This is a genomic window from Thalassospira marina, from assembly GCF_002844375.1.
Taxonomy (GTDB): domain Bacteria; phylum Pseudomonadota; class Alphaproteobacteria; order Rhodospirillales; family Thalassospiraceae; genus Thalassospira; species Thalassospira marina.
Map to the genome: position 1 here is coordinate 2097588 of NZ_CP024199.1, position 230686 is coordinate 2328273.

A 230686-nucleotide genomic window follows, 5' to 3' on the forward strand; every position below is an offset into this window, starting at 1 on the left:
CGCCAGAATGGTTATGGTTAAAGAAGCGATGAATTCTTCGAGCACGCGACTTTGATAGGATTTGATATCCTGATCAATCAGGGCGGCCATGGCGGCCCCTGCCCTTAAAGCCAGATCAATATTGGAACTGGCGGCTGCAAACCAGTCCGACGATGACATGGGATAGGCGTTACCCGCAACCCCGGCAGCCATGATCTTTTCACGCATGGGGTTGAAATCATCGGTGTAACCTTTTAGCGCTGTTGAGACCACAGCATTGATATCGGACGGTAAACCTTTACGAAGAAAAGAAATTTCTGCCTGTGTAGCCTCGATCGTACCGTGAAATTCGCCAAGGTTGGATATCTGCTCGCCTGATAATTTTCCGCCACCACCAATAATACCCGCAAAATAACCGCGTTCCCGACCGGCGAATTCAGCCCATTTCCAAAGCCGGTCACGAAGCTGTACCGACTGGATGATTTCACGTGGCAGATCCGATAGCAGGTTCAATTCTGCCTCGTTACGCAAAACGGCCGATGCCATGATCAAATCGGTCGTCGCCCCAAACCAGCGCGCAGCAAGTTCACCATTGGCGGGCAAGGTATTGGTTGCAAACATTTTATCGGCGTCGGCGCGCAAATATTCGACAATGCCCATCGCCTTGTCATATCGCGTCAGGTCAAGGCCGTCACCAGGCAGCAATGCAAGGGCGGATTGCGCGCTGTCATTACCCAATTTACGTTTTTCCTGGATGGCTTTAACTGCATCAGCCGTGGCCTTGCTTTTAGCCCCGATAATGCCGGCCGTCATGCCGCGTTCAACGGCCCAGGACCCGGCCGCGCGAATAAAATCGTCTGCGGCCTGGTTAATCGTCGCTGCACGTTCTGTTTCCTGATAGATCGCCCAGCTTGTAGCTGCATCCCACAGAGACTTGGCAATCAGCCCGGCCCCCAACACACCAACAACGCACAAAATCTTTCCACGCAGGGATAATTCCATCACGTGATCCCCCAAAGATCGGCCTGAATTAATGGTGGTTACAATTCACCATTAATTCAATCTTTGGTGTCTTTTCGCAATTACAATAGGCAAACATTAGATGAGGTGAATTTTTATGCACCCCCCCTAACCTGCTGCGGTTGCGCCATAAATCATACGGAAAATGCTGACGCAGCCCATAACAACGCCACGCGTGATTGAAATACCAAACGGTCAGGCGTTACGACCGCCATCAGCCGGTTTTTCAACAATCACTTCATGATCAAGCAATGGTGCAACATCGATATCGCCGGCATCCATCATGGTTGAAACACGCTGAAGGGCGGCAACAAGGAAACTTTGTTCCCATTCCTCAAGGTCGTTGAACTTTTCGGAAAACCGGTCATGCAGGGCCATGGGCGCGCGGGCAAGAACATCGTGTGCCGCATCCGTCAGCCGGACATAGACTTTGCGCTTGTCCGAATGGCCGCGTGCCCGCTGCACCAGCCCCATGGACTGCAATTTATCGACAAGCGCCGTGGTTGATGCCTGGGCCAGATTTACCTTGGCGGCAATTTCACCCACCGTCATTTCACCGGAATCATCAAGGGACTGCAACACCAGTAATTGCGATGTTTTCAGACCGGCAAGTTTACCCAGGCGCTTGGCGTGAATGTCGCTGGCGCGAAGGATGCGGCGAATTGAAATCAGGGCGTCGTGCAACTTGTCCATATGCGCGTCCGAAAAAGACGTTGTACCTGTTTTACTTATACGGCCCAAGGCACTGAAACACAACGGAATTTGGCAAAACCCATCGGAAATACATGAGAATTTATATCGAATACTATACTTTTATGACAGTCGAAAATTTTGAAATTCAATTTGTTCCAGGATGCGGAATAAATATATTTATCGTTAATTTTCAATATATTGATCAATAACAGCGCAGAAATTCGCAGGAGGCTGTTGATTAAAATATATCGATAATCTATGTTTCTTCTCATTCATCTAGATCGATTGACGAAACAATTAGGCAGATAGAACGATGAAAGTTGCCACAAGCGACGGCAAGTTAAACCGCAAAGCCAACCTGGTAATTCGTAAACCAAAGTCCACAGACGGGGCCGCGGTGAACGAATTGATTGCAGATTGCAAGCCGCTTGATGAGAACTCTGTTTACTGCAACCTGCTTCAATGCTCGCATTTTGCACCGACCTGCGCCCTTGCTGAACTCGATGGTGAAGTTGTCGGGTTTGTTTCAGGCTATCTTGTGCCTGAAACGCCGGAACGCCTTTTCATCTGGCAGGTGGCTGTATCGCCCAAGGCGCGCGGCCTGAAACTTGGCAAGCGGATGATCCTCGATATTCTTGATCGTCCGGTGTGCCATGATGTGACCGAGCTTCACACGACGATTACTACGTCCAATGCCCCGTCGCAGGGTGTGTTCCGCTCTGTTGCGCGCGAGCTGGAAACCGATGTTAACCGCAAGGTTCTGTTTGAACGTGAAAAGCATTTTGATGGCGCAGCAGCCAGCGAAATCCTCTGGCAGATCGGCCCGTTTGAACGTGTCGATGTTGAACGCGTTGCCGCCTGAATTTCACCTTCAATGACCTGTGAAAAAACGCCGAAATTCCGGAACAAAACCGGACCTTCGGCGTTTGATTTGACAGACGGAATTTTTATTTTCTCCCCAAATGAAAGAGAGAATTATGACTGTATTTGATCGCCTTGAATCGGAAGTTCAGAGCTATGCCCGCTCCTTCCCTGTGACCTTCAAAAAAGCAGAAGGCGCCTGGCTGACCGATACGGATGGAAAACGCTATCTGGACTTTCTGGCCGGTGCCGGCAGCCTGAATTATGGCCATAACAACCCGATCCTGCAGGAACGCCTGGTTGACTATATCAAGGCAAACGGGATCACGCATGGCCTGGACATGCATAGCTGCGCCAAGGAAGAATTCCTGAACGCGATGGAGAGCAAAATCTTCAAGCCGCGTAATATGGAATATAAAATCCAGTTTACCGGCCCGACCGGCACCAATGCGGTTGAAGCTGCCCTTAAGCTGGCGCGCCGTGTGAAAGGCCGTGAAAACATCATTTCCTTCACCAATGGCTTCCATGGTGTAACCTTGGGTTCGCTTGCGATTACCGGGAATGAACATCATCGTGGCGCAGCTGGCGTATCGCTTGATAATGCCGTTTCCGTTCCGTTTGACGGGTATATGGGCGATGGCGTTGATACCACCGACTATCTTGATCGCGTGCTAAGCGACAATTCAAGTGGTGTTGCCCTACCCGCCGCCATCATTGTGGAAACCGTCCAGGGTGAAGGTGGCCTGAATGCCGCCGATTTTGACTGGCTGAAAAAGGTCGAGGCCCTGTGCCGCAAGCATGACATCCTTCTGATTGTTGATGACATTCAGGCAGGTTGTGGTCGTACCGGTACGTTCTTCAGCTTTGAGCCTGCCGGGATCAAGCCGGATATGGTGACGCTGTCAAAATCGCTGTCGGGTTATGGCCTGCCGTTTGCTGTTGTGCTGATCAAGCCGGAATATGACGTTTGGCATCCGGGTGAACATAACGGCACCTTCCGCGGTAACAACCATGCCTTTGTTACGGCAACCGCAGCGCTGGAACATTTCTGGTCAGATGATGCCTTTGCCAAAAGCGTCCAGGAAAAGGCCGAATTCCTTGGCAAGCGCCTTGAGGAAATCGCCACCCGCTATGGCGACAATGGCAGCATCTATCGCAAGGGCCGTGGCCTGATGCAGGGTATCTGCTTTGAAAGCGGTGAAATCGCTGACAAAGTGACGACCGAATGCTTTGGCCGCAACCTGATCATTGAAACCAGTGGTCCGGAAGATGAAGTTGTCAAATGCCTGGTTCCGTTGATCATTTCGATGGAAGATCTGGCTTATGGTCTTGATATTCTTGAAGTGTCTACCGCCAAGATTATGGGCAAAAACGTCGTCACGGCCAAGGCTGCCGCTGAATAATATACATAAGGGGTGACGGTGCCTGCCGTCACCCGCGCCACCCTATTTTATTAAACAGATCAAAGAGTTGGAAATGATTGTTCGTACCCTGAAAGAATGTGAAGAATCCGGTCGTCGCGTTGTTGCCGATAACTGGGAAAGCACCCGCTTGTCGCTGGCCGATGATGGCATGGGTTTTTCATTTCACATCACCACCATCTATGCCGGTACGGAAACCGAAATCTGCTATGCGAACCATTTTGAAACGGTTTACTGCATTTCGGGCAATGGTGAAGTTGAAACCATTGAAGATGGCAAGAAATACAAGATCGTACCGGGTACGGTTTACATTCTGAACAAGCATGACCGCCACTATCTGCGGGGCGGCACGGAAGACATGGTTGTTGCCTGCGCATTCAACCCGCCGCTTAACGGGCGTGAAACGCACGACGAAAACGGCGTTTATCCGCTCGATGGCGAAGCACTTGCCAGCTAATGGCCTTTTGGATGGGGCAGGAATGACATTGCATCCCTGCCCCATCCCGCACGACGAGAAACTTTAAAGGAAACGGCCCCCAAAGGAGGCACCATGGTTTCAGCCCGTAAACAAGCGGATGCCGGACATAGCGTCCACAAGATCGGTGGAACGTCCATGACGCAGGTTCAGGCTGTGATGGATAATATTCTGGTTGGTGATCGCGACGAGAGCGATCTTTATAACCGGATTTTCGTTGTTTCGGCCTATGGCGGATTTACCGACCTGCTGCTTGAAAACAAGAAAACCGGCGAGGCCGGCGTTTATCAACTTTATGCCGGTTCGGAAACCGACTGGGCATGGGGTGATGCGCTTAACAAGGTCGCCGATCGAATGTGCGCCCTGAATGAAGAAATCTTCCAGGATCAGAATGACCTGAAACTGGCAAATTCCTTTGTCCAGGAACGCGTTGAAGGCACGCGTAGCTGCCTGATGGATTTGCATCGCCTATGCAGCTTTGGCCATTTCAAGCTGGAAAAGCATTTGCTGACCGTGCGTGAAATGCTAAGCGCCATCGGCGAAGCCCATAGCGCGCACAACACCATGCTTCTGTTGCGTGGCAAAGGCGTGAATGCGGTATTTGCCGACCTGTCTGGTTGGCGCGAACCCGAAGCATCGACACTTGATGAACGCATCAACAGCGTTTTTGAAAATATCGATGTCAAATCGCAAATGCCGATCGTGACCGGGTATGCCCAGTGCAGCGAAGGCTTGATGAGCATTTATGGCCGCGGCTATAGCGAAGTGACCTTTTCGCGTATTGCCTGCCTGACGGGGGCGCATGAAGCCATCATTCACAAGGAATTCCACCTGAGCAGTGCCGACCCGCGCATTGTTGGTGAAGATGCCGTGCGCCCGATTGGCCGTACCAGCTATGACGTTGCTGATCAGCTTTCAAATATGGGTATGGAGGCCATTCATCCGCGTGCTGCCAAAGGCTTGCGCCAGAATGGTATTCCGCTGCGCATTGCCAACACGTTTGAGCCGGAACATCCGGGTACCGTGATTGACGATGACTTTCATCCTGATGAAAGCCGCGTCGAGATCGTTACCGGTATTGGCACGTCGTTCGAGATCGAGGTGTTCAACCAGGATATGGTTGGTGTACCGGGTGCCGAAGAAGAAGTGCTGAGCGTTCTGAAACGTTACAAGGTTCCGACCGTTACCAAGAACCTGAATGCGAATACCATTACGCATTATGTTTCGGCACCGCTTAAGCAGATCCGTCGCTGCGTGGAAGAAATTGAGAGCCGCCAGCCGGAGGCATCGGTTAAAACCCGCAAGGTAGCGATTGTATCGGTCATTGGTGCAAATATCAGCCAGCCGGGCCTGTTTGCCCGTGCGGTCAGTATTCTTGATGATGCTGGTGTTGAACTGGTTGCCAGCCATTCGCCCAGCCGCCGTGTTGATTTGCAGTTTGTTGTTGCCGAAGGCGACTTCAACAAGGCGATCATCGCCCTGCATCGCGGCCTGGTGGAAGGCAAAAAATCAGCCACCGCCACCAAGACCAAAAACAGCAAGGATGATGGCGACAATGTTGGTGAACTGGCTGCGGCCTGACGCCAACACCCTGTTCACATCATGCTGAATTTAAAGGCCCGCAGATGATTTTGCGGGCCTTTTTTGTATCTGGCCTTTGTGTGACTTGAAGTCAGTCAAAGATCACGGTACCAGCAATAACCCCGTTCTTTTGCATCATCCCCGAACCAAGCGGAGCCCAGCCCATGTCAGCCACCAGCAACCGCCCTGCCATTGACCAGTTATTGCAGGTCATGAAGCAATTGCGTGATCCCGAAAATGGCTGCCCGTGGGACATTGAACAGGATTTTTCCACCATCGCCCCCTACACCATCGAAGAAGCCTATGAAGTGGCGGATGCGATTGCCAATAACGATATGGTGGAGTTGCGTGAAGAACTGGGTGATTTGCTGTTGCAGGTGGTTTTTCATTCGCAAATGGCTGAAGAACAAAAACTGTTTTCGTTCAACGATGTTGCCCAAAGCATCAATGATAAAATGATTGCCCGGCACCCGCATGTGTTTGGCGAAATTGATGCCAAAACCGCCGATCATGTTAATCAGAACTGGGAAAAGCTGAAAGCCGCCGAACGCCAGCGCAAGGCGGACCGCAAAGGCAATGAAACGCCAAGCGCGCTTGATGGTGTGGCATCCGCCCTGCCAGCGCTGATGCGGGCCGAAAAACTGACGAAGCGTGCGGCACGTGTTGGATTTGACTGGCCCGATATTGAACAGGTGTTTGACAAGCTGAGTGAAGAGATCGGTGAATTGCGCGCCGAGCTGACAGAAAACCCGGTGCAGGACCGCCTGGAGGATGAATTGGGCGACATGCTGTTTGTGATGGCAAATCTTGCCCGCAAAATGCAGGTGGACCCGGAAGTTGCCCTGCGCCGTGCGAACCACAAATTCACCCGGCGCTTTCAATTCATCGAAAAGGAGTTGGCCGGGCGCGGCAAAACACCGGGGCAGTCCAGCCTTGAGGAAATGGATGCACTTTGGAATGCAGCCAAGGTCGAAGAACGAAAAACAACTACCAAACCGCAGGAATAATTTTCACATTCCACTTTCAACAAATACCACAATGCATTGTTTTATTTAAATGATGAGGCCTTTTTATAAATGACAGCCAGTTACGTCGCCATTGTCCTGCTGGGGGCGTTCGCTGGTGGGTTTGTAAATGGCTTGGCCGGGTTTGGTACGGGCCTTGTGGCACTGGGCATCTGGCTTCATGTGATTGATCCGCTTTATGGCGCACCACTGGTGGCGATTTGTTCTGTTGCCGGGCAGTTGCAAACATTGCCGGCAATCTGGCATGCGGTGAATATCCGCCGGTTATTGCCAATGCTGGTGGGCGGGGTTTTGGGTATTCCAGTTGGTATCCTGCTTTTGGGGCATATGGCGCCGGATCTGTTTCGCCTGTCCCTGGGGCTGTTTTTGATCGCCTTTGCCATTTTCATGATGTTCAACCGGTCACTACCGGCGATGCGTTGGGGCAGCAAAAAGACCGAAGGCATGGTGGGGTTTTGTGGCGGGATATTGGGTGGTCTGGCGGGGCTTTCCGGGCCGCTGCCAACCATATGGGTAACCCTCAAACGCTGGGAAAAGGATGAACGGCGCAGCGTTTTTCAGATGTTCAATTTGACCATTCTGGCCTGTGTTGCCATTTCACATCTAGCAATTGACGGGATAACAGTTGCGTTTTCCCAATTGGTGTTAATCGCCCTGCCCGGCACATTTGTTGGTGCCTTTGCGGGCATCCGGCTTTATCGACGGTTAAACGACCATCGTTATAATCTGCTGGTTCTGATTATGCTGGCGATATCCGGGATAACACTGGTGGTTTCGGAAATCGGCTAACATATAGCTTAGCTGGCTTTCTTTCCAAACACGGGCAAAAGCAACGTATTCACCTCATCCCACAGCTCGGCCGAGGATGCGCAGATCAATGCCGGGCCATCACCATTTGCCTGATAATCACGAAATACGCCATCAATCGAAATATAACGGGCAATACCGCCAGCCTCGCTGACCAATAAGGTGCCAGGGGCATGATCCCACGGTTTAAGGGTCCTATAGGCGCAAAAATCGTAATTACCCTGGGCGATATCCTCATATTCGGCGCCACAGCAGGAATAGTGCGATAGTTTTTCAAAAAAATTATGATGCCCGTGCGCCTTTACCAGCCGGTCGCGGGCATAGGAAATAAGGAAGCCACGGGCTGATGCAGCAGACGTAACATCACTGCGAACCGTGACCTGTTTTCCATTATGGAAGGTGCCACTGCCCTTTTCCGCAACGGTGACATCACCCGTGATCGGGTCCACGATCCAGGCGGCGATGGTAACGCCATCGCGATAAAGAGCCAGCATGGATCGAAACGGTTGGCGCTGATGGGCAAAGTTTTTCGTGCCATCCACCGGGTCAATGATCCAGATTGGGGCATTGTCAGCAAAAACACGGCCCTGCAAACCAGCATCATGGTGGGCGGCTTCCTCGCCCAGCGCGACACTGCCCGGAAGCAGTGCCGTTAATCGCTGGGTCAGGATGCGTTCTGCCTCGGTATCGGCAATGGTTACCAGATCCTGGGCATGGGTTTTGATGTCGATATCACCGGCATCAAGCTGTCCGAATCGTGGCGCAATTTCCTCGGCGGCGACTTCACGGATAATGGTTGTTACCTTGTCTATATCCGGTGTCATCACATCGGTTTTCCTGCGTTGTTTTCGGGTTAGAGGGAATAAAGTTCCAGTCCGTTTTTCTGGCACCAGTCCTCGAACCGACCGAGACGTGTTTCATCAAGGCGGATTTCAATACTGATACCGTCATTGCCTTCAATGCGGTTCAAAACCTCACCCTGCTGATAAAGCCCGGCCAGGGCCTTACCATTGGCATAAGGTACCAGAACCTGAAAGACCGGCATTTCAGCCGTCAGACGGTTTTCAACCAGACGCAACAGATTATCGCAGTTTTCGCCTGTCAGGGCCGAAACGACGATGGTGTTGTCCTGGCGGCTGCTTTGTTCAAGCACGGCAAGGCGGTCTTCTTCATCAAGAAGATCGGCCTTGTTCATGGCTTCAACCAGTTCAGCCCCGTCAATCACCTGCTGCAGCCCCAGTTCCTTGAGAACTTCAAGCACGTCCTGCTTTTGCGCATCGGTTTCAGGTGATGAAGCATCACGCACATGCACAATCAGATCGGCTTCCAGCACTTCTTCCAGGGTTGCACGGAAGGCGGCAACAAGGTCGTGCGGCAGATCGGAAACGAAACCCACCGTGTCAGACAGGATCACCTTGCGGCCGCTGGGAAGTTCCAGCCCGCGCATGGTGGGGTCCAGTGTGGCAAACAGCATGTCTTCGGCAAAAACCTCGGACTGGGTCAGCCGGTTAAACAGCGTTGATTTCCCGGCATTGGTATAACCAACCAGGGCGACAATCGGATAAGGAACGCGACGGCGTGCCTTGCGGTGCAAATCACGGGTCCGTTTCACTTCCTCAAGTTCGCGACGCAGCTTTGCCAGCTTGTCACCGATCAGGCGGCGGTCAATTTCGATCTGTCTTTCACCCGGGCCAGCCAAAAAGCCACGGCCACCACGCTGGCGTTCAAGGTGCGTCCATGTACGCACCAGACGCGAACGCTGATAGCTTAGCAGCGCAAGCTGAACCTGCAGGCTGCCTTCACGGGTTTGCGCACGGTTTGCAAAGATCTCGAGGATCAGGCCGGTGCGGTCAATGACCTTGGCCTTCCATGCGCGTTCAAGGTTACGTTGCTGAATAGGTGTCAACTGGCCATTGACCATAACCAGATCGGCTTCTTCGTCACGGATCCAGTCGCCGATTTTTTCGACGGTTCCTGTCCCGAAAAGCGTTGCCGGGCGTGGCTTTGCCACCGAGACGATTTCCGCCCCGGCCACATCAAAGTCAAGCGCACCTGTCAGATTTACGGCTTCGTCCAGACGCGACTGTGCGTCACGCCAAACCGAAGCGGCGTCCATACGTTTGGGATCCGGGTGGATCACCAAGACGCGGGGGCGAGCGTCTTTATCGTCCACCCCCGATGTCAAAGTTTCGTCAGCTATTTTCTTCGTCCGTTGCAGGCTGGCTTGGATCAAACAGTTTAATGGGCGTCGTCGGCATTACCGTCGAAATCGCGTGTTTGTAAACAAGCTGTGTGTGGGCATCGCGCCGCAGCAAAACAGAAAAATTGTCAAACCAGGTAATGATACCCTGAAGTTTAACTCCGTTGACCAGAAATACGGTAACCGGCGTTTTGTTTTTACGGCAATAATTCAGGAATACGTCCTGAACATTTTGTGATTTTTCCGCCATTGGTTAGACCTAGCCTTCTTTTATGAGCGTTTTTTTGGTTTTGGGCGGCCAAGGAAAATACCGAACCGATAACCCCTTGTGGAAGTTACGGTTCGCGTCCCACCTTCTTATGACCTGGTGAAACTATAAGGCTTTCCTTAAGTGTTTTACAACCCCTGCAAGCTCTTCGCAATCAGGGAAATGCCAATCAGGGCAAAAAGCAGCCGTTTCCGCGGCATCGGCACCACCTGTGACCTCGTCACCAACGATAATGGCAACGGCGCCAGCATTGCGCGCGCACTGGATATCAACGACGCTATCGCCGACAAACCACAGAGTCCCACCTTGCATTGCAGCATTTTCACCCAAAGCCATATGAACCGGGTCCAAAGCGGGCTTATCCTGCGGTGCATCTGTTGCCCCAACCTGTTCGCCAAAAAAATGGCTCCAGTCCAGATGGGCGACCTCGGCCCGGAGAAAATCGCCATGCTTGTTGCTGACAATCGCGGTGTAAATCCCTGCTTCTTTCAGGGCCAGCAAAAGATCATGCGCGCCTTTGAGGGGCTGCAGTTTTTCAAGATGGATCCGGTGGAAATGTTCGTAAAAGCGGTCTTTGGCTTTTTCCCAATCATCCCCGAACAGGGCTGGAAAACTGTCACGCAGCGACCGGGCAACACGAATATGGGCTTCTTCCATGGTCCAGCGTTCAAGGCCGTAATCATCAAATGTCAAATTCAGCGCAACGAGAATCGGACCCCAGCTATCAACAAGGGTATTGTCCCAATCAAACAGGACGGCATCAGGGCGCGTAAGTTCTGGTTTTGACATTGTAATAATTTCAGTTTGCTGGAAGGAAAAACACTGCCCTGCCCGATAATGACGGTTTATCGCAGGACGGGGAAACCGGGCTATCACCCCTGCCCGGCACGGATTTGTTCAGCCACCGTTTTTGGCGGCATCCGCCAATTGTTCCATCGCGTCAAAATAGGCATCACGCAATGTTTTGGCGACCGGGCCCATTTCACCATTGCTGATCGCAACATTGTCAATTTTCCAAACCGGCATGACAAAGGTCGAAGCGCTGGAAACAAAGGCTTCACGCGCGTTTTGGGCTTCTTCAACGGTGAAGGGGCGCTCTTCAAAACGAAAACCGTTTTCCCGGGCAAATTCCAGGATCGCCATGCGCGTGATACCGCGCAGGATGTTGTGATCTGCCTGGCGGGTCACAATCACATTGTCCTTGGTCACGATCCAGGCGTTCGAGGATGCGCCTTCGGTAACATAACCATCGGCATCAACCTGCCATGCTTCAAATGCTTTGGCTTGGCGTGCCTTTTGTTTGGCAAGGGCAGCTGGCAGCAGGCCGACAGTTTTGATATCGCGCCGCGCCCAGCGCTGATCGGGTGTCGTGATAACCGTTACCGGTTTCACATCGCGCCCGGGGAACGCCTTGCTGCGCGCAGTGACCACAATGGTTGGCATTGCGGCATAGGGAAACGGAAAATCGCGCGGGGCAACACCGCGGGTCACCTGAAAATAAACCAGCCCGTCACGCACCAGATTAACCCGCACCATCCGGCGCAGCACCTGTGCCAGGGCTGCACGCGCCATGGGCATGGCAATTTGCAGCTCGGACAGCGAACGTTCAAGGCGGTCGAGATGACCTTTTTCGTCAATAAGCTGGCCTTTATAAACCGCCACCACTTCGTAAACGCCATCGGCAAACTGAAAACCACGGTCTTCAACATGAACGGATGCTTCTGAATGCGGGACATAGCGTCCATTCACATAGGCAATGCGCGACATTTAATAATTCCCGGATAAATCAATGTGGTGGCGGTTGTTTTAAAAGCTGGTTTGAAAACGCTATCTGCTGGCAGGTTAGAAATATTCCAGCCGGACAGCAAACATCTTTTCAACCTTTTTGATCTGTTCGGACCCGGCAAACACAACGATACGGTCATTTGCCTCGATCACGGTATTGGCACGCGGCATGACGACCTTTTCATCGCGCAGGATCGCACCAAAAACCACGCCCGGCGGCATCGCGATATCCTTGATCGCCTTGCCAACAATCGGTGCCGTTTCAAGGGCTTCTGCCTCCAGAACCTCGCCAAAACCTTCGGACAGGCTGTGAACAGCACGGATACGGCCACGGCGCACATGTTGCAGAATGGTGGAAACCGTTGTCATACGCGGGCTGATAACCACATCAACACCCAGTTCGGACACCAGCGAGGTATAGGTGCTTTTATTCACCAGCGTTAAGGCGCGCGGACAGCCATATCGTTTGGCCAGCAGTGATGACAGAATATTGGTTTCGTCATCATTCGTCAGGGCGACTACGGCTTCGGCATTGGCGACGTTGGCTTCTTCAAGCAATTCAGGGTCAAGAACGTCCCCGCACAGAACCACGCTTTTCTTTGGCAGTTTCTGGGCGACGAAACGTGCGCGTTCCGGGTCGCTTTCGATCAGGCGTGTGGTAACACCGGGGAAGTTATTGTTAATTTCCTCGGCCAAAAACAGGGCAATATTGCCGCCACCAAAAATAACAATGCGGCGGGCTTCCGGGTCTTCGTGACCAAAGGCCGACATTGCACGGTCGACCTGATCACTCGAAACAGCCAGATACACCAGATCACCCGCCAGCATCTGGTCATCACCCTTGGGGTAAACCGGCTTGTCATTGCGGATCATGCCGAGGATCGAAATATTCAGATCCGGGAAAAGCTGATGAAGCTGGCGTAACGGCGTGTTGATAACCGGGCAATCTTCGTTACAGCGCAGACCCAGAATTTTCACCATATCATCGGCAAACGGGATCATATCAAACGCACCCGGTGCCCGCAGGCGGCGCGCAACGGCACGGGCAACTTCCATTTCCGGTGAAATCACCACATCGATTGGCAGTTTTTCACGGCCAAACAACCCGGCCCATTCCGGCTGCAGGTAGGTCTGGCTGCGGATACGGGCGATTTTCGTCGGAACGTTAAACAAGGAATGCGCAACCTGGCAGGCCGTCATATTGACTTCGTCGGCAAAGGTCACGGCAATCAGCATATCGGCCTCGTCCGCACCGGCCTGCTGCAGGACATCGGGGTGCGAACCAAAGCCGATAATGCCTTTGACTTCAAGGGTATCGGAAATTTTGCGGATCAGTTCTTCGGACTGATCAATCACTGTCACATCGTTTTGTTCGGCCGCAAGATATTTGGCAATGTGGAACCCCACCTGCCCCGCGCCGCAAATGATGACTTTCATTTAGATTTTCTCCTGATCAAAACCCTGCGGGTAAGAACCGGCGGCATCAATCGCCGACACGGTCCCCATAAATCCCCAGGCTTTTGAGCTTTCTGTGCAAAGCGGAACGTTCCATTCCGATAAAATTGGCGGTCTTCGAGATGTTGCCGCCAAATCTGTCCACTTGTGTTTGCAGATATTCCTTTTCAAACAGTTCGCGGGCTTCACGTAAAGGCAGGGCCATGATTTCGCTGGTTTTATCAAATGCCAGCGATTCTGGCATGTCGGAAAAAAGTTCACTGGGCAGCATTTTGCCGCTGATCATTTGCCCGCTATCGCCGGGCGCCATGATCATAAGACGTTCAATCACGTTTTTAAGCTGGCGCACATTGCCCGGCCAGTCATAGGCATGCAGGGCGGCAATGGCTTCGGGCGACAGTTTACGGCGCGGCAACCCCGTGGCATCGGCATAACGTGACAGGAAGTAATCCGCCAGCTCCGGGATGTCATCGCGCCGCGATACCAGTGGTGGCACCTCAAGCGGCACGACATTCAGGCGGTAATACAGATCCTGGCGGAATTTCTGTTCTTCGATTTTTTCTTCAAGGTCGCGCGATGTGGTGGCAATGACGCGCACATCAACGCTGACCGGGGTCGAACCACCCACACGAACAAAGGTCTGGTCCTGCAGGACACGGACAATCTTGCCCTGGGTTTCAAGCGGCATGTCGGCCACTTCATCAAGCAGAAGTGTTCCGCCATGGGCAATTTCAAGCATGCCGGTGCGGGCTTCGCGCGACGCATTGCCAACCGCACCAAACAATGATTCTTCCATGGTTTCGGGCGAGATATTGGCGCAGTTCAACACCACGAACGGCCCGTTTGCCCGCGCCGAATTACGATGAACCAGACGCGCCACCACTTCCTTGCCCGACCCGGCCGGACCGGAAATCAGGATGCGGCTGCCAGTGCGCGCCACACGGTCAATCGCCTGGCGCAAATTGACGATGGATGATGTTTTACCAACAATTTCAACATCGCCACCAGCGCGAAGGGTAAGCTCGCGGTTTTCACGGCGCAGGCGCGCATCCTCAATGGCGCGTTCAACAACCAGCAACAAACGGTCGGTATTGAATGGCTTTTCAATGAAGTCATAGGCACCGTTGCGTGATGCCTCAAGTGCAGTTTCGATATTGCCGTGACCCGAAATCATGACAACGGGGACTTCAGGATGTTCGCGCTGGATCAGCTTTAAGGTTTCAATCCCGTCATGTTCGCTTTCCTGCATCCAGATATCAAGGACCACCAGCGTCGGGCGCCGTGCGGCAACCTCGGACAGGGCCTGCTGGCTCGAAGCCGCGGCACGGGTGGTGTAGCCTTCATCTTCCAGAATGCCCGCAATGAGCGACCGGATGTCTTCTTCATCGTCGACGATTAATATATCGTGCGCCATGTTTCGACAGTAACCTTGGTGTTTCTATTCAGTGATCTGACGGCATGAAAGATGATCATGCCGAGGGCGGCACACTATCATTGTCCGAAGAATTTTCAGTTAATTTTGTCGAACTCTTCGGAAAAGACAATGTAATCCGTGCCCCTGTCTCTTCTCTGTCGGCGAGTATAAGCTCTCCACCGTGGTCTTCCATGATTTTCTTAACAATGGCAAGGCCAAGCCCGGTGCCCTTGCTGCGCGTGGTGACATAGGGTTCCGTCAGGCGTTCACGATGCTCGGTCGGAAGCCCGCGCCCGTTATCCTCGATCACGATATCAATACGCTGGTCAGGCTCGCTGCGCTGACGGATATAAATGCCGATATGCCCCGGTGCGGTATCGCCATTTGCACTATCGCGCCCGGCAATCGCCTCGGCCGCATTTTTAAGGGTGTTGATCAGGCACTGGTTAACCTGCCGGGCATCGCACTGGATGTGGGTATTAACGCCATCTTCGATGACAAAATCATATTTGATCGATGAATGGGCCTGCTGCTGTAAAAACAGGGCGTTTTTCGCCAGCTCAGCCAGGTTTTCACCACGCATTTTCGGGCTGGGCATACGGGCAAAGGATGAAAATTCGTCCACCATCCGGCCTATATCACCAACCTGCCGTACGATGGTTTCAATACAGGTTTTGAAAACCTCGGTATCGCTTTGAATTTCCTTAAGGTATTTGCGGCGCAACCGCTCTGCCGAAAGCTGGATCGGCGTTAGCGGATTTTTGATTTCATGCGCGATGCGGCGTGCCACATCAGCCCAGGCAGCCATGCGCTGGGCATTTTGCAGTTCGGTTACGTCATCAAACGTTACCACATAGCCGAAAATGGACCGGTCACCCGCACGTTCAACCGTTACCCGTGCCAGCAGCATCAGGTTCAGGCCATCACGGCGAATTTCGATCTGGCGGGGTTTGGAACGTTCGCCTTCCTTGATGGCCTCGTCAAACAGAACGCTGAATTCCGGCACCACTTCACAAATCGCGTGGCCCAGCTTTTCATCAATATCGACCCCCAGAAGTTCGGAAGCACTTCGATTAGGCAAATTGATACGGCAATCGGCATCAAGGCCAATCACACCTGCGGTTACGCCGCCCAGGATCGCCTCGGTAAAGCGGCGGCGTTCATCATTCAGGCGATTCGCAGCAATCAGCTCTGCGCGCTGGGTATCAAGCTGTGCCGTCATACGGTTAAAAGCACGGCTAAGCGCCTCAAGCTCGTCTCCCTGCCCGTCCAATGGCACGCGGAAGGATAAATCCCCATCGCGGACTTTTTCGGCACCATTGATCAGCTGCGAAATTGGTTCCACCAGCCGTGTGGCCACGGTTAACCCCAGCATCACAGCTGCAAGCAGCAATACGACGGCAATGATCACGAAAATCATCACGAAGGTAACGACAATGCCTGATCGTTCGCCTTCAAGGTTTTCGTATGCCTTTACGGCACGCCGGGCCTGTTCGATACGGTCAAGCACGTTGCTGTCAACAAAGCGGCCAACCAGCAAGAAGCCATCGATGAAGTTATCAAGGCGCACAAGGGCGCGAATGCGGTCCTCGGTATCGCCCAGCATCAGCACCACGTCATTAACACGCGCGCGATCAAATACTTCCTGCGGGACAGGTGCCCCTTCCGGGTCATAGGAAAAGCTGTAATCAGACTGGGCAATTACCCGGCCGCTGCCATCCACGATCAGGGCTTCGGGCAGACCACGGGCATCGGCCTGCGCGGTCAGAATGCGTGAAAGGCGGCTGGGATCGGTGGCAAAGGAAACGCCAAGGCGTTGAAGATCACTCGCCGTTGCCAGGGCATCGGCACGGATAAGTTCCTGATGTTCCTGCAAATAGGCCTGGGCAATGACCATGCTTTCTTCGACCGCGGTGCGGATGCGATCACTAAACCAGCCCTGAATGCCAAAATGCAGAAATAACGCCGAAAACACCGCCACGATAATGGCTGGCGTTACCGCAACAAGGCTGAACATCAGAACCAGCCGTGTATGCAGCTTGGCACCGGCGGTGCCTTTGCGGCGTTCGACCCAGATCTGCACCAGCTTGCGTGCCACCAGCGTTGCCAGTGCCAGCAGCAAAACCAGATCGATATTCAAAAGAATGATAATGGTGCGCGGATCGGGCCGTAACGGTGCCGTTCCGGTCATGGCAAGATAGGTAACAATCGCAGAAAGCAGGGCCGCAACAACCAGCCCAATCGCAAATTTACGCGACTGGCCAATACGGCCCAGCATTTTGACAAATGCTGATTGCTGCCATGCCTTGCGGCGCTGGCGCGCGGGGAAGCTCATTTTGCGCCCCGTACCACTTCCAGTCCCAGATCGCGGATTTTCTTACGCAAGGTATTGCGGTTAAGGCCCAGAACCTCGGCTGCCTTAACCTGGTTACCCCGCGTTGCCTCAAGGGTAACAGTTAACAGCGGGCGTTCCATCTCGCGCAGGATACGGTCATAAAGGCCGCTTGAAGGCAGGTCATCATCATGGGCATCGTAATATTCGCGCACATGGCGTTCGATCGATTCCGCCAATGATTGCGGTTCGCCCACCGGTGCGGTCTCGGCAACGCTGTTTTCGGCAAATTCAGTTTCAATAACATCAACGCCAATTACGTCCTGCGAATAAAGTGCGGTTAAACGACGCACCATATTTTCAAGCTCGCGAATATTACCCGGCCAGCGATGCGCTTTCAGGCGCGCCATGGCATCGGATGACAGGGTTTTGCGCGGCAATCCCTGCTCGCTTGCCTGTGCCAGGAAATGATTGACCAGTTCGGGAATGTCTTCAAGGCGTTCGCGCAGGCTTGGCAAACGGATGGGCACGACATTCAACCGGTAAAACAGGTCTTCGCGGAAGCTGCCTTCGCGAATCAGTTTGCGCAGGTCCCGGTGGGTGGCCGCAACAATGCGCACATTCACACGAATGGGGGTGCGCCCGCCAACACGGGTATATTCGCCTTCCTGCAGGACACGCAAAAGACGGGTTTGCGCTTCAAGCGGCATGTCGCCGATTTCATCCAAAAACAGCGTTCCGCCTTCGGCCTGTTCAAACCGGCCGACTTTACGTTCGTTAGCACCGGTAAAGGCCCCTTTTTCATGACCGAACAGTTCGCTTTCGATCAGCTCGCGCGGGATGGCGGCCATATTGATGGCTACAAACGGGCCATGCCGGCGCGAACCATATTCATGCAGGGCACGCGCAACAAGTTCCTTGCCCGTGCCGCTTTCGCCGGTGACCATCACGGTCAGATCGGTATTCATCAGGCGCGCAAGCGAACGGTAAATTTCCTGCATTGCCGCCGAACGGCCAATCAGCGGTAGGCGATCATCGCCTTCGTCGCTGGCGGACTTGGCATTTTCCTGATTGACCGGCGTCTCAAGCGCACGATCAACAATCCCCATCAACTCGTTCAAATCAAACGGTTTTGGCAAATATTCAAAAGCACCGCGCTGGGCAGCTTTAACGGCCGTTAGCAGGGTGTTTTGCGCGCTCATGACAATAACACGCAGGTCCGGGCGCAGTTTGCGAATACGCGGCACCATATCAAGCCCGTTTTCGTCAGGCATCATGACATCGGTGATGACAAGGTCACCCTCGCCGTCCGCGATCCAGTCCCACAGAGTTTTGCCATGTCCGGTGCTGCGCACTTCATGGCCCTGCCGCGACAGCGCCTGGGTCAACACGGTTCGAATGGCGCGATCATCATCGGCGACAAGAATACGGGCTGGTTGCGCGCTCATAGTGTTTCTTCCTTGATCCAGCTATCTTTCTGATTGGCCTGAACATCTTCTGCCAGGTTCCGATGATAGATCGGCAACATGATTTGGAATTCCGCCCCGCCGGTCGGCACGTCCTTGACCTCGATCACGCCACCATGGTCAGCAATGATTTTGGCAACCAGCGCCAACCCCAGACCGGACCCTGTCGGCTTGGTCGTGACAAAGGGATCAAACAGGCTTTCGCGCATATCTGGCGGAATGCCAGGGCCATTATCGCGCACCGACACCACCAGCGGCAAATGAACGCGCGTGTCCCCGCCTGCCACAGCAAGGCGAACACCATGCTGGTAACGGGTGGAAATGGTAATTTGGCCATCTTCGGTTTGCACGGCTTCGGCTGCATTTTTAACCAGGTTCAAAAAAACCTGGATCAATTGATCGCGGTTACCATAAACCGGTGGCAAGGACGGGTCATAGACTTCTTCAAAATGAAGGTTCTGACCAAACCCGTTTTCCGCCAGCCTGCGCACATGTTCAAGCACCGTGTGGATATTGACAGCACCACGTTCCAGCGGTTTGTCCGAGAAAATTTCCATCCGGTCGACCAGATTGACAATCCGGTCTGCCTCATCACAGATCAGACGGGTTAAAACGCGGTCATCTTCAGTGGCCGTTTGTTCGATCAGCTGTGCTGCCCCACGAATACCTGAAAGCGGGTTTTTAATTTCGTGGGCCAGTATGGCGGCCATTGCGCTTACTGAACGGGCCGAATTACGGCTTAGCAACTGATTGTCGATTTTCTGGGCAATCGAGCGTGGTTCAAATGTTAAAACCGCAGACCCGTTTTCATCGGGCATGGAACCAACCGTCAGGTTCACTGCATGGCGACCGATTTTGGGGCTTTCGATCAAAAGGTCATGGTCAGCCACCAGGGTTGCTTCATCAATGGCCTGCGCAACAAGGGAAAAGACCGGGCTATCAGCCGGAATAAAATCCTTTAAGTTGCTGCGGCAAAGCACTGCTGCACTTGTATTAAACAGCTGTTCCGTCGCCTGATTAACAAACCGGATTTTACCATCACGGTCGGCGACCACCACTGCACTGGCAATGGCGTTCAGGACGCCAGCGGGATCAACATTGTGTCCCTTGCCAAAGCCAAGCCTCATTTTCGTCCCCCGATCGTCAATCAGTGTTTCGCGAATGATGACGCCATTTCAGGCGGCACATTCGCGTAATTCGGTTTCAATTTTTGGTTCGTAAAAGGCACGGATCGCATCTTTTACCTGAACCGGATCATCCAGCACATTAACGGTGCGGCGAAATTCAGTCGCATCGCGCAAACCGTTGCAATACCAGCCCAAATGCTTGCGTGCGATCCGATACCCCGGGATCAGCCCGTGATGATCCAGAATGGCATCATAATGCGCCAGAATGGTTTCAAGCTGCTGTTCAAGCCCCGGTGACGGCAGCTTTGTCCCCGTTTTCAGATAATGGGAAACCTGGTTTAGAAACCATGGCCGCCCCTGGACCCCACGGCCCACCATCACGCCATCCGCCCCCGAGCGGCGTAAAAGTTCGGCTGCATCTTCTTCGCTAACGACATCACCATTGCCAATCACGGGAATGGAAACCGCGTTTTTCACATCGGCAATCGCATCCCAGTCCGCCTCGCCCTTGTAAAACTGGCAACGAGTGCGACCATGGATGGTCAGCATCTGAATGCCCAAATCCTCGGCAATGCGGGCCAGACGCGGGGCATTGCGATCATCATCATCCCAGCCCAGGCGCATTTTAAGGGTAACTGGCACCTTAACCGCGTTCACGGTTGCTTCCATAATATCGGCGGCCAGCTTTTCCTGGCGCATCAGCGCGGAACCGGCATATCCCTTGGTCACTTTTTTGGCCGGGCAGCCCATATTGATATCAATGATCATGGCGCCGCGGGCTTCGTTCATTTTCGCAGCTTCGGCCATTTCCTGCGGGTCAGTCCCTGCAAGCTGCACGGAAAGCGGGCTTTCGGCTGCACAATCGCCGTGCATCTTGCGCACTTCTTTCTGATGCTGCTGGATGCGGGTCATGGCATCAGACGCAATCATTTCAGACACGACAAGATGTTCGCCAAAGCGGCGCACCTGCTGGCGAAATGGTAGGTCAGTAACACCTGACATCGGTGCCAGAACAACATTTTCCGGCACGGTCACAGAACCGATCTGCAAGGACATGAAGGACTTCCGATTGCCTAAAACTTGGGCAGATTAATGAAACTGAAGGCAGAGTGCAACAACTCTAAGCGAAACAGTCTGATCATTGGTGAAAACGCTGCAAAATTGCCCGTTTTTAACCCAGAAGAAAGACCGTTACAAAGCGCACACCGGGGAATGCCAGTGTCAGCAGCAACCATGCGCCCAGCACAAACCGCACCGCCATGCGCCCGCGCAGACTGGAACGTTCATGGATCCATATCAATGTGCAAATCACGGCGAAGCCCAACAGGGTCAGCAGCATTTTATGGTCAATGGTCCATAAAGCCGTGCCTTCGATCTGGCGCAGGGCAAATCCGGTGACAATACCCACCACAAGCACCCAGGCCGACCATTTAAGATAGCTGACCAGCATTTGTTCGCTATCGCGCAAAGGCGGCAAACGGCGGCTCCAGCGATTGGGACGACGGTTTTTAAGGGCATTTTCCTGCACGACATAGGCCATGGCGGCGATGGCCGCGATTGTGACCAGCGCATAGGTGATCAATGATGTTCCGATATGCACCCAAAGCCAGGCGGAATACAGCACCTCGGCCTCGACCTGGCCGGGGGCCGCACCGTCAATTGCCTCGAAAATGGCAGCAACAACACCAAACAGGATCAGATAGGCCCCAACATATCCGCCCAGTCGCCAAACTTGTTGATGCAGCACACAGGTTGCAACACCGCCAAACACAAACAGGACCGTCAGTTCAGACCAGTGCAGTGCCGCCGAAAACCCGCGCGATTGAACAGCCTCGCCTGTCAGGCTTAACACTGCGATAGTTCCGACAATTCCAAGCCCGATGGATGCATAAAACCAGAAATCACGCTGCGGTTCGCGCCGCATGATCTGGGCCGTTAGCGGCAAAAGGGACAGAATGTGGATGGCGGTGGCGAACATGCAGGAATGTCCAGAATGGTTGCTGGCAACAGAACATCAATTTGCCGACTTGGCAAACGGGGTTGGTAAAGTTAGCTTGTCGCCCACTTCATTGATGTGAGCATATATCGTTTATGAACAAAAAAATCTCGGTTGTCATCGTCGCTGCCGGTAGCGGTAGCAGATTTGGCGATCCGCTGCCAAAACAATATCATCACATAGGTGACAAAACGCTTCTGCGCCATTGCGTCGAGGCGTTTATGCAGCTTTGCCCACCAAACCACATTCAGATTGTTCATAACCCGGCTCACCAGCACCACCTTGATCTTGCAATTGAGGACCTGGTGGATAGCGGCATGTTACGCCCGACTGTTCCTGGCGGCGCCACACGTCAGCAATCGGTTTTAAATGGCCTGCGCGCCCTGCAGGATGCCAGCCCCGACTATGTATTGATCCACGATGCCGCCCGCCCCGGTATTGACCATGATGTGATTTTTCGAGTTCTGGGTGCGCTTGATAAATATAAAGGTGCGATCCCCGGCATTGCCGTGCACGACACGATCAAGCAATGCGATGATGACAAGGCGATTTTGCGAACCATTGCGCGCGATACCCTGATGCGTGCGCAAACACCACAGGGATTTGATTTTAAAACCATTTTGCGGGCCCACACCAAATTTGAAGGCCAGGAAATGACCGATGATGCCAGCCTGCTGGAACAGATGGGCATTGCCGTTAAATGTGTGGCGGGCAGCGAACGGAACGACAAAATTACGCGGCGCGATGACCTTGCCCGCCTGGGCGAGCATTTCAGCGACCAGCAGACCAGCAAAAATTCCCGGAAAGATGAAACCATGATCGCAGAAGAATACCGCACTGGCACCGGATTTGACGTGCACCGTTTTGCACCGGGTGATGCGTGCATGTTATGTGGGGTTTCAGTACCACACAAAGCCCGGCTTGAAGGCCATTCAGATGCCGATGTTGGCCTGCATGCCCTGACCGATGCCATTTTGGGCGCGATTGCCGCTGGCGATATCGGCCAGCATTTTCCGCCCAGTGATCTGCAATGGAAAGGTGCCGCATCCGACCAGTTCTTGAAACATGCCGCCGACCTTGTCGCACAGCGCGACGGGCGAATTGTGAATGTTGATGTAACGCTGATTTGCGAGCGCCCCAAAATCGGCCCGCACACAACGGCAATGCGCCAGGCGATTGCTGATATCCTGGCAATCGATATTGACCGGGTCAATGTGAAGGCGACAACATCTGAACGCCTTGGTTTTACTGGCCGCGAAGAAGGCATTGCCGCACAGGCCGCCGCCAGCATCGCCCTGCCCCGCAAGGCATAAAACCAGCAAAGACAGCACAATATCCGAAAAACACCAAAGGCGGGCCGCAATGCCCGCCTTTCGCATGTCTAACTGGAAATCTGTTTTAATCAGGCTTCCGCGCTGTCTTCTTCGGGCAATTGATGCTTCAGGATCACCGGCACCTGTGCAAAGCCAAACAGCAGGGTGATGGGCGTTACAGCCCAAACCTTGAAGGTTACCCAAAAATCGGTTCCGAAATTACGCCAGACGACCTCGTTAGCAATAGCAAGGGCAACAAAAAACAGGCCCCAGCGCCAGGTCAGGATACGCCAGCCTTCATCTGTTGCCTGAAATGCGGATTCCAGAACCAGTTTCAAAAACAGCTTACCCATTGCCAGGCCGCCAAACAGGATGGCAGCAAACATCAGATTAACGATGGTCGGCTTGATTTTGATGAAAAGTTCATCCTGAAGATACAGGGTTAACCCACCGAAAATAATAACAAAAAATCCGCCAATCAGCGGCATTATGGGGATGGTGCGATTAATAAGGAAAGACACAGCAAGCGCAACGACAGTGGCCACGACAAAAACCAGCGTTGCCGTCATCAGGTCATGGGTAATGCTGTTCACCGCAAAAAACAGGACCAGCGGGCCCATTTCCAGGACCAGTTTGGTTAAATGATTCATTGTGTCACTTCTTTTATCACTGAGGCCCCTATCCTATTGTCGGCGATGGCGCGGCGCAACAATATGATCGCGCATTTGCCCCTCAAATTTCTGTCAGCCAGGCAGGCGCATTCAACCCACCTGACTGCGTAACCAGCTTGCATAGCCATCATTAATACGACCTAGCGGCATTTCCAAAATACAGGGCGTATCATAAGGATGAATGGCAAGAACATGCGCCTGTAATTGCGCAAAGATGTCCTTTCGGGTTTTCAGCAGCAAAATGGTTTCGCTGCCTTCTTCGATTTCGCCATTCCATTCATAAACCGATATCATGGCTGGTACGATATTGGCGCAGGCGGCCAGCCGGACGCGAACTGCGGAATGGGCAATTTTGCGCGCGCATTCCAGATCCGGCACCGTGATATAGGCGATGACCATTTCAATTGCGGCTGCCTGTATTTTGCCCTCGGTCATGGTGGTTGCCCTTTCGGTTAAATTCGGCAAGACTTTATGGCTGGTTATTACCATATATCATTGCCATGTACGCACCCTGCGTAACACGCAAATAAGGGAGTTTTGATCATGCCAGCAGCAAGGGCGACAAAACCAACCAGCACTCAGAAAAACTGGCTTAAACGCGGCCTGACGCAACCCGGAGGCAAACTGCCGCTATTTGATGAACAGGGAAAGCAGGTATCGGCAAAAACCATTCAGGCCTGCATTGATCGCGGCTGGGCCGAACCATGGTTTGCCAACCCGTTAAAGCCCGACTGGCTGGTGTGCAAAATCACCGACGATGGACGCAGTGTCATCAAAGACTGACCTGCCGGGACCCGGCCCTACCAGGTTTGATCAAAACAACAAAAAACCCGCGCCAAGTATTGGTGCAGGTTACTGATATTTCAAATCTTTTAGAAGTATTGGTCGGAGCGAGAGGATTCGAACCTCCGACCCCCTGCACCCCATGCAGGTGCGCTACCAGGCTGCGCCACGCTCCGACCGATGTGCGCCTTGCGGCGCGGACAGATACATAGCCCCGCCACGCCCAAGACGCAAATAGTTTTTATGGATTTTTTTTCACTTCCTGCAGGGCAGTCCGTAAAAGCGATTGCATCCCTTCCAGTTCGCCCAGAAGGTTCATCAAAGATTGCCGATCCATCGCATTTTTCGGCGAATCTGAAACAACATCAATGGCATCACCAGGGGTCGCTTGCGCGGCCGGTTGCTCCGCAGAATCAGCATAGGCATTATCAGCGGGAATATCCGCGCCGGAATCCGCCACCATACCGCCCGGCAAGGTACCGCCATTTTGCGAGATCAGTTTTTGCACACCCTTGATGGTGTAACCCTGATCATGCAAAAGCGCGCGAATACCTTTCAGGAATTCGATATCGTCCGGGCGATAGTAGCGGCGACCACCTGCCCGTTTCATCGGCTTGATTTGCGGAAATTTCTGCTCCCAGAACCGCAGCACATGTTGCTGCAATCCCAGCTCGGTTGCAGCCTCGCTGATGGTTCTAAAAGCAGAGTCAGATTTTACGGTACGGCGATTTTTCGCCGTTTCCCCCAATTCATTTTTCATTGATCGCGTTTATTCGTAATTATGCGTTAATGCGCGATTTAAGAACCTGTGACGGCCTGAAAACCAGTACCTTGCGCGGCAGGATCGGCACTTCTTCACCCGTTTTCGGGTTGCGGCCAATACGTTCGCCTTTGCTGCGGACAGAAAAACTGCCGAACGACGAAATTTTAACAACTTCATCGCGGATCAGCGCACTGGAGATTTCATCCAGCACTGTTTCCAGCAACTGGGCAGATTCATTTCGCGACAGGCCGACTTCCTGATAGACCGCTTCGGCTAGATCGGCGCGGGTAACCGTTGTTTCCGACATGCAGACCGCCTCCTCATAACAGGGCAATGAACACAAGGTTATAATTGGTGGCTAAACCAGTCAATATCAATAGGATACACGCGATTGTGGCGGAAAGTTGCACTTTTTTGGCCAAATCATTGATTTTCAATAATTTTTCCCAAAATCCGCATTTTTCGGCATATCAAACAGATAAAAGTTTTACCAGCGAACCAGCGAGGCACCCCAGGTAAAACCGCCACCCATTGCTTCAAGAACAACGATATCACCGCGTTTAATGCGTCCATCATGCACCGCTTCGCTAAGTGCAAGGGGAATGGACGCTGCCGATGTATTGGCGTGACGGTCAACCGTTACTACAACGCGTTCCGGCGAAATGCCAAATTTGCGCGCCGTGCCATCAAGAATACGCTGATTGGCCTGGTGTGGTACCAGCCAGTCAATCTGTTCTTCACTGATGCCGGTATCGTCAAGGACTTCACGAATAACCGACGCCAGATTGGTCACCGCGTGACGGAAAACTTCTCGACCTTCCATCTGCAAATGGCCAACCGTCTGGGTTGAAGACGGGCCGCCATCAACATAAAGCAGTTCATATTTGCTGCCATCGGAATGCAGACGCGATGCCAGGATACCCTGATCGGCAATTGTACCTGTGCCTTCACACGCCTGAACCACAACAGCCCCGGCCCCGTCACCAAACAGAACACAGGTGGTGCGATCTTCCCAGTCCAGAATACGCGAGAAAGTTTCAGCCCCGATCACAAGAACCGTTTTGGCCTGGCCATTGCGAATATACATATCCGCCGTGGTCAGGGCATAGACGAAACCCGAACAAACTGCCTGCACATCAAAGGCAAAACCAACAACACCAAGACGATGCTGAACCTTGGTCGCCGTTGCCGGAAAGGTATTATCCGGTGTTGCCGTTGCGACAATGATCATGTCGATATCAGCAGCAACCACACCTGCATGTTCCATCGCGCGAATGGCCGCATTATAGGCCAGATCGCTGGTGGTTTCGCCTTCTGCCGCAATATGGCGCTGGCGAATACCGGTGCGTGCGACAATCCATTCATCGGTCGTATCAACACGACGCGAAAGCTCTTCGTTGGTCACCACATTCGAAGGAAGATAGGAACCGCAACCAAGGATGCGCGAACGAATTGTCATGATGATGAACTGCCAATCTGCGAAAGTTTAAACAAGGGATTATTGTGCGGTATCTTCCGGCACATTGTCAGGGTTTTTGGCCTCGGCCTTCGACATTTCTGCCTCGAACGAGGCGATTTCCGCCTTGATCGTTTCATTCAGGCGATTGGCGATCAGGTCGTGACAGACGCCGATGGCATTTGAAAAACCAAGGGCATCGGTGCCGCCATGGCTTTTGACCGCGATACCATTGAGGCCAAGCAGCATCGCACCATTATAACGGCGCGGGTCCATACGTTCGCGGAAACGCTGCAGGGAACGACGGGCCAAAAGATAACCGATTTTCGCCCAGAACGAGCTGCGGAAGGTTTCACGCAGAAAATGCACCAGCAAACGCGCCGTACCTTCGGCCGTTTTCAGGGCAACGTTCCCGGTAAAACCATCGGTCACGATCACATCAACAGTTCCCTTTGCCAGGTCATCGCCCTCGACAAAGCCGGCAAACTGGATGGGCAAATCGATTTCGCGCAAAATCGATGCGGCCTTTTTAACCGATTCATTACCCTTGAGTTCTTCGATACCAACATTGAGCAAACCGACAGACGGTTTTTCAATGCCATACAGAACACGGGCAAAAACCTCGCCAAGCAGGGCGAACTGCACCAGGTTATCTTCGTTGCATTCAATATTGGCGCCAAGATCAAGCATGATGGTTTCACCACGCTGGGTCGGCATATAAGTTGCAATGGCGGGACGATCAATTCCCGGCAATGTTTTGAGAACAAACTTTGCCATTGCCATCAGCGCGCCGGTATTCCCGGCCGAAACGACACCCTGGGCGTCGCCTTCTTTTACGGCATTGATCGCCAGACGCATGCTGGAGTCACGACGCTGACGCAGGGCAACGGACGGTTTATCGTCCATCGTTACTTCCTGCGTCGCATGACGGATCTCGGTTACAGCAGCCAGTTCAGGGCAATTGTCCAGAAGCGGTTTGATCCGCGCTTGATCGCCATACATTAAAAACTTCAAATGCGGCAAACGTTTAAGCGCGATTTCAGCCCCCGCGACGACCATGTCGGGCGCGTGGTCTCCCCCCATCGCGTCAAGTGAAATGCGAACCTGTTCAGGCAATGTATTCTCTTGTCGTTGTTTTGAACATTATATGCAGGAAAACGTAACCGCCGCGAAACCGGTCTGCGCCGCGGTTCAGCGAGATACGCCCGGAAAGCCCGTAATTACCGGAAATTCCGTTTCGGCACAAGGTAAAGCATCAGAAGCTTTAGTTCTTGTTTTCCAATTTATCCTTGAGGACTGCCAGTTTGGCGAACGGGTTCGGCTTTTCTTCAACTTCCTCTTCCTCGGCAAATTCATCGATATCGACACCTTCCTTGCGCGGATAGGGATCCATCGAAATTGCCAGGAACTGTGATGCCACCTCGCCCAGATCGATCATGCCATCGGTCAGGGGTTCAGGCTGGTCCAGCAGCGCCATCAGTTCTTCTTCGCTAAGACCTTCAAGGTCATCGGCAGTTGAAGGAAGGTTTTCCTCGCTGACATGCGGGGAATAAAGAACTTCGATTTCATCATCGACGGTTTCAGGAACCGGCTCAAGCGAGACAACACAGCGCTGGGTTATGTCCGCATGCAGCGGCCCACGCACGGTGACTTCGCCATTACCGGCAACCGTCAGCGTCAGTTTTGCAACCAGCTTTTCGATGCTGATCAGCTCGAAACGATCAGCAAGCGCCGCGCGCTCGGCAGCACTTGCTTCAATATCGTGGGTGGTTTTCTTGGCGGTCAGCTCATGCACTTTTACAATGCGCGAGAATTCCGGCGTCAGATTTTCAGACATTACGTAAGCTCTTTTCTTTGCGGTTTTTTACTGTCCGGCTGCATCATATGGCGGCGCCGGAAAAGATACTTCACCACGCAGCAATGCATCGTCATCGAGGGTCGAGAGATGGTCCAGCGCGGTAAAAACATAAGACGTCATGGCAGAAAGCTGCACGGGTGTTGCCTGCGTATCTGCAAAAAGATTTCGGTCCAAAGCACTGGCGAGGCTGTCATCCCCTGTCTGAACACCTTCTTCATAGGCGACAATGCGCCCGTGGTAGGATTCAGACATTTTACGGATGCGCTTGAGGATACCGACATCACCGATCCCCATTTCCCGCATGCTTTGATCAAGGTCTGCAAACATCACATCAAACACCTGCTGGGCAAGTTCTTTTTGTGCAGGGCTGCCTTTCAGGCGGCGAAACAACATAAAGGCATGAACCAGAATCAGGTCAAAACGGCCTTCCTTGGTGTCGGCGACGCCGCCCTGAAGGTAAAACGCGGGTTGGCGTGCCTGGGTTACCAAAGCGGTATATAACGCATAGGCAGAATTAAGATTTTTGCCTTTTTTTGTTAACCAGCCAAACAACTTACCACTCCTTCGTTGACATTCGCGCCACGGCAAGCAGAATGCCTTGAAATTTCCGGGACGTAACGTCCCGTTCTATTGCCCGGCAATATCATGCGCTCTGCGCTGAAACTCAAGGCAATTCATTTAAGACGTCAACAAGCGGATCGATCCGGTGGGTTCAATGCATTCAAGAATAAAGCGCTTTACCTTTTTATTCGTCGCCGGTTTAACCGCCGCCTATCTTGCTGCCTGCAGCCCGCAGATTTCCAATCGCGGCAATTTGCCCGAACCCGATGACCTTGCCCAAATCAAGGTTGGCCAGTCAACCAAGGGCGATGTGACCGACCTTCTGGGTACACCTTCCAGCGTTGCGACATTCGACCCGAATGTGTGGCTTTATATTTCGCGCCAGGTCGAAACCATGGCGTTTTTCGAGCCCGAAGTCACCAAACAGGAAGTCATCGTTGTCAGCTTTGATGCGGCAAACCGGGTGGATCTGGTGAAACAATATCATCTTGAAGATGGCAAGCCGGTTGAACCCAGCGACCGCGTCACGCCGACCGCCGGCCGCGAGCTGACGATTCTCCAGCAGCTGTTTGGCAACCTTGGCCGCTTTACCGAAACTGCGAAATAAGGACGACACTTAACCCCATAACAAAGGTTAAGTATCAATCCTAAGATTTTGAAAAATGGTCGAATCCGCCCTTGGCGAGTTCGGCCATTTTGCCATCCAGCCCACGGATGAGAACCTGATCTTTCTGATCAGTCACCGTACCGATGACGGTAACATCATCTCCCAGACGGGCGATATCATCGGCGTCCCCACATAGCAGCAATTCATAATCATCACCGCCAGCAAGGACCTGTTGCCAGGTTATGGCATCCTGCATGGTGGCAGCCCTGCCCGCAGCAGAAAGCGGAATCGCGGCCTGATCCAGAATCACACCGACATTGGACGCAGTGGTAATTTTGCGAATATCACCGGCAAGACCATCGGAAATATCCATCGCGGCAATACGACTGCCCAGTGATGACGCCTTAAGGCCGATCTGAAGCCTGGGTTGCGGCAGCCAATAGCGATCCGTCAGAAAGTCCTGATGGGCGGGATCGGCGATGATCACCCGGTCCTGCAAAATCGCCAGCCCCAGGGCAGCATCGCCCAGCGTTCCTGTTACGGCAACGACGTCACCTGGTTTTGCCTGATCCCGTCGCAAAGCGTTTTCCGCCGGGACTTCGCCCATTGCTGTCAGGCTGAAAAAGCTTGGACCGGGAGTCGACACGGTATCGCCCCCCAGCAAGTCGACTTGCCAGTGGGCGCAATCCTCGCCAAAGGCCCTAGCGAAGGCAACGATCCAGTCTTCGGGCAAATCCCGGTTATAGCCACAGGTCAGCACAACGCCCGTCGGACGGGCGCCCATCGCGGCAATATCGGACAGATTGACGCGCAAAACCTTGCGCGCAATGGTTTCCGGGGCATCAATGGCGCGGAAATGCACATCCGCGACCAATGCATCGCACGTGACAACACAGCTTTGCCCGGGATTTTGCGAAAAAATGGCGGCATCGTCGGTTAACCCCAACGATGCCGCCGAACGACGGGCAATCGGTGTGAAGTAGCGCGCGATCAGCTCAAATTCGCCTGATCGCTGCACAGCTCACTCCTTGTTTGCTTCAAGCGGACGCAGCGATTTGCCGATACGGTCCAGCACCGCATTGACAAGGCGCGGTTCGTTTTCGTCGAAAAACGAATGTGCGGCATCAACATATTCGGTGATGACAACGCGCATCGGTACATCTTCGCGCATCATCAGTTCATACGTACCAGCCCGCATGATGCTGCGCAGAACCGATTCCAGACGCTTGGTGGTCCAGCCCTTCTCAAGGGCGCCATCAATCAGTGCATCGATATCGGCCAGGCGGTTTTCAACGCCCTGCACCAGATCGGCAAAAAAGCCACGATCCGGATCGATCAGGTTTTCGTTCGGCTCGTCCAGGTCGCGCTGCCCCTGTCCATCAAGGCGGAATTCGGAATATTCCTGCACAACACGCCCTGCCCCTGCCTGAGACAGGTCAGCCTGGTAAAGCGCCTGGATGGCGGCAAAACGGGCGGCACTACGCCGCTGGGCAATGGAAGGTTTGGATTTGTCGGTCATTACTTGTGATGTATTCCAAAATGGTTTTGAACTTCGATCATGCGAAGAACAGCATTGGCAGCCTCGCCGCCCTTGTTCTTTTCATCTGCACGGGCACGTGCCAGAGCCTGGGCTTCGTTTTCAACGGTCAGAATACCGTTGCCAACAGCCAGGTTATAATCCAGGCAAAGCTGCATCAGCGCCCGGTTGGCTTCGTTACAGATATGATCGTAATGCGTGGTTTCACCCCGGATCACACAGCCAAGGGCCAGGTAACCATCATAACGCGGGCCGGTTGCCAGTTCGTTCATCGACTGAACGGCATAGCGGATCGCGATCGGCACCTCGAAGGCACCACTGACGGAAAGACGGTCCCAGGTTGCCCCGCCCGCTTCAAGCGTGCTGGCAGCACCCTTAACCAGATCTTCGACGATATGGGTATAATATGGCGCATCAACAATCAGGATGTGCGGGGAACTACTGCTTTTCATTTTTCCTCCGAGACGCAAAGCGGACGCTGATCAACCAGATTTAGACCAAATCCGTCAAGCCCTACGATGTGACGTTTGGTGTTTGAGAGCAGAATCATATCTCGCACCCCCAAATCATGCAAAATCTGGGCACCTACCCCATAGTCCCGAAGGTCGGGCTCTACCGAGTCTGCACCCGCTATATCTTCACGCAGCGCCGAACCATCACCGCCATGATGGTCAATAATGCCCGCAACGGCATTTGACAGGCTGTTTGCCCGCGCCTCGCGAATAAGAACAATAACACCCCTGCCTTCTTCGGCAACGGCATTCATTGCGGCATGCAGCTCGCCCCCACGCCCGGTTTGCCGGTCGCCCAGTACGTCATCAAGCACATTAAGAGCATGCACGCGCGTCAATACCGGCGCGCCATCGGTAATGTCACCTTTGGTCAGCGCAATATGTTCGGCGTAATTCAGGGTATTTACAAACAGATGCAGGTCAAATTCGCCGCCATGCACACTTTCGATCCGGGTGGTTGCCTTGCGCTGCACGACCTTTTCATGCTTGCGGCGATAGCGGATCAAATCGGCAATCTGGGCAATTTTCAGATCATGCTTTTTGGCGAATTCCACAAGCTCAGGCAACCGGGCCATTTCGCCATTGTCATTCATGATCTCGCAGATCACGCCCGACGGATTAAGCCCCGCCAAACGCGCAATATCAACCGATGCTTCGGTATGGCCAGCACGGACGAGAACGCCGCCATTGCGCGCACGCAACGGAAAAACATGGCCAGGCGTCACGATATCATGGCGATTGGCCGTCGGATCAATAGCAACGGCAATGGTGCGCGCACGGTCCGGTGCGGAAATGCCGGTCGTAACGCCGGTTTTTGCCTCGATCGATACGGTGAAAGCGGTTTCATGGCGCGTGCCGTTCGATGCTGTCATCAAGGACAGCCCCAAATGATCACAGCGGGCGGATTCAAGCGCCAGGCAAATCAGACCACGGCCATGCGTTGCCATGAAATTGATGGCCTCGGGCGTTGCCATTTGACCGGGAATAACCAGATCACCCTCATTTTCACGGTCTTCATCATCAACAAGGATGAACATGCGGCCGTTGCGGGCTTCTTCAATGACTTCCTCAATCGGCGACAAATGACGGTGCGGCATTGTGATCAGTCCTTTCCAACCATGCGGGCAACATATCGGGCAAGCATATCGATTTCAAAATTGAAACGATCACCAACCTTGCGGCCGCCCAGCGTGGTATGGGTCTGTGTATGCGAAATTACATTGATCCCAAAGCTGTTGCCATCAACCTCGTTTACAGTCAGGGAAACACCATCAAGGGTGATCGATCCCTTCCGGGCAACATAACGACCAAATTCTTCGGGCAGCTCAAAGGTCATACGCATGGAATCGCCTTCGGGATGCAATGCTGTCAGCGTTGCGACACCATCAACATGGCCCGAAACGATATGCCCGCCAAGCTCGTCACCCATACGAAGTGACTGTTCAAGATTAACCCGGCTGCCAACTTCGAGTGCGCCCATTGTCGTAAGAGACAGGCTTTCGGCGGATGCCTCGATCGCAAACCAGCCCTCACCCTTTTCAACAACCGTCATGCAGGCACCGCTACAGGCAATGGAAGCGCCCAGATCAATTTTTGATGTATCAAAGGCCGTGTTGAATTCGAAGCGGGTATCACCCTTTTTTTCGATGCTGCGAACCGTGCCGATATCGGTAATGATGCCAGTAAACATATAAATTAATCCGTTATTTTATCGTAACTTATCAAATAATCCTGACCTACATTTTCAGAAGATCGGCGCTTGAAGCGCTGCATCAGGTCCAGGTTTTGCAATCCCAGTTGCGCAATAATCCCGTGTCCATCAGCGCCAATAATGCCAGGTGCCTGAAAATGTATAATCCGGTCTATCAGTTTATGCTGCAAAAGGGCCGCAGCAAGCTTGCCGCCACTTTCGACAAGAATGCGTGTAAGCCCCTGTTTCGCAAGCACATGCATTACGTCATGTAGGTCAAAATGCCCGTCTGCGCATCGGGCTGACAGCACTTTTACTGCTGTTTTTGCAAAAATCTTCTCGGCACGCGATTCTTCGCCCGAAGCCACCACCAGCCAGGTCGGCGTTTCCTGCGCTGATTGCGCCAATTTGCAATCTGGCGATACCTGAACAGTTCGATCCAAAATCACCCGCACGGGCGAATGGTTTTCACGCCCGGCAATGCGGCAGCGAAGATCGGGATTATCGGCAATGACGGTATTGGCCCCAACGAGGATGCCATCGTGATTGGCGCGGTAATAATGCCCTTTTTCGCGCGCCCTGCTGCCCGTAATCCATTGGCTGGCACCATTGGCCAGACTTGACCTGCCATCAAGGCTGCCAGCAAGTTTAAGGGTAATCAACGGCCGGTCTTCTGTCACGCGCAGCAAAAAGCCGGCATTATGGGCATGGGCCTCGGCGGCAAGAAGGCCAGTTTCGACAACAATGCCTGCATCGCGCAGCATTTGATGTCCACGGCCAGAAACACGGGGGTCCGGATCTTCAAGCGCGCTGATAACGCGCGAAACACCAGCCTCGATCAGGCCAAGTGCGCAAGGTGGGGATTTGCCAAAATGGCTGCAGGGTTCCAGGGTGACATAGGCCGTTGCACCACGCGCATTTTCACCCGCCTGATCAAGTGCGACACGTTCAGCATGGGGGCGACCGCCCGGTTTGGTCCAGCCACGGCCAACGATTTCACCACTGGCAGATACAATAACACAGCCAACAGCCGGATTGGGCCAGACATTGCCCAGACCGCGTTGCGAAAGGCTCAGGGCAACCCGCATGAAATGCCGGTCATCGTCGCTAAAGCTTGCCCCGGCCATGGTTACTGTTCCGATGTTTCTTCGCTGTCTTGCATGTTTTCTACAAAAGCCTCAAAATCCTTGGCTTCGCAGAAATCCTTGTAAACCGACGCATAACGAACATAGGCAACCTGATCAAGCGCACTTAGGGCCTCCATCACGATGCCGCCGATTGTATCGGTTGTAATGTCGCTTTCGCCGCTGCTTTCAAGGCGGCGCTGAATGCCGTTCAGGGCCTTTTCAACGCGTTCATCCTCGATCGGGCGTTTGCGACACGCCAGAAAAATGGACCGCGCCAGTTTGTCGCGGTCGAAAAGTTCACGCTGCCCGTCTTTTTTCACCACCATCAATTCCCGCAATTGAACACGTTCAAATGTGGTGAATCGCGATCCACAGGCCGGACAAAACCGGCGCCGGCGAATGGCGTGGTTTTCTTCGGTCGGACGGGAGTCCTTTACCTGGGTATCGTCGTGACTACAAAACGGGCAGCGCATTGTCTGTTCTCGCTATATTTCAGAGAAATCAGCTATAGATCGGGAACTTATTGCAAAGGTCCTGAACCTGGGCGCGAACCGAAGCTTCAACTTCGGCATCGCCTTCCGGCTGGTCAACCAGGGCATCAAGAACATCGGCAATCAGCTTGCCGATCAGTTTGAATTCTTCGGTGCCAAATCCGCGCGTGGTGCCCGCCGGGGTGCCCAGACGAATACCGGAAGTGACAGTCGGCTTTTCGGTATCAAACGGGATACCGTTTTTGTTACACGTGATCCCTGCCCGTTCCAGCGCCACATCAGCGATGTTGCCTTTCAGGCCCTTCGGACGCAGGTCAACCAGCATCAGATGGGTATCAGTACCGTTGGTGACAATGTTAAAGCCACGCGACTGAAGGACGTCCGCCAGAACGCGGGCATTATCAACCACCTGCTGGGCATAGGACTTGAATTCCGGACGCAGCGCTTCACCAAAGGCAACAGCCTTGGCCGCAATCACATGCATCAGCGGACCACCCTGCAGACCCGGGAACACGGCAGAATTGATCTTTTTGCCGATTTCCAGATTGTTCGACAGGATCATGCCGCCACGCGGACCACGCAGGGTTTTGTGCGTGGTGGTGGTCACAACATCAGCATAGGGAAGCGGGCTCGGATGTACGCCACCGGCAACCAGCCCGGCGAAATGGGCCATATCAACCATCAGATAGGCACCAACCTTGTCGGCGATTTCGCGGAAACGCTTGAAATCGATCTGACGCGGAATGGCAGAACCACCGGCAATGATCAGTTTCGGGTTATGTTCAACAGCCAGGGCTTCGACATGATCATAATCGATCAGGAAGTCCTGTTCGCGAACACCATACTGAACGGCGTTAAACCATTTGCCCGACAAAGCCGGACGTGCGCCATGGGTCAGGTGACCACCGGCATCAAGCGACATACCCAGAACGGTATCACCCGGCTGCAGCAGTGCCAGCATAACAGCACCATTGGCCTGTGCACCCGAATGCGGCTGAACGTTGACGAATTCGCAGCCAAACAGCTCTTTTGCACGGTTGATTGCCAGTTCTTCGGCAACGTCAACATATTCACAACCGCCATAATAACGGCGCGATGGGTAACCTTCGGCATATTTGTTGGTCAGCACAGAACCCTGTGCTTCCATCACTGCCTTGGAAACGATGTTTTCAGATGCGATCAGTTCGATCTGGTTTTTCTGACGGTCAAGTTCATCAGCAACCGATTTGAACAGCGCCGGATCAGCATCCGACAGGCCGGTGGAAAAGAAGCCGTTAAAAGACATTCGAAAGCCTTTCGATAAAACGGAAAATATAGAGCCCGGAAGCCCTGGTGCGTGCCATGCGGCAAATTCGATTATTCGGGGGATGACAGCTTGTCGATGCGGCCCTGATGGCGGCCACCTTCGAATGCTGTTGATACGAATGCGTTTACGCAATCCTGCGCGACGGCAACACCCAGAAGGCGTGCGCCAAGGCAGAGAACATTGGCATTGTTATGCTGGCGGCACAGTTCGGCCGAAAGACGGTCATGAACCAGGGCTGCGCGAATTTCGGGGTAACGGTTGGCGGCGATGCTCATGCCAATGCCCGAACCACAAACGAGAATGCCGCTTTCGGCCTTGCCATCGATGATGGTTTTGCAAACAGCGTAGGCATAATCGGGATAATCGACCGAGGCAGAGCCATCCGTGCCGAGATCGAGCACTTCATAACTCTGTTCGGAAAGTTGTGCGACGATCAAGGCTTTAAGGTCGACACCGCCATGATCGGCAGCAATCGCAATGGTTTTGGCCGACATTTTCAGCGCCCTTTTCAAACTGACAAGAAAATTTGAGCGCCTTTTAGCACATCGCTATCCCCCTGCCAACGCGCAGTAGCACGGATTGGCGTGAGTTCTGCCATGCATCACGTGCGAACCTGCAGTTTGACTAGCGATATTTCGACTAGATTGTTTTTCACAAAGATATTTTCCCGTCAGTCGCGCCGAAGACAAAATAAATAACGAATTCGATGAACGATTTTTCAACTAGTGAACAAAAATCTACTATTGAGCGACAGATGTGAAACGCGAGGTTTCGATTGTGAACTATACGACTGTACGTTTGTTTGAATTAATGTTATTTGTTAAGCATAAAATATAACGTTTGAGTCATATCTTTTCGCCATTATTGAACAAACGTGATTGTTGATTATATGTCCTATAGGCTGCATTGCTTGCGGCAATTGGGAACCGGTTCAAGGACACAAGAAAAAATGAATGACCTGACTAACGACGCCTTTGATCGTGATGAACTGCTGCAAATGACGGTCGACATTGTTTCAGCCTATGTGAGCAACAATGCCCTTGCAGCAACGCAGCTTCCCGAGCTGATCACGACCACTTTCCGTTCGCTTGAAGATCTGCGCGGCGTCGAGGAGATCGAGGAAGAAGAACCGCTGAAACCAGCCGTTCCGGTCAAGAAATCCATTGGTGATGACTATATCGTCTGCCTTGAAGATGGCAAGAAACTGAAAATGCTCAAGCGGCATCTGCGTACCACATACAACATGACGCCGGAAGAATACCGCGCGAAATGGGGCCTGCCGGCAGATTACCCGATGGTTGCGCCGAATTATGCCAAACAGCGTTCGCAATTCGCGAAAAAGATTGGCCTTGGCCGCAAAGCAGACTGATTTTTCAGGATTTTTCGGTCGTTACTGAACGTTCCGACATTAAAACGGCGCCCCAATTTTGCGGGCGCCTTTTTATTTAGGGTTATTCCAGGAAATATTTGCCTTTTATTTTGGCTTAACTGAATACCAGTCAGTTTTATTGATTTTCAAATATCAGTAAATTCAAATATTTAACGAAAGCACCCTTGTTCAAGCGGTGCCATAAATACACAGCCCGGCCCCTACCCCACACCTGCCCCACAAACGAAAAGGCCCGGCGCAAATGCACCGGGCCAGTTCATGATCAGAAATGATCAGCCGACATTAGTCAGCATAGTCGTAGCTGCCGTTTTCCCATTTGTAGAAAACGTAACCCGGAGCTGCAACGTCGCCTTTGGAGTCGAAGGAGATCGAGCCAAGAACGGTGTCAAAGCTGTCGCCGCTCTTGAGTTCTTTGGTAACGGCTTCAAAGTCGGTCGAGCCGGCTTTGGTAACAGCCTGTGCCCAAGCCTGGATCGCACCATAGGTGTAGAGGGTGTAACCTTCCGGCTTGTAACCTTTGCCTTCGAAGTATTTGACGAGGTCAGCGTTGCGCGGGTCTTTTTCAAGAGCCGGACCAGCAGTGAACATGGTGCCTGCACCGGCATCGCCAGTGATCGACCAGTATTCAAGCGAGTTCAGCGCGTCGCCGGAGATCGCCTGGGTGTCCATGCCCTGAGCGCGCATCTGACGAACGATCAGGCCGAGTTCGGTGTGGTAACCACCGTAATACAACACGTCGATGTTTTCAGATTTCAGCTTGGTCACGAGGGCAGAATAGTCTTTTTCACCCGGGGTGATCGCTTCGTACATGATTTCCTTAACGCCAGCAGCGTTCAGGTTTTTCTTGGTTTCGTCAGCGAGGCCTTTGGAATAAGCCTGTTTGTCGTGAACGATGGCGATACGCTTGTCGCCATAATGTTCAGCAAGATATTTACCGGCAACTTCACCCTGCTGGTCGTCACGGCCGCAAACGCGGAACACGTTGTCCAGACCACGGTCGGTCAGCTGCGGGTTGGTCGAAGCCGGAGAAATCTGGATGATGCCTTCTTCGTTGTACACTTCCGATGCCGGGATCGAAGAACCCGAGCAGAAGTGACCAGCGACAAGAGCAACGTCTTTGCTGACGAGCTGGTTGGCAACAGCAACAGCCTGCTTCGGATCGCAAGCGTCATCGCCGATTTCCAGAACCAGCTTTTCACCGTTAACACCACCGGCTGCGTTGATATCTTCAACCGCCTTGGATGCACCCTGACGCATCTGTTCACCAAAAGCAGCGTAAGGACCGGTCATCGGGCCAACGGTTGCAATGGTGATGTCAGCCTTTGCCGCCCCCATCGACAGGACAAGCGCAGATGCAGTTGCCAGAAGGCCAAGCTTGGTTTTCGACATAAGAGAAGTCTCCCTGTTCCAAAGGTTGGTCCCGACACCATGCCAGAACCATCTTTTAGGATATGAAACCGGCCTGGTTATTTGTGCCCATTTACCGGTTCCATCTCCTGGTACTCTAGCATCCCGTTTCGGGTGTGCAATAGTACAAATCCATTCTTCACCAACAAAAAGTTTGCACTGCAACACTGGTGAAAAATTCTTTTTATTCAACCCCTTCGCGGGATCGATAGGCAAACGGGCCAACACGTTCGTACAACCACGGATACTGGGTCAGCATCTTGTTCACCCGCACAATGCGGAATGAAACCATGGCAATCGCAAACAGAATGACCGTATCAAAAATGAAGCCGGACAAAGACAGCAGTTCACCGCCAAAAAGCGCAAATCCCAAAAATCGGGAAGTCGCCCCAAGCAGGATCGAATAAGGAACAAGCTGCCCGGCAGGCCGCCAGGTATTGGCGACCGCCTGCCCGGTCATCAGGGCGCAGAACCCCATCAGGATAATCGTAATTCCGATGGTAACGCCAATGCTGGTACCGGTAATTGCTTCCATCACGCTTTCTCCTAGTGTCCGCCTTCAAGATACGCAGCGCGCACTTCAGGGTTTGCCAGCAATTCAGCGCCGCCGCCCGACATGGTAATGTTGCCATTGACCATAACGTAGCCACGATGCGCCAGTTTCAACGCGTGGAAGGCGTTCTGTTCAACAAGGAAAACAGTAACCTTGTTTTCCCGGTTGATCTTTTCAATGGTCTCGAAAATCTGCTTTACCACCAGGGGTGCCAGACCAAGTGACGGTTCATCGAGCAGAAGCAGGCGCGGACGGCCCATCAGGGCGCGACCGATTGCCAGCATCTGCTGCTCGCCGCCCGACATGGTACCCGCACGCTGGCTGATGCGTTCCTTCAGACGCGGGAACAGGTCAAACACCATTTCCAGGTCTGAATCGAAATGCTTGGGATCCTGCGTACAGGCGCCCATTTGCAAGTTTTCATAAACCGACATGCGCGGGAAAATGCGGCGTCCTTCCGGCGACTGCTGGATGCCGAGCTGGCAGATCTCGTGTGTCGGCATACGGCTGATGTCGTTGCCTTCAAACAGGATGCGGCCCTTGGTTGCCTGCGGCGAGCCACAGCATGTCATCAGAAGGGTTGTCTTGCCCGCGCCATTGGCACCAATGAGCGTGACAATTTCGCCTTCATTGACTTCCATATCAATGCCCTTGAGGGCTTCGATATTACCGTAGAAGGTATGTACACCTTCAATCTTCAACATGGTCATATCGACGTCTCCCTCACTGCGCCTTCGGATCAAGGTGAAGGTCGCTGGCGACTTCCGGCGGAAGGTCGTCATCTTCTTCTTCACCAAGATACGCACGGATCACCGCCGGGTCGTTCTTCACGGCGTCGGGGTTACCGTCTGCAATTTTCTTGCCGTAATCGAGCACGATCACATGGTCGGAAATCTGCATGACCACGCTCATGTCGTGCTCAATCAGCAGAAGGCCGATGCCCTGCTCGTCACGGATGCTCTGCAACAGCAGGTTCAATTCCGCAGATTCACGCGGGTTGAGGCCTGCGGCCGGTTCGTCAAGGCAAAGCAGTGACGGTTCGACACACATTGCACGGGCAATTTCAAGACGGCGCTGGTTACCATAGGCAAGGTTGCCAGCATTCCAGTCTGCAAATTCGTACAGACCGGTTTTGTTCAACCAGAATTTCGCACGTTCCAGGGCTTCTTTTTCTGCGCTGGCGTAACGACCAAGGTTGAACAGGCCGGCGATCGAGAACATCGATGCGTCCATCAGCCGGTTATGCTGGGCGACAATCAGGTTTTCCAGGACGGTCATGCCGGTAAACAGACGGATGTTCTGGAAGGTACGTGCCACACCGTTGTTTCGCGAAATACGGAAACCTTCGGTGCGCTCCAAAAGACGCGGCCCGTCATTGGCTTGAAGGGTCAGTCGGCCTTCGGTCGGCACATAAAAGCCTGTCAGGCAGTTAAACACCGTGGTTTTACCGGCCCCGTTCGGGCCGATAATTGCCGTGATTTCCCGCTTGTTTGCCGTAAATGACAGGTCATCAATGGCAACCAGCCCGCCGAAACGCATGGTTAGATGTTCGACTTCAAGCAATTTGTTGTCGGTCATGACTTTTCTCCGGCAACTTTTTCTTTCTTGCTCATATTCAGCAGGATCGTCGGGTCACGGAAAGACAACAGACCACGCGGACGCCACAACATGATGGCAACCATCCCTGCCCCGAAAATCAGCATGCGATATTCGGCCAGTTCGCGGAACATTTCCGGGAAACCGATCATGACGATGGCAGCAAGCACCACCCCGATCTGGCTGCCCATACCGCCCATAACAACGATGGCCAGGATCACGGCAGATTCAAGGAAGGTGAAGCTTTCCGGGCTGATGAAGCCCTGACGGGTTGCAAAGAACGCGCCAGCAAAGCCGCCAAACATTGCGCCAATGGCAAAAGCCGAAAGCTTGGTGTTGGTCGGATTGATACCGAGCGAACGGCAGGCAATTTCGTCTTCACGCAGCGCTTCCCATGCACGACCGATCGGCAGTTTGCGCAGGCGCATGGTCACAAAGTTTGTCACCAGTGCCAGAACAAGGATCAGGTAATACAGGAAGATCAGGCGGTGCATGGACGAATAATCGATGCCAAACAGATCGGAGAAGCTTGTCACCCCTTCCGGTACCCGACGCGAAAAATCGGCCAGACCAAAGAAGCTAGGACGCTCGATCGAGGCAATGCCATCCGGGCCACCGGTAAGATTGTACCAGTTGATCAGCACCACGCGGATGATTTCCCCAAAGCCCAGTGTCACGATGGCAAGATAGTCACCACGCAGACGCAGAACCGGGAAACCAAGGATGATGCCAAAACTTGCCGAGAAGATACCGGCCATCGGCAGGCAGAGCCAGAAGCTCAGGCCGAAATGCTGGGACAACAGGGCATAGGAATAGGCACCAACCGCGTAAAAGGCGACATAACCTAGGTCAAGAAGACCGGCCAGACCAACCACAATGTTCAGGCCCCAACCCAGCATGATGTAAATCATAACCAGAGTTGCAAGGTCGATGGCAGAGCGGTTTTCGCCAAAGAGCAGCGGAAAGGCAAAGAAGAAGAGAATGCCGACAACACCAATTTTCTTGGTGTTGGTGCGGTATGCCACCTGCAGGCGGGCCGAAAAGCCGTTGCTTTTTTCTTCTTCGGTCACAACACGTTTGGTTGAAGCCGAAAAATAGGCAATCGCAAAGACAACAGCCAGCATCGCAATAAAGACGATGACACTGGTGACACTTTGGAAGGCCATATCAAAAGTAACCGGTGCTACCCAGCGATCATCAAGATCGCGGAACCGCACAAACATTTCAAACACCAGCAGCGCCGAAACCACAATAAGCACCGCCTGGATCAGACGGGAAATGTGTTCGCGACGAATGATCAGTGCGAGGCGGCCAATAACAGTTGAGATGATGGCCAGAACAACCAGGTCCCAGCGCAATGCCAGTTCCAGGCCTGTTGGCCGGTCAACCGTTTCAACACCCAGGATCATGATCGACATCATGACGGCAAGGACAGCAAAGAACGCAAGTTCCTTGGCAATCTCGGCCGGGGTGATGCGCGAAGATGTAAGCAAAGACGACATCAGACTTTCTCCACCTCCGGCTTGCCCAGAAGGCCCCACGGACGGAAGATCAGCACCAGAACCAGAATGCCGAATGTTGCGACATCCTTGTATTCAATGGTGAGATAACCCGACCAGAAGGATTCAATCAGGCCGATCAGCAAACCGCCAAGCATTGCGCCCGGCAACGAGCCAATACCGCCAAGCACGGCAGCAGTAAACGCCTTAACCCCGGCAAGGAAGCCGATATAGAAATCGATAACGCCGTAATACAGCGTCACCATCATCCCGGCGACCGAGGCAAGGGCTGCGCCCATGACAAAGGTGGTTGAAATGGTGCGGTCGACATTGATGCCAAGCAGGCCTGCCATGGTGCGGTCCTGTTCACAGGCACGCTGCGCACGACCAAGCGAGGTTTTGGCGATCAGGGTCGAGAAAACAACCATCAGAACAAAGGTCAGAACGATGATGATGATCTGCATATAGCTGAGCTGGACGTTGAAGTCCGGGCTTTCCATAAGCGTGATCCCACCATGAATGAGCGGCTGCATCGGTTTGACGCGTGCGCCCTGGGCGATCTGAACAAAGTTCTGCAGGAAGATCGACATCCCGATGGCAGAAATAAGTGCTGCCAGACGGAAGGACCCGCGCAATGGCCGATAGGCGATACGTTCGACGCCCCAGCCATAAACCGAGGTCATCACCATGGAGACGACCAGCATCAAAAGAAGTGTTAACGGCAGAATGCCGCTAATTCCCGCCGCCTGACAAATCAGGAACGTAATCAGGGAATGAAAGGCGCCCAGCATATAAATTTCGCCGTGCGCGAAGTTGATCATGCCGATGATGCCATAGACCATCGTGTAACCGATCGCGATGAGGCCATAAATGGCGCCAAGCGTCAATCCATTGATCAATTGTTGTAAAAAATAAGCCCAATCCATTGCTCAACCTTAGATTTGGCACAGACAAACGCCGTCCTCGACAGCAAGGCCGCAGGCAAAGAACAAGGATATACAAATGTTTTTGGGTAAGAACCCATCTCCCCATTGCCCCCTCGCAAACCTCCGCAGCCTCCGTCTTTTTGTTATCGGGGTACCCCCGCTTTTAAGTTCCCGGACGCGACCATTCTTTTGTGGTTCTGGGTCCGAAAACGCGATTTACGATTGGAACCTTAGACACATGTGGTCGAAGGCTGCAAGCGTGTTTGGAAAATTGGTTGATTCTCCCGTTTTCCCACTCCCGGGTAGAATTTTTTACCACAAAGGTGAAATAACCAACTGTTCCAATATTGTATATTTTATTCCTTATTCAAAATGTATTCAAGTTTTTGTACCGCAACCCGCTTTAACTGCTCTGGATTGCGCGATACAGGCCCGGCGACGGTTACTTCCTTTCCGGTCACTGAATCAATAGCCGTGCAGCGCAGATATTGGCCTACCTGTTTGAATTCAATGTATATTTCACGATTTTTAGAAGAAGTTGGCGCCATGGTTAATTCTGGAACCCTAATTTATCCACATCCCCAAGCATCAGTATAACTTGGTATAGCGACAAGGATACTACCAAATCCTCCGAATCTGGACATAAAAAATGCGGAGGACCGAAATCCTCCGCATCGTGATAGTGATTTATGCTGTCAAACGGCAATGCAAGCTTAAAAAGTTGCGTTACTCGCCATCAAGCATTTTGACAATTGCCGAAAAATCACGGCCACCATTGCCACCGGCGCTATACATTGCATAAAGGCTTTCGGCGAGCGCCCCCATCGGGGTTGTTGCATTAGCCGCGGCCGATGCCTGCTGTGCCAGCTTCAAATCTTTCAGCATCATATCAACCGCAAACCCCGGCTGATAATCGCGGTTGGCCGGTGACGTCGGCACAGGGCCCGGCACAGGGCAATAGCTGGTAAGTGACCAGCACTGGCCAGATGCCTTTGACGAAATATCAAACAGTTTCTGCGCATCCACGCCAAGACGCTTTGCCAGCATGAAGGCCTCGGAAACGGCGATCATGCTCACACCCAGGATCATGTTATTGCAAATCTTGGCCGCCTGCCCGGCCCCGCTGTCGCCGGCATGAATAATATTGCTTCCCATCGCCTGAAGGATCGGCTCTGCCGTTGCAAAGGCATCCGCATCGCCACCAACCATAAAGGTAAGGGTCCCGGCGGTTGCACCAGCAACACCACCGGAAATTGGCGCATCAACTGCGCGCATGCCTTTTGCCTTTGCCAGTTCGGCTGCTTTGCGGGCGGCATCAACTTCAATGGTCGAGCTATCAATAAACAGCGTATTGGCCGCAGCATTGGCAAGAAGCCCTTCTGCCCCGTCATAAACTCCCAAAACGTGTTTTCCAGCCGGAAGAACAGTCACAACAGCATCAACACTGGTGGCGGCATCCGCCAATGATGTGGCGGCGGTTGCGCCAATTTCAACAGCGGCCTTTACCGCTTCTGTCGACAGGTCAAACACCTTTACTTCATGTCCGGCGCGCACAAGGTTGGCGGCCATTGGCCCGCCCATATTGCCCAGTCCGACAAACCCAATTTTTGCCATTTCTAACGTCTCCTCTGATGGTCCGGCGCATACCGGTTTTATTTGTTCGCAAGATGCCGGGCACCAAAGGAGCCGGCATAATTTTCGTTATGATCGGATTATATCGCCAATTCCCGGGCTGCAGGTAAAGGCGCAAAAAAAGCATCCACATCACGCGGGTCAACCTGGCCAACATCGCCCTGGGCCCAGCGCGGGTTGTGGTCCTTATCAACAATGACCGCACGTACGCCTTCAAACAGATCGGGCTTTTCAACCATACGCTGGCTCAGGCGGAATTCCATTTTAAGGTCTTCGGCCAAATCAAATCCTGCGCCTTCACGTATCTGTTTAAAAGTAACCGCCAATGCCATTGGTGATTTTGAATTAAGCATTTTCAACGCATTATTTGAAAATTCCGATCCATTTTCCTCAAGTTTTTTCAACACATCGATCAGGGTATCACCGGCGAATATGGCATCAATCTCGTTTTGTTGGCCTGCCAGTGCGGCATCACCCTGATCGTGGGAATATTGATCAAGAACGCCTTCCACAACGGTGCAAACAGCGCCGTAATCCTTGCCGTTTTTATAAAAATCTATCGTAGCAAGTGTGGATTTTAGGCTTGGAACATCAACGCTTTGGGCACCGTGAGTTGCAATACCGGAATACAAACAATCCGCCGCCGCCAGGCGCGCGCCCGTCAGGCCAAGATACATCCCGATTTCACCAGGGCAGCGCGGCAGAAAATAGCCGCCGCCAACATCGGGGAAAAAACCGATACCCGTTTCAGGCATCGCAAACATGGTTTTTTCGGTGACAACGCGATACCGCCCATGGATCGAAACACCAACACCACCGCCCATCACAATCCCGTCCAACAACGCAATACAGGGCTTGGGATAAACTGACATATAATGGTTAAGCTGATATTCCCGGCGATAAAAGGCATCAAGCAGTTCAGGCGCATCATTTTTGCGGGCATCATAAAGCCCGCGAATATCACCGCCCGCACAAAATGCTTTTTCACCCGTTCCTTCGATGGTCAGGATGGCAATGGCATTATCCTTTTCCCAAAGCCGCATCTGATGATGAATGGCATCCACCATGGGCAGGGTCAGAGCATTCAGGGCTTTGGGCCGGTTCAAATGGATTTCGCCAACGGCACCATTGACGACAAATTCGACACCAACATCGCTCATAGTACAGGCTCCTGGTCTTTTGGGGCGGTATTGATCAATCGCGCAGGGCTGCGCGTGCAATGATAACCCGCATAATTTCATTTGTGCCTTCAAGGATTTGGTGCACACGCAGGTCGCGCAGCAGCCGTTCGACGGGATATTCACGAATATAGCCATATCCGCCATGCAATTGCAGCGCGTCGTTACAGACGGCAAAGGCAATATCGGTCGCAAAGCGCTTGGCCATGGCGCAGAACTGTGTGGCATCATGGGCCTGTTCGTCAAGTTTACAGGCCGCTTTATGCAGCAGCAGCCGGGCGGCTTCCAGTTCGGTTACCATATCGGCAAATTTGAATTGCAGCGCCTGAAAGGCCTCCAGTGGTTTTCCAAACTGCTTGCGTACCCGCATATGCTCGCGGGCATGTTCCATCGCAGCACGTGCACCACCGATCGAGCAGGCTGCTATGTTCAGGCGCCCGCCATCCAGGCCCTTCATGGCAAATTTGAACCCCTCGCCTTCAGCACCCAACAGGTTTTCCACCGGAACTTTGCAGTCGCTGAAAATAACAGCCGAGGTCGGCTGGCTATGCCAGCCCATTTTTTCTTCCAGCTTGCCAAATGAAAGGCCCGGTGCATCCTTCGGCACGATGAAGGTTGATATACCGGCAGGGCTTTCATCACCCGTTCGCGCCATAACGATATAAATGTCGCTGCGCGAGCCACCGGAAATAAACGCCTTTTCACCGTTCAAAACATAATAGTCGCCATCGCGAACCGCGCGCGTGCGCAACGAACCCGCATCGGATCCGGCACCCGGCTCTGTCAGGCAATAACTGGCGAAATGTTCCATGCGCGTCAGCTTGGGCAAAAAGCACTGGCGTTGCTGTTCATTTCCGAATCTGTCGATCATCCAGCAGGCCATATTATGAATGGAAATATAGGCCGCGGTTGACGGGCATGCAGTTGCAAGTTCTTCAAATATGACGGCCGCATCCAGGCGCCCCAGCCCGGCCCCACCCACGTCATCGCGGGTATAAATGCCGGCAAAGCCCATTTCGGCCGCCTGGCGCAGGGTTTCTTCGGGGAAGATATGCTCTGCATCCCAGTTTGCGGCATGCGGGGCCATTTCACCCGCCGCAAAATCGCGGGCGGCCTGCTGAAAGGCCAGTTGATCTTCTGAAAGGGCGAATTCCATTGGATATTCCTCGTCAGGGCGATTTATTTCCCTTTACGTAAACGTGAAAAAGTCCGCGTGTCAATTAATTCGGCATAACAATACCGAAATACGACATTATCCATATCAGGGAAAACCATTACCAACCAGAACGTGCACCGCGCGCATCTTGCCCGTGTGGAATTAATGTGTCTTACTGCGACCCAACATGGAAAAACGTTAACAGGGGAATGGAAATGACCGACAGCAAAAATCCGGAAACAATCGTCCTTCACGCGGGCTATCGTGCCGATCCGACCACGGGATCGGTTGCAGTGCCGATTTATCAGACCACCAGCTATCAGTTCCGCGATACGCAGCATGCGGCAGACCTGTTTGCCCTTAAGGAACTGGGCAATATCTATACCCGTCTGATGAACCCGACCAATGACGTGCTTGAACAGCGCATCACCGCCCTTGAAGGTGGTGCAGCAGCAGTAGCCGTCGCGTCGGGCCAGGCTGCGTCGACATTTGCCATTCTCAATATTGCCCAGGCTGGCGATAATATTGTCAGCTCAACCGACCTTTATGGCGGCACCTGGAACCTGTTTGCCAATACCTTCAAGCAAATGGGCATTGAAGTTCGCTTTGCGGACCCGTCAGACCCGGAAAACTTCCGCAAGCTGGCCGATGACAAAACCCGCGCCTTTTATGCTGAAACACTGCCCAATCCCAAATTGCAGGTTTTCCCGCTGCGTGAAGTTGCCAATATTGGTGATGAACTGGGTATTCCGCTGGTGGTCGATAATACGGCTGCCCCGGTTCTGTGCCGCCCGATCGAACATGGTGCGGCGATTGTCATGTATTCAACCACCAAATTCATTGCCGGTCACGGAACATCGGTTGGCGGTATTGTTGTGGATTCAGGCCGCTTTGATTGGGAAAAACACGCAGACCGATTCCCGCTTCTGACCCAGCCTGATCCCAGCTATCATGGTGCTGTCTGGACCGAAGCAGTTAAACCGATTGGCCCGGTGGCCTATGCCATCAAATTGCGCTGCACGCTGCTGCGCGATGTTGGTGCGGCCGCATCACCACTTAGCTCGTTCCAGATTATCCAGGGCATGGAAACCCTGCCCCTGCGCATGGAACGCCATTGCGAAAATGCCAACAAGGTTGCCGCCTTTTTAAACGACCATCCCAAAGTCGCAAAGGTCATTCACCCCAGCCTGCAGGAAGGCGAAACCCGCCGCCGGGCAGACGCATACCTTAAAGGTGGTTTTGGTTCGTTGATGGGCTTTGAGCTTAAAGAAGGCCGCGCTGCTGGCGAGAAATTCATCAATAGCCTGAAGCTGTTTTATCATGTTGCCAATATTGGCGACACGCGCTCGCTTGCCATTCACCCGGCAACGACAACCCATTCACAGCTTTCAGAATCGGAACTGGCCGCATCGGGTGTTAGCGAAAGCTATATCCGCCTGTCGATCGGGATCGAACATATCGATGATATCCTTGCTGATTTGAAACAGGCCCTTGATGCCAGCTAAAGCAAGATTCTGCCATTAAGCAATATGAAATTTTGCCGGTCACGCCATAGCGTGGCCGGTTTTTGTTTGACCGGGATCAGACCCGCCCCTACAACAAAACAGGCAATAAACGCAAAACGAGCAAAACAGGCAAATCATGTCCAGCGTCGACAACCGGCATCGCGAGATTTCGTCCCTTCTTAAACGTTATGGCACCGTTCATATCCACGACCTGGCAGACAGGCTGCACACATCCCTTGATACCGTCCGCCGTGATCTGCGCCAGATGGAACAGCAAGGTGATTTACGCCGCATTCATGGCGGTGCGATTTTGCCCGCACTGGGCGAAGGCAGCTATCAGGAACGTAGCCAGGAAATTCGCCCGGAACGCACGACAATTGCCCGGTATGTTGCCCAAAACCTTATTCCCGACGATGCCATCGTTTTTTTTGATAGCGGTATTACCGTGCTTGAAGTCGTTCGCAACCTGAAACCATCCTTTCACGGGACCGCAATTGTCGTAAACCCGGCCGCCGCCGTTATCCTGGCCGAACACCCCAATGCCGATATCATCATGATTGGCGGCAAAATCCTGAAAAAGGACATGGTGGTTTCCGGGGCTGGCACGATGGATGAAATACGCCATTACCAGGCAGATATCTGCATTCTTGGAACCTGTGCCATCCATCCCGACCTTGGGGTCAGCACCCAGCATATCGAAGAACGCACCGGCAAAGCCGCGATGATTGCACAGTCATCAGAAGTGATTGCAATCGCCACAGCAGACAAGCTTGAAACCAGAATGCCATTTAAGGTGTGCGATGCAAATGCCGTCGACACCCTGGTAACAGGGCGCAAGCTTTCTGAAAGCTATTTGTCAAATTACCGCGACCAAGGCATTGAAGTTGTTCTGATATGAAAGATTCAAACACAGGTTTGACCGAGGCCGAAAAACAGCGCGCCCATCACCGGTCGCGGGGCATATTTTTTATTCATGGTGCCGGTTTTGCAAGCTGGGTACCGCATATTCCGCTGGTTCAGGAACAGCTATCTCTCAGTCATGAACGGCTTGGCATTGCCCTTCTGGCCGCAGCGATTGGTGTAGTTGCCGCCATGCCATTTGCCGGGCGTCTGTCTGACCGGTTCGGGTCACATATCATTGTGCGGGTTGCCGGGCTGTTTTTTTTCCCGGTCCTGACATTGCCCATCTTCATGCCCAGCTTCGCCTCGCTAAGCGTGTCGCTATTTTTTATGGGGTTTTGTGCAGCCCTGATGGACATCGCCATGAATGCAAATGGTGTCAGCCTGGAACGCGCAAGGGGCAAAAGCATCCTTTCCGGATTGCATGGTTTCTGGAGCCTGGGCGGCTTCACCGGGGCTGGTTTTGCAACGTTATGGTTTGCCCTGCCTCTGTCTAACAGCATTCATCTGCCGTTAAGTGCCGCAATCCTGCTGATCGCACACTGGATTTTGCAGGCCGGATTGCTTCATGATGGCCCGGCAACAGGCAACAGCACAGCAGCCAGCGACACCCAGGAAACATCAACGCAGCAAGGCAGCGCGCAAATTGATGCGGATAAACCCATTTTCTGGTTGCTGTTACCCTTTGGTCTTTGCGTCTTTATTGGCCAGTTTGGTGAAGGCGTGATTACCGACTGGGTCACCGTCCTTATGATCAGGACACTCGATAGCACAGCAAGCATCGCTGCTGCCGGTTTTGCCCTATACTCCGCCGCAATGGCAGCCACACGCCTTAGCGGCGATTGGCTGGTAAACCGGTTTGGCCGTGCACCGATTTTGCTGACAAGTTGTGTATTGGCGACATCGGGGTATCTGATCATTGCGCTATCGCCCCATTTCATCCTGTCCTGGGTTGGATGTTTTATCGCGGGGATGGGACTGGCGGTTATTTTACCCTTGCTGATTTCGGCCGCAGCCAGCAGCAGCGGTAAAAGCAGTGGCACTGTTGTGGCGACAATCGCGGCAACCGGCTACACCGCCTTAATGGCGGGCCCACCCTTTATCGGTGCAATTGCCGAACGCTATGGCCTGGTAAATGCCTTTTTATTAAGTGCGGCATTCCTGAGCCTGATCATTCCGGTATATCTGACCAGCATGCGACAAAGACTAAAAACTGTCCGCAATAGTTGAACAATCCTTCAATCTGCCGCATAAAACTGTTTCCACGCCACCACCTCCACCCGCGCGAAAGAGTTAGATCATGGCCCATCCTGTCAGTTACGGCACCTTTCCTCGCACACGTCTGCGCCGCCCCCGCATGACCGACTGGTCACGCCGCATGGTTGCCGAAACCCGCCTGAGCGTTGACGACCTTATCCTGCCTGTTTTTGTCATTGCAGGCCGTAACGAACGGGTCACGATTCCGTCAATGCCGGGTGTTGAACGCCAAAGTATCGATGTGCTGGTTGAAACAGCCCGCCGGGCAGAAAAGCTGGGCATCCCAGCCCTTGCCCTGTTTCCCTATATCGACCCGGCATTAAAAACCCCGGACGCGCGCGAAGCCTACAACCCGAACAATGTTGTCTGCGAAGCCACCAAAGCCATCAAAGATGCCTGCCCCAATCTTGGCATCATTTCCGATGTTGCCCTGGACCCGTTTAATTCCAACGGGCAGGACGGTGTTGTTGTTGATGGTGAAATCCTCAATGATGAAACGACCGAAGCCCTGGTGCGCCAGGCGCAGGTTCAGGCGCAGGCAGGCTGCGACATTGTTGCCCCGTCCGACATGATGGATGGCCGCATTGCCGCCATTCGCGATATGCTGGAAACCGAAAACTTCAAAAAAGTGCAGATCATGGCCTATGCCGCCAAATACGCATCTGCCTTTTATGGCCCGTTCCGCGACGCCATCGGATCTGCCAGCGCCCTTGGCAAGGCTGACAAAAAAACCTATCAGCTTAACCCTGCCAACAGTGACGAGGCCATTCGCGAAGTTGCCTATGATCTGGAAGAAGGTGCTGATTCCGTCATCGTCAAGCCGGGCCTGCCCTATCTCGATATCGTGCGCCGCGTGCGCGACAATTTCGGCGTTCCGGTATTTGCCTATCAGGTATCAGGCGAATACGCGATGCTGCGCGCCGCCGCCGACAATGGCTGGCTGGACTACGCGGCTTGCGCAGTAGAAACGCTGGCATGCTTCAAACGTGCTGGCGCATCAGGCATCCTGACCTATAGCGCAATTGACGTAGCCGAATATCTTGGTTGATTGGCTAAAACAGGCAAACGCATAACAAAAAGGGGTGCAGCATTGGCACCCCTTTTTCAATTTAATTCCGGTTATTCCAGCCCAGCACCAATCGCCGGGGCAATGAAATGCGGCCGAAGACCTGAAAGGTCATAAAGCCCGGCAAGGTCATCATAACCGTCAAGGAACCCGCCGCGTGTAACCAGTAATGTTTTGATGCCAACCGCAAGCCCCCCAAGTACATCGGTGTGCAAGGTATCGCCCACCATCAAAATCCGCGACGGATCAACATTGGGGTGGCGCTGCAGGATATCCTCAAACACTTCGCGATAGGGTTTGCCAACACATTCGGGCACCAAACCGCAGGCATCAGCGGCCAAATGGGCAAAATAACCCGATTCAACCGATAGGAAATGCCCCATCGGCGCACAGATATCAGGGTTACCCACCAAAATCGGTCGGGGATTTTTCGCTAAGCTGGTTTCCAGTCGCTGCTGGCGCAAGTCATTCCAGTCATCGGAATCGATCAACACAAAGCCACCAACGGCATCATAATCGGCATCGTCATCCCCCAACAGCCGTGCGTCACCTGGCAAACGATCAATCGGCCAATGCGATGGCGCCATGATCCCCCAACTGGTCACATCGGGATGGCGTTCCATCATCGGGACAATATATTTTGCGCTGCTGACAAGGGATTCCACGGTAAAATCAAAACCACGCTTGCGGTGGCGTTCGATGATGGCTTCGGGCGCATTCGAGGCATCGTTGGTAACAACCGCCAGGTCAATACCACGTTGACGCAGGGCGGAAACAGCCTGCAACGCCCCGGGTATCGCATCCGCCCCGGAATTCAGAACACCAAAGGCATCAAAGATAATGACGTCAAACTGATCTGCGATTGCCAAAATATTTGCCACTTCCTGCGTTTGAGCCGGCAAATGACCGTCAGCAAGCTTTGGCATTCTATTGGCATATTTCAGATAGGCCGCAATGGCACTGTCTCGGTCAAGCGCAGGTCTCGAACCCGTCATTATATTTTGCCTTTCGCAATTTCGGTTCCGGTCAAACCATTAACCCGACATACGAGTCTTTGGACGATTCCCGGTTTTAATGGCCATCCATAGGGTGATGTGACCGTTTGGGGCATCATCAGTGCCTGTAAAAAGACATAAAATCAATACAGCGAAACATTTTAAAACCGACCGCAATTTCGCCTCTGGGTGGGAAATGCCAATACACTAAAAAATTGGGTAATTTTATTAGCCATGCGCATGACGCATGTCGCCAAAAGCGGCACTTCTGGAAAATCAATGGTTATTTTGGTGAAATTTTGGGCATTTGCTTAATTTCTGCGCTTTATCCGGCCCTGATCTGCAAAAAACGCAATGGTGAAAAAAAGCGCTCAGGCTTATCTTCCAGTTCAACAGATAACGGCAATCACTACCGACACGAAAATCGAATATCGAAATCCTGTCGCCCTGGTTGCAAAGAGCAGACCGACACGTCGAACCATTCAGTATGCCACTGGGCATCAAACGGGTCACTTGCCGGTTCCCTGAATGTAGTTTCCGACGCTGTCGGACGGTTTGATATAGGTGATAAAATGATCCTGACCAAAATTTTCGCTTACCTGCGTGCCCTGCGTATCCAGTACCAGACCCAGAATGCCCTTGCCAAACTTGACCAGCGCGAACTGGCTGACATTGGCCTGAACCGCGACCAGATCGAAGACGTTGCACATCGCGTTGCCTTTGGTCACTAAGACTTGGCAAACTTTCCGGTCTGCCCAAACAAAAAAAGCCCCGTGCGTTGAACCCGCCGGGGCTTTTTTGCTATGCGCTTTATGCAGGTTTCACCACCTGCGCGTTATGAAGAAAACAGCGTGCGATATTCATCGCGCAGAATGTTTTTCTGCACCTTCCCCATGGTGTTGCGCGGCAGTTCAGCCACAAAAATTGCTTTCTTTGGCACTTTAAAATTCGCCACCAATAATTTGATATGACTGATAATATCGGACTCAGTTATTGCAGCAACCCCATCGGACACGATAATGGCAATTACTGCCTCGCCAAAATCGGGGTGCGGCACACCGATCACTGCACTTTCAAGAACACCATCCATCTTGTCGATCTCGGTTTCGATTTCTTTGGGATAGATATTAAATCCACCCGAAATCACCAAATCCTTCGCCCGACCAACAATATGGACATATCCCCGATCATCGATCAGAGCGATATCCCCGGTGATGAAAAAGCCATCATCACGAAATTCTTCGCGGGTCTTTTCAGGCATCTTCCAGTAACCGGCAAACACATTGGGTCCACGGGCTTCAAGCACACCGACCTCGCCAGATGCCAGCACCTTGCCCTCACCATCACAAACACGCACCTCAACATCGGGCAGCGCTGGACCGACGGTGTGAATTACCCGTTCGCCGTGCAGTGGGTTTGACGTTGCCATACCCATTTCTGTCATGCCATAGCGCTCTAGCAGATAGTGGCCTGTACGCTGATGGAAAGCCGAAAATGTTTCAGGCAACAATGGTGCTGATCCTGAAATGAACAGGCGCATATTGGCAACAAGGCCAGCGTTGAAATCGTCACCGGCCAGCAAGCGAACATAAAATGTCGGAACGCCCATCATCACCGTTGAACGCGGCAACGCATCAATAACCTGGTCGCGGTCAAATTTCTGCAGGAAAATCATGCCTGCACCAGACATCATCACGCAATGGCAGGCAATGAACAGGCCATGGGTATGAAAAATCGGCAAGGCATGCAGCAAGGTGTCACCTGGGCCAAAGCCCCATAAATTGACCAGCGTTTGCCCGTTTGACCACAAATTCATCTGGGTCATCATAGCACCCTTGGGCTTGCCTGTGGTACCAGATGTGTACAGGATGGCGGCCAAATCATCATCGGCGCAGGCTACGGGCATAAATTCCGTTCTCTGCCCGCTTGCGGCCACCGTCATGCTTCCCTGGCCATCGGCATCAAGCGTGAAAATGGTGCAACCGGCCTTTTCACCTGCAATCGCATCCATATCCGCCTTGCGATCAGGCTGGCAAACGATCACCGCGGGTGATGCATCCGCGACAAAATAGGACAGTTCCTGGGATTGGTAGGCAGTATTAAGCGGTAAATAAACCAGCCCGGCGCGAATGCAGCCCAAATACAGGAACAGCGCAGCCGCGGATTTATCAACCTGCACGGCCACCCGGTCCCCTTTTTGGGCACCTGCCTTTTGCAATGCATGGGCATAACGCGCCGACCATTCATCAGCATCACGATAGGTCAGCCTGCTGCCATCGGGTGTTTCGATCAGGGTTTTACCAAGATCGCCCGGAAAACAGGCACGAATACGCATGAAAAGGCTGGTGGTCACGTTATTTCCCCCTGATTGATCCATTCACGGACCGCACACAGGGCACGATCCGTTTGGATGAAACCTAATACAGGGAAATCAAATTTGCAATTCGGTACGGCTTTACCGGGATGGCATTTTTACCCCGCCACCCGGTAAACCATTTTGCCTTGATCAGCCGACCTGGGGAAACTCGCCGTCAATAAACGGAAAAGCTTCACCTACCGTAACCAGAAGTTCCGGGAAAAACCCGTTAAAGTGGGTTGCAAGGGCGTTGGAATAGGCACCGATATGACCAAACTCAATCCAGTCGCCTTCACGGATATCAGCCGGAAGGTTCACGGTTGCCGGCAATACATCCATATTATCGCAGGTCGGGCCGTAAATGGTGAATTCCAGCGTTTCTTCCGGATCAAAATCACCGCCAATGCGCATCGGACGCACTGGGAAGCGCAAATTACCGGTTACGGCTTCGGACAGGCTGCCATAAATACCGTCATTGATGAAAAGCTGGTCTTCCTTGCGCAGCTGAATTTGCGTAACCAGCGACACACCACTTGAAACCAGCGCACGGCCCGGTTCACACATGAAGGTAATGTCGGGCATGCCCAGCCAGCGAATACAATCCTTGATTTCATCCATGAAAACATCAAGACCCGGCGCACGCTGGTTCATATATTGCCCAGGGAAACCGCCACCAACGTCGATGGAATGAATTTTGACGCCGGAAAAATCAATAACCTGGCGGATCAGCTCGATTGCAATGCGATAACCGTTCGGGCTGGTGCATTGCGAACCGACATGGAAGCAAAGCCCTGCTTTATAACCATAGCTGTCGACTTTTTTCAAAAGCTCGGCCGCAGTCATAGGACGGGCGCCAAATTTGGCAGACAGATTATAGGCTGCCCCTGCAGGCGGCGTTGCCAAGCGAACATGGATCACCAGATCCGGGTCTTCATCGGTTTCGGCGCGAATCTTGTGAAGTTCGTCTTCGGTATCGATTACGAAATGGCGAATACCAAACACGCGGTGCGCACTGCGGATCGCATCACGGCTTTTGACCGGATGCATGAAATAGGCATCCATACCGGGGAACTGGCGGCGCACCAGCGCGATTTCTTCGGGTGATGCAGTATCAAAATGGCGCACGCCGCCTTCATGCAGGTAACGCATAATTTCGGGATGAGGGTTACATTTCACGGCATACAGAACCTTGCCGGGAAACATTTCAACAAAACGGCTGGCAGCATCGCGCAATATGTCGGGGCGCAAACAATAAACCGGATAAGACGGTTTGAGTTCCTTGACGACGTCATAGGTCGTATCAAAATGGCGTGGCATCGCAGGCTCCGAACATTCCAGAAAGTGATTTAAAGCTAAACGCCCGCTGCATGAGGCGGTTCCGGCAATTTTACCGGCGCGGCCCACCCTAACAAGCATGCGACGAAATGTCATGGATCATCACAAGCAAAGGGCTTGCAATCGTCTGGCCCGCATGCTTAATTTGGTAAAACCATACCAAATAACCATTTAACCCGCCGCGCCGCAACGGCCCGATAAAAGACGGGTAAAAACAGGGAGGCTTCCGTGCCTGTTGAACTGGAACTGGACCCATTCGTCCTGGCGAAATCACTGTCTGGCGTACACCTGATTGACGGCGAATTTGTCGCGCCGATCAATGGTAAAACATTTGATGTTTTAAACCCGGCAACCGGTAAATCCATTGGCCAGGCGGCCGAGGGCGACAAGGCTGACGTTGACCGCGCCGTAAAGATCGCCAAAGAAGCTCAAAAATCCTGGTCAGAGCGCCCGGCCCGTGAACGCGGCAAACTTGTTGCTGAATGCGGCCGCATCCTGAACCAGCATGTCGATGAGCTCGGCAAACTGATTGCCCTTGAATCCGGCAAAGCGCTGCGGACCGAAAGCCGCGTCGAGGCATCGGTGCTGGCGGATATGTTTGTGTTTTTTGGTGGCCTCGCATCCGAGTTGAAAGGCGAAACCGTTCCGTTCAACCCGAATATGATGACAATGACCACCCGCGAGCCCGTGGGCGTTGTCGGCGCGATTATTCCCTGGAACGTGCCGCTTTTGCTAATGGCGATCAAGGTTGCACCGGCACTGGTTGCAGGTAACAGCGTTGTGGTGAAATCGGCCGAAGACACGCCCTTTACCGTGCTGCGTGTTTGCCAGATCATGCAGCAGATTTTACCGAAGGGTGTTTTGAACATTCTTTCCGGCTTTGGCCCTGGCTGCGGTGGCCCACTGGTGGAACACAAGGATGTCAAAAAAGTTTCGTTCACCGGGTCAGTAGAAACGGGACGTACCGTTTACCGTGCTGCGGCAGAAAAGCTGATCCCTGTGACGCTGGAACTTGGTGGCAAATCGCCGATGATCGTGATGGACGATGCCGACCTTGAAAAGGCCGTTGCGGGTGCCATTGGCGGCATGCGTTTCACCCGTCAGGGGCAAAGCTGCACTGCATCGTCGCGCATTCTGGTACACGAAACACTGCATGACGAATTTGTCAGCCGCCTGAAAGAGCGCGTAAATGCCCTTAAGATGGGCAACCCGCTTGATGAAAGCACCGATATCGGCACCATCATCAACGCCAAGCAACGCGCGAAGGTGTGCAACTATATTGAAATCGGCAGCGAGGAAGGTGCAACAAAGCACGAATTAAGCGCCCTGCCCGATGACCCGGAACTGGCGGACGGCCAATATGTGCGCCCGGTGATTTTCACCGATGTTAAGCCCGATGCCCGCATTGCCCGCGAAGAAATTTTCGGCCCGGTCGCCTGTGTGTTCAAATTCAAGACATTTGAAGAAGCCCTTGAACTTGCAAACGATAGTGACTTTGGCCTGGCGGCAACTGTCTGGACCACAAACCTGAAAACAGCGCTGGTAGCCACCAAGCGGCTGGAGGCCGGTTTTGTGCAGGTCAACCAGAACCTGGTTGTGCAGCCCAACCTTTCCTATGGTGGCGTCAAACTTTCGGGGCTGGGACGTGAAGCATCGCTTGAAAGCATGCTGGAACACTTCACCCATAAGAAAACCATCATATTGAACATGGAATAAGGGAAAAACCGCCAGTTATTTTCCCACCGGGTTGCATTGCGAAATATGCAACCCGGATTTTTTCCATGTTCCCTTGACCTCGTCTGTCCGATCCGTAAAAGTGCGTTTATTCGCGCTTAAAGTTCTGAAAGTATCTGGCACATGTCTGACGGCACCGACACCAAACTGTCGCCCTGTTCCCTCACCTGTTTTACAGGCGTGGCTGACATGATGCCGATTATTTGCTCCATTTCCATTCGGCGAATGTGAACCCTGTCATCTGCGGATGACAGGTCTGGTGTATCCAAAATTCAAATCCCTACATTCACATTTGCAGTTGCTGCCGTGATTACAGGCAGAACGTAAAGGAGTCTGGAAATGGCTGTTTCCTATCATGATATCGTCCGTGCTTCGCGCCTGCTTGAAGGCATCGTCAATAAAACACCGCTGGTGCGATCCCAGACGCTGTCCAAAATCTGCCAGGCCGATGTCTATCTGAAGCTGGAAAACCTGCAATATACCGCGTCTTTCAAGGAACGTGGCGCCTATGTCAAATTGGCCAGCCTCACCCCGGAAGAACGCGCCTGCGGTGTTATTGCCGTATCGGCTGGCAACCATGCCCAGGGCGTGGCCTATAATGCCAAACGCCTTGGCATCCCCGCCACCATCGTCATGCCGGAAAACACTCCTTATACCAAGGTTCGTCATACCCGCTCACATGGTGCGGAAGTGGTCCTTAAAGGGGCTGTTCTGGCCGAATCCATGCAGGCCGCACAGGAAATCCAGCAGGAACGCGGGCTGACATTTGTTCACCCGTTTGATGACGAACATATCATCGCCGGTCAGGGTACTGTCGGTTTGGAAATTTTAAACGAAGGTGCCGATTTCGACACCATCATTGTGCCGGTTGGCGGTGGTGGCCTGGCCTCGGGCATTGCAACAGCCGTTAAATCGCGCAGACCTGACATTGATGTTATTGGTGTAGAAACAAAGCTTTACCCATCCATGTATGAAGGCATACATGAAAAAGAATTTACCGGTGGTGGCGTTACCATTGCCGAGGGCATCGCGGTAAAGCAGCCGGGCGGCAAGACCCTGGAAATTTGCAAAGAACTGCTGAACGACGTTGTGCTGGTCGAAGAATCGGCCATCGAACGCGCAATCCAGATGCTGATCGAGATCGAAAAGACCGTTGTTGAAGGTGCCGGTGCAGCACCACTGGCTGCCCTGCTTGATCACCCGGAACGGTTTGCTGGCAAAAAGGTATGTCTGATCATTAGTGGCGGCAATATCGATAGCCGCCTGCTGGCACAGGTTTTAATGCGCGGCATGGCGCGCGAAGGCCGCCTGGTTCGTATCCGTATTGAAATTCCCGACGTACCGGGTGCATTGGCACGCATCAGCACCCTGATCGGCAATGCCGAAGCCAATATTATCGAGGTCTATCACCAGCGCTATTTCTATGACATTCCGGCAAAGCAGACCGATGTCGATATGGTGCTGGAGGTGCGCGACACCGCACATGCCCAACAGGTTACCGAATATCTTAAAGAAAACGGATATGGCGGCCGGCTGCTGGGTAATACCTCGCTCGACTAACCCTGAAACATCAAAAGGGGACGCAGCGTTGACCCGATGGGGAATGCCGCGTCCCTTTTATAATTCAGCTTTGCAAAGTGATATGATCAGGCCCGCGCCAATTGTGCATAGGCTCCGCCGTAATACAGCAGCGGGTCGCCCGTTTCACCCATTTCAACGGCATTGACCTGCCCGACAATAATGCTGTGATCGCCGCCATCGTGCACGGCATGGCGCACACACGAAAAAGTTGAGATGTTCCCTGTCAAAACCGGCATACCATGACCATTATCTGTAAAGCGGGTATCTTCCCAGCGATCAGCAATTGGGGCGGCAAAGCGTTCGGCCAGTTCTTTTTGGGAATTCCGCAAGACATTAATGCAAAAATGCTGCACATCGCCCGTAAAAACGTCGTGGGTCGCAGCACTGCGTGCAACGGAAAACAGCACCAATGGCGGCTCCAGCGACACGGAAGAAAACGAATTGATGGTAATCCCGACCTTCTTTCCGTCCGTATCACGACTGGTAACAATAGCAACACCAGTCGCGAACTGGCCAAGACAATCCCGGAAATGACGTGACGAGAAGGACATGTTCAAATTACAGCTTTCATTGTTCAGGGCGTGCGGCAAAATCCGTTTGAAGCCACAGGAAAATGGCGGCAAATTCAAAACCTGTCAAATACTGACATAAAACGTTTTGCAAACAGTATGTTATTAACAAAACGAACTAATTGTATCATAGCTGGTGAGACTTTTGTAAAAAGGCACCACGTGACAATTGGATGACTAGTCCAGCCAGATGGATAAGATAGCTAGGTTTGCCGGCACAAGGGGTATTAGATGTTTCTGATCATTGGTTATGTGATTGTGATCGGTGCGGTCCTGGGGGGCTATTTGCCACATGGCAAATTCAGCGTCCTTATTCAGCCCTTTGAAATTCTGATCATCTTTGGTGCCGCTTTCGGCACATTCCTGATCGCCAACCCGATGAGTGTGCTAAAGCGCAGCATTTCCTTTACGGTTCGCGCGCTTAAGGGCTCCAAAAAGAAACCGGCCTATCTGGAACTGCTGGTCTGTCTGTATGCGGTTTTTCGTTTGGCGAAATCCAAGGGCGACCTTGCCCTTGAAAGCCACGTTGAAAACCCTGAAAGCTCGGCCCTGTTTAACAATTTCCCCGGTGTTACGGCAGACCACCATGCGCTGGAATTCCTGTGTGACTATCTTCGCCTGCTGACCCTGGGCACCACCAATGCTTATGAGCTTGAAGCCGTCATTGACCAGGAACTCGAAGCCCATCACGAAGAAGACAACGTTGTGCCAGATGCCATCCAAGCAGTGGGTGATGCCCTGCCCGGCCTTGGTATCGTCGCGGCTGTTCTTGGCGTTATCAACACCATGGGCTCGGTGACCGAACCGCCGGAAATTCTGGGTGAAATGATTGGCGCAGCGCTGGTCGGTACGTTTTTGGGTATTCTGGCATCCTATGGCTTTGTCGGCCCGACCTCGGCGATTATCAAAAAAACGCTGGAACAGGATGCGAAATTCTATGTCTGTATGAAAGCCGCCCTGATCGGCCATATGCAGGGATATGCCCCGCAGGTTTCTGTCGAATTTGCCCGTAAAATTTTGCCGCCGGAAGTGCGCCCAAGCTTCAAGGAGCTTGACGATGCCATCCAGAACGCACCCACCGTTTAACGTCTAGTGAACTTTGCGTCCGTTAAAGTGACAGGCAAGAATTTGCGCCAGGATATGACAGTCTGAAATGCCGGATATCGTAATAAAAAAAGTCAAAAAAGGCGGACATGGCGGCCATCACGGCGGCTCGTGGAAAGTCGCCTATGCGGACTTTGTGACGGCAATGATGGCCTTCTTCCTGTTGCTTTGGCTGCTTAGCAGCGCGACAGACGAACAGCTTCACGGCATTTCAAACTATTTCGCACCGGAATCGATCTCGCGCAGTGAATCGGGCGCTGGCGGCTTGCTGGCTGGAACCAAACTTGCCGATTCTGGCGCCATGCGTTCAGAAAATGGCGCGCCGGTAATTCAGATGGATATCCCGCCGACGCCTGATGCCACCACCGTAGAAACCGAAGCCAAAGGCGAAACCGCCGAGGAAAAGGCCGAAAAAGCAGCACAGGCGGCGGAAAAGAAAGAATTTGATAAAGCAGCAAAAGACCTGAAAGAAGCGATGGATAAATCGCCAGAGCTTCAGGAACTTTCAAAGAACCTTCTGGTCGAACAGACAGACGAAGGCCTGCGTATCCAGATCATCGATAAAGACGGCACATCGATGTTCCCGAGTGGCAGTGCAACCCTTCGCGACCATACAAGGCTGTTGCTTAAACAGGTGGCTGAAGCCATCAAGGATATGCCGCAGGATATTGCAATTGAAGGTCATACCGACGCAGTCCCCTATTCGCATTCCGATGGGACTTACACCAACTGGGAACTTTCAGCAGACCGTGCATTGGCAACCCGGCGCGAATTGCAGCTTGATGGCCTGCCCACAGACCGGTTTGGCAAAGTTTCAGGTGTTGCCGATACCGTGCCCTTCATCAAGGATAACCCCAAGGATGAACGCAATCGCCGCATCAGCATAACCCTGCTGCGGGGGACGGGCACACCGCCAGCCAAGCCGGAAGATGAAAAGACGGGTGATGAACCACCGGCATCCGGCCTGTTTGCCCCGCGCGACCGTGATGGTAACCAGGAACGCCCGGCAATTGATCCCGATGCGCCGATTGAACGCCCGACCTTCTCGGTACCTTCACGCAACTAGGGTCTGTGGTGGATCGGCTTTCCTGATTGCATCAAAGCCCGGAAACCTTTTCAGGCACTGTTCAGCATTGGCATTTAAGATGATTGACGAATGCCGAGGGATAGGACGTTTAGGAACGCCCGACATGATTTTCTCGCATTCGCTGCCATAGATTAAACATCTGTGACTTTAAAGTTTGCGTACAGATACCTACACTAGTTAAATAAGATAAATCATCCAGGCACGGACACCTACGCAGCATGACGGTCAACCAGCGTCGCCAGACACAGCATTATTTCATTACCGCGCCCATGCCCTGCCCCTATTTGCCGGGCCGGTTTGAGCGCAAGCTGGTGACTGAACTGCGCGGCCCCGAATCCAACAACATCCATAATCTGTTATCACGCGCAGGCTTTCGCCGTAGCCATTCCATTGCCTATCTGCCGGCCTGCGGCGATTGCGATGCCTGCATTCCCGTTCGGGTCTGCACCAAGGATTTTCAGGATAACCGGTCCTTCCGCCGCAATCGCGCAACCAATGCCGACTTGACCCGCCAAATTTTTGCAGCGTCAGCCACGCAGGAACAGTTTCGCCTGTTTTCGGAATATCAGGCAGCGCGCCACGGCGATGGCGATATGGCCCGCATGGATACCCGCGATTACCGGGCCATGATGGAAGACACCACCGTTGAAACGTCCATTTTTGAATATCGCACACCTGATAACCGGCTGATTGCTGTTGCGCTGGTTGATGCACTTTCTGACGGGCTTTCTGCCGTTTACAGCTTTTTTGACCCGCGCGAAGACCGCAGAAGCCTTGGCACCTATATTATCCTCGACCTTGTGGCCGAAGCCGCACGAATGAACCTGCCGTTTGTCTATCTGGGATACTGGGTGCGTGATTGCCGGAAAATGTCCTATAAGACGCGGTTCAAGCCGCTTGAAGCCTTTCGCAACGGCCAATGGGCCCGGCACGAAGCCGAAACCGGCAGCACCGATTAATCATCCTAACACCGCTACCCGGGCTTGCCGTTTCGTTTGCAATCACCCGCTGAAATCCCCCGCCTGCCCCTGTCATCTGTGGTTAAAACCGGCTCGAACTGTGCGCTATGTCTCATTTGCCGGGAAAAATAGACAAAAGTTTAACCCAGAGTGCTGATCGGCAGTTGCCTCCTATCCTCAACGACTATAATCTTTACAGACGAAGCCGTGACAACGCTTTGTAGAAAAAGAAATTATCGATTGTTTGCTGGGAGGCTACAAACAATGAAACGTCGTCAATTCCTGAGCGGCGCCGCGCTTGCTGGTGCCACTGCTGCCGTCGCGTCGGCATTCCCGAAACCTGCACTTGCCCAGAATGTCCGTGAATGGCGCATGGTTACAACCTGGCCGAAAAACTTTCCCGGCCTTGGCACCGGTGCAAACCTTCTGGCTGATTACATCAACAAGGCATCCGATGGCCGGATGAAAGTCACCGTTTACGGTGCGGGCGAAATCGTTCCGGCGTTTGAAGCCATCGATGCAGTAGGCAACGGCACCGTCGAAATGGGCCATGGCGCGCCCTATTACTGGAAAGGTAAAGTTGCCGCGACCCAGTATCTGGCAGCAATGCCGTTCGGCCTGACCGCACAGGAACAGAATTCCTGGTTCCAGTATGGCGGTGGTCAGGAACTGGCCGACAAAATCTATGCAAAGCTGAACTGCAAATTCTTCCCGTCGGGCAATACCGGCACGCAGATGGGTGGTTGGTTCAACAAGGAAATGAACACCATTGACGACTTCAAAGGTCTGAAAATGCGTATTCCGGGCCTTGGCGGCGAAGTAATCCAGGCTGCGGGTGGTAACGTTGTCAACCTGCCGGGCGGCGAAATTCCGCCAGCACTGCAGTCCGGCGCCATCGACGCGACCGAATGGGTCGGCCCATATAACGACCTGGCGTTTGGTCTCTATAAATCGGCCAAATATTACTACTATCCGGGTTGGCATGAGCCGGCAACCACCCTTGAAAACTTCATCAACCTTGATGCATGGAACGACCTGCCCGATGACCTTAAAGCCATCGTCGAACAGGCAAACCGTGCAACCAACCAGATGGTTTTGTCGGAATTTGTGGCCCGTAACAACCAGGCCCTGAAGACCCTGCAGGAAAAGCACAATGTTGATGTGCGTCCGTTCTCGGATGAAATTCTGACCAATCTGGGTGAACTGGCCGGTAAGGTTCTGCGCGATCTGGTTGCTGCCGATCCGCTGTCACAGGAAGTGTTCGACAGCCTTGTTGCCTTCCGTGAACAGGCCGTTTCCTGGGCGAAATATTCGGAAAGCGCCTTCATGCAGGCACGTGTCCTTCCGTTCAAATACTGATCGAAAAATCAGTTATCCAACGGATCTGCTTTTAAGGGTCGGCACCATGTGCCGGCCCTTTTTGTATTTGCAATCCGCTTTTCCTTTCGGGCCACGCCCCTGCTCTCGCCCATAGAAAAAGGGCCGGAAAACCGGCCCTTGATCGCTAAGATGGAATAGTCAGGTGCAGATCAGTTCAACAGTACCGAAGGCAGCCAGGTTGCCAGCTCCGGGAACATCGCCAGCAGAACCAGGGCAAGGACCTGGATTAGCACAAACGGCACGATACCACGGTAAATATCCCAGGTTTTAACCGAGGGCGGCGCAACGCCGCGCAGGTAAAACAGGGCAAAACCAAAAGGCGGTGTTAAGAAGCTGGTCTGCAGGTTGATCGCGATCATGATACCCAGCCAAACCGGGCTGATATCCATTTTCAACAGGATCGGGCCAACGATCGGCACCACCACAAACACGATTTCGATGAAGTCGAGGAAGAAACCCATCACAAACATCAGGGTCATCACGACAAGCATCGCACCAAACAGGCCACCGGGCATGTTGTGCAGCAGCTCTTCAACCAGATGATCGCCGCCAAGGCCACGGAACACCAGCGAGAAGATCGATGCACCAAGCAGAATAATAAACACCATCGAGCTGATTTGCACCGTCTGGCCCATGACATGGCGAAGAACAGCCATATCGAGCCGGCGATAGCAAGCAGCAAGGATCATGGCGCCAACACTACCAAAGGCAGCGGATTCGGTCGGCGTTGCGATACCCGTAAGGATTGAACCAAGCACAGCCACAATCAGCAATGCCGGCGGCACCAGGGCACGCATAACTTCACCAAACAGGCCTTCAGGGCGTTTGTCTTCAACAAGGGCTGGTGCCGATTTCGGATCGATAAAGGACTGGATAATCACCCAACCGATATACATCGCCACCAGCAGCATGCCGGGAATGAACGCACCAACAAACAGGTCGATAACCGAAACAGGTTCCGGCGCCCAGTTACCCAGCGAACGCTGAGCTTCGGCATAGGCACCCTGCAAAATATCGCCCAGCAGAACCAGCACGATTGACGGCGGAATAATCTGCCCCAGCGTGCCCGATGCACAAATGACGCCGGTAGACAGACGCGGGCTGTAACCGGCCTTCTGCATGGCAGGAAGGCTGAGCAGGCCCATAGTTACAACCGTTGCACCGACGATGCCGGTAGATGCTGCAAGCAACATGCCCACGATCACGACCGAAATACCCAGACCGGCACGACGCTTGCCAAACAGCAGGCCCATGGTCAGCAACAGCTTTTCAGCAATACGGGCACGTTCAAGCATCACGCCCATAAAAACGAAAAGCGGAATGGCCACGTAAAGTTCGTTGCTCATCACGCCGAAATAGCGCGAAGGCAAGGACCCCAGAAGCGGCATATCGAACACGCCCATGGCATGACCGATAAGGGCAAAGGCCAGACCGGTCCCACCAAGCGAGAACGCCACCGGAAAACCGAAAAGCAGAACCACGCAGGCCACTGCAAACATTAAAAGGCTTAATACTTCCCCCGACATCAGACGCCCTCGTGCTCTTCTTCGTTGATTTCAAATTCACGATGGCCTGTCAGCACCAGAATACTGCGTGCCGCCAGCGAAAGCCCCTGCAGTGCCATAAGGACGCAGAAAACCAGAATGACCGACTTGAAAAGGAACAATCCAGGAAGACCGCCCGTCTCCTGTGATCCTTCAAGGCGTTTCCAGCTCGTCATCACGTAGGGATAGCTGTAAATGAAAACCAGCGTCAGGACCGGCAAAAGCAGGAAGATCGTGCCAAGCAGATCGACCCATGCTTTGTAGCGTGCCGATGCCGGACGATAGAAAACGTCAACACGGACATGCCCACCATGAAGCAGCGTGTACCCTGCCCCGATCATGAAGATGATGCCGTAAAGCCACATATAGCTTTCCTGCATCGAAACCCAGCCAACCGAAAACCCGTAGCGCAAAGTTGCGACGAGAAAGGTGATTACCACCAACGGAATGGTCAGCCACGCCACGCCACGACCGATCGCGTCATTAAGACTGTCAATCAGCCGCACAAAACGTGCCAAAAATTGCATTTTTCCTCCCACACCCGGAATCTCTTATCGCTGGTTTCCGTCTCTCCCGGTCACCGGCGGAGCAAAGTTACAAATATATGATCCAAAACACCATGTTTTTTGCGCCTTTCGGCAATGGTATCTTTTCAAATTCAAGTTTCTGACACCCCAAAATTTCCCCAAGGTGGCATTACCCGGAATTTGGCGCGACAGGCCATGTATTTACACCCGTCAAATCAGATCAAATTTTCAATCCAGGTTATTGATATTAAAATAAAAACCTGAAGCCTGTTTCACCAGACTTCAGGTTTGCATCAATGAATGATCCCTAGTGCATCATTCAAAACGATTGGACCGCGGAAAACCGTTCGGCGGCAAACGACCAGAACCGGCACGTTTGCCGACCCATTCAGCCAGTTCGGTAACGGTACGCGTACGGCCTTCGCTGCCACCCATGGTCCAGCTAAGACCATCTTCAATGTTAAACAGCTTGAGGTCAGCCAAACCACCCTGACGGTATTTCTGCAGGATCACACCGCGGCCACGCGTCATTTCCGGAATTTCTTCTACCGGGAAAATCAGCAATTTACGATTATCGCCCAAAACGGCGACATGGTCCTTGTCCACCGACAGGAAGATCAATGCCGTTTCATCGCTGCCCAGGTTCAGCACCTGTTTGCCGTTTTTGGTTTGGGCAACAACGTCGCTTTCGGCAACCAGGAAGCCACGGCCCGCCGACGACGCAACAAGCAGTTTGCCATCCGGGCGATGAACATTCATCGACACGATGTCATGTTCCTGCGGCAGATCGATGGACAGTCGGATCGGTTCACCATGACCACGGCCCCCCGGCAACTTATCACAACCCAGCGTATAACAGCGCCCGGCCGAGCTCATGATTAAAAGCTTATCCGTGGTGAATGCCTTAATGGCAAAACGGCTTTCGTCCCCATCCTTGAATTTCAGATCGGAAATATCCGTTGTGTGGCCTTTCAGCGCGCGGATCCAGCCCATACGCGAACAGATAACCGTAATCGGTTCACGTTCGATCAGGGCTTCCAGCGGAACATCAATTTCCTGTGGGGCATCGCCAATTTCAGTACGGCGTTTGCCAAGTTCGGTTTTCTTGCCAAATTTTTCGCGGGTAAGTTCAACTTCGTCGCGAATACGGCTCCAGCGCAATTCTTCACTGGCCAGAAGCGCCTCCAAACCGGCTTTTTCTTCGCTCAGTTTGGAATGCTCGTTTTTGATTTCCATTTCTTCAAGTTTACGCAACGAACGCAAACGCATGTTCAAAATGGCATCAGCCTGCACTTCCGTCAGCCCAAAGGCCTTCATCAGCTCAGTCTTCGGTTCATCCTCGAAACGGATGATACGGATGACTTCGTCGAGATTTAGATAGGCGATCAAATAACCATCAAGCACTTCAAGGCGATGGTTGATCTTTTCAAGGCGATGCTGCGAACGGCGAACCAGCACTTCCTGGCGGTGTGCCAGAAAGGCGCGCAAAACTTCGCGCAGGTTCATGACGCGCGGGGTGTTATCGGCATCAAGAACGTTCAGGTTCAACCCAAACCGGATTTCCAGCTCGGTATTTTTAAACAGCATTTCCATCAGGTGTTCGGGCTCGACCGCACGGGAACGCGGTTCAAACACCAGGCGGATCAAATCAGTTGATTCGTCGCGAACATCATTAAGAAGCGGCAGTTTTTTCGCAAACATCAAGTCGGCGATACGTTCCACCAGTTTTGCCTTTTGCACCTGATAGGGAATCTCGGTGATCACGATCTGATAAAGACCGTGGGTCATCTTTTCGACTTCCCATTTGGCGCGCAAACGGAACGAACCGCGACCAGTGGCATAAGCCTCCAGGATATTTTCGCGCGGTTCAACCAGCACACCACCAGTCGGAAAATCAGGCCCCGGAACACAACGCACCAGTTCCGCAATCGATGTTTCAGGATTATCAATCAGCTTGATCAGGCCTGAACACAACTCATCCACGTTATGGGGCGGAATGTTGGTTGCCATACCCACAGCAATACCCGCCGCACCATTAGCCAGCAGGTTGGGAAATGCTGCCGGCATGACGATCGGTTCCTGGTCTTCGCCATCATAGGTCGGGCGAAAATCGATCGCGTCTTCATCTAGGCCTTCCATCAGTACGGCGGCAACGGCCGTCATGCGGGCTTCGGTGTAACGCATGGCAGCCGCGTTATCGCCATCGATATTGCCAAAGTTCCCTTGCCCGTCGACCAGCGGATAACGCACCGCGAAATCCTGCGCCAGACGGACCAGTGCGTCGTAAACGGACTGGTCACCATGCGGGTGGTATTTACCGATGACGTCACCGACGACACGGGCACATTTCTTGAAACCCTGTTCAGGATTAAGTTTCAACTGCCGCATTGCATAAAGCAGCCTACGATGCACCGGTTTCAGTCCATCGCGAACATCAGGCAGCGAACGCGACATAATCGTCGACATCGCATAGGCCAGATACCGTTCGCTTAGCGCGTCAGCAAGGCGGGTTTCCCTGATCTGCCCGGCATTGCCCGGGTCGGAGGATTTCGTGCTCATGAAATGTTTTTCTTAATCCGGAACAGGTTGAATTCAAAATACGAGGCGACAACGTTACCGCCATCGAACCGCGCCGCACCATACTACTTTCAGGGCGGGTGTGGTCAACAGATGACGCACTTAAAAATGCTGTTTTCGTTTCTTTTACCGGTCATATAGCCCGAAAGTGCCAATTTCAGCGGGGGCGTATCAACGAACTTGCGATGTCGCAAGTTTGGACATTAACCGTTACGTCCATCCTGCCAGATCATGGATGTCAGCCTGTCACGCGCGGCAACCGGCTTTATCCCCTTGGCAACAAACAAATCCCGATGAATGAAATAGCCCGCAAGTTTGACGGCTTGGTTATATTGTTCTTCTAGCGGTGTTTCCCTGGCATCGGCCGAGGCGGCAGAACCAGACAAAAACGCTGGCAGTGGTAACAGGCGATCCTGAAACGGAATACCTTCTGCCTGCGAAACAGCCCGTCCGCTTTTGGGAGAAACGAAATGGAGGTCTTCGGCTTTTCCCGTTGATGCACAACAGGATAGATCAAGCCCATAACCCAGTTCTTCAAGAAACCCGATTTCCCAGCGCAGATAGGCCGGTTTCCAGAATTCCGTTTTCAGGGCTTCGATCAAGCCAATCGTGCCCTTAAATAATGCCTTTTGCGGCACCCGTTCAGGCAGGGCGACTTCCAGAAGCGCGCAGGCCGATGACAGCGCCAGCAATGGCCCCGGCAGCCCTAAAAAATCAACGATATTGGATTTAAGCAGTTCGCATTTGAACTGGCCCAGATGCTCGGACAGGCGGGCAGACCAGGTTGCACGAACAAGATTGCCACTTTCAAGCGCACCGCGCAGGGATTTTCCCGATGCCCCGCGGACCATACCGGCATAACGCCCGTAATCACGGGATAGAACCGTTAAGCGAACGGAGTTTTCGCCCAGCTTGCGTGTCGAAAGCACAATCGCATCATCACGCCAGTTCATCCCTGCCCCCGAATGTCAGTAACCGGAAGCCATGACAAACCGGATCAGATGAAAGGCCATGCCCATCACCACCGAAATAAATACGATCAGGGCAACCGCCAACAGCGCATAGCGCCGCCAGCCTGTCAGTTCAGACAGGCTTTTAAGCGGTTGTTCATGATCGGAGCCAGATTGGTTTCTAGTCATATCAGAATGGCCGTGTCGCCGGGTTGCGCCAAAGCAGCCCCAAAATGAAAATCACCACGGCAATCACCAGAACAAGCATATTCATCGGCTTGCCAAGAAAACGTTCATTGCGTTTCAAATCGCTGCCATCATGACGATAACGGAACGGACGACGGGATTTCATGGCAATCAGCAGCGCCACTGCGGCACCAACCACAACCATTACCATGCCCCAGAACTGTCTAGTTTCCATATCCCGTCCTGTTCCCGTTTGGTGGCCAAAGATCAGGCGTTGTGATCCAGGCCCCAGATTGCCAGGCGATTGGGGTCATCCCCCCAGTTTTCACGCACTTTGACAAACAGATACAAATGCACCCGACGCTCGAAGATCGCTTCAAGGTCTTTGCGGGCATCGGTACCCAGCATCTTGATGCGCTTGCCGCTTTTACCAAGGATGATGGCTTTCTGGCCTTCACGCTCGACAAAAATGGTCTGCTCAAGCTTCACCGAACCGTCTTTGCGTTCTTCCCACAATTCGGTTTCAACGGTCGCCGAATAAGGCAATTCCTGCTGAAGCTGGTAATAAAGCTTTTCACGGGTGATTTCGGCAGCCAGCAACCGCAACGGCATATCCGACACATCATCTTCCGGGAACATCCACGGGCCGTTGGGCATTTTTGCTGCCAGGAAATTGATAAAATCCTGGGTGCCGGAACCCTTTTTGGCCGAAATCATGAAGACGTCGGTAAAAATTTCTTCGCCGAACAGTTCGCCTGACAGATGAAGCAGTTTTTCCTTGTCGCGCACCTTGTCGATCTTGTTCAAAAGCAGGATCGCCTTGCGCTTCTGCTTTTTAAGGTTCTCGATGATCAGGCGTACATCATCGTTAACACCCTGCTGCGCATCAATCACCAGCACGATCAGGTCGGCATCATCTGCCCCGCCCCAGGCAGCCTTGACCATTGCGCGGTCCAGGCGGCGTTTGGGTTGGAAAATGCCGGGTGTGTCGATAAACACGATCTGCGCTTCTTCGGCCATGACAATGCCACGCACGCGCGAACGCGTCGTCTGCACCTTGGGCGAGACGATGGAAACCTTGGTCCCCACAAGCTGGTTCAGCAGGGTGGATTTACCGGCATTTGGCGCCCCAACAAGGGCCACAAAGCCGCAACGCTGCTGATCATCGTACTGTTCTGGCATCGAGGCAGGAACCTCATTCATGGTTCAGTTCATCCAACATTCGTTTTGCAGCAATCTGTTCGGCTTCGCGTTTTGATTTTCCTTCGGCACGAACAGAATGGCCGTCGCTGGTTGTCAGCTCAATTGTAAATACCGGCGCATGTGCCGGGCCTTCGCGACCAACCATCTCATAAACAGGTAATGGTTTGCCCTGCCCCTGCAATGCTTCCTGCAATTGTGTTTTTGCATCCTGCGGCGGTTTTGGTGCTTCATCAAGCAACGGTCGCCACAGTTTTTCAATAAAGGCGCGTGCCGGTTCCAGACCGCCATCAAGATAAAGTGCCGCAATCACGGCTTCCATGCAATCAGACAGAATGGCGGGGTTACCCCCCGCACCTGCCGCACGTTCACCTTTGGCCATCTGGATATAATTGCCAAGATCAAGATCAACAGCAATTCTTGCCAGCGTTTCCCGGCGCACCAGGGCAACAAAGCGCTTGGCCATTGCCCCTTCGCGTTCGCGGCCAAAACGGGTGTAAAGCATTTCAGCAATCACCAGCCCCAGAACGCGGTCGCCCAGAAATTCCAGTCTTTCATTCCCGCCACTTAGTGCGTCTTTGCCTTTGGCAGCACTACGGTGCGTCAGGGCAACTCGCAGCAGGTCCGGTTTGGCAAATTCATGATCGATATGTCGCAACAATGGCGCCATGTCGGTCATCAGTTCACTCCCTTAAACAGTCGATCAAAACGAATGCTGCCCAAATCGTAAATCGGCTGGCTGCTATCCTTGGAATAGAACAGGAATTCGGCACGACCGACCAGATTTTCAAACGGAACAAAACGGAAGCGCGCCGGGAAAGCGCGGCTGTCAGCAGAATTGTCCCTGTTATCGCCCATCATGAAATAATGGCCTTCGGGCACAGTGAACGGGTCGGTATTATCCGCCGGTCCCTGGTCACCAAAGATTTCAAGAATACGATGCACTTTACCGCCCGGCAATGTTTCAAGATACTGGGGAACGGCAATTGCCTGGCCGGTGCCATCGGTCAGGATGTAATCTTCGATGCGTTCGCGCTGGACCATCTCGTTATTGATGTAAAGGCGGCCCTGTTTGACCTGTACCGTATCACCCGGCAAACCAATCACGCGCTTGATGTAATCCTGCGAGGGATCCGCTGGCAGCTTGAAAACAATCACATCGCCGCGCTTGGGTTCGCTAGACAGGATACGCCCCGGAATAAGCGGCAGGCTGAATGGCAGGCTGTGCTTGGAATAGCCGTAGGAATATTTGGAAACAAACAGATAATCACCAACAAGCAGCGTTGGGATCATTGACCCGGACGGAATATTGAAAGGCTCATACGCAAAGGTTCGTACCAGCAAAGCAATGACAATCGCCCAGAAAACGGTTTTTAGGGTATCAAAAAGGCCACCCGGCTTTTTCTTTTGCACTAGCTTTTCCATCCAGGGTTCAACCCTTTTTCAATTCAAAATTCAATCTGCCGAAATGACGACAACGGCATTTGCCATCGGATATTCATCCGTCAGGGTCACATGCACCGAGGCAATTTTCCCTTCCGGTGTCAATTCATCCAGACGCCGCTTGGCGCCCTCAATCAGCACCATATCGGGTTTTCCGCTCGGCTGATGGACAACGCCCATCGTTCGATGATGCACACCCCGGCGAAACCCTGTGCCCAGCGCCTTGGAGCAGGCTTCTTTGGCGGCAAACGCCATTGCCAGAGAAGATGCCATCCGTTCAGGCCGCCGAACCGCGCGGGCAATTTCCACATCGCTATAAACGCGACGCAAAAACCGTTCCCCGAAACGCTCCAGGGTTTTCTCGATACGCCGGATATCGCATAAATCCGTTCCAATTCCAATAATCATTGGTCAGAACCTGATTTTCCCCGTGCTTCAGTCATCAATCGGCGCATTTCACGAATGCTGCCTTCCAGACCGGTAAAAATAGCCTCGCCAATCAGAAAATGGCCAATATTCAATTCGCGAATTTCTGCAAGGCGGGCAATCGGCGCTACCGTATCAAATGCCAATCCATGCCCGGCATGAATTTCAAGGCCGTGGGATGCGCCATAAAGCGCGGCCTCGGTAATGCGGGCAAGTTCACGGGCACGTTCGTCGCCAGTGGCATCACAATAGGCACCGGTATGAATTTCAACAACCGGTGCACCAAGCGCAATTGCGGCATCAAGCTGGCGCTGTGATGCTTCGATAAACAGGGAAACACGCACGCCAGCGTTGGTTAACTCAGAAACAAACCGCTTTAAATGATTGTGTTGCCCTGCTGCATCAAGGCCGCCTTCAGTTGTGCGTTCTTCGCGCTTTTCCGGCACAATGCAGGCCGCATGCGGCTTTGCCTTCAGGGCAATTGCCAGCATTTCGTCGGTTGCGGCCATTTCAAAGTTCAATGGCAGGTCAATTTCTGCGCGCAGGCGTTCAATATCGCGATCCGAAATATGGCGACGGTCTTCGCGCAGATGTGCCGTGATGCCATCGGCCCCGGCAGCAGCGGCAATCTTGGCCGCCCGTAGCGGATCGGGATGCACCCCGCCGCGCGCATTTCGAATGGTTGCGACATGGTCAATATTCACACCCAAGCGTAGATCGTTGCTCATTTCATGTCGTCCTGCTGGCTTGCATTGTCTTGATGCAATGTGCGTGTCGCTGTTTCAAGAACCGGCTTTAGGGCCCGTTTTTCGTGAATCTTCATACGACGTAAAATACGTTTATGACGATACATAACAACCGCGCGATAGACAGGGAAGTAAAACAGCAACCAAATCACTATGATGGTCGGCACACAGCCCACGATCATCGGCCAGATGATATCGACGATACTGGACCATAACCGGGCCAGATCGGCCTGTTCGGTCATATTCCAGATACCGAAAATAAGTCCCCGCCCAACATAGCTGACGCCTTCAACGGTGAAGTCCCAAAGGACTGCCATGTTGAAATGCACACCCTGCACCGACGGGTCACTTCCCAGAATCCAAAGCCCGCTGTGATAAAGCCACAACCAGATGAAGGGAAATGTCCAGGGGTTGCCAACGATGGTGCCCAGCAATGACGCCACGACATTGCCCCGCAGGATCAGGCTGAACAGGGCTGAAAGGACAAAGTGAAAGCCGATAAAGGGCGTAAAGGAAACCGCAGCACCGATCGCAAAACCGGACGCAATACTGTAGGGCGTACCGGGTAAACGGGCGACTCGATGGGCAAAATAACGCGACGAACGGCGCCATCCGGCCCGTGGCCATAACAGCCCGCGAATGCGTTCAAAGTAGCTTGGTTTTATGCGACGCTGGAACATACGGTGTCAGACAAATGACATGATAGGAGGGAACGGGAAAAAACCCGCGCCGCTATGGGTAAGTGCTGAAAGCCGCCTTGGCAAGGAAATAGCGTGTGGGCGCAGACTTTTCCCATCAGCCACGCGCCCGTTCCACCGTATTGACCACCGGTGTTGCCCGCAGGGCCGCAATGATATTGGTCAGATGCTTGACATCGACGACGTCAATATCAATCAGCATTTCAAAAAAGTCCTGGGTGCGACTGACAAACCGCAGGTTGGTGATGTTGCCGTGATTTTTGGCAATAACGCTTGTGATCGCCGAAAGCGCACCCGATTCATGGGCAACTGTCAGCCCCAGACGGCCAACAAAATGTTCCGGCTCACCGTCATTATCCCACCCCACATCAAGCCACCGTTCCGGCTGATCGGCAAAGGTTTCAAGCGTTTCACAATCGATGGTGTGAATGGTAACGCCCTTGCCTGTTGTCACAATGCCAACAATGCGATCACCAGGCAGCGGATGGCAACAGCCCGCATAATGCACCGCCATACCGGGAATAAGCCCCTTTAGCGGAATAGCATGGTCCCGTTTGCGGGCATTCTTATTATCCGTCGGAACAAATTTGCGGGGGGACTGGGTTTCCTTGGTGCCGGGAAAGACCGCATTAATCACTTCGCGGCCGGTAATATGCCCTGCCCCAACCGCGGTCACCAGCGCATCGACCGATGACTGCTTGAATATTTTCAAAACGCCATCAAGGCCCTTTTCCGAATATTCATAACCCGCCTGGCGGAACGCTTTTTGAACAATGGCTTTGCCAAGGTCGCGATACTGGTCTTCCTGCTGCTGACGGATAAAGCGGCGAATACGCGCCCGGGCCTTGCCGGTAACGACAAACCGTTCCCATGTCGGGTTTGGCGTTTGCGCTTTGGAGGTGACGATTTCAACCTGGTCACCATTGTTAAGCTGGGTGCGCAACGGCACCATCGCGCCATTAACCTTGGCCCCCACACATGTATCGCCAATGTGGGTATGGATCATATAGGCGAAGTCTACCGGCGTCCCACCAGCGGGCAGTGCAATGACATCGCCTTTGGGCGAAAAGCAGAACACCTGGTCCTGGAACATTGCCAGTTTGGTATGTTCCAGAAATTCTTCCGGCTCGGAGGCATGCTCCATAATATCGAGAAGATCACGCAGCCAGCGATATTGCGTGCCTTCTTTTTCACGCCCACCACCCTGTTTGTATACCCAGTGCGCGGCAACCCCGTTTTCGTTCACCTCATGCATTTCATGGGTTCTGATTTGCACTTCAATACGGTGGTTTTCCGGGCCAATCACGGTGGTATGGATTGATCGGTAACCGTTGGGCTTGGGCGTTGAAATATAGTCCTTGAACCGGCCCGGGACGACCTTGTAGGCAGCATGCAGATACCCCAGCACCTCGTAACATTGCGGCATAGTATCGACCATGACACGAAACGCCATAATGTCAGAAAGCTCACCAAAGGTGATGTTTTTGCGCTGCATTTTCTGCCAGATCGAATATGGGCGCTTTTCACGGCCATAAATTTCGACAGCAGGGCCATCTTCAGTAATGACTTCCTCAAGCTCTTTGACGATGCGCTCAACAACATTGTCGTCTTTTTTACGCAAGAATTCCAGGCGGGCCGTAATCGAATTGCGGGCATCGGCATTCAGATGCTGAAAGGCCAGATCCTGCAATTCTTCCTTGATGTCATGCATACCGATGCGTTCAGCAAGCGGCGCATAGATCTCAAGGGTTTCGGCCGCAATCCGCACCCGTTTTTCCGGCTTTGAGATATAATGCAACGTACGCATATTGTGCAGGCGGTCCGCCAGCTTGACCAGCAGGACACGAATGTCTTCGGACATTGCCAACAGAAGCTTGCGGAAATTTTCGGCCTGCTTGGAATCAGCTGATTTCAGTTCGATCTGTGTCAGCTTGGTGACACCATCAACCAGCTTTAAAATCTTGGGACCAAAAAGCTTGTTGATTTCTTCCGGCGTTGCATCGGTATCCTCGATGGTATCATGCAGCAACGCCGTGATGATCGTGTCACAATCAAGCTTGTAATTCGTCAGGATGCCGGCAACTTCGATCGGATGCGAAAAATACGGGTCACCATTCGCCCGCTTCTGAGAACCATGTTTCTGGGTTGCATACACATAGGCCTTGTTCAGCAGCGCCTCGCGTGCATCTGCATCATAGGCTTTGACCCGTTCCACAAGTTCATATTGACGCATCATTCAGGAGCGGCTCCCATTCCGGTTCTCAATCAGACAAGCACATATATAGTAGATAGTACAAATGGCACAAAAAAAAGCCACGGAATAAAAATCCGCAGCTCTTTTTTATTAAATCATACTTTTCAACGCACTAAAGAAGATTACTCATCTTCTTCTGAAGGTGCGGAGGCCGCTGCAATTGGTGCAAATTCTTCAATTGCTTCTGCCATCAGCTTGGGACCGAATTCGTCTTCGACTTCTTCGGGCTCTTCGGTCTCAACATGACGTTGCAGGCCTTGAATCATGCCATTGCGAAGGTCATCAAAATTGACGGTAACTTCGGCAATCTCGCGCAGGGCAACGACGGGATTTTTGTCGTTGTCACGATCAATGGTCAGTTCTGCCCCTGCCGAAATGTTGCGTGCACGCTGAGCTGCCAGCATCACGAGCTCGAAGCGATTGGGAATCTTGTCAACGCAATCTTCGACGGTAACGCGCGCCATAAATTTCTCCAGCAAAAGAATAGGTATCCAGACCGTTCTTTATAAGACCGACGGATATGTGTTGCAACACCAAACCACGCCATTTCGCGTGATTTTTTAGGATTTCTCACCTGTCAGGCACGCTCCTGCCCGCCACAGCATGATCGATTATATTCTGGCTTTTTGCATCTGGCGGATTTCCTGATCATCGGGCAATGCCGCGATCAGGTCATTTACCGTTTGTTGCAAGACCGGATGCACCCAATCCGCGGCAACATCGCGCAGCGGCAACAGCACAAAGGCTCGTTCATGTAACCGCGGATGCGGCACGACCAGCCCGCCCTCGTCACTGATTTCAACACGACCATAAGCAACCAGATCAAGGTCAAGCACACGCGCCTCGTTACGTGCGATACGCACCCGGCCAAACCCGGCCTCGATGTCATGAAGCTTTTGCAAAAGGTCGTGCGGTGCAAGTGCCGTTTCGACCCGCACAATCGCATTCACATACCAGGGCTGGTCGGAAATGGGCACAGGTGCCGTTTCATAAAAGGATGAAACACCCGTAACCGTTACACCAGCGAGATCTTTCAGCGCTGCAATGGCGGCATCAATTGCCGCAGCAGGCGGACCAAAACGTTCCGTTGGCAAATTGGCCCCAAGGGCAATCAGGATGGCGTCGCCTGACGGGGACGCAACATTTTCCGAACCGGGCTGGAATGTCACCTTGGGCAAACCTTATATGCATATGCAACAGCAGATATGTGATGCGTCTGTTTACGGAAGGGTGTTCTGGCTGTCCACGACAATTTGGTTCTTTCTTTGCCGGAACTTGCGATGTAGAACAGGAGACAGCATTTCGCAAAGTACTAATTTTAAAACGCTATTTAAGGATATTTACGGATGATTTTTTACCCGCAGGAACGGATCGGGCTGTTTATTGATGGCTCGAATTTGTATGCAGCGGCACGCGCACTTGGTTTTGATATTGATTACAAACGCTTACTAGATCTTTTTGCACAAAAAGGTCAACTTATCCGGGCTTTTTATTATACAGCCCTGATTGAAGACCAGGAATACTCCCCCATACGTCCGCTTGTGGATTGGCTGGATTATAACGGCTATACCATGGTCACCAAACCGACCAAGGAATTCACCGATGCGGCCGGTCGGCGCAAGATCAAGGGCAATATGGATATCGAGCTTGCCATCGATGTCATGGAAATGGCCCAACACCTTGATCATGTTGTTATTTTTTCGGGTGACGGCGATTTCCGCCGCCTTGTTGATGCCGTGCAGCGCAAGGGTGTTCGCGTCACCGTTGTATCGACGGTCAAATCAAACCCGCCGATGGTTGCCGATGAACTGCGCCGCCAGGCCGATAACTTCATTGAACTGACCGAACTTGAAGGCACGATTGCGCGCCGCGTGCAGCAGCGCCGCGATGATGACCACCCCGACCTTGGCGACATCGATGATCACCCGGTTCACCCGGATCTGGATGATATCGATTTCGATTAATGAGCGGTTTCGGCCCAATTCAGACCCCATATCAGGTCCGTAATGACTGAATTGTTAGAACCGGCACTCGATTGCCCGTTATGCCCGCGCCTTATGGAATTCCGCCATGCCAACCAGGCAAAATTCCCGGAATTCCATAATGGCCCCGTTCGCCCGTTTGGCCCCCTGTCCGCCCGCCTTTTGATTGTCGGGCTGGCACCGGGTCTTAAGGGGGCAAATGCCACCGGACGGCCATTTACGGGCGACTATGCCGGGGATCTCCTTTATGCAACGCTCGGTAAATTCGGCTTTGCCACCGGCACCTATGACAAACGCCCCGATGACGGGCTGGAACTGGTTGATTGCCGCATTACCAATGCGGTCAAATGCGTTCCCCCTGAAAACAAACCCACCGGCCCGGAGGCAAATACCTGCCGCCCCTTTCTGATCAGCGAAATTGGCGCCATGCAAAACCTTCAGGGGATTTTGTGTTTGGGGCAGATCGCCCATCAGGCGATGCTGAAAACCTTTGGCATCAAACTTTCGGCCTATAAATTTGCCCATGGTGCACAACATCACCTTGAAAATGGCCTGACACTGTTTGATAGCTATCACTGTTCGCGCTACAACACACAAACATACCGCCTGACACCAGAGATGTTTGAAAACGTCTTTGCCGACATCCGAACCCATCTGGACCGTTAAAATTGTCTGACCCGCTTCTATTTTCCGATCATGACCTGATGTCATCGACAGATGAACCTGCCCTGAAAACACCACAGCAGGTGCTCAAGGATATTTTTGGGTATGACAGTTTCCGGGGCGTTCAGGCAGACATTATCGACCATGTGATTGCCGGTAACGATGCACTGGTCCTGATGCCAACTGGCGGCGGCAAGTCACTGTGCTATCAAATTCCAGCCCTGTGCCGGCATGGCACCGCAATTGTTGTGTCACCATTAATCGCGCTGATGAAAGACCAGGTTGATGCCTTAACGCAGCTTGGCATCAAGGCAGCCTATATCAATTCAACATTATCGCCCGATCTGGCCCGCGAAGTGGAAATGCGCGCGATCGAAGGCGATATTGATCTGCTTTATGTGGCGCCGGAACGCTTTGCCACCGACAGGTTTTTAAACCTTCTTGATCGCATCAGCATTTCCCTGTTTGCAATCGACGAAGCGCATTGCGTATCGCAGTGGGGCCATGATTTCAGGCCGGAATACCGCAAGCTTGATATTCTGCCAACGCGGTTTGCCCATGTGCCGCGCATTGCCCTAACAGCAACGGCAGACGCGCCAACGCGCAAGGATATCGCCGAAAACCTGCATCTTAGCGATGCCCGTTGCTTCATGACGGGGTTTGACCGGCCCAACATCACCTATCGCATTGAAACCAAGGGCAACAGTAAACAGCGACTGTTATCCTTTCTTAATCGTGAACATCCTGATGACGCCGGTATTGTTTATTGCCTGTCTCGCCGCAAAACTGAAGATGTGGCGCAATGGCTAAGCGATAATGGCCGCCCGGCCCTGCCCTATCATGCGGGGCTGTCGCAGGAAACGCGCCAATTGCACCAGGACAGGTTCCTGCGCGAAGAAGGCCTGATCATTTGCGCCACCGTCGCCTTTGGCATGGGGATCGATAAACCCAATGTACGGTTTGTGGCGCATTTGAATTTGCCCAAAAGCATGGAAGCCTACTATCAGGAAACCGGTCGCGCCGGGCGTGATGGCCTGCCCGCCAATGCCTGGATGAATTATGACCTATCAGACATTGTTTCCATCCGTGGCATGCTGGCATCTTCCGATGCGCCCGATGCGCAAAAACGCATTGAGCAACGCAAACTTGACGCGCTGATCGGCCTTGCCGAAACCACCAAATGCCGCCGACAGGTAATTTTGTCCTATTTCGGTGAAACAGACGCCAAACCATGTGGCAATTGCGATACGTGCCTGGAACCGGTGGATACGTGGGATGCAACGGATGCCTCACGCAAGGCCCTGTCGGCCGTTTACCGCACCGGTCAGCGCTTTGGCCCCGCCCATGTTATTGAAGTCCTGATGGGCCGCAATACCGAAAAAATCCGCCAGAATGGCCACGAACAAACCAGCGTTTACGGCCTTGGCAAAGACATTGCACAACCACAATGGCGTTCGGTTTTTCGCCAGTTGCTGGCAATGGGATATTTGCAGGTCGATGAAGAAGGCCATGGCGGCGTTTACCTGACCGAGGAATCACGCCCGGTATTACGTGGCGAAAAGGTTGTTGAAATGCGCCTGGATGCCAGCGAGCGCAAACGTGCAACCACCCAGCGCCTGCGCGATTTTGACACCTTTTTTGAAGATGAAGACGACCGCCAGATGTGGGAAGCCCTGCGCAAATTGCGCCGGGACCTCGCCCAGGAACAAAACGTGCCGCCCTATGTCATTTTCAATGACCGGACACTTTCGGAAATGGTGAAATTCAAGCCCCGCAGCCTTAATGAAATGGCAGCGATTAACGGTGTTGGTGCCAAAAAGCTTGATCAATATGGCCTGGCGTTCCTTGATATTACCGATGGGCGCATGTAAAGGCAGGCAGCAATCCCTAAAGCTTTTCGGCCAATGCCTGGGTAATCGCCTTTTGCAGTTTGTCATCTGCCGGGGTTACCGAACTAGGGAAGCTGGCAATCAACCGGCCGTCCCGCCCTACCAGATATTTATGGAAGTTCCATTTCGGCGCCTGTTCAGGGCCCAGTTCATCACGTGCCCATTTGTAAAATGGATGGGCATCATCACCACGCACGGACTGGCGCGTGGTCAGCGGAAAGTCGATATTAAAGCTGGTGGTGCAAAAATCGGCAATTTCCTGATTATCTTTAAATTCCTGACCACCAAAATCACCCGATGGCACCCCCAGCACGATCAGGCCTTCGTCGCGCCGTTTCTGCCACAGGCTTTCCAATCCTTCATATTGTGGTGTGAACCCACAAAATGACGCCGTATTAACAATCAGAACGGCCTTTCCTGCATATGACTGCAATGGCAATGCTTCACCCTCGATTGACTGAAAATCAAAGTCATATGCGCTTGTCATTTCGCCTCCTTGTGCGGGTAAAGTTCCGGCAAGCACAAGCGTCGCAACAAGCAGCAATTTTTTAATGCGTAGGCTCATGGTTTGTGCTCCCATCAAATGTTGCCGTTATCAGCTATAACGTTCTTCCGTCCAGGGATCGGCATTATTGTGATAGCCGCGTGTTTCCCAAAAACCTGGCCCGTCACTTGCCGAAAATGTAATTTCACGTACCCATTTCGCGCTTTTCCAAAAATACAACTTCGGGATAATCACGCGAACAGGCCCGCCATGTTCCTCGGTAATTGGCAGGTCCTGCCAGTGATGTGCCAGCAGCACATCATCATCAAGAAACTGATCAATCCGGACATTGGTTGTGTAACCATCGTGGGCGGTAAACAGCACATATCTGGCTTTGTCTGTCGGACGAACAATACGGGCCAGCTCGTGGGCCGAAACACCCTGCCAGTGATTGTCATAGCGTGACCATGACGTCACACAGTGGATATCGCTTTGATCATAAATGGCTGGCAAATCCAGAAACTGGTCCATCGTCAGGGAAACCGGGTTTTCAACCTCGCCCTTGATCGAAAGCTCCCACCCTGCCGGGTCAATATGCGGTGTGATGCCAAGATCCAGAACAGGCCAGTCCTTTACCTCGCGCTGCCCCGGCGGCAGGCGGTTTTCACGGTTGATGTCGTGCTTTCCAGTGATCAAACGGCCCTTTTCCGCCCATTGCTGTTTGGCAGCAATCAGCTTTTCACGAATGGCACCGGTAAAGATATCGGCCATGATCGGCTTCCTCCTGTCTCAGCCAAAGCCTGTTTTCACGCACCAGCATTACCACGCCAAAAAATGAAAACTGCTTTAGATACGAAAAATGGCACAGACACGTTCACCATGTCTGTACCATTTTTATGTTTCGACGTGCAGGCGTGATCACAACTTCATGAACACAACCAGCCAGCCCCTTTTATCCATGATCGCGAAGGATACGTGCCTTGTCACGCTGCCAGTCACGTTCCTTGATGGTCTCGCGTTTGTCGGCCTTGCGCTTGCCTTCGGCAATTGCAAGTTCCAGCTTCGCTATCCCGCGATCATTGAAATAGATTTTAACCGGTACCAGTGTCGTGCCCTTTTTATTTACGGCATCCGACATCTTGGTGATTTCGCGTTTATGCAACAGCAATTTGCGCGGGCGGCGTTCTTCGTGGCCGAAGGGCATTTTACTTTGATATTCAGGAATATAGGCATTGATCAGCCATACTTCGCCGTTTTTCGGCTCCGCATAGGATTCCTGAATATTACCTTTGCCTTCGCGCAACGATTTCACTTCGGTTCCGCGCAGGGCCAGCCCCGCCTCGAACGTTTCCAGAAGGAAATAGTCGAAACGGGCCCGGCGATTTTGCGCTACCAACTTGCTGTTGCTGTTTTCTTTTTTTGCAGCCATATCAAAAACTTGTTGGCCGGCTCCTGATCAATCAGGAAAGAAGACCGGCTGATTTCAGCGCGGTTTCAACGCGCTTTTTGGATTCGTCGGCAATTTCAACCATCGGCAGGCGCATATGCGCCGTGCACAGGCCAAGAAGCGATGCCGCATATTTTACCGGACCAGGATTTGCCTCGCAGAACATTGCCTTGTGAACTGGCATCAAACGATAGTTCAACTCCTGAACCTTGGCGATGTTCCCATCGCGCCAGGCAGTATGCAAATCGGCACACAGGCGCGGTGCAATATTTGCCGTAACCGAAATGCAACCATGCCCACCCTGTGCCAGGAACGGAACAATGGTGCCATCTTCGCCAGAAAGCTGGCAAAAATCGGGCCCGGCAGCGATGCGCATCAACGCCGGGCGTTCAAGGTCGCTGGTGGCGTCCTTGACGCCAACGATGCGCGGCAGTTTTGCCAGTTCGGCCATTGTCGCAACAGACATGTCAATCACGGACCGGCCCGGGATATTATAAATAATAATCGGAATATCGGTCGAATCGTGAATGGCCTTGTAATGCGCCAGCAGACCAGCCTGGGTCGGCTTGTTGTAATAAGGCGTCACAACCAGGGCGGCATCGGCACCGGCATTTTGCGCATGGCGCGTCAGCGAGACGGCCTCGACGGTCGAGTTGGAACCCGTGCCGGCAATAACCGGAACACGCCCCTTGGCCACTTCAAGCGCAAGCTCGACAACGCGATGATGCTCGGCATGGCTAAGAGTCGGTGATTCACCCGTGGTTCCGACCGGCACCACACCGGTCGTGCCCTGTTTTATCTGCCAATCCACAAAAGACTGGAACGCTTTTTCGTCGATTACCCCGTCCGTGGTGAACGGCGTAATCAAAGCGGTAATCGAACCCTTAAACATCGATGTCTCCAAATCATAATGCGGATTAAAAAGCGTCGCGAAAATAGCCGCAGTTAGCGCCTATCGCAAGCACCAGAACGAATTGTTTCGTCACTGTTTGGCTTTTGCCGGTTTCACTGCCATAATACCCCCTGTCTTGAGCGCAATTTTCGCCCTGAGGCATGAGGGGTTTTTTCGATGGCGAATGTTAGTTTCCGCCGATTTTCTGCGTATGCAGCAACGCTTGGCACGGCCTGCCTGATCACGGCAGGCGGCCATTATAATTCGGCAAGTGCGGCAACGCCCGAGCCGTCACCACTGGTTCTTGCGCCTCCCTCGCCGGCATTTTCCAATATCAGCCGGGCGCGTCTGAACGTTTTTCTTGATGCACTCGAAAAGGGTGACACCAAAAACGTTTCCGAACTTCTGCCATCCTTTGATGATCCGCTTTTGCAAAAGGCGGTCGAATGGATGTGGCTGATCAGCCCGAATTCAAAGCGGTCCTTTGCCGAAATTACCGCTTTTATTGATGCCAATCCAAACTGGCCGAGCCAAGCCCTGCTGCGCCAACGCGCCGAAGAGGCCATGACCGACGCCGTGCCGGATTTTGAAATTCTGGCATGGTTCAAACGGTCAGCCCCTGTTACAGCGGATGGCGCAACCCGGCAGATTTCCGCCCTTTTATCGGTTGGTGAAAATGATGCGGCGATCGCGCTGATCCGCAATAGCTGGATCAATGAAAACTTTGGCACTGGCCAGGCCAAACGCTTTATTGACCGGTATGGCAAATATATCGACGAGGCAACGCACGAAGCCCGCCTTGATCGCCTGCTGTGGGAAGGCCGCACCCACCCTGCCAGCCGCATGATGAAACACGTCAATGCGGACTACCAAAAGCTGGCCGAGGCGCGCCTAGCCCTTCGGGAACGCAAAAGCAATATCGACACGATCCTGAAGGACGTACCGGCGAAATATCGCAACAATCCCGGCCTGATGTATGAACAGGTGCGCTGGCGTCGCATCAATGATGATGACAAGGATGCCCGCGACCTGCTGCTGCATAAGGCAAATGACCTGGCCTATATTTCGATTCGCCCGGAATACTGGTGGACGGAAAAGGCCATCCTGGCGCGCCGCGCCTTGCAGGAAGGCTATATCACCGACGCATACCGACTGGTTGCCAATCACGGGCAGACCGAACCCGGTGACATTGCCGGGGCCGAATGGCTGGCCGGATGGATCGCGCTGGAATTTTTGGGCGATTCGCAAATCGCCCTGCAACATTTCCAGAACCTGTATGATGTGGTGCAATATCCGATCAGCCAGTCACGCGGTGCATATTGGGCCGGACGCGCATGCAAGGCCATGGGCGACAAGGAACGGGCGAAAAAATGGTTCCACCTTGCCGCCGACCATGCGCACACATTTTATGGCCAGCTTGCCAATGATGAATTGGGCGGTGCCGTTCATTATCAGGTGGAACAGGCCCATCCGACCCCGGAACAGCGCAAACGTTTTGAAAATAACGAGCTGACCAAAGTATCCCGCGAATTGGGGGATATGGGGCTTGGCAATATCATCCGGCCTTTCATCATGGCGCTGGTGGACCAGTCTGACAGCCCGGAAATGCTGGCAATGGCAACCGGCCTTGCATCGGAATATGGCCGCACCGACCTTGCCGTTATTGCGGCAAAACGCGGTATTCGTTCTGGCGGGGGCTATCTTGATGCCGCTTACCCGGTTTATGACCTGGTTCCCAGCGGACAAAACCCTGACCCCGGGCTGGTGCATGCCATTATGCGCCAGGAAAGCCTGTTTAACCCGGCAGCGGTTTCCTATGCCGGTGCACGCGGGTTAATGCAGCTTATGCCCGCCACGGCCAAACGCATGGCAGATCATTTGAACCTGCCTTACAGCGTTGACCGCCTGACGGAAGATCCCGGTTTTAACATCCAGTTGGGACGGCAATATCTGTCCAAATTGCTTGATCGCTGGAACGGTGCCGAAATTTTGACAATTGCGTCCTATAACGCTGGTCCATCACGGGTGAAGGAATGGATCGCAGAATATGGCGATCCACGTGACCCCGATGTTGACCCGATCGACTGGATTGAGATGATTCCCTACAAGGAAACACGCAATTATGTCCAGCGGGTCATGGAAGGAACCTATGTTTATCGCCGCCGGTTTGCCCGCGATGAAATTGCCATGAGCCAGGAAAACGCGCCAGAACCGGAAGAAACGGCAAAACAGACTGGAAAGAAATAGGATAAACGGGGGAACCGCAAACATCCCCCGTTCCTGCAAAGGTTATGTGACCAACGGCACCAACACCGACCCGGTGACAGAAAACGAGGCCAGACCAAATGACTGAAACCGCTATCTCATCTTGTCGCGCATTTGTATTCGATGCCTATGGAACGCTGTTTGACGTGGGCTCGGCCATAAAGCGTTGCCAGGAAAGCCTGGGCGGCGAAGCAGAAAAGCTTTCCGACCTGTGGCGGCGCAAGCAATTGGAATATAGCTGGCTGCGCAGTCTGATGGGCGATTTCACCGATTTCTGGAATGTGACGGGCGACGCACTGGATTATGCGCTGGCGGCAGTTGGCAAAAACGATCCGGTCCTGCGGTCAAAGCTGATGGAAACATACCTGTCCCTCGATACGTTCCCGGAAGTGGTTCAAACCCTGCAAACGCTTAAGGATAACGGCCATAAGCTCGCCATCCTGTCAAACGGGGCGCGCCACATGCTGATTTCAGCCGCCAAGTCATCCGGCATTTTCTCGCTGTTTGACGAAATTCTATGCGTGGACGAATTGCGCACCTATAAGCCGCATCCCAGTGTTTATCAGCTTGCAACCGACAAGCTGGAACTTGAAGCGGGTGAAATTTCGTTTCAATCATCAAACGGTTGGGACATTGCCGGGGCCGGGCATTTCGGTTTCAAAACCGCCTGGATCAATCGCGCGGCCCTGCCCGTCGAACGCCTGTCGCACAAGGCAGACGTGATCCTGAAAGGCCTTGATGAATTGCTGCCCCTGGCCGCATCCACCAAAACCGCCTAAGAAATTTCCTTGCCCAAAGGCATGGATTTGGCGAGCTTTCGATTAGCTTAACAGATTTCCAACAAGCAAACAGCCAGGCTGCGTCATGCAACCTGGCTGTTTTAGAAATGCATCTGTGACATGTAATTTCCGTTTTGTGTTTTGAACAGATAACGGAACAACAGGCAGAAGAAATAAGGCCTTAGACTTCTTTCTTCACATTCGAGGCAACAATTTTGCCAGCCTGGATAACAGTCAAACCACCCTCTTCGACGCTTTCAATCCTGCGGCAATGGCCTTCAAGATGCGCACCGGGTTCGATTGCCAGAGTCTCGTGCAAAATATCGCCAATCATTTTTGCGGTATCGGCCAGCGACACGTCTTTGGCACGGATCTGCCCGGTAACTTTGCCGCAAACCCGAACCCGGTCTGCGATAATTTCACCACGAACTTCACCATGCTGACCAATGGTCAGATTTCGTGTCCGAATATCTCCGTCGACAAAACCGTCGACCTGAACGTCTGATTCAGAAACCAGATCCCCCGAAATCCGAAGATCGGAGCTGATTACCGAAAGCCCCCCCGCCTTTGACGGCGACGGTGTTGTATGCGTGTTACTTGTGCTCGTCTGCGTCTTGTTTGACTTTGAAAACATAATGTCCCGCCTTTATGAACTTGATGGGATCGATCTGCTTGCCGTGTAACAATACTTCATAATGGACATGACTTCCTGTACTGCGGCCGGTACTACCCATCAATGCAACAACATCTTGATATTTCACTTTCTGGCCCTTCTTTACGAGGACCTTCATCAGGTGGCCATAACGGGTTTTAAGGCCGTTGCCATGGTCAATTTCGACCATTTTACCGTACCCCCCCGTCCAGCCGGCATGCGTCACCACACCAGGTGCAGTGGCATAAATGGGTGTTTTCATCGGTGCCGCCAAATCAGCCCCCGAATGAAAAGACCACTTTCCGTTAAAAGGGTCCTTACGTTTGCCAAACTTGCTGGAAACGTAATAGTTTTCCGTCGGCTCCCCCAGGGGCAAACGGTTAATCACTTTCTGCAGACTTGCCAGTTGGTCCATCCGGTTTCCAACGGCAAGTGCGGCATTCATAAACAACTCGTCTTCCGGTGTTTCGGGCTCAAACTGCACAAACGGCCCACCAACTCCGGCATCCAAAACGCGCTTCACATCGCCGCTCATGGCGTCGTCGGTCAGTTCCTTGATCGGTACACCGGTCATTTTCAAAACCGATTTCAGATCGGAAATAGATGATCCTGCATGTTCAGCAACTCGTTCAAGTGCCTGTTTTTGCACAGTATGCAAATCAGAAATACGCTGATTGGCCTGTGCCAGTTCGCCTAACAATGCCTTGGAACGTGAAATAGCCTGATCGCGTTCATGCATGACGCGGGTCATGACCGTTTCAACCGTTTCAAGCTCGTCACGCAGGGCGATGTTGCGATTGGTCAATCCGCTTATCTGCTGCCCAAGGGCGTTCATCTGGTTATCCATTGATGAACGCAGCGCTGATATCCGGACCTTTTCCTTTTCGCTATCCGCCAGCTTCAGGCTGAAATCCTGCACACGTGCCTGCAGCTTCAGGTTCTTTTCCGCCATATTCAAAAGGTTGTGGTGCGTATCCTCCATCTGGGAGGTAATTTCGCTAAACTTTTTCTGGCTTTCGGTTACACGGTTTACAAGTTCGCTATAGGCCATCTCGCTGCGAAAAAGCTGTTCTTCGCGCATATCAAGCCGATGACTGAAATAGTAGCCAACACCCGTTGCACAGACAGTCCAGACAATCATCAACGCGCTGATGGAACCAACAACAAGCTGACGACGACGTCCCAGGTGAACCTGTGTGACGGAATCATTCGAACGGACAAGAATTTCTCTGTCCGGAAACCACTTTTCAATTGTGTGCCTAAAGCGCCCCACCAACGACATCTGTCCGGCTGTACCCTTTTAATCTAGTGCAATTTTCAGCATCAAAGCCGGAACCCCCCGATTGATACTGACGTTCTATCCCAAGACTGCAATCAGTTTACGCTACCTGCAAGCGAGCAGCGTGGCAAGCGCGTTAACACTCCTTTAACCTCAAAAAAACCTCGCGCCACAGCCAATTGGCTATGATAAGTCAGATAACCATACCCATTAGCCATATGCGAAAGTGTTATGCGCCTTACCCAGACCCTTATAACAGCATCTGCCACCTGGTTTTACAGTGGCAAGTTTCCCAAGGCCCCTGGAACCGCAGGTTCATTTGCAGCCCTACCTTTTGGCTGGCTGCTTGTTGCCACCAGCGGCAATACCGGCCTGCTGATCGCGACCGCCATTGTGTTTATTTATGGTGTTTTTATTTCTGATTCCTATAGCAAAATGATCGGAATTCACGATCCGGGCGAAATTGTTATCGATGAAGTCGCCGGTCAATGGTTATGTCTGCTGCCATTGCCACTGTCATTTTCGTGGATGGATATTGTTTGGGTCCTGCTGGCCTTTGTCGTTTTCCGGTTTTTCGACATTTTGAAACCCTGGCCTATTCGCTGGGTTGATCGGCGTGTTGGCGGCGGCTTTGGCATTATGCTTGATGATATTTTTGCCGGTGCCTTTGGCATGATCCTGCTTGCCGCGATTATCCATTTCGCCGGAGGGATGCTTAAATGACCCCTGATCAGGAAATGCTTGATGCCGCCAGCGGCATTATTGATCTGTGCCGCCGGCATGGCGAAAAACTGGCAACAGCAGAAAGCTGTACCGGAGGCCTTATTGGTGGGTGCCTGACGGCGGTTGATGGCAGTTCCAGCGTTGTTGATGGCGGTTTCATCACCTATTCCAACGAAGCCAAAATGGCGATGCTGGCTGTGCCGGGCGATATGCTGGCGGAATTTGGCGCCGTGTCCGAACCGGTTGCCCGTGCCATGGCCGAAGGCGCCCTGCGCCATAGCCCGCTTGCATCCATTACCGTCGCGGTTACCGGCATTGCAGGCCCTGGTGGTGGCAGTGCCGAAAAGCCAGTTGGACTGGTACATTTTGGTTGTGCCGCGTCAAACCGCCCCACCCTGCATCAATCGCATATATTCAAGGGTAATCGCCACGAAGTAAGGCGCCAAACCATCCTGTGCGCATTTGCATTGATCCGTGAAATGCTGGCCAGGACAGAACAACAACCTTTGTGATTTTGTCATTCATACTCAGGCAAAACAAAAAAGCGCTGAAATACGACCAGGTATTTCAGCGCTTTAATTTTTTGGCGATCGAAAGATGATCTAGGAAATCCGCGACGACGCTATGCCATTATCACCGTAAATTTGGCGGGCGCGGTTTTCAAATGAACCGACCATCAATTTAACCGCCTCGTTAAAGACCATGCCGATCATTTTTTGCAGGATTGCGGATTTGAATTCAAAATCCACGTAAAAATCCAGCAAGGTCCCGCCATCATCTGACGGCGTAAATTCCCAATGATTATTGAGATATTTAAACGGCCCCTGCAAATATTCAACATCAATGCGCTTGGGGCGGTTCAGCGTTACCTTTGATGTATATTTCTCGCGAAACATTTTAAAACCGATCACCAGATCGGCATGCAATTCATTACCGTCACGTTTTCTGACCCGTGATGCCGCACACCAGGGCAGAAATTCCGAATAGGCATCGATATCAGCAACGAGATCGAATAACTGTTCCGGCGTATAGGGCAGCTTTCTGCGCTCCGCATGCGTCGGCAAAGGAAACTCCTACGGGTGTGAACGCTAAATTGATTGCACTTTGGCGCTGCTTATTCAGCAGCGCTTGGTTTCGCAGTGGCGGCCAGTTTCTTTTCACGGGCAGCACGCATTTCGGCAAAATCACGATCCGCATGATAGCTTGAACGTGTCAGCGGTGTCGATGCCACCATCAGGAAGCCTTTGGCGCGCGCCATCGAGGCATATTCCTTGAATTCATCTGGCGTTACGAACCGGTCAACCGGAGCATGCTTCAATGTCGGCTGCAGGTACTGGCCAATCGTCAAGAAGTCCACATCGGCAACACGCAGGTCATCCATAACCTGGCTAAGCTCGTGGCGCTGCTCGCCCAAACCAACCATCAGGCCGGATTTGGTGAAAATGGTCGGATCAATCTGCTTTACGCGGTCGAGAATGCGTAGCGACTGATAAAAACGTGCGCCCGGACGAATGGACGGATACAGCCGCGGCACAGTTTCCAGATTGTGGTTAAACACATCGGGGCGGGCTTTGGCGACAATTTCAACAGCACCGGGCTTGTCGCGAAAATCCGGTGTCAGAATTTCAATGGTGGTTTCCGGCGATTTGTGACGGATCGCCTCGATCACGCGGGCAAAATGCATTGCCCCTCCGTCCGGAAGATCGTCACGGTCAACCGAGGTGATGACGACATGCTTAAGGTCCATGTCGGCAACAGCCATTGCCAGGTTTTCCGGCTCGAACGGGTCAAGCGCGTTGGGCATACCGGTTTTGACGTTACAGAACGCACATGCACGGGTGCAGGTATCGCCCATGATCATGAAAGATGCGTGCTTTTTCTGCCAGCATTCGCCGATATTCGGGCATGCTGCTTCTTCGCAAACCGTGTGCAGTTTCAGGCCGCGCGCCAGATCGCGCGTTTCCTGATATCCCTTCGAGGTCGGTGCCTTAACGCGAATCCATTCCGGCTTGCGACCAGAAGGACGATCCGGATTCTTTTGCTTTTCAGGGTGACGAAGAGCTCGCACCTCGTTGCGCGTCGTGGACATTTAAACCTCCGAAGGATGGAACGGGCGGCAATGTGCCGCCCTCCCGCCAAATTGTCAAACTGACATTCGACATGGCCGATACGACAGATCCACAAGGGAAGCCGCCGTATCGGACAATTATGACTTAGAAATGGATCGCACGGCCATAGGCGTCAAGGACCGACTCATGCATCATTTCCGAAAGGGTCGGATGCGGGAAGACGGTATGCATCAGGTCTTCCTCGGTCGTTTCAAGGCCCATTGCCACCACAAAACCCTGGATCAGCTCGGTGACTTCGGTACCAACCATATGGGCACCTAGAAGCTCACCAGTCTTGGCATCAAACACGGTTTTAACCAGACCTTCCGCCTCACCAAGAGCCACGGCTTTGCCGTTCCCGATGAAGGGGAACTTTCCAACCTTGACGTCGTAACCCGCTTCCTTGGCTTTTGCCTCGGTCAGGCCGACACTGGCAACCTGCGGATGGCAATAGGTGCAGCCCGGAATCTTGCCCGGGTCAATCGGATGGACGTTTTTAACACCAGCGATTTTCTCGACGCAAATAACGCCTTCATGCTCGGCCTTATGGGCCAGCATCGGCGGGCCGGCAACGTCACCAATGGCATAAATGCCAGGTTCTGCCGTGCGGGAATATTCGTCAGTGCCAATCACATTGCGATCAACCTTGACCTTGGTGGTTTCCAGACCAAGATTTTCGGTATTGCCAATAACACCAACAGCAGAAATCACCCGATCAACCGTCAGCTCCTGCTTCTTGCCGTCTTTGGTTTCAATCGTGACAACGACATTGTCAGCATTACGCTTCAGATTGGCGACCTTGGCTTCAGTCAGGATCTTCATCCCGTCCTTGGTCATCATTTTCTGCGCAAGGGCGGCAACTTCCTTGTCTTCAACCGGCATGATCTGCGGCATGATTTCAACCACGGTCACGTCAGCACCCATGGTGTGATAGAAACTCGCAAATTCGATACCAATTGCACCCGAACCAATAACAACCAGGCTTTTGGGCATTTTGTCAGGCGTCATCGCCTTTTTGTAATCCCAAACAACTTTGCCGTCGGCTTCAAGGCCAGGAAAAGCACGGGCACGGGCACCGGTCGCAATGATGTAATGTTTTGCGGTATAGGTGCCTTTGTCCTTGCCTTCGACATTGATCTTTTTCGGACCATCGAACTTGGCTTCACCATTGATGACGGTGACCTTGTTCTTTTTCAGAAGATGGCCAACACCACCAGCAAGCTGCTTGGAAACTCCACGCGAACGCTGAATGACGGCATCAAAATCAAAAGAAGGCTTTTCACAGGACAGGCCATAATTTTTGGCATGTTTCATGTTGCGAAAAACTTCGGCCGAACGCAGCAGTGCCTTGGTCGGGATACAACCCCAGTTCAGGCAGATGCCACCAAGATGTTCACGTTCAACAACAGCCGTTTTCAGGCCAAGCTGGGCAGAACGGATGGCGGTTACATAACCACCAGGGCCTGCACCAATCACAATAACGTCGAAATTATTATCCGCCATTTTGCATCTCCTCAATCTGTCTGATCAATCAGACAGATATTTGATTCAAAAGTTTACGGGGACTTTTTAAAGCCCCCGCCTAACCCATCCTTAAAGCAGCATGCTTAGCGGATCTTCGATCAGTTTCTTGAATTCGGCCATGAATTCGGCACCAACGGCGCCGTCGACCACACGGTGGTCTACCGAGAGAGTGCAGCTCATGACGGTTGCAATGGCAAGCGCGCCGTCTTTGACGACCGGACGCTGTTCACCTGCACCAACGGCCAGGATACAACCCTGCGGCGGGTTGATGATGGCAGCAAAGTCCTTGATGCCAAACATGCCCAGGTTGGAGACAGAGAAAGTCCCGCCCTGGAATTCCTGCGGCTGCAGTTTGCCATCACGTGCCTTGGCGGCCAGTGCTTTCATCTCGGTCGAGATTTCGGCAAGACCTTTGCCACCCGCATTGCGGATAACCGGCGTGATCAGGCCACCATCAATGGCAACAGCAACGGAAATATCCTGCTGTTTGCACTGAAGGATGGCTGCATCGGTCCAGATCGCATTTGCGGCCGGCACGCGCTTCAGCGCGATCGAGGATGCACGGATGACCATGTCATTGACCGAAACCTTAACGCCCTCGCCAGCCTTTTCATTAAGCTGCTTGCGAACGGAAAGAAGATTGTCGATCTGGCAATCAATAGTCAGGTAGAAATGCGGAACCTGCTGTTTGGATTCCGTGAGACGGCGGGCAATAACCTTGCGCATCGTCGTGTTCGGAATTTCCTCGTATTCCGGAAGTCCGGTAAGATCCGGGTTCCAGCCAGAGGTTGCCGGTGCCTTTGCAGCCGGTGCGGCAGCTGCAGGCGCATCTGCTTTGGCTGCTGCCGGAGCATCCGCCTTGGCGGCCGATTTGTTGCTCAGTGCGGCTTCAACGTCACGCTTGACGATACGACCACGCGGACCCGAACCATCAACACCCGAAAGCTCCAGGCCTTCCTGCGATGCAATACGGCGAGCAAGCGGGCTTGCCTTGACGCGATCGCCATCCTTGCCTGCGGCAGGTGCGCTTGATGCAGCCGGGGCAACATCCTTGCTTTCGGATTTTTCTTCTTTCGGGGCAGATGCTGCGGCGTCACCGCCAACATCTGGACCGGATGTATCCGCACCATCAAGTGCAGATTCATCTTCGTCTTCTTCTAAAAGCAACGCGATAACGGCGTTCACAGCAACACCCTCGGTGCCTTCAGACACAAGGATCTTCCCGATTTTGCCTTCATCAACGGCTTCGACTTCCATCGTCGCCTTGTCGGTTTCGATTTCGGCAAGGACATCACCGGACTCAACCGTGTCCCCTTCCTTGACAAGCCATTTTGCCAAGGTGCCTTCTGTCATCGTCGGCGAAAGTGCCGGCATCAGAATTTTAACTGGCATTGATGCAATCTCCCGGTAACGGGGGTGGCAGCAGCTTTACTGCGCCAGCCCCTGTCCGTTTTTGTTTAACGATAGCAAACGGCCTTGGCCGCATCGACGATGTGCTGATCCTGCGGCAATGCCAGGACTTCAAGGTTGGCCGCATACGGCATCGGGACATCTTCGCCGGTTACACGGGCAACAGGCGCATCGAGATAATCGAATGCATGTTCCATGATAACCGATGCGATTTCAGCGCCAATACCGGCAAAGTGCCAGCCTTCTTCACAGGTGACGAGACGGTTGGTCTTCATCACCGAACGCACGATCGTGTTAACGTCAAGCGGACGGATGGTCCGAAGGTTGATAACTTCGGCCGAGATGCCATCTTCTGCCAGCTTTTCAGCCGCCTTGAGTGCCTTGCCAACCATGATCGAGAACGCAACGATAGTAACATCGGTGCCTTCACGTTCGATTTTGGCCTGGCCAATCGGCAGGACGAAATCTTCATCGTCCGGAACTTCAAAGCTCTGGCCGTACAGGATTTCGTTTTCAAGGAAGACAACCGGGTTCGGGTCGCGGATTGCGGCTTTCAGCAGGCCTTTTGCATCGGCTGCGGAATAAGGCGCAATCACCTTAAGGCCCGGGCAATGTGCATACCAGGAAGCATAGCACTGCGAGTGCTGCGCACCGACGCGTGCTGCAGCGCCGTTCGGACCACGGAACACAATCGGACAACCAAGCTGACCACCCGACATGTAAAGTGTCTTGGCAGCAGAGTTGATGATGTGGTCGATGGCCTGCATGGCAAAGTTGAAGGTCATGAATTCCACGACCGGACGCAGGCCCATGAAGGCAGCACCAGTACCAAGACCAGTAAAGCCATATTCGGTGATCGGCGTATCAACGACACGTTTGTCACCAAATTCGTCAAGCAGGCCCTGAGTAACCTTATAGGCACCCTGATACTGCGCAACTTCTTCACCCATGACGAAAACATTTTCGTCGGTCCGCATTTCTTCGGCCATGGCATCACGCAGGGCTTCACGAACGGTCTGGGTTTTGAATTTGGTGTAGGTCTTTTCGTCGCGCGTTTCGTTCATCGCGCTCATGGCGCGCGGTTCATTTTCGGCACGTTCAATCGCGCCCGAAGCCTGAACCGGTGCGGCAGAAGCAGACGACGAAGCAGAGCTTTCAGAAGAGGATTCTTCCTTTTCTTCTGCCTGTGGTGCGGCTTTGGCTTCACCCGGATTGACGTTATCGAGTGCGGATGCGTCTTCGCCTTCCTCAAGGATATAGGCGATAACGGCATTCACAGCGACACCTTCAGTACCGGCATCAACGATCAGCTTGCCAATGGTGCCTTCATCGACGGCTTCAACTTCCATTGTCGCCTTGTCGGTTTCAATTTCGGCAAGAACGTCACCAGACTGGACGGTATCGCCCTCTTTGACGTTCCATTTGGCAAGGGTGCCTTCAGTCATTGTCGGCGACAATGCAGGCATCAAAACTTCAATCGGCATGGTTCCCCCTCTTTGCGGGAAAATTTCTGGTCAAAAGCGGATTTTGCAAAGTCAGGGTCAGACTTCGATCAAAATATCGGTAAACAGTTCGGACGGATCCGGTTCCGGGCTGTTCTGTGCAAATTCCGCAGCTTTGGCGACCTCTGCCTTAACTTCCTTGTCGATCTCTTTGAGACCGTCTTCGTCAAGGATGTTTGCATCGATCAACAGCTTTTTGACCATGTCGATCGGGTCATGTTCCTTGCGCATCTTGTCGAGCTCGTCTTTAGTCCGGTATTTCGCCGGGTCAGACATGGAATGCCCGCGATAACGATAGGTTTTCAGCTCGAGAATGTACGGACCATTGCCTTCACGGCAATGTTTGACCGCGCGTTCACCGGCTTCCTTGACAGCAAGAACATCCATACCATCAACCTGTTCGCCCGGGATGCCATAGGCTTCACCACGCTGATAAAGGTCAGGGCTGGCCGAGTGACGCTGGGTCGAGGTGCCCATGGCGTACTGGTTGTTTTCAATGCAGTAAATAACCGGCAGCTTCCAAAGCGCAGCCATGTTGAAAGACTCATATACCTGGCCCTGGTTGACAGCACCGTCACCAAGATAGGTCAGGCAGACTTTGTCTTCGCCGCGATATTTGTAGTTAAAGGCAATACCGGTACCCAGCGGGACCTGCCCACCGACGATACCGTGACCACCGTAAAAGTTCTTTTCTTTGGAGAACATGTGCATGGAGCCGCCCTTGCCGTGAGAGTAACCACCCTCGCGACCGGTCAGTTCCGCCATGACGCCAGCGGAATCCATTCCGCAGGCCAGCATGTGCCCATGATCGCGGTAGCTGGTGATCACACCATCTTCGCCCGATGTGGCAGCCTGCATACCAACAACGACAGCTTCCTGGCCGATATAAAGGTGGCAGAAACCACCGATCAGGCCCATGCCATAAAGCTGGCCGGCCTTTTCTTCGAAACGGCGGATCAGAAGCATGTCGCGATAATATTTAAGGAGATCGTCACTGCTCGCCTGGTTGTCGGCGCGCGTCGTGGCGCGTTTGCGTTTTGTGGTCGCCATGGTTCCTCCCGGTGGATGGCTCGCTTAAGCTTCTTTGAAAAGCAGCTTAATTCGGTATTGGACCACCGAAATAACTACCCAAAACAACTGACATAAGCAAGCGATCTTGGGACGCCTAACGCCTTGTTTTGCAATGCACAATCACAAATAAACCAAGTATTGGTTAATTTAAGTTTTAACGGTTTAAATGATATTTTGTGAATTATCAGGCAGTTGGCCTATCGCATCAAAAGTGTCTCATTCCCCAGCGTCACAAATGCTATGATTTTATGAAAACAATTTTGATCAATGTGTTTTCGCCTTCGCAAACGCCAAAAAACCACAGAACAAAAGGCTTTGGCAACAAACAGGCGAAAAGCAGCAGATACAAAAACACCCCTGAAATCAGGGGTGATCGTAGCCGTTATGATGAAAGATGATGACGTCGTCGCGATTGGCCATATCAAGCATGGTACGCGCCCTTTCGTCGAGAAGGTCCGGATCCAGGCTTCCGGGTCGAAGGGCCTTCACCCGCTGCTCAAGCAATTCACGTCGCCCACGGATGTCATCGCGCAGCTTGACGATTTCATTCACCCGGTCCTGCATTGACCAATAGGCCAGAAGGCCCCTATCCCCCTCCACACTGTGGAAGATGAAATATACCATCACCGTAAAGGCAAATACCGGCGCAATGGCCTGCCGAAACCGACGAACTACCGGTGCTGATGACGACATGTCAGACTAGGCCCTAAAATTAAACAAATGCCAGTATCCGCGAAACATTTCCCAACCGATACGATAAAACAACTTTCGTTATTTCACCGTAAATCTATAGGGTTACGATGCCAAGATATAAGAACACACAATGGATGAGATGTATTTCATCACAACAAGGTAAAAAGAGTTTTAAAAACAGGGATCTTTTCCTGTCGCATTTACGATCAGTTAACAATTCGTAAATGCAAAAAGGCCACCTACAGGAGGTGGCCTTTGGCATCGGCTTCAATAAAGAAACTGATATTATTTCTTCAGGATCGAACGACCCGGGAAGCGTGCTGCCAAACCAAGCTGTTCTTCGATGCGGATCAGCTGGTTGTATTTTGCCAGACGGTCCGAACGCGACAGCGAACCGGTTTTGATCTGGCCGCAATTGGTTGCAACAGCAAGGTCGGCAATCGTTGAATCTTCGGTTTCACCCGAACGGTGCGACATAACCGCGGTGTAACCAGCGCGGTGCGCCATTTCAACGGCTTCAAGAGTTTCGCTCAGCGTACCGATCTGGTTCACTTTCACCAGGATCGAGTTGGCAACACCCTTGGCAATACCATCAGCCAAGCGCAGCGGATTGGTCACGAACAGATCGTCACCAACGAGCTGGATCTTGTTGCCGATTTCGCTGGTCAACGCAGCCCAACCATCCCAATCGTCTTCCGACATACCGTCTTCGATCGAGAAAATCGGATATTTGGCAGCAAGTTCGGCCCAGTATTTGACCATGCCTTCGGAATCGAAGGTTTTGCCTTCGCCGGCAAGAACGTATTTGCCGTCCTTGTAGAATTCGGTCGATGCGGCATCAAGTGCCAGCATCACGTCATCACCCGGGCGGTAGCCGGCAGCTTCGATCGACTTCATGACATAGCTGATCGCAGCTTCGGTCGATGCGATGTTCGGTGCAAACCCGCCTTCATCACCAACCGATGTGCTAAGACCATCAGCCGCGAGCGACTTTTTCAGGTTATGGAAAATTTCCGCGCCCATGCGAATGGCGTCGGTGCCGGATTCAGCCGAAACCGGAACGATCATGAATTCCTGAACGTCAATGGCGTTATCGGCATGTTCACCACCATTGATGATGTTCATCATCGGCACCGGAAGGGTGCGCGCATAGGAACCACCAATATAGCGATAAAGCGGCAGACCGGCTTCCTGGGCAGCTGCCTTGGCAACGGCAAGCGACACGCCAAGGATGGCATTGGCGCCGAGGCGGCTTTTGTTTGCTGTACCGTCCAGGTCAATCATGGCCTGGTCAATTTCGATCTGTTCTTCAGCATCTACGCCAGCCAGGGCTTCAAAGATTTCGCCGTTAACAGCGGAAACAGCCTTGGTAACGCCTTTGCCCAAATAGCGTTCTTCTTTGTCACGCAGTTCGACAGCTTCGTGTGCGCCGGTCGATGCACCTGACGGAACGGCGGCCCGACCAAAGGCGCCACTTTCCAGGGTTACATCAACTTCGACCGTCGGGTTGCCCCGGCTGTCCAGAATTTCGCGCCCGCGGATATCAATGATAGCGGTCATGACGAAACAATTCTCCTTACTGACATGTTGAACGGCCCCATACTGGGCCGCGTCGGTTACAGCATAAAAAAAATGCCGCCACAAATATGGCGGCACCTTATATCACGCGTCGAACATATCCAGACGAACCGGATTGGCCTTCGCGACGGCATCGAATTCCTTCAGAACCGAGAGAACTTCGGGAAGCTTGCCAAGGGGAATTTGATTGGGTCCGTCGCTGATGGCGGCGTCGGGATTGTCGTGGGTTTCGATGAACAAAGCCGCGACACCAACAGAAACAGCAGCGCGTGCAAGAACAGGTGCGAATTCGCGCTGTCCGCCTGTTGTACCACCCTGCCCGCCGGGTTGCTGGACAGAATGGGTTGCGTCAAACACAATCGGATAGCCCTGTTGGGCCATGGTGGGAAGTCCGCGGAAATCGGTTACCAGCGTGTTATAGCCAAAGCTGGTACCACGATCACAAAGCATGATGTTTTCATTGCCGGCTTCGGCAATTTTATTGGCGACATTGGCCATGTCCCACGGGGCCAGGAACTGCCCCTTCTTGACATTGATCGCCTTGCCGGTGGCGGCTGCCGCCACCAGAAGATCGGTTTGGCGGCACAGGAATGCCGGAATCTGCAAAATATCGGCAACGCGCGCAACGGCTTCACACTGATCCGGCAGGTGAATGTCGGTTACGATCGGCAAACCGGTGACATCCTTGACTTCGCCAAGAATATCAATTCCCTCGCTTAAACCCACGCCACGCTTGGATTTGTTGCTGGTACGGTTCGCCTTGTCAAACGAGCTTTTATAAACCAGCCCGATGCCCATGGCAGCAGTCAGTTCCTTAAGCGCGGTTGCCATTTCCAGCGCATGCTGGCGGCTTTCAATTGCGCAAGGCCCTGCCAGCAAGGCAAAGGGTTTGTCATTTGCAAATTCGATATTGCCGACTTTAACGGTTTTAATCGTGGTCATTTCAACATCCTTGGACGTTTGGCTGGTTCAATCAGACCAGACGGCTGCGTTCTTTGGCGGCCTTGATATAGGACACGAACAGCGGATGCGGATCCAACGGACGTGACCGGAGTTCCGGGTGGAACTGCACACCAATGAACCACGGATGATCCGGATATTCCACAATTTCCGGCAAACGGCCATCCGGTGACAGTCCAGAGAATTTCAGGCCCTTCTGTTCAAGCTGCTCAAGGAAGTTGATATTGACTTCATACCGGTGACGGTGACGTTCCAGAACCGTTTCCGAACCGTAAATCTTGCGGGCATGGGTACCGGCAACCAGTTTGCACTCGTAATTGCCAAGACGCATGGTGCCACCAAGGTCGTCTTCGCCGCTGCGGCGTTCAACGCGGCCACCATCTTTTGACCATTCGGTCATCAGGCCAACAAGCGGCACTTCGGTCGGACCGAATTCGGACGAGGATGCATTGGTAATGCCAGCCAGATTACGGGCAGCTTCCAGAACCGCCATCTGCATGCCAAAGCAGATACCGAAATACGGCACCTTGTTTTCACGGGCATAACGGGCAGCGGCAATTTTGCCTTCGGCACCGCGTTCGCCAAAGCCGCCCGGCACCATGATGGCGTCAAGCTTGCTTAGACGTTCACTAACGTTTTCGTCTTTTTCCAGATCGTCAGATGCAATCCATTCGATCTTGACGCGAACCTTGTTGGCAATACCGCCATGGGTCAGCGCTTCGGTCAGGGATTTGTAGGCATCGGGAAGCTGGATGTATTTACCAACAATACCAATGGTAACCTCACCTTCCGGGTTACGAACGATATCGCAGATATTTTCCCACGGCCCCATATCCGGGTCCTGCGCCTGCAGGCCGAAATGATGCAGAACTTCGTTATCAAGGCCGTACTTATGATAGCTGATCGGAACCTGATAAATGTTGTCAACGTCATAGGCCGGAATAACCGATGCTTCACGGACGTTACAGAAACGCGCAATCTTGCGGCGTTCATTTACCGGAATTTCGCGATCACAACGGCACAGCAGCACATCAGGCTGAATACCAAGCGACTGCAGTTCCTTGACGGAATGCTGGGTCGGTTTGGTTTTCAATTCACCAGCCGACGGAATGTAAGGCACCAGGGTCAGATGCAGGAACATGGTGCGACCATCGCCCAGTTCATTGCCCATCTGACGAATGGCTTCCAGGAACGGCAGGCTTTCAATATCGCCAACCGTACCGCCGATTTCCACAAGAACGAAATCTTCGGTCGCGTCGCTCTGGACGAATTCCTTGATGGCATCGGTGATGTGCGGAATGACCTGAACAGTCCCGCCCAGATAGTCGCCGCGACGTTCACGTGCGATAACCGACGAATAGATGCGACCCGTGGTCACGTTGTCGGAACGACGCGATGATACGCCGGTAAAACGTTCATAGTGGCCCAGATCAAGGTCCGTCTCGGCACCGTCTTCGGTGACATAAACTTCGCCATGCTGATAGGGGCTCATGGTGCCCGGATCGACGTTGATATACGGATCAAGCTTGCGCAAACGGACGGTAAAGCCACGCGCCTGAAGCGAAGCACCCAATGCAGCAGAAGCCAGGCCCTTGCCCAGCGAAGAAACCACGCCACCAGTAATGAAAATATAACGGGTCATATCCATGCCTCATCTCAAAGCACAAAGCCACGGTTACGCATATTGCAAACCGGGGAGCAAACAATTCAAAAATTGAGGCGGCAATTTTGCCGCCTCTGATATCGGTATTTAGCTATTAGCGTGTCGGCGCTGCCGGTCCGCTATCCTGTGCAGGCGCCGGGGCCGTCTTTTCCATATCGGAAGTTGCGGCCGGTGCGGGCACCTGATCCAGAATGGATGTCGGTGCGGTACGGGTATTGGTCAATAGCGCCAGGCCGAGGCTTGTGATCATGAAGGCCGCAGCCAGAATTGCGGTCGTCCGGGTCAGAAGGTTCGCGGCACTGCGCGAGCTCATGACACCAAAGTTACCGCCGCCGCTATTGCCGCCGCCAATACCAAGTCCTCCGCCTTCACTGCGCTGAACCAGAATTACGGCAATCAAGCCGATCGCAAGAAGCAGGTGGATAACCAGAATGACAGTCTGCATGGCCTCAAAACTCTTGACTTGTAAATCCGGCGGCCAGCAAATTGCTGCCTGACCGGGCAAAATTTGATGCGTGTTTAACGCGTTTTGAAACGGTTGGCTAGTATGTATTTGGCAGGTTTCAAACCATAAATTGCCAACCGGTTAAAATAACCAGCATCCCGCACAAGGCAGGACCCTAATCATCATTAAATTGTTCGGGAGGATTCCCGGCCTGAAGCAAGGAACAATCCCTCGCGCCGGGAACTTATCTTCGCTGATCACGCCCCAAATTGCAACAGTGCCTTGATGGCATCTGTTACTTTTTCGCAAAGCCCCGACAAAAGGCCAGCACAAACAAATCAGGCGACACCTTATATATGGTGTCGCCCATTAGGCGCTTTGCAATCACAAAACTGCTTATTCGCAGGCGGCAATAATACCCCAGAAATCCTCGACCTTAAGGCTGGCCCCACCAACAAGTGCGCCATCAACATTCTCAACCGCCAGAATCTCTGCCGCATTGGACGGCTTGACCGAACCGCCATAAAGAATGCGGAAGCCTTCGGCATCGGCGAAACGTTCTTTGAGTTTACGGCGGATGGCAGCGTGCATTTCTTCAACATCGGCAACAGCAGCCGTGCGGCCAGTGCCAATTGCCCACACCGGTTCATAGGCAATAACCGTGTTTTCCGCACTTGCCCCTTCCGGCAGGGAAACATCCATCTGGCCGCAAACAACGGCAATGGCAGCGCCAAGGTCGCGTTCCTGTTCGGTTTCACCCACACAGACAACGGCTGTCAAACCTGCATCATGGGCAGCAATGGTTTTCTGGCGGATAACGGTGGAACTTTCACCATGGTCAGCGCGGCGTTCGGAATGGCCAAGGATAACGTGGCTGGCGCCAATATCCGCCAGCATTGATGCCGCAATATCGCCAGTATGAGCGCCGCTTTTAACCGCATGACAATCCTGGCCGCCGGCATGAATATCGCAATGGCCCAAAACACCGACAACATCAGCCAGCAGCGTTGCCGGTGGGCACAACAAAATATCGCAGGCCGGTTTGTCAGATGCGCCCGTCAACTTTGCAGCCAGGCCACTGGCAAGGGCCAGGCCATCGGCACGCAGACAATTCATTTTCCAGTTACCGGCAATAAGGGGACGACGATCTGACATTGAAACCTTCCTTCTTTGATGGGTGATACCTGGTGATCGGGCAAAGTGGGACTGAACCACCAAATCAGGTATCAGGGCCGACTGATTATAAAAACGTTTCCTGCCCGCGTTCTAGCACGCCAGCGCATGCGGGAAAAGCCTGCTCGAACCCTCTTGCAACAGCAATTCAAACGGCTTATGCAATCGGGTGTTGCCGCCCTATCCTCCTCCCATTAAGATGCGCCACCGATCCGCACGGTTTTCACCGGTTTCCGGTACCGTTTTGGCAAAAAAAGTTGCCGGCCAACTGGCGCCGGTCCGACGCAACGAATTGTTAGGCTACGGAATATGCTTTCTGGCATTCGCACATTTTCTCAATCCATCTTTGCCAAAATTCTGTTTGGCATCATCGCGATCAGCTTTGTCGCATGGGGGCTCAAGGCCTCGATGCTAAGCCTTGGCAATTCCCGCGAAGTCGCCGAAGTTGGCAGCCAGTCTATCAGTCCTGTCGAACTTGACCGTGCTTTCAAGCGCAATATCGACAAAATGCGTCGCGTATTCGGGCCGAGCTTTGACCAGCAGCAAGCCATTCAGATGGGCCTTCTGAACAACACCGTTCAGGGCTTGGTTTCGCAGAAACTGCTTGAAGAAAATGCAAAGGACATCGGCATCGGCATTAGCGATGACAAAGTCCGCGATAACATTTTCAACAATCAGAGCTTCAAGAACGACACCACCGGCCAGTTCGACCGCCAGAAGTTCCTGCAGATTCTGTATCAAAACGGTTATAGCGAGCCGGAATTCATCGAAGGCATGCGCAGCGACCTGATGAGCCAGCAGGTTGTCGGCAGCCTGGGTGCCGCCAGCACGCCGCCCTCGCCGCTGGTTAAAACCATTGCGGCCTACCGCAATGAAGACCGCAATGGCCGTTTCGTGACCCTGGGTGACGATGATATCGACCCGATCGCAACGCCCGCTGATGACGTTCTGAAAAAATTCCATGATGAACACAGCAGCCAGTTCACCGCGCCGGAAACCCGCAATGCGACCCTGGCCCTTCTGACCGTTGACAGCCTGGCCAAGACCATGGACGTCACTGACGCAGAAGTCCTTGATGCCTACAACCAGCGCATTGGCGAATTCCAGACCCCGGAAAAACGCGCTGTCGAACAGATGCTGTTTGCACCGAACGACAAGGAAAGTGCCACCGAAGCCTATAAGGCACTGGAAAGCGGCAAGGATTTCATGGCTGTTGCCACGGAAGAAGCCGGCATGAAGGAATCTGTTGTCAAACTGGGTGAGTTCACCAAAGACAACATGCTGCCTGACCTGCGCGACACCGTATTTTCCCTGTCGGAAGACGGATATTCCCAGCCGGTTGAAACTGCCCTTGGCTGGCATATCATGCGCGTAACCTCGATTACCCCGGCACATGAACAAAGCCTGGATGAAGTACGCGAGCAGGTCGAAAACGGTGTAAAACGCCAAAAGGCCGAAGACCAGATTTTCGATATCGCAGCCCAGCTTGACGATGAACTGGGTGCAGGTACCTCGCTGAAGGATGCGGCAGACAAGGTTCATGCTGAACTTTTCACCCTGACCGACATTAAAAAAGGCCAGGATCTGGGCCATGACATTCGTGACAGCCAGGAAATCAACGCCAAGATTTACGAGCTGAATGAAGGCGATGAAAGCTTCCTGGAAGAAACGCAGAATGGCGACCGCTACGTTGTCAGCGTTACCAAAGTCACCCCGTCGGCCGTACAGCCGTTTGAAGATGTTCGTGACCAGGTAATCACTGCATGGAAGGCCGAAGAAAAACAGCGCCTTCTGTCGGAAAAGGCGGATGCGCTTGCAGCACGCATCAATGATGGCAGTGCAAAAATCGAAGCCATCGCCACCGAGCTGGACAACAGCATTGACGAAACCGGCGATACCAAGCGCGATGGACGCGGTCTTTCGGCCGATGCCAGCCCCGCCATTGCCGGTGCCCTTTTCGAGCTTGAAAAAGGCAAGGCCAAATCGGTTGTTGGTGCCAATGGCGTCGCCGTTGTCGTACTTGACGATGTCAAAGGTTCGGCCGCAGACCTTGGCAAGGATGACCCCATCGTTTCCGAACTGCAGGACAGCCTCGATCAGGATATCGTTTCGCAGTATCTGGATTATCTGCGTGATGACATTTCGGTCAGCCTTAATAACGGTGTGATCAACGGTCTTTACGCCCAGAACACCGCGAACTAAACCAACCAGACCAAACGGGGCGATCCGGCAGCGGATCGCCCTTTTTTCATTCCAGTAGCCTTTTATTTGGTTTTGATCGGATTGCCGTTATGGATATCAAACCGGATTTTGAAACATTCGCCCGCAACCACAAGGCCGGTATCGCGCAGGTTGTTTACACCTCGCTGACAGCCGATCTCGACACGCCTGTTTCCGCGTTCCTTAAACTGGCCGAAGGTTTGCCCAACACCTACCTTCTGGAATCGGTTGAAGGTGGCGCCAGCCGTGGGCGCTATTCCTTTATCGGCTTTAAACCCGATCTGATCTGGCGGTGCTTTGGCGACCGGGCGGAAATCAACCGTCGCGTCATGGCCGATGCTGATGATTTTTCCGTACAGGATCAAAAACCGCTAGATGCCCTGAAAGCCCTGATCGCGGAAAGCCACATTGACCTGCCCGACCATTTGCCGCCCATGAGTGCAGGCCTGGTCGGCTATATGGGTTATGACACCGTCCGCCTGATGGAAAAGCTGCCCGATGACAACCCGGACAACCTGAATGTGCCTGATGGCATTTTCATCCGCCCGACAGTGACGGCAAGCTTTGACACCATCGCCGATACGGTAACGGTGGTAACGCCCGTCCGCCCGGAAGCCGGAATTGACGCCCAGGCAGCCTATGACCTTGCCTGCGCACGCCTAAATGATGTTGTTCAGCATTTCCAGCGCAACCTGTTTATTGACCGGCGTTCGCGCACCGTTCCGCAGGATTTGCCGGAACCCGAAGTCAGCGTAGATGAAGCCGGGTATCACGAGATGGTTGAACGCGCGAAAGAATATATTCGCGCTGGCGATATCTTCCAGGTCGTTCTGTCGCAGCGTTATTCACTGCCCTATCGCCTGCCGCCTTTTGCCTTTTACCGGGCATTACGGCGCATCAACCCCTCGCCTTTCATGTTCTATCTTAATATTGGCGGTTTTCAGGTTGTTGGTGCCAGCCCGGAAATTCTGGTGCGGTTGCGTGATGACGAAGTGACCATTCGCCCCATCGCTGGCACCCGCAAGCGCGGCAAAACTTCCGAAGAGGATAAATTCCTCGCCCAGGACCTGCTTGATGATCCCAAGGAACGGTCCGAACATCTGATGCTGCTGGATCTGGGGCGCAATGATGTTGGTCGCGTCTCGCAACCTGGTACGGTACGTGTGACCGACCGTGAAACCATCGAATATTATTCGCATGTGATGCATATCGTTTCAAATGTAGTGGGCCAGATTGACCCGCAATATGATGCGATGGATGCGCTAAAGGCTGGTTTCCCGGCTGGCACCGTTTCTGGCGCACCGAAGGTCCGTGCCATGGAAATCATCGATGAGCTCGAACCGGTACGTCGCGGCATTTATGCCGGCTGTATTGGTTATATTTCCGCCGACGGATCGATGGATACCTGCATTGCGCTGCGTACCGCAGTCATCAAGGATGAGATGATCCACATTCAGGCTGGTGCAGGCATCGTTGTTGATAGCAAACCCGATATGGAACATCAGGAATGCCGTAACAAGGCCGGTGCCCTGATGGCAGCATGCCGCGAAGCACATCGCTTTGCCTGACGCTTACCGCTAACGTTTCAGTTTGCGCAAATAAAAAACGGCTGCCCGCCCGAAACCGGGCAGCCGTTTTTTTACTTTGGTGCGCTTGGTATACAGATAATCAGCCGGTCACCTTCACACCATTACGGCGGATGATGTCGGTCGCCGGTACAAAAATGAACCCTGCGGCCTGCATTTTGGGTATCCATTTATTCAGTGCAGCAAGCGTCAAATCACGCGGATGGCCAATCGCCACGGCATAGCCCCGCTTGCTGGCAACATGTTCAACGCGGTCCAGCATTTCGCTGATTTTGGCGGCATCATCAGCATCATCAATAAACACATCGCGTTCAATTGCCGGAACGCTGAATTTTTGCGCTTCCTGATATCCAACCGATTTGGCACTGGTTCGCGAATCAAGGAACATAAGGCCCCTTGCCTTCATCACCTGCATTACAACAGCCATCCGTTCGGGATCGGACGTAAATTTGCTACCCATATGGTTGTTAATCCCGACATAGCCGGAGAATCGATCCAGCATCCATGTCATTTCATTCAGGATCGCAACCTTGTCATAACTGGTCAAAAGCGCATGCGGCCCAGGGTCCACGACTGTTGATGTCGGCTCCATGGGCATATGGAGCATAATTTCATGCCCGCGTTTGCGCGCTGTTGCCACCTGTTCAGCAAGGTGCGTCGCATATGGCAGGTACGAAATGGTAATGGGCCCGGGTAATTCTGCTGCCCGTTCGGTACGCGGTTTATCAATCCCGGCATCATCAATCACAATGGCTATGACAGGTGCGTTACCGGTATCAGGCACGTGGGTTGCAAATTTTTGCCAGGCCAACTGTTTTTCGGCAGGCAAATCGTTTTTAGGTAACGGCGCAGGCGTGACATGAGGCTGGGGCGCAGGGTTTACCCTCGGTTCAGGGATATTTTCTCTTTCACCCTCGGGATTGGTCATATCCTCAGGCGTGCGCTCCACCATATAACCAGGGCGATTTGGCGCATCATATCCCTTGGAAAAATCCATTTTCGGCTGTTTTGCCACCGGTTTCGTGCTTGAATCCGGTTCGGGCGAATTTTTTGCAAGGTTGCTCACGGCTTCATGCGCCGCGCGGTCAAGCTCCAGCATGCTGCCTGCGGCAATCAGGGCCGACGCCGCGCCTGCAACCAGGGCTGCACCAAGCATCAGCCGTCGAAAACCACCGGGCTTTTTGCCTGTTTTTTTGCGCGCGTTCGTTTTACCGCGTGGTGCGGTCTTTTTCTTTTTTGCCGGTGTTGAGCGCCGTGCCACGCCGTATCTCCAATCCATGAAAATTTGGGTCTTGATGCCCTTGAAAATGCAAATTAGTCCTGCGCCGATAAAAGACAGATCCTTCGCCAAACGATATCTGGCAGCGCATTCTTAGCCGATCTCTGGTTAGCAGCCTGTTAAAGCCCGAAAATCACTACCGCTATCGCTTGACGTAGCGGCAAGGCCGTTTATTCTCGCCCGGTCTAAAACACAGAAGGCCTCGGGACAGCGATGTATCTGCTCATCGATAATTATGACAGCTTCACATTTAATTTGTGGCATTTTTTACGTGAACTTGGGCCCGAGGTCAAAGTTGTCCGCAACGACGAAATCAGCGTCGATGACGCGCTGGCAATGAAGCCCGAAGGAATCGTCATTTCGCCGGGCCCCTGCGACCCGGACCAGGCTGGTATCTGCGTTGATTTGATCAAGGCGGCGGCTGGCAAGGTAAAGCTTTTGGGCGTGTGCCTGGGCCATCAGGCGATCGGCGCGGCATTTGGCAGCGACGTTGTCCGTGCGCCGCACTGCATGCATGGTAAAACCGACGCCATGATCCATGAAGGCAAAAGCGTTTTCAAAGGCCTGCCCAACCCGGTGACCGCAACCCGGTATCATTCACTGGTGGTGGACCGCGCCACCCTGCCCGATTGCCTAGAAATCACCGCGCACAGCAATGACGGGCTAATTATGGGGCTACGTCATCGTACCCATGAAATACATGGTGTGCAGTTCCACCCCGAAAGCATTGCGTCGGAACACGGCCACGATCTTTTGAAAAATTTTATCGATTTCTCCGCCGCCTGAAGTGTCCGGAGCCAAAATAAAGGGAACATTCCATGTCCACGGAACATGATCTCAAGCCGACACTGGCCAAAGTTGCCACTGGTGCAACCCTGAACGAACAGGAAGCCGAACAGGCATTTGATGTTTTGATGTCCGGTCAGGCAACCCCGTCACAGATGGGGGCATTTTTGATGGCGCTGCGCCTGCGCGGTGAAACCATTGATGAAATCACAGGGGCCGCCCGTGTCATGCGGGCAAAGGCCACGGGCGTTACAGCCGCCCCCGATGCCGTTGATACATGCGGCACCGGTGGTGATGGCAGCGGCACCTATAATATCTCGACAGCCGCCGCAATTGTTGCGGCTGCCTGTGGCGCAAAAGTTGCCAAGCATGGTAACCGGGCGGCATCTTCCAAATCCGGCTCGGCCGATGTTTTGGCGGCCCTTGGCGTCAATCTTGATGCCGATATGTCGCTTCTGGAAAAGTCGCTAAAGCAGATCAATCTGTGTTTCATGATGGCCCCGCGCCATCATTCGGCCGTGCGTCACGTTATGCCGACGCGTGTGGAAATGGGCACACGCACCATTTTCAACCTGCTTGGCCCGCTTGCCAACCCGGCAAAAACCAAACGCCAGGTGATTGGCGTTTTCGCCAAAGACTGGGTCGAACCGATTGCCCATGTGCTTAACCGGCTTGGGTCCCAGCATGCATGGGTTGTGCATGGCGATAGCGGCCTTGACGAAATTTCCGTTACCGGCCCGACCTTCGTCGCTGAGGTCAAGGATGGTTCCGTCACCACCTTTGAAATCAATCCGCAGGATTACGGTATCGCCCTGTCCACGATTGATGAACTGAAAGGCGGCGATGCGCACACCAACGCCACGGCGATCCAGGAATTGCTGGCTGGCAAAAAAAGCGCCTATCGCGATATTGTTCTGCTTAATGCTGCCGCCGCCCTTGTGGTAACCGGGGTTGCCAAAGATATTGCCGATGGTATTGGCCGGTGCGAAACCGCGATTGACAATGGTAGTGCTGCCAAAACACTCGAACAGTTGGTGGTAATCTCGAATGAAGGAAACGCGGCATGAGCGACGTTCTTGAAAAAATCTGCAACGACAAACGCGATCATGTCAGCGCCTGCAAAGCCCGTAAATCGCTGGCAGAGCTTTCTGCTGCGGCGGCAGCGCAGTCTGCTCCGCGTGGTTTTATCGCGTCACTTGAAAAATCAATTGCCGCTGGCCGCTATGGGCTGATTGCCGAAATCAAAAAGGCATCGCCATCAAAGGGACTGATCCGGGCTGATTTCAACCCGCCTGCACTGGCACAGGCCTACCAGGCTGGTGGGGCAAGCTGCCTTTCGGTTCTTACCGATATTCCCTATTTTCAGGGTGACGATTCCTATCTGGTGGCGGCGCGTGCCGCGGTTGACCTGCCAGTATTGCGCAAGGATTTCATGATTGACCCCTATCAGGTGACCGAAGCCCGCGCGCTTGGTGCGGACTGCATCTTACTGATCATGGCCGCCCTTGAAGACAGTCAGGCAGCAGAGCTGGAATCCCTCGCCCATGAGCTGGGTATGGATGTTCTGGTCGAGGTGCATAACGCACCGGAACTTGAGCGCGCGCTTAAACTGAAATCAAAGCTGATCGGCATAAACAACCGAAATCTAAAGACTTTGGAAGTTTCACTGACAACGACCGAACAGCTTGCAGCAATGGTTGACGATGATCGTTTGCTGGTCGCGGAAAGCGGCATTTTCACCCCGGCCGATCTCGAACGCATGGGCAAGGTTGGTGCAAAATGCTTCCTGATTGGTGAAAGCCTGATGCGCCAGGATGACGTTGAGGCAGCAACACGCACCCTGTTGGCTAAACCCGCCTGACGGATTGTGCGATCTGACCCCACGATTCTTGACCTGATCTGATCTACCCTGATCTGCCGAAACCGGATGCGATAATGACCAGCAAACTGACCCATTTTGACGAAGGCGGTAACGCCGTGATGGTTGATGTATCAGCCAAAGCCGTAACGACGCGCACCGCAACGGCCAAAGGCCGTGTGATGATGCAACCCGCCACGGCAGAACTGATTGCAAACCATGGTCATAAAAAAGGTGACGTTCTGGCCATTTCGCAACTGGCGGGCATTATGGGCGCAAAGCGCACCTCGGACCTGATTCCCCTTTGCCATCCCCTGCCTCTTGACTCGGTATCGGTCACGCTGACGCTGGCTGAAAACGAACCAGCCGTTGAAATCACCGCTACCTGCAAAACATCGGGCAAAACCGGGGTAGAGATGGAAGCCCTGACGGCAGTATCGGTTACGGCGCTGACAGTTTTTGACATGTGCAAGGCCGTTGATAAGACCATGCAGCTTACGGATATCCGCGTCGTTTATAAAGAAGGCGGAAAATCAGGCACTTTCGTTGCCGATTAACACAATTGCGGGCAATTTTCCTGGCCCCAAAACGCCGTTTATTCATCATGAAATGCGCTGATCAAATTCCTGTCGGCATTCCAACAATGCGCATGCCTGATCAGTGTTCGGTGCAAAACAGACACGTTTTTGGTGTCCTTCCCCCTTGCAAGACGCTTGACCGACGATCAGAACCAAAGTAGAACATTAATGTATTCGATTTGTTCTTATTTGGGTTTGGGAAAATGCCATGCTGACGCGCAAGCAATATGAATTGCTGGTCTATATCGACAATCACCTTCGCGATCACGGTATTTCACCTTCATTCGACGAAATGAAGGAAGCGTTGAACCTTAAATCCAAATCGGGCATCCATCGCCTGATTACCGGCCTTGAAGAACGCGGCTTCATTCGCCGCCTTGCGCACCGGGCCCGCGCCCTTGAAGTGTTGCGTCTTCCCGACAATAACGAGGATGAAGCACCGGCAACGCCCAGCAGCGCACGGGTCACGCCCATTTCATCGGCGCGGAAAACAACCCATCGTCCGGCCATGGTGCCATCGGCCTTTTCCGAAATTCAGGAAAGCGTTTCCCTGCCCCTTTATGGCCGGATTGCAGCAGGTACACCAATTGAAGCCCTGCGTGACCAAAGCACCCATGTACAGGTGCCTGCGGCCCTTCTGGGCACGGGTGAACATTACGCGCTTGAGGTTTCGGGCGATTCAATGATCGAAGCCGGTATTCTTGATGGCGATACGGTTTTGATCCAGCGTTGCGAACATGCCAATGACGGCACCATTGTTGTTGCCCTTGTCGATGACAGCGAAGCAACCCTGAAACGTATCAAGCGGGGTCTGGGCCAGGTGTTGCTGGAACCGGCCAATGCCCGTTACGAAACCCGCGCCCTGCCGCCTGAACGTGTTCAAATCCAGGGCCGGCTTATTGGCCTGTTGCGCCAGTATTAACCACACCTTTCGGGCAGATCAGCGACCGCCAATCACAATCCAGGGCCAATTACCGCTGGTCTGCCGTACCGTTTCATAATGCGCTGGTGCCTGCCCGTTTTCCAGATAAACGGCAACACCACCCTGCCACCACAAAACATCATCATCAATCACAAGCGGTGATCGGGTGCATGATTTGCGCACATGTTTCGGGAAATCCTGTTTCAGGGTCACAATCACGTCGGCATGACGACAAAGATAAAATGGATCAGAAATTTTTTCTGAAATTACAATTACTTTTCCATTCTTTTTAAGCCAGCACCTTTCAAATTCACAACGCTGATCGGCACTGATTTTGGCATCAAAACCTGTGCCAAAACGTGCATTCCAGATATCGCGGTGAAAGCTGCTGGCACGGCTGTTAAATGTCAGCCCGTCATTGTCATCCCTTACCAATGCCCAATCTTTTTGATCCCCGCCAATGAGCAGATCTGGCGTTTTCGCCGTAATGACAAAAATGACGGCGGCCCCCATTGGCACAATTGCAATTGGCCATAGCACGCGGCGCTGCCAGATCAGCACCCATAACAATGCCAGCAGAGCACAAATAACAGCCAAGGCCGATGGCTGCGCAATATGCCAAAGCCCCCAATCCTGCCCGGCTATAAAGTGCGCCAAACCAATCAACATATCCAGTCCGGGGGAAAGCACGGCAAGGGCCGCAGCCTGCAGGCCAAAAGGCAGCAAAACCAGCACTGCGACAACACACGGCATAATCCAGAATGCCATCAGGGGAATCGCAACCAGGTTTGAAATCACACCCAAAAACGAAATCCGCCCAAAATGAAACCCGATAATAGGGGCTGTTACCGCCGTCACCATGACCCCGGTGACCAGCAAAACAAAAAGATAGCGCCCTGCCCGCTGCCACAGCGGCAAATCACGCTGCCCGGCGATTAAAAGCGCCCCACGCCCCTGATAAAACGCCACCAGCACGGTGACCGCAGCAAAAGAAAGCTGAAAGCTGGCCCCTAAAATGGCATCAGGCCGCAACACCATCACCGTAATGGCGGCAATCGCGACCAGGCGAAGCGAAATGGCGCGCCGGTCCATAAGAACGGCAAACAGAACAATCGCAGTCATCACAAAGGCACGCTGGGTTGGTACCGTCGCCCCTGACAACAGCAGATACAATGCCCCAATGACAAAGCCCGCAACGGCTGCCCATTTTTTAATGGGGTGCCGTAAGGCAATGGATGGGACCAAGGCCAAACCAAACCGGACCACAAAAAACACCACGCCACATAACAGCCCCATATGCAGCCCGGATATTGCCAGCAAATGGGCCAGCCCTGATTTTCGCAAATCCTCTGCCAGATCCGGCGGCACGCCGCCGCGCTCGCCGACCAGGATGGCATTGGTCAAACCGGCCTTTACCGGCTCCAGCCCGGCATTAATCTGCGTCATAATCGTCAATCGTGTATTTTCAACCAGACCAGACAAATACTCACCCAACGTCGCATCATGGGCCGGGATGATCTGAAAACTCTGTCCAAGGGCGAAACCCGTGGCACCAATGCCATCGAAATAGAGGTTCCGGGCGAAATCCGGGTCGCCTGGCGTTTCCGGCACACTTAAGGGAAACAGCTTTGCCTTACCGGCAAAACCATCACCAGGACGTGCCACAACATCCCCCAGGACAGATATCCTGACCCTGTCGGGCACCTGTTCATCATCCAGCCCATCAATATGGGCAGGTTCCATAATCAAACGGGTGCGACCATCCCGTGGCTCAGCCGAAAGAATTTTGCCCTGCAAATCTTCGACATAAACCGGTTTGAGCAGGACTGGGCCCTGTAGCCGGTAAAGATGCGCCTGCACAACCACACCGCCCAGAATGGCGGCAGCGAACATCAGGCAACAGAAAAACGCGATAACATGATGACGACTCAGCCATAACCCGGCTGCCGCCAGCAGCAGGGCAAAAAACAACAAATAGTCCGAAGGTTGCGCCAGGAGCGAAAAATAAACCGCCTGACCCAACCCAAGGAACATGGCAAATGACAAAATCCACTTTTCACGGTCATCGGCCAACGCTGTTGCAACATGCTCAAAAACAACGTTAAGACCTTGAAAAAAAGTAATTTGCTGCCATCTTATTCGACGAATGTTTAATGGTATAGCGCGCCTCGGGCTTTTATCTATCATCCGCTGTGGTGCAACAGCATTACGAATATGATATAGCGTGCACGCCAAATGTCTTAACGACAAGCGACAACATCCAGAAAAAATGGATAAAGCGAATGACGGTTGTTACCCGTTTTGCCCCGTCTCCGACCGGGTTCCTGCATATTGGTGGTGCACGTACCGCCCTTTATAACTGGCTTTATGCCAAACATACCGGCGGCAAATTTCTGCTGCGTATTGAAGATACCGACCGGGAGCGTTCGACCCCCGAAGCTGTTGATGCGATTTTTGCCGGTTTGAACTGGCTGGGCCTGAACGCTGACGAAGAACCCGTCATGCAGTTCGCCCGCCGCGACCGCCATGCTGAAGTTGCCCATAGCCTGGTTGAAGCCGGCAAAGCATATTTTTGCTATTGCTCGCCCGAAGAACTGACCGAAATGCGCGAAAAAGCCCGCGCAGAAGGCCGCCCGATGAAGTATGACGGCCGCTGGCGCGATCGCGATGCGAGTGAAGCCCCTGAAGGTGTTAAACCTGTCGTACGCCTGAAGGCCCCACTTGAGGGTGATTCTGTTATTAATGACCAGGTTCAGGGTGAAGTACGGGTGGCGAACGACCAGCTCGACGACTATATCATCCTGCGTGCCGATGGCACTCCAACCTACATGCTGTCTGTTGTGGTCGACGACCACGACATGGGCATTACCCACGTTATTCGCGGTGATGATCACTTGACCAACGCATTTCGCCAGAAAGCGCTTTATGACGCGATGGGCTGGGATGTCCCCACCTTTGCGCATATTCCGCTGATTCACGGACCGGACGGGGCCAAACTTTCCAAGCGCCATGGGGCACTTGGGGTTGAAGCCTACCGTGACGAAATGGGTTTCCTGCCAGAAGCAATCAATAACTATCTGTTGCGTCTGGGCTGGGGGCACGGCGATGACGAAGTCATTTCTACCGACCAGGCAATTGAATGGTTTGACATTGCCGATGTCGGCAAGGGTGCATCACGTTTTGACTTCGCGAAACTCACCAATCTGAACGGAATTTATATACGTCAGGCTGATGATGCTCGACTGGCAGAGCTGATTGCACCTGCCATTGCAGCTGAAATTGGGCTTAGCAATTTAGATGCAGTGCAGAAAGAAACCTTGATCAAGGGCATGTCAGGGCTTAAAGAAAGAGCCAAGATCCTTACCGAGTTGGCTCAATCAGCCACTTTCTATGTCACAAACGGCGTACTGTCTTTCAATGACAAGGCACAGGCATTGATCGACGGAGCTCCCGCCGGATTGTTTGCTGCTCTGGCAAATGAACTGGCTGGTCTTGATACATGGCAGGAAGAAGCCATTGAGGCTGTTGTCAAGCAGTTAGCAGAAAGCAAGGACCTGAAACTGGGCAAAGTCGCCCAGCCTTTGCGCGCTGCTTTAACAGGCTCCAATTCTTCACCGGGCATTTTTGAAGTTATGCATGTGCTCGGCAAACCCGAAACGCTGAACCGTCTCAAAAAATTCGAGGCGGCATAACAGCAATAAAAAACATCGGGAAACTTTAGTCTGTTTGCGCTTTGTGCGCTGCGGCATTATGCTGCACACAATCGAAAACCATGTTCGTTAACAGGGAAGGAAAAAAGTCATGGCTCAAAATTCCAAGACTTCCCATACCGTGACGCTAACCGACAACTCCAACGGCAAGTCGTACGAGCTTCCGGTTCTTGAGGGAAATATTGGACCGTCGGTCATCGATATCCGCAAACTTTATGCTGATACCGGTTACTTCACCTATGACCCCGGCTTTACCTCGACTGGTAGCTGTGAATCGACGATCACCTATATCGATGGCGACAAGGGTATCCTGCGTCACCGTGGCTATGCGATCGACGATCTGGCTGAAAAAGCTGACTTCCTTGAAGTTTGCTACCTGCTGCTGTACGGCAACCTGCCGAACACCGCAGAACGTGACAAATTCCGTGGCGACATCACCATGCACACCATGGTGCATGAACAGATGCGCAACTTCTATAACGGCTTCCGTCGTGACGCCCACCCGATGGCAATCATGTGCGGTTCTGTTGGTGCGATGTCTGCTTTCTATCATGACAGTACCGACATCAGCGACCCGAACCAGCGCCTGATTTCGGCTTATCGCCTGATCGCGAAAATGCCGACGATCGCTGCTATGGCGTACAAATACTCCATCGGCCAGCCGTTCCAGTACCCGAACAACAACCTTTCATATGCAGAAAACTTCCTGTCTATGATGTTTGGTGTTCCGTGTGAGAAATACGAAGTTAACCCGGTTCTGGCAAAAGCAATGGATCGTATCCTGATCCTCCATGCTGACCATGAACAGAATGCTTCGACCTCGACCGTTCGTCTGGCCGGTTCTTCGGGTGCGAACCCGTTTGCCTGTATTGCTGCTGGTATTGCCTCGCTTTGGGGTCCGGCACATGGCGGTGCGAACGAAGCCGTTCTGAAGATGCTCAACCAGATCGGTGATGTGAAAAACATTCCCGAGTTCGTGAACAAAGCCAAAGACAAGAACGATCCGTTCCGTCTGATGGGCTTTGGTCACCGGGTTTACAAAAACTATGACCCGCGCGCCAAAGTTATGCAGGCGACCTGCCATGAAGTTCTTAAGGAACTCAATGTTCAGGATCCGCTTCTTGACGTTGCACAGGAACTTGAACGCATCGCTCGCGAAGACGATTACTTCGTCGAAAAGAAACTGTACCCGAACGTCGATTTCTATTCGGGCATCATTTTCAAGGCGATGGGCATTCCGGAAAGCATGTTCACCGTTCTGTTCGCAGTCGCCCGTACGGTTGGCTGGATTGCCCAGTGGAAGGAAATGATCGAAGATCCTTCACAGAAAATCGGCCGTCCGCGTCAGCTGTTCACCGGCGATGTCGAACGCGAATTCAAGGAAGTCGATGCCCGTTAATCACGGTTTGCATCCCTTCCTGCTCAGCTTCCATAGCTGATCGCAGATCTCAAGCTCCCTGCCCCACGGCAGGGAGTTTTTTTATCGCCCACCTTCGGGGCAACAAAAAAGCCCCCGCCTGATGACGGGAGCTTTGTCTGTATGATTGGGTATTCTGCCTATTCAGCGAAATGCTGATTACCAGCTACCGGTATTTTCCATGCTGGCCCAGGGCTCTGCCGGTGCCAGTGATTCGCCCTGCTGAAGCAGTTCGATGGAAATACCATCGGGCGAACGAACAAACGCCATATGCCCGTCACGGGGCGGACGATTGATGGTCACACCTGCATACATCAGCTTCTGGCACAGGGCATAAATGTCTTCGACTTCATAGGCCAGATGGCCAAAATTGCGACCACCGGTATATTCTTCCGGATCCCAGTTATAGGTCAGTTCCAGTTCCGGCATTTTGTTTGCTTTGGCACTGGGCACATCATGGGGCGGTGCAAGATAGATCAGGGTGAAACGGCCTTTTTCACTTTCGTGACGGCGGGTTTCGTCCATGCCCAGCAAGTTGCAATAAAAGTTAAGGGAGGCATCAACGTCTTTGACGCGAACCATCGTATGCAAATAACGCATTAAACCAGTCTCCGGTTTGAACCTTGGAATGGGGGAAAACTAATGCAAATCCACGGGCTTGAGAACCGGCAAGTTGCAAAACTTTTACCAGCAGGCCTAACGTTATTTTGGTCGCTGCTGTTTGCCCTGTTGCGCGATCTCTAAAACAACGCTTGCTGCCTTATCGCTTGGCGGCGTCTGCCCAAACCCCAAAAGCGTCGTTGCCTCATCAAACCCGGCAAGCTGTTCATCGCGCCGTTCGCCCAAATCATTCAGCTTTTTCATCGCGTGATAAAGCTTATCTGCCGTGCAGTCTTCCTGCAGATATTCCGGCACCAGTTTCCGCCCCAGGACCAGATTGATGATGGTAACAGTATCAACCTTCAACAACTTCCGCGCCAGCCAGGCACTCGTGGCACTAACGCGATAGCCAATGACATGCGGAACACCGACAATGCCAAGCTCCAGCGATACGGTGCCAGACGCTGCCAAAGCCGCATGAGCGCAACTAAAAGCATCGCGCCGTTCCTGATCCGTTGCGACAACAACGGTCTTTACAGGCCATTCTGACGTAACCTGGCGCACTGTATCTTCTACCTTGCTAACCGTTGGCATGACAAAACAGGCATCGGGGTCATCATTTGCCAGTCGCACCACAACATCGCGAAAAACCGGCAACAGCCGCGAAACTTCGGAATGGCGGCTGCCCGGCAGAATAGCGATCACTTTTTGATCTGCTGTCAGCCCATGCTGAGCCCGAAACCGCCCGGCATCGCCGCCATGCCGTTCTTCGACAGCCGAATGACCAATAAATGTGGTTGCAAGGCCCTCGCGCTCAAAGTAAGGCGGCTCAAAGGGCAGCAAAGCCAGCAAATGATCCAGGAATTTTGCAATTTTGCGCGCCCTGCCCGGCCGCCAGGCCCAAACAGAAGGCGCAACATAATGCACCAGCGGAATCCCCGCAGTGGCCAGTTTCTTGCCAACACGAAAACTGAAATCAGGTGCGTCTATCGTCACCACAACATCCGGGCGCTCTGCCAGGGCCAGATCTGCAGTTTCACGAATACGGCGCAACAGCCGCGGGATATGGGGGATAATTTCAGCCAGGCCCATAACCGACATTTCATTCATCGAAAACAGGCTTTGCATCCCCTCGCCAATCATGCGCGGGCCACCAACACCAATAAACGTAATATTAGCGTGTTGCCGCTTGAGAGCCGCCATCAACCGCCCGCCCAACTGGTCGCCCGAAGCCTCGCCAGCAACCAGCATGATTTTCAGGGGTCGAGACGCAGCCGATCCTGAAGTGATCGATGATGTCGCAACGGCAAAATCACCAGAAGGACTATGCAAATCATCAGTCATGGTCAGCACCGCCACGATCAGGCAGACCAATCAGGAAAATCCCAAGCTCATCGGCTTTTGCGATAACATTTTTACGGTCAATGATCATGGTACCGCCTGCCTGAACAGCAATGCCTGATAACCCTGCTGCATGTGCCTGCTCGACAGTTGTTACGCCAATCGCAGGCAAATCAAGACGGCGATCCTGCTGAGGTTTACTGGTTTTCACCAAAACACCACCCACACCAGGCCGGGCGTAACCTGCTGAACGACGGATCATTTCATCCGTCCCTTCAATCGCCTCGACAGCAAGGACCAGCCCCTGCTGCACAATGCATCCCTGCCCGACATCAACACTGCCCAAAACCCTGGCAATTTCCTGACCGCGCCGGGCATCACTTAATGCCTGGTCACTGGGTTCTACCGCACCCAGCGTCCCTTCCGGCGCGACCAGATCAGCCATAATTTCGTGGGCACCGACAAGGCGGAAACCGTCCCGTTCAAGTTCCTGGCCGATAATGCGTAAAAGCCCGTCATCGCCAAGTGACTTCAGGCCAATTTTAGCCAGCAGCTTGGCAGCCCGTAAATCAGGGCGGATAGAAGCAAATGACGGCCGTTTGACCTTACCCGCCAGCACAACATCAACACACCCTTCGGCCTTCAGACGCGACAGGATTTTACCCGCTGCGCCAATACGAATGGTTTCATAGGGCGCGCCAATGGTTTCAGGGGTGTCGCAATGACCGTCAAGCGCAATAACGAACACCGCCCGCCCCGACGCTTTGGCTGCGTCGACAAGGCGGGCGGGAAGATCACCACCACCAGCTATCAGGCCAATTTTACCCTGCGGAGCTGTCATATTTCGGGGTACAGACGGAGCGTGTGCTCTCTGCTTTCAAAAAGTTGATAATTTCCATGACAGGGCCGACATCGGCAAAGTCTTTGGCGACTTCTTCAACACGTTCGGCAAGTGTCCCCTCATGGGCAAAGACCAGACGATATGCCTTGCGCAGAGAATGGATCGTTTCACGATCAAACCCGCGACGCTTCAGACCAACGATGTTAAGGCCCGACAGATAGGCACGGTTACCAATAACCGACCCATAAGGGATAACGTCGCTTTCAACACCGGTCATGCCACCAATCATGGCGTGGCGGCCGATACGCACAAACTGGTGAACAGCCGACAAACCACCAACAATGGCGAAATCGTCCACATGAACGTGCCCGGCAAGCGTTGCGTTATTGACCAGAATACAGTGGTTGCCCACCATGCAGTCATGGCCAACATGGGCACCCGCCATGACAAGGCAATCGTCACCCACGGAAGTCAGCATGCCGCCGCCTTCGGTACCCGGGTTCATCGTCACGCCTTCGCGAATCTTGACCCGTTTACCTACGACAAGGCGGGATGCTTCACCCTTGAATTTCAGGTCCTGCGGCGCATGACCGATCGAGGCAAAGGGAAAAACCACACCATCTTCGCCGATTGTCGTGTTACCCGCGACAACCACATGCGAGTGCAGTTTCACCCGGTCCCCCAGAACTACCGAAGCGCCCACCATGCTATAGGGGCCGATTTCGACATCCTGACCGAGCTGCGCACCGTCTTCGACAATTGCTGTCGGATGCACGTTTGCCATTATCAATTATCCCGGATCATCGCAGCAATCGTTGCTTCGGCAACAACCACGCCGTCAACACGAACTTCACTTTCGAATTTCCAGACCGGACCACGGCTCTGTTTCTTGCGAACATGGATATGCATCACATCGCCCGGCACAACCGGCTTGCGGAAACGTGCACTATCGATGCTCATGAAATAAACCAGCTTGCCTTCTGAATCGGCACCCAGGGTATGAACCACCAGGATGGCAGCTGTCTGTGCCATCGATTCAATAATAAGCACGCCCGGCATAATCGGCTGCTGCGGGAAGTGACCGGTAAACTGCGGTTCGTTCATCGTTACATTCTTGATACCGACAGCAGATTCATTTGCTGCAATATCAACGACCTTATCGATCAGCAGGAACGGATAACGATGCGGAATCATCTCCAGAATACGCTGGATATCAACACTTGCCAGTTCGGTCATAAACAGTGCCCTTATTTCTTTTTTCGTATCAGTCGCGAAAGCGCAACTGTCTGCTTGTGATATTCCATCATGGGAACAGCCGGGCTGCCACCAACAACATCGCCTGGTTTCATATCTTTCATGACACCAGCCTGCGCGGCAATTTTGGCACCGTCGCCCAATGTCAGATGGCCGGTAATGCCTGCCTGCCCGCCTGCGACAACAAAATGCCCAAGCTTGGTCGACCCGGAAATGCCAACCTGCGCGACAATTACGCAGCCCATACCCATTTCAACGTTATGGCCGATTTGCACCAGATTGTCGATACGGCAACCATTGCCAATGACGGTGTCAGGCCCGGCACCACGGTCAATCGTGGCGTTCGCACCGATCTCGACGTCATTGCCAATCACAACACGGCCAAGCTGCGGAACCTTTAAATGGCCCTGCGGGCCCATGGCAAAACCAAAACCATCCTGGCCAATACGCGCACCGGAATGGATAATGCACAAGTTGCCAACCAGCGTATGCGTCAAAGCCGCACCCGGGCCGATATAACAACCCGCACCGATGACAACACCGCGGCCAATAACCGCATTTGCTGCAATGCGCGTACCATCACCAATTTCGGCGTTTTCTTCAATCACCGCACCAGGATCAACCTGAACATTGTTGCCAAGGCGCGCGCTGGGGTGAATGTGGGCGCCGTCCGAAATTTCACCGTTTGCACCCTCGGCCGGGTAAAACACCGTCGCCGCCTTTGCATAGGCGCGGTAAGGATCGTCGCTTGTGAAAACAATCATGCCTTCGGGCGCGCGATCGGCAAATTCCGGGCGCGCAAAGCAGGCACCAGCCTTGCTCGCGACAAAGGCATCGATATATTTGCGATTGTCAAAAAAACTCAGGCAGGTTTCGTCTGCCACCTGCAAAGGCGCCACATCGACAAAAGACCGGCTTGCGCCGGTCGTCTGTACAAGCGTTGCACCAGAAATCTTGGCGATTTCCGCAGCATCGAATGGCCCTTTGCGTCTAAAAAAACGCGGATCTGCCATCAGGAAGCTTCCTTGAATTCAACAGTCAGCGAGGGAATGGCCGCATTGATTTTATCAAAAATCTCTTTGGTTGCATCCATCGCATTGGCATGAAGGATCACCTGGCTTTTATGCAAAACCAGGGTTGCTCTACGCTCTTCGGCAACGTCAGCAATAATTTCGATCAGCTTCTTCTGAAACTTGATCCGCGCTTCGTTCACTGCTTCGTCAAGAACCTTGTTACGGCCCTGGGCGAATTTCTGGAACTCGGCCACTTTTTTCTGAAATTCCGCACGTTTCTGCTGCAGAACATCCGCACTTAACAACGTGCGTTGCTGGGCAAGCTTCTGGTCTTCGTCACGAAGAGCCTGCTGGCGTTTTTCGATTTCAGACTGATAGGAGTCACGACGTTTTTCCACCTGCTTGCGCATATCCTGCATGGCAGAGGCTTCACGCATGATGCCTTCAAAGTCGACGATCATGACAATCGCGGTTGTTTCCTGTTTGGCGTCGGTTCCCTGCGCATGTGCCTGCATGCCAAAACCCATCACCATCAAGGCAATTACTAGAAATCGTTGGGCGGTTTTCATCATATACATCAGAATCTGGTTCCGAAGTTCAGACGGAACACTTCCTCTTTGTCATAATCTTCTTTGAGAACAGCCTGCGAAAGGTCAACACCAATCGGGCCAAACGGTGATTCCCAGCCTACCCCAATACCAACAGACCCGCGAAGCGAACCGGTATCAAACATTTCGCCCGGTTGATCGCCATCTACCCCAGATGCCGAACCGAAGTCCGAGAAGATACGGCCTTTAAGCGCAAACTCGGACGGCAGTCCCAGCGGGAAGTCCATCTGAACGGTGCCGGCATAGTAGAATTTACCACCGACGGCGTCACCGCTTGCGATGTCACGTGGTCCGACCCCCCCGGCCGCAAAACCACGCAAACTTGAACCACCCAGCAGGAAGCGCTGCGAAATGCGCGTATCTTTGCCAATCCCGAAGATATAGCCCGAAGAACCCTTGGTGCTCAGCACCCATTCTTTCTGGCGATCAAGCGGGAAGTAGTAACCAGCCGACACACGTGATTTCAGATAACGTTCCGAACCACCAAGACCAGCAAGATCATTCGAAACCTGGGCGAAATACCCTTCTTTCGGCGAGACCGAGCTGTCACGCTGATCGTAGGTCAGTGTCTGACCGATGGTTGACTCACTGAATTCCGGATCTTCTTCACGCAGAAGACGCGATGCATCGGAATCAACATCAGAATATTTATCAAGCTCGAAACCGTAACGAACCTGCTGGCTCAGATGCTCGGTAAAGTTATAACCGGCACGCAGACCAAAACCGGTCTGTTCTTCATCATACGAGCTTTCGTCCTGGTTATCGTCTTCGCGGCGGAAGATATCAAAGCCGGCACTGACATCACGACCCATGAAATACGGTTCGGTGAATGACAGATCGACCTGACGGCTACGGCCACCAACGGTAAAGCCAAGGCGCAAATCCTGGCCGCGACCAAGAAGGTTACGTTCGCGAATACCGGCCTGACCAAAAGGACCCTGGTCAGTACCGTAACCGGCACCGATCGAAAATTCGCCGGTCGATTTTTCGTCAACATCAACTTCAACAACCGATTTGTCAGGTTCGCTGCCCGGAAGGGTTTTGACATCGACATTTTTGAAGAAGTTGAGGTTTTCAATACGCTGGCGCGAACGGTTCAGTTTCGAGCTGCTAAATGCGTCGCCTTCAACGAAACGGAATTCGCGACGGATAACCTCATCAAGCGTACGGACGTTACCAACAATATCAATGCGTTCAACGTAAACCTTCGGACCTTTGGTGATGTTAAAGGTCACATTGATCGTGTTGTTTTCACGGTCGCGTTTGATTTCCGGTTTGATATCGACAAAGGCATAACCCCGGTCACCAACATAATCCGTCAGTGACTTGATCATGTCATCGACAACTTCGGAATTGTACCAGTCGCCGTTTTCCACCTTGATCAGCGGTGTCAGTTCACTGACATCCAGCTTTTCAATTTCGGAATTGATCTTGATATCACCGAATTTGTAACGTTCGCCTTCATTGACCGTATAGGTAATAAAGAAGTCAGAACGGTCCGGCGTCAGTTCGGCCACCGATGACAGCACCTGGAAATCCGCATAGCCAGCCGCCAGATAGAAACGGCGCAGCAATTCGCGGTCAAAGGTCACGCGGTCAGGATCGTAATTGTCATCCGACGTCAGGATTTTCCACCAGGCACTGGTGGTGGTGCGGATCACACCCTGCAATTCACCGTCATCAAACGCCTTGTTACCGACAAAGTTGATGCGGCGTACGCCGGTCGCTTCGCCTTCCTTGATTTCAAAAACAAGGTCAACACGGTTCTGGTCGCGCTGAATGACTTTGGGGTTCACCGTGGCGGCAAAACGGCCGGAACGACGATACAGGTCAAGAATACGCTGAACGTCAGCCTGGACCTTCGTGCGTGTATAAACCACGCGGGGTTTAAGCTGCACCTCGGTTGTCAGGGCGTCGTCTTTAAGGTGGTTATTACCTTCAAAGGCAATACGGTTGATGATGGGGTTTTCAACCACCTTCACAACCATCGTGCCATCATCATAGGAGATGGAAACGTCCGCGAACAGATCGGTCGCAAACAAAGCCTTAAGCGAGTCGTTGATCTTTTGCGGATCATAAGAGTCGCCTGCGCGTACTTTAAGGTATGCATCCACCGTACCGGTCTCGATACGGTTGTTCCCTTCCACGCGGATCTGCTGGATGGTAGGATAGTTCTGAGCCTGGGCATCAACCGGCATAAAAGCCGGGGCCGTGGCGCCCGCAAGGGCGACCATCATCGCAGCAGTTCGCATTTTTCGCAGCAAAACCAACCCCCTGATATGTGCAGTCATCCGCCGGCCAGGCCCTTGAAGAAATTCCAGACGCCCAGATGCGACAGATCATTCCATGTTGCAAAAATGATTAAGCTGAATACCAAACCCGCGCCAAGACGGAAACCATATTCTTGTGCTTTCGCACTCATTGGTTTACCGCGCAGAGCTTCGATCAGGTAAAAAACCAGATGCCCGCCATCAAGAAGCGGAACAGGCATCAGGTTGATCAATCCAAGACTGACAGACAGATACCCCATAAAGGATAGCAGCGGAGCAATGCCCCCTTCTGCAACCTGACCGGACATCTGCGCAATTCGGATCGGCCCACCCAGTTCGGAACTGTCACGTTCACCCGCAATCATTTCGCCAATCGCGCTGAATGTTTGCGTTACAATTCCGAAAGTTGTGTTAACGCCGTGCCCGACCGCATCAAAAAATCCGTCACGGTGCGACACAAACTTGCCCGCACTAACGCCAAGGCGGCCAAATGTCACGGCATCGGGGCCATCACCCTGTGTTACGGCTTCGGGTGTTGCCATGACTTCGATGGTGTTCTCGCCACGTTTAACGGTTAAATCCACCTGCTGGCCGGGTTTCTGACGGATAAGAACCGAAAGTTCGTCAAACCATTCAATGGATTGCCCATCGACAGCCAAAATCTGGTCGTCCGACTGCAGGCCAGCACTTGCCGCGGCACTGTCCGGCGAAACATCACCCACTACCGGCAAGGCGCGCTGTTGGCCAACGGCGGCAAACAGGATGGTGAAAATCACAATCGCGAAAATGAAATTGGCAAATGGCCCGGCAAACACAATGGCCGCGCGCGCCAGAAGGCCTTTGTGATGGAAAGCGTGTTTGCTTTCTTCTTCGGTCAGATCATCGCGCATGCCCGCACTGGCCGGGTTCATGTCACCATACATCTTGACATAACCGCCCAGGGGCAATGCACTGATTTTCCAGCGTGTTCCGCTTTTGTCGTTCCAGCCAACAATTTCAGGGCCAAAGCCGATGGAAAAGGATTCAACCTTTACCCCGGCTTTGATCGCGACCCAGTAATGCCCATATTCATGGACAAAAACCAGAACAGACAAAACAAACAGAAACGCAAGAATAGTGACCATCAAGCAGTCTTCCTAGATTCAGACAGGCCAACTAGGCCTTTTGGGTGATCATGTCCTCGGTGCTGCACCGTGCGACCGCGTCGGTGGCAAACACATGGTCGATATCCACCAGCTTTTCATCAGCATGGGAGGCCATGGTTGCTTCGACAAGGTTCGCAATATCAAGAAAACCGATACGGCCAGCCAGGAAGGCGGCGACGGCAACTTCATTCGCAGCGTTAAGAACAATAGGCAGGGTGCCCCCGCTTCGCAAGGCTTCACGCGCCAGTCGCAAGGCAGGAAAACGATTGATATCTGGCGCTTCAAAACTGAACTGGCCAATGGCCGTAAAATCAAGGCGCGGCAGCTTCAATTCCAGCCGTTCGGGCCAGCCAAGCGCATAGGCAATTGGGGTTCGCATATCAGGCGTTCCCAACTGAGCCAGAACCGATCCATCAACATATTCAACCATGCTGTGAATCACCGATTGCGGATGCACCAGAATTTCCACCTGGGGCTCTGGCACCGGAAACAGGCGACATGCCTCGATCAGTTCCAACCCCTTATTCATCATGGTCGCAGAATCGATCGAGATTTTAGCGCCCATGCTCCAGTTCGGATGGGCCAGTGCCTGCTCACGGCTGACATCGGCCATATCAGCCAGTGACCAGGTCCGAAACGGGCCGCCAGATGCCGTTAGCAAAATACGTTCGACCTTGTCGGTCGCATCGCGGTCGAGTACCTGAAAGATCGCACTATGTTCAGAATCAACGGGAATGATGGTCGCACCATATTTGCGAACCTCTTCCATCATCAACTCGCCCGCACAAACCAGCGTTTCCTTGTTCGCCAAACCAATAACCGCACCACGGCGGATGGCGGCAAGGGTTGCCCGCAGCCCTGCGGCCCCCACAATACCGGCAATAACAATGTCAGAAGGACGTTCTGCCGCCTCAATCAAGGCCGTTTCCCCTGCCCCAACTTCGATACCGGTACCGGCAAGGGCAGCTTTCAGATCGTCATAAAGGGCAGGATCAGCAATAACGGCATAGCGGGCGCGAAGCTCGATTGCCATGCGGGCAAGTTCGGAAACATTTCGATGCGCCGTGACCGCATCAACACGGTAACGGTCAGAATGGGCAAGAACGACATCAGCCGTGCTTTTACCGATGGAACCGGTAACACCCATAATGCAAACAGATTTCGTAACCGACATCCGGCACCAATCTTTTAAACCGGCAAAACGCTTACAATCAGTGCAAGGTCAGACCGAAAAAATAAACAATAACGAACGCAACCGGCAAAACCGACAGCATCCCGTCTGCACGATCCAGAAAACCACCATGCCCGGGAATCAGATTGCTGCTGTCTTTTACACCAAAACGCCGTTTAAGGGCAGATTCTGCAAGATCACCGATCTGCGCAACAACGGCCAATGCCGCACTGGTAAGCGCAATTGCAGCAATCGAGCTGCCGCCACTGAAATAAACCATCAGCCCGCCAATCAATGCAGCACAGATCATGCCACCAAACAGGCCCGCCCAGGTTTTTTTGGGGCTGAAGCGCGGCGCGAGTTTTGGCCCGCCAATCGCACGGCCAAAGGCATATGCCCCGGTATCAGTCGCCCAGACAGTCAGGAACAGCCACATGATCAAAAGCAGGCCATCAGCATGCCAAGCACGCAGCCATTGCACCGCCAGCGCCGCAACGGGAATAAACACGGCCCCCGTCAATACCAGGGCACGTTCCCGCCCACAGGCAAGCACCGTTATGATTGCGGCGATCAGTGCAGGCAATAAGCCCGCAAGGGTTGGTGCAACAGATTGCATATACATGGATATGGCAAGGCCAAGCCCGGAAATACCTGCCAGCAGCAAAGCACGGTCAGGTGCACACATACGCATCCATTCCCAGATCATGGCGATGCTGAAAACCAGGATAAGCAGGCCAAACCAGGGGGAACCAAACCAGACAGCAGCAATGGCGACAGGTGCCATCACAAGGGCGGAAAGAATTCGCAGGCCAAGGCCTGATTTCGGCGCGCTGGTTACATCAGAGGACTGCGCCAAAACGCCGCTCCCGTCCGGCAAAACTTTCGATTGCCCGCTCCAGATGTTGCCGATCAAAATCGGGCCACAAAACGTCATCAAAGACGAATTCGGTATAGGCGCACTGCCACAGCAGAAAGTTGCTGATCCGCTGTTCGCCGCTGGTACGAATCAAAAGGTCAGGATCAGGCATACCGGCTGTTGCCAGGCTTTGCTCGATCAGATCTTCGGTCACGTCAGCTGCTGAAAGCTCGCCACGTTCGATCCGATGGGCGATAAAACGCATGGCATCGGCAATTTCAGCCCGCGAGCCATAGCTTAGTGCAATGGTAAGTTTCAGGCGTGTATTGGATGCCGTGCGCTTTTCCGCATTTTCCAGCAATTCCTGGATATCGGCGGCAAAACGGGTGCGATCACCAATCACGCGAATGCACACACCATTTTTGTCAAGAGCCGCCAGTTCGCGCTTGATGAACAGGCGCAACAACCCCATCAGGTCGCTTACCTCGCCTTCCGGGCGTTTCCAGTTTTCAGTGGAAAAACCATAAAGGGTCAGAAATTCGATCCCGATATCAGCAGCAGCCTCGACCGTACGGCGCACCGCCTCAACCCCGGCCCGATGGCCAAAGGTGCGGGGTTTGCCGCGCGCACGCGCCCAACGCCCGTTGCCATCCATAATGATGGCAACATGACGTGGCAAATGTTGGCTGCCCGAAGGCTTGAGGTTGGATGCCAGAACAGTCATGGTCAGACTTGCATGATTTCCTGTTCTTTATGAGCGAGAGCGTCGTCGATCTCGCCAATAACCTTGTCGGTCAGCTTCTGAATTTCTTTTTCTTCGGAACGAAGAATATCTTCAGAAATTTCGCTGTCCTTTTCCCACTTCTTGAGCTGGTCCATGCCATCGCGGCGAACGTTACGAACCGAAATACGGGCCTGTTCGGCATATTTGCCAGCAACTTTGCCCAATTCGACACGGCGCTCTTCGTTAAGCGGGGGAATCGGAACGCGAATAAGTGTGCCGTCCGAAGCCGGGTTAAGGCCAAGACCGGCATTGCGAATTGCCTTTTCGACAGCCTTGACCATCGATTTGTCCCAGACCTGAACCGAAAGCATGCGGGATTCAGGAACACTGACCGAACCAACCTGGTTCAGCGGTGTCATTGCGCCATAGGCTTCAACCATTACAGGATCAAGAAGGTTTGCACTGGCACGACCGGTACGCAAACCGGTGAATTCCTTGTGCAATACTTCCAAAGCCCCTTCCATACGGCGGGTGAGGTCCTTTTTCAGGCCAGCAACGTCAGACACCTTCAGTCTCCATTCGAAATAATCGTAAATGTACCCTTTGCACAGACAACATCGGCAAAGGCGCCGGGATTATGCAAAGAAAATACAATTACCGGAATATCATTTTCGCGCGCCAAAGAAATAGCGGAAGCATCCATAACACGCAAATCTTTCGCAAGTACATCCATATATGTCAGTTCGTCATAACGAACTGCATCAGGATTGGTCTTCGGATCGGCAGTATAAACGCCGTCAACCTGCGTTCCCTTTAACAGGGCATCGCATCCCATTTCAACCGCGCGCAACGCCGCAGCGGTATCGGTGGTGAAAAACGGGTTGCCGGTACCGGCCGCGAAAATAACAACGCGGCCCTTTTCCATATGGCGCACGGCACGACGGCGAATATACGGTTCACAGACCGATGACATTGGAATAGCCGACTGCACACGCGTCTGAACGCCATGGCGTTCAAGGGCATTCTGGACGGCAAGGGCATTCATAATGGTCGCAAGCATCCCCATATAGTCAGCGGTTGCGCGTTCCATCCCCTGCGAGGCGCCTTTGACACCGCGAAAGATATTGCCGCCACCGATAACCATGCAGACTTCTGCGCCCATATCATGGACCGTCTTGATCTCGCTGGCGATACGATCAACCGTATCGGGGTCAAGACCATATTGCTGTTTGCCCAGCAGACCTTCGCCGGACAATTTCAACAGCACACGACGAAACTTCAACGGGCCGTTTTCTGCCATATCCAGATGCCTCTCAATGCTGATTTGGGCCACCATTCAAGCAGGTAGCATACTTCAGATATAAAAAGACCGGCGAGCAACAGGGTGTTATCACTCTGAAGACCCCGCCGGTCTGGATCATACACGAATTGACGCCTGACGCATCAACTCGATCAGATATCTTACTTCTTCAGCTGCTCAGCAACTTCAGCAGCAAAGTCTTTTTCTTCCTTCTCGATCCCGTCGCCGAGTTCGAAACGGATGAAGCCCTTCAGGGTGATTGCAGTGCCAGCGTCTTTGGCAGCTTTTTCGATCACAGCCTTGACCTGGTTTTCACCGTCGATCACGAAGGTCTGCTCAAGCAGAACGACCTGTTCGTAATATTTACGGATACGACCTTCGATCATCTTCGCGATGATCTCGTCCGGACGACCGGATTCTTTGGCCTGCTCGGTCAGAACGGCTTTTTCACGCTCGACGAGTTCCGGATCCAGATCAGCAACGGTAGCCGATGCCGGGTTGGTTGCGGCAATGTGCATGGCAATCTGCTTGCCAAGTGCTTCAAGAACGGCTGCATCAGCTTCCGATTCCAGAGCAACCAGAACGCCGATCTTGCCGAGGTCCTGAGCGATGGAAGCGTGAACGTAAGAAGCAACAACGCCTTTTTCGACCGAAATCGAAGCAACGCGACGCAGGTTCATGTTTTCGCCAATGGTGGCGATCATGTGGGTGACCTGCTCTTCGACGTTACGCGAAGTACCCGGGAATGCAGTTGCCTTCAGGGCGTCGATGTCGCCATTGGCAACAATACCCAGCGAAGCAATCTGAGAGACGAACTTCTGGAAGTCTTCGTTCCGCGAAACGAAGTCGGTTTCGGAGTTCAGCTCGACAACGGCACCAGCGGTACCGTCAACAGCAACACCAACCAGACCTTCAGCAGCAACGCGGCCAGCTTTCTTAGCAGCGGCAGCAAGACCCTTGGTGCGCAGCCAGTCAACTGCTGCTTCAAGGTTGCCGTCGGTTTCGGAAAGCGCCTTTTTGCAGTCCATCATGCCAGCGCCGGTGGTTTCGCGAAGCTCTTTCACGAGAGCAGCGGTAATAGCCATTTTTAAAGCCCCTATTACGCGATCAAGTGGATAACACCTAAAGAAACGGCGGCATGATAGCCGCCGCTTCAATCGGTATAAAATGAAATTTAAGCGGAAGCAGCCTGGTCGGCAGCTTCGGCAGCAGCAGCTTCCTGTGCCGGCAGTTCGTCGGCTTCGCCGAGGTCTGCACCAGAAGCAGTCATTTCGGCCTGGATACCGTCAAGAACGGCACCAACAAACAGGTCGCAATACAGCTGAATTGCGCGGATCGCGTCGTCGTTGCCCGGGATCGGGTACTGAACGTCTTGCGGGTCCGAGTTCGAGTCCAGAACGGCTACAACCGGAATGTGCAGGTTGCGAGCTTCGTGGATCGCGAGAGATTCTTTGTTGGTGTCAACCACGATGATGATATCGGGCAGACCACCCATGTCCTTGATACCGCCCAGAGCGCGTTCAAGTTTATCGCGCGAACGGGTCAGGTTCAGAATTTCTTTCTTGGTCAGGCCTTCAGCGCCAGAGTTCAGGATTTCGTCCTGTTCTTTAAGGCGTTTGATCGAACCGGAAACAGTGTTCCAGTTGGTCAGCATGCCGCCGAGCCAACGGTGGTTCACATAGTACTGCCCGCAACGTTTTGCAGCGTCAGCAATAACCGGCGAAGCCTGGCGTTTGGTACCAACGAAAAGAACACGGCCACCAGCAGCGGTCACGTCGCGAACTGCCTGCATCGCGCGATGCAGCATCGGAACGGTTTCCTGCAGGTTCAGGATGTGAATGTCGTTACGTGCGCCAAAGATGAACGGTTTCATCTTCGGGTTCCAGCGACGGGTGTGGTGACCAAAGTGAACGCCAGCTTCCATCAGCTGACGCATGGTAAAGGTTGGCAATGCCATGATAAATAATCCTACCGTTTTCCGGTTAATACCTCCGTGGGAAGGAATTCTGCCACCTGGCAAAACACCGGATGGACGCCCCATAAGGGATCGCCACGCTCCCACGTGTGATGTTCGAGGCGGGTTTTAGCGCCGCCCCCCGCATATTGCAAGCCCTAACTACACGTTTCGGGCCACAAAAGCCGTATTAAACGCCCGATCAGATTTCCTCGGCAAATTCGACACCGGGAATCGCCCCGACCGCACCAATAAGCGACGGCCCAACCTTGAAATGGTCCGTAAGTTCGACTTCGGCAATACGGCCATCAGAACAGATCGATGAAATATTCACCAGTCCACGGCCCCTGCCCGCCTTTTCCAGCAATTCGCGAATTTCAACAATCGGGTCAGGACGGGTCAGGCGAATGCGAATACCCTCGGCAGCACCGGCAACGGCCTGCTCCAGATCCTCGACACGCTGCCCCTGAATGCGCAATTGACCCTCGCGAATTTCAGCCGAAACCAGCAACAGCATCGGACGACCAGAATTGATGATTTCCTTATAAGCCGCCCATGCTTCGGCCCAGAACGCGACCTCGAAACTGCCCGTCGCATCAGACAGCATGACGAAGGCGAATTTATTGCCATTCTTTTTCGATATCATCTCGCGCGCATTAATAAGGGTACCGGCAAGTTTAATGGCCCCTTTGTTTTGCGCACGCATCCGGGCTTCAAGATCGGAAAACGGTGCAACACCAATTCGCTGAAGACTTTTGCCGAATGTATCAAGCGGATGCGCAGAAAGGTAAAAACCAATGGCCGAGAATTCCTCGGTCAGTTTTTCCATTGGCACCCAGTCGCGGCCATCGGGCAGGCGAATGGTATCTTTACCAAACCCGGCATCATCGCCAAACATGCTGATCTGGTCGTTATTGCGCGCCTGCATCTCACGCTGGGACACGGCCAGAATTTTATCGACATTTTCAAACATGACACGGCGGTTTTCATGCAGGCAATCAAGGGCCCCTGCCCGCACCAGGTTTTCAAGCAGGCGTTTGTTCAGCGCCCGGCTGTCAATGCGTGAAGCAAAATCTGTCAGGTCCTTGAATTCACCCTGCTGTTCGCGTGCATTCACCAGGCTTTCCATGGCGGCGTCACCGACATTTCGGACGGCAGCAAGGGCATAGCGGATTTTGCGCACGCCACCGTGATTTTCAACGGTAAAGGCCACACCCGATTTATTGACGCAAGGCGGCAGAATTTCAATTTTCAGGCGTTCGACTTCCTGCTTGAAAATTGCCAGTTTGTCGGTGTTGTGCATATCAAGCGTCATTAACGCGGCCATGAATTCGACCGGGTAATTCGCTTTCAGATATGCCGTCTGATACGCCACAAGGGCATAGGCCGCAGCGTGCGATTTGTTAAAGCCATAGGATGCGAATTTGGCAACCTGGTCGAAAATGTCGGATGCCTGCTGGCGATCGACATTGTTTTTTTCCGCGCCATCCACAAACAGCGAACGCTGTTTTTCCATTTCCTCGGCGATTTTTTTACCCATCGCGCGGCGCAACAAATCTGCGCCGCCAAGCGAGTAACCCGACATCAACTGGGCAAGCTGCATGACCTGTTCCTGATAGATCATGATGCCGTAAGTTTCTTCTAGGATCGGCTTGAGCATCGGATGCATATAATCGGGTTCTTCGCGCCCGTGCTTACGTGCAATGTAATAGGGAATATTATCCATCGGGCCGGGGCGATAAAGCGCCACCACAGCGATGATGTCTTCAAGAGTGTCGGGTTTCAGGCCGCGCAAAACATCCTGCATGCCCTGGGATTCAAGCTGGAACACGCCCACTGTTTCGGCCGCCGATAACAGCTTGAAAGATGGCCGGTCATCAAGGGCAATGGCGCTGATGTCAAAATCCTTTGGCACGTCATCACGCAGGCGCATCAGATTGACGGCCTCGATGATCACGGTCAGCGTTTTAAGCCCCAGAAAGTCAAACTTCACCAGACCGGCATTTTCAACAAATTTCATGTTGAACTGCGTGACAGGCATATCGGATCGTGGATCACGATAAAGCGGCACCAGTTCATCAAGGTCACGGTCACCAATCACCACACCGGCTGCGTGGGTCGATGAATTTCGGTAAAGCCCCTCGATCTGCATGGCAATGCTAAGAAGGCGGTCAATATCCGGGTCTTCACGCGCGATACGGCGCAGGTCCGGTTCCATATCGATGGCTTCCTTAAGGGGAATCGGCTTTGCCGGGTCCCCCGGGATCATCTTACAGATTTTATCGACATATCCGTATGGAATGCCAAGAACACGGCCAACGTCGCGCACTGCGGCCTTTGCCTGCAATTTACCAAAGGTAATGATCTGCGCGACACGATCGTAACCATATTTATGCTGCACATATTCAATCACCTCACCGCGCCGATCCTGGCAAAAGTCGACGTCGAAGTCAGGCATCGACACACGTTCCGGGTTAAGGAAACGTTCAAATAGCAGCGAGAAGCGCAAAGGGTCCAGGTCGGTAATCAGCAAGGCATAAGCGACAAGCGAGCCTGCCCCCGAACCACGCCCCGGCCCCACCGGAATATCATGTTCCTTTGCCCACTGGATGAAGTCGGCAACGATCAGGAAGTAACCGGGAAAGCCCATCTGCACGATAATGCCCAGTTCATATTCAAGGCGGGCATTATAGGGTTCGGCGATTTTCTGTCTGGCTTCCTCGGACATATCCGGGGTGTAGACATATTTTTCCAGTCGGCCGCGCAAGCCATCAAATGAACGATGGCGCAGTTCGTCAACTTCGGTGCGGCCTTCTCCACAATCAAAGGGGGGCAAAATCGGGTCAATTTTTTCCACATGCCAGGCGCAGCGCTGGGCAACAATCAGGGTGTTGTCGCAGGCCTCGGGCAAATCGGAAAACAGGTCGCGCATTTCAGCAGCGGTTTTAAATCTATGATCAGGCGTTAGGCGCCAGCGATCTTCCTGGCCAACAACCGCGCCCTGCCCGATGCAGATAAACACATCATGGGCTTCGTACATGTCGGCACGCGGGAAATAGCAGTCATTGGTCGCGACCAGCGGCACATCATATTCATAGGCCATATCAATCAATGCCGGCTCGATGGCTTCTTCCGATGCCAGGCCGTGGCGCTGAATTTCGATATATAGACGATCGCCATAAATGGCTTTCAGACGCTCAAGGCAGTCAATCGCTTTGGGCTTTTGCTCCTCGCCCAAAAGGCGCGCCAACGGACCAGACGGGCCACCGGTCAGGCAAATGACATCTTCACTATGTTCAGCAAGATGCTCCAGCAATGCCTTGGGCGTGCTGCCGGCTTCCGTTGTCATGTGGGCGCGCGAAACAATTTTAAGCAGGTTGAAATAACCGGTTCTGCTTTGCGCCAGTAATACCAGTTCATCAGGGTCGGGTTCGCGCCCGGCCTTGCCCAGCACAACCTCGGTGCCAAAGCGTTCAATGCCGATCTGCACACCCAAAATGGGCTGCACACCAGAACCACTGGCAGCCCCCGCAAAATCCAGCGCGCCGAACATATTGTTGGTATCGGTCATTGCGGCGGCGGGCTGGTTATCGGCCGCACACAGCTTTACCAGTTCTTTTGTCGTTATTGCGCCTTCAGCAAGTGAATAGTTCGTATGAACACGCAGATGGATAAAACCGTTTTCCATTGCCAGCTACCTCGACGCAAAAACAAAGCCAAAAGCCACGGGCGCCCATAAGGCGCCCGACAGCAAAACAAGTATAAAAACCACAATCAAATTATGAAAGTGATTCCGGATCAACTTCGACAAGATGCCCGTCACGCAGGGTGATGATCCGGTCCATCTGGCAGGCCAGTTCCGGGTTATGGGTTGCAATCAGCGATGCTAGCCCGGTTTGTCGGACAAGTGACACCAGCATCCCAAACACATTGTCTGCGGTTTGCGGGTCAAGATTACCTGTCGGCTCATCGGCAAACAGAACATCGGGAACATTGGCGAGGGCACGGGCAATCGCCACCCGTTGCTGTTCCCCACCCGAAAGGCGCGCCGGGCGGTGCTGCGCCCGGGCTTCAATCCCCAGGCACTGCAACAGTTCCATTCCGCGTTCTTCGGCATCCTTGCGTTTCAGGCCCGATATCATTTGCGGGATGACGACATTTTCAATCGCGGAAAATTCCGGCAACAAATGATGGTACTGATACACAAAGCCAATATGGTCGCGACGCATTTGCGTACGCGCCTGATCGGATAAATCCGTGCTGCGCTTGCCACCAATGGAAACAGAACCGCTATCAGGACGTTCGAGCAGACCTGCAATCTGCAACAGGGTTGATTTACCAGCCCCCGAAGGCCCGACAAGGGCAACGATCTCGCCTTCGTTGATGGTCAGATCAACTGCCTTAAGAACATCAAGCTGCTCTGCCCCCTGCGAAAAGGACCGAACCACTTTTTCAAGCTTCAGCATCGGTTTGACCTGCCGCTGTGCGGCCGATTTCTTTTGAAGGTCACTCATAGCGCAGTGCCTCCACCGGATCGAGGCGCGACGCACGCCATGCCGGATAAATCGTCGCCAGGAAAGACAGGGTCAGCGACATAACGCAAACCATCACTACTTCATTGACATCAAGATCAGCTGGCAATTGCGAAAGGAAATAGATTTCCGCATTAAACAGGTCAGCTCCGGTCAGGCTTTGAATGAACTGGCGGATGCTTTCGATATTTTCACAAAAGACCACGCCCAAAAGCAGACCACTTAACGTGCCCAGCACACCAATCGATGCCCCAGCGAGGAAGAATATCCGCAATACCGAACCGCGTGTGGCCCCCATGGTGCGCAAAATCGCAATATCGCGCCCCTTGTCCTTTACCAGCATGACCATCCCGGAAATGATGTTAAAGGCCGCCACAAGAATAATCAGCGTCAGGATCAGGAACATCACATTGCGTTCGACCTGCAACGCATTAAAGAAATTGGCGTTTGATTGCTGCCAGTTCACCAGGCGCAGATTTTCACCGCGCAGGTTTTGCAACAGATCATCCATCGTATCGGACAGGTGCGACGGGTCTTTCAGGACCACCTCGAAATTCGAGATTTTACCCGGCATCTGGAAATATGTTTGCGCAGCTTCCATCGGCATGAAAATGAAGCCAGAGTCATATTCATACATGCCGATATCAAACAAAGCGACCACATGGTAGGAACGCATGCGCGGCACCGAACCAAAGGCCGTGACCTTGCCTTTGGGCGAGATCAGATTGACGGTATCGCCAACGCCAATGCCCAGTTTCATGGCAAGGCGCGCGCCCATGATGATCGAATCTTCACCCTGAAAATCTTTCAGGCTGCCAAAGACAATATTGTTGGCCAGCGTGTCACGCTTGGCAATGTCTTCGGGCGTCATGCCGCGCACAATGGCCCCTGTTGCCCGCCCGCTTTTCGAAGCCATGACCTGGCCTTCGACGATCGGGTTGACCAGGGTCACGTTACCGGTTTCGACGATTTTCTTTTCGATCTCGGCATAGTTTGGCAGGCCATCAGGGCTTTGCGCATAAACCGATATGTGCCCGTTCAGTCCAAGAATGCGCGAAAGCAGTTCGGCACGAAAACCGTTCATCACGGACATCACAATAATCAGCGTCGCAACACCCAGCATAATACCAAGCAGCGAAAAGATCGCGATGACCGAAACAAAGCCTTCCTGCCGACGGGGACGCAGATAGCGAAACGCCACCATGCGTTCGAACGGACTGAACATAGGCACCTAATCCTTGTGGAGAATGGGTTTCAGACGAAACCCGTGGTCAGATGATATTTAACGGGGCGGCAAATGCCGCCCCGCAAAGCTTTTATCATGCGCCAATCTGGTTCAGCGCGGCTTCCAGTGTCACTTCCGAACGTTCGCCAGTTTTGCGGTTCTTCAGTTCCACCACGCCATTTGCCAGGCCTTTCGGACCAATCACGATCTGCCAGGGCAGACCAATCAGGTCCATGTCGGCAAATTTGCCACCAGCGCGCATGTCACGATCATCATAAAGCACGTCAATTTTGGCATTTTTCAGTTTGCCATAAATATCTTCGCACGCGGCATCACATGCATCATCGCCGGTACGCAGATTGATCAGGCCAACGCGGAACGGTGCCACCTCTTCGGGCCAAATAATGCCGTTTTCGTCGTGGGACGCTTCAATCAATGCACCGACAAGACGCGAAACACCAATGCCGTACGACCCCATCATCACCGGCACTTCCTTGCCATCCGGGCCCAAAACGGTTGCGCCCATCGGTTCGGAATATTTGGTGCCGAAATGGAAAATATGGCCAACTTCGATACCGCGTGTGGCAATCAGGTCATCACCTGAAACAGGGCAGCTTGCTGCATCATGTTTTTCTTCAGTCGCAGCATAATCTGCCAGGGTGGTCTGCACCCAGCCTTCAAGGTTGGTGCGATCGTTCAGGTCAACACCCTGACCGGTCAGGTCTTTTTCCAGCCATTTCTTGTCACAGAAAACTTCGCTTTCGCCGGTTTCAGCCAGAATAATGAATTCATGGCTAAGATCACCGCCAATCGGGCCGGTATCAGCAACCATCGGGATGGCCTTTACGCCCAGGCGCGAGAACGTGCGGCAATAGGCAAGGAAGATCTTGTTATATGCGTGGCGCGAGCTTTCGTAATCGATATCGAAGGAATAGGCGTCCTTCATCAGGAATTCGCGGCCGCGCATCACGCCAAAACGCGGGCGGATCTCGTCGCGGAACTTCCACTGGATATGATACAGCATCTGTGGAAGCTGCTTGTAGGACTTCACTTCCTTGCGGAAAATGTCCGTGATCACTTCTTCGTTGGTCGGACCAAACAGCATATTGCGATCATGACGGTCGGTAATGCGCAGCATCTCCAGGCCATAATCTTCGTAACGGCCGCTTTCCTGCCACAGCTCGGCCGGCTGGATCGTCGGCATCAGAAGTTCGTTACAACCGATGGCATCCTGTTCTTCACGAACGATCTGTTCGATCTTTTTAAGAACGCGGTAACCCAGCGGCAACCAGGAATAAATACCGGCCGAAAGCTGCCGCACCATCCCGGCGCGCAGCATCAACCGATGAGAAACGATCTGGGCTTCTGACGGGGTTTCTTTAAGGGTGGGCAGAAAGAACTGGGAAAGACGCATCAATGCCTCGTAAAAAAGCAGTCTGGAAAGGTAACAACGACCAAAAAACTAGTCCCGGAACATGCGACAGCACAGGGCGAAAGGCAAGCCGGAACTTGTCATTTCCCGAATTGCCGGGTCATTCAAAACCACAGGATGTGTGATCAACCTGCTGCGAAACGATACCAGGCAACCTGTTCATCCTAACGATAGCCCGCTGCCTGGCAGGCTGCAATCAAATCGGCATTTTGCGCGGCATTGCCGATTGGCTGGTCGTTAAAATAAACCTGCCCGTTTTTATAGGTGATTTTGCCCAAATTGCCTTCGCCACCAATGCCGGTTGGTTTGGAAATTCCTGCATATTCAAAGAAATCAATCGTTACCGGAAATTCAATCACATCTGGCAGGGTGATTTGTGCTGCATTGACGCCCGGCCCTTCTGCGGGGGTTACTGCATGTCCGTTCACATCGACACCGGGTTGATATTCAACACTGGCATCTGGCTGATAGGCCACAACAGCATTGCAGGCATCCCGCGTTACCGTAACGGTGGTTGTATCTGCAGCATCCGATTCTTTTTTTGCAGAATCCGCAGCAAAGCTTGGTCCGGAAAGGACTGTAATCACGGCAAAAATCGATACAAGCGTCTGTAATCGCGCTACTTTATCGGGCGAAAGAACAAACAGTTTCATGGCAAAAACACCCTCTAACCATTTGACGTAACAAGATTTTGTTACACAATGTTACATGCATTTGTGAAGTTTGGTCAAAACATCTTGCATAATCGTGAATTATATGGCTTTTTAACCATCCTGAAACGACGCAAGATCGTGATGGAACGATGACCGCAGCCGCTCATAAATTGCGGGAGGCTTTATTGCCAATAAGCACAAAAGAAGCAGGCGCGACGTCGTTATAAAAACCTGTGCCAATGAGCCCAGGTCTAGGAGGAAGCAATAAAGATAACGGGAAAACAGCTATAAAATAGCGCTAAAGCAAGATCTTAGGATCTTGCTTTTTTTTTGTTGGTGCGGAAATGCTGCAAAAACAGGGGCGCCAGATGGCCGCCCCTGTTTCCGTTTTGCGCGCGATCAGAATTAGGTGATCAAGCCTTAATTAAAGGCCTCCGCCGCTGGGCGAATATCGATCAGGCCGCTGGTAATCACGAAATAGGCAATACCCCACAAAATCGCGGAAATAAGCGACGTTGCCAGCATCTTCTTCCACATATGCGGATTTTGCGGTGCGCCGCTATCATGGCCTTTTTCAACCACTTCCTGGCGTTTTACGCCCACAGGCAGCACCGTGAACAAAACCAGCCACCAAATGATCAGATAGGTCACAAAACCTGAAAACAACGTCATGGCAAAACCTGCGTAAAAAAAGAGATGGTCAGGCAAGAGGTTGCAGGGATTTGCGCAACCTTCCTGTGCGAACATGGTCTTTGTCAAACCTGCTCAAGCTCGACCAGGGTGCCGGTGAAATCCTTTGGGTGCAAAAATAACACGGGCTTGCCATGCGCACCGATTTTAGGCTCGCCATTGCCCAAAATACGGGCCCCCTCGCCGATCAACCGGTCACGGGCCGCAATGATATCCTCGACCTCATAACAAACATGGTGGATACCCCCGGCGCTGTTCTTTTCCAAAAACGCCCGGATCGGTGAATTTTCACCCAACGGATACAGCAATTCGATTTTGGTATTTGGCAATTCAACAAAGACAACACGAACACCATGTTCAGGTTCGTCCTGCGGATCGGAAACGCTCGCCCCCAAGACATCACGATAAAGACGAATTCCTTCATCCAGATCCGGGACGGCAATCGCAACATGGTTTAGGCGACCAATCATGGCAGGCTCCTGATTTTTAACGCTTCCAATCGGGATTTCCCTGCATGGCGGTATAACGGGCCACCTGCAGGGTTCCCTTGTTTTGCTTATTCTTCGGTCACCCGCATCAGGTGGACCTCGATCAACGGGCGTTTACCCTGTTTTTGGCGAATGGGCCGGCGAACGGCCTGGCGAATGGCCAGGATCACCGCGGCATCATCAAGCACTTCATCATCGTCAAGCTGATCAATACGGTTGCCAATTTCGGCGGCAAAATGATCAAGGGCAACGTCATCGTTTTCTTCATCATACAGGCTGGGTGCCGTAATCATCGGGTCGCCAACCATTTCGCCAAACTGGTTCAGCACCACGGTCACAAACATCACACCATTCCACATGATGCGGTTACGGTTACGAATGGTGTTTGAATCCCGTTTGATCAACCGCCCGCCATCAAGGCACAGAATGCCTGTATCAACCTCTTCAATCACGCTGGCAAAGCCTGGCGACAGGCGAATAACGGTGCCATCATGCGGAATAACGGTTTCAGGCACCTGGCATTCACGGGCAAGGCTTGCCTGTTCGCGCAAATGGCGCGGTTCACCATGCACAGGCACCAGTATTTTGGGCCGCGTCAGCTGATACATCCGCGCCAGATCGGACCGCCCGGGATGACCGGAAACATGGATCGGTTCATCGCGCGCAGTGATGACGTTAATGCCACGCTTGATCAGCGAATTCTGAATAAAGCCGATGGATTTTTCATTGCCCGGAATTTCACGGGCGGAAAACACCACCGTATCACCGGCATCAAGCTGGATGGTTGGGTGTTCGCCCCGTGCGATGCGTGCCATTGCCGCACGCGGTTCCCCCTGTGACCCGGTGCAAATCAAAAGCACCTGGTCTTTGGGCACTTCCATCGCATCCTCATCCGATAAAAGATTAGGATATCCAGTAAGATAACCAACTTTCTTCGCAGCTTCGGTTACCCGGCGCATGGACCGGCCTGCCAGCGCAACACAGCGCCCTGTTTCATGGGCCGCTTCGATAATTGACTGGATGCGCGCGACATTGGTGGCAAAACAGGCAACGGCAATGCGGCCAGACGGAATTTTGGTAAACAGTTCGATCAGGTTGCGTGCAACCTCGCCTTCCGACCCGGTTTCGCCCTGCGAGAACACATTGGTCGAATCACACACAAGGGCGTCGACCCCTTCATCACCCAGTGCCTCAAGTTTGGCGACATCGGGTTCGGTCCCGATTTGCGGATCATGGTCAAATTTCCAGTCACCGGTATGAACAACCAGCCCCTTTGGCGTTCTGATCGCAAGGGCGTTGGGCTCCAGGATCGAATGGGTCATGGTGATCATTTCAATATCGAAATCACCAAGTTTAAACCGTGACCCAAGTTCGACTTCGTGGATTGGAACCTGATCAGCAAAATCTGTTTCGGCAAGCTTTGCGCGCAAAAATTCGGCGGCAAAAGGCGTTGCATAGATCGGGCATTTCAGACGCGGCCAAAGATAGGGAATCGCGCCTAAATGATCTTCATGCGCATGCGTCAGAACCAGGCCAAGCAGCTTGTCCTTGCGTTGCTCGATAAAGGATGGATCGGGCATGACAACATCGACACCAGGCAATCCTTCCTCGCCAAAGGAAACGCCCATATCGATCATCAGCCAGCGGTCATTATAGCCATAAAGATTAAGGTTCATCCCGATCTCGCCGGAGCCACCCAGCGGGACAAACAGCAATTCGTCCTTTGGCAAAAACAAATCCACGAAACCTCACATTTCCGATCAAGCCGTTAACCGTGCATAACGAAAAAACACACACGGCCAATTAGGTAAAGCTTTTACGCCAATTGTCCGGCTTTGTCGTTTTCCAAATTCTGTCGATAAATCATTAAAAGGCCAAGCATGGTCAAATCCCCATGCGAATGGCCAATTTCATCTATTGCCCGGGCAAACAGGGGCGCAAGGCCCCCTGTCGCAACCACCTTCATTTCCGGCAGCCCCTGCTGGGTGCAAATGCGCGCCAATAAGCCCTCAATCATCGAAACATACCCCCAGAATACGCCGGACTGCATGGCTTCGATGGTATTTTTACCAATCACATTGCGTGGCGCTTCAACCGCCACCATCGGCAACTGGGCGGCCGCCATATGTAATGCCTTGATCGACAGGTTAACACCGGGCGCAATCACCCCCCCCAAATAATTCCCCTGCCCGTCGACAACATCAAACGTCGTCGCCGTGCCGAAATCCAGCACCACAAGGGGCCCGCCATATATGCGGTGTGCCGCAACCGCATTTACCAGCCGATCCGCCCCCACTTCACTGGGCCGATCGGTCAACACCTGCATTTTCAAATTAACGCTGGGCGCGCCAACGACCATGGGTTCAACCGCAAAATACTGGCGGCACAGGGTTTTAAGGCTGAATTCGGCGGCAGGTACGACAGTGGCAATAATTGCACCAGTAATGGCGTCACGCGGCACACCCGAGAGCTCGAACAAATGATGCAACCATACACCAAGTTCATCGGCTGTTCGTTCAACAGTGGTCGAACACCGCCATTGCCCCTTGATGGTATCGCCATCAAAAACGGCAAAAACGATATTGGTATTTCCTGCATCAATAGCCAGCAGCATGGCAGATCATGATTTCCCTGTGGGAGCAACTTTCAAGGCGCATGGCAAAGAATTAAATCCGGCCAGCCCTGATGTCAGCTTTTGAAAAACACTTCCCCTGCGCCGATCACATGATCAACACCCCTATCGTCTTTTAAAATCAGGGAACCACCCTGATCAAGCCCAACAAAAGTACCAGTCAGTGTCCGTTCGCTTAGGCGGGCAACAATCGGCTGGCCAAACCCATAGGCGCGATCCAGCCAGGCTTGGCGAATGGCGTTAAAACCATCCTGCTGCCAGGCTGAATATAGGTCGTCAAATCGGGAAATATAGGCCGAAACCAGATCTTCGATCCGGATCATCACACCAAGTGCCGCAAAGGAGGTCGAGGGACGCTCCACATCATCGGGATGGAAGGCAATATTTACGCCTGTCCCAATCACCAGATAATCGGTATCGCGACCATGCGATGACGCGCTTTCAAGCAGAATGCCGCATAATTTGCGCCCCCCTACCATCAGGTCATTGGGCCATTTGCATTCTGGCGTAATTTCGCCGTTGCTGACGATATCAACCGCCTCCGCCATGGCAAGGGCAGCAAGAAATGTCAGCCGGGCTGATTCCTGCAGCGGGCAATTGGGGCGTAAAAGAAGGGAGAGGAACAGATTACCGGTCGGAGATTTCCATTCACGGCCGCGCCGGCCGCGACCGGCAAGTTGGCGTGCAGCCAAAATAAGGGCGCCACCAGGGGCGCCCTTATCACCGAGGCGTTTTGCCTCTTCATTCGTACTGTCGATGACTTCGTGGAAATGCAGAACATATCCATCCGGAAGACGCACGACAGGATCCGTCATATCAATGACCAAACAATGCCGACGCAGCAGCAGCCGCACTATCGGTCAGCGGGTTCGGGAAGAACGCGAAAACCAGGATAATGATGGTGGCAAGCGCCATGATCACATTGAGTTCGGTACCGCTACGGTCAAAGCCTTCAACCGGCTCATCAAAATACATGACCTTGATGACGCGCAGATAGTAATAGGCACTGACAACCGAGGTAACGAGGCCGATAACAGCCAGTGTAACCAGACCGGCATCAACAGCAGCCTTGAAGACATAGAACTTACCGAAGAACCCGGCGAGCGGCGGAATACCGGCCATCGAGAACATCAGCAGTGCCATAACAGCAGCCATCAGCGGTTTGGTGCGCGACAGGCCCGAAAGATCGGCAATCTCTTCAACCATCCGGTCATGGCGACGCATCGACAGGATCACGGCAAAGGTGCCCAGATTCATGACAAGGTAAATGCCAAGATAAACCAGAATGGCCTGAACGCCTGCTTCGGTGCCAGCCGCAAGGCCGACCAGTGCAAAGCCAACGTGACCGATTGAAGAATACGCCATCAGACGTTTGATATTGTTCTGGCGCAGGGCTGCAAAAGAACCCCAAACCATCGACAGGATGGAAACCAGAACAATGATCTGCTGCCAGTCGCTAACCACATCGGCAAACGGGCCAAGGGCAACACGAACAAACAGTGCCAGACCGGCAATTTTCGGTGCAACAGCAAAGAAAGCCGTAACCGGAGTCGGTGCGCCTTCATAGACGTCAGGCGTCCACATGTGGAACGGCGCCGCCGAAACCTTGAAGCACAGACCCGCAAAAATAAACGCCAGACCAACCAGGGTGCCAACCGAAAGTTCACCATTGCTGACGACATCGCCAATAACGCTGAAATTGGTCGACCCGGTGAAGCCGTACACCATCGACATACCGTACAGCAGCATGCCCGATGCGATCGAACCCAGAACGAAATATTTCAGACCGGATTCTGTCGCGCGAACGGTATCACGACGGATCGCCGCAACGACATAAAGCGCCAGGCTCTGCAATTCGAGACCGACATAAAGCGACAGCATGTCGGATGCCGACACCATCGCCATCATGCCAAGCGTTGCCAGCATCAGCAGGATCGGGAATTCGAAACGTGCCATACGTTCACGTTCGGCGAATTTCATGGTCATGATCACACCAACGGCAGAGCCGATCAAGATCAGAACCTTGCAGAAACGTGCGAACGGATCAGCCAGGAACTGGCCGGAAAATGCCGCACCGCCCTCACCCATGACCACAAGGATCAGGGCAATGATCATCGCACCAACGGCCGCCCAAGAGACCGTCCTGAACGAACGGTCTTTCCCGGTGAACACGCCAAGCATCAGCAACGCAAGCGAAGCTGCCGCCATGAAGATTTCGGGCAAAGCCGCCCCGAGGTTGAGCATAGAATCTCCCATGTTCATTCCCCTTAATTCGCCACAAGCTGCGCGGCACTCGCCGCAGCGGCCTGTGCCGTTTCAACTTGGTTGACCAAATGCAGAACCGATGCATGCATGATATCGAGGAACGAGCTCGGATAGATGCCCATCCACAGAACCACGATCACAAGCGGGAGGAACAGTGCCCATTCACGCGGGCTCATATCGAGGATGTTTTTCAGGTTTTCCTTCGTCAGGGCCCCGAAAACGATCCGGCGATAGAGGAAAAGCGCATATGCCGCACCAAGGATCAGACCGGTGGAAGCAAAGAACGCAACCCACGTGTTGGCTTCAAAAGCGCCAAGCAGGGTCATGATTTCACCAACGAAACCACCGGTACCCGGCAGGCCAACAGACGCCATCGTGAAGAACATGAACGATACTGCGTAACCCGGCATACGGTGAACCAAGCCACCATAGGCATCGATTTCGCGGGTATGCATACGGTCGTAAACCACACCAACACACAGGAACAGCGCGCCGGAAACCACACCGTGGCTCAGCATCTGGAAGATCGAACCTTCCAGGCCATGCTGGTTAAAGGTGAAGGCACCAACCGTCACGATACCCATATGTGCGACTGATGAATAAGCAATCAGCTTTTTCATGTCTTCCTGCGCCAGTGCAACCAGCGAGGTATAGATGATCGCAATGATCGACAGCGTGAAGATAAGCGGTGCGAAGGTTTCAGATGCCAGCGGCAGCATCGGCAGCGAGAAACGCAGGAAACCGTAACCACCCATTTTCAGCAGAACGCCAGCCAAAATAACGGAACCCGCAGTCGGTGCTTCCACGTGCGCGTCCGGCAGCCAGGTGTGGACCGGCCACATCGGCACCTTGACAGCGAAAGAAGCAAAGAATGCAAGCCACATCCAAAGCTGGGCCTGATAGCTGAAAGTGTGGGTCATCAGCGTCGGAATGTCGCTGGTGCCAGCATCGAAATACATGGCCATCAGGGCAACCAGCATCAAAACCGAACCCAGCAGCGTATAAAGGAACAGCTTGAATGCTGCATATACGCGGCGCGGCCCGCCCCAGACGCCGATGATGATGAACATCGGGATCAGCACACCTTCAAAGAAGATGTAGAACAGCATGGCATCAAGCGAGCTGAACATGCCAACCATCATGGTTTCAAGAACCAGGAAAGCGATCATGTATTCCTTGACGCGTTTCTGGATCGCTTCCCATGCGGAAAGAATGCAGATCGGCGTCAGGAACGTCGCAAGAATGACGAACAGCATCGAAATGCCGTCCACACCCATGTGGTAGGACACATTCAGGCCCGGCATCCATTCCGTCTTTTCGACGAACTGGAAGTCGGCAGTTGTTGTGTCAAAGTTGATCCACAGCATCAGCGATGCGAGGAAGGTAAAACCAGACGTCCACAGCGCGACCCAGCGCGAATTGCGGGCGACATTCGCTTCTTCACCAGGAATCAGGAGGATAAACAGCGCTCCCAATAGCGGTAAAAAAGTGATGATCGAAAGAATTGGCCAATCACTCATCGCCCGTTAACCCATCTTCCAGATTGTATAAGACACCAAGGCCGCAATGCCGATCAGCATGGCAAACGCATAGTGGTAGACGAAGCCGCTCTGCAGGGTGCTGATACGACGTGCAATGTTACGGCAGGCAGCAGCAACACCGTCCGGACCAACACCGTCGATCAGGGCGCCGTCGCCAGCTTTCCAGAAACCGCGACCCAGCGCAAAAGCCGGCTTCACGAAAATGGCATCGTAAAGTTCGTCGAAATACCATTTGTTGAGCAGGAAGCGGTAAACACCGTTGAAGGTGTTGGCAATCGTGCGCGGCAGCGACGGAACCAGACGATACATCAGAACAGCAAGTGCCAGACCAAGCATCATGGCAACAAACGGTGCCATTTTGACCCAACCCGGGACATGGTGCGAATGTTCAAGTGCCTGGTGGTTTTCAGCAACAAAGATCGCGCCATTCCAGAAGGACAGCATTTCTTCGTAATTGCCACCAAACCAGTTCACGGCAAACCAGCCCGCAAAGACAGCACCAACAGCCAGGATCAGCAGCGGAACCGTCATGACAGCCGGGCTTTCATGAACGTGCGCCATGGTCCGTTCATCGGCGCGCGGTGCACCGAAGAAGGTCATGAAAATCAGGCGCCAGCTATAGAACGAGGTCATGAAGGCCGCGATGATGCCCATCCAGAAGGCATAAGTGCCAACGCTGGTATGTGCCGCAAACGCGCTTTCAATGATCATGTCCTTGGAATAGTAGCCCGCAAGGCCCGGAACCCCGGTAATCGCCAGCGTACCAATGATCATGACACCAAAGGTCAGCGGAACCATTTTCCAGATACCGCCCATCTTGCGCATATCCTGTTCATCGGACATGGCGTGGATGACGGAACCGGCACTCAGGAACAGCAGTGCCTTGAAAAAGCCGTGCGTCATGAGGTGGAAAACACCAGCACTATAAGCAGACACGCCGCAGGCAAAGAACATGTAACCAAGCTGCGAGCAGGTCGAATAGGCAATCACGCGTTTGATGTCGTTCTGCACGCAACCGATGGTCGCGGCAAAAAACGCCGTGGTCGCACCAACAACCGTGACAATCGCAAGGGTGGTTTCGGCATATTCAAAGATCGGCGATAGACGCGCAACCATGAAGACACCGGCCGTCACCATGGTTGCCGCGTGGATAAGTGCGGAAACCGGTGTCGGACCTTCCATCGCATCTGGCAGCCAGGTATGCAGGCCAAGCTGGGCCGACTTACCCATCGCGCCGATGAACAGCAGGAAGGTGGCGATATTCAGTGCAGAGAATTCATGACCAAGGAAAACCAGGGTCGAACCCGAGATTTCTTCGGCGTTGGAGAATATCGTGTCGAACTGGACGGTACCGAACAGCACATAGACAGCAAAGATACCCAGCGCGAAACCAAAGTCACCCACACGGTTGACGATGAACGCCTTCATCGCGGCAGCAGAAGCCGACGGCTTTGAATACCAGAAACCGATCAGAAGGTAGGACGCAAGGCCCACGCCTTCCCAGCCGAAGAACAGCTGAATCAGGTTGTCTGCGGTAATAAGCATCAGCATCGCAAAGGTAAACAGCGACAGATAAGCCATGAAACGGGGCTTATCGGGATCGTGCGACATGTAACCGATGGAATAGATGTGAACCATCGACGAAACGCCGGTAACCACAATCAGCATCACACAGGTCAGCGTATCGAAACGCAGCGACCAGTTAGCGGTGAAATCACCCGAGCTGATCCAGGTAAACAGGTCCAGCGTCACGGCATTGCCATTCAGCGCGACATCGATAAATGCCGCAACCGAAAGGGCCGCTGCAGTCACAACACCGGCAACCGTTACCAGCTGTGCCAGACGGTCAGTGGTGGAAACCCCGTGATGGTGATCATCATGATGATGGGCCGCAGGTGCATTGGCGGTCTTCATTGCCCCGAACAGGGTAATGAGGCCGGCAATGGTCGCCGCGATAAGGGGCAGGAAAACGATCAGAGCGTACATATCTGTGCCTTACCCCTTCATCATGTTGATGTCTTCAACCGCGATGGTGCCGCGGTTACGGAAATAAACCACCAGGATCGCAAGGCCGATCGCCGCTTCAGCAGCCGCAACAGTCAGCACGAAAATGGTGAAAACCTGGCCGACCAGATCGCCCAGGAAGGACGAAAAGGCGACAAAATTGATGTTGACTGCCAGCAGCATCAGTTCGATCGACATCATGATGATGATGACGTTTTTCCGGTTCATGAAGATACCGAAAATCCCAAGGGTAAACAGGATGGCGGCGACAGTCAGGTAATGAGCAAGTCCGATTTCCATCAGATCCCCCTACCGACCGGTACTTTTTTGATTTCAAGGGTCTCGGCGCGCTGGCGCTGGACCTGCTGGGAAATATTCTGGCGACGTACACCTTCACGATGGCGCAGGGTCAGGACGATTGCACCAATCATGGCGGTCAGCAACACCAGACCTGCTGCCTCGAAGATATAGGCATAGTCGGTGTAAAGAAGCATGCCCAGTGCATTGATATTGTTCATATCAGCCGGAACCGGCTGGGCGATCGCCGCCATCTTGGCATCGGTCATTACCCAACCGCCACCAACAAAGGCCAGCTCAACGAACAATACGGCAGCAACCAGAACACCGATCGGCAGATAGCTCAAAAAGCCTTCACGCATTTCGACAAAGTTAATGTCGAGCATCATGACGACGAACATGAACAGAACCGCGATCGCGCCGACATAAACGACGACCAGAAGCATGGCGAGAAATTCAGCACCAAGCAGAACAAAAAGCCCTGCGGCGTTGAAGAATGTCAAAATAAGAAACAACACCGAATGAACCGGGTTGCGTACAGTTACCACCATTGCGGCAGAAATAACTGCGATAATGGCAAACAGATAGAAAGCCAAAGCCTGTACGACCATAAGGTACCCCCTTGGCGAAACGCCCCCGCACTGGCGGAAGGCGATCCATGAACTTTATCCAAACGATCAGACGCGACACTTACCGATAAGGTGCGTCTGCCTCCAATCGTGCAGCAAGCTCGGCTTCCCAACGCTCGCCATTTTCAAGAAGCTTGTCTTTATCGTAAAGAAGCTCCTCGCGGTTTTCGGTTGCGAACTCGAAGTTCGGACCTTCGACGATGGCATCCACCGGGCAGGCTTCTTCACAGAAACCGCAATAGATGCATTTCGTCATATCGATATCGTAGCGCGTTGTGCGGCGCGAACCGTCAAGACGCGGCTCTACCTCGATGGTAATGGCCTGCGCCGGGCAGATCGCTTCGCACAGCTTGCATGCGATGCAGCGCTCTTCCCCGTTCGGGTAACGGCGCAGCGCATGTTCGCCACGGAAACGTGGGCTGAGCGGACCTTTTTCATACGGGTAATTCAGCGTCACCTTCGGCTTGAACATATATTTGAAGGTGAGCGCCATACCGGAAAGCAGTTCCACCAGCAGGAAACTCCGGGCCGTCCGATCTATAAATGACATCGTTTACCTCTCTCTTCCCGATGCTCGGCGATCAGGCCGGGATTTTGTCGAAAACAACCAGGAACGTGGCAACCAGCATGACCCAGGCGAAGGACAGCGGAAGGAAAACCTTCCAGCCCAGACGCATCAGCTGGTCATAGCGGTAACGCGGGAAAGTGGCACGTACCCAGAGGAAAATGAACAGAACCATGCAAATCTTGATGATGAACCACAGCGGACCAGGAATGAAATCCAGTAACGGCAGCGGTGCCTGCCAGCCACCCAGGAACAGGGTAGCGCAAAGGCCGCTCATCAAAATCATGTTGGCGTATTCACCAAGGAAGAACAGCGCGAAGGTCATTGCCGAATAATCGACGTTATAACCCGACACAAGCTCGGCTTCCGCTTCCGGAAGGTCAAACGGCGCGCGGTTCGTTTCTGCCAGGATCGAGACAATGAAGATCACGAACATCGGCAGGTGGTAAATGAAGTTCCAGTTCCAGATGCCGCCCGACTGCGCGTGAACAATGTCCGTCAGGTTCAGCGACCCGGTGGTCAGCAGAACGGAAATAATGATCAGACCGATCGAAATTTCATAGGACACCATCTGTGCTGCAGAACGCAGCGCGCCAAGGAAGGCGTATTTGGAGTTGGACGACCAGCCCGCCATCACGATGCCGTAAACACCAAGCGATGAAATGGCGAACAGGTAAAGAATGCCAACATTAAGGTTGGAAACAACCAGCCCTTCGCCAAACGGGATAACAGCCCAGGCAACAAGTGCGAGAATGAAGGTCAACATCGGGGCGATCAGAAAGACCACCTTGTTGGCGCTGGTCGGAATGACCGTTTCCTTCAAAAACAGCTTCAGGCCGTCTGCCAGCGGCTGCAACAGGCCAAAAGGCCCAACGACGTTCGGGCCTTTGCGCATTTGCATGGCGCCAATCACCTTGCGCTCGGCATAGGTGAGATAGGCAACAGCAATCAGCAAGGGAAGCACGATCGCCAGGATTTTAGCGACGATCCAAATTCCTGGCTGAATATATCCGTCCCAAAGAAGTTCCATCGGTCAAACCGTATCTTTTGCGTTTGGTCCCATCATCGGGACACCCCCTAGCGAGAGAAGGCGACGGTTCCCCGCCGCCTGTTTCCCGAACTCAGGCAACCTTCCCGGTAGCCGCATCCTTGACGAAGGCTTCTGTACATTTTGCCATCGTCACCGATGCCCGGCTGATCGGGTCGGTCATGTAAAAATTGCGAACCGGCGAAGCAAAGCCTTCCGACTTCATGACACCAGCCTTGCCAAATTCGCCCCATGCCGCTTTACGCGTTACATTAACCGAACCGAACACATCGTTGATTTCAACCATGCGGGTACGAACCGATTCAATGTTATCGTAAGGCAGGGTCAGGCCAAGGCTTGCCGACAGCGCGCGGATGATCTTCCAGTCTTCACGGGCATCCCCAACCGGGAAAACGGCGCGCCAGCCATACTGAACGCGGCCTTCCGTGTTAACGTAGATGCCGTTCTTTTCGGTGTATGCCGCACCGGGCAGAATAACATCTGCAACCTGTGCACCGGCATCACCAAGGCAACCCTGGTAAATCACAAAGGCTTTGGCGAGCTTGGACATGTCGAGTTCATCTGCACCCAGCAGATAAACAACTTCAACATCGCCCTTTGCTGCACCGTCAAGAATGTCTGCAGTTGCCAGACCGCCCTCGCCCGGCACAAAGCCAAGGTCAAGGCCACCAACACGGGCAGCAGCGGTATGCAGAACGTTGAAACCGTTCCATTCACCAGCAACCAGACCGTATTTGTCAGCAATCGCACGCGCGGTTGCCAGAACAGCTTCGCCGTCTTCACGGTTCAGCGCACCCATGCCAAGAATGATCATCGGCTTGGCCGCAGCTTCAAGAACCTTGGAGAAATCGTTTTTGCCATCAAGGATATCGGCAAGGGTTTCCGAACCGGCACCAAGATAATCGTGCTTGAAGGTCGGATCCCAGTTTTCACCAATAATGCCCAGACGGAAATCACCGGCAGTCATACGCCAGCGCTTGCGCAGGCGGGAATTAATGATCGGTGCTTCGGCGCGAATATTTGCACCAACAACCAGGCAGGCATCAGTTTCTTCGATACCGGCAATGGTGCTGTTGAAAATATAGGAAGAACGCGGACCACCAAGCTTGGAACCATCCTGGCGGCAATCAAGGTTGGCAGATCCCAGCTTGCCCATCAGGTCTTTTAGGGCAGTCATGGATTCGCAATCAACGGTATCACCGGCAAGGGCGGCAATTTTCTTGCCATCCAGCCCCGAAACCTTCGCCTTGATCGCGGCAAATGCTTCGTCCCAGCTTGCCGGGGCCAGTTTGCCATTCACGCGAACATACGGACGGTCCAGACGCTGACGTTTCAGACCATCAATGGCGTAACGGGTTTTGTCCGAAATCCACTCTTCGTTGATGTCTTCGTTCAGGCGCGGCAGAACACGCAGAACTTCCGAACCACGGGCGTCGATACGAATGTTGGAGCCAACGGCATCCATCACATCGACGCTATCGGTCTTTTTCAATTCCCACGGGCGCGCCGTAAATGCATAGGGCTTGGAGGTCAGTGCGCCAACCGGGCACAGATCAACAAGGTTACCCGACATTTCGGAATTGATGCTGGCTTCGATATACGGTCCGACCTCGGTGTCTTCACCGCGGTAAACAGCGCCCATCGTGCCAACACCGGCAACTTCCTCGGAGAAACGAACGCAACGGGTGCAATGGATGCAACGGGTCATGATCGTTTTAACGATCGGGCCCAGTTCCTTGTCCTTCACCGCACGCTTCTTTTCGGCATAACGCGACGCGTCAAAACCATAGGCCATGGCCTGGTCCTGAAGGTCACATTCACCGCCCTGGTCACAAATCGGGCAATCCAGCGGGTGGTTGATCAGCAGGAATTCCATCACGCCATTGCGTGCCTTTTTAACAAGGTCGGAATCCGTTTTGATGACCATCCCGTCGGCTGCCGGCATGGCGCAGGATGCGACCGGCTTCGGCGCGCGCTCCATTTCCACCAGGCACATGCGGCAGTTACCGGCGATAGACAGACGCTCGTGATAACAGAAACGGGGAATTTCCTTACCCGCTTCTTCACAGGCCTGAAGAACTGTCGCTCCGGCTTCTACTTCGACTTCGATACCGTCAACTGTCAGTTTCGGCATGTCTCAATCCCTCTCAACAGGCCTCTCTCAGGCCGCGATCCGTGCGCGATATTCCTTGATCCGGCGTTCCATTTCGGGACGGAAATTGCGGATCAAACCCTGGATCGGCCATGCGGCGGCGTCACCAAGCGCACAAATGGTGTGGCCTTCGACCTGTTTGGTCACGTCCCACAAAAGGTCGATTTCATCAAGTGTGGCCTCGCCGCGAACCATGCGCTGCATCATGCGCATCATCCAGCCCGTACCTTCACGGCAAGGGGTGCACTGACCACAGCTTTCATGTTTGTAGAACTCGGAAAGGCGGGCAATCGCGTAGACAATGTCAGTCGACTTGTCCATCACGATAACCGCAGCAGTACCAAGCCCCGACCCGACTTCGCGAAGCGCGTCGAAATCCATCAGGACATCGTCACACACTTCCTTGGTCAGAACCGGAACCGAAGAACCGCCGGGAATAACAGCAAGAAGGTTGTCCCAGCCACCACGGACACCACCACAATGGCGTTCGATCAGCTCACGCAGCGGAATGCTCATGGCTTCTTCGACGGTGCAGGGCTTCTCGACATGGCCGGAAATGGCAAACAGCTTGGTGCCGTGGTTTTTTTCACGACCAAAGCTGGAGAACCAAGCGCCGCCACGACGCAGAATTTCGGGAACAGCTGCGATCGATTCAACGTTGTTAACCGTTGTCGGGCAGCCATACAGACCGGCATTGGCCGGGAATGGCGGCTTCAGGCGCGGCTGGCCTTTTTTGCCTTCAAGGCTTTCGATCAGCGCTGTTTCTTCGCCACAAATATAGGCACCGGCACCAAGATGCAGATAAAGATCGAAATCCCAGCCGGAACCACAGGCATTTTTGCCAATCAGGCCAGCTTCATAGGCTTCGTCAATCGCACGCTGCAGGTTCGACGCTTCGTGATAAAATTCTCCACGAATATAGATATAGGCAGCATGGGCACGCATGGCGAAGCTTGCCAGCAGGCAGCCTTCAACCAAAGTGTGCGGATCATTGCGCATGATCTCGCGGTCTTTGCAGGTACCCGGTTCGCCTTCGTCGGCATTCACAACCAGGTAATGCGGACGACCGTCCGATTCCTTGGGCATGAAGGACCATTTCAGACCGGTCGGGAAGCCAGCGCCGCCACGGCCGCGCATGCCCGATGCCTTCATTTCGTCAATGATCCAGTCCTGACCCTTTTCGATCAGAGCCTTGGTACCATCCCAGTTACCACGTGCCTGCGCGGCTTTCAGGCCGAAATCCTGAAAACCGTACAGGTTGGTAAAGATGCGATCCTTGTCTTGCAGCATATCAGGCTTCCCCGTCTTTGGGTTCAGCAGCCTGATCCGCAGCACCACAGCCACAGAATGCTTTCAGAACCTTGGGACCATCAATCGGCTCACAACCACGACGACCACTCTGCGGGCCGGTTTTGGGTGCTTCACCGCGCTTGAGCATGTCGATAATATTCTTCGTGCTGTCGCTGGTCAGATCTTCGTAAAAATCGTCGTTAATCTGCATCATCGGTGCGTTAACACACGCCCCAAGGCATTCAACTTCGATCAGGGTGAACTTGCCATCTTCGGTGGTTTCACCAATGCCGATGCCCAGTTCTTCCTTACAGGTTTTCACGATGTCCGAAGACCCGCGCAGCCAGCAAGGCGTGGTGGTGCAAACCTGGATGAAATTTTTACCAACCGGCGCCAGGTTATACATGGTGTAGAAGGTCGCAACTTCATAGACCCGGATCGCCGGCATTTCGAGCATGTCGGCGATATAGTCCATGGCAACGGTCGGCACCCAGTTCCCTTCGGTCTGGCGCTGTGCCAGGTCCAGAAGCGGCATGGTCGCGCTCTGCTGACGGCCTTCCGGGTACTTCGCGATGATCTTTTTCGCTTTTTCCTGGTTTTCGGGCGTGAAAGCAAAGCTGGTGGGCTGAAGCTCGCGCGGAGCTGGTCTTCTTAAATGGCTCATCGGTCAATCTCACCGAAAACAATGTCAAGCGAACCGATATTGGCAACAACGTCTGCCAACATGTGACCCTTCGACATGAAATCCATGCCTTGCAGGTGAGCAAATCCAGGGGCGCGAATCTTGCAGCGATACGGACGGTTCGAGCCATCCGACACCAGGAATACGCCAAACTCACCTTTGGGGGCTTCAACTGCAGCATAGCATTCGCCAGCCGGCACGTGAAAACCTTCGGTAAACAGCTTGAAGTGATGAATCAGGGCTTCCATCGAACGCTTCATGTCGGAGCGTGCCGGCGGAGCCACCTTGTTATTCTGAACGATGACCGGGCCATCAGGCATTTTGTCGATAACCTGGCGCATGATGCGCAGCGACTGGTTCATTTCTTCAAAACGAACCAGATAGCGGTCATAGACATCGCCAAACTTGCCAACCGGAATGTCAAAGTCGAAATCTTCGTACGAATCGTAAGGCTGCGATTTACGCAAATCCCATGCGATACCCGATGCGCGGATATTCGGCCCCGTAAAGCCCCAGTCAAAGGCTTCTTCGGCGGTGACTTCACCAATTCCAACAGCACGCTGTTTGAAAATACGGTTACCAGTCAGAACGCGGTCAAAGTCTTTCAGGAAGTTCGGGAACTGATCAACCCAGGCCGAGATGTCTTCGAGAAGACCTGCTGGCAGGTCAGCCGCAACACCGCCCGGGCGGAAATAGTTGGCGTGAAGACGGGCGCCACAGGCGCGCTCATAGAATTCCATGAGCTTTTCGCGTTCTTCAAAGCCCCAAAGAAGCGGCGTCATAGCCCCGACGTCCAGAGCAAAGGTCGTCAGGTTGAGGATGTGGTTCAGGATACGGCCGATTTCGGCATACAGAACACGGATGTACTGTGCGCGTTTCGGAACTTCGACACCCATCAGCTTTTCAATCGCCAGGCAGAAGGCATGCTCCTGGTTCATTGGCGCGACATAGTCGAGGCGGTCGAAATACGGGGTTGCCTGAACGTAGTTTTTATACTCGATCAGCTTTTCGGTGCCGCGATGCAACAGACCGATATGCGGATCGGCACGTTCAACGACCTCGCCGTCCATTTCAAGAACAAGACGCAAAACTCCGTGCGCCGCAGGGTGCTGCGGGCCGAAGTTAAGGGTCATATTTTTAATTTTCTGCTCGGACATCAGGCGTTGCCCTCCGCCTTTTCGTCACCCGGAAGAATGTTTTGCATTCCTTCCCACGGGCTTTCGAAATCAAAGTTACGGAAATCCTGAACCAGTTTGACCGGCTCGTAGACGACGCGCTTGCGTTCATCGTCATAGCGAACTTCGACATAACCGGTCAGCGGGAAATCCTTGCGCAGCGGATGGCCTTCAAAACCATAGTCGGTCAGAATACGGCGGGGATCCGGATGATCAGCAAAGAAGACACCATACATGTCCCAGGTTTCACGCTCGAACCAGCCAGCAGCGCTGAAAACGCCAACGGCGGTCGGAACCGGCGTTTCCTCGTCGGTCGTGACCTTCACGCGGATACGCAGGTTATGCTTGAGCGACAGCAGGTGATAGACGACTTCAAAACGCTCCGCGCGTTCCGGATAGTCAACACCACAAACATCGATAAGCTGCTTGAAAAGACATCCCGCATCATCGCGCAGGAATGTCAGGACATTGGTGATAGATTCGCGTTTGACGACAACGGTCAATTCGCCATAGCGGTACACAGTATCAATAACATCGGCGCCAAAATGCGACTTCAGAAGATCGCGAAGATCTTGCAGCGCTGCGCTGTTATCGCTGAGCAATTCGCTCATGCTAGCCCCCTACTCTCGGATCAGCGTGACAGGACACCGGTACGGCGGATTTTCTTCTGCAACTGCAGAATACCGTAAATCAGCGCCTCGGCTGTCGGCGGGCAACCGGGGACATAGATGTCAACCGGAACAACACGGTCACAACCGCGCACCACCGAATAGGAATAGTGATAATACCCGCCGCCATTGGCGCACGAGCCCATGGAAATAACCCAGCGCGGCTCGGCCATCTGGTCGTAAACCTTGCGAAGGGCCGGTGCCATTTTGTTGGTCAGGGTCCCTGCAACAATCATGACGTCCGACTGACGCGGGCTGGGGCGGAAGACAACACCGTAACGGTCCATGTCATAACGCGCCGCAGCGGCATGCATCATTTCAACAGCACAGCAGGCCAGACCAAAGGTCATCGGCCACATTGAACCAGTGCTGGCCCAGGTCGCAAGTTTGTCAAGGCTGGCAAGGACAAAGCCCTTGTCATTCATCTCGTCAAACACGCCCTTAAGCAGCATATCCTGGTCGTGACCAGGAGCCAAAGGGGCGCCTGTATTGGTGCTCACTCCCATTCCAGAGCTCCCTTCTTCCATTCATAGACAAAGCCGATTGTCAGCACTGCCAGGAAAACAACCATCGACAGGAAGCCGAATGTTCCGATCTTGCCGAGTGTCACGGCCCACGGAAACAGGAAGGCAACTTCCAGATCGAAGATGATGAACAAGATTGCGACCAGGTAGAAGCGAACATCGAACTTGATGCGTGCATCTTCGAATGGCGAAAAGCCGCACTCATATGCAGACAGCTTTTCAGCATCCGGGGCCTGCTTGGCCAGAACCAGCGAAGCGATGATGATAACCGCCGACAGACCGACGGCAATCCCGATGAAAATCAGGATCGGAAGATATTCCGAAAGAAGCTCTTGCATCTCTCTGACCTCTCAAGAACAGGTCTAACCAGAACCCGACCAGGTCCCCACCTAGCCCATAAGGGCGCACCATAACGTATGCGCCACACAAGTACCAGCCCTGGAGATGTGTTTCCACCTCGCCAAGCCTGGAACTTATCTAAACTTTTTTGCCTTCTGCGGTCAATTTCAGGTCAGCAGAACGTCGCGAACGCATTCCATATTGTTGCGAAGCAGCAAAAGGAGCACGGGCAGGAAAGACGCAGCGCCCAAGAAAGAATACAGTAGATGGTCGTAATGGCGGGAGCGACGGGACTTGAACCCGCGGCCTCCGGCGTGACAGGCCGGCGCTCTAACCAACTGAGCTACGCCCCCAAAACGGCCATCCATCGGCGTGCTCTTGTTAGACCAGCACCCTTGCTAAGTCAAGCTGATAGCATCGCTTTCAACCGCGTCGTGATTTCGCCCGCGCGAGATCACCCCTAGCGGAAATTTGAGCCCATTTTTTGCGATCGCGCACCGCTTATGTCAAATTGTCTGGCGGTGCGGTATGCTAGGGGTCTTTTCATGTACGTACTTAAGCCTTATAGATTTATTGACTGTTCGTAACGCATCCTTCACGAGAATGCGTTATCATGAACCGGATCTGGAATTGCTGACGGAGTGGGCTTTACGTGGGGCGCGTTAAAGAAGAATACCGGTCGCTTTCTGGACAGGAAAAAGCGGCCATCCTGATGCTGGCACTTGGGGAAGAGCATGCCTCCAAGATGTTTGCATTGATGGATGATGAAGAAATCAAAGAAATCTCGCAAACGATGTCCAGTCTTGGAACGATCAGTTCCAACATCGTCGAGCGCCTTTTTGTCGAATTTGCCGATCAGCTTTCGTCAACCGGGTCGCTTGTCGGTTCGTTCGATACGACCGAACGCCTGCTGACCAAGGTTCTGCCCGAAGACCGTGTTAACAATATCATGGAAGAAATCCGTGGTCCGGCCGGTCGCACCATGTGGGACAAGCTGAACAACGTGAACGAAGCCGTTCTGGCAAATTATCTGAAAAACGAATATCCCCAGACAGTTGGCGTGGTTCTTTCAAAGCTGAAATCAACGCACTCTGCCGCTGTTCTGTCACTGTTGCCGGAAAACTTCTCGATGGAAGTCATCATGCGTATGCTGCGCATGGAGGCCGTCCAGAAAGAGGTTCTTGATAATATCGAAAAAACGCTCCGCACAGAGTTCATGTCGAACCTTGCGCGCGGGTCGCGTGGCGATAACCACGAACTGATGGCCGATATTTTCAACAGCCTTGACCGGCAAAGCCAGGATCGCTTCCTGACCGCCCTTGAAGAACGTAACCGCGACTCTGCCGAAAAGATCAAGGCATTGATGTTCACCTTTGAAGATCTTGCCCGCCTTGACAATAACGGTGTCCAGTCGCTGCTGCGCCAGGTCGAGAAAGACAAACTTGCCCTTGCGCTCAAGGGTTCCACCGATGCGATGCGCGAACTTTTCTTCAAAAACATGTCCGAACGTGCCGGCAAGATGATGCGCGAAGACATGGATGCCCTTGGCCCGGTTCGCCTGGCCGATGTCGAAGAATGCCAGATGATGATCGTGCAGCTCGCCAAGGAACTGGCCTCTCAGGGGCAGATCGTTATTTCCGAAGGTGGTGGCGAAGACGAAATGGTCTATTAAGCCCAACAACTTCCTCCGAATCACAAAGCCCCGCCAGCATCAAACTGGTGGGGCTTTTGTTTTGGCCTGTATGTTTTCACAGAAGGGCAACGCCACGCCCCTGCGACTCTTATCCCAGGATCAAAATCAGCGCCGGTTCACCCAATTTGCTGATCGTCCAGTTTAGAGTCGTTTCATCATCAACCGTATTGCGGCTTGCCGCATTCTCGCGTCGGACATGAACGGTTGTTTTAACCGTGATGGTGCCATCAGGCACATATCCCATGGCTTGCAGCGTATCGAGATACTGCTCCGGCACGCTGCCGCCGCGAATTTCGACGGTTCGGCTGTCCTCGTGATACATCATTTGCAGGATTCGCGAATTACGTCGCACGAAGTTGAATGTCTTTTCCGCTAGGATATTTCCCTTGCGATCATAGCTGACATTGAAAACGCCGCGCCCGGCATATGTCGACGGACCAAAAGCCGGGTCCCGCTCCAGATCATTCAGAATTTTGGCAGCACGTTGCTTTTCATCCGCTGGCGTTACATTGCCATCAAGCAGATCCTTGGCAAGCGTGGCATGCCGCAACTGCCCTTTATAGGTAAAATGATAATCGCCATTGCGTGCCAGCGTTAAATCCGCCTTGAAGCGTTCTGGCAGATAACAGCCCTGCAACGCCATCAACAACACTAGAAGCATTCCAGCAACGCCTGAACGGCGCCAGACGCCCTGCCCCGCTCCAAAAGCAAGAACACGGCGTAGCAGCAAACGAACAGGCGCAGGCATAGATACGAACATCACCAGATCCAGGCTTTGATATCGACAATTAAACACCGGTCAATGATCGCAGACCGATAGATCAATCACCAGCCGAATTATCAATCGCGTCGTAAGGGAATTGGGATATCGCTGCCGGCTGTGTTGGTGCAGTGACAGCCTGAGGCTGATCAACAAGCCGTTGATTGGACAAAAGAAAAAGGCGTCCCGATCAGGACGCCTTTTTCATGGTGGGTGATGAGAGATTCGAACTCCCGACCCTCTCGGTGTAAACGAGATGCTCTAACCAGCTGAGCTAATCACCCTTTTTTATGTGCCCCGTTTTGCGGAAGCGAGCGGAACATAACATGCTTTTTTTTAAATGCAATGCCGGTGACGCTGTCACCGGCATTTTTTTTTAAAAAAGATGGTCAACCTTAGTTGACGGCATCCTTAAGGCCTTTGCCAGCCTTGAATTTCGGCTGCTTAGAAGCCGGAATATCGATTTCTTCGCCGGTACGCGGATTGCGACCTTTAGAAGCTGCACGCGCAGCAACGGCAAAGGTACCGAAACCAACCAGACGAACTTCGTCGCCGGATTTCAGAGAATCGGTAATAGAATCGAATACAGCATCAACGGCTTTGGCAGCGTCTGCTTTAGACAGATCAGCTTTCGCGGCGACACTTCCAACGAGATCGTTTTTATTCACTTCCTGGCCCCCTTATTGGACGTTCGGAGTTATAAGGAAATTTGGTTTGCCCCAAACCTGTTACAGGCGCAATGTAAGCAGGTCACGAACATGGCGTCAATCGGAGAGACGCAGTTTTCTGCCGTTTTTGCGGTTTTTTTGTCGTTTTTTCGCCTTTACAGCCCCTGCCCTTTTGGCCTTGACCGATTCCGGCACAAGTTATCCACAAAAAAACAGGGGCAGCCATGCTGCCCCTGCTAAAAAGCCCAAGAATCTGCGCTCAATCAGTGGGTTGTGACACCACCAATTTCCGATTCTTCACCGTCTTTCGGCTTTACCGAAACATTGTCGGATTCTTCATCCCACTCGATCGGCACCAGCGGATTGGCCAATGCGTGTTCCAGAACCTCGTCAACATGCGATACCGGAATGATTCGCATATTGCGTTTTACGTTCTCGGGAATGTCTTCCAGGTCTTTTTCGTTTTCTTTCGGAATAAGAACCGTTTTGACACCGCCTCGCATTGCCGCCAGAAGTTTTTCCTTCAAACCACCAATAGCCAGAACACGACCACGCAATGTTACCTCACCGGTCATCGCAACATCCTTGCGCACCGGGTTATTGGTCAGAATCGACACAACCGACGTCACCATACCAACACCGGCAGACGGACCATCTTTCGGCGTTGCACCTTCAGGTACGTGAACGTGAATGTCGCGCTGCTGGAACAGATTCGGCTTGATGCCGAAATGTGCTGCGCGCGAACGCACAAACGACGTTGCCGCCTGGATCGATTCCGTCATCACGTCGCCCAGCTTGCCTGTGGTCTTCATATTGCCTTTGCCTGGGACGGTAACGGCTTCGATCTGCAGCAGATCACCGCCAAATTCCGTATAGGCAAGGCCGGTAACCACACCAACCTGGTCTTCGCCTTCAGTTTCGCCAAAGCGGAACTTGCGAATCCCGGCATATTTCGCCAGCGTCCGCGGCGTTACACGCACGGTCTTGAGGCCTTCAATCAGAATGCGTTTGGTCGCCTTACGGGCCAAACGCGCCAATTCGCGCTCAAGGTTACGCACACCTGCTTCGCGGGTGTAATAGCGGATCAGATCACGAAGGGCATCGTCCGAGATGCTCCATTCCGTTTTCTTCAGGCCATTTGCTTCGATCTGCTTGGGGATCAGGTGACGCTTGGCAATTTCAACCTTTTCGTCTTCGGTGTAGCCCGAAATACGAATGATCTCCATACGGTCAAGCAGCGGCTGCTGCATACGCAGGCTGTTTGCCGTCGTCACAAACATCACGTCCGACAGATCGTAATCAACTTCAAGATAGTGATCATTGAAGGTTGCGTTCTGTTCAGGATCAAGAACCTCAAGCAAAGCCGATGCCGGATCACCGCGGAAGTCCGAACCCATCTTTTCGATTTCGTCGAGCAGGAACAGCGGATTGGAAGTCTTTGCCTTCTTCATCCCCTGAATGATCTTGCCCGGCATCGAGCCAATATAGGTACGACGATGGCCACGAATTTCCGATTCATCACGCACGCCGCCCAGCGACATACGGATGAAGTTACGGCCGGTCGCATTCGCCATGGATTTACCAAGCGAGGTCTTACCAACACCCGGAGGACCAACAAGACACAGAATCGGACCTTTGACTTTCTTGATACGGGCCTGAACAGCCAGATATTCAAGAATATGTTCCTTCACCTGCTCCAGACCATAATGTTCCTTATCGAGAACTTTCTTGGCCTTTTTCAGGTCATGGGAAATTTTGCTACGCTTGTTCCACGGAATGGACACCATCCAGTCAAGATAGTTGCGCACAACCGTTGCCTCAGCAGACATCGGGCTCATATTGCGCAGCTTCTTAAGCTCTGCCTGGGCCTTTTCCTTGGCTTCCTTCGGCATTTTCGCCTTGTTGAGCTTCTCTTCAAGCTCAGAGGCTTCGTCCTTGCCGTCTTCGCCTTCGCCCAGCTCCTTCTGAATGGCCTTAAGCTGCTCGTTCAGATAATATTCGCGCTGGGTTTTCTCCATCTGGCGTTTGACGCGGTTGCGGATTTTCTTTTCCACCTGCAGGACGCCAATTTCCGATTCCATGAAACCGAAAATGCGTTCCAGACGCGCCGCAATAGACCCGGTTTCAAGCAGTTCCTGCTTTTCCGAGATTTTCAGCGCAAGGTGGGATGCAACCGTATCGGCCAGCTTGGCCGGTTCCTCGATCTGATTGACAGAAACCAGAACTTCAGGCGGAATCTTTTTGTTCAGCTTGATATATTGTTCAAACTGGGTAACGACGGAACGCGACAGCGCTTCAAGCTCGCTTTCGTCCTCGTCATCGTCGTCGTGAACTGTGCCATAGGCCTGGAAAAATTCGGGGTTATCAACGAACCCGGAAATCTGTGCACGTTTGCCGCCTTCAACCAGGACCTTGACGGTGCCATCGGGAAGTTTCAGCAACTGCAAAACAGACGCAACGGTACCTACGCGGTAGAGGTCATCTACCGACGGATCATCAAGACCGGCATCTTTTTGGGTAACAAGAAGAATCTGTTTGTCTTCGCGCATCACATCTTCAAGCGCGCGGACCGATTTTTCGCGGCCGACAAACAACGGAACGATCATGTGCGGAAACACGACGATGTCGCGCAACGGCAGGACCGGGTAGATATCAGCATGTGCCAGTTCGACCATGTGTTCTATTCCCTATTTTGAGCCAAAACGTTGCTGCGGTCCTGCAATAGGCCCCAACAGCAACGCGAACATACTCAATAGATAAGATGTATTTGCCGCGCTGCAATACTGCCCGCGCGGCAAATACGATCAGGCACTGTTTTCAACGTCATTGCGACGTTCTGCATGGATCAGAAGCGGCTTGGCCTTGCCTTCAACCACATCACGGTTGATGACAATTTCCTCGACACTGTCCATGGACGGCAGGTCAAACATGGTATCAAGCAGAATGCCTTCCATGATTGAACGCAGGCCACGGGCACCGGTTTTACGCTCGATCGCCTTGCGGGCAATCGCAATCAGGGCTTCGTCCTGGAAGGTCAGCTTGACATCTTCCATATCGAACAGGCGCTGATACTGCTTGCTAAGCGCGTTTTTCGGTTCGGTCAGAATTTTGACCAGTGCGTCTTCGTCCAGGTCTTCCAGGGTTGCCAGAACCGGCAGACGACCGATGAATTCCGGGATCAGACCGAATTTCAGCAGGTCTTCCGGCTCTACCGAGCGCAGGACTTCGCCGGTACGGCGTTCGTCCGGGCTGCGCACATCAGCACCAAAGCCAATGCCTGCACCCTTGCCGCGCTGGGCAATAACCTTATCAAGGCCGGCAAATGCACCACCAACAATAAACAGGATGTTGGTCGTATCCACCTGCAGGAATTCCTGCTGCGGATGCTTACGTCCCCCTTGCGGCGGAACGGATGCAACCGTGCCTTCCATGATTTTCAGCAATGCCTGCTGCACACCTTCACCCGAGACGTCACGGGTAATCGACGGATTGTCGGACTTGCGCGAAATCTTGTCGACTTCGTCAATATAGACAATTCCGCGCTGCGCACGTTCAACATTGTAGTCTGCAGCCTGCAGAAGCTTGAGAATGATGTTTTCAACATCTTCACCCACATAACCGGCTTCGGTCAGCGTGGTGGCATCAGCCATGGTGAAGGGAACATCAAGAATACGGGCAAGCGTCTGGGCAAGCAGGGTTTTGCCACAGCCGGTCGGACCAACCAGCATGATATTCGATTTAGCCAGTTCGATATCTTCGTTCTTGCTGGCATGATTGAGGCGTTTGTAGTGGTTATGCACCGCTACAGACAGCACCTTCTTTGCATGGCCCTGACCGATGACGTAATCATCGAGAACCTTGCAAATCTCCTGCGGAGAAGGCACCCCATCAGCGGACTTTACAAGATGGGTTTTGTGCTCTTCGCGGATAATGTCCATGCACAGTTCGACGCATTCATCGCAGATGAAGACAGTCGGCCCGGCGATGAGCTTACGCACCTCGTGCTGGCTCTTTCCACAGAAAGAGCAATACAAAGTGTTCTTGGAGTCTCCGCTATTCGATTTGCTCATACAAACCCCAATGATGTTTGACGTTATCTGTTATCGCCATGTTAGCCGGGAAAGCATACCGATCTCAACGATTAATCGGCACTTTCCAGCTTGCGGCCTCGTCTTTGATATAGGACGGAGCGACCAAAAGTGAAGCCCGCACCGTTCACAAAACGTCCATCCGGTTGCAGATGTTCCATCTGGCCGGGTTTCACCGTCCTGTAATCTACATGTCTAGGACTTTCGGGCGAAACCGCGCAAGCCATAAAAAACGCCCCGGCCATAAAACCGGGGCGTTTTTCTATTTCATCGTGAAAGCGACCTTAGTCTTTTTTGTCGCTTTCCGGCTTCGGACGCGAGCTAACCACTTCGTCGATCAAGCCAAATTCCTTGGCCTGATCCGGTGTCAGGAAGTTATCGCGTTCCATCGCATCTTCGATGGTTTTCAGATCACGGCCCGTATGCTGGACGTAAATCTCGTTAAGACGATGACGCAGAGCCAGAATTTCACGGGCATGGATTTCGATATCCGACGCCTGCCCCTGGAAACCGCCCGACGGCTGGTGGATCATGATCCGCGCATTGGGCAGGCTGTAACGCTTGCCTTTTGCACCAGCCATCAGAAGCAAAGATCCCATCGAGGCAGCCTGCCCCATACATACGGTCGACACATCACAACGGATATATTGCATGGTGTCGTAAATCGCCAAACCGGATGTCACCACCCCGCCCGGAGAATTGATGTACAGGGAAATATCCTTGTCCGGATTTTCCGATTCGAGATGCAGTAGCTGGGCGCAAATCAATGACGACATGCCGTCATGGACCTGGCCATTGATGAACACGATCCGCTCTTTGAGCAGGCGGGAAAAGATGTCATATGCCCGTTCCCCGCGGCTGGTCTGTTCAACCACCATCGGTACAAGCGAGTTCATCTGCTCTTCAATCATCAACCGCAATCTCCTTGCTGCAACTTGGTCCGCTGTTGGGCGGATTATTCTGCGCTTTCGTCAGCAGCCTTCTTTTTGGCAGCCGGCTTTTTAGCCGCGGCTTTCTTTGCCGGTGCCTTTTTCTTGGCTTCCTTCTTCGGCGCTTCGTCTTCTTCTTCAGGTTTCAGAAGTTCTTCAACCGTAACGGTCTTTTCTTCAACCTTTGCAAGTTCGACGATGTAATCCACCACCTTGTCTTCATATACAGGGCCCTGAAGCGCCTGCAAGGCCTGCGGGTTATTTTTGTAGAATTCAATAACAGCCTGTTCCTGGCCCGGGTATTTCTGGGCTTCAGCAACGAGGACCTTGTTAATGTCTTCCTGGGTGATCTGAATGTTGTTGTTGCGGCCAACTTCGGCCAGCAGCAGACCCAGCAGAACACGACGTTCCGCGATTTCGCGGAATTCTTCGGTCAGCTCTTCTTCAGATTTGCCCTTGGTTTCGTCATCTTCCTGGCCGGCTTCACGCGCCTGTTTGATCTGCTCGACAATGCCCTTCAGTTCATTGTCAACCAGGGATGCCGGAAGATCGAAGCTGTGATTGTCAGCCAGCTGATCGAGCAGGTCGCGCTTCATTTTCTGACGGGCAACCGATTCGTATTCACGGCCGTAATCCTTGCGGATAGCTTCTTTCAGGGATTCAAGGCTTTCCTGACCCAGCTTCTTGGCGAGTTCATCGTCAATCTCAGCCGGTTTCTTTTCCTTGATTTCCTTAACGGTAACGTCGAACTCGGCATCTTTGCCGGCCAGTTCGTCAGAACCGTAATTTTCAGGGAAGGTAACCTTAACAACGGTTTCGTCACCAACATTGGTGCCGATCAGCTGATCTTCGAAACCGGCAATGAAGGTGCCCGAACCCAGTTCGAGTTCATAGTCTTCTGCTTTGCCGCCATCAAAAGCAACGCCGCCAACCTTGCCAAGGAAATCGATGACGAGAACGTCACCCGATTTGGACTTGCGCTTGCGCTTCAGAGCTTCGGTGGTGCCCTGTGCTGCAGCGATACGGTCAAGCGTTTCGGTAACCTTGCTGTCGTCAAGTTCAACAACTTCACGGGTCAGGTTCAGCTTCGAGAAATCCATCGGCTCGATGGCCGGAATGACTTCGACCGAAATATCATATTCGAGGTCTTTGCCTTCATCAAAGGCAGTGACTTCGATTTTCGGCTGAACCGCCGGGCGCAGTTCGTTATCGGACAGGATCTTGCTGGTGCTTTCGTTTACAGCAGCTTCAAGAACTTCACCCATAACGGATTTGCCATAACGCTGGCGCAGAAGTTTGCTCGGGATTTTGCCAGGGCGGAAACCCGGAAGACGAACCTGGTCTTTGATTTCTTCCAGCTTGGCGTTAACCTGTTCTTCGATCGTGGCGGCCGGCACAACGACCTTGTATTCGCGCGCCAGGCCTTCATTTTTGGTTTCTGTAACCTGCATAGATAACTCTTTTGCTTAGGTTCGAATAATGTCCGTTACGCGACGCCGTCCGGACGTCAGAAGTCAATATGACTTAACGAATAGCTTTTTTATTTTCTGGTCTGCAATGGTACGGGCGAAGGGACTCGAACCCCCACGGATCTCTCCACTGGAACCTAAATCCAGCGCGTCTACCAATTCCGCCACGCCCGCACAAATGCATACCTCCCGCACCGGAAAAACCGGTGTGGGTGCGCCTTAATACAAACTTCGATCCCCTCATGCAAGCGTCGCCTGATAAGTTACGTATAAAGCAGGCAAAATAGTTGATTTTCATCGTTATAAAACGGTCTTAACGCTTTGAATTAACCTGCAAGTCGACGCACAGTACTGGATGCGGCAATTTTTCCGCCACCAGCATAATTTTCGTGATTCTTCTCGATTTCACCTGCCTGATAAAGATAATTAACCATCAATCCAAAGGATTGCGCCTGCCCGGCAGGTGCGCTGTTGGCATCCATATTAAGCCGTTCAACCCGCGCACCGTTCGTCAGGTGAAAATGGGCAACCGGGTCTAACGCCGTATCGCGCCCTGCCCGACGTTCATTCAATAAATAATGCGCCACCAGCCGCAACAGCGCATTGCGGGCACCTGCATCAATCTGCTCAACATTGCCTTTCTGTGCCACATCACCCCCAACACCCGCCGCGATTAACGGACGGCACAGGGCCATATCGTCGAACAATCGTTCGGGCACCTGGGTTTTAGCTGCTGTTTTAACGGTGATTGCCGTTCCGGGCGCTTTCGCTTCCGATTTGATATCGACATTCTGTGGCGCGTCACTGTCCTGGCTTGCTGCATCCATTTCGGCAATGGCGCCAGTCAGCCAGCGACGGAATCCTGGAATGGGCGAAAGGGTGGCGAACTGGCGCAAATTCGGTAAATCGCGCTGCAATTCGGCCACGACGCGCTTGATCAGAAAATCACCAAAGCTGATGCCCGCCAAACCGGATTGCGCATTTGAAATGGAATAGAAAATGGCAGTATCCGCCTGTGACGGGTCCATCGTATCACCGTCAAGGTCACGATCAATCAGCACATCAACATTTTCCGCAATCCCCGACACCAGGGCGACTTCGACAAAAATCAATGGCTCGTCCGGCATTCCCGGATGGAAAAATGCAAAGCAGCGCCGATCGCTGGCAAGGCGGCTTTTCAAGTCATCCCAACTGCGGATCTGATGCACGGCTTCATAGGCAATCAGCTTTTCCAAAAGTGCCGCAGGTGAATTCCAGGTGATCTGGTGAAGTTCAAGAAAGCCGATATCAAACCAGCCAGACAGCAGCGTTTTTAAATCCTGTTCCAGCAACACAAGGCCTGGCGCATCCTTGCGCCAACGCAAAAGATCCGCCCGCAGATCGACAAGAAATTTAACACCCTGCGGCAGCGCATTGAATTCCTGCAACAATTTGCGATAAGGCGGCACCAGTTCCGCGCGCATCCGGCTTTCAAGCATGGTTCGTTCGGCCAGATCATCAGCCTGCTGCCAGTCGCGGATAACGGCGCCCAATCGCGCCCGATCAACATCGAATTCATTGACCAGCAAATGCAAAAATTCTTTACGGCCTTCTTCATCCAGGCGCAAAAAATCGTGGCCAAGTTCGGCGGCTCGCAATCGCGCGGATACCGCACCACCACGATGGGCCAGGCAATCAGCCACCTGTCGGCGCCAATGGTCCTTTCGTGCGGCTTCATCACCAAAACCAAAACTGCGAACAACCGAATTGCCACGAATATCGCGCCAAAGCTGGCGGATATTGTCAAAGGTACGGTCAATAAATGTCTGGCTCATTCAATGTCCGATCATGCTGGTAAAAACAGGTTATCAGGCAGCATCAACAACAAAGGTGAAATCACAAAGGCACGAACAGGCAATTCCGTGACCTTTGCTGTCATGGATATGGGCACGATTTAAAATGCCCACCAGCGGCATCAATCACCGCAAAGGGCATACGTAGTGCACCGTCATTACCGTGAGGCCACTGTCAGCCGCGTGACATTTCACACAACGCCGGACTTTGCACTGTGCCACAGTCGCGAAAGCAGCCCCGGCAATGCATCGGGGATATCTTCGGCAATCAGGCCGGGGCCAAAGTCCTGCCCTGCCTGCCCATGTAACCATACCGCCATACATGCTGCCTCAAACGCGGCCATTCCCTGCGCCAGAAGGCCGGTAACAATGCCTGCCAGCACATCGCCACTTCCTGCCGTGGCAAGCCAGGGGGCAAACACATCATTTATCGCAACACGGCCATCTGGCGCAGCAATAATACTATCGGCACCTTTTAATATGACCACCGCACCACTGCGTTTGGCCGCGGCACGGGCGCGCGTCAGCCTGTCACCCGCCATATCACCAAACAAACGCTTGAATTCGCCTTCATGCGGGGTCATCACCGTTGCCCCCTGAACGGCAAAAAACAGGGTACTGGGTTCATCATCAAAACTGGTAAGTGCATCGGCATCAAGGACGCAAGCCCGCGCACAATGCAGCGCATGAATAACCCTTTTGCGCGTATCATCCCCCACCCCGGCACCCGGCCCAATCAGCACGGCATTATGGCGCGGGTCCTGCATCAGTTCTTCAAACCTTGCCATGGGGGCCACCATCACACCCGGTGCGTCCTGCGCATAAAGGGGTAATGCCGGGGGATCTGCCAGCACCGTTAAAAGGCCTGCCCCGGCCCGCCTTGCCCCGCGCGCCGCGAGGCGCACTGCACCCGTGGTTTGCGTGCCACCCAATGCCAGAACATGCCCGCGGTGATATTTATGGCTGCCATTCCCCGGCCATGGAATGCTTTGCGCCCAAAGGTCAGGACCATTAATGAATATTTCAGGCGCAAGCGATGCGACAATTTCCGGGGAAATTCCGATATCGGCAATAACGCATTGCCCGCATAAATCCTTGCCCGGCAACAGGTAATGCCCGGGTTTTGGCCGGCAGAAACTAACCGTTACATCCGCCACAACCGCAACACCGCGAATGGCACCACTTGCGCCATCAACCCCGGTTGGTACATCAACCGCAATTACAGGTGCAGGACGTTCGTTAATCGCATTCACCAGATCGGCAAGGTCATCTTCAATATCGCGCGACAGGCCAGCGCCAAATATGCAATCAACCACCAGATCGGCACCAACAAGCATGGCGGGTGTCAGCCGTTCGACAATACCCACCCATTTTTCGGCATGAATTCGCGCATCCCCGGCAAGGTTTTCAACCTCGCCCAGCAGCCCCAGCCGAACGGGCCAACCCTGTTCGCGCAACAAGCGCGCAATAACAAACCCATCCCCCCCATTATTACCCGGCCCGCACAAGACCGAAACCGCACAGGGCGAATACCGGCTGGTAATTTCCTGACACACACTGCGCCCGGCATTTTCCATCAAAACTTCGCCCGAAATCCCGCCTTCAATGGTTCGTTTATCAGCTTCATACATTTGGGGGATTGTCAAAATCTCGCGCATCGGGCCTCCGGCAATCTGGGGAACAAACAAATGGCAGCTCTGGTTCGCTGCAAGGCATTTGTGCATTTAAACAATGCTGCTACGCATTGCCGCTGGTAGATATTTGTTTTTGCAGTGCGTATATTGCCCCGCGCATATGATTCTGCCAAACAAATCCACGCGAACAAGGCAATTCCGGCATGCATGTTGTTGTGTTAGGTGCGGGTGTCGTCGGCACGACCTCGGCCTATTATCTTTTGCAAAATGGTCATCAGGTTACCGTGATCGACCGTCAGCCAAAAGCGGCACAGGAAACCAGTTTTGCCAATGGCGGCCAAATCTCGGCCTGCCATGCTCTGCCCTGGGCCAACCCGGAAACCCCGTGGCAAAGCCTTAAATGGCTGGGCCGCGAGGATGCGCCGCTTCTGCTTCGCCTGCGTTTTGATCCGCAACTTTTTGCCTGGGCGCTGCGTTTCCTGCGTAATTGCGGGCCAGATCGCACCCGCGAAAATATCGAAAAATCATTGCGACTGGCCATTTACAGCCGGGCCTGCATCAAGGATCTTCGCGCCAAACTTGGTCTTGAATATGACAGCCTTAGCAAAGGTATCCTGCATATCTGCCACGAAGATAGCGAAATGGAAAAGGTCGTGAAAACGGCCAGGACCATGCAGGAATTCGGCCTTGATCGCCGGGTTGTCAGCGCCGGGGAATGCCTGGCAATTGAACCGGCCCTTGCCCATTCCAGACACCCGGTTATTGGCGGCAGTTTCTCGCCCGATGATGAAAGCGGTGATGCACAAAAATTTACGCTGGCACTGGCCCAACGCTGCGCCGAAATGGGGGCGACATTTTTATATGACACCCAAATCAAAGGGCTGGTTCGCAACGGCGCATCAATTGATCATGTGCAAACCAGCAACGGTGCCGTGCGCGGTGATAAATATCTTGTCTGCATGGGCAGCTACAGCCCGTTCCTGACCAATCCGCTTGGCATCAAATTGCCAATTTATCCCTGCAAGGGATATTCGATTACGATCAACACAACCGGGTTTGAAGAAGGTGCCCCTACCGTCAGCCTGATCGATGACAGCGTGAAAATGGTATATTCCCGCCTTGGTCATCGGTTGCGTGCGGCGGGAACAGCCGAACTGGATGGATATTCCCTGCGCATGTCGGCCCGGCGTCAGCAATTAATTGCCGATAAAGCGTTTGAACTTTTTCCACATTGTGGAAAACGCAGTGAAATCGAGTATTGGAGCGGCCTGCGCCCGGTTACACCTGATTCTGCACCTGTTCTGGGCACCACCAGATATGGTAATCTTTACCTTAATACGGGGCATGGAACCCTTGGCTGGACAATGAGTTGCGGTTCAGGCAAGGCAATTGCCGATGTGATGTCGGACAGAACCCCGGAAATTTCGCTCGATGGACTGCAGGTGGACCGGTTTTAAGCCACTGCCATTTTGTTTTGGGGGTTAAGGCGTGCATTCCAGCAAGCCTGATTTCGCACTTAAAAGCCCGATTTCAGCACCCATTGACGCGCTGATCGAGGCCCTGCCCTATGGTGCTGCCATCTGTTCGCAAGATGGCAAAATCCTGCGGGCCAATTCTGCCCTGGCGCGTTTGCTGGGGCTGGAAACAGGTGCGCTTGACCATCGCCAGGCATCATTCCTGCATCCTGGCATTTTGCGCGACCTTGATGAAATATTTTCAACCGGGCGATTTTGGTCTGGCGATATTGCCGTATTGAACGACGCCCGTGAAACCGTTCCCTGCCATATGACGGTATCGGCCATGGAATGGGCCAATGGCGGCGAAACCATCCCGGCGGCATTGCTGACGCTGATGGAAAATACCGGGCATCGCATGGCACAGCAGGACCTGATCAGCCACAATCAGGAACGCAACGATGCCAACGCCACCAAAACCGATTTCCTCGCCAATATGGGCCATGAGCTCCGCACGCCTTTAAATGCCATTATCGGCAATGCCGAGCTGATCGCCGAAGGTGTACTGGGCGACATTGATGCCGCCTACCGGGAATGCGGGCAGGATATCCATGAAGCTGGGCTTCATCTGTTAGCACTCGTCAATGACGTGCTTGATTCCGCCAAATTGACCGACGGGGCCATGAAGTTAAAACTGGCAACGGCCAATATCATCACGGTCGCCCGTGAAACGGTCAAAATCATCAATGATGACTACAACCGCCGGTCCCACAAATTAAGCATTGATCTGCCGGATCATGACATTGTCATTCCCTGCGACCGGATGAAACTAAAACAGGTCCTGATCAATATTCTGACCAATGCGGGAAAATTCACGCCAGATGGCGGCGCAATCACTTTGGCGCTGAAATTATCGGATGACGAAGTTATTTTCACGGTTACCGATAATGGTGTTGGCATGACACCACAGGATATCCCGCGTGCCATGACCCGTTTTTCACAACTTCACCCCGAAGGCATCAAGGAAAGTGCCGGAACCGGCCTTGGCCTGCCATTGGCAAAAATGCTGACAGAACTGCATGGCGGACGCTTTATTATCGAAAGCAGCCCTGGCAAGGGCACCTTGGTTAAAATCTGCCTGCCACAAAATCACGCAGCCTGATATCGCCCCTTAATTACCAGGCAATATCAGGCCCATGATTATCCCCTAATGCCTACCCTAGCCGTCTGCGCGGGCAGCTTCATTGATTTTGTCGTTGCGCACGCGAACCTCCTGGGGCCAGCGGCTTTTGATATAGGAAAGGGCTTCGGCGATTTCTTCATCGCTAAGCGTTTCATCAAAGGCTGGCATCGCACTTTTATAGCCATTCCCCACCATTTTTTCCGGGCCATATTTGGTCAGGGCAAACAGCATTTCATCGGGATGGTGCCAGGTATGGCCGGTTGCATCATGGGGTGGCGCCGGTAACAGGCCATCCGTCCCGCGCTGCTGCCAGTTTGCTTCGCCCTGAAGCTTGTCACCATGGCAGGAAGCACAATTGGCATCGTAAATTTTCTTGCCTGCCGCCACCAGATGCAGGTCATTGGCATCAATCCGCACGCCACTGGCAGCGGTTTCGGCAGACTGAAAATACTGGTATCCGACAAAGCCAAGCACCACCACGCCCAGCGCTATCACGCTGTAACTCAGTTTGTTTTTCACCGATCGTTACTCTCTCTGTTGGCTAAAACCGGCCAATGCCGGAATATTGGGCGGGTCAATGCCCGCCCCTTGGTCAGGCGACAGGCCCGGCCAGATCCTCAATGATCGGGCAATCCGGGCGATCATCGCCATGACACTGATGAACCAGATGACGCAAAGTCGTTTGCAGACTTTTCAGCTCGGCGATCTTGCGGTCAATATCATCAAGATGGGCCTTGGCAATTTGCCGTACATCTGCCGATGCCCGGTTGCGGTCTTCATACAAGGATAACAGCAACCGGCAATCATCAATCGAAAAGCCCAACCCCCGTGAACGCTGCAAAAACCGTAATTTATGCAGGTCCTGGTCACTATAATCGCGATACCCGTTGGTCAAACGCCCCGGCGTGACCAACCCGATATCCTCATAATAGCGAATGGTTTTGGCGGGCAGACCGCATTGCTGGGCAGCATCGGAAATGTTCATTTTTCTGCTCCCTTCTTGCGGATTTTCCAGCTACGCAATGTCAGCGAATTGGCAACAACCGACACAGAACTTAGCGCCATCGCCGCACCGGCAATGGCCGGGCTAAGAATACCGAACGCCGCCAGCGGTACACCGATTACATTATAGCCAAACGCCCAAAACAGATTTTGCGTAATCTTGCGCCGGGTGGCGATGGAAATATCAATCGCACCAGCCACCAATGCCGGGTCAGATCGCATCAGGGTAATGCCAGCGGTTTCCATGGCAACATCAGTGCCGCCTCCCATTGCAATACCCACATCGGCCGCCGCCAGTGCCGGGGCATCATTAATGCCATCACCGACCATGGCAACATGGCGGCCTTCCTTGCGCAGCTTTTCAACTTCGCGGGCCTTGTCCTGCGGGCGGATACGCCCTCGCCAACTTTTCATGCCAATCAGTTTGGCAACGTGGGTCGCAACATCTTCGGCATCGCCCGACAGCATAATGCTATCAACACCACGCGCCTTAAGGTCGGCAACAGCAGCAATGGCACTTTCGCGAATTTTATCTTCCAGCGCCAGGTATCCGGCAAATCGGCCATCCATCGCAACAAGGACAACGGTGCAACCCGTTTGTTCAACCTGTCGGATCTTGTCAGTCACTTCTGCATCCGGTAGCGCAACATTCTGGCCCTGCAGCAGGTCTTCCGTGCCAATCAATATGGTATGACCATCGACAGTACCGCTTACGCCTGCGCCCGTCGTGCTTTTGAAATCATCAACATGGGCAGGTTTCAAGCCCCGATCACCTGCTGCACGAACCACAGCCTGTGCCAGCGGATGTTCACTGGCGGCCTGAACGGATGCAACCAGGCGCAACAATTCCTTTTCATCCTGGTCAGGCAACGCAACAGCAATGTCGGTTACGGTTGGAACGCCTTCGGTCAGGGTGCCGGTTTTATCAAAGATAACCGCATCAACATTATGCGCCTGCTCAAGTGCCTCAAAGTTACGAATAAGAATGCCCGAACGCGCCGCAGCACCCGTGCCTGCAACCAGTGCCGTTGGCGTTGCCAGGCCAAGCGCACAGGGGCAGGCAATAACCAGCACCGAAACAGCAGCCACAATTGCCGCCTCCAGGCCATATCCGGCCACCAGCCAACCGCCAAGTGTTACCAGCGCCACCACGATAATAATCGGCACAAAAATGGCGGCAACCTTGTCCACCATTTGCTGTACGGGGGCCTTGCCGGTTTGCGCCTGTTCAACCAGGCGAATAATCCGCGACAATGTGGTGTCTTCACCCACGGCATTAACACGGATTTCAAGGCGGCCGGTGCCATTCACCGCACCACCAACAACGTCATCGCCAGCCTTGCGCAAAACCGGGCGGGTTTCACCCGTAATTAGGGATTCATCAATTTCGCTTTCGCCAGATGTGACAACACCATCAATGGGCAGTTTTTCACCGGGACGCACACGAACGATATCGTTAATCTGCAGGTCATCAACGGAAACCTCGGTTTCCTCGCCAGTTTCCGTATTCAGGCGACGGGCTTTGCGCGGACGCAATGCCATCAATTCACGAATGGCCGCCGATGCCCCACGCTTGGCCCGCTCCTCCATAATCTTGCCACCCAGGATCAGGGTAATAATCACCGCCGATGCCTCGAAATAAAGGTGACCTTCACCGTTAGAACCCGGCTGGAACATATTATAAAGGCTTAGGAAATACGCTGCCGTTGTCCCAAGGGAAACCAATACATCCATATTCGCCGCGCGATTGCGCAACGCTGACCAGGCACCACGGTAAAAGCGGCTGCCAATGACAAATTGGACCGGTGTTGCAAGGGCAAGTTCAACCCACGCAGGGATATGCAGATCAACCCCAAACGACATCCAGATCATTTGGGCAACCAGCGGCGTTGTCAAAATAATGGATGCCACCAGCCACCAGACTGCATAATCCTTGCGCCGGTTATTTTCGGCATCATCCCTGCTTTGTTTGGTATTTCGGGAGACGGCATGGTAGCCAGCCTTCTCGACAGCCTGCACCACCTGCCGGTCGCTCACCGTGCCCGGCAATACCACCAGATCGGCCCGTTCCATGGCAAGGTTGACAGTGGCTGACACAACACCGGGTAACTTCAACAGGGCCTTTTCCACCCGGCCGGAACAACTCGCACAGGTCATGCCATCGATATCAAAGGCAAGTTTTTCTTCGGCCACGTCATAACCTGCCTTGCGCACAGCAGCCGCCACATCATTTGCATGGGCAGGCGTATCTTCCGCCAACCGGATATGGGCAGAATTCATCGCCAGATTGACATCAACTTCCTCGATGCCATCCAGTTTCTTAAGGGCCTTCTCAACCCGCCCGGCGCAGGATGCGCATGTCATGCCGCCAACCTCAAAGTTAAGGTCGCGGCCCTGCAAGCCTTGTTGTCGGTCGGATGCTGTCATCTCGTTCATAGCGAATACCTCGCTTCATTGATCATTTAAGACAGCATAAAGTTTCCAGCAACTGGAAGGTCAAGCGCTCAATCAAATTTAATTTTGGGGAATTGTGCGGCTGTGATTTGGGCGTATCTGCCCTGCTCCGCGAAACATCTGATAACGCATCAGCAAGCAAATGGTTTTGATCGAAAACAAATTGCCCCGGATAAATGATAAGGGCCGCCGAAACCGGCAGCCCTTTCATCATCGATCAATAGCCCGATACCAGCGCTTAAGCGTGCGGGGTCGGCTCGCCTACAGCGCGGAACTGAATGTAATTTTGCAGGCCCATCATATCGATCAGGCGAATCTGCTGTTCCAGCCAGTGCGCATGGTCTTCTTCGCTGTCATCAAGCAACACGGTCAGCATGTTACGGGTCTGATAGTCACCTTCCGCTTCTGCAAGCTTGATGGCTTCTTTCAGATATTTGATGACCATATATTCATGTTCCAGATCGTTCTTCATCATTTCCGGAACAGTCTGCCCAACATTGATCGGCGTGCGTGATGCTGTATCAGGCACACCTTCAAGGAACAGGATGCGTTCGATCAGGCGCTTGGCATGCTCAAGTTCTTCATCTTTTTCGTGGTGCATACGCTCATAAAGCGCGTGCAAACCCCAATCCAGATACATCTCGGCATGGGTGTTGTACTGGTCCGCTGCCGAGAGTTCCGCAGTCAACTGGCGGTTCAGGATATCAATTACGTTCTGGCTGCCTTTCATGGCGCTCGCTCCTTAAACTGATTAATCGCCGTCGCCGGAACGGCTCTGGATGTAATTCTGGATGCCGACATTGTCGAGCTGCCACTGCTCGGTTTCGAGCCAGTCAACATGTTCTTCCTGGTCTTCCAGGAACGACACAAGCAGATCGCGCGTGACAAAATCTTCCGACTTTTCACAGGCGGAAATTGCTTCACGCAGCAACGGCAGAGCAGCAAGCTCGTATTTCATGTCGCAATCGACAATCTCGCTTACATTCTCGCCGATCAGCAATTTATTGAGGTTTTGCAGATTGGGCAGACCATCAAGAAACAGAATGCGCTCGATCAGATCGTCGGCGCGTTTCATTTCCTTGATCGACAGCTTGTATTCGTATTCGCCCATCTCGACGACGCCCCAGTTTTTGAGCATCCGGGCGTGTAAAAAGTACTGGTTAATCGCCGTCAACTGATTGGTCAGGATGCGATTAAGGTAACCAATGATCTGCCGATCACCTTTCATATTGGGTCTCCTCCGTTTGGCATGTCCCTATTTTGGGAATTGCCGCCCGCGTTTTCAAGGAAAAACGGCGTCATTGATTACCACTATCAATAAGTTAGGCATTTTCTTCAAAATATCGGAGAGAATTTGGACAAGTAAAAATCAGTCTCAATTAAGTCTTTGCAAACAATTCTCGTTCTGATGCCAAAAGAATATTTTTCCTATACATCCGATCAATTCGTTCATCGAATCGGACTCAAAGTAGCAAATACAACATTCAACATGTCACGCCACCTTGTCTTCCCGTCCCGTGACAGTCAAATCCACCTGTAAGCCCAGGCAACCAGGACGGCATCACATCAATACTGCACACAACAAAAAACCCGCACGGTCGATGACCGGCAGGTTGGCGTATCCAGGCGTCGCAAAGGTGATGAAAGCGCAGATTTCACGCATACAAAAAGCCGGGTCAAAATGGCCCGGCTTCTGCATACAGCAGCCTACAAATCAGACGCTGTCGATATTTATCCGCTTAATTAGGCGATCGCGTCACGTGCAGCTTTACGTGCAACGTCTTTGATCTGCCAGCGGGAAATCCCGACATCATCCAAGTCACGGGAGTCGAGATCGTAAAGTTCGTTCGCGACTGACCGTGCATAGGCCCAACGACGAACAGCAACAATAATACTGGACAAGAACATGTTGAACCTCCTGTGTTTCAAACTGATGAGCGCTCTATCACGGCTTCTTCGCGTTACCGGATGCGCTCTGCTCCGTTCTTCTGCGATGCAATATGCCCAAACTGATCCGGTTTCTCAATCCACCAAGATTGCATATCATCTGTTCCAAATAGTCATAATTGAATGGGTTCAAATTCGCGTTAATTACCCCAATGAGACATAAACAGATGAAATAGCTTCACTTTTTTCTTTGATGAAAAATTTCAAATTTTGCGCTGCACCAAATTCACCGTGCAAAACGGCAATCAGGACCGTGGACAGGCGATTAATGCATGCACCGGAAGCTCGTCAGCAACGCCTTTAACCGCAAATTTGCCGATAAATTCGTCCGCATCTGGCACCATCGCAGCAAACACATCAGACATTAAAAGGTCCCGTCCCGTCTGTTTGGTCAGCGATTCCAGCCGCGCCGTCCGATTAACGGCGACTCCCATTACGGTAAAGTCCAGCCGGTTCTGGCCGCCGACATTGCCATAAACAACCTCGCCATAATGCAAGCCAACGCCAAACCGCAACTGGGGCTGGTTCTGTAAATCGCGCTGGATATTTTTATGGTCCATGTCTGATAGGGCCTGCCGGGCCGCGGCCAAAGCCTGCTGACAAACCTGTTCCGCGCTTTCATTGCCATCCGGTGCAAACACAATCAGCATGGCATCCCCAATGAACCGCAAAATCTCGCCACCATTGGCCAGCACGGCGGCCTCGACTGTTTCAAAGTAACAGTTCAGGCTTTCCAGCAATTCTTCGGTAGAAAGCGTTTCCGTCAGCAAGGTGAAATCGCGCAGGTCGCTAAACCCCAATGCCGCACGAATAACTTCGCCATCTCCGCGCTTGATCAAACCATTTAACACCCTGGCACCAGTTCGCGGCCCCAGATAGGTATCAAGCAACCCGGTCGCCAGGCGCCGCACGGCGTGCATTTCGACAATCGGTGTAAAAAAATCAATGATCCTGGCAAATTTCGCCTCGGCATCCGGGCCAAAGCCTGCCGGGTCCTTTGATGCAAAGGTCAGCATGTTCTGGCTGCCAACCGCAAAGGTCATGCTCATGACAATATAATCAGTGAATCCGGCATCAATCAGCTCGCCAATCACACTGTGATGTTCACTGCGATCAATTTCCTGCAGGTTCAAACGCAGGCTTCTTCCGGTTTTAAAAACAATCTCGGCGGGGCTGCCAATATAGGCTTCTGTCGCCCTGGTACCGTGTTCGGCCCCCGTAACACTTGCGCCCTCGCCCGCCTTCCATAAATAGGACCATATCTCCATTTGCGGATGAATGGTTCCAAACCCGCAGCGAATGCGATCAATGTGGCAACCTTCGGCCAGCAGGGCGTCGCCAAAGCCATTCAGGAATGCCAGTGGTTCGGAAAATGTTCGGCCCTTGCGGCCAAGCCAGGCGATAATTGCGTCGTGATTCCACATGTTTCCTGCCTTTGCCCCGTATTTTAGGATCGTCCCAATTTATGAAGGCATTCTATATAGTACCCAAACCGATATCCGGAATTGTGCATCAGTGGAAAAGCTGAAGTGCCACATATAGGCATAAACAGTCATGCCATGCTGTTGTAGCATGTCTATCCTGCATATTTTTGTAACAAACTGTTTCAGTTCGGCAAATGGAAATGCCCTGTTACAGTTTTGTGGATGCAATAAGGGCCCTCTCGCAGCATGGTGTCGCTGCAATTGGTTTAAAACCAGGGAGGAAACCCTAAATGAAACTTAGCAAATCCATTCTCGCTGCTAGTGTTGGCATTGCCGCACTTGCTTCTGCATCGCTGGCACATGCAGAACCGACCGCTGAAGTCCTGCATTGGTGGACTTCGGGTGGCGAAGCAAAAGCTGTTGCAGCCCTGAAAAAGGATTTCGAAGAACACGGCGGCAAATGGCAGGACAGCCCGGTTGCCGGTGGTGCGGGTGATGCCGCTATGACCGTTCTGCGTTCGCGCGTTCTGTCTGGCGATGCACCGAGTGCCGTTCAGCTCAAAGGTCCGGCCATCCAGGAATGGGCCGAACAGGGCGCGCTGGCAAACCTTGATGATGTCGCCAAAAAGGAAAACTGGGACGAAGTCATTCCCAAGCGTATCCAGGACATCATGAAATATGAAGGCGACTATGTCGCTGTTCCGGTGAACATTCACCGTGTCAACTGGATCTGGTCGAACCCGGAACTGCTTGCCAAGGTTGGCGCCAAAGAAGGCCCGAAAACCTGGGAAGAATTCAATGCCCTTGCTGAAAAACTGAAAGCCGCCGGCATTACTCCGCTGGCACATGGCGGTCAGCCGTGGCAGGACGCGACGATTTTTGAAACCGTCGTTCTGGGTATGGGTGGTCCGGAATTCTTCCAGAAAGCCCTGGTTGATCTTGATGAAGACGCCCTGAAATCCGACACCATGAAAAAAGTGTTCGACGAAATGCGCACGATCCGCGGTTACGTCGATCCGGATTTCCCCGGCCGTGACTGGAACCTGGCAACCGCAATGGTCATGAATGGCAAAGCCGCCATGCAGATCATGGGTGACTGGGCAAAGGGCGAATTCCTTGCTGCTGGCAAGGTTCCGGGCAAAGACTTCCTGTGCTCGGCTACTCCTGCTGACAATGGTAACGGTTTCCTGTTCAACACCGACAGCTTTGCCATGTTCAAAGTTGATGGCGAAGACAAAGTCGAAGGCCAGAAGCTGCTCGCCGAACTGATCGTTGGCAAAAAATTCCAGAAGACCTTCAACCTGCTGAAGGGTTCGATCCCGGCCCGTACCGGCGTTTCGCTTGATGATTTCGACGAATGCGCGAAAAAATCGGCTGCCGATATGGAAGCAGACCAGAAAACCGGCGGCTTCCTGCCGTCCATGGCACATGGCATGGCCCTTCCGGGTCACCTGTCGGGCGCCATTGTTGACGTCGTCACGGCACACTTCAACTCGGACATGTCGTCTGACGAAGCTGTCAGCCGCCTGACCGAAGCCGTTGAACTGGCAAAAGACTGATCCTTCAGTCGTACCGAAATTGCCCATGAGGCAATAACACACTGGCCCCGGAACCCCGTTTCGGGGCCAGCTTCCCTTATCTTTTAATTATTTTGAGGCAAAGGGCATGGGGGCTTCTTCAAGCACCGAAAGCAACCTGATGGCCAGCCTGCAACGTAATCTTTCCAAGATCGTTGTTGCTCCATCCTTTGCTGCGTCCCTGTTTTTCGTCTACGGCTTCATCATTTGGACCGCCTGGATGGCGTTTTCCAAATCGCGCATGATGCCGGTCTATGACTGGGCCGGGCTGCGGCAATATGAACGCCTGTGGCAAATGGAACGCTGGCATGTTGCCATCGAAAACCTGCTGATTTTCGGCGGTCTTTTTATCGTTATCTGTCTTGTCCTCGGTTGTCTGCTGGCAGTTTTGCTTGACCAGCGCATCCGTGCGGAAGGCGTTCTTCGTACTGTATTCCTTTATCCGATGGCACTGTCATTCATTGTGACAGGGACCGTCTGGAAATGGATTCTCAATCCCGGTCTTGGTCTTGAAAAGATGATGCATGACCTGGGATGGGCCAGCTTCAAATTTGACTGGCTGGTGAATTCGGACTTTGCAATTTATACGGTCGTTATTGCTGCTGTCTGGCAGGCATCAGGCTTTGTCATGGCGATGTTCCTTGCTGCCCTGCGCGGTGTGGACCAGGATATTATCCGGGCCGCCTATATGGATGGCGCCAGCCTTCCGCGCATCTATTTCGGCATCATCATCCCGTCTATCCGGCCTGTCTTCCTCAGCGCGATCGTGGTTCTTGCCCACCTTGCGGTCAAAAGCTTTGACCTTGTCATCGCCCTTACCGGTGGTGGCCCGGGCTATTCATCGGATCTTCCGGCAACCTTCATGTACACCATGGCCTTCCAGCGCAACCAGCTTGGTGTCAGTGCCGCCAGTGCCATGATGATGCTTGCCACCGTGATGGCGATCATTGTGCCGTATCTGTATTCCGAACTGCGCGGAGGCAAGAAAAATGGCTGATCTCCAGACTTATGGCCAGGATTCGGGCCTCAAGCATACCCTGCTGCGCGGTTTGCTGTATCTCGTCCTGATCCTGTTTTCCGTCTATTACCTGTTTCCGCTTTTTGTAATGGTCACAACCTCGCTGAAATCACTGACGGAAATTCGTGAAGGCTCGCTGATCTCCCTGCCCCGCGTCGTAACCTTCGATGCATGGGACTATGCCTGGAACCAGGCCTGTGTCGGCGTTGAATGTTCGGGTATCAAAACCTTCTTCTGGAACTCGGTCAAAATGGCCATTCCGGCGGTTCTGATCTCGACGATCCTGGGTGCGCTCAATGGTTATGCCCTGACCAAATTCCGCTTCCGCGGTGCCAACATCATTTTTGCGATGTTGCTGTTTGGCTGCTTTGTGCCGTTCCAGGTTGTCCTGCTGCCGATGTCACAGACACTTGGCCGCTTGGGCATTGCCAACTCGACCGCCGGTCTTGTGCTTGTGCACGTTGTTTATGGCCTGTGCTTTACCACCCTGTTCTTCCGCAACTATTACGTTTCCATTCCGGATGAACTGGTCAAGGCAGCTACCATCGACGGCGCGGGTTTCTTTACAATTTTCTGGCGGATCATTCTGCCGATCTCAGGACCGATCATTGTTGTTTCCGTCATCTGGCAGTTTACCCAGATCTGGAACGACTTCCTGTTCGGCGCTTCCTTTAGCTCCGGTGACAGCGCACCCATGACTGTCGCCCTCAACAATATCGTCAACACCACGACCGGCGTTAAACAGTACAACGTCGACATGGCTTCTGCCTTGCTTACCGGGCTTCCGACCCTGCTGGTTTACATCCTTGCAGGCAAGTATTTCGTCCGTGGCCTGACAGCCGGTTCGGTGAAGGGATAAAGAAATGGCATCACTTACCCTTGATAAAGTCCGCAAGACTTTCGGGTCCGTCGAGGTTCTCAAAGAGATCAATCTGGCGATTGAAGACGGCGAGTTTCTCGTTCTTGTCGGTCCGTCGGGCTGTGGCAAATCCACGCTTCTGAACCTGATTGCAGGCCTTGAAACCTCGTCAGACGGTGAAATTCGCATTGGCGATCGCGTTATCAATAACGTGCATCCCAAGGACCGCAACATCGCCATGGTGTTCCAGTCCTATGCGCTTTATCCGAATATGACTGTGCGTAAAAACATCACCTTTGGTCTTGAAATTCGCGGCGTTTCGTCTGCCGAACGCGACAAGGCCGTTGATGATGTTGCCCGCCTGTTGCAAATCGAAAACCTGCTGGACCGTAAACCGTCCCAGCTTTCGGGTGGTCAGCGCCAGCGTGTTGCCATGGGCCGTGCCCTTGTGCGTAACCCTGACATCTTCCTGTTTGACGAACCGCTGTCAAACCTGGATGCCAAGCTGCGCGTTGATATGCGTACCGAAATCAAAAAGCTGCATCATCGTCTGGGTGCTACGATTGTTTACGTGACCCACGACCAGATCGAAGCCATGACCCTTGCCTCGCGCATCGCCGTGATGAAGGGTGGCATTTTGCAGCAGTTTGATACGCCTCAGCGCATTTATGAAAACCCCAACAACATGTTTGTAGCCGGTTTCATTGGCTCGCCGTCGATGAACTTCATCAATGCCCACCTGATCGAGGAAAACGGCCGCATCGCCGTTACCTTTGACAATGGTGGCCAGAACGTTGTGCTGCCCCTGCAGGATGACTGCCCGGAAAGCTACCGCGCCTGGATCGGCAAGGATGTTGTTTTCGGCATCCGTCCCGAAGCCCTGACCCACAAGCGTACCGGGTCAGACCAGCCGGGCAGCCAGTATGTCAATTTTGATGCCAAGGTCGAAGTTATCGAGCCGACCGGCGCCGATACCATGACGGTCATCAATCTGGGCGGCAAGGAAATCGTGGCGCGTGTCAGACCTGACAGGGCCACCAACCCCGGAGAAATGATGACATTCTCCGCGGACATGAATCAGATCAGTCTGTTCGATCCCACAACGGAAGTTCGGATATGATCTGAATGGTGGGTGGTTCTGGGGGCCACCCGCCATTATTTTTGCTATACTGCTGCATGGATGAAAAAGCAGGTCACAAGAACCGCATTCATTTTGTGCGTGAATAACACATAAAAAATACGTTCTTTTAGGGAGGAACGATCAATGACGACACGGGCCCGCACCAAAGGTGCCGGCATTCGTTTGAAACTGGGGGCATCCTTTGGCGCCATGGCCGCATTGACCGCCATCGCAGCCATTGTCGGCATCGTCTCCATCGAACGAATTGCATCCTCACTTAACGAAGTTACCCATACCTCGTCGGTTACCTCGGCCTTGCAGGCCGCCGATGAAAGCAGCGCCATTGCCGTTCTGGCATCTGAAATGGCAACCAACCCGCAGGCAGATATCGATAATTTATCCGCTCGCGCACAGGATCGGATGCAAACGCTTGATCAGGCAACAACCGGCACCGACCTTGCCGCTGAAGCCGAAAAACTGCGCCCGCATCTGACATCGTTGATAAACGCGGCCACCACCCGCCAGAAAAACGACGAGCAGGTAAAACAGAACATCAAAACCCTTCGGGACCAACACGAAACGTTCCGCAAGCAGGTTAAACAGCATATTGATGATGCCAATAGCGCCCTGGTCAAAAGCAGCAACGCTGTTATTGGCACCGCCAGCGAAAACCTTGACCGTCTGATTTCCAACGAAGTCGGCACATTGCGCACGGCACTGACCCTGCAGGCAGAAGGCAACCGCGTTGTCGGGCTGCTGATCGAAGCGGCAAATGCCGCAACACCCGACCTTCTTGCAGACCTGCAGGCGCGTTTCGATGCCGCCAGCACCCACCTGAAGGAACTTGGTGAACAATCGGCTGCGGATGACCTGAAAAACATCACGGAAGCCCTGATTGGTTTTGGGCAGGGTAACAACAACATCTTTGCCATCCGCCAAAACGAAATTACGGCAACAACCCAATCAAGCGCCGTCTTCCGCAATGCCCGCGAAGGGCTGGAAGCCAAACTTCACCAGTCCTATGCCGAGCTAAACCAGGCCATTGCCGATGCGGCCCTGCCCGCAGAACAGGGATACCAACTTAAGGCCATGGTGGCCGAGGCCTATGCACTGATGGTGGCAGGAACAGCGGCGGAAACAGGGGAAGGCGCAAACGAATTTAAAAAACAGTTCCGCAGTTTTTACAGCGAGAACCGGAAGGTTCCGGAAACCATCGCCCCTGCTCTTGCCAAGCCAATTGGCGATTTTTTAAAGCTGGGCAGCACCCGGGGCGGGCTGTTTGATTTACGCAAACAGGAACTTGATGCCATCGAACGCGCACATACAACCTGGTCCCGGCTGGCAAATGACCGCAAAACCGAACTGCTGCAAACACAGGCCGCCTTTCGCGATGCCATATTGCCAGTCGTTAACGCCGCCGATGAAAGCCTGCGGGCAAAATCATCCAGCATTCAGGCCCAAACCCAGTCCGATCTTGGTGGTCTTTTAAACCGTGACCTTGCATCCCTGATCACGATGGCGCGGCTGGAAGCAGCTGGAAACCTTGCCATCGGTTACCAAAACCAGGCTGCCGCAACAACGGACCTTGATACCCTGGGCACGCTTTCAGATCGCCTGAAGGATGTTGCGAAAACCACCACTGATCTTTCTGGCAATTTGCAAAACCAGACGGAGCTGGTTGATGCGGCCAAAAAACTGGCGGCAGTTGAAACGATTATCACGCCACAACATGATGAAATCACCGCCAGCGAACAGGCTGGCACGGAACTGGGCAATGTTCGCAAAGCGGTTGAGACAATGGGCGTGCAGGGTGTTGCAACTGCCGCAGGCAAACAGGCGCGCGCCGTTGGTGAACAATCAACGCAGGTGATTATTCAGGGGCGCTGGGCATTGATTGCCATTGGCGTTGTATCGCTGGTTCTTGCCGGGCTTCTGGCATGGCTTTATGTCGGCCGTGGTCTGATTGCCCGGTTGGATCGCATGCGCAACGCGATGGACGAAATTGCCCATGGCAACACCGCCGTCACCATTTCCGATAACGGGGCCGATGAAATTTCCAATATGAGCCGCACATTGGAAGTTTTCCGCAATAACGCCGCCGAAATACAGGCCGCCAGCCAACGCGAAGAAACCCAGCGCCTGCAGGCTGCCGAAGAACGCAAGGCAACCCTTAATGCGATGGCTGATAACTTTGAACAGCGCATTATGTCACTTGCCAGCGAGATCGGTACAGCCGCACAGGCAATGTACCAATCCGCCGAAAGCCTGGGTGAACACAGCACGCTAAGTGCCGAACGATCAGACAGTGCCGCCAGGGCCACCCGCGAAACAGCAACATCGGTTGAAACGGTTGCTGCCGCTGCCGAAGAACTTATGGCATCGATTGGTGAAATTCGCCGCCAAACCGCTGAATCCAGCAGCATCGCCAAATCCACCTCGCAAAAGGCCGAAGAATCAGCCCACAGCGTGGACCAGCTTAACCAGCTTGCCATCGAAATTGGCGATGTGATTACCCTGATTTCCGATATTGCCGAACAAACCAATATGCTTGCGCTCAATGCCACCATCGAGGCCGCCCGCGCCGGTGATGCTGGCAAGGGTTTTGCCGTGGTTGCCAACGAAGTCAAACATCTGGCCGATCAAACAGCAAAGGCAACAGCCGATATCGAAAGCCGGGTCAAGGCGGTTCAGACCGCGACACAATCAACCCGGAACGAAATCAAATCCATCAGCGATACGATTGGCACCCTTGATGACATCACCGCCAGTCTTTCAGGCGCGATAGAACAGCAGGCATCGGCCACCGGCGAAATTTCGCAAAATGCCCAGGCAGCAAATGCCACAACGCAACGCGCGGCCGAGGATGTTGGCCAGGCCAATCGTGTTGTTCTGGAAACCGGTGAAATATCGCGTGATGTGCTTTCTTCTGCCCGTGACCTAAGCGAACGGGCAACTAACATCCAGCGCGAAGTTGATGCCTTCCTGCGTGATGTGCGTAACGCCTGAGGGGACTACCGGATCAAGCGTTCCGAAAGGCCATAACGATCAAACCCCGGAAGGTGCCTGCATTTGCACTTTCCGGGGTAACCTTACAATCACCTGCAGGCCACGCCGGGGCAGATTGTTAAGTGAAATCTGACCTTCATGGGCATCAATCACGGTACGCACAATGGAAAGGCCAAGGCCACTGCCCCCGGTACTGCGCGCGCGTGATCCCTCCACCCGGTAAAAAGGCAGGAAAACCTTGTCCTGTTCATCTTCGGGTATGCCGGGGCCTTCATCATGGATCATAACAATCACCTCATCGGCGGTTGCATCCAGGCTTACATAGGCGCGATGGCCGTATTTCAGGGCATTGTTGATCAGGTTGGTAAAGGCACGGCGCAGCGTCCCTGCCCGGCATGTCAGGCGAATGCTGCGTTTATCACCAAAGGAATGGGCTTCTTCGTTTTTGCTGCCAAAAACCGTATTGACCAGATTAAAGGTCAGCGGCTTTGGCCCTTCAAAGGTTACCGGGCGGCCCAGATCGGCGTAATCATCGCAAATCGCCTCAAGCACAGACGTAAAATCAACGGTGCGTTCTTCTTCCTTGTGAATCCAGTCACCCAGAAAATCCAGCGCGTCGCTTAACAGCTCATCCATTTCATCCAGGTCGCGCAGCACCGTTTCACGCAATTCATCGTTATCAATAAATTCGGCACGCAGGCGAAGGCGTGTACTGGGTGTGCGCAAATCATGGGAAATGGCTGCAAGCATCCTAGTGCGGTCTTCCAGCATCCGGGCAATTCGAAACCGCAAGGCATTATATGCTTCTGCCATCGAACGGGCTTCTACTGGTCCACGTTCTTCAACCGGGTCGCCTTCAACTTCATCGCCATTTTTGCGAATGGCGCTTGCCAGTGTTTTAAACGGCCCGGCCAACAAATCGGCCAGGGCGGCAAACACGGCCAGTACGGCAATCACCCCAACCACAAACATGATAAACACAACAGAAGGCGTTGCGTAATCGCTCCATAACTGGGCATGCGACAGCATCATGCGTCGGCCGGAAGGAAGGGTCAGTTCTATTTGGGCTTTCAGGCCAAGGCGGGCAATTTCACGGGATAGCTGGGCGAAAAACAGGCTGGGGCTTTTGGCCTGCTCAATAACATCACGTTGCTCTGCACTCAGGCGGCCATGGCGGAAATGGACCTTTACCGCCGTTGGCCAGCCAGCATCGCCCAAGCGAACGGGCATCGCAATATGTTGTGCCGGGCGGGAATATAGCAGCAGGCTTTCAACTTCCTGTGCGGGCAGGATTTCCACATGAAGGCCATCCTGCGCCCCCACATTTCGGGCATTTCCACGCAGTTCCGGGTTTTCCGCAATCAGCACCAGTTCACGAATGGTGAAACCCAGCGTATAGGCGCGACTGATGCGTTCGGACCGGTCAATAATGTAAAGCGACGCCATGCTGGCAAGGGTTGCAATAATCACCCCGCCAATCATCATGATCAGGAAAATGCGCCCACCCAGTGTTCTGGGTTTATACCAGCGAGGATTTACCGTTGCCACCTTGCCCCTGCCCTTCGCGGATCAAGCCGGGACAACATCGGCACAAAACTGATAGCCAATGCCGCGCACGGTTTTGATCAGTTTGGGGTTCTTGGCATCTTTTTCGATTTTGCGACGAAGACGGCTGATCTGAATATCGATGCTGCGATCAAACGGGATCGAGCTTTGACCGCGCACAATATCAACCAGTTGATCACGCGATAAAGGCCGCTTGTTATGTTTCACCAGGGCACGCAGCAGTGAAAATTCACCGGTTGAAAGATGCACGACAACATCATCGGCATCGCGCAATTCCCGCGAACCAAGGTTTAACACCCACTCGCCGAACCGCACCTTTTCGGCACTGTTTTCGGTAATTTCCGCTGTCGTACCTGTTTCAGCACGCCGGAAAATGGCCCGGATACGTGCCAGCAGCTCGCGCGGATTAAACGGCTTGGTCAAATAATCATCCGCGCCAAGTTCCAGGCCAAGGATACGGTCTGTATCCTCGCCCACTGCCGTCAGCATGATAATCGGCACTTTGGACGTGCGGCGCACATCACGGCACAGCGCAAAACCATCCTCGCCGGGCAGCATGATATCAAGGATCAAAAGGTCGATATTCCAGTCCCGCAGGGCTTTGCGCATTTCGGTTCCATCCGAAACCGTTGTCATGCGATAGCCATGCTGCATCAGAAACTTTTTTAACAGCTTCTGGATTTCCTGGTCATCATCAACAACCAGAATATGGGGTTCACGACGGGAATTCAGCCTCTGTCTCCTGCAAAATCAATGGCTTTTTGCCAATCGCGGCGGAGTGTAATCGGTTTTTGTAACAAATTGAAGCATTCTGCGTGCGCGCCCAACCGTAAACACCGATACAGTATGCCAAACTGTTACCATACCAACCCAACATGCCCCCTAAAAACGGTGCAGGGGCGAACCAACCTTTGATCCGCCCCTGCCTGTTTTACGTTGTTAAACGCCATAAATAGCGTTCACCATATGATCGTTTATTTCAGGTCATAAAGCTTGGTGCTGCCCGATACTTCGGATGCAACCACCAGCATGGCATTGCCCGTCGGGCTGTGGGCGGCATCAATAAACAGCATGCCTTCCGGTGCCAGTTCACCGGCAGTATCCTTTTCCGGGTCACCATCAAAATTACGATCGGTGTGATAGGTCACAAATTGCGGGTTTGCCGGATTGGTCAAATCATAGACCATAAATCCGCCCTGGCGTTCCAACCCGATAAAGGCATAGGGCACGCCATTCACATAACCTGCGGCCGCACCTTCCGGTTCCGGGCCTTTGTCATCGGAACGGTCGTCAAAGCTGCCATTTTCGGTATTGTTGGAATTGAAATCCTTGGGCAGATAGGCACCAGCATATTGTTCAAACTGGTCACCGCTATCAAAAATCATAGCTGCCTGATCATCAAGCACCGCAAATGACCGGCCACCAAAGCTGAAAAGCTGGTCAAAGTCACCATCGCCATCAATATCACCCTGCGCCGTGGTTACCTTCAAACGGCCCAGATTTTTCTTTTTCTGAAGCTTTTCAGCATCGGGAAACGCCATCGGGTCCAGCTTCAGGTCGGCAACACGGGCTTCTTCGCTATAGCCCTTATAATCGCGGGAATCCCCTTCATTGGCGATGATGTAATAATTTTTACCACCAATTTCGATACCGGCAATGGTGTCGGGCATATACATGCCAAAGACCGGCCAGGGTTTGATGCGAACCGCATCATCCTTGTTGCTGGCATCCATGGCATTAACCATGTGGTCCTTAAACCCAAGACCAACCACATCACTGACACTGGCCGATGCGATATCGATAATCGCAATGGCATTGTTTTCCTGCAAGGTGACATAGGCCTTACGGTCGTCCGGGCTGATGGCGATATATTCCGGCTCGATATCCTGTGCAACGCTGGATGTACCGGGGTTTGCAGTGCGCATGCCATTTGGCAGCTTTTTATCATTCAGCGCGTCAAAACGGGCAAAACGAACATTGGCATTGGTAATTTTCGTCACATCACCGGGCACGGAAATTACTGCAACGCTGCCTTCCGGGTCATTATCAAAGGCATCGTTTGGTTCACCTTCATTGGCAACCAGTACGTGTTTGCCATCATGGGTGAATTTGATCATGTCGGGCAAGGCGCCAACCTGAACGGCAGCTTTGAAATTACCGTCAATGTCAAAAAATACAGCCTGGCCCGGTGCCTGTTTGTCGGTATTTTCAACCGCGGCAACCACCAGCCCGTTATGAACCGCAACACTGTTTGCCGCCTTACCCCATTGCGACAGCGCAATGGTTCCCAGCTTTGAAACATTGGTCGGGTTTGAAATATCAAGAATATCAATGCCTTTATCGCCACCATTCACAACAAAGGCGCGCTTGCTGGCTTCGTCATAGGCAACAATCTCAGCACCACCTTCGTCAAACAGATGGGTACGATATTCGCCAAGGGGCGCAATGTTCAAGGTATGGGCCACTTCATTTGCACTGCGAAGGCTGATGCCTTTTTCCATGGACGGTCCATTTCCCGCACAGGCCGAAAGCAAACCGGAAATGGCAACGCCTGCCATCAAAATCGAACGACGCATCACTTGTCCCCTTTAATTAAAATTGGCAAATGCCGCACAATGCCCGCTTGGGGTAACGTTTTTATGACCATGATATGACGCTTTCATAAATATCTGCCGGCAATAAGTGCTCTGTTTTGCTGAATTTTACGTATCAATCCAATAACAAACGCAACAGGACACCTCCTTGCCATGCCGTCTTTCGATATTGCTGTTATTGGTGCCGGAATTACCGGTTTGAACGCCGCCAACATCCTGCATAAAGCCGGGCACAGGGTGCAGGTTTTTGAAAAAAGCAGGGGTCTGGGCGGCCGCCTTGCCACCCGCAGAACGGATGTCGGCATTTTCAATCACGGTGCGCAATTCGCAACGGCCCGCCATCCTGATTTCATTCGCTATCTTGAACAGGGTGTCAAAGCTGGTATCGCACAGCATTGGCGACCTGAAAAATGGCAGGACGGTTCAGATAATGAAACATCTGCGCTGGTTCCGACCGGCTCGCTCGCCCGCGATGAAAACCCTGGACGGGCAGAAACCTGGTATCGCGGGCACCCGGCCATGAATAACCTGGTTTCCGCGCTCAATACCGGTTTTACCATTCATCGTAATGTTCGAATTGCGCGGATTGCCCCCGTCTCCCGAAACCGGTTTGAACTTCTAAGCCACCCTGTCACCCTCCAGCAGGCCAATCCACTATCCCACGGGGTTTTCGATGGCGTTATCGTTGCCATTCCGGCCCCGCAAAGTGCTGAAATCCTGATGCCGCTTTCACCACGGTTTGATGTGTTGGATGACGTCGAAATTGCACCGTGCTGGGCGGTAATGCTGGCGTTTGCGCCTTCAAACCCGATCCCTTACGATGTTTTTGCCAGTCCCGACCCTGCAATCGCCTGGATCGGGCGTAATCCCGATGGCAACACAGCCGCAGGGAACGGCGAATATACCCGCTGGACAATCCATGCCTCCGTCGAATGGTCCCGCGAACATCTGGAAGATAAAGCCAGCAATGTTGCCGAAACCATCCACGATCTTGCCCATCACGTATTTAAAGAGGCAGGCATCACACTGCCGCAGCCTGTTTTAAAGCAGGCTCATCGCTGGCGATATGCCCGTACCACACACCCCCTTGGACAAAGCCACATTGCATCTGCCGACGGACGCATCATTGCCGCCGGGGATTGGTGCATGGGCGCACGCATCGAGGCTGCCTATCAAAGCGGGGAATCTGCCGCACACGCGATCATGACATCCCTGCAAACCCCATGGCTGGGCTAGAGCACGTCGTGTTTAATCTGTATCATTTTGTTTGTTTTTGGCGAACCGTTTGGCAAGGCACAGCGTTTGAGCGATGCGGCGCATCGGTCAAACGGTGCAACGCCGCGAAATGTCGCCAAAATCAACCCCTTCGGGCCAAGACTGTCTCCGGCAAAATGATGCAGATCAAATGTGACGTGCTCTATGGGGCATGCAAAATAAAAAGGGCAGCGCCGGATGACGCTGCCCTTCAAGCTTATGCTTTATAAAATCAGGATTGAAGTGTGCGCAGTTCCGCAATCAGACCCGCGGTCGATGCATCACGGCTTTCGGCACTTTCACTGCCCTGCACCATTGGCAACAGTTCTTTTGCCAACTGTTTGCCAAGTTCAACGCCCCACTGATCATAGGAATTAACATTCCAGATCACGCCCTGAACAAAGATTTTATGTTCATACATCGCAATCAACCGACCCAGAGTAAATGGATCAAGCTGGCGATACAGGATCATGGTGCTGGGCTTGTTACCGGCAAAAACCTTGTGCGGCGCCAAAACATCAATGTCATCGGCGGACATGCCCTGCAAATCCAGTTCATGGCGCACTTCGGCTTCGGTTTTGCCAACCATCAGGGCCTCGGCCTGGGCAAAGCAGTTCGCCACCAGCTTGTCATGATGGTTCTGCAAGTCATGCAACGGTTTCGCCGCTACCATAAAATCAACCGGGATCAATTCGGTTCCCTGATGGATCAACTGGTAAAAGGCATGCTGGCCATTGGTGCCCGGTTCACCCCAAATGACAGGGCCGGTTGCGGTTTGAACCGGCTTGCCATCACGCGTGGTTGATTTGCCATTACTTTCCATATCGGCCTGCTGCAAATAGGCCGGCAGGCGCGATAAATGCTGGTCATAAGGCAAAATCGCCTGGCTCGAAGCCCCCAGAATATTGCGATACCAAACACCGATCAGGCCCAGAATAACCGGGATATTTTCGGCAAGCGGCGCCGTTTTGAAATGCTGGTCCATTGCCGCACCACCGCGCAGCAATTCTTCAAACCGGTCATAGCCAACAGCCAGAATAATCGGCAAGCCAATTGCCGACCAAAGGCTGTAACGGCCACCTACCCAATCCCAGAAACCAAAGGCATTGGCGGTATCAATGCCAAATTCCGCGACCTTATCAAGGGCAGTTGAAACGGCGACGAAATGCTTTGCCACCGCCCCGTCATCACCCAGCGCATCAACAAGCCAGCTACGTGCAGAATAGGCATTGGTCAGGGTTTCGTCGGTGGTGAAGGTTTTCGACGCAATGATAAACAGCGTCGTTTCCGCATCCAGCCCCTTTAGGGTATCGACAATATGCGCGCCATCCACGTTCGATACAAAATGACATTTAATGCCGTCAATATGATACGGACGCAGGGCTTCGTTAACCATGACCGGGCCAAGATCGGACCCGCCAATGCCGATATTAACGACATCGGTAATTTTCTTCCCGGTATGGCCTTTCCATTCGCCGCTATGCACGCGCGCGGCAAATGCCTTCATATTGGCCAGCACTTCCTTGATGCCCGGCATAACATCTTCGCCGTCCACCTCGACGGGGTCGCCGTCAATGTTGCGCAGGGCCACATGCAATACAGCACGGTGTTCGGTAATGTTAATGCGTTCACCGGCAAACATGCGGTCACGCCATTCGGTCACACCGGCTTCTTTCGCCAGTTCAAGAAGCCCGTTTAAAACATTGTCGGTAATCAGGTTTTTGGAATAATCGACAAACAGGTCATCCAGTGTGGAATGATAGCGCGAAAAACGCGCCGGATCTTCGGCAAAGGCTTCGCGCAGGTTCAGTTCGCTGGAAACTTCGGCGCCAATCCGCTTCAGATTTTCCCAACATTCGCTTAAACGTTCTGTCGACATTCTATCCTCGAGTTACAGGTCGTTGGGCCATATCGGCCAGAGCAAAACTGTGTGGGACAGTCTGTAGGAAACTTTCGGGCGATCGTGTGGGACAATCGCCCGAAATTGTGTTTTTCGCCAAGGGCGTGATCAGGCTTGCGCCATAAACGCCAAAACTTCGTCTTCTGTCGGCAACGCGTTGATTGCGCCACGTTTGGTTGCCGTCAGGGCACCCACCGCATTTGCAAAACGACAGGCAGCACCAACCTGTTCCGCCGAAGACAGCAAATCATTGTTTTTTAACAGACGCGACAAAAAGCCCGCCGTAAAGCCATCACCCGCACCGGTCGCATCTACCGAGGTCACCGTGAACGGTTCGGCAAAGCCATTCCATTCAGTGGTATAATACCGGCTGCCTTTTGATCCCATGGTGACAACACACAGCTTCCAGTGATCACACCAAAGCTGTTTCAGGCCAACTTCATGGTCTTCTTCGCCGGTCAGGAAAGTAACTTCCTCATCGGAAATTTTAACGATATCGGCCTTGGTAATTGCCAGGCGCAGAATTTCGCGTGCGCGATCTGCCGATGGCCAAAGCGGCAAACGCAGGTTCGGGTCGCACGAAATAATCGCCCCACCCTCGCGGGCAATTTCAATGGCACGCAGGGTGGCTGCGCGCGGGTCATCGTCAATCATGCAAAGGGTGCCGTAATGAAACAGCTCGCATCCTTTAAGCATATCGACATCAAGATCGGAAATGGACAGCAGCATGTCAGCCGAAGGGGAACGGTAAAATGAAAATTCACGTTCACCATCCGCCCGCAACGACACAAATGCCAAACCGGTCAGCGCTTCCTTGGTCAGCACGATGCCCGATGTATCAACATCGTCAGCTTTCAGGGTATCGACCAGAAAATGCCCGAATGCATCATCACCCAGTTTGCCAATGAAACCGGTTTCAATTCCCAAACGTTGCAAACCAACAGCAACATTGCCCGGTGCCCCACCGGCTGCCTTTGCAAAGGCCGGTGCATCGGCAAGACCTGTGCCCGTCACGGTCGGCACAAAATCAATCAACAACTCGCCAAGGCAAACTGCTTTTGCCGTCATTTAAATTCTCCGCTTGTTTCGCCGGTATAACCGACCTGTAACGTTTCCGGTGTGGGACAGCCCTCTTTTAATCGATTCAATCCTTACCGCAAACAAAAAGCCGTAACCGGCGAAAAACGGGTAAATTTTGGGGTGCCTGTTACGAAATCGCCATCTCGACTTCGCGCTTGCGGCCAATTTCCGTCATCCAGGTTGCGAAATGGGGATCGCGCTTTAACTGGCGGCCATAATGGCGACGCAGGGCCTCGCTAAATCGCCCGTCACGGCCCAATAGGTCATCGGCATACCCGATCATAACCGAATTGGGCCATGCCTGCGGGCGAATGGCAACCAGGCGTTCAAACAGCTCGTCCTCGGAAATTTCCGGCTGGGCCTGCGCCATCAGCATAATCATGGATGCGGTAGACCGCGAAACCCCCATATGGCAATGCACCAGCAAATGCCCGTCTTCCCGCAAATCACAGGATTTCGCCAGTTCCTCGCCAAAGGCCAGAACCTTTTCGACATGTTCCCGGCGCGGCATTTCCTGGCCCGGCAGATCTTCGATAATGTCGTGGAAACGCAAAATGGTGCGTTCATGCGGTGAAAACTTGGAAAACGCTTCCGGGTCCGGCGTTTCAGGGTCCAGCACCGACAGGATATGGGTGACTTTGCGTTCGGCATGATCGGGCAGCTCTTCAATGCCACAAATCGTCAGAAGCGAGATCGATACTGATTCCATTTCTTCATCCTGCGTTACCATAAAACAAAACGACCGGCATCCTACCCGGATACCGGTCGCATTGAAACGCATCACCAGAAAGTTTGATGATTATTTCTTATTTGCCGCGTGAAGGTTCAGCATTTCCCACGCCATGGTCGCACCGGCCAGCGAGGTAATATCAGACACATCAAAAGGCGGCGAAACTTCAACAACGTCACTGCCGATCAGATTGATGCCTTCAAGCCCGCGCAGGATCGATACTGCCTGGTGTGTGGTCAAACCACCCAGAACCGGCGTGCCCGTCCCCGGTGCATAGCAGGGATCAAGGCCATCAATATCAAAGGTGATATAAGCCGGGCGATCCCCGACCACTTCCTTGATACGGGTCACGATTTCGGCAATCGACATCGCCTGAACATCCGGCCCGTAAAGAATGTTGTACCCATGTGCCGATTCATTGTGGGTACGAATACCAACCTGAATGGATTTGGACGGGTCAACAATCCCCTTCTGGGCGGCATGCCAGAACATGGTGCCATGATCAATACGGTCGCCGTCATCTTCCCAGGTGTCGGAATGGGCATCAAACTGAATCAGGGAAATCCCCTCGCCGTATTTTTCCGCATGTGCCTTAAGGATCGGATAGGTGATGAAATGATCCCCGCCGATCGTCAGCATCTTTGCACCGGACTGAACGATGGTGCGCGCATGATCTTCGATCATATCGGGCAGTTTTTCCGGATGGCCGGGATCAATGACCATATCGCCATAATCAATAACAGCCAGTTCACCGAAAATATCACGGCCCGACGGAAAGTGTGGGGCCCACGCCAGATTGGCCGAGGCACGGCGCACACCCTGCGGGCCCAGGCGCGTACCCGGGCGTGCCGATGTTGCCAGATCATAGGGAACACCCGTAACAGCCACATCAATCCCGTTCAGGTCGCGGCTATAGCGGCGACGCATGAAGGACAGCGCACCGGAATACATCGGTTCGCTGGTGTTCTGATGCACCGATTTTGCGGTAAAGGCGTTATCGCCGCCTTTTGTATCAATGACGCCGGTACTGCTCATTTTAATCCCGCCCTTTCATATTTCAGGCGTCGCCCAGTGCAATCCAGGTCGACTTGATTTCACAATACTTGTCCAGTGCATGCAGCGACCGGTCACGACCGGTGCCAGACTGTTTATACCCGCCGAACGGCATGGTAATAGACCCGCCATCCCAGCAATTCACCCAAACCAGGCCTGCGCGCAATTTGCGGGCCGCCAGATGCGCCTTGTTAATATCGCGCGTCCAAACGGCTGCTGCCAGCCCATAGGGTGTATCGTTCGCGGTTTTAACGGCTTCCTGCCAATCGGCAACAGAAATAACCGACAGGACCGGGCCAAAAATTTCTTCCCGTGCAATGGTCATGGCATTGGTCACGCCATCAAAAACGGTCGGCTCGATGTAATACCCCCCGCTTTCGGTGCGAACACGGCTACCGCCCAGCGAAACAGCCGCCCCTTCGGACTGGCCCTTTTCGATATAACCCAATACCCGGTTCATCTGGGTTTCATCAACGATGGCCCCCATTTCGCTTTTCGGGTCCAGCGGGTCACCCGGCTGCATGGCTTTGCTAGCTGCGATCACCTTTTCAATGAATTCATCCTTGATCGATTCTTCAACGATCAGACGTGATCCTGCCGTGCAGACCTCGCCCTGGTTATAGAAAATGCCACCGGCAGCAGCTTCGGCCGCGGCATCAAGGTCCGGGCAGTCTGCCAGAACGATATTCGGGCTTTTGCCCCCGCATTCCAGCCACACGCGCTTCATGTTTGACTGCCCCGAATATTGCAGGAACAGCTTGCCAACTTCACCCGACCCCGTGAAGGTTACGCAATCAACATCTTCATGCAGACCCAATGCCTTGCCCGCTGTCGGGCCAAAGCCCGGTACAACGTTCAAAACACCTTCGGGGATGCCTGCCTCTACGGCAAGTTCGGCAACGCGCAATGCCGTCAGGGATGATTGCTCTGCCGGTTTCAGAATAATGGAATTGCCCATCGCCAATGCCGGGCCCAGTTTCCATACCGCCATCATCAGCGGGAAATTCCAGGGCACCACAGCGGCAACAACGCCCAGCGGCTCGCGCGTGATCATACCAATTGAACGCGGGTCGGACGGCGAAATTTCGTCGTAAATCTTGTCAATCGCCTCGGCGTACCAGCGAATGCATTTATAGGACAATGGAATATCATCACGCACGGCAAGCGTGATGGGTTTGCCCATATCAAGGCTTTCAAGCAGGGCCAGTTCAGCCGCATGCTTTTCCATCAGGTCGGCAAATTTCATCATCACCGCCTTGCGCGTACCCGGTGATGCTTCCGACCAGCTGCCTTTTTCAAAAACGGCACGTGCCGCCGCAACGGCACGGTCCACATCGGCAATATCGCATTCGGCAATTTTCGTCAGAACCGAGCCATCGCGCGGGCTGATGCAGTCAAAAGTTTTGCCCGACAGCGCATCGACATATGCACCATTGATAAATGCCTTATTACGAAAATCCAGGCTGCTGGCCTGCGATTTCAGGGCATCAAAGCTAAGAGCAGTCGTCATGGGATAACTCCTTTTGCAGGGCGGGCCCATCAGTGTGCCGCACCTTGCTTGCGCAAAATTGTGAATTCAGTATGACGGTGGCGTCGCAGCACTCACCACTTCACATTCAACATCGCCAGCATTGCGAAAACGGTGGGGAATTTCGGCATTGAAATAATAGGCATCCCCCGCACCCAGCACCTGGACGCGGTCCCCTACGGTGACTTCCAGCTTGCCACGCACAACAACGCCGGCTTCCTCGCCTTTCTGGACAATCAGCTTGCTGCCGGTATCCCCACCAACGGGGTATATTTCATGCAAAACACGAAGCTGGCGATCCTTTCGGGTTGCGCCAACCAGCCGCATCGACATCGTGCCATCCGAAAGTTCGACCAGGTCATCACGCTTGAAAAAGATTTCCTCACCATTTTCAATATCGATGGTGAAGAAATCAATCATGGTAATCGGGATACCCTGCAAAACCTTGGCCAGCGAGTCTACCGACGGGCTGACACGGTTTTGCTCGATAGTGGAAATGGTACTGTTTGTAACACCAGCACGCCGTGCCAGTTCACGCTGCGACAAACCATACATATTCCGAATAGCCTTCAGACGATCTCCGACCTTTTGGCTCATCTTCTTATCCCTGGCGCCAGAACCGGATGCCGTTAAACGGCATCCAGATACCAGCGATGTTCAAGCGGCGTCACTTCGGCAAAAAACTCGTCATATTCTGCCCGGCGGCACACGTCGAATACCTCGACAAACTGTTCGCCCAGATATTCACGAACGATATTGCCGTTGGCAAAATGGTCCAGTGCCGAAATCATGCTGCGCGGAACAACCCGCCCGTTATGCTGTTCATAACCATTGCCTTCCACCGGCTCGCCGGGATCAAGCTTGTTTTTAAGACCGTGATGCACACCAGCCAAAACACAGGCCAGCACCAGATAAGGGTTGGCATCGGCCCCTGAAACACGGTGTTCAACACGTGCAGCCTTGGCATTTCCCGCCGGCACACGCAGGGCAACCGTACGGTTATTCAGCCCCCAGTTCGGCGACATTGGCGCATAGGCCTTGTTCTGGAACCGGCGATAGGAATTCGGGTTCGGGGCAAAAATTGCCATGCTTTCAAACATGGATGCCTGCAAACCGCCAATCGCATTTTTCAGAAGGTCGGAAACTTCTTCTTCGCCTTTCGGGCTGAAAACATTGTTTCCGTCAGCGTCGCGCAGACTGACATGGATATGAAGACCATTGCCCGCCTGATCCGAATAGGGCTTTGCCATAAAGGTTGCCGTGACCTTGTGATCCCAGGCAATCCCCTTCACGACACGCTTTAACTGCATGGCATGGTCGGCGGCCTGCATCGGGTCGCTGACATGGCCAAGGTTGATTTCAAACTGCCCCGGCCCTGCTTCGGCCACGATCGTATCGGCCGGAATACCCTGCCGGTTCAGTTCGCTTACGGAATCATGCAACACACGGTCGAAATTTTCGATCTCCTGTAACCCGTAAACCTGGATCCCGTCCGAGGCATAGCTGCCATCAAGTGGTGCCGGGGGAATGGGCCGCCCGGTTTCGTTCTGGTCAGCCAGATAAAATTCCAGCTCCAGCGCGACAGTCGGGTAAAAGCCATCTGCCGCCAGCCGGTCAACAACCGACTGCAACACATTACGCGGGTCAGCAAAAAAAGGTTTCCCGTCCAGATCGTAAAGCGACACCATTACCTGTGCCAGCGCCTGCTCCCCATAGGGCACACGGTGCAGTGTCCCGGGAATAGGTTTGGCAACATTGTCGCGGTCACCGCTGGACCATAGCAAACCGGTGCCTTCCGGGTTGTCACCCGTAATATCAACCAGGCAAACCGAACCAGGCATGTTGATGCCTTCGCCATAGCTTTTGAGAAACTTGTTTTTGGTGACGCGTTTTCCACGGAAAACGCCATTGATATCCGGGAGCAGTAACTCAACCAGTTCAATATCAGGATTGGCCTCAAAAAACCGTTGGGCTTCAGCCCTACCGTCTTCGACGAACGATTTGTTCATCGTCAAATACTCCCTGCACGGCTGTTCATTTGTGTCATAGCATTGTCATCGTGCCGCGCCGCATCAAAACGGTCAAGCCCTCGTTCGATATATCGTTCAATTCAAATTTCGTTCTTGACGGCAAATTCTCATTTGCATCCCCATACAGCACCGCGTTGATGGATATGTATGGCCCAAACCGGCCCTCAATCGGCAAATAGCCCTTGAAAATTTATCGCTTGCAAAGGTGTTCAAAAAAACGAACACTCTATCCAAACGTTCGACATTTCGGACAACATGAACCTGTTACGCGCTTGGGAGCAGTCATGAACCAGCTTGAAAAAACCGCCTTTTGGCAAAATCTGGACCAGCAGCACCATATCCACCCGTTCACCGACACGGCTGATCTCAATAAACGCGGTACGCGTGTGATCACCTCGGCATCGGGTGTTTATATCGAAGACAGCGAAGGCAAAAAATACCTTGATGGTATGGCGGGTCTGTGGTGCGTCAATGTCGGCTATGGTCGCAAGGAACTGGCCGAGGCCGCCTACAAGCAGATGCTGGAACTGCCCTATTACAACAACTTTTTCCAGTGCGCGCATGAACCCGTGATCGAACTTTCAAAGGTTCTGGCTGAAATCACGCCATCGCATATGAACCACGTGTTCTATGCCAATTCCGGGTCCGAAGCGAACGACACTGTTGTTCGTATGGTGCGCCAGTATTGGAACCTGAAAGGCAAGGCTGACAAAAACCATATTATCAGCCGCAAAAACGCCTATCACGGCTCCACCGTGGCGGGTGCATCGCTGGGTGGAATGGCCGGTATGCATGCCCAGGGCGGCCCGATGCTGGCAAATGTTGTCCATATTGACCAGCCCTACTGGTATGGCGAAGGTGGCGATTACAGCCCCGAAGAATTCGGCCTGATCACCGCTCGCAAGCTCGAAGAAAAGATCAAGGAACTTGGCCCGGACAAGGTTGGTGCCTTTATTGGCGAACCCATTCAGGGTGCTGGTGGCGTGATTATTCCGCCCTCAACCTACTGGCCGGAAATTCAGCGCATTTGCCAGGAATATGACATTCTTCTGGTGGCTGACGAGGTCATTTGTGGCTTTGGCCGGACAGGTAACTGGTTCGGGTCTGATACATTCGACATCAAACCGGACCTGATGCCCATGGCAAAAGGCATGTCTTCGGGCTATCTGCCGATTTCAGCCGTAATGGTTGGTGACCGTGTTGCCGATGTTCTGATCAATGAATGCGGTGAATTCACCCATGGCTTTACCTATTCCGGTCACCCGGCATCGGCGGCTGTGGCCCTGGAAAATATCCGCATCATCCGCGATGAAAAGCTGATCGAACGGGTGCGCGACGATATCGGCCCGTATTTCCAGAAACAGCTTGCAACACTGGCCGATCACCCCCTTGTCGGGGCGGTCGAAAGTGTGGGTCTTATTGCCGGTATGCCGCTGGTTTCAGACAAAAAAACCCGCAAGGGCTTTGACAAACCCGGCACGGTTGGCACCATTTGTCGCGATTTCTGTGTTGAAAATGGCGTCATCATGCGGGCCTGCGGTGATCGCATGGTTCTCTCGCCGCCACTGGTTATTTCGCATGCTGACGTTGATGAAATCGTTAAACGTGCCAGCGCTGCATTTGATGCCACGGCCAAAAAAGTCGGCATTATGTAACAGCCTGATGGCACATAATTAAACTTGCGAAATGCCCGGTACATGTTTTCCTGTACCGGGCATTTTATTTGCCCTATCGCCCAATCAGGCTTCGCCACATACTGGCTCCATCAGCCCTGCAAACCAAGCCAACAGCCACGCCCCACAAATAACGACCAGACCAATGCCCCAAAGCCACAAATCGCTTCACCGTCTATACGAACCTGACGCATATAACACCCAACGCCTGCCAGACAGTTACTGGGCACACAGCGTTGGCCCCCTGCCCGACAGCCAAACACTGCCGATGGATGGCAATTTAAAAACCGACATTACGGTTATTGGCGGGGGGTATACCGGCCTGTCCAACGCCCTGAAACTGGCCGAGGCAGGGCATTCTGTCATGGTGCTGGATGCAGGGCGACCAGGATGGGGGGCATCAGGGCGCAATGGTGGCTTTTGCTGTATGGGCGGGTCCATCCATTCACTACATGATCTTGCCAGCCAGTTTGGCGACGATGCCAGCCGTCAGTTTGCCCGCCATCAACTGGCATCAATTGACCTTGCTTCAAATCGCATTGCGGACTGGGATGCCGATGTCGACCAGCATTCAGATGGTGAAATGGTGCTGGCCCATAAACCCGGGCGCGTCAAATCCCTGCATGAAGAAGCCCGTGAACTGGCCCATTATGCCGGTGTGCAAAGCACATTTTACAGTGCCGAAGCACTGATTGAACAGGGCATGAAGGCAAATGGTATTGCCGGTGGGCTGCATGTAAAAGCCGGTTTTGGCTTGCATCCTTTTAAATATCTTGCGGCACTGCAGAAAGCATGTCTGAAGGCAGGTGTTCAGATTTTCGAACAGGCCGAGGTCACAGCCATCAGCGAAACCGCAACCGGCATTGCCCTTACGGCGAATAATTGCCGGATTGATGCCCGGCAGGCCGTTATCGCCACCAATGGCTATAGTGCGGAAAACATGCCCCAGTGGCTGGCAGGCCGTTTATTGCCGGTGATATCGGGAATCCTCGTTACCCGCCCCCTGACAGAAGGTGAACAGGCTGATCAGGGCTGGCAAAGCGATATGATGGCCTATGACACGCGCATTCTGCTGCATTATTTTCGCAAACTGCCTGATGGCCGGTTTATGTTTGGCGGCCGGGGCGGATTAAGCGCATCGCCCGATGGACAGGCAAAGGCGCGGAAGGCATTGATTGATGAATTCCACACCATGTTTCCAGCCTGGCGCGATGTGGATATCACCCATCACTGGAACGGTCTGGTATGTTTATCGCAATCCTACCGCCCCTTTATTGGCCGGGTTGATGGCTATCAACGCTTATGGGCGTCGCTCGCTTATCATGGCAACGGCGTTGCCCTTGCCAGCTATGCCGGTGAAATGCTTGCGGGGTTGATGACAGGCAGCCTCACACATGCCGACATCGGCCCAGTGATGACCGTGCCCCCCAAAAAATTCCCGTTTCCGGGGCTTCGGCGCCAATATCGCTGGCTGGCCTATGCCGCCTATGGCCTGCGGGATACCTTTGCCTGAAAGGCGGGCTTTCATCTTTGGCAATTGGTAAAAAGTGACATATATCATGTTTTCCGGCCGGTTTCGGTTTTATAAGCCGGCAGGAAACGATGTAATCGCCAGCAAGAAATGCAGCCAAAATGACTGATGCCCATACAGAAGATGACGGCCTTTCCCATCAGGAACGCCGTGAACGCGCCACTCAAAAAATCATGGATGAAACCGGCATTGATCAGAAAATGATCCACGATGTCGTGCATGGTTTTTACGACAAGGTGCGCGCTGACGACTTTTTGGGACCGATCTTTGCTGCCAGAATTGATGACTGGGACCATCATTTACAGAATATGTGCCAGTTCTGGTCTTCTGTTGCGCTGGCAAGTGGGGCCTATTACGGGCGACCAATGCAAAAACATATGCCCCTGCCCATTGACCGCCACCATTTTGACCGCTGGCTGGCCCTGTTTGCCGAAACCCTTGCCGAACTCTGCCCGCCCGAGGCCGCCCGCCATTTCATGGAACGCGCCCTGCGAATTGCGCAAAGCTTTGAACTGGGCATCGCCGCACATAATGGCGTAATACTGTCCAAGGGTGAACGCTACGACCCGGTTTCAAAATGGTCGCCTGAATAACGCGCAAAACCGGCTTTCTTCACCATTTTTTAGAATAGATAAAATGTTTTCCCGCTCGCGGGTTGACAAGCTTTTGTCCTTCCCGCCTAATATTGGCATGGAACAAGAGCGATACTTCACGTTGCCAAGGCTCCGCCGGGTGTATCAGACATCACGGCCAATTATCGGGCGCGTTATACGTGTTGCCAGTTCCCGCAACAGCCTGATGGGCAACACCATACTGGCTGCAAGCGGTGCCCTTTGGGTTGTACCGCCCTCACCTCATCCCTGAATATAACCTGTCGACAAGACATCGCGCAAAACAGCATGACTGCGTAATGCTGCCAGGCATTTTGAAATTGTCCCGGCACATTGCACGCCGTACGGCGTTATAGAATCAGCATCATTCTGTTTGCAGCCAATGAACGACCCGAACTACTGAACTATCCGACGCGGAGAATACATATGTGGCTTGTAATCCTTCTGGCCGTCCTTGTGATCATCGGCTTGATTGGCTACACCATTTTTCGACACCGTCGTCATTTACTGACTACGACCGGCACAAAAATCGACCCCAGGGACCGCCCCAACAGCGCCCTGCTTATCATTGACCTGCAGGAAGACTTCACCCTTGCCAAAGGCAAGAACGGTTATGAACCTGCCCTGGTCGATAAGGTTATTAACGCCATCAACGACCTTGTCACCTATGCCAATGAAAATGGTTATCCTGTTATTTCCATCCGCCAGACATTCAAGGGATGGTATGTCAATTTTCTGGTTAATCTGCTGAATAAAGGCCGTGGTGGCCCGGCATCACAGGGGCTCGATATTGATGACCGGCTTTTTGGCGATATTGACCACGATATCGTCAAGGCACATGCAGATGCCTTTCGCGAACCGGTTCTTGAACAGGTGCTGGAACGCCAGAAAGTTGGCAAGCTGATCATTGTCGGGCTGGATGGCAATTACTGCGTCAATAAAACAACCCACGCCGCCCTTAACCGCGGCTATGAGGTATCGTTTAGCGATGCAACCACACTGGCCATCAAACCATCAAGCTGGCGCAAAACCCGATCAGGCATGATGGCGCGCGGCGCAACCGACCAAATCAACCATAACAGCAACGATACCAGCCAACCGGCAAATTCGGCAAATGACGAAACCAAAATGAATGAACCTGCCCAATAACAGGCAGGTTCATTTAAATCATCCCATTACCCTGAATGTCGGCCTGTTACAGGCGGTCGCGCAGGGCATACCAGGTCATTGCCAATACCAGCAACGGGTAACGCAGGCTTTTACCACCCGGGAAACGGGGCACAGGCACATTTGCCATAACGTCAAACCGTTCCATCGTGCCCGATACAGCATCCGCCATGATCTGCCCGGCCAGCGTTGCCATGGCAACACCATGGCCCGAATACCCGCTGGCTGAAAATACCTTTGGTTCCACGCGGCGGAAATACGGCATCCGGTTCATGGTGATCGCCAATGTACCACCCCAGCCATAGTCAATTTTTGCATCCCGCAATTGCGGGTAAACTTCAAGCATATAGGGCTTAACAAAGTTCCTGATATCGCGCGGGAAATGGTAGCTATAGGTTTCGCCACCCCCAAAAAGCATGCGTTTATCTGCACTTAACCGGTAATAGTTGATCACGAATTTTGAATCTGCCACCGCAACATCATCACGGATCAGTTCACGCGCCAGGTCATCACCCAATGGCTCGGTGGCAATAATAAAATTATTGATCGGCATAACGCGCCGCGCCACCCGGTCTTCAAGCGCATCGAGATACCCATTACAGCCCAGCACCAGCATATCGGCCGTAATTGTTTTACCACCGGCAACCGAAACCGTAACTTTTTCGCCCGTTTCATAACGGGTTACCTGTGCATCTTCATAAATCCGCACACCCGCCTTGCGTGCGGCATCGGCCAGGCCAAGGGCAAAGTTTAACGGGTGCAAATGCCCTGCCCCCATATCAAGCGACCCGCCGTGATAAAAATCCGACCCTACCATCTGCCGGATTTCATCGCGCCCGATCGACCGGATTTGATCATAACCATATTCATCGCGCAGCTTGTCGGCGTATTCGTGTGTGCCTTTAACAAACCGTTCGCGATGATCGGCATGTAAAATGCCGGGTTTCCAGTCACAGGCAATATTGTGACGCGAGATCAGGGATTTAACGATATCCTTGGACTGTTCGGCAATGTCCCACAATTTGCGGGCGTCATCCATACCGACCATTTTTTCAAGTTCGTCCTGTTCACGCCGCTGGCCCGAACCAACCTGCCCGCCATTGCGCCCGGATGCCCCCCAACCCACGCGGTGGGCCTCCAGCAGGATAACGTCATAACCACGTTCCGCCAGATGCAACGCCGATGAAAGCCCCGTAAAACCACCACCGATCACGACCACATCACATGTCGAATTTTCTGCCAGCGTATCAAAACCCGCAACAGGGTTGGCCGATGCCGCATAATATGACGCCGGATAAGCGCCTGCCTTATCATTTGCTGTCAGAAAATTCGGTGTAAACACGTGTTACCTCAGTATTGTGAACCTGGCGCAAGTTTGCGTGATTCCCGCTTAAACGCCAAGAAAACAAATCATTTTTTGTGCTTATGAAATCCCGGTTTGGGTCGCGGCTGGTATCCCGGCCGTAACCTGTTCAACCAGTTTGTGGGCGGCTTTGGTTGCCGCACAGCCACCACGTGCCGTACAGCGTAAATCGGCATGCATCATGGAGCCGATCTTCACCGTTTGATCAACCAGCTCATCAAACCCCAAAACCGCATCAAAGCCTGCCATCACGGCCATCGCCGATGAATAGGCATGGGAAACACCCGCCACATTGCGCGCATGACAGGGAATTTCCACATCCCCCCCAACCGGGTCACAGACCAGGCCCAAAGTATTCATCAGGCACATGCTTGCCGCATCAAAGCATTGTTCAGCACTACCGCCAAAGGCCTGTACAACACCGCCCGCCGCCATTGCCGCCGATGCACCGGTTTCAACCGAACATCCCCCGCATTCTGCGGCAAATGTGCCCCGTGCGGCAAAAACGGCACCAATTAATGCCATAACCTGCAAGGCATCGGCTGCACCTTCAATATCGATACCATGGCGAACCAGCCCATATAACGTGCCCGGCACAACACCGGCACTGCCCGCCGTTGGTGCTGCCACCACCAGCCCACGGTTGGAATCCCGCTCCATCGCCGAAAGCGCACCGGCAATCGCATCCTGCAATACCGCCCCGCCCAACCCGGCAGGCAAATTGGCATCGCGCACTTTTCGCGCCTTAAGCGTCAGGAAACGCATCACGCTATCCTGCTCACGCGCGCTAAAGCCTTCTTCGACAACACGCAGCATCAATTCGGCGCGCTCAATAAACAGCAGGCGTGTTTCTTCGGTCGAAAGACCAAGCCTTTGCGCTTCCAGTGCCAATGCCGTGTGTGCAAGCGACCCATTATGGGATGAAACCTTGTCTAACACCCCCTGGGTTGTCGAAAACAGATCATCCCCCGCGCAAACCGGATATTGCGCCGCATCGGCAACCAGAACCCGCTTTATGCCGGCCAGTGCCACAATATCGCGCACCACATCGGGTGCAGGTACGCGCTGCAACGAAATTTCAAGGCGTTCCAGCGCAATGCCGCCTTCTGCCGGAACTGTCATCACATCCTGGCCCAGCAGGCGGTTATCTGTGGCGGCCAAATCGGCAATCCGCTTTTGCACGGATTTCACATCATCGGCATAAACATACAAAACGGCTGTTTTACCGGTCAGATACACGTCCTCGCCATTCATGCGGTCAATGTAAAACATACCACCGCCAATTGATGCGCCCTGATACACATCCTGCCGTAATGATCCATCCTTTGCGCGGACCGAAATAACCATATCAACACGGTTGGGGTGGTTATTGCGTTGCAGCTCGGTAATGGTCACCGAAAAGGTAAAACCTTCGCCCGCGCTGGCACGCCCCAGAATTTCGCGAAAATCAGGGTCCGTCAAAGAAGCGCCAGCCAAACCGGCAGCAAAATTTTCGTCCGAACTTTGGGCCTGATAAACCGGCGCAAATGACCCGCGGGGATCAAACCGGATATCGGCGGTTTCAATCACCTCTCCCTGCGATGTCGACAGGGAACGTGCCAACCGCCCCATCATATACGGGGCCGCGCAATGTGAACTGGACGGCCCACGCATGACCGGGCCGACAACGGAATTTAACAGGCTGATTTCCTGCATGATCTCTCTCGGGTTTTCGGGTTTTTATTGATTGCATAAAATATGCGTGATCATCGCTGCAAAAACCTGCAAATGCAATGCGTGCGGCAACGTAATTCCCGTCAAATTTTCCGCTGTCACACAACAAAAAACCGGAAGCCATTTTCAGGCTTCCGGTTCAAATCTGTCATATGCAGCCCGTTTATCGCTGCTGGCTTTCCCATTCGGGATGGACCCAATAGGACGCCGCAGATGCTGGCAGGGATTGCCCGCGAATAATATCGGCAGCCTTTTCCCCGATCATGATGGTCGGGGCATTCAGGTTGCCCGAAACGATTGTTGGCATGATGGAACTGTCAACAACGCGCAACCCTTCAATACCGTGAACACGGGTTTCGCCATCAACCACCGACATATCGTCGCTGCCCATTTTGCACGAACAGGACGGATGATAGGCACTTTCGGTATGCTGGGCGACCCAGGCATCAATTTCGGCATCGGTTTGCACATCCTTGCCTGGTGCAATTTCACCACCGCGCAAATCCTTGAATGCGTCCTGGGCGAAAATTTCGCGGGTCAATCGAACGGATGCACGCATTTCTTCCCAATCTTCAGGGTGGCTCATGTAATTGGGGTCAACAATCGGCCGGTCCGCCGGGTTGGCCGATGCCAACCTTACCGTCCCGCGCGATTTGGACCGCATCGGTCCAACATGGGCCTGAAAACCATCATTTTCCGCCGCACCTGAACCATTATAGTTAATGGCCGCCGGCAGGAAGTGATACTGAATATTCGGATGCTCGATGCCCGCGCGCGAACGGATAAATCCACCCGCCTCAAAATGGTTGGACGCACCCAAACCGGTTTTAAACAGATACCATTCCAAACCCACCTTGAACTTGCCCCACGGGTTCAACACCCGATGCAGGCTGATCGGCTGGCTGCATTCCTGCTGCACATAAAGTTCCAGATGGTCCTGCAGGTTTTCCCCCACACCGGGCAGGTCCTGCACCACGTTAATATCGTGTTCGCGCAAATGTGCGGCCGGGCCAATACCCGAAAGCATCAAAAGTTTCGGCGAATTGATCGACCCACCCGAAACAATCACTTCACGATCAACAGTTGCCCGCTTCATACCGCCATTATGCTGATAATCCAGGCCAATGGCCCGTTTACCGTCAAACACAATGCGTAATGCCAGCGCCCTGTCATGCACCGTCAGGTTTGGCCGTTTCATTGCCGGGCGCAGATAGGCCCGGCTGGTTGACCAGCGACGGCCCTTATAAACCGTCATATCCATGGTCCCGACACCTTCCTGGCAATAGCCATTCTGATCGGGTGTTACCGGGTAACCCGCCTGTTCCCCGGCCTTGATCCAGGCTTTGTAAAGCGGGTTTTTGCAGGCCCCTGTCGTTACATGTAACGGGCCATTACCGCCATGATAATCATCACCGGCACCATCTTCATTTCGCGTATCGGCACGCCGGAAATAGGGCAAACAATTGGCATAATCCCAGTTTGACAGCCCCGGGTCCGTTGCCCAGCGATTATAATCAAGGGCATGCCCCCGCACATAGGCCATGCCGTTAATCGAACTGGACCCGCCATAAACCCGGCCGCGTGGTGTTTCCATCCGGCGGTTATTCAGGTTTTTCTGCGGTGTCGTCCAATAGGCCCAGTTATAGCGTTCGGACTGCATCGGATATGAAAGGGCCGTGGGCATATGAATGCGCCAGTCCCATAAGTGGTCAACCGGCCCGGCTTCAACAACAAGAACACTAACATTACGATCTTCGGTCAGGCGGCTGGCCAATACGGCCCCGGCCGACCCGGAACCAACGATGACGTAATCAAAATTTTCGCTGGCTGATGGTTTCATTTTCTAACCCCAGAAGCTGCTATCAAGGCAAACATGCACACAAACAAGGGCCATTTGCGCCGCATCCATGCAGGCGCAAAACGGCCGGTCAAGCCCCCTGATCAATAAGGCGGCGGCACATCGCCGGTTTCGACATAAACCGATTTCACCCGCGTATAATGTTCAATCGCGGCACGGCTGTTTTCCCGGCCAACACCGGATTTTTTCACACCGCCAAACGGCATTTCAATTGGCGTGATGTTATAGGTATTGATCCAGCAGGTCCCTGCTTCAAGCTGCGCAACAACCCGGTGCCCGCGCGAAAGGTCACGGGTAAATACACCCGCAGCCAGGCCATATTCCGTTTCATTGGCGCGCAAAATGGCTTCTTCTTCGGTTTTAAAGGTCAGAACCGACATCACCGGACCAAAGATTTCTTCGCGCACGATGGTCATATTATCGCGGCAATCGGCAAAAATGGTCGGCGCAACATAAAGACCACCTTCGGGCATACCATCACGAACCGCATCGCCCCCTAATACAAGGTTCGCACCTTCTTTTTTGCCGATCTCGATATAGGACATGATTTTGTCAAACTGCCCTTTGGTCACAATCGGCCCAACCTGGGTTGCCGGGTTTTCCGGGTCCCCCAGAACAAGGTTTTTGCTGCGTTCGACCAGTTTGGCAAGAAAGGCATCCTTGACCGATTCATGCACAAAAACGCGCGTGCCATTGGAACAAATCTGGCCCGACGAATAAAAATTCGCCATCTGTGCGCCGGAAACGGCATTATCAAGGTCGGCATCTTCAAAAACGATCATTGGCGATTTCCCGCCAAGTTCCATCGTTACCGCCTTCATGCCCGCCGCCGCAACAGATGCAACCTTGGCACCGGTCTCAGCCGATCCCGTCAATGAAACCTTGTCCACACCAGGATGTTCAACCAGCGACGCGCCACATTCACGCGCCCCCTGCACCACGTTGTAAACACCATCCGGCAGGCCTGCTTCCTGCAGGGCCTGTGCCACGGCGATGGCGGAAAGCGGTGTTACTTCGGACGGTTTGTAAACAACGGCATTGCCGCAGGCCAGCGCCGGTGCCGCCTTCCAGCAGGCAATCTGAATGGGATAATTCCAGGCACCAATGGCGGCACACACACCAACCGGTTCGCGCCGGGTATAGGCGAAATTACCGGCAAGATCGATATGTTCACCCGTAATGCTGCCTGCCACACCGGCAAAATATTCAAGGCATTCAACAGCCGAAACCACATCAACAATTTCGGTTTCCTGAATGGCGCGGCCAGTATCGCGCGTTTCAAGCAGGGCCAGTTCATCATTGCGGTCCCGCAAAATCTGCGCGGCCCGAAACAGTACACGTGCCCGTTCGGCAGCCGGCGTTGCCTTCCAGATCGCAAGGCCCTTGCGTGCGGCCTTGACAGCAGCATCAACATCGGCAGCCGTGCTTTCATTGCCCGTTGCCAAAACCGTGTTGGTTGCGGGATTAAGCGTCGTCATGGCAACACCACTGCCCTGCTGCAATTTACCATCAATAAAATTGCTGATCTGATAAAGGCTCATTTCCAAAACTCCTGTTGGCGCCACACAAACCGGGGCACCCAAAATTTCGTAATAATTATTCTGCTGCCGCCGCATTCAGGCGCAGATGGATGGTATCAAGCACCATTTTACGGGCCGCCGCGACATTGACCTGCCGGGGGGAAAGCCCCGACCGCACCCAGATCCCGTCAATCATTGCAGCGATAACCTCGGCAATTTCATCGGCTTTCCGGTCACTGGTCAGTTCACGCAATTCATGGCGCAGGTTTGATGCCAGGCGGCGGAAATAAACGGTATTTAACCGCCGCAAAGGTTCCGAAAACGGCACCTGCGCCCAAAAGGACAACCACGCCACAGTCACCTGCGGGGTAAACTGTTCTTCGTTGAAATTGGTATTCACAATGGCTTCCAAACGCTCCATCGGCGTTTGGCATTGCGCAACCCTTTCAAGAAAATCAGCACGCAATTCCTGCATCAGAGACAACATCGTTGCCTCCAGCAGGGCATTTTTACCGCCGAAATAATGCGAAATGATACCGGACGACATTCCTGCGGTGCCGGCTATCCGGCTGATCGTCGCATCGGCAAAACCAAACTGGTGAATGGTCGCAATCGTCGCATCAATAAGTTGCCTGCGGCGGACAGGCTGCATTCCAACCTTGGGCATTCTGGTATCCAAAATCTTGCGATCCGAAGCAGAAAAAATCGATGAAACGGTTTTTTCCCCTTCGCAATTGACCTGAAAAGAATATGATGTATTTTAATTGAACATTCAATCAATAAAAACAGGTGAGGCCGTTACCATTTCCCTAAACGCAGAATCCTGCGTGTTTTCGGCTATCTGGCTCATCTGTTTGAATTAATTCCGGCCTGCAACACCGCGTTGATTGCAGTTCTGGACGAGTGTTGGCGCAAAGACCGTTGATGTTCGTCTGGCTTCCGGAACCGAGAGTCTGTTGCCACGTTTGGCAACAGTATCCGTAAGGTCCATACAAGGGAGAACCAGAAACATGACTTGTCGTAAATCCATTACCCGCCTTATGTGCAGCACCATGATTGCAGGTGCCGCACTGCTGGGTACAACTGCCGCCCGGGCAGAAGTCCCCGATGCCTGCAAAACGGTAACCTTCTCTGATGTTGGCTGGACTGACATCACCGCAACCACAGCCACCGCCTCGGTGCTGCTTGATGCGCTGGGTTATAAAACCGAAACCGAACTTCTTTCGGTGCCGGTTACCTATACCAGCCTTAAAAATGGCGATGTTGACGTGTTTCTTGGCAACTGGATGCCAACCATGTCAGCCGATATCAAACCCTATCTTGATGATGGCTCGGTTGAAAAGCTGAAGGCCAATCTTGAAGGGGCAAAATACACCCTGGCTGTTAGCAAGGCAGCCTATGACGCCGGGCTTAAAAGCTTTCAGGATATTGCCAAATTCAAGGATGAACTTGATGGCAAAATTTACGGCATTGAACCGGGCAATGACGGCAACCGCCTGATCCAGGATATGATCGACAACAACCAGTTTGACCTTGGGGAATTTGAACTGGTTGAATCATCCGAACAGGGCATGCTGGCCCAGGTCAAACGCATCACATCGCGCGATAAATTCATCGTCTTCCTTGGCTGGGAACCGCACCCGATGAATGCCAAATACGATATGGCCTATCTTGATGGCGGCGACGATGTTTTCGGCCCCAATTATGGTGGCGCCACGGTTTATACCAATGTGCGCAAGGGCTACCTGACCGATTGCCCGAATGCTGGCAAATTTGTTGATAATCTGAAATTCACCCTCGAGATGGAAAACCAGATTATGGATTCCATCCTCAACGGAAACGAAGACCCGCAAAAAGCCGCCAAAGCCTGGATCAAGGCCAACCCGGATGCGGCCTATGCCTGGCTTGATGGTGTCACCACCGTTGATGGCGGCGATGCCAAAGCCGCCGTCAAGGAAAAGCTCGGCCTCTAATCGCCTGACATTTCACAATGCCGATATCCCTGCCCCGGTTTTTACCCGGGCAGGGTACGTGCCCACGGTGCCCCTGTTGCGTCCTTACCCAGCAGGCAGCGGCCAGCTTTAAGGGTGCGGAAGTCATAAATACTCATTCATTAAATTTACTGGAATTTGTCCCATGGAATGGCTCACGGAAATCAAGATTCCGCTAGGGAGCTGGATTGCATCCCTGATGGACGCCTTAAATGATCACGCCGACTTTGTTTTTTATGCCATCTCGGATGCGCTGGGTTTTGTCATTGACCATACTGTCGATGCGCTGGTCTGGTTGCACCCGCTTGTTATCATCGCCTTTTTTGCCGGTCTTGCGATCTGGCTGCATAAATCCTGGAAGCTGACGGCTTTTACCATCCTGTCGCTGCTCCTGATCGTCAATCTTGGCTATTGGGAAGCAACGATGGAAACACTGGCAATGGTGTTTTACGCCACGCTGATCTGTATGCTGATCGGGGTGCCGCTTGGCGTTGCATCAGCACATCGACCCTGGCTTTATCATGCCCTGCGCCCGGTGCTTGACCTGATGCAGACCATTCCGACTTTTGTGTATCTGATCCCAACCCTGATCCTGTTTGGTCTGGGCGTTGTACCCGGTCTTATTTCAACGGTGATTTTTTCAATCGCCGCACCAGTCCGCTTAACCCAGCTTGGCATTTCATCAACGCCCAAAGCCCTGATCGAAGCTGGCCAAAGCTTTGGCTGCACCCCACGGCAACTGCTTTTTAAGGTTGAACTGCCATCTGCCATGCCATCTATCATGGCCGGGCTGACGCAGTGCATCATGCTGTCGCTTTCGATGGTGGTGATTTCCGCCCTTGTCGGCGCGGACGGATTGGGCAAACCAGTGGTGCGCGCCCTTAACACCGTCAATATCGCCCAGGGTTTTGAAGCCGGGCTTGCAATCGTCATTCTGGCAATCGTGCTGGACCGCATTTGCCGCCGCGACAACAGCGAAAAAACGGGGCAGTAACATGACCAATGCCGTTGAATTCGACAATATCGATGTAATTTTTGGTGACCGCCAGGCAGAGGCCCTCGCCCTGCTGGACCAGGGTAAAAACCGGTCGCAAATCCAGGAAGCAACCAACAATATTCTGGGGGTTGCCGATGTCAGCTTTAATGTGCCGCAGGGTGAAATCTGTGTTTTGATGGGGCTTTCTGGCTCTGGCAAATCATCGCTGCTGCGCTGCGTGAATGGCCTGAACAAGGTTTCACGCGGGTCGCTGCGGGTACGCCATGGCGATGGCGATAATATCACTGATGTCACCAGCTGCGATGCGCAAACCCTGCGTACCCTGCGCCGCGAACATGTCGCCATGGTATTTCAGCAATTCGCGCTGCTGCCCTGGCGCACCGTTGCCGAAAATGTCGGCTTTGGCCTCGAACTTCGGGGGATGAACGCCAGGGAACGCCAGGAAATTGTTCAGGAAAAACTCGCCCTTGTCGGGCTGGCTGAATGGGCATCCAAATACGCCCACGAACTTTCGGGCGGCATGCAGCAACGCGTGGGCCTTGCCCGTGCCTTTGCTACGGATGCCCCCATCCTGCTAATGGATGAACCTTTCTCCGCCCTTGATCCGCTTATTCGCAATCGCCTGCAGGATGAACTTCTTGATTTGCAGGAAAAGCTGAACAAAACGATCCTGTTTGTCAGCCATGATCTGGATGAAGCCATGAAGCTGGGCAATTCAATCGCGATCATGGAAGGCGGTTATGTTGTGCAGCATGGCAGCCCCGAAGACATCGCCCTGCGCCCGGCAAACGATTACGTCGCCGATTTTGTTGCCCACATGAACCCGGTCAATATCCTGCGTGCCCGCGCCATCATGCAGCGTGCCACCAATGACCAGCGCAATGGTTCTGGCGATTTTAAAATCGAAGACGAAGATATCCACATCACCGTGGCAGATGGCGTGGTAAAAGCCGCCAGAAAAGGGGCCGGCCAGGAATTGCGCCTTGTCCCCTATAACGGCACCCTGCCCGATGATCTTGGCACCACAAACAATTCCGTCATCTTTGTTGCCGATGAAAATGTGCTGCTAAAACACCTGATCGAAATTCGCGAAATCACCCAGAACCCGGTAATCCTGACGCGCGAAAACCGCCTTTCAGGCACATTGGGTCGGCGCGAATTTTTCGCCAGCCTGACGCAAACCGCAACGGTCGGCGACTAGCCACACACCGTAAACCGCACCTAAAACAAAGGCGGCCGCGCATCACATGCGGGCCGCCTTTCGTTTATTGGTGTGCCTTGGCACGCAACGCGCGGTTTTAACCGCCGGTCACGGGCGGAAATAATGCAATTTCCCGCGTTTCGCCAATAACGGCGTCCGCCTGGGCAAATTCCTGATCCAGCGCAACACGCACCAGTTCCGGGTCCTGAAAGGCGGCGGCGTAATTATCCCCGCGCGTTGGCATCCATGCCAAAAGGTCCGCCACGGTGCGGATATTTTCAGGCAGGTCCAGGGTTTCTTCAGCCTTGCCGATACGGTCCTTGACCCAGGCAAAATAAACAATCTTCATCGTCAATCCGGTGTTAAATCATGTGTTTTGCGCATGCTGGCCCAAAGCAGCCCCTGGCACAAGGCGCAAAGCATCACGAATAGATAAAATATCCGTCAGGTGCGGCTGCCAAACGTGCCGTCAGGTTATCGATGAAAAACCGTTCCGCCCGGCTTAATGACATGCGCGGATTGGTCACCAGATAAATATCAATCGCGGGCGGCGCATCATATGGGGGGAGTTGCCACAACACCCCACGGTCACGCGCGCTTTTCACAACATGTATCGGCAAAGGCCCAATCCCCAAACCGGCATTGATCAACCTGCGCACTTCTTCCAGATGCGGGCTGGTGGCAATAACCTTGCCTTTCATGCCTTCACGCGCGCGCAAAACGGCCACTGGCGCCAGTGCATCGGAAAGCTGATCGGTGGAAAATGAAACAAATGCTTCGTGGCGCAAGTCGGCCAGTGTCAAATCCCGCCGGCCAAAAAGGTGATGCGTCGGCCCGCAAAAGAAGCCGAAATGTTCCCGGTAAAGCCTGCGATATTCCAAGCGCGGATGTTGTTCATTGACCAGGCAAATGCCAAAGCTCGCCTGCTGGGACAAAACCTGGCTAACAACATGGGCCGATGTGGCAACATTGATTTCATAGGTTACCTGTGGATGCTGCCGGTTAAATTCAAACAGGGCTTCGTCAAGGGGCGGGAACACCACGTGGCTTGCCATCCATAAATGCAAATGCCCGGTCAACTGCCCGCCACTATCCTGCATCACATCGGATAAGCGGCCAATGGCACCGCAAATTTCCCGGCATTCGTGATAAAGTGCCGCACCCTGCTCCGTCACTTCAAAACGGCCACGTTCGCGGTCAATCAGGCGCGCGCCGATCTGGTCTTCCAGGCGTTTCAAGGCATTGCTGACACTGGGCTGGCGCAACAGCAACCGGTTTGCCGCCCCGGTGATGGACCGTTCCTCGACAATGACGGTAAAGGTATGCAGCAGGTTCCAGTCAAACCTGCGTCTGGAAATATCATCCATAACCGCCTCATAGTTATTCGCTATGGGTTATATTCTACTTATCTATTTGCGCTATAGGCAAGCTTAAGGTGGAATGCTTGCAAGATTGAAAACTGGCAACACGAATTGCCCGGCATAAAAAGGATATCGGGGAAATGTCCATTTATGCTGCATAAACGGGAGGCCCGCATGGCCGCTGGTGTCGCAAGGGCGCAAAAACGCGCCCCGTGGATACTGCTTTCACCATCACTGGTAACGATTGGCTTTCTGCTGATCATTCCGATGATGTTTATTGTGGTGTATTCCTTCTGGTTACGAACCGCCACCGGCGCGGACCAGACCGGGTTCTACCTTGATAACTGGCAGGAAGTACTATCCGATCCGTTTTATCGCGACATCCTGTTTCAAACCCTGAAAATCGCGTTTTACACCACAGTCATTTGCGCCTTTGTCGGCTACATTCCCGCCTATTTTGTTGCCAATACGCGCATGCGCTCCAAAACGTTTCTGCTGTTGATGCTGATGTTACCTTTCTGGATCAGCTACATCATCCGCACCATGTCCTGGATCAATATCCTTGGCACGTCAGGTGCCATCAACGGCCTGTTATTGTGGGCTGGCATCATCGATAGTCCCCTTAACATGCTTTATAACCAGACCACGGTTATTCTTGGCCTGGTGCATTATCTGCTGCCTTTCATGATCCTGAATGTCTATGTCAGCCTTGATGGCATTGACAAAAACCTGACCGAGGCCGCCGAAAGCCTGGGCTGCAATGGCTTCCAGGCCTTTCGCGAAGTCACATTGCCCCTGTCTTTTCCCGGTCTGGCTGCGGGGTCGCTATTATGTTTTGTGCTGGCATCGGGCACCTATATTACCCCGCTTATTCTGGGCGGCCCGCGCGATGCGATGTTTGCCAATCTGGTATTTGAAGCCATCATCACGCAACTCAACTGGCCGCTTGGCTCGGCCCTGTCGCTGGTGCTGCTTGCACTACTTGGGGCTCTGGTCGTGATTTACACCCGTTATCTTGGCGTTGATCAAATCGCCAAAAGTTTCCGGTAAGGGGGGAATTTATCATGACAAACGGCTGGTCCTGGATCCGTATCGCCACCATTTTCGTTTATCTTTTTCTGTTTGCGCCGGTCGCTGTCGTTATCCTGCTGGCTTTTAACGCCAACCAGTTTGGTAGCTTCCCGATCGAAGGATTTTCCCTGCGCTGGTTTGATTCCCTTTTGCATAACGATGCCATTGTCCGGGCATTCAAAACGTCGCTTTTGCTCGGTGTTTTAACCAGCATCATTTCAACGACAATCGGCACAATGGCGGCTGTTGCCATGGTGCGTTATGATTTTCCGGGGAAAAAGGCCATTTCCAGCCTGCTGATCGCGCCCATCCTCATCCCCGAAGTGGTCCTGGCTGTTGCGTTATTGCTGTTCCTGCAATTCCTTGCACTGCCCAAAAGCTTTGGCCTTTTGCTAATGGGGCATGTTGTTTTTACCCTGCCCTTTGTGCTGCTGGTCGTACAGGCACGGCTGGTATCCATTCGCCGCGACGTCGAAGAAGCCGCCATGAGCCTGGGCGCCACACCAATCCAGACCTTTTTTGAAATCACCCTGCCCCTCATGCTGCCTGCGGTTATGGCTGGCATGCTGTTTTCCTTCACCATTTCATTTGATGACATTACCGGCACCCTTTTCTGGAAACCGGGCGGCGTTGAAACCGTCCCCACCCAGATCTTTGCCATGCTGCGCAATTCCATCAGCCCGGAAATCAACGCCCTTGGCGCTGTCATGGTGATGTTCACTGTTGCCCTGCCCCTTGTCGCCACCGCCATTGCCCGCCGCCTTTCGGCAGCACGCATCAAGGCCAGCATGGCCAAATAACGAAACGGGAAAACCCGTCAAAACACCAAAAGAACAAAGACAAAAACATCAAACCTTTATCAGGAGGCTTAACCAATGGATGATACGAAACGTTATGAACGCCTGCTAAGCCGTTATAAAAATGGCGAAATCAGCCGCCGTACTTTTTTGACTGTTCTGGGCGCTGCTGGTGCTGCTGCCGGTATTGTGGGCGGGCCGATGGGCATGCTGGTCAAATCGGCCAGGGCCGCCACACCCGAACAGGTCCGTTTTGACGGTTGGGGTGGCGTCGTTTCCGAGGCCTTTGAAAAACATGCCTTTGCCCCCTATACCGCAAAAACCGGCATCAAGGTTGTTTCCGGCACCTTTGGTGGCGCGGATGAATATCTGGCACGGGTAAAATCCAGCCAGCCTGGCGAATTCAACCTCGCCCACCTTTCCGGCGTGTTCGACTATGCCCGTTATCACGGGCTGGAGCTTAGCTCCGAACTGAACGAAGCCAATATTCCCAACCTTAAAACTGTCATCACCAACCTGATCGAGCCGCTGCGCAAAATCTCGGACGGTAAACTTTCGGCTGTTCCCTATGATTATGGCACCACGGGCATTGCCTATAATCGCAAACATATCAGCGACGACGAAGCAAAGACCAAAGGTGCCAAGCTGATGATCGATGAAGCCTATAAAGGCAAAATCGGCGGCTGGGCGGAATGGAAAACCCGTGTCTGGTATGGCGCCCTGCAATCGGATCAGGACCCGAACAACATTGGTGATATGGAAGCCGTTTGGGACATGATCCGCAAACATCGCGATCTGGCCCTGAAATACTGGACTTCCGGTGCCGAGCTGATGAGCCTTCTGGCCGAAGAGGAAATTTACGTTACCGAAGGCTGGTCGGGCCGCATTCGTGCCCTTCAGGACCAGGGGCATGACATTGGCTATTACGACCCCAAAGGCGGCCTTGGCTGGCAGGAATGCATCTTTGTTCTTAAGGGCAGCCCGATGGCAGCCTGCGAAGAACTTCTAAATTTCATGCTGGAACCCGAAGTCGCCATTGCGGTTGCCGAAGGGCAGTTCTACCCGCCCTCGCTGGATCCGCAAAAGGTCGAACTGGGCAAACTCATACCGACCCTTCCGGCATTTGACCCCAGCGGTACGCTGGACGGGCTCAGCTTCTTTGATCCGGCCTACTGGAACAAAAACGAAGCTGACTGGTCGAAGAAATTTTCACGGGTACAGCGCGGTTATTAATCGCCCTTCCCGTCAGGCAACCCGGCGCCGTTGGCCTCTCCCTGGTGCGGGGCCGGGTTGTTTTAAAAAGACTGACAAAGGTAACAAACCATGGCCGAACGCCAGAATGCCGTTGAATTGCGCAATGTCGTAAAGCGATATGGCGAATTCACCGCCGTCAAAAAAATGGACCTGACCGTTCCTGAAAACAGCTTTGTCACGTTTTTGGGGCCATCGGGATGTGGCAAAACCACCACCCTGCGCATGATTGCCGGTTTGACCGACATCAGCGAAGGCGACCTTATGATACGGGATAGGAGGGTCAATGACCTGCCTATCCACAAACGAAATCTGGGGCTGGTATTTCAGAACTACGCGCTGTTTCCGCATAAAACCATTTTTGACAATATCGCCTTTGGCCTGAAATACCGCAAAATCGCCAAGGCCGATATCGCCCGCAAGGTTCAATCGGCGCTGGAACTGGTGCAATTGCCCCATGTCGCCGAACGTTACCCCAACCAGCTTTCCGGCGGGCAGCAGCAACGCATTGCCCTGGCGCGCGCCATTGTCATCGAACCTGATGTTCTGCTGCTTGACGAACCACTTTCGGCACTTGATGCCAATCTGCGTGAAGAAATGCGTGTCGAATTAAAACGCATCCAGCGCGAACTTGGCATTGCCACGGTTTTTGTCACCCATGACCAGTCCGAAGCCCTGGCAATGTCGGATAAACTGGTGGTGATGAATAACGGTGTCGTCGAACAGGAAGGCGCACCGGAAGACGTTTATAACAACCCGTCATCCGCCTTTGTTGCCGACTTTCTGGGGCATTCAAACATCTTTGCCGGCCAACTGGCCGAACCGGCAGGCGATACCGCCCCGGTCCATCTGCAGGGCGGGCCCAGCCTTTTGACCACGGCCCATCAAATGGAACGTGTCGCGCACCAGCAAAATGTGCGCGCCGTGATCCGGGCGGAAAAAATTACGGTTTCAACCGACAAAACCCCAATCAGCGGCGATGCCGGCACCAGCATCCCCGGACGGGTTAAAACCGTTGACTATCTTGGGCAGATGGCGCGCTATTTTATCACGGCCGAAGGGCGTGACTGGCAGGTCATCAACCCGATTGACCAGCATCCCTTTAGCGAGGGTGCGGAAATTTTCATGCATATCCCTGCACGTAACTGTGTGTTGTTACCCGGCCATTCAGACTGACCGGTTTTCGAAAGCCCCACCAGATGACCCATGAAATGACAAAACCCGGGCATAACCGGGATTCAAAGCTGTTCTATCAAAGCCGGTCACGCCGTCCGCTTATCGACCATGCCAAAGGCGTTTACATGTGGGATGTTAACGGCCAACGTTACATCGACGCATCAAGCGGCGCCATGGTCAGCAATATCGGCCACAGCGACCCGCGCGTTATTGCCGCCATGCAAAAACAAATGGAACAGGCGACATTTGCCTATCGCCTGCATTTTGAAAATGATGCGGCCGAAAATCTGGCCTGGCGCCTGGCCGAACGCGCACCAGGCGACCTGGAACGAGTGTTTTTCGTATCGGGCGGGTCCGAAGCCGTAGAAAGCTGCCTGAAACTGGCACGGCAATACACGCTTGCCATTGGGCAGGCCCAACGCAGCAAGGTCATTTCACGCTTTCCCAGCTATCATGGCTCAACGCTAGGCGCGCTGGCGATCACCGGCTATACGCCGATGCACGCGCCCTTTGCCCCGATGATGGTTGATCAACCCAAAATCCCGGCACCAACCTGCTATCTCGACCGCGATGACCTGAGCGATCATGACCGCGGCCTTAAATATGCAAACATGCTTGAAGCCGAAATTCTGCGCCAGGGCCCCGAAACAGTACTGGCCTTTATCATGGAACCCGTTGGCGGGGCCGCCACCGGCGCCCTTGTTGCGCCCGATAGCTACTACCAGCGCATTCGCGAAATTTGCGATCAATATGGCGTGTTGCTGATCTATGACGAGGTCATGACCGGCGCGGGCCGAACCGGTAAATATTTCGCCGCCGAACACTGGAATATCGTGCCCGATATCCTGGCAGTGTCAAAAGGCCTGGCAGCAGGTTATGCCCCGCTAGGCGCCATGATCGCGCCAGACCGTATTGTAAGCCCGGTTCTGGATCATGGCGGCTTTATCCATGGTTACACCTATGCCGGCAATCCCATTGCCTGTGCGGCGGGCAATGCGGTGCTTGATGTTATCGAACAGGACGGCCTTTTGGAAAACGCCGCATCATCGGGTGCCGCCCTGAAGGCCGAGCTAGGCAAGCTGATGGCATCCTATTCCTTTATCGGGGATGTGCGCGGCAAGGGCCTGCTGCTTGCAATGGAGCTGGTTGCCAACCGCGACACAATGGAACCCATCGCCCCAAAACATATGGCCGCCGCCCGGCTGGTTGATATCGCCTATGACAAAGGCCTGATCATTTACTGGCGACGTACACGCGGCGGGTATCGCGGTGACCATGTTATGGTCTGCCCACCCATGACCATAACACTTGACCAGTTTGGCGATATTCTGGGCCCGCTTAACGATGCCCTGGCACAGCTTGAAACCGAACTTAAACAGGCGGGGGGCATTTGACATGGCAAACAAGGTTATTATCACCTGTGCCGTGACCGGGTCGGTCCATACCCCGTCCATGAGCCCGCATCTGCCCATCACCCCCGATGAAATTGCAGATCAGGCCATTGCCGCGGCAAATGAAGGGGCCGCCATTTTGCACCTTCATGCACGGAACCCGGAAACGGGTTTTCCGGCCCCGGACCCGGAAATTTTCATGCAATTTCTGCCCAAAATCCGCCAGGCAAGCAATGCGGTAATCAATATCTCGACCGGCGGCGGAATGACCATGACGGTGGATCAACGCATTCGGGCTGCGAAAACAACATCGCCGGAAATGGCATCGCTTAATCTGGGCACCATGAATTTTGGCCTGTTCCCTGCCCTTAATCGTAAAACCGAATGGCAGCACGACTGGGAACCGGACTTCCTTGAAAGCAGCCGGGATTTCGTATTTAAAAATACATTTTCAGATATAGAAACAATGCTGTCGCAACTGGGCGATGCCAACGGCACCCGGTTTGAATTTGAATGTTATGATGTTGGACATCTTTATACGCTGGCCCACTTCATTAATCGTGGGCTGGTAAAAGGCCCGGTCTTTTTGCAATTCGTGCTGGGTGTTTTGGGTGGCATTGGGGCCGACCCTGAAAACCTGATGCATATGAAGGCCACCGCCGACAAACTTTTTGGCGACCAATACCGGTTTTCGGTATTGGGGGTTGGCCGGGCACAAATGCCATTTGCCGCCATGTCGGCAGGGATGGGCGGGCATGTGCGTGTTGGCCTGGAAGACAATCTTTACATTCGCAAAGGCGAACTGGCGCGCAGCAATGCCGAACAGGTCGCAAAGGTTCGCGACATTCTGACAGGTTTGAACCTTGAAATCGCGACACCGGACGAAGCCCGCGAAATGCTGGGCCTGAAGGGATATGACAGCGTCGGGTTTTAAACCCGGCCATCCCGCACGCGTCACCACCAAACGACCAAGGAAAGGGCGGCAGGATGATGCATGCCTATTTTTCACCAGACCAATTGTTACATCACGGCCAGTCCTTTCTGGTCGGTGGGGAACGAAAACCCATTCCCGAAACGCCGGAACGGGCCGATATCTTAAATGCTGCCCTAACAAAGCTGGGTATTTCCCCATCCCGACCCGCCGATTATGGCCTGTCCCCCATCGCCCGCGTCCATTCGCCTGAATATCTGCTGTTTTTGGAAAACATCCATCAGGAATGGCGCGCAGCAGGCGGTGCCGACATTGTGGTTCCCCATATTCACCCCTTTGATCGTCAGGGTATTTACCCGGCAACACCCGCGGGCAAGGCTGGCTTTCATCTTGGCGATACATCCTGCCCGATTACCGCGGGGACATGGCAATCAGCACGGGCCAGTGCCAATTGCGCAATTGCGGCTGCGCGCGATGTTGGTGCTGAAAAAACCGATATCGCCTATGCCCTGTGCCGCCCGCCAGGGCACCACGCCAGCCGTGAAATTGCAGGGGGGTTCTGTTATCTGAACAATTCTGCAATTGCGGCAATGGATCTGCGCGAACGGTTTGGCAGAGTCGCCATCCTGGATATCGACCTGCATCACGGTAATGGCACGCAACACATATTTTATGACCGGGACGATGTTTTAACCCTGTCCATCCATGCCGACCCGGCAGGATTTTACCCGTTTTACTGGGGCCATGCCCATGAACGCGGCAATGGCGCAGGCCTTGGTTACAATCACAACTTTCCCCTGCCCCTTGGCAGTGGCGATGAAGTGTTTCTAAATGCCCTGGATCGGGCATTGGAAACCATACAGCGCTACGCGCCCGATGGGCTGGTTCTGGCATGCGGGCTGGATGCTTCTGGCGATGACCCGTTTGGGGGACTTTGCGTCAGCACTGGCGGATTTGGCAAAATATCCCGTAAAATCAGCTTGATCGGCCTGCCCACCGTGATAGTTCAGGAAGGCGGGTATGTCAGCCCGACACTGGGTGACAACCTTGTTCAGTTCCTTGAAAGCTTTGCGGAGGCACGATCATGACTTCAGCCGACATCATCATCATCGGGGGTGGAATCGCCGGGATGTCTGCAGCCTATTTTTTGGCGCAGAAAGGCAAAAAAGTGATCGTTCTGGAACGCGAAGACCAGCCTGGCTATCACAGCACCGGGCGATCCGCCGCACTTTACAGCGAAACCTATGGCCCGAAAATCATTCGTAAAATGTCCACGGCCAGCCGGTCCTTTTTCCTGACCCCACCCGAAGGCTTTACCGACCATCCAATCCTGACCCCGCGCGGCATGATGATTGCCGGTATGCCCGGCGAGGAAAAGGAACTGCAAGAGCTGTTAACCGAAGGCCGGGCAAATGGTGCGGATGTGCAGGCACTTAGCCCCGCACAAATTGGTGAACTGATCCCGATCATTGATACCACCCAGTTTATC

213 protein-coding genes and 4 tRNA genes (2 of these 217 only partly in view) are annotated in these 230686 nt (G+C 53.2%); 61 read left to right on the plus strand and 156 right to left on the minus strand.

What is annotated here, in order from left to right; all coding sequences use genetic code 11:
• Both CSC3H3_RS09560 and CSC3H3_RS09565 read right to left on the minus strand, forming a co-directional pair.
• A protein-coding gene (locus CSC3H3_RS09560) for a methyl-accepting chemotaxis protein (protein ID WP_101284687.1) crosses the window boundary here: on the minus strand, positions 1-981 show its beginning. Its footprint begins 1089 nt before the window's first position; 981 of the gene's 2070 nt are visible here — the first part of the coding sequence; it begins with the start codon at positions 979-981; its stop codon lies beyond the left edge, outside the window.
• Between the two features lie 213 nt (positions 982-1194).
• A complete protein-coding gene (locus CSC3H3_RS09565) occupies positions 1195-1692 on the minus strand; it encodes a MarR family winged helix-turn-helix transcriptional regulator (protein ID WP_101269807.1) in 498 nt (165 codons plus the stop codon).
• Between the two features lie 313 nt (positions 1693-2005).
• Here CSC3H3_RS09565 and ectA point away from each other — a divergent pair, with 313 nt between their 5' ends.
• The 6 genes from ectA to CSC3H3_RS09595 all read left to right on the plus strand — a co-directional run bounded on the left by ectA (position 2006) and on the right by CSC3H3_RS09595 (position 7844).
• Complete coding sequence (ectA, locus tag CSC3H3_RS09570) at positions 2006-2554, plus strand: diaminobutyrate acetyltransferase (protein WP_101269805.1); 549 nt, start codon at positions 2006-2008, stop codon at positions 2552-2554.
• Between the two features lie 115 nt (positions 2555-2669).
• A complete protein-coding gene (gene ectB / locus CSC3H3_RS09575; RefSeq protein WP_101284688.1) occupies positions 2670-3956 on the plus strand; it encodes a diaminobutyrate--2-oxoglutarate transaminase in 1287 nt (428 codons plus the stop codon).
• Positions 3957-4029: 73 nt separating this feature from the next.
• Positions 4030-4431, plus strand: coding sequence for an ectoine synthase (locus CSC3H3_RS09580; RefSeq protein ID WP_101269801.1), 402 nt, complete (start codon positions 4030-4032; stop codon positions 4429-4431).
• A gap of 93 nt (positions 4432-4524) precedes the next feature.
• On the plus strand, positions 4525-6030 hold the full coding sequence (locus CSC3H3_RS09585; protein ID WP_101284689.1) for an aspartate kinase: 1506 nt from the start codon (positions 4525-4527) through the stop codon (positions 6028-6030).
• A gap of 164 nt (positions 6031-6194) precedes the next feature.
• Positions 6195-7037: a nucleoside triphosphate pyrophosphohydrolase gene (mazG, locus tag CSC3H3_RS09590; protein WP_101284690.1), complete on the plus strand. Its 843-nt coding sequence runs from the start codon at positions 6195-6197 to the stop codon at positions 7035-7037.
• Between the two features lie 69 nt (positions 7038-7106).
• Complete coding sequence (locus CSC3H3_RS09595) at positions 7107-7844, plus strand: sulfite exporter TauE/SafE family protein (RefSeq protein WP_101284691.1); 738 nt, start codon at positions 7107-7109, stop codon at positions 7842-7844.
• A gap of 8 nt (positions 7845-7852) precedes the next feature.
• Here the strand turns inward: CSC3H3_RS09595 and CSC3H3_RS09600 are convergent, their stop codons facing one another.
• The 12 genes from CSC3H3_RS09600 to CSC3H3_RS09655 all read right to left on the minus strand — a co-directional run bounded on the left by CSC3H3_RS09600 (position 7853) and on the right by CSC3H3_RS09655 (position 21887).
• On the minus strand, positions 7853-8686 hold the full coding sequence (locus CSC3H3_RS09600) for an inositol monophosphatase family protein (protein ID WP_245881358.1): 834 nt from the start codon (positions 8684-8686) through the stop codon (positions 7853-7855).
• A gap of 29 nt (positions 8687-8715) precedes the next feature.
• Positions 8716-9978 (minus strand): GTPase HflX, encoded by a 1263-nt coding sequence (gene hflX, locus CSC3H3_RS09605; RefSeq protein WP_101284692.1) that lies wholly within the window; start codon positions 9976-9978, stop codon positions 8716-8718.
• 76 nt (positions 9979-10054) lie between these two features.
• Positions 10055-10312 carry an RNA chaperone Hfq gene (hfq, locus tag CSC3H3_RS09610; protein WP_007089557.1) on the minus strand — a complete coding sequence of 86 codons (258 nt, stop codon included), beginning with the start codon at positions 10310-10312 and terminating at the stop codon, positions 10055-10057.
• Positions 10313-10435: 123 nt separating this feature from the next.
• The gene (locus tag CSC3H3_RS09615; protein WP_101284693.1) at positions 10436-11119 is read right to left on the minus strand and encodes an HAD family hydrolase; all 684 of its coding nucleotides are present in this window, start codon (positions 11117-11119) and stop codon (positions 10436-10438) included.
• Positions 11120-11227: 108 nt separating this feature from the next.
• The gene (locus CSC3H3_RS09620) at positions 11228-12097 is read right to left on the minus strand and encodes a D-amino-acid transaminase (protein WP_101269790.1); all 870 of its coding nucleotides are present in this window, start codon (positions 12095-12097) and stop codon (positions 11228-11230) included.
• A gap of 75 nt (positions 12098-12172) precedes the next feature.
• Complete coding sequence (gene trkA, locus CSC3H3_RS09625) at positions 12173-13552, minus strand: Trk system potassium transporter TrkA (protein WP_101284694.1); 1380 nt, start codon at positions 13550-13552, stop codon at positions 12173-12175.
• Positions 13553-13598: 46 nt separating this feature from the next.
• On the minus strand, positions 13599-14984 hold the full coding sequence (ntrX, locus tag CSC3H3_RS09630) for a nitrogen assimilation response regulator NtrX (protein WP_101269786.1): 1386 nt from the start codon (positions 14982-14984) through the stop codon (positions 13599-13601).
• A 55-nt stretch (positions 14985-15039) separates the two neighbouring features.
• Entirely contained in the window at positions 15040-17319 is a 2280-nt protein-coding gene (locus CSC3H3_RS09635) for a sensor histidine kinase NtrY-like (protein WP_101284695.1), read from the minus strand.
• Positions 17316-18764: a nitrogen regulation protein NR(I) gene (gene ntrC, locus CSC3H3_RS09640; protein ID WP_101269782.1), complete on the minus strand. Its 1449-nt coding sequence runs from the start codon at positions 18762-18764 to the stop codon at positions 17316-17318. The genes CSC3H3_RS09635 and ntrC overlap by 4 nt, the downstream gene beginning before the upstream one ends.
• Positions 18761-19909, minus strand: a complete 1149-nt coding sequence (locus tag CSC3H3_RS09645; protein ID WP_101269780.1) for a two-component system sensor histidine kinase NtrB — start codon at positions 19907-19909, stop codon at positions 18761-18763. The genes ntrC and CSC3H3_RS09645 overlap by 4 nt, the downstream gene beginning before the upstream one ends.
• A 48-nt stretch (positions 19910-19957) precedes the next feature.
• Positions 19958-20965, minus strand: a complete 1008-nt coding sequence (dusB, locus tag CSC3H3_RS09650; protein WP_101269778.1) for a tRNA dihydrouridine synthase DusB — start codon at positions 20963-20965, stop codon at positions 19958-19960.
• 115 nt (positions 20966-21080) lie between these two features.
• Positions 21081-21887 (minus strand): cytochrome C assembly family protein, encoded by an 807-nt coding sequence (locus tag CSC3H3_RS09655; RefSeq protein WP_101269776.1) that lies wholly within the window; start codon positions 21885-21887, stop codon positions 21081-21083.
• A gap of 113 nt (positions 21888-22000) precedes the next feature.
• Here CSC3H3_RS09655 and CSC3H3_RS09660 point away from each other — a divergent pair, with 113 nt between their 5' ends.
• The gene (locus tag CSC3H3_RS09660) at positions 22001-23218 is read left to right on the plus strand and encodes a bifunctional 2-C-methyl-D-erythritol 4-phosphate cytidylyltransferase/2-C-methyl-D-erythritol 2,4-cyclodiphosphate synthase (RefSeq protein ID WP_101284696.1); all 1218 of its coding nucleotides are present in this window, start codon (positions 22001-22003) and stop codon (positions 23216-23218) included.
• An 89-nt stretch (positions 23219-23307) separates the two neighbouring features.
• Here CSC3H3_RS09660 and CSC3H3_RS09665 read toward each other — a convergent pair whose 3' ends face one another.
• Together CSC3H3_RS09665 and cutA are read right to left on the minus strand one after the other, a co-directional pair.
• Positions 23308-23868, minus strand: a complete 561-nt coding sequence (locus CSC3H3_RS09665) for a septation protein A (protein WP_101284697.1) — start codon at positions 23866-23868, stop codon at positions 23308-23310.
• 111 nt (positions 23869-23979) lie between these two features.
• Positions 23980-24324, minus strand: coding sequence for a divalent-cation tolerance protein CutA (gene cutA / locus CSC3H3_RS09670; RefSeq protein WP_101284698.1), 345 nt, complete (start codon positions 24322-24324; stop codon positions 23980-23982).
• 108 nt (positions 24325-24432) lie between these two features.
• Here cutA and CSC3H3_RS09675 point away from each other — a divergent pair, with 108 nt between their 5' ends.
• Positions 24433-24672: a hypothetical protein gene (locus tag CSC3H3_RS09675; protein ID WP_101269769.1), complete on the plus strand. Its 240-nt coding sequence runs from the start codon at positions 24433-24435 to the stop codon at positions 24670-24672.
• Between the two features lie 99 nt (positions 24673-24771).
• Here the strand turns inward: CSC3H3_RS09675 and CSC3H3_RS09680 are convergent.
• The 7 genes from CSC3H3_RS09680 to CSC3H3_RS09710 all read right to left on the minus strand — a co-directional run bounded on the left by CSC3H3_RS09680 (position 24772) and on the right by CSC3H3_RS09710 (position 29337).
• Positions 24772-24848, minus strand: a tRNA-Pro gene (locus CSC3H3_RS09680).
• Positions 24849-24913: 65 nt separating this feature from the next.
• Positions 24914-25432 carry a MerR family transcriptional regulator gene (locus CSC3H3_RS09685; protein WP_101284699.1) on the minus strand — a complete coding sequence of 173 codons (519 nt, stop codon included), beginning with the start codon at positions 25430-25432 and terminating at the stop codon, positions 24914-24916.
• Between the two features lie 19 nt (positions 25433-25451).
• Positions 25452-25742 (minus strand): integration host factor subunit alpha, encoded by a 291-nt coding sequence (locus tag CSC3H3_RS09690; RefSeq protein WP_073954467.1) that lies wholly within the window; start codon positions 25740-25742, stop codon positions 25452-25454.
• 180 nt (positions 25743-25922) lie between these two features.
• Positions 25923-26894, minus strand: a complete 972-nt coding sequence (locus tag CSC3H3_RS09695; protein ID WP_101284700.1) for a beta-ketoacyl-ACP synthase III — start codon at positions 26892-26894, stop codon at positions 25923-25925.
• A 39-nt stretch (positions 26895-26933) separates the two neighbouring features.
• On the minus strand, positions 26934-28007 hold the full coding sequence (gene plsX, locus CSC3H3_RS09700) for a phosphate acyltransferase PlsX (protein ID WP_101269763.1): 1074 nt from the start codon (positions 28005-28007) through the stop codon (positions 26934-26936).
• 148 nt (positions 28008-28155) lie between these two features.
• The gene (locus tag CSC3H3_RS09705; protein WP_101284701.1) at positions 28156-28728 is read right to left on the minus strand and encodes a YceD family protein; all 573 of its coding nucleotides are present in this window, start codon (positions 28726-28728) and stop codon (positions 28156-28158) included.
• 27 nt (positions 28729-28755) lie between these two features.
• The gene (locus CSC3H3_RS09710; protein ID WP_245881359.1) at positions 28756-29337 is read right to left on the minus strand and encodes a ubiquinol-cytochrome C chaperone family protein; all 582 of its coding nucleotides are present in this window, start codon (positions 29335-29337) and stop codon (positions 28756-28758) included.
• Between the two features lie 127 nt (positions 29338-29464).
• Between CSC3H3_RS09710 and CSC3H3_RS09715 the strand changes: the two genes are divergently transcribed.
• A complete protein-coding gene (locus CSC3H3_RS09715; RefSeq protein ID WP_101284703.1) occupies positions 29465-29917 on the plus strand; it encodes an outer membrane protein assembly factor BamE in 453 nt (150 codons plus the stop codon).
• A gap of 40 nt (positions 29918-29957) precedes the next feature.
• Here CSC3H3_RS09715 and thiL read toward each other — a convergent pair whose 3' ends face one another.
• The 9 genes from thiL to rpiB form a co-directional block, all read right to left on the minus strand.
• Positions 29958-30935, minus strand: coding sequence for a thiamine-phosphate kinase (thiL, locus tag CSC3H3_RS09720; protein ID WP_101284704.1), 978 nt, complete (start codon positions 30933-30935; stop codon positions 29958-29960).
• A 3-nt stretch (positions 30936-30938) separates the two neighbouring features.
• Positions 30939-31436, minus strand: a complete 498-nt coding sequence (gene nusB, locus CSC3H3_RS09725; RefSeq protein WP_101269755.1) for a transcription antitermination factor NusB — start codon at positions 31434-31436, stop codon at positions 30939-30941.
• On the minus strand, positions 31436-31906 hold the full coding sequence (ribH, locus tag CSC3H3_RS09730) for a 6,7-dimethyl-8-ribityllumazine synthase (RefSeq protein WP_101269753.1): 471 nt from the start codon (positions 31904-31906) through the stop codon (positions 31436-31438). Before ribH ends, nusB begins: the two co-directional genes overlap by 1 nt.
• Positions 31903-33063 (minus strand): 3,4-dihydroxy-2-butanone-4-phosphate synthase, encoded by a 1161-nt coding sequence (ribB, locus tag CSC3H3_RS09735; RefSeq protein WP_101269751.1) that lies wholly within the window; start codon positions 33061-33063, stop codon positions 31903-31905. Before ribB ends, ribH begins: the two co-directional genes overlap by 4 nt.
• 5 nt (positions 33064-33068) lie before the next feature.
• Complete coding sequence (locus CSC3H3_RS09740; RefSeq protein ID WP_101284705.1) at positions 33069-33656, minus strand: riboflavin synthase; 588 nt, start codon at positions 33654-33656, stop codon at positions 33069-33071.
• A gap of 5 nt (positions 33657-33661) precedes the next feature.
• Positions 33662-34783: a bifunctional diaminohydroxyphosphoribosylaminopyrimidine deaminase/5-amino-6-(5-phosphoribosylamino)uracil reductase RibD gene (gene ribD / locus CSC3H3_RS09745; protein ID WP_101284706.1), complete on the minus strand. Its 1122-nt coding sequence runs from the start codon at positions 34781-34783 to the stop codon at positions 33662-33664.
• A 2-nt stretch (positions 34784-34785) separates the two neighbouring features.
• Positions 34786-35256, minus strand: a complete 471-nt coding sequence (gene nrdR, locus CSC3H3_RS09750) for a transcriptional regulator NrdR (protein ID WP_101284707.1) — start codon at positions 35254-35256, stop codon at positions 34786-34788.
• A 28-nt stretch (positions 35257-35284) separates the two neighbouring features.
• Positions 35285-36559, minus strand: a complete 1275-nt coding sequence (glyA, locus tag CSC3H3_RS09755; RefSeq protein ID WP_101284708.1) for a serine hydroxymethyltransferase — start codon at positions 36557-36559, stop codon at positions 35285-35287.
• A gap of 71 nt (positions 36560-36630) precedes the next feature.
• Positions 36631-37074, minus strand: coding sequence for a ribose 5-phosphate isomerase B (rpiB, locus tag CSC3H3_RS09760; protein ID WP_101284709.1), 444 nt, complete (start codon positions 37072-37074; stop codon positions 36631-36633).
• A 455-nt stretch (positions 37075-37529) separates the two neighbouring features.
• Here rpiB and CSC3H3_RS09765 point away from each other — a divergent pair, with 455 nt between their 5' ends.
• A complete protein-coding gene (locus CSC3H3_RS09765) occupies positions 37530-37949 on the plus strand; it encodes a Ros/MucR family transcriptional regulator (protein WP_101269740.1) in 420 nt (139 codons plus the stop codon).
• A gap of 303 nt (positions 37950-38252) precedes the next feature.
• Here CSC3H3_RS09765 and CSC3H3_RS09770 read toward each other — a convergent pair whose 3' ends face one another.
• From CSC3H3_RS09770 to CSC3H3_RS09815, 10 genes are all read right to left on the minus strand, one after another.
• The gene (locus CSC3H3_RS09770) at positions 38253-39359 is read right to left on the minus strand and encodes a branched-chain amino acid ABC transporter substrate-binding protein (protein WP_101269738.1); all 1107 of its coding nucleotides are present in this window, start codon (positions 39357-39359) and stop codon (positions 38253-38255) included.
• A gap of 202 nt (positions 39360-39561) precedes the next feature.
• Entirely contained in the window at positions 39562-39912 is a 351-nt protein-coding gene (locus CSC3H3_RS09775; RefSeq protein ID WP_101269737.1) for a DUF6867 family protein, read from the minus strand.
• 11 nt (positions 39913-39923) lie between these two features.
• Positions 39924-40634 (minus strand): ABC transporter ATP-binding protein, encoded by a 711-nt coding sequence (locus CSC3H3_RS09780; RefSeq protein WP_101269918.1) that lies wholly within the window; start codon positions 40632-40634, stop codon positions 39924-39926.
• Between the two features lie 19 nt (positions 40635-40653).
• Complete coding sequence (locus CSC3H3_RS09785; RefSeq protein WP_101284710.1) at positions 40654-41508, minus strand: ABC transporter ATP-binding protein; 855 nt, start codon at positions 41506-41508, stop codon at positions 40654-40656.
• The gene (gene livM, locus CSC3H3_RS09790; protein ID WP_215907573.1) at positions 41505-43028 is read right to left on the minus strand and encodes a high-affinity branched-chain amino acid ABC transporter permease LivM; all 1524 of its coding nucleotides are present in this window, start codon (positions 43026-43028) and stop codon (positions 41505-41507) included. The genes CSC3H3_RS09785 and livM overlap by 4 nt, the downstream gene beginning before the upstream one ends.
• The gene (locus CSC3H3_RS09795) at positions 43028-43951 is read right to left on the minus strand and encodes an ABC transporter permease subunit (protein ID WP_101269734.1); all 924 of its coding nucleotides are present in this window, start codon (positions 43949-43951) and stop codon (positions 43028-43030) included. The genes livM and CSC3H3_RS09795 overlap by 1 nt, the downstream gene beginning before the upstream one ends.
• Before the next feature lie 356 nt (positions 43952-44307).
• A complete protein-coding gene (locus CSC3H3_RS09800) occupies positions 44308-44499 on the minus strand; it encodes a DUF6898 family protein (protein WP_101284711.1) in 192 nt (63 codons plus the stop codon).
• Positions 44500-44677: 178 nt separating this feature from the next.
• Positions 44678-45565, minus strand: coding sequence for a 3-hydroxyisobutyrate dehydrogenase (gene mmsB / locus CSC3H3_RS09805; RefSeq protein WP_101284712.1), 888 nt, complete (start codon positions 45563-45565; stop codon positions 44678-44680).
• A 98-nt stretch (positions 45566-45663) separates the two neighbouring features.
• Positions 45664-46743, minus strand: a complete 1080-nt coding sequence (locus CSC3H3_RS09810) for an enoyl-CoA hydratase/isomerase family protein (RefSeq protein ID WP_101284713.1) — start codon at positions 46741-46743, stop codon at positions 45664-45666.
• Between the two features lie 34 nt (positions 46744-46777).
• Positions 46778-47917, minus strand: coding sequence for an isobutyryl-CoA dehydrogenase (locus CSC3H3_RS09815; RefSeq protein WP_101284714.1), 1140 nt, complete (start codon positions 47915-47917; stop codon positions 46778-46780).
• A gap of 215 nt (positions 47918-48132) precedes the next feature.
• Here CSC3H3_RS09815 and CSC3H3_RS09820 point away from each other — a divergent pair, with 215 nt between their 5' ends.
• From CSC3H3_RS09820 to hemB, 4 genes are all read left to right on the plus strand, one after another.
• Positions 48133-49422: an O-acetylhomoserine aminocarboxypropyltransferase/cysteine synthase family protein gene (locus CSC3H3_RS09820; protein WP_172963412.1), complete on the plus strand. Its 1290-nt coding sequence runs from the start codon at positions 48133-48135 to the stop codon at positions 49420-49422.
• Positions 49423-49558: 136 nt separating this feature from the next.
• Positions 49559-50320 carry a DeoR/GlpR family DNA-binding transcription regulator gene (locus tag CSC3H3_RS09825; RefSeq protein ID WP_101284716.1) on the plus strand — a complete coding sequence of 254 codons (762 nt, stop codon included), beginning with the start codon at positions 49559-49561 and terminating at the stop codon, positions 50318-50320.
• Positions 50317-51552, plus strand: a complete 1236-nt coding sequence (locus tag CSC3H3_RS09830) for an MFS transporter (protein WP_101284717.1) — start codon at positions 50317-50319, stop codon at positions 51550-51552. Before CSC3H3_RS09825 ends, CSC3H3_RS09830 begins: the two co-directional genes overlap by 4 nt.
• A gap of 70 nt (positions 51553-51622) precedes the next feature.
• Complete coding sequence (gene hemB, locus CSC3H3_RS09835; RefSeq protein WP_101284718.1) at positions 51623-52627, plus strand: porphobilinogen synthase; 1005 nt, start codon at positions 51623-51625, stop codon at positions 52625-52627.
• 71 nt (positions 52628-52698) lie between these two features.
• Here hemB and CSC3H3_RS09840 read toward each other — a convergent pair whose 3' ends face one another.
• On the minus strand, positions 52699-53640 hold the full coding sequence (locus tag CSC3H3_RS09840; RefSeq protein ID WP_101284719.1) for an HAD-IIA family hydrolase: 942 nt from the start codon (positions 53638-53640) through the stop codon (positions 52699-52701).
• Positions 53641-54212: 572 nt separating this feature from the next.
• On the opposite strand from CSC3H3_RS09840, the gene CSC3H3_RS24405 reads away from it, so the two are divergent.
• On the plus strand, positions 54213-54371 hold the full coding sequence (locus CSC3H3_RS24405; RefSeq protein ID WP_101269718.1) for a DUF1127 domain-containing protein: 159 nt from the start codon (positions 54213-54215) through the stop codon (positions 54369-54371).
• Between the two features lie 104 nt (positions 54372-54475).
• On the opposite strand, the gene CSC3H3_RS09850 is transcribed toward CSC3H3_RS24405, so the two are convergent.
• Together CSC3H3_RS09850 and CSC3H3_RS09855 are read right to left on the minus strand one after the other, a co-directional pair.
• Positions 54476-55993: a malonate--CoA ligase gene (locus CSC3H3_RS09850; RefSeq protein WP_245881360.1), complete on the minus strand. Its 1518-nt coding sequence runs from the start codon at positions 55991-55993 to the stop codon at positions 54476-54478.
• Between the two features lie 153 nt (positions 55994-56146).
• Positions 56147-57313, minus strand: coding sequence for a type III PLP-dependent enzyme (locus CSC3H3_RS09855; protein ID WP_101269714.1), 1167 nt, complete (start codon positions 57311-57313; stop codon positions 56147-56149).
• 246 nt (positions 57314-57559) lie between these two features.
• Between CSC3H3_RS09855 and CSC3H3_RS09860 the strand changes: the two genes are divergently transcribed.
• Positions 57560-59047, plus strand: a complete 1488-nt coding sequence (locus tag CSC3H3_RS09860) for an aldehyde dehydrogenase family protein (protein WP_101284722.1) — start codon at positions 57560-57562, stop codon at positions 59045-59047.
• Positions 59048-59404: 357 nt separating this feature from the next.
• Positions 59405-60625: a threonine ammonia-lyase gene (locus tag CSC3H3_RS09865; protein WP_101284723.1), complete on the plus strand. Its 1221-nt coding sequence runs from the start codon at positions 59405-59407 to the stop codon at positions 60623-60625.
• 86 nt (positions 60626-60711) lie between these two features.
• Here the strand turns inward: CSC3H3_RS09865 and CSC3H3_RS09870 are convergent, their stop codons facing one another.
• Complete coding sequence (locus tag CSC3H3_RS09870; RefSeq protein ID WP_101269915.1) at positions 60712-61197, minus strand: flavin reductase family protein; 486 nt, start codon at positions 61195-61197, stop codon at positions 60712-60714.
• Positions 61198-61446: 249 nt separating this feature from the next.
• Here CSC3H3_RS09870 and motA point away from each other — a divergent pair, with 249 nt between their 5' ends.
• The 4 genes from motA to CSC3H3_RS09890 all read left to right on the plus strand — a co-directional run bounded on the left by motA (position 61447) and on the right by CSC3H3_RS09890 (position 65724).
• On the plus strand, positions 61447-62301 hold the full coding sequence (gene motA / locus CSC3H3_RS09875) for a flagellar motor stator protein MotA (RefSeq protein ID WP_101269708.1): 855 nt from the start codon (positions 61447-61449) through the stop codon (positions 62299-62301).
• A 67-nt stretch (positions 62302-62368) separates the two neighbouring features.
• Positions 62369-63385: a flagellar motor protein MotB gene (locus tag CSC3H3_RS09880; RefSeq protein WP_101284724.1), complete on the plus strand. Its 1017-nt coding sequence runs from the start codon at positions 62369-62371 to the stop codon at positions 63383-63385.
• A gap of 239 nt (positions 63386-63624) precedes the next feature.
• On the plus strand, positions 63625-64365 hold the full coding sequence (locus tag CSC3H3_RS09885) for an arginyltransferase (protein ID WP_101284725.1): 741 nt from the start codon (positions 63625-63627) through the stop codon (positions 64363-64365).
• Positions 64366-64629: 264 nt separating this feature from the next.
• A complete protein-coding gene (locus tag CSC3H3_RS09890; RefSeq protein WP_101269702.1) occupies positions 64630-65724 on the plus strand; it encodes a TRAP transporter substrate-binding protein in 1095 nt (364 codons plus the stop codon).
• Positions 65725-65894: 170 nt separating this feature from the next.
• On the opposite strand, the gene CSC3H3_RS09895 is transcribed toward CSC3H3_RS09890, so the two are convergent.
• From CSC3H3_RS09895 to folK, 15 genes are all read right to left on the minus strand, one after another.
• On the minus strand, positions 65895-67271 hold the full coding sequence (locus CSC3H3_RS09895) for a TRAP transporter large permease (protein WP_101269700.1): 1377 nt from the start codon (positions 67269-67271) through the stop codon (positions 65895-65897).
• On the minus strand, positions 67271-67816 hold the full coding sequence (locus CSC3H3_RS09900; RefSeq protein WP_101269699.1) for a TRAP transporter small permease subunit: 546 nt from the start codon (positions 67814-67816) through the stop codon (positions 67271-67273). Before CSC3H3_RS09900 ends, CSC3H3_RS09895 begins: the two co-directional genes overlap by 1 nt.
• A 315-nt stretch (positions 67817-68131) precedes the next feature.
• Positions 68132-70375, minus strand: a complete 2244-nt coding sequence (gene parC, locus CSC3H3_RS09905) for a DNA topoisomerase IV subunit A (protein WP_101284726.1) — start codon at positions 70373-70375, stop codon at positions 68132-68134.
• A gap of 221 nt (positions 70376-70596) precedes the next feature.
• A complete protein-coding gene (recO, locus tag CSC3H3_RS09910) occupies positions 70597-71346 on the minus strand; it encodes a DNA repair protein RecO (protein WP_101284727.1) in 750 nt (249 codons plus the stop codon).
• A gap of 15 nt (positions 71347-71361) precedes the next feature.
• Positions 71362-71532, minus strand: a complete 171-nt coding sequence (locus tag CSC3H3_RS24410) for a hypothetical protein (RefSeq protein ID WP_157831876.1) — start codon at positions 71530-71532, stop codon at positions 71362-71364.
• Position 71533: 1 nt separating this feature from the next.
• Entirely contained in the window at positions 71534-71764 is a 231-nt protein-coding gene (locus CSC3H3_RS09915) for a hypothetical protein (protein WP_245881361.1), read from the minus strand.
• Positions 71765-71796: 32 nt separating this feature from the next.
• Positions 71797-72732, minus strand: a complete 936-nt coding sequence (era, locus tag CSC3H3_RS09920) for a GTPase Era (RefSeq protein ID WP_172963413.1) — start codon at positions 72730-72732, stop codon at positions 71797-71799.
• Positions 72725-73408 carry a ribonuclease III gene (gene rnc / locus CSC3H3_RS09925; RefSeq protein WP_101269693.1) on the minus strand — a complete coding sequence of 228 codons (684 nt, stop codon included), beginning with the start codon at positions 73406-73408 and terminating at the stop codon, positions 72725-72727. The genes era and rnc overlap by 8 nt, the downstream gene beginning before the upstream one ends.
• Positions 73408-74154: a signal peptidase I gene (lepB, locus tag CSC3H3_RS09930; RefSeq protein WP_101269691.1), complete on the minus strand. Its 747-nt coding sequence runs from the start codon at positions 74152-74154 to the stop codon at positions 73408-73410. Before lepB ends, rnc begins: the two co-directional genes overlap by 1 nt.
• A 30-nt stretch (positions 74155-74184) precedes the next feature.
• Positions 74185-74580, minus strand: coding sequence for a holo-ACP synthase (gene acpS, locus CSC3H3_RS09935; protein WP_101284728.1), 396 nt, complete (start codon positions 74578-74580; stop codon positions 74185-74187).
• The gene (locus tag CSC3H3_RS09940; RefSeq protein ID WP_101269687.1) at positions 74577-75326 is read right to left on the minus strand and encodes a pyridoxine 5'-phosphate synthase; all 750 of its coding nucleotides are present in this window, start codon (positions 75324-75326) and stop codon (positions 74577-74579) included. The genes acpS and CSC3H3_RS09940 overlap by 4 nt, the downstream gene beginning before the upstream one ends.
• Positions 75323-76024: a DUF2062 domain-containing protein gene (locus CSC3H3_RS09945; protein WP_101284729.1), complete on the minus strand. Its 702-nt coding sequence runs from the start codon at positions 76022-76024 to the stop codon at positions 75323-75325. Before CSC3H3_RS09945 ends, CSC3H3_RS09940 begins: the two co-directional genes overlap by 4 nt.
• A gap of 115 nt (positions 76025-76139) precedes the next feature.
• Positions 76140-78278 (minus strand): RelA/SpoT family protein, encoded by a 2139-nt coding sequence (locus tag CSC3H3_RS09950; protein ID WP_101269684.1) that lies wholly within the window; start codon positions 78276-78278, stop codon positions 76140-76142.
• Between the two features lie 140 nt (positions 78279-78418).
• Positions 78419-78760, minus strand: coding sequence for a DNA-directed RNA polymerase subunit omega (gene rpoZ / locus CSC3H3_RS09955; protein WP_101269683.1), 342 nt, complete (start codon positions 78758-78760; stop codon positions 78419-78421).
• Positions 78761-78907: 147 nt separating this feature from the next.
• Complete coding sequence (folK, locus tag CSC3H3_RS09960) at positions 78908-79465, minus strand: 2-amino-4-hydroxy-6-hydroxymethyldihydropteridine diphosphokinase (protein ID WP_101284730.1); 558 nt, start codon at positions 79463-79465, stop codon at positions 78908-78910.
• Between the two features lie 177 nt (positions 79466-79642).
• Between folK and CSC3H3_RS09965 the strand changes: the two genes are divergently transcribed.
• The 3 genes from CSC3H3_RS09965 to recQ are packed head-to-tail and all read left to right on the plus strand — an operon-like array spanning position 79643 to position 82812.
• Positions 79643-80260, plus strand: a complete 618-nt coding sequence (locus CSC3H3_RS09965) for a LabA-like NYN domain-containing protein (protein WP_101269679.1) — start codon at positions 79643-79645, stop codon at positions 80258-80260.
• A 42-nt stretch (positions 80261-80302) separates the two neighbouring features.
• Complete coding sequence (locus tag CSC3H3_RS09970; protein ID WP_101269678.1) at positions 80303-80944, plus strand: uracil-DNA glycosylase; 642 nt, start codon at positions 80303-80305, stop codon at positions 80942-80944.
• Between the two features lie 38 nt (positions 80945-80982).
• On the plus strand, positions 80983-82812 hold the full coding sequence (gene recQ / locus CSC3H3_RS09975) for a DNA helicase RecQ (protein ID WP_101286181.1): 1830 nt from the start codon (positions 80983-80985) through the stop codon (positions 82810-82812).
• A gap of 16 nt (positions 82813-82828) precedes the next feature.
• On the opposite strand, the gene CSC3H3_RS09980 is transcribed toward recQ, so the two are convergent.
• From CSC3H3_RS09980 to dapA, 4 genes are all read right to left on the minus strand, one after another.
• Complete coding sequence (locus CSC3H3_RS09980; protein ID WP_342751385.1) at positions 82829-83317, minus strand: glutathione peroxidase; 489 nt, start codon at positions 83315-83317, stop codon at positions 82829-82831.
• A 108-nt stretch (positions 83318-83425) separates the two neighbouring features.
• Positions 83426-84085: a sulfite oxidase-like oxidoreductase gene (locus tag CSC3H3_RS09985; protein WP_101284732.1), complete on the minus strand. Its 660-nt coding sequence runs from the start codon at positions 84083-84085 to the stop codon at positions 83426-83428.
• 181 nt (positions 84086-84266) lie between these two features.
• Positions 84267-84743 (minus strand): SsrA-binding protein SmpB, encoded by a 477-nt coding sequence (smpB, locus tag CSC3H3_RS09990; protein WP_101269673.1) that lies wholly within the window; start codon positions 84741-84743, stop codon positions 84267-84269.
• Between the two features lie 31 nt (positions 84744-84774).
• Entirely contained in the window at positions 84775-85653 is an 879-nt protein-coding gene (gene dapA, locus CSC3H3_RS09995; RefSeq protein ID WP_101269671.1) for a 4-hydroxy-tetrahydrodipicolinate synthase, read from the minus strand.
• A 177-nt stretch (positions 85654-85830) separates the two neighbouring features.
• On the opposite strand from dapA, the gene CSC3H3_RS10000 reads away from it, so the two are divergent.
• Positions 85831-87900 (plus strand): lytic transglycosylase domain-containing protein, encoded by a 2070-nt coding sequence (locus CSC3H3_RS10000; protein ID WP_101284733.1) that lies wholly within the window; start codon positions 85831-85833, stop codon positions 87898-87900.
• Between the two features lie 98 nt (positions 87901-87998).
• Positions 87999-88697 (plus strand): haloacid dehalogenase type II, encoded by a 699-nt coding sequence (locus tag CSC3H3_RS10005; RefSeq protein WP_101269668.1) that lies wholly within the window; start codon positions 87999-88001, stop codon positions 88695-88697.
• A gap of 181 nt (positions 88698-88878) precedes the next feature.
• Here the strand turns inward: CSC3H3_RS10005 and CSC3H3_RS10010 are convergent, their stop codons facing one another.
• Entirely contained in the window at positions 88879-89331 is a 453-nt protein-coding gene (locus CSC3H3_RS10010; RefSeq protein WP_101269666.1) for a bactofilin family protein, read from the minus strand.
• Positions 89291-90631, minus strand: coding sequence for a M23 family metallopeptidase (locus CSC3H3_RS10015; protein WP_101269665.1), 1341 nt, complete (start codon positions 90629-90631; stop codon positions 89291-89293). The genes CSC3H3_RS10010 and CSC3H3_RS10015 overlap by 41 nt, the downstream gene beginning before the upstream one ends.
• A 228-nt stretch (positions 90632-90859) precedes the next feature.
• On the opposite strand from CSC3H3_RS10015, the gene CSC3H3_RS10020 reads away from it, so the two are divergent.
• Both CSC3H3_RS10020 and CSC3H3_RS10025 read left to right on the plus strand, forming a co-directional pair.
• Positions 90860-91351 carry a phosphatidylglycerophosphatase A family protein gene (locus CSC3H3_RS10020; RefSeq protein ID WP_101284734.1) on the plus strand — a complete coding sequence of 164 codons (492 nt, stop codon included), beginning with the start codon at positions 90860-90862 and terminating at the stop codon, positions 91349-91351.
• A complete protein-coding gene (locus CSC3H3_RS10025) occupies positions 91348-91863 on the plus strand; it encodes a CinA family protein (protein WP_101284735.1) in 516 nt (171 codons plus the stop codon). The genes CSC3H3_RS10020 and CSC3H3_RS10025 overlap by 4 nt, the downstream gene beginning before the upstream one ends.
• Before the next feature lie 90 nt (positions 91864-91953).
• Here CSC3H3_RS10025 and CSC3H3_RS10030 read toward each other — a convergent pair whose 3' ends face one another.
• From CSC3H3_RS10030 to tpiA, 12 genes are all read right to left on the minus strand, one after another.
• Complete coding sequence (locus CSC3H3_RS10030) at positions 91954-92415, minus strand: type II toxin-antitoxin system RatA family toxin (protein WP_101269660.1); 462 nt, start codon at positions 92413-92415, stop codon at positions 91954-91956.
• 50 nt (positions 92416-92465) lie between these two features.
• A complete protein-coding gene (gene lipA / locus CSC3H3_RS10035; RefSeq protein WP_101284736.1) occupies positions 92466-93440 on the minus strand; it encodes a lipoyl synthase in 975 nt (324 codons plus the stop codon).
• A 124-nt stretch (positions 93441-93564) separates the two neighbouring features.
• The gene (gene lpdA / locus CSC3H3_RS10040; protein ID WP_101284737.1) at positions 93565-94962 is read right to left on the minus strand and encodes a dihydrolipoyl dehydrogenase; all 1398 of its coding nucleotides are present in this window, start codon (positions 94960-94962) and stop codon (positions 93565-93567) included.
• 90 nt (positions 94963-95052) lie between these two features.
• A complete protein-coding gene (locus CSC3H3_RS10045) occupies positions 95053-96375 on the minus strand; it encodes a pyruvate dehydrogenase complex dihydrolipoamide acetyltransferase (RefSeq protein WP_101269654.1) in 1323 nt (440 codons plus the stop codon).
• A 65-nt stretch (positions 96376-96440) separates the two neighbouring features.
• On the minus strand, positions 96441-97877 hold the full coding sequence (locus tag CSC3H3_RS10050) for a pyruvate dehydrogenase complex E1 component subunit beta (protein ID WP_101284738.1): 1437 nt from the start codon (positions 97875-97877) through the stop codon (positions 96441-96443).
• A gap of 57 nt (positions 97878-97934) precedes the next feature.
• Entirely contained in the window at positions 97935-98945 is a 1011-nt protein-coding gene (pdhA, locus tag CSC3H3_RS10055; RefSeq protein WP_101269651.1) for a pyruvate dehydrogenase (acetyl-transferring) E1 component subunit alpha, read from the minus strand.
• 384 nt (positions 98946-99329) lie between these two features.
• Positions 99330-99659: an FtsB family cell division protein gene (locus CSC3H3_RS10060; RefSeq protein ID WP_245881363.1), complete on the minus strand. Its 330-nt coding sequence runs from the start codon at positions 99657-99659 to the stop codon at positions 99330-99332.
• Between the two features lie 285 nt (positions 99660-99944).
• Positions 99945-101219 carry a phosphopyruvate hydratase gene (eno, locus tag CSC3H3_RS10065; protein WP_101269650.1) on the minus strand — a complete coding sequence of 425 codons (1275 nt, stop codon included), beginning with the start codon at positions 101217-101219 and terminating at the stop codon, positions 99945-99947.
• Positions 101220-101321: 102 nt separating this feature from the next.
• Entirely contained in the window at positions 101322-102179 is an 858-nt protein-coding gene (kdsA, locus tag CSC3H3_RS10070) for a 3-deoxy-8-phosphooctulonate synthase (protein WP_101269648.1), read from the minus strand.
• A gap of 31 nt (positions 102180-102210) precedes the next feature.
• On the minus strand, positions 102211-103839 hold the full coding sequence (locus tag CSC3H3_RS10075; protein ID WP_101269646.1) for a CTP synthase: 1629 nt from the start codon (positions 103837-103839) through the stop codon (positions 102211-102213).
• Between the two features lie 115 nt (positions 103840-103954).
• Entirely contained in the window at positions 103955-104305 is a 351-nt protein-coding gene (gene secG, locus CSC3H3_RS10080) for a preprotein translocase subunit SecG (RefSeq protein WP_101269645.1), read from the minus strand.
• A 396-nt stretch (positions 104306-104701) separates the two neighbouring features.
• Complete coding sequence (gene tpiA, locus CSC3H3_RS10085) at positions 104702-105460, minus strand: triose-phosphate isomerase (protein ID WP_101284739.1); 759 nt, start codon at positions 105458-105460, stop codon at positions 104702-104704.
• 327 nt (positions 105461-105787) lie between these two features.
• Here tpiA and CSC3H3_RS10090 point away from each other — a divergent pair, with 327 nt between their 5' ends.
• Positions 105788-107680, plus strand: a complete 1893-nt coding sequence (locus CSC3H3_RS10090) for a SurA N-terminal domain-containing protein (protein ID WP_101284740.1) — start codon at positions 105788-105790, stop codon at positions 107678-107680.
• 89 nt (positions 107681-107769) lie between these two features.
• Complete coding sequence (gene trpE / locus CSC3H3_RS10095) at positions 107770-109266, plus strand: anthranilate synthase component I (RefSeq protein WP_101284741.1); 1497 nt, start codon at positions 107770-107772, stop codon at positions 109264-109266.
• A gap of 100 nt (positions 109267-109366) precedes the next feature.
• On the opposite strand, the gene CSC3H3_RS10100 is transcribed toward trpE, so the two are convergent.
• Complete coding sequence (locus tag CSC3H3_RS10100) at positions 109367-110545, minus strand: divergent polysaccharide deacetylase family protein (protein ID WP_101271559.1); 1179 nt, start codon at positions 110543-110545, stop codon at positions 109367-109369.
• Positions 110546-110776: 231 nt separating this feature from the next.
• Here CSC3H3_RS10100 and CSC3H3_RS10105 point away from each other — a divergent pair, with 231 nt between their 5' ends.
• From CSC3H3_RS10105 to lexA, 5 genes are all read left to right on the plus strand, one after another.
• The gene (locus CSC3H3_RS10105) at positions 110777-111349 is read left to right on the plus strand and encodes an anthranilate synthase component II (RefSeq protein WP_101284742.1); all 573 of its coding nucleotides are present in this window, start codon (positions 110777-110779) and stop codon (positions 111347-111349) included.
• Positions 111350-111381: 32 nt separating this feature from the next.
• Positions 111382-112416: an anthranilate phosphoribosyltransferase gene (trpD, locus tag CSC3H3_RS10110; RefSeq protein WP_101271470.1), complete on the plus strand. Its 1035-nt coding sequence runs from the start codon at positions 111382-111384 to the stop codon at positions 112414-112416.
• Complete coding sequence (trpC, locus tag CSC3H3_RS10115; RefSeq protein WP_101284743.1) at positions 112413-113210, plus strand: indole-3-glycerol phosphate synthase TrpC; 798 nt, start codon at positions 112413-112415, stop codon at positions 113208-113210. The genes trpD and trpC overlap by 4 nt, the downstream gene beginning before the upstream one ends.
• A gap of 74 nt (positions 113211-113284) precedes the next feature.
• On the plus strand, positions 113285-113764 hold the full coding sequence (gene moaC / locus CSC3H3_RS10120) for a cyclic pyranopterin monophosphate synthase MoaC (protein ID WP_101284744.1): 480 nt from the start codon (positions 113285-113287) through the stop codon (positions 113762-113764).
• 229 nt (positions 113765-113993) lie between these two features.
• Positions 113994-114707: a transcriptional repressor LexA gene (lexA, locus tag CSC3H3_RS10125; protein ID WP_101284745.1), complete on the plus strand. Its 714-nt coding sequence runs from the start codon at positions 113994-113996 to the stop codon at positions 114705-114707.
• A gap of 18 nt (positions 114708-114725) precedes the next feature.
• Here lexA and CSC3H3_RS10130 read toward each other — a convergent pair whose 3' ends face one another.
• Complete coding sequence (locus CSC3H3_RS10130) at positions 114726-116741, minus strand: ComEC/Rec2 family competence protein (protein ID WP_172963414.1); 2016 nt, start codon at positions 116739-116741, stop codon at positions 114726-114728.
• Between the two features lie 248 nt (positions 116742-116989).
• Between CSC3H3_RS10130 and gltX the strand changes: the two genes are divergently transcribed.
• Both gltX and CSC3H3_RS10140 read left to right on the plus strand, forming a co-directional pair.
• Positions 116990-118399, plus strand: a complete 1410-nt coding sequence (gene gltX / locus CSC3H3_RS10135; RefSeq protein ID WP_101284747.1) for a glutamate--tRNA ligase — start codon at positions 116990-116992, stop codon at positions 118397-118399.
• Positions 118400-118508: 109 nt separating this feature from the next.
• Positions 118509-119816 (plus strand): citrate synthase, encoded by a 1308-nt coding sequence (locus CSC3H3_RS10140; protein ID WP_101271483.1) that lies wholly within the window; start codon positions 118509-118511, stop codon positions 119814-119816.
• A gap of 177 nt (positions 119817-119993) precedes the next feature.
• Here CSC3H3_RS10140 and CSC3H3_RS10145 read toward each other — a convergent pair whose 3' ends face one another.
• The 41 genes from CSC3H3_RS10145 to CSC3H3_RS10345 all read right to left on the minus strand — a co-directional run bounded on the left by CSC3H3_RS10145 (position 119994) and on the right by CSC3H3_RS10345 (position 162095).
• The gene (locus CSC3H3_RS10145; RefSeq protein ID WP_101284748.1) at positions 119994-120434 is read right to left on the minus strand and encodes a VOC family protein; all 441 of its coding nucleotides are present in this window, start codon (positions 120432-120434) and stop codon (positions 119994-119996) included.
• Positions 120435-120536: 102 nt separating this feature from the next.
• Complete coding sequence (lpxB, locus tag CSC3H3_RS10150) at positions 120537-121778, minus strand: lipid-A-disaccharide synthase (RefSeq protein WP_101286182.1); 1242 nt, start codon at positions 121776-121778, stop codon at positions 120537-120539.
• Positions 121771-122616, minus strand: coding sequence for an LpxI family protein (locus tag CSC3H3_RS10155; RefSeq protein WP_101284749.1), 846 nt, complete (start codon positions 122614-122616; stop codon positions 121771-121773). Before CSC3H3_RS10155 ends, lpxB begins: the two co-directional genes overlap by 8 nt.
• Positions 122597-123400 (minus strand): acyl-ACP--UDP-N-acetylglucosamine O-acyltransferase, encoded by an 804-nt coding sequence (gene lpxA, locus CSC3H3_RS10160; RefSeq protein WP_101271491.1) that lies wholly within the window; start codon positions 123398-123400, stop codon positions 122597-122599. Before lpxA ends, CSC3H3_RS10155 begins: the two co-directional genes overlap by 20 nt.
• A 2-nt stretch (positions 123401-123402) precedes the next feature.
• Positions 123403-123852: a 3-hydroxyacyl-ACP dehydratase FabZ gene (gene fabZ, locus CSC3H3_RS10165; protein ID WP_101271493.1), complete on the minus strand. Its 450-nt coding sequence runs from the start codon at positions 123850-123852 to the stop codon at positions 123403-123405.
• A gap of 11 nt (positions 123853-123863) precedes the next feature.
• The gene (gene lpxD / locus CSC3H3_RS10170) at positions 123864-124883 is read right to left on the minus strand and encodes a UDP-3-O-(3-hydroxymyristoyl)glucosamine N-acyltransferase (RefSeq protein ID WP_101284750.1); all 1020 of its coding nucleotides are present in this window, start codon (positions 124881-124883) and stop codon (positions 123864-123866) included.
• Complete coding sequence (locus tag CSC3H3_RS10175; protein WP_101284751.1) at positions 124883-125461, minus strand: OmpH/Skp family outer membrane protein; 579 nt, start codon at positions 125459-125461, stop codon at positions 124883-124885. The genes lpxD and CSC3H3_RS10175 overlap by 1 nt, the downstream gene beginning before the upstream one ends.
• The gene (gene bamA, locus CSC3H3_RS10180; protein WP_342751387.1) at positions 125461-127755 is read right to left on the minus strand and encodes an outer membrane protein assembly factor BamA; all 2295 of its coding nucleotides are present in this window, start codon (positions 127753-127755) and stop codon (positions 125461-125463) included. The genes CSC3H3_RS10175 and bamA overlap by 1 nt, the downstream gene beginning before the upstream one ends.
• 23 nt (positions 127756-127778) lie before the next feature.
• Complete coding sequence (gene rseP / locus CSC3H3_RS10185) at positions 127779-128885, minus strand: RIP metalloprotease RseP (protein ID WP_101284752.1); 1107 nt, start codon at positions 128883-128885, stop codon at positions 127779-127781.
• A 31-nt stretch (positions 128886-128916) separates the two neighbouring features.
• Positions 128917-130080: a 1-deoxy-D-xylulose-5-phosphate reductoisomerase gene (locus CSC3H3_RS10190; RefSeq protein WP_101284753.1), complete on the minus strand. Its 1164-nt coding sequence runs from the start codon at positions 130078-130080 to the stop codon at positions 128917-128919.
• 37 nt (positions 130081-130117) lie between these two features.
• A complete protein-coding gene (locus CSC3H3_RS10195; protein ID WP_245881364.1) occupies positions 130118-130933 on the minus strand; it encodes a phosphatidate cytidylyltransferase in 816 nt (271 codons plus the stop codon).
• Positions 130917-131657, minus strand: a complete 741-nt coding sequence (locus CSC3H3_RS10200; RefSeq protein ID WP_101284755.1) for an isoprenyl transferase — start codon at positions 131655-131657, stop codon at positions 130917-130919. The genes CSC3H3_RS10195 and CSC3H3_RS10200 overlap by 17 nt, the downstream gene beginning before the upstream one ends.
• Before the next feature lie 2 nt (positions 131658-131659).
• Positions 131660-132223 (minus strand): ribosome recycling factor, encoded by a 564-nt coding sequence (gene frr / locus CSC3H3_RS10205; RefSeq protein ID WP_101271507.1) that lies wholly within the window; start codon positions 132221-132223, stop codon positions 131660-131662.
• A gap of 2 nt (positions 132224-132225) precedes the next feature.
• Entirely contained in the window at positions 132226-132957 is a 732-nt protein-coding gene (gene pyrH / locus CSC3H3_RS10210; protein WP_101271509.1) for a UMP kinase, read from the minus strand.
• A 161-nt stretch (positions 132958-133118) separates the two neighbouring features.
• A complete protein-coding gene (tsf, locus tag CSC3H3_RS10215; protein WP_101271511.1) occupies positions 133119-134042 on the minus strand; it encodes a translation elongation factor Ts in 924 nt (307 codons plus the stop codon).
• A gap of 89 nt (positions 134043-134131) precedes the next feature.
• Positions 134132-134914, minus strand: a complete 783-nt coding sequence (gene rpsB, locus CSC3H3_RS10220) for a 30S ribosomal protein S2 (RefSeq protein ID WP_101271513.1) — start codon at positions 134912-134914, stop codon at positions 134132-134134.
• A 199-nt stretch (positions 134915-135113) separates the two neighbouring features.
• Entirely contained in the window at positions 135114-138599 is a 3486-nt protein-coding gene (dnaE, locus tag CSC3H3_RS10225; protein ID WP_101284756.1) for a DNA polymerase III subunit alpha, read from the minus strand.
• 91 nt (positions 138600-138690) lie between these two features.
• On the minus strand, positions 138691-139425 hold the full coding sequence (locus tag CSC3H3_RS10230) for an ABC transporter ATP-binding protein (RefSeq protein WP_101271517.1): 735 nt from the start codon (positions 139423-139425) through the stop codon (positions 138691-138693).
• Positions 139418-140668: a lipoprotein-releasing ABC transporter permease subunit gene (locus CSC3H3_RS10235; RefSeq protein ID WP_101284757.1), complete on the minus strand. Its 1251-nt coding sequence runs from the start codon at positions 140666-140668 to the stop codon at positions 139418-139420. The genes CSC3H3_RS10230 and CSC3H3_RS10235 overlap by 8 nt, the downstream gene beginning before the upstream one ends.
• A 94-nt stretch (positions 140669-140762) precedes the next feature.
• The gene (proS, locus tag CSC3H3_RS10240; RefSeq protein ID WP_101271521.1) at positions 140763-142082 is read right to left on the minus strand and encodes a proline--tRNA ligase; all 1320 of its coding nucleotides are present in this window, start codon (positions 142080-142082) and stop codon (positions 140763-140765) included.
• Between the two features lie 182 nt (positions 142083-142264).
• Entirely contained in the window at positions 142265-142753 is a 489-nt protein-coding gene (locus tag CSC3H3_RS10245; RefSeq protein ID WP_101284758.1) for a hypothetical protein, read from the minus strand.
• A 420-nt stretch (positions 142754-143173) separates the two neighbouring features.
• The gene (locus tag CSC3H3_RS10250) at positions 143174-143425 is read right to left on the minus strand and encodes a DUF1467 family protein (RefSeq protein ID WP_101271525.1); all 252 of its coding nucleotides are present in this window, start codon (positions 143423-143425) and stop codon (positions 143174-143176) included.
• Positions 143426-143508: 83 nt separating this feature from the next.
• Positions 143509-143913 carry a methylmalonyl-CoA epimerase gene (gene mce, locus CSC3H3_RS10255; RefSeq protein WP_101284759.1) on the minus strand — a complete coding sequence of 135 codons (405 nt, stop codon included), beginning with the start codon at positions 143911-143913 and terminating at the stop codon, positions 143509-143511.
• An 86-nt stretch (positions 143914-143999) separates the two neighbouring features.
• The gene (locus CSC3H3_RS10260) at positions 144000-145673 is read right to left on the minus strand and encodes a ribonuclease J (RefSeq protein WP_172963415.1); all 1674 of its coding nucleotides are present in this window, start codon (positions 145671-145673) and stop codon (positions 144000-144002) included.
• A gap of 74 nt (positions 145674-145747) precedes the next feature.
• The gene (locus CSC3H3_RS10265) at positions 145748-146545 is read right to left on the minus strand and encodes a type III pantothenate kinase (RefSeq protein ID WP_101284760.1); all 798 of its coding nucleotides are present in this window, start codon (positions 146543-146545) and stop codon (positions 145748-145750) included.
• A gap of 74 nt (positions 146546-146619) precedes the next feature.
• A complete protein-coding gene (locus CSC3H3_RS10270) occupies positions 146620-147378 on the minus strand; it encodes a biotin--[acetyl-CoA-carboxylase] ligase (RefSeq protein ID WP_101284761.1) in 759 nt (252 codons plus the stop codon).
• A 1-nt stretch (position 147379) separates the two neighbouring features.
• Complete coding sequence (nuoN, locus tag CSC3H3_RS10275) at positions 147380-148819, minus strand: NADH-quinone oxidoreductase subunit NuoN (protein WP_425444976.1); 1440 nt, start codon at positions 148817-148819, stop codon at positions 147380-147382.
• Between the two features lie 11 nt (positions 148820-148830).
• Positions 148831-150348, minus strand: a complete 1518-nt coding sequence (locus CSC3H3_RS10280) for an NADH-quinone oxidoreductase subunit M (RefSeq protein WP_101284762.1) — start codon at positions 150346-150348, stop codon at positions 148831-148833.
• 6 nt (positions 150349-150354) lie between these two features.
• Complete coding sequence (gene nuoL / locus CSC3H3_RS10285; protein WP_101271536.1) at positions 150355-152355, minus strand: NADH-quinone oxidoreductase subunit L; 2001 nt, start codon at positions 152353-152355, stop codon at positions 150355-150357.
• Between the two features lie 9 nt (positions 152356-152364).
• Positions 152365-152673, minus strand: coding sequence for an NADH-quinone oxidoreductase subunit NuoK (nuoK, locus tag CSC3H3_RS10290; protein ID WP_022732390.1), 309 nt, complete (start codon positions 152671-152673; stop codon positions 152365-152367).
• Positions 152673-153281: an NADH-quinone oxidoreductase subunit J gene (locus CSC3H3_RS10295; RefSeq protein ID WP_101271538.1), complete on the minus strand. Its 609-nt coding sequence runs from the start codon at positions 153279-153281 to the stop codon at positions 152673-152675. Before CSC3H3_RS10295 ends, nuoK begins: the two co-directional genes overlap by 1 nt.
• Positions 153282-153360: 79 nt before the next feature.
• The gene (gene nuoI / locus CSC3H3_RS10300) at positions 153361-153849 is read right to left on the minus strand and encodes an NADH-quinone oxidoreductase subunit NuoI (protein ID WP_073954581.1); all 489 of its coding nucleotides are present in this window, start codon (positions 153847-153849) and stop codon (positions 153361-153363) included.
• A gap of 31 nt (positions 153850-153880) precedes the next feature.
• Positions 153881-154894: an NADH-quinone oxidoreductase subunit NuoH gene (gene nuoH, locus CSC3H3_RS10305; protein WP_101284763.1), complete on the minus strand. Its 1014-nt coding sequence runs from the start codon at positions 154892-154894 to the stop codon at positions 153881-153883.
• Positions 154895-154985: 91 nt separating this feature from the next.
• Positions 154986-157046, minus strand: coding sequence for an NADH-quinone oxidoreductase subunit NuoG (gene nuoG / locus CSC3H3_RS10310; RefSeq protein WP_101284764.1), 2061 nt, complete (start codon positions 157044-157046; stop codon positions 154986-154988).
• Positions 157047-157073: 27 nt separating this feature from the next.
• Complete coding sequence (gene nuoF, locus CSC3H3_RS10315) at positions 157074-158354, minus strand: NADH-quinone oxidoreductase subunit NuoF (protein WP_101271544.1); 1281 nt, start codon at positions 158352-158354, stop codon at positions 157074-157076.
• A 1-nt stretch (position 158355) separates the two neighbouring features.
• Positions 158356-159018 (minus strand): NADH-quinone oxidoreductase subunit NuoE, encoded by a 663-nt coding sequence (gene nuoE / locus CSC3H3_RS10320; protein WP_101271546.1) that lies wholly within the window; start codon positions 159016-159018, stop codon positions 158356-158358.
• Entirely contained in the window at positions 159015-160193 is a 1179-nt protein-coding gene (locus CSC3H3_RS10325; RefSeq protein WP_101271548.1) for an NADH-quinone oxidoreductase subunit D, read from the minus strand. Before CSC3H3_RS10325 ends, nuoE begins: the two co-directional genes overlap by 4 nt.
• Entirely contained in the window at positions 160193-160822 is a 630-nt protein-coding gene (locus CSC3H3_RS10330) for an NADH-quinone oxidoreductase subunit C (protein WP_101271550.1), read from the minus strand. Before CSC3H3_RS10330 ends, CSC3H3_RS10325 begins: the two co-directional genes overlap by 1 nt.
• Positions 160823-160842: 20 nt before the next feature.
• Positions 160843-161385 (minus strand): NuoB/complex I 20 kDa subunit family protein, encoded by a 543-nt coding sequence (locus CSC3H3_RS10335; protein ID WP_101271551.1) that lies wholly within the window; start codon positions 161383-161385, stop codon positions 160843-160845.
• Positions 161376-161741 carry an NADH-quinone oxidoreductase subunit A gene (locus CSC3H3_RS10340; RefSeq protein ID WP_085583345.1) on the minus strand — a complete coding sequence of 122 codons (366 nt, stop codon included), beginning with the start codon at positions 161739-161741 and terminating at the stop codon, positions 161376-161378. The genes CSC3H3_RS10335 and CSC3H3_RS10340 overlap by 10 nt, the downstream gene beginning before the upstream one ends.
• A gap of 277 nt (positions 161742-162018) precedes the next feature.
• Positions 162019-162095, minus strand: a tRNA-Asp gene (locus CSC3H3_RS10345).
• 299 nt (positions 162096-162394) lie between these two features.
• Here CSC3H3_RS10345 and fliG point away from each other — a divergent pair.
• Positions 162395-163414, plus strand: coding sequence for a flagellar motor switch protein FliG (fliG, locus tag CSC3H3_RS10350; RefSeq protein WP_085583347.1), 1020 nt, complete (start codon positions 162395-162397; stop codon positions 163412-163414).
• Positions 163415-163523: 109 nt separating this feature from the next.
• Here the strand turns inward: fliG and CSC3H3_RS10355 are convergent, their stop codons facing one another.
• From CSC3H3_RS10355 to CSC3H3_RS10400, 10 genes are all read right to left on the minus strand, one after another.
• Positions 163524-164096, minus strand: coding sequence for a hypothetical protein (locus tag CSC3H3_RS10355; protein WP_157831877.1), 573 nt, complete (start codon positions 164094-164096; stop codon positions 163524-163526).
• Positions 164097-164402: 306 nt separating this feature from the next.
• Positions 164403-164479, minus strand: a tRNA-Val gene (locus tag CSC3H3_RS10360).
• Positions 164480-164590: 111 nt separating this feature from the next.
• Entirely contained in the window at positions 164591-164863 is a 273-nt protein-coding gene (locus CSC3H3_RS10365) for an HU family DNA-binding protein (RefSeq protein ID WP_008891813.1), read from the minus strand.
• Positions 164864-165126: 263 nt separating this feature from the next.
• Positions 165127-167538, minus strand: coding sequence for an endopeptidase La (gene lon / locus CSC3H3_RS10370; protein ID WP_101271555.1), 2412 nt, complete (start codon positions 167536-167538; stop codon positions 165127-165129).
• 129 nt (positions 167539-167667) lie between these two features.
• Positions 167668-168933, minus strand: a complete 1266-nt coding sequence (gene clpX / locus CSC3H3_RS10375; RefSeq protein ID WP_101271557.1) for an ATP-dependent Clp protease ATP-binding subunit ClpX — start codon at positions 168931-168933, stop codon at positions 167668-167670.
• Positions 168934-169235: 302 nt separating this feature from the next.
• Positions 169236-169862: an ATP-dependent Clp endopeptidase proteolytic subunit ClpP gene (gene clpP, locus CSC3H3_RS10380; RefSeq protein WP_101270583.1), complete on the minus strand. Its 627-nt coding sequence runs from the start codon at positions 169860-169862 to the stop codon at positions 169236-169238.
• A 44-nt stretch (positions 169863-169906) separates the two neighbouring features.
• Positions 169907-171331, minus strand: a complete 1425-nt coding sequence (gene tig, locus CSC3H3_RS10385) for a trigger factor (protein WP_101270585.1) — start codon at positions 171329-171331, stop codon at positions 169907-169909.
• A 107-nt stretch (positions 171332-171438) separates the two neighbouring features.
• Positions 171439-171523, minus strand: a tRNA-Leu gene (locus tag CSC3H3_RS10390).
• 152 nt (positions 171524-171675) lie between these two features.
• Complete coding sequence (locus CSC3H3_RS10395; RefSeq protein ID WP_101284766.1) at positions 171676-173163, minus strand: malonyl-CoA decarboxylase; 1488 nt, start codon at positions 173161-173163, stop codon at positions 171676-171678.
• A 209-nt stretch (positions 173164-173372) separates the two neighbouring features.
• On the minus strand, positions 173373-174839 hold the full coding sequence (locus CSC3H3_RS10400; RefSeq protein WP_101286184.1) for an NAD(P)H-hydrate dehydratase: 1467 nt from the start codon (positions 174837-174839) through the stop codon (positions 173373-173375).
• A gap of 179 nt (positions 174840-175018) precedes the next feature.
• Here CSC3H3_RS10400 and CSC3H3_RS10405 point away from each other — a divergent pair, with 179 nt between their 5' ends.
• Positions 175019-176272, plus strand: a complete 1254-nt coding sequence (locus tag CSC3H3_RS10405) for a D-amino acid dehydrogenase (protein ID WP_101284767.1) — start codon at positions 175019-175021, stop codon at positions 176270-176272.
• 31 nt (positions 176273-176303) lie between these two features.
• Positions 176304-177431, plus strand: a complete 1128-nt coding sequence (locus CSC3H3_RS10410; RefSeq protein ID WP_101284768.1) for a PAS domain-containing sensor histidine kinase — start codon at positions 176304-176306, stop codon at positions 177429-177431.
• A 57-nt stretch (positions 177432-177488) separates the two neighbouring features.
• On the opposite strand, the gene CSC3H3_RS10415 is transcribed toward CSC3H3_RS10410, so the two are convergent.
• From CSC3H3_RS10415 to CSC3H3_RS10455, 7 genes are all read right to left on the minus strand, one after another.
• Complete coding sequence (locus CSC3H3_RS10415) at positions 177489-177971, minus strand: c-type cytochrome (RefSeq protein ID WP_245881080.1); 483 nt, start codon at positions 177969-177971, stop codon at positions 177489-177491.
• A gap of 73 nt (positions 177972-178044) precedes the next feature.
• The gene (gene cueR / locus CSC3H3_RS10420; RefSeq protein WP_101270592.1) at positions 178045-178437 is read right to left on the minus strand and encodes a Cu(I)-responsive transcriptional regulator; all 393 of its coding nucleotides are present in this window, start codon (positions 178435-178437) and stop codon (positions 178045-178047) included.
• A complete protein-coding gene (locus CSC3H3_RS10425; protein ID WP_281262529.1) occupies positions 178434-180890 on the minus strand; it encodes a heavy metal translocating P-type ATPase in 2457 nt (818 codons plus the stop codon). Before CSC3H3_RS10425 ends, cueR begins: the two co-directional genes overlap by 4 nt.
• Positions 180891-181146: 256 nt before the next feature.
• Positions 181147-181638 (minus strand): bacterioferritin, encoded by a 492-nt coding sequence (bfr, locus tag CSC3H3_RS10435; protein WP_101270594.1) that lies wholly within the window; start codon positions 181636-181638, stop codon positions 181147-181149.
• Positions 181639-181659: 21 nt separating this feature from the next.
• Complete coding sequence (gene bfr / locus CSC3H3_RS10440; protein ID WP_101270596.1) at positions 181660-182136, minus strand: bacterioferritin; 477 nt, start codon at positions 182134-182136, stop codon at positions 181660-181662.
• A 515-nt stretch (positions 182137-182651) separates the two neighbouring features.
• On the minus strand, positions 182652-182816 hold the full coding sequence (locus CSC3H3_RS10445; protein WP_085592048.1) for a DUF1127 domain-containing protein: 165 nt from the start codon (positions 182814-182816) through the stop codon (positions 182652-182654).
• Positions 182817-183100: 284 nt separating this feature from the next.
• Entirely contained in the window at positions 183101-184279 is a 1179-nt protein-coding gene (locus CSC3H3_RS10455; protein WP_101284771.1) for an adenylate/guanylate cyclase domain-containing protein, read from the minus strand.
• Between the two features lie 290 nt (positions 184280-184569).
• Here CSC3H3_RS10455 and CSC3H3_RS10460 point away from each other — a divergent pair, with 290 nt between their 5' ends.
• The 5 genes from CSC3H3_RS10460 to CSC3H3_RS10480 all read left to right on the plus strand — a co-directional run bounded on the left by CSC3H3_RS10460 (position 184570) and on the right by CSC3H3_RS10480 (position 191859).
• Entirely contained in the window at positions 184570-185838 is a 1269-nt protein-coding gene (locus tag CSC3H3_RS10460) for an ABC transporter substrate-binding protein (RefSeq protein ID WP_101270602.1), read from the plus strand.
• Positions 185839-185944: 106 nt separating this feature from the next.
• The gene (locus CSC3H3_RS10465) at positions 185945-186853 is read left to right on the plus strand and encodes a carbohydrate ABC transporter permease (protein ID WP_101270604.1); all 909 of its coding nucleotides are present in this window, start codon (positions 185945-185947) and stop codon (positions 186851-186853) included.
• Positions 186846-187733 carry a carbohydrate ABC transporter permease gene (locus CSC3H3_RS10470; RefSeq protein ID WP_101270605.1) on the plus strand — a complete coding sequence of 296 codons (888 nt, stop codon included), beginning with the start codon at positions 186846-186848 and terminating at the stop codon, positions 187731-187733. Before CSC3H3_RS10465 ends, CSC3H3_RS10470 begins: the two co-directional genes overlap by 8 nt.
• A 4-nt stretch (positions 187734-187737) precedes the next feature.
• Entirely contained in the window at positions 187738-188853 is a 1116-nt protein-coding gene (locus tag CSC3H3_RS10475) for an ABC transporter ATP-binding protein (protein ID WP_101284772.1), read from the plus strand.
• A gap of 144 nt (positions 188854-188997) precedes the next feature.
• Positions 188998-191859: a methyl-accepting chemotaxis protein gene (locus CSC3H3_RS10480; RefSeq protein WP_101284773.1), complete on the plus strand. Its 2862-nt coding sequence runs from the start codon at positions 188998-189000 to the stop codon at positions 191857-191859.
• A gap of 39 nt (positions 191860-191898) precedes the next feature.
• On the opposite strand, the gene CSC3H3_RS10485 is transcribed toward CSC3H3_RS10480, so the two are convergent.
• The 3 genes from CSC3H3_RS10485 to CSC3H3_RS10495 form a co-directional block, all read right to left on the minus strand.
• Positions 191899-193407 (minus strand): sensor histidine kinase, encoded by a 1509-nt coding sequence (locus tag CSC3H3_RS10485; RefSeq protein ID WP_245881081.1) that lies wholly within the window; start codon positions 193405-193407, stop codon positions 191899-191901.
• Between the two features lie 21 nt (positions 193408-193428).
• A complete protein-coding gene (locus CSC3H3_RS10490) occupies positions 193429-194157 on the minus strand; it encodes a response regulator (protein WP_101270610.1) in 729 nt (242 codons plus the stop codon).
• Between the two features lie 242 nt (positions 194158-194399).
• Positions 194400-196001 carry a choice-of-anchor I family protein gene (locus CSC3H3_RS10495; RefSeq protein WP_245881082.1) on the minus strand — a complete coding sequence of 534 codons (1602 nt, stop codon included), beginning with the start codon at positions 195999-196001 and terminating at the stop codon, positions 194400-194402.
• Between the two features lie 171 nt (positions 196002-196172).
• On the opposite strand from CSC3H3_RS10495, the gene CSC3H3_RS10500 reads away from it, so the two are divergent.
• Positions 196173-197255, plus strand: a complete 1083-nt coding sequence (locus CSC3H3_RS10500; protein WP_101284774.1) for an NAD(P)/FAD-dependent oxidoreductase — start codon at positions 196173-196175, stop codon at positions 197253-197255.
• Between the two features lie 250 nt (positions 197256-197505).
• On the opposite strand, the gene pgi is transcribed toward CSC3H3_RS10500, so the two are convergent.
• The 7 genes from pgi to CSC3H3_RS10540 all read right to left on the minus strand — a co-directional run bounded on the left by pgi (position 197506) and on the right by CSC3H3_RS10540 (position 205573).
• On the minus strand, positions 197506-199152 hold the full coding sequence (gene pgi, locus CSC3H3_RS10510; RefSeq protein ID WP_101270616.1) for a glucose-6-phosphate isomerase: 1647 nt from the start codon (positions 199150-199152) through the stop codon (positions 197506-197508).
• A gap of 129 nt (positions 199153-199281) precedes the next feature.
• Positions 199282-200241 (minus strand): PfkB family carbohydrate kinase, encoded by a 960-nt coding sequence (locus CSC3H3_RS10515; RefSeq protein ID WP_101284776.1) that lies wholly within the window; start codon positions 200239-200241, stop codon positions 199282-199284.
• A gap of 139 nt (positions 200242-200380) precedes the next feature.
• Positions 200381-200962 (minus strand): tyrosine phosphatase family protein, encoded by a 582-nt coding sequence (locus CSC3H3_RS10520; RefSeq protein ID WP_101286189.1) that lies wholly within the window; start codon positions 200960-200962, stop codon positions 200381-200383.
• A gap of 90 nt (positions 200963-201052) precedes the next feature.
• Positions 201053-202018 carry an agmatinase gene (gene speB / locus CSC3H3_RS10525; RefSeq protein ID WP_101270620.1) on the minus strand — a complete coding sequence of 322 codons (966 nt, stop codon included), beginning with the start codon at positions 202016-202018 and terminating at the stop codon, positions 201053-201055.
• Between the two features lie 22 nt (positions 202019-202040).
• Positions 202041-203546: an aldehyde dehydrogenase gene (locus tag CSC3H3_RS10530; protein WP_101284777.1), complete on the minus strand. Its 1506-nt coding sequence runs from the start codon at positions 203544-203546 to the stop codon at positions 202041-202043.
• Positions 203547-203612: 66 nt separating this feature from the next.
• Positions 203613-204161, minus strand: coding sequence for a cupin domain-containing protein (locus CSC3H3_RS10535; protein ID WP_101270624.1), 549 nt, complete (start codon positions 204159-204161; stop codon positions 203613-203615).
• Positions 204162-204193: 32 nt separating this feature from the next.
• Positions 204194-205573 carry a glutamine synthetase family protein gene (locus tag CSC3H3_RS10540; protein ID WP_101270626.1) on the minus strand — a complete coding sequence of 460 codons (1380 nt, stop codon included), beginning with the start codon at positions 205571-205573 and terminating at the stop codon, positions 204194-204196.
• A gap of 305 nt (positions 205574-205878) precedes the next feature.
• Here CSC3H3_RS10540 and CSC3H3_RS10545 point away from each other — a divergent pair, with 305 nt between their 5' ends.
• The 4 genes from CSC3H3_RS10545 (at position 205879) to CSC3H3_RS10560 (ending at position 210558) form a co-directional block, all read left to right on the plus strand.
• Positions 205879-207249, plus strand: a complete 1371-nt coding sequence (locus tag CSC3H3_RS10545; RefSeq protein ID WP_101284778.1) for an aspartate aminotransferase family protein — start codon at positions 205879-205881, stop codon at positions 207247-207249.
• A 163-nt stretch (positions 207250-207412) separates the two neighbouring features.
• Positions 207413-208780, plus strand: coding sequence for an NAD(P)/FAD-dependent oxidoreductase (locus CSC3H3_RS10550; protein WP_101284779.1), 1368 nt, complete (start codon positions 207413-207415; stop codon positions 208778-208780).
• Between the two features lie 119 nt (positions 208781-208899).
• Positions 208900-209391, plus strand: coding sequence for a group III truncated hemoglobin (locus tag CSC3H3_RS10555; protein ID WP_101284780.1), 492 nt, complete (start codon positions 208900-208902; stop codon positions 209389-209391).
• A 444-nt stretch (positions 209392-209835) separates the two neighbouring features.
• Positions 209836-210558: a cysteine hydrolase family protein gene (locus CSC3H3_RS10560; RefSeq protein ID WP_101284781.1), complete on the plus strand. Its 723-nt coding sequence runs from the start codon at positions 209836-209838 to the stop codon at positions 210556-210558.
• Between the two features lie 46 nt (positions 210559-210604).
• On the opposite strand, the gene CSC3H3_RS10565 is transcribed toward CSC3H3_RS10560, so the two are convergent.
• From CSC3H3_RS10565 to betI, 5 genes are all read right to left on the minus strand, one after another.
• Positions 210605-211918: an NAD(P)/FAD-dependent oxidoreductase gene (locus tag CSC3H3_RS10565; RefSeq protein WP_101284782.1), complete on the minus strand. Its 1314-nt coding sequence runs from the start codon at positions 211916-211918 to the stop codon at positions 210605-210607.
• Positions 211919-211999: 81 nt separating this feature from the next.
• Positions 212000-213634, minus strand: coding sequence for an L-serine ammonia-lyase, iron-sulfur-dependent, subunit alpha (locus tag CSC3H3_RS10570; protein ID WP_101284783.1), 1635 nt, complete (start codon positions 213632-213634; stop codon positions 212000-212002).
• Positions 213635-213815: 181 nt separating this feature from the next.
• Entirely contained in the window at positions 213816-215492 is a 1677-nt protein-coding gene (gene betA, locus CSC3H3_RS10575; RefSeq protein ID WP_101284784.1) for a choline dehydrogenase, read from the minus strand.
• Positions 215493-215593: 101 nt separating this feature from the next.
• Positions 215594-217051, minus strand: a complete 1458-nt coding sequence (gene betB / locus CSC3H3_RS10580) for a betaine-aldehyde dehydrogenase (RefSeq protein WP_101284785.1) — start codon at positions 217049-217051, stop codon at positions 215594-215596.
• Between the two features lie 55 nt (positions 217052-217106).
• Positions 217107-217697 carry a transcriptional regulator BetI gene (betI, locus tag CSC3H3_RS10585; RefSeq protein ID WP_101270643.1) on the minus strand — a complete coding sequence of 197 codons (591 nt, stop codon included), beginning with the start codon at positions 217695-217697 and terminating at the stop codon, positions 217107-217109.
• A gap of 343 nt (positions 217698-218040) precedes the next feature.
• Here betI and CSC3H3_RS10590 point away from each other — a divergent pair, with 343 nt between their 5' ends.
• The 3 genes from CSC3H3_RS10590 to choV all read left to right on the plus strand — a co-directional run bounded on the left by CSC3H3_RS10590 (position 218041) and on the right by choV (position 221219).
• On the plus strand, positions 218041-219003 hold the full coding sequence (locus tag CSC3H3_RS10590; RefSeq protein WP_101284786.1) for a choline ABC transporter substrate-binding protein: 963 nt from the start codon (positions 218041-218043) through the stop codon (positions 219001-219003).
• A gap of 163 nt (positions 219004-219166) precedes the next feature.
• Positions 219167-220015, plus strand: coding sequence for a choline ABC transporter permease subunit (gene choW, locus CSC3H3_RS10595; RefSeq protein WP_101270647.1), 849 nt, complete (start codon positions 219167-219169; stop codon positions 220013-220015).
• A gap of 1 nt (position 220016) precedes the next feature.
• Positions 220017-221219 (plus strand): choline ABC transporter ATP-binding protein, encoded by a 1203-nt coding sequence (gene choV, locus CSC3H3_RS10600; RefSeq protein ID WP_101284787.1) that lies wholly within the window; start codon positions 220017-220019, stop codon positions 221217-221219.
• A gap of 97 nt (positions 221220-221316) precedes the next feature.
• On the opposite strand, the gene moaD is transcribed toward choV, so the two are convergent.
• Together moaD and CSC3H3_RS10610 are read right to left on the minus strand one after the other, a co-directional pair.
• Positions 221317-221568 carry a molybdopterin converting factor subunit 1 gene (gene moaD, locus CSC3H3_RS10605; protein ID WP_101284788.1) on the minus strand — a complete coding sequence of 84 codons (252 nt, stop codon included), beginning with the start codon at positions 221566-221568 and terminating at the stop codon, positions 221317-221319.
• Positions 221569-221641: 73 nt separating this feature from the next.
• On the minus strand, positions 221642-222586 hold the full coding sequence (locus CSC3H3_RS10610) for a LysR family transcriptional regulator (RefSeq protein ID WP_101284789.1): 945 nt from the start codon (positions 222584-222586) through the stop codon (positions 221642-221644).
• A gap of 168 nt (positions 222587-222754) precedes the next feature.
• On the opposite strand from CSC3H3_RS10610, the gene CSC3H3_RS10615 reads away from it, so the two are divergent.
• The 8 genes from CSC3H3_RS10615 to CSC3H3_RS10650 form a co-directional block, all read left to right on the plus strand.
• Positions 222755-223630, plus strand: a complete 876-nt coding sequence (locus CSC3H3_RS10615) for an ABC transporter permease (protein ID WP_101270785.1) — start codon at positions 222755-222757, stop codon at positions 223628-223630.
• A gap of 14 nt (positions 223631-223644) precedes the next feature.
• Positions 223645-224451 (plus strand): ABC transporter permease, encoded by an 807-nt coding sequence (locus CSC3H3_RS10620; RefSeq protein ID WP_101284790.1) that lies wholly within the window; start codon positions 223645-223647, stop codon positions 224449-224451.
• Between the two features lie 75 nt (positions 224452-224526).
• Positions 224527-225681 carry an extracellular solute-binding protein gene (locus tag CSC3H3_RS10625; protein WP_101284791.1) on the plus strand — a complete coding sequence of 385 codons (1155 nt, stop codon included), beginning with the start codon at positions 224527-224529 and terminating at the stop codon, positions 225679-225681.
• Between the two features lie 90 nt (positions 225682-225771).
• Entirely contained in the window at positions 225772-226875 is a 1104-nt protein-coding gene (locus CSC3H3_RS10630; RefSeq protein ID WP_101270658.1) for an ABC transporter ATP-binding protein, read from the plus strand.
• Between the two features lie 35 nt (positions 226876-226910).
• Positions 226911-228269 carry an aminotransferase family protein gene (locus CSC3H3_RS10635; RefSeq protein WP_245881083.1) on the plus strand — a complete coding sequence of 453 codons (1359 nt, stop codon included), beginning with the start codon at positions 226911-226913 and terminating at the stop codon, positions 228267-228269.
• A gap of 1 nt (position 228270) precedes the next feature.
• Positions 228271-229200, plus strand: a complete 930-nt coding sequence (gene kce / locus CSC3H3_RS10640) for a 3,5-dioxohexanoate:acetyl-CoA acetone transferase (protein WP_101284793.1) — start codon at positions 228271-228273, stop codon at positions 229198-229200.
• A 53-nt stretch (positions 229201-229253) separates the two neighbouring features.
• The gene (locus CSC3H3_RS10645) at positions 229254-230285 is read left to right on the plus strand and encodes a histone deacetylase family protein (RefSeq protein ID WP_101284794.1); all 1032 of its coding nucleotides are present in this window, start codon (positions 229254-229256) and stop codon (positions 230283-230285) included.
• Positions 230282-230686: the 5' end (the start) of an NAD(P)/FAD-dependent oxidoreductase gene (locus CSC3H3_RS10650; protein ID WP_101284795.1), read on the plus strand. The gene runs 756 nt beyond the window's last position; only the first 405 of its 1161 coding nucleotides appear in the window; it begins with the start codon at positions 230282-230284; the stop codon falls past the right edge of the window. The genes CSC3H3_RS10645 and CSC3H3_RS10650 overlap by 4 nt, the downstream gene beginning before the upstream one ends.

Coding starts and splice junctions, on each gene's coding strand:
- CSC3H3_RS10425 (WP_281262529.1), bottom strand. CDS start 180,890: ATGAACGAGATGACAGCATCCGACCGACAACAAGGCTTGCAGGGCCGC.
- tpiA (WP_101284739.1), bottom strand. CDS start 105,460: ATGTCAGATCGTCGTCCCCTTATTGCCGGTAACTGGAAAATGAATTGT.
- CSC3H3_RS10610 (WP_101284789.1), bottom strand. CDS start 222,586: ATGGATGATATTTCCAGACGCAGGTTTGACTGGAACCTGCTGCATACC.
- CSC3H3_RS09715 (WP_101284703.1), top strand. CDS start 29,465: ATGCATTCAAGAATAAAGCGCTTTACCTTTTTATTCGTCGCCGGTTTA.
- lipA (WP_101284736.1), bottom strand. CDS start 93,440: ATGTCCACGACGCGCAACGAGGTGCGAGCTCTTCGTCACCCTGAAAAG.
- gltX (WP_101284747.1), top strand. CDS start 116,990: ATGACGGTTGTTACCCGTTTTGCCCCGTCTCCGACCGGGTTCCTGCAT.
- CSC3H3_RS10625 (WP_101284791.1), top strand. CDS start 224,527: ATGGATGATACGAAACGTTATGAACGCCTGCTAAGCCGTTATAAAAAT.
- CSC3H3_RS10515 (WP_101284776.1), bottom strand. CDS start 200,241: ATGACGGCAAAAGCAGTTTGCCTTGGCGAGTTGTTGATTGATTTTGTG.
- CSC3H3_RS24405 (WP_101269718.1), top strand. CDS start 54,213: ATGATCCTGACCAAAATTTTCGCTTACCTGCGTGCCCTGCGTATCCAG.
- CSC3H3_RS09580 (WP_101269801.1), top strand. CDS start 4,030: ATGATTGTTCGTACCCTGAAAGAATGTGAAGAATCCGGTCGTCGCGTT.
- mmsB (WP_101284712.1), bottom strand. CDS start 45,565: ATGGCAAAAATTGGGTTTGTCGGACTGGGCAATATGGGCGGGCCAATG.
- CSC3H3_RS09855 (WP_101269714.1), bottom strand. CDS start 57,313: ATGCCACGCCATTTTGATACGACCTATGACGTCGTCAAGGAACTCAAA.
- CSC3H3_RS10330 (WP_101271550.1), bottom strand. CDS start 160,822: ATGAGCGAATTGCTCAGCGATAACAGCGCAGCGCTGCAAGATCTTCGC.
- CSC3H3_RS10155 (WP_101284749.1), bottom strand. CDS start 122,616: ATGACAGCTCCGCAGGGTAAAATTGGCCTGATAGCTGGTGGTGGTGAT.
- CSC3H3_RS10325 (WP_101271548.1), bottom strand. CDS start 160,193: ATGTCCGAGCAGAAAATTAAAAATATGACCCTTAACTTCGGCCCGCAG.
- CSC3H3_RS10105 (WP_101284742.1), top strand. CDS start 110,777: ATGTATCTGCTCATCGATAATTATGACAGCTTCACATTTAATTTGTGG.
- CSC3H3_RS09830 (WP_101284717.1), top strand. CDS start 50,317: ATGAAAGATTCAAACACAGGTTTGACCGAGGCCGAAAAACAGCGCGCC.
- CSC3H3_RS09740 (WP_101284705.1), bottom strand. CDS start 33,656: ATGTTTACTGGCATCATTACCGATATCGGCACGGTTCGCAGCATCGAA.
- parC (WP_101284726.1), bottom strand. CDS start 70,375: ATGAGCACGAAATCCTCCGACCCGGGCAATGCCGGGCAGATCAGGGAA.
- CSC3H3_RS10355 (WP_157831877.1), bottom strand. CDS start 164,096: ATGCTTCTAGTGTTGTTGATGGCGTTGCAGGGCTGTTATCTGCCAGAA.
- CSC3H3_RS09825 (WP_101284716.1), top strand. CDS start 49,559: ATGTCCAGCGTCGACAACCGGCATCGCGAGATTTCGTCCCTTCTTAAA.
- CSC3H3_RS10400 (WP_101286184.1), bottom strand. CDS start 174,839: ATGCGCGAGATTTTGACAATCCCCCAAATGTATGAAGCTGATAAACGA.
- CSC3H3_RS09595 (WP_101284691.1), top strand. CDS start 7,107: ATGACAGCCAGTTACGTCGCCATTGTCCTGCTGGGGGCGTTCGCTGGT.
- CSC3H3_RS10555 (WP_101284780.1), top strand. CDS start 208,900: ATGACTGATGCCCATACAGAAGATGACGGCCTTTCCCATCAGGAACGC.
- tig (WP_101270585.1), bottom strand. CDS start 171,331: ATGCAGGTTACAGAAACCAAAAATGAAGGCCTGGCGCGCGAATACAAG.
- ribH (WP_101269753.1), bottom strand. CDS start 31,906: ATGAAAAGCAGTAGTTCCCCGCACATCCTGATTGTTGATGCGCCATAT.
- CSC3H3_RS09800 (WP_101284711.1), bottom strand. CDS start 44,499: ATGGCGCCAACTTCTTCTAAAAATCGTGAAATATACATTGAATTCAAA.
- moaC (WP_101284744.1), top strand. CDS start 113,285: ATGACCAGCAAACTGACCCATTTTGACGAAGGCGGTAACGCCGTGATG.
- CSC3H3_RS09865 (WP_101284723.1), top strand. CDS start 59,405: ATGGCTGTTTCCTATCATGATATCGTCCGTGCTTCGCGCCTGCTTGAA.
- betA (WP_101284784.1), bottom strand. CDS start 215,492: ATGAAACCATCAGCCAGCGAAAATTTTGATTACGTCATCGTTGGTTCC.
- speB (WP_101270620.1), bottom strand. CDS start 202,018: ATGAGCAGTACCGGCGTCATTGATACAAAAGGCGGCGATAACGCCTTT.
- CSC3H3_RS10335 (WP_101271551.1), bottom strand. CDS start 161,385: ATGGGAGTGAGCACCAATACAGGCGCCCCTTTGGCTCCTGGTCACGAC.
- hflX (WP_101284692.1), bottom strand. CDS start 9,978: ATGGACGCCGCTTCGGTTTGGCGTGACGCACAGTCGCGTCTGGACGAA.
- CSC3H3_RS09795 (WP_101269734.1), bottom strand. CDS start 43,951: ATGGATTGGGCTTATTTTTTACAACAATTGATCAATGGATTGACGCTT.
- nusB (WP_101269755.1), bottom strand. CDS start 31,436: ATGACCGACAAATCCAAACCTTCCATTGCCCAGCGGCGTAGTGCCGCC.
- CSC3H3_RS10020 (WP_101284734.1), top strand. CDS start 90,860: ATGCGCCTTACCCAGACCCTTATAACAGCATCTGCCACCTGGTTTTAC.
- CSC3H3_RS09940 (WP_101269687.1), bottom strand. CDS start 75,326: ATGAGCAACGATCTACGCTTGGGTGTGAATATTGACCATGTCGCAACC.
- CSC3H3_RS10635 (WP_245881083.1), top strand. CDS start 226,911: ATGACAAAACCCGGGCATAACCGGGATTCAAAGCTGTTCTATCAAAGC.
- kce (WP_101284793.1), top strand. CDS start 228,271: ATGGCAAACAAGGTTATTATCACCTGTGCCGTGACCGGGTCGGTCCAT.
- CSC3H3_RS10445 (WP_085592048.1), bottom strand. CDS start 182,816: ATGTTCTTGTCCAGTATTATTGTTGCTGTTCGTCGTTGGGCCTATGCA.
- nuoF (WP_101271544.1), bottom strand. CDS start 158,354: ATGCTGCAAGACAAGGATCGCATCTTTACCAACCTGTACGGTTTTCAG.
- CSC3H3_RS09665 (WP_101284697.1), bottom strand. CDS start 23,868: ATGAATCATTTAACCAAACTGGTCCTGGAAATGGGCCCGCTGGTCCTG.
- clpP (WP_101270583.1), bottom strand. CDS start 169,862: ATGATTGAAGAGCAGATGAACTCGCTTGTACCGATGGTGGTTGAACAG.
- CSC3H3_RS10615 (WP_101270785.1), top strand. CDS start 222,755: ATGGCCGCTGGTGTCGCAAGGGCGCAAAAACGCGCCCCGTGGATACTG.
- recO (WP_101284727.1), bottom strand. CDS start 71,346: ATGAACTGGCGTGATGATGCGATTGTGCTTTCGACACGCAAGCTGGGC.
- choW (WP_101270647.1), top strand. CDS start 219,167: ATGGAATGGCTCACGGAAATCAAGATTCCGCTAGGGAGCTGGATTGCA.
- CSC3H3_RS10340 (WP_085583345.1), bottom strand. CDS start 161,741: ATGCAAGAGCTTCTTTCGGAATATCTTCCGATCCTGATTTTCATCGGG.
- lpxA (WP_101271491.1), bottom strand. CDS start 123,400: ATGGCAAACGTGCATCCGACAGCAATTGTCGAAGACGGTGCGCAGCTC.
- betB (WP_101284785.1), bottom strand. CDS start 217,051: ATGAGCCTTTATCAGATCAGCAATTTTATTGATGGTAAATTGCAGCAG.
- bfr (WP_101270594.1), bottom strand. CDS start 181,638: ATGAAAGGCAGCCAGAACGTAATTGATATCCTGAACCGCCAGTTGACT.
- CSC3H3_RS09770 (WP_101269738.1), bottom strand. CDS start 39,359: ATGTCGAAAACCAAGCTTGGCCTTCTGGCAACTGCATCTGCGCTTGTC.
- CSC3H3_RS10270 (WP_101284761.1), bottom strand. CDS start 147,378: ATGACGGATCCTGTCGTGCGTCTTCCGGATGGATATGTTCTGCATTTC.
- hemB (WP_101284718.1), top strand. CDS start 51,623: ATGGCCCATCCTGTCAGTTACGGCACCTTTCCTCGCACACGTCTGCGC.
- trpE (WP_101284741.1), top strand. CDS start 107,770: ATGGATATCAAACCGGATTTTGAAACATTCGCCCGCAACCACAAGGCC.
- CSC3H3_RS09675 (WP_101269769.1), top strand. CDS start 24,433: ATGCCAGCAGCAAGGGCGACAAAACCAACCAGCACTCAGAAAAACTGG.
- CSC3H3_RS09810 (WP_101284713.1), bottom strand. CDS start 46,743: ATGAGCGATGTTGGTGTCGAATTTGTCGTCAATGGTGCCGTTGGCGAA.
- fabZ (WP_101271493.1), bottom strand. CDS start 123,852: ATGACCGAACTGGCAAGTGTTGATATCCAGCGTATTCTGGAGATGATT.
- CSC3H3_RS09945 (WP_101284729.1), bottom strand. CDS start 76,024: ATGTTCCAGCGTCGCATAAAACCAAGCTACTTTGAACGCATTCGCGGG.
- CSC3H3_RS09600 (WP_245881358.1), bottom strand. CDS start 8,686: ATGACACCGGATATAGACAAGGTAACAACCATTATCCGTGAAGTCGCC.
- CSC3H3_RS10540 (WP_101270626.1), bottom strand. CDS start 205,573: ATGAACAAATCGTTCGTCGAAGACGGTAGGGCTGAAGCCCAACGGTTT.
- CSC3H3_RS10245 (WP_101284758.1), bottom strand. CDS start 142,753: ATGAAACTGTTTGTTCTTTCGCCCGATAAAGTAGCGCGATTACAGACG.
- CSC3H3_RS09915 (WP_245881361.1), bottom strand. CDS start 71,764: ATGGAAACTAGACAGTTCTGGGGCATGGTAATGGTTGTGGTTGGTGCC.
- CSC3H3_RS09890 (WP_101269702.1), top strand. CDS start 64,630: ATGAAACGTCGTCAATTCCTGAGCGGCGCCGCGCTTGCTGGTGCCACT.
- CSC3H3_RS10280 (WP_101284762.1), bottom strand. CDS start 150,348: ATGAGTGATTGGCCAATTCTTTCGATCATCACTTTTTTACCGCTATTG.
- trpD (WP_101271470.1), top strand. CDS start 111,382: ATGTCCACGGAACATGATCTCAAGCCGACACTGGCCAAAGTTGCCACT.
- pdhA (WP_101269651.1), bottom strand. CDS start 98,945: ATGGCGACCACAAAACGCAAACGCGCCACGACGCGCGCCGACAACCAG.
- lpdA (WP_101284737.1), bottom strand. CDS start 94,962: ATGGCGGATAATAATTTCGACGTTATTGTGATTGGTGCAGGCCCTGGT.
- hfq (WP_007089557.1), bottom strand. CDS start 10,312: ATGGCGGAAAAATCACAAAATGTTCAGGACGTATTCCTGAATTATTGC.
- CSC3H3_RS09690 (WP_073954467.1), bottom strand. CDS start 25,742: ATGTCGGAAACAACGGTTACCCGCGCCGATCTAGCCGAAGCGGTCTAT.
- kdsA (WP_101269648.1), bottom strand. CDS start 102,179: ATGACCACGATTAAAACCGTTAAAGTCGGCAATATCGAATTTGCAAAT.
- CSC3H3_RS10620 (WP_101284790.1), top strand. CDS start 223,645: ATGACAAACGGCTGGTCCTGGATCCGTATCGCCACCATTTTCGTTTAT.
- rpoZ (WP_101269683.1), bottom strand. CDS start 78,760: ATGGCGCGCGTTACCGTCGAAGATTGCGTTGACAAGATTCCCAATCGC.
- CSC3H3_RS10405 (WP_101284767.1), top strand. CDS start 175,019: ATGCATGTTGTTGTGTTAGGTGCGGGTGTCGTCGGCACGACCTCGGCC.
- cutA (WP_101284698.1), bottom strand. CDS start 24,324: ATGACCGAGGGCAAAATACAGGCAGCCGCAATTGAAATGGTCATCGCC.
- CSC3H3_RS10015 (WP_101269665.1), bottom strand. CDS start 90,631: ATGTCGTTGGTGGGGCGCTTTAGGCACACAATTGAAAAGTGGTTTCCG.
- recQ (WP_101286181.1), top strand. CDS start 80,983: ATGTCATCGACAGATGAACCTGCCCTGAAAACACCACAGCAGGTGCTC.
- lpxB (WP_101286182.1), bottom strand. CDS start 121,778: ATGACTGATGATTTGCATAGTCCTTCTGGTGATTTTGCCGTTGCGACA.
- tsf (WP_101271511.1), bottom strand. CDS start 134,042: ATGGCTATTACCGCTGCTCTCGTGAAAGAGCTTCGCGAAACCACCGGC.
- lpxD (WP_101284750.1), bottom strand. CDS start 124,883: ATGGCAGATCCGCGTTTTTTTAGACGCAAAGGGCCATTCGATGCTGCG.
- CSC3H3_RS09635 (WP_101284695.1), bottom strand. CDS start 17,319: ATGAGCTTCCCCGCGCGCCAGCGCCGCAAGGCATGGCAGCAATCAGCA.
- rpsB (WP_101271513.1), bottom strand. CDS start 134,914: ATGGCATTGCCAACCTTTACCATGCGTCAGCTGATGGAAGCTGGCGTT.
- lexA (WP_101284745.1), top strand. CDS start 113,994: ATGCTGACGCGCAAGCAATATGAATTGCTGGTCTATATCGACAATCAC.
- proS (WP_101271521.1), bottom strand. CDS start 142,082: ATGCGTCTTTCCCAGTTCTTTCTGCCCACCCTTAAAGAAACCCCGTCA.
- CSC3H3_RS09655 (WP_101269776.1), bottom strand. CDS start 21,887: ATGTTCGCCACCGCCATCCACATTCTGTCCCTTTTGCCGCTAACGGCC.
- CSC3H3_RS09660 (WP_101284696.1), top strand. CDS start 22,001: ATGAACAAAAAAATCTCGGTTGTCATCGTCGCTGCCGGTAGCGGTAGC.
- secG (WP_101269645.1), bottom strand. CDS start 104,305: ATGCAGACTGTCATTCTGGTTATCCACCTGCTTCTTGCGATCGGCTTG.
- CSC3H3_RS10145 (WP_101284748.1), bottom strand. CDS start 120,434: ATGCGTTATTTGCATACGATGGTTCGCGTCAAAGACGTTGATGCCTCC.
- CSC3H3_RS10465 (WP_101270604.1), top strand. CDS start 185,945: ATGGGGGCTTCTTCAAGCACCGAAAGCAACCTGATGGCCAGCCTGCAA.
- CSC3H3_RS10395 (WP_101284766.1), bottom strand. CDS start 173,163: ATGAGCCAGACATTTATTGACCGTACCTTTGACAATATCCGCCAGCTT.
- CSC3H3_RS24410 (WP_157831876.1), bottom strand. CDS start 71,532: ATGACTAGAAACCAATCTGGCTCCGATCATGAACAACCGCTTAAAAGC.
- dapA (WP_101269671.1), bottom strand. CDS start 85,653: ATGTTTAAGGGTTCGATTACCGCTTTGATTACGCCGTTCACCACGGAC.
- CSC3H3_RS09840 (WP_101284719.1), bottom strand. CDS start 53,640: ATGACGGGTTCGAGACCTGCGCTTGACCGAGACAGTGCCATTGCGGCC.
- ectB (WP_101284688.1), top strand. CDS start 2,670: ATGACTGTATTTGATCGCCTTGAATCGGAAGTTCAGAGCTATGCCCGC.
- acpS (WP_101284728.1), bottom strand. CDS start 74,580: ATGATTATTGGAATTGGAACGGATTTATGCGATATCCGGCGTATCGAG.
- CSC3H3_RS10630 (WP_101270658.1), top strand. CDS start 225,772: ATGGCCGAACGCCAGAATGCCGTTGAATTGCGCAATGTCGTAAAGCGA.
- CSC3H3_RS09615 (WP_101284693.1), bottom strand. CDS start 11,119: ATGTCAAAACCAGAACTTACGCGCCCTGATGCCGTCCTGTTTGATTGG.
- CSC3H3_RS09885 (WP_101284725.1), top strand. CDS start 63,625: ATGACGGTCAACCAGCGTCGCCAGACACAGCATTATTTCATTACCGCG.
- CSC3H3_RS09765 (WP_101269740.1), top strand. CDS start 37,530: ATGAATGACCTGACTAACGACGCCTTTGATCGTGATGAACTGCTGCAA.
- trpC (WP_101284743.1), top strand. CDS start 112,413: ATGAGCGACGTTCTTGAAAAAATCTGCAACGACAAACGCGATCATGTC.
- trkA (WP_101284694.1), bottom strand. CDS start 13,552: ATGAAAGTCATCATTTGCGGCGCGGGGCAGGTGGGGTTCCACATTGCC.
- bfr (WP_101270596.1), bottom strand. CDS start 182,136: ATGAAAGGTGATCGGCAGATCATTGGTTACCTTAATCGCATCCTGACC.
- ribD (WP_101284706.1), bottom strand. CDS start 34,783: ATGGCCGGGGCAAGCTTTAGCGACGATGACCGGCATTTCATGCGGGTT.
- CSC3H3_RS09695 (WP_101284700.1), bottom strand. CDS start 26,894: ATGACAATTCGTTCGCGCATCCTTGGTTGCGGTTCCTATCTTCCTTCG.
- CSC3H3_RS10470 (WP_101270605.1), top strand. CDS start 186,846: ATGGCTGATCTCCAGACTTATGGCCAGGATTCGGGCCTCAAGCATACC.
- CSC3H3_RS09705 (WP_101284701.1), bottom strand. CDS start 28,728: ATGTCTGAAAATCTGACGCCGGAATTCTCGCGCATTGTAAAAGTGCAT.
- CSC3H3_RS09895 (WP_101269700.1), bottom strand. CDS start 67,271: ATGTCGGGGGAAGTATTAAGCCTTTTAATGTTTGCAGTGGCCTGCGTG.
- CSC3H3_RS10460 (WP_101270602.1), top strand. CDS start 184,570: ATGAAACTTAGCAAATCCATTCTCGCTGCTAGTGTTGGCATTGCCGCA.
- nuoE (WP_101271546.1), bottom strand. CDS start 159,018: ATGAGCCATTTAAGAAGACCAGCTCCGCGCGAGCTTCAGCCCACCAGC.
- CSC3H3_RS09900 (WP_101269699.1), bottom strand. CDS start 67,816: ATGCAATTTTTGGCACGTTTTGTGCGGCTGATTGACAGTCTTAATGAC.
- CSC3H3_RS10535 (WP_101270624.1), bottom strand. CDS start 204,161: ATGAGCCAAAAGGTCGGAGATCGTCTGAAGGCTATTCGGAATATGTAT.
- CSC3H3_RS09820 (WP_172963412.1), top strand. CDS start 48,133: ATGACCGACAGCAAAAATCCGGAAACAATCGTCCTTCACGCGGGCTAT.
- mazG (WP_101284690.1), top strand. CDS start 6,195: ATGTCAGCCACCAGCAACCGCCCTGCCATTGACCAGTTATTGCAGGTC.
- pyrH (WP_101271509.1), bottom strand. CDS start 132,957: ATGGCAGAAAACGGCCCGTTGAAGTTTCGTCGTGTGCTGTTGAAATTG.
- CSC3H3_RS10295 (WP_101271538.1), bottom strand. CDS start 153,281: ATGGTCGTACAGGCTTTGGCTTTCTATCTGTTTGCCATTATCGCAGTT.
- CSC3H3_RS09880 (WP_101284724.1), top strand. CDS start 62,369: ATGCCGGATATCGTAATAAAAAAAGTCAAAAAAGGCGGACATGGCGGC.
- CSC3H3_RS09780 (WP_101269918.1), bottom strand. CDS start 40,634: ATGTTGAAGATTGAAGGTGTACATACCTTCTACGGTAATATCGAAGCC.
- CSC3H3_RS09970 (WP_101269678.1), top strand. CDS start 80,303: ATGACTGAATTGTTAGAACCGGCACTCGATTGCCCGTTATGCCCGCGC.
- CSC3H3_RS10520 (WP_101286189.1), bottom strand. CDS start 200,962: ATGGAATCAGTATCGATCTCGCTTCTGACGATTTGTGGCATTGAAGAG.
- rseP (WP_101284752.1), bottom strand. CDS start 128,885: ATGGTCACTATTCTTGCGTTTCTGTTTGTTTTGTCTGTTCTGGTTTTT.
- pgi (WP_101270616.1), bottom strand. CDS start 199,152: ATGTCGACAGAACGTTTAAGCGAATGTTGGGAAAATCTGAAGCGGATT.
- CSC3H3_RS10025 (WP_101284735.1), top strand. CDS start 91,348: ATGACCCCTGATCAGGAAATGCTTGATGCCGCCAGCGGCATTATTGAT.
- nuoK (WP_022732390.1), bottom strand. CDS start 152,673: ATGGAAATCGGACTTGCTCATTACCTGACTGTCGCCGCCATCCTGTTT.
- CSC3H3_RS10045 (WP_101269654.1), bottom strand. CDS start 96,375: ATGCCAGTTAAAATTCTGATGCCGGCACTTTCGCCGACGATGACAGAA.
- CSC3H3_RS09815 (WP_101284714.1), bottom strand. CDS start 47,917: ATGGAATTCGCCCTTTCAGAAGATCAACTGGCCTTTCAGCAGGCCGCC.
- ribB (WP_101269751.1), bottom strand. CDS start 33,063: ATGCCGCACCGTCATTTGTCGCCGATTGAGGAAGTCATTGAAGAAGCC.
- CSC3H3_RS10060 (WP_245881363.1), bottom strand. CDS start 99,659: ATGTCGTCATCAGCACCGGTAGTTCGTCGGTTTCGGCAGGCCATTGCG.
- CSC3H3_RS10530 (WP_101284777.1), bottom strand. CDS start 203,546: ATGACGACTGCTCTTAGCTTTGATGCCCTGAAATCGCAGGCCAGCAGC.
- CSC3H3_RS10560 (WP_101284781.1), top strand. CDS start 209,836: ATGTGGCTTGTAATCCTTCTGGCCGTCCTTGTGATCATCGGCTTGATT.
- dnaE (WP_101284756.1), bottom strand. CDS start 138,599: ATGGAAAACGGTTTTATCCATCTGCGTGTTCATACGAACTATTCACTT.
- rnc (WP_101269693.1), bottom strand. CDS start 73,408: ATGACCGACATGGCGCCATTGTTGCGACATATCGATCATGAATTTGCC.
- CSC3H3_RS09565 (WP_101269807.1), bottom strand. CDS start 1,692: ATGGACAAGTTGCACGACGCCCTGATTTCAATTCGCCGCATCCTTCGC.
- CSC3H3_RS09620 (WP_101269790.1), bottom strand. CDS start 12,097: ATGTCGCGCATTGCCTATGTGAATGGACGCTATGTCCCGCATTCAGAA.
- ntrC (WP_101269782.1), bottom strand. CDS start 18,764: ATGAGCGCGCAACCAGCCCGTATTCTTGTCGCCGATGATGATCGCGCC.
- CSC3H3_RS09980 (WP_342751385.1), bottom strand. CDS start 83,317: ATGACAAGCGCATATGACTTTGATTTTCAGTCAATCGAGGGTGAAGCA.
- CSC3H3_RS09950 (WP_101269684.1), bottom strand. CDS start 78,278: ATGATGCGTCAATATGAACTTGTGGAACGGGTCAAAGCCTATGATGCA.
- CSC3H3_RS10235 (WP_101284757.1), bottom strand. CDS start 140,668: ATGTTCAGTCCGTTCGAACGCATGGTGGCGTTTCGCTATCTGCGTCCC.
- cueR (WP_101270592.1), bottom strand. CDS start 178,437: ATGAACATTTCCGATGCTGCCCAGCAATGCGGTCTGCCCGCCAAAACC.
- livM (WP_215907573.1), bottom strand. CDS start 43,028: ATGTCGTCTTTGCTTACATCTTCGCGCATCACCCCGGCCGAGATTGCC.
- CSC3H3_RS10250 (WP_101271525.1), bottom strand. CDS start 143,425: ATGACGTTGTTTTCAGGTTTTGTGACCTATCTGATCATTTGGTGGCTG.
- CSC3H3_RS10570 (WP_101284783.1), bottom strand. CDS start 213,634: ATGCAGGAAATCAGCCTGTTAAATTCCGTTGTCGGCCCGGTCATGCGT.
- CSC3H3_RS09645 (WP_101269780.1), bottom strand. CDS start 19,909: ATGAGGCTTGGCTTTGGCAAGGGACACAATGTTGATCCCGCTGGCGTC.
- moaD (WP_101284788.1), bottom strand. CDS start 221,568: ATGAAGATTGTTTATTTTGCCTGGGTCAAGGACCGTATCGGCAAGGCT.
- CSC3H3_RS10175 (WP_101284751.1), bottom strand. CDS start 125,461: ATGTATATGATGAAAACCGCCCAACGATTTCTAGTAATTGCCTTGATG.
- CSC3H3_RS10130 (WP_172963414.1), bottom strand. CDS start 116,741: ATGTTCCTTGGGTTGGGTCAGGCGGTTTATTTTTCGCTCCTGGCGCAA.
- CSC3H3_RS10090 (WP_101284740.1), top strand. CDS start 105,788: ATGCTTTCTGGCATTCGCACATTTTCTCAATCCATCTTTGCCAAAATT.
- motA (WP_101269708.1), top strand. CDS start 61,447: ATGTTTCTGATCATTGGTTATGTGATTGTGATCGGTGCGGTCCTGGGG.
- CSC3H3_RS10265 (WP_101284760.1), bottom strand. CDS start 146,545: ATGCTGCTGGCTATTGATGCAGGAAATACCAATATCGTTTTTGCCGTT.
- betI (WP_101270643.1), bottom strand. CDS start 217,697: ATGCCCAAGGTTGGAATGCAGCCTGTCCGCCGCAGGCAACTTATTGAT.
- mce (WP_101284759.1), bottom strand. CDS start 143,913: ATGATTGGTCGCCTAAACCATGTTGCGATTGCCGTCCCGGATCTGGAT.
- CSC3H3_RS10645 (WP_101284794.1), top strand. CDS start 229,254: ATGATGCATGCCTATTTTTCACCAGACCAATTGTTACATCACGGCCAG.
- ntrX (WP_101269786.1), bottom strand. CDS start 14,984: ATGGCGCACGATATATTAATCGTCGACGATGAAGAAGACATCCGGTCG.
- CSC3H3_RS09965 (WP_101269679.1), top strand. CDS start 79,643: ATGATTTTTTACCCGCAGGAACGGATCGGGCTGTTTATTGATGGCTCG.
- CSC3H3_RS10480 (WP_101284773.1), top strand. CDS start 188,998: ATGACGACACGGGCCCGCACCAAAGGTGCCGGCATTCGTTTGAAACTG.
- CSC3H3_RS10190 (WP_101284753.1), bottom strand. CDS start 130,080: ATGTCGGTTACGAAATCTGTTTGCATTATGGGTGTTACCGGTTCCATC.
- CSC3H3_RS10000 (WP_101284733.1), top strand. CDS start 85,831: ATGGCGAATGTTAGTTTCCGCCGATTTTCTGCGTATGCAGCAACGCTT.
- CSC3H3_RS10050 (WP_101284738.1), bottom strand. CDS start 97,877: ATGCCGATTGAAGTTTTGATGCCTGCATTGTCGCCGACAATGACTGAA.
- clpX (WP_101271557.1), bottom strand. CDS start 168,933: ATGAGCAAATCGAATAGCGGAGACTCCAAGAACACTTTGTATTGCTCT.
- choV (WP_101284787.1), top strand. CDS start 220,017: ATGACCAATGCCGTTGAATTCGACAATATCGATGTAATTTTTGGTGAC.
- CSC3H3_RS09685 (WP_101284699.1), bottom strand. CDS start 25,432: ATGAAAAATGAATTGGGGGAAACGGCGAAAAATCGCCGTACCGTAAAA.
- nuoH (WP_101284763.1), bottom strand. CDS start 154,894: ATGGAACTTCTTTGGGACGGATATATTCAGCCAGGAATTTGGATCGTC.
- CSC3H3_RS10495 (WP_245881082.1), bottom strand. CDS start 196,001: ATGCGTCGTTCGATTTTGATGGCAGGCGTTGCCATTTCCGGTTTGCTT.
- CSC3H3_RS10455 (WP_101284771.1), bottom strand. CDS start 184,279: ATGTGGAATCACGACGCAATTATCGCCTGGCTTGGCCGCAAGGGCCGA.
- CSC3H3_RS10545 (WP_101284778.1), top strand. CDS start 205,879: ATGAACCAGCTTGAAAAAACCGCCTTTTGGCAAAATCTGGACCAGCAG.
- CSC3H3_RS10005 (WP_101269668.1), top strand. CDS start 87,999: ATGACTGAAACCGCTATCTCATCTTGTCGCGCATTTGTATTCGATGCC.
- era (WP_172963413.1), bottom strand. CDS start 72,732: ATGAATGAGGTTCCTGCCTCGATGCCAGAACAGTACGATGATCAGCAG.
- CSC3H3_RS09785 (WP_101284710.1), bottom strand. CDS start 41,508: ATGACCGACAACAAATTGCTTGAAGTCGAACATCTAACCATGCGTTTC.
- CSC3H3_RS09775 (WP_101269737.1), bottom strand. CDS start 39,912: ATGGAAGCAATTACCGGTACCAGCATTGGCGTTACCATCGGAATTACG.
- CSC3H3_RS10550 (WP_101284779.1), top strand. CDS start 207,413: ATGCCCCAAAGCCACAAATCGCTTCACCGTCTATACGAACCTGACGCA.
- nuoG (WP_101284764.1), bottom strand. CDS start 157,046: ATGCCGAAACTGACAGTTGACGGTATCGAAGTCGAAGTAGAAGCCGGA.
- eno (WP_101269650.1), bottom strand. CDS start 101,219: ATGACCGCTATCATTGATATCCGCGGGCGCGAAATTCTGGACAGCCGG.
- CSC3H3_RS09585 (WP_101284689.1), top strand. CDS start 4,525: ATGGTTTCAGCCCGTAAACAAGCGGATGCCGGACATAGCGTCCACAAG.
- CSC3H3_RS10140 (WP_101271483.1), top strand. CDS start 118,509: ATGGCTCAAAATTCCAAGACTTCCCATACCGTGACGCTAACCGACAAC.
- ectA (WP_101269805.1), top strand. CDS start 2,006: ATGAAAGTTGCCACAAGCGACGGCAAGTTAAACCGCAAAGCCAACCTG.
- nuoI (WP_073954581.1), bottom strand. CDS start 153,849: ATGTCATTTATAGATCGGACGGCCCGGAGTTTCCTGCTGGTGGAACTG.
- nuoL (WP_101271536.1), bottom strand. CDS start 152,355: ATGTACGCTCTGATCGTTTTCCTGCCCCTTATCGCGGCGACCATTGCC.
- dusB (WP_101269778.1), bottom strand. CDS start 20,965: ATGTCCTTGCAGATCGGTTCTGTGACCGTGCCGGAAAATGTTGTTCTG.
- nrdR (WP_101284707.1), bottom strand. CDS start 35,256: ATGCGCTGCCCGTTTTGTAGTCACGACGATACCCAGGTAAAGGACTCC.
- CSC3H3_RS10200 (WP_101284755.1), bottom strand. CDS start 131,657: ATGACTGTTCTGGCATCCAACCTCAAGCCTTCGGGCAGCCAACATTTG.
- lon (WP_101271555.1), bottom strand. CDS start 167,538: ATGGTCGAACTGGCACATGCTGATATCTACCCGGTCCTGCCGTTGCGC.
- CSC3H3_RS09985 (WP_101284732.1), bottom strand. CDS start 84,085: ATGGCCGATATCTTTACCGGTGCCATTCGTGAAAAGCTGATTGCTGCC.
- smpB (WP_101269673.1), bottom strand. CDS start 84,743: ATGGCTGCAAAAAAAGAAAACAGCAACAGCAAGTTGGTAGCGCAAAAT.
- CSC3H3_RS09870 (WP_101269915.1), bottom strand. CDS start 61,197: ATGTCCTTCTCGTCACGTCATTTCCGGGATTGTCTTGGCCAGTTCGCG.
- glyA (WP_101284708.1), bottom strand. CDS start 36,559: ATGTCTTTTAACGGCTTCTTTTCCACCGGCCTGTCGGATGCTGATCCG.
- CSC3H3_RS10475 (WP_101284772.1), top strand. CDS start 187,738: ATGGCATCACTTACCCTTGATAAAGTCCGCAAGACTTTCGGGTCCGTC.
- CSC3H3_RS10590 (WP_101284786.1), top strand. CDS start 218,041: ATGACTTGTCGTAAATCCATTACCCGCCTTATGTGCAGCACCATGATT.
- CSC3H3_RS10500 (WP_101284774.1), top strand. CDS start 196,173: ATGCCGTCTTTCGATATTGCTGTTATTGGTGCCGGAATTACCGGTTTG.
- CSC3H3_RS10075 (WP_101269646.1), bottom strand. CDS start 103,839: ATGACCCGTTATATTTTCATTACTGGTGGCGTGGTTTCTTCGCTGGGC.
- CSC3H3_RS10010 (WP_101269666.1), bottom strand. CDS start 89,331: ATGTTTTCAAAGTCAAACAAGACGCAGACGAGCACAAGTAACACGCAT.
- lepB (WP_101269691.1), bottom strand. CDS start 74,154: ATGGAAAAGCTAGTGCAAAAGAAAAAGCCGGGTGGCCTTTTTGATACC.
- rpiB (WP_101284709.1), bottom strand. CDS start 37,074: ATGTCGGCCAAAACCATTGCGATTGCTGCCGATCATGGCGGTGTCGAC.
- nuoN (WP_425444976.1), bottom strand. CDS start 148,819: ATGGGAGATTCTATGCTCAACCTCGGGGCGGCTTTGCCCGAAATCTTC.
- CSC3H3_RS10230 (WP_101271517.1), bottom strand. CDS start 139,425: ATGAGTGACCTTCAAAAGAAATCGGCCGCACAGCGGCAGGTCAAACCG.